This window comes from Bacillus infantis (assembly GCF_020171945.1).
Classification (GTDB): domain Bacteria; phylum Bacillota; class Bacilli; order Bacillales; family Cytobacillaceae; genus Bacillus_AB; species Bacillus_AB infantis_A.
Map to the genome: position 1 here is coordinate 567,220 of NZ_JAIVAP010000001.1, position 211,619 is coordinate 778,838.

General features: G+C 45.2%; 219 protein-coding genes, 1 other RNA gene, 7 pseudogenes and 3 riboswitches (1 of these 230 running past the window's edge). Of the genes and pseudogenes, 54 read left to right on the forward strand and 173 right to left on the reverse strand.

The genetic code is table 11. The annotated features are described in order from the left end of the window. Positions 1–239 carry the 3' portion of a BsuPI-related putative proteinase inhibitor gene (locus LCM00_RS03015; protein ID WP_224897716.1) on the forward strand. The gene continues 220 nt to the left of window position 1, outside the view, so only the last 239 of its 459 coding nucleotides appear in the window; the start codon falls outside the window, past its left edge; its stop codon occupies positions 237–239. A 116-nt stretch (positions 240–355) separates the two neighbouring features. On the opposite strand, the gene LCM00_RS03020 is transcribed toward LCM00_RS03015, so the two are convergent. Both LCM00_RS03020 and LCM00_RS03025 read right to left on the reverse strand, forming a co-directional pair. Further along, a complete protein-coding gene (locus LCM00_RS03020; RefSeq protein WP_224897718.1) occupies positions 356–679 on the reverse strand; it encodes a hypothetical protein in 324 nt (107 codons plus the stop codon). A 288-nt stretch (positions 680–967) separates the two neighbouring features. Next, positions 968–2,986, reverse strand: coding sequence for an LTA synthase family protein (locus tag LCM00_RS03025; RefSeq protein WP_224898156.1), 2,019 nt, complete (start codon positions 2,984–2,986; stop codon positions 968–970). Positions 2,987–3,394: 408 nt separating this feature from the next. Between LCM00_RS03025 and LCM00_RS03030 the strand changes: the two genes are divergently transcribed. After that, on the forward strand, positions 3,395–3,832 hold the full coding sequence (locus LCM00_RS03030; protein WP_224897720.1) for a hypothetical protein: 438 nt from the start codon (positions 3,395–3,397) through the stop codon (positions 3,830–3,832). Positions 3,833–3,935: 103 nt separating this feature from the next. Then, positions 3,936–4,394 carry a protein kinase gene (locus LCM00_RS03035; RefSeq protein WP_224897722.1) on the forward strand — a complete coding sequence of 153 codons (459 nt, stop codon included), beginning with the start codon at positions 3,936–3,938 and terminating at the stop codon, positions 4,392–4,394. Positions 4,395–4,484: 90 nt separating this feature from the next. On the opposite strand, the gene LCM00_RS03040 is transcribed toward LCM00_RS03035, so the two are convergent. The 9 genes from LCM00_RS03040 to LCM00_RS03080 form a co-directional block, all read right to left on the reverse strand. Beyond that, a complete protein-coding gene (locus LCM00_RS03040; protein ID WP_224897724.1) occupies positions 4,485–6,002 on the reverse strand; it encodes a CPBP family intramembrane glutamic endopeptidase in 1,518 nt (505 codons plus the stop codon). A 13-nt stretch (positions 6,003–6,015) separates the two neighbouring features. Further along, a complete protein-coding gene (locus LCM00_RS03045) occupies positions 6,016–6,441 on the reverse strand; it encodes a hypothetical protein (RefSeq protein WP_224897726.1) in 426 nt (141 codons plus the stop codon). Between the two features lie 2 nt (positions 6,442–6,443). Then, positions 6,444–6,647, reverse strand: coding sequence for a helix-turn-helix transcriptional regulator (locus tag LCM00_RS03050; RefSeq protein WP_101548104.1), 204 nt, complete (start codon positions 6,645–6,647; stop codon positions 6,444–6,446). Positions 6,648–7,439: 792 nt separating this feature from the next. Then, positions 7,440–8,651 (reverse strand): TolB-like translocation protein, encoded by a 1,212-nt coding sequence (locus LCM00_RS03055; protein ID WP_224897728.1) that lies wholly within the window; start codon positions 8,649–8,651, stop codon positions 7,440–7,442. Positions 8,652–8,704: 53 nt separating this feature from the next. Then, positions 8,705–9,151: an SRPBCC family protein gene (locus tag LCM00_RS03060; RefSeq protein WP_224897730.1), complete on the reverse strand. Its 447-nt coding sequence runs from the start codon at positions 9,149–9,151 to the stop codon at positions 8,705–8,707. 19 nt (positions 9,152–9,170) lie between these two features. Next, positions 9,171–9,461 (reverse strand): hypothetical protein, encoded by a 291-nt coding sequence (locus LCM00_RS03065; protein WP_224897732.1) that lies wholly within the window; start codon positions 9,459–9,461, stop codon positions 9,171–9,173. A gap of 608 nt (positions 9,462–10,069) precedes the next feature. Continuing rightward, on the reverse strand, positions 10,070–10,369 hold the full coding sequence (locus LCM00_RS03070; protein WP_224897734.1) for a DUF5316 domain-containing protein: 300 nt from the start codon (positions 10,367–10,369) through the stop codon (positions 10,070–10,072). A 119-nt stretch (positions 10,370–10,488) separates the two neighbouring features. Continuing rightward, complete coding sequence (locus LCM00_RS03075; protein WP_263623215.1) at positions 10,489–11,667, reverse strand: GTP-binding protein; 1,179 nt, start codon at positions 11,665–11,667, stop codon at positions 10,489–10,491. Between the two features lie 86 nt (positions 11,668–11,753). After that, the gene (locus LCM00_RS03080) at positions 11,754–12,881 is read right to left on the reverse strand and encodes an FAD/NAD(P)-binding protein (RefSeq protein WP_224897737.1); all 1,128 of its coding nucleotides are present in this window, start codon (positions 12,879–12,881) and stop codon (positions 11,754–11,756) included. A 517-nt stretch (positions 12,882–13,398) separates the two neighbouring features. Between LCM00_RS03080 and LCM00_RS03085 the strand changes: the two genes are divergently transcribed. Both LCM00_RS03085 and LCM00_RS03090 read left to right on the forward strand, forming a co-directional pair. Then, a complete protein-coding gene (locus tag LCM00_RS03085; protein ID WP_224897739.1) occupies positions 13,399–14,394 on the forward strand; it encodes a permease in 996 nt (331 codons plus the stop codon). 14 nt (positions 14,395–14,408) lie between these two features. Beyond that, positions 14,409–15,401: a TIGR03943 family putative permease subunit gene (locus LCM00_RS03090; RefSeq protein ID WP_224897741.1), complete on the forward strand. Its 993-nt coding sequence runs from the start codon at positions 14,409–14,411 to the stop codon at positions 15,399–15,401. 30 nt (positions 15,402–15,431) lie between these two features. Here the strand turns inward: LCM00_RS03090 and LCM00_RS03095 are convergent, their stop codons facing one another. Continuing rightward, positions 15,432–15,953, reverse strand: a complete 522-nt coding sequence (locus LCM00_RS03095; RefSeq protein ID WP_224897743.1) for a DinB family protein — start codon at positions 15,951–15,953, stop codon at positions 15,432–15,434. Between the two features lie 298 nt (positions 15,954–16,251). Between LCM00_RS03095 and LCM00_RS03100 the strand changes: the two genes are divergently transcribed. Then, on the forward strand, positions 16,252–16,425 hold the full coding sequence (locus LCM00_RS03100) for a DUF4083 domain-containing protein (protein WP_224897745.1): 174 nt from the start codon (positions 16,252–16,254) through the stop codon (positions 16,423–16,425). A 26-nt stretch (positions 16,426–16,451) separates the two neighbouring features. On the opposite strand, the gene LCM00_RS03105 is transcribed toward LCM00_RS03100, so the two are convergent. Beyond that, positions 16,452–17,021: a DUF6434 domain-containing protein gene (locus LCM00_RS03105; protein WP_224898160.1), complete on the reverse strand. Its 570-nt coding sequence runs from the start codon at positions 17,019–17,021 to the stop codon at positions 16,452–16,454. 152 nt (positions 17,022–17,173) lie between these two features. On the opposite strand from LCM00_RS03105, the gene LCM00_RS03110 reads away from it, so the two are divergent. Continuing rightward, the gene (locus tag LCM00_RS03110) at positions 17,174–17,677 is read left to right on the forward strand and encodes a DUF2243 domain-containing protein (RefSeq protein ID WP_404802133.1); all 504 of its coding nucleotides are present in this window, start codon (positions 17,174–17,176) and stop codon (positions 17,675–17,677) included. Beyond that, entirely contained in the window at positions 17,664–18,464 is an 801-nt protein-coding gene (locus LCM00_RS03115; protein ID WP_318247588.1) for a cytochrome c oxidase assembly protein, read from the forward strand. The genes LCM00_RS03110 and LCM00_RS03115 overlap by 14 nt, the downstream gene beginning before the upstream one ends. Positions 18,465–18,521: 57 nt before the next feature. Here LCM00_RS03115 and LCM00_RS03120 read toward each other — a convergent pair whose 3' ends face one another. From LCM00_RS03120 to LCM00_RS03135, 4 genes are all read right to left on the reverse strand, one after another. Next, positions 18,522–19,370: an STAS domain-containing protein gene (locus LCM00_RS03120; protein ID WP_224897747.1), complete on the reverse strand. Its 849-nt coding sequence runs from the start codon at positions 19,368–19,370 to the stop codon at positions 18,522–18,524. Between the two features lie 237 nt (positions 19,371–19,607). Further along, entirely contained in the window at positions 19,608–20,441 is an 834-nt protein-coding gene (locus LCM00_RS03125; RefSeq protein WP_224897749.1) for an STAS domain-containing protein, read from the reverse strand. A 103-nt stretch (positions 20,442–20,544) separates the two neighbouring features. Then, on the reverse strand, positions 20,545–21,456 hold the full coding sequence (locus LCM00_RS03130) for an aminoglycoside phosphotransferase family protein (RefSeq protein WP_224897751.1): 912 nt from the start codon (positions 21,454–21,456) through the stop codon (positions 20,545–20,547). After that, the gene (locus LCM00_RS03135; protein ID WP_224897753.1) at positions 21,456–22,352 is read right to left on the reverse strand and encodes an alpha/beta fold hydrolase; all 897 of its coding nucleotides are present in this window, start codon (positions 22,350–22,352) and stop codon (positions 21,456–21,458) included. The genes LCM00_RS03130 and LCM00_RS03135 overlap by 1 nt, the downstream gene beginning before the upstream one ends. Before the next feature lie 364 nt (positions 22,353–22,716). Between LCM00_RS03135 and LCM00_RS03140 the strand changes: the two genes are divergently transcribed. From LCM00_RS03140 to LCM00_RS03155, 4 genes are all read left to right on the forward strand, one after another. Continuing rightward, complete coding sequence (locus LCM00_RS03140; RefSeq protein ID WP_224897755.1) at positions 22,717–23,967, forward strand: MFS transporter; 1,251 nt, start codon at positions 22,717–22,719, stop codon at positions 23,965–23,967. Between the two features lie 140 nt (positions 23,968–24,107). Then, the gene (locus tag LCM00_RS03145; protein ID WP_101548137.1) at positions 24,108–24,620 is read left to right on the forward strand and encodes a DUF3231 family protein; all 513 of its coding nucleotides are present in this window, start codon (positions 24,108–24,110) and stop codon (positions 24,618–24,620) included. 888 nt (positions 24,621–25,508) lie between these two features. Further along, a complete protein-coding gene (locus LCM00_RS03150) occupies positions 25,509–26,087 on the forward strand; it encodes a class I SAM-dependent methyltransferase (protein ID WP_224897757.1) in 579 nt (192 codons plus the stop codon). After that, complete coding sequence (locus LCM00_RS03155; protein ID WP_224897759.1) at positions 26,069–26,257, forward strand: hypothetical protein; 189 nt, start codon at positions 26,069–26,071, stop codon at positions 26,255–26,257. Before LCM00_RS03150 ends, LCM00_RS03155 begins: the two co-directional genes overlap by 19 nt. A gap of 429 nt (positions 26,258–26,686) precedes the next feature. On the opposite strand, the gene LCM00_RS03160 is transcribed toward LCM00_RS03155, so the two are convergent. After that, positions 26,687–27,130 (reverse strand): CBS domain-containing protein, encoded by a 444-nt coding sequence (locus LCM00_RS03160; RefSeq protein ID WP_224897761.1) that lies wholly within the window; start codon positions 27,128–27,130, stop codon positions 26,687–26,689. Between the two features lie 257 nt (positions 27,131–27,387). After that, positions 27,388–27,527, reverse strand: a riboswitch (cyclic di-AMP (ydaO/yuaA leader). Positions 27,528–27,886: 359 nt separating this feature from the next. On the opposite strand from LCM00_RS03160, the gene LCM00_RS03165 reads away from it, so the two are divergent. Then, positions 27,887–28,072, forward strand: coding sequence for a hypothetical protein (locus LCM00_RS03165; protein ID WP_035402415.1), 186 nt, complete (start codon positions 27,887–27,889; stop codon positions 28,070–28,072). A 91-nt stretch (positions 28,073–28,163) separates the two neighbouring features. Next, positions 28,164–28,277: pseudogene (locus tag LCM00_RS03170) on the forward strand (5-methyltetrahydropteroyltriglutamate--homocysteine S-methyltransferase); the annotation flags it as partial. Between the two features lie 52 nt (positions 28,278–28,329). On the opposite strand, the gene LCM00_RS03175 reads toward LCM00_RS03170, so the two are convergent. Beyond that, the gene (locus LCM00_RS03175) at positions 28,330–29,106 is read right to left on the reverse strand and encodes a LysM peptidoglycan-binding domain-containing protein (RefSeq protein WP_224897763.1); all 777 of its coding nucleotides are present in this window, start codon (positions 29,104–29,106) and stop codon (positions 28,330–28,332) included. A 425-nt stretch (positions 29,107–29,531) separates the two neighbouring features. Between LCM00_RS03175 and LCM00_RS03180 the strand changes: the two genes are divergently transcribed. Further along, entirely contained in the window at positions 29,532–29,723 is a 192-nt protein-coding gene (locus LCM00_RS03180; RefSeq protein ID WP_101548147.1) for a hypothetical protein, read from the forward strand. 33 nt (positions 29,724–29,756) lie between these two features. On the opposite strand, the gene LCM00_RS03185 is transcribed toward LCM00_RS03180, so the two are convergent. Together LCM00_RS03185 and LCM00_RS03190 are read right to left on the reverse strand one after the other, a co-directional pair. Further along, on the reverse strand, positions 29,757–30,239 hold the full coding sequence (locus LCM00_RS03185) for a hypothetical protein (RefSeq protein ID WP_224897765.1): 483 nt from the start codon (positions 30,237–30,239) through the stop codon (positions 29,757–29,759). Positions 30,240–30,267: 28 nt separating this feature from the next. Then, on the reverse strand, positions 30,268–30,726 hold the full coding sequence (locus LCM00_RS03190) for a hypothetical protein (protein ID WP_224897767.1): 459 nt from the start codon (positions 30,724–30,726) through the stop codon (positions 30,268–30,270). Between the two features lie 203 nt (positions 30,727–30,929). On the opposite strand from LCM00_RS03190, the gene spoIIP reads away from it, so the two are divergent. Then, positions 30,930–32,063 carry a stage II sporulation protein P gene (gene spoIIP, locus LCM00_RS03195; protein ID WP_224897769.1) on the forward strand — a complete coding sequence of 378 codons (1,134 nt, stop codon included), beginning with the start codon at positions 30,930–30,932 and terminating at the stop codon, positions 32,061–32,063. A gap of 49 nt (positions 32,064–32,112) precedes the next feature. Here the strand turns inward: spoIIP and LCM00_RS03200 are convergent, their stop codons facing one another. From LCM00_RS03200 to LCM00_RS03220, 5 genes are all read right to left on the reverse strand, one after another. Next, positions 32,113–32,973 (reverse strand): DMT family transporter, encoded by an 861-nt coding sequence (locus LCM00_RS03200; RefSeq protein ID WP_224898165.1) that lies wholly within the window; start codon positions 32,971–32,973, stop codon positions 32,113–32,115. 135 nt (positions 32,974–33,108) lie between these two features. Then, positions 33,109–34,989, reverse strand: coding sequence for an FtsX-like permease family protein (locus LCM00_RS03205; RefSeq protein ID WP_224897771.1), 1,881 nt, complete (start codon positions 34,987–34,989; stop codon positions 33,109–33,111). Next, the gene (locus LCM00_RS03210) at positions 34,964–35,728 is read right to left on the reverse strand and encodes an ABC transporter ATP-binding protein (protein WP_318247591.1); all 765 of its coding nucleotides are present in this window, start codon (positions 35,726–35,728) and stop codon (positions 34,964–34,966) included. Before LCM00_RS03210 ends, LCM00_RS03205 begins: the two co-directional genes overlap by 26 nt. Positions 35,729–35,792: 64 nt before the next feature. After that, entirely contained in the window at positions 35,793–36,821 is a 1,029-nt protein-coding gene (locus tag LCM00_RS03215; protein WP_224897775.1) for a sensor histidine kinase, read from the reverse strand. A gap of 1 nt (position 36,822) precedes the next feature. After that, positions 36,823–37,524 (reverse strand): response regulator transcription factor, encoded by a 702-nt coding sequence (locus tag LCM00_RS03220; RefSeq protein ID WP_224897777.1) that lies wholly within the window; start codon positions 37,522–37,524, stop codon positions 36,823–36,825. A 241-nt stretch (positions 37,525–37,765) separates the two neighbouring features. On the opposite strand from LCM00_RS03220, the gene LCM00_RS03225 reads away from it, so the two are divergent. Further along, positions 37,766–38,242 (forward strand): small multi-drug export protein, encoded by a 477-nt coding sequence (locus LCM00_RS03225; protein ID WP_224897779.1) that lies wholly within the window; start codon positions 37,766–37,768, stop codon positions 38,240–38,242. Positions 38,243–38,248: 6 nt separating this feature from the next. On the opposite strand, the gene LCM00_RS03230 is transcribed toward LCM00_RS03225, so the two are convergent. The 3 genes from LCM00_RS03230 to msrA all read right to left on the reverse strand — a co-directional run bounded on the left by LCM00_RS03230 (position 38,249) and on the right by msrA (position 40,699). After that, positions 38,249–39,361 (reverse strand): DUF1835 domain-containing protein, encoded by a 1,113-nt coding sequence (locus tag LCM00_RS03230; protein WP_224897781.1) that lies wholly within the window; start codon positions 39,359–39,361, stop codon positions 38,249–38,251. Next, the gene (locus LCM00_RS03235) at positions 39,362–39,904 is read right to left on the reverse strand and encodes a GNAT family N-acetyltransferase (protein WP_224897783.1); all 543 of its coding nucleotides are present in this window, start codon (positions 39,902–39,904) and stop codon (positions 39,362–39,364) included. A gap of 264 nt (positions 39,905–40,168) precedes the next feature. After that, a complete protein-coding gene (msrA, locus tag LCM00_RS03240; RefSeq protein WP_224897784.1) occupies positions 40,169–40,699 on the reverse strand; it encodes a peptide-methionine (S)-S-oxide reductase MsrA in 531 nt (176 codons plus the stop codon). A 199-nt stretch (positions 40,700–40,898) separates the two neighbouring features. On the opposite strand from msrA, the gene LCM00_RS03245 reads away from it, so the two are divergent. Continuing rightward, positions 40,899–41,156 (forward strand): hypothetical protein, encoded by a 258-nt coding sequence (locus LCM00_RS03245; RefSeq protein ID WP_101548166.1) that lies wholly within the window; start codon positions 40,899–40,901, stop codon positions 41,154–41,156. A 50-nt stretch (positions 41,157–41,206) separates the two neighbouring features. Here the strand turns inward: LCM00_RS03245 and LCM00_RS03250 are convergent, their stop codons facing one another. The 11 genes from LCM00_RS03250 to LCM00_RS03300 all read right to left on the reverse strand — a co-directional run bounded on the left by LCM00_RS03250 (position 41,207) and on the right by LCM00_RS03300 (position 55,508). After that, a complete protein-coding gene (locus LCM00_RS03250; RefSeq protein WP_224897787.1) occupies positions 41,207–42,499 on the reverse strand; it encodes a histidine--tRNA ligase in 1,293 nt (430 codons plus the stop codon). 331 nt (positions 42,500–42,830) lie between these two features. Next, positions 42,831–43,769, reverse strand: a complete 939-nt coding sequence (locus LCM00_RS03255) for a catalase family peroxidase (RefSeq protein WP_224897789.1) — start codon at positions 43,767–43,769, stop codon at positions 42,831–42,833. Positions 43,770–43,847: 78 nt separating this feature from the next. Further along, positions 43,848–44,564, reverse strand: coding sequence for a hypothetical protein (locus LCM00_RS03260; protein WP_224897791.1), 717 nt, complete (start codon positions 44,562–44,564; stop codon positions 43,848–43,850). Positions 44,565–44,950: 386 nt separating this feature from the next. Continuing rightward, positions 44,951–45,802 carry an AraC family transcriptional regulator gene (locus tag LCM00_RS03265; RefSeq protein ID WP_224898166.1) on the reverse strand — a complete coding sequence of 284 codons (852 nt, stop codon included), beginning with the start codon at positions 45,800–45,802 and terminating at the stop codon, positions 44,951–44,953. 195 nt (positions 45,803–45,997) lie between these two features. Further along, complete coding sequence (locus LCM00_RS03270) at positions 45,998–46,513, reverse strand: RNA polymerase sigma factor (RefSeq protein WP_224897793.1); 516 nt, start codon at positions 46,511–46,513, stop codon at positions 45,998–46,000. Between the two features lie 11 nt (positions 46,514–46,524). Further along, positions 46,525–48,762 carry a HAMP domain-containing sensor histidine kinase gene (locus tag LCM00_RS03275; RefSeq protein ID WP_224897795.1) on the reverse strand — a complete coding sequence of 746 codons (2,238 nt, stop codon included), beginning with the start codon at positions 48,760–48,762 and terminating at the stop codon, positions 46,525–46,527. Further along, the gene (locus LCM00_RS03280; RefSeq protein ID WP_224897797.1) at positions 48,740–49,432 is read right to left on the reverse strand and encodes a response regulator transcription factor; all 693 of its coding nucleotides are present in this window, start codon (positions 49,430–49,432) and stop codon (positions 48,740–48,742) included. Before LCM00_RS03280 ends, LCM00_RS03275 begins: the two co-directional genes overlap by 23 nt. A gap of 1,127 nt (positions 49,433–50,559) precedes the next feature. Then, complete coding sequence (locus tag LCM00_RS03285; protein ID WP_224897799.1) at positions 50,560–52,263, reverse strand: M56 family metallopeptidase; 1,704 nt, start codon at positions 52,261–52,263, stop codon at positions 50,560–50,562. Between the two features lie 12 nt (positions 52,264–52,275). Continuing rightward, the gene (locus tag LCM00_RS03290) at positions 52,276–53,337 is read right to left on the reverse strand and encodes a LolA family protein (protein WP_224897801.1); all 1,062 of its coding nucleotides are present in this window, start codon (positions 53,335–53,337) and stop codon (positions 52,276–52,278) included. Then, positions 53,327–54,802, reverse strand: a complete 1,476-nt coding sequence (locus LCM00_RS03295) for a HAMP domain-containing sensor histidine kinase (RefSeq protein ID WP_224897804.1) — start codon at positions 54,800–54,802, stop codon at positions 53,327–53,329. Before LCM00_RS03295 ends, LCM00_RS03290 begins: the two co-directional genes overlap by 11 nt. Continuing rightward, entirely contained in the window at positions 54,792–55,508 is a 717-nt protein-coding gene (locus LCM00_RS03300; RefSeq protein WP_224897806.1) for a response regulator transcription factor, read from the reverse strand. Before LCM00_RS03300 ends, LCM00_RS03295 begins: the two co-directional genes overlap by 11 nt. 239 nt (positions 55,509–55,747) lie before the next feature. Here LCM00_RS03300 and LCM00_RS03305 point away from each other — a divergent pair, with 239 nt between their 5' ends. Further along, on the forward strand, positions 55,748–56,074 hold the full coding sequence (locus LCM00_RS03305; RefSeq protein WP_224897808.1) for a hypothetical protein: 327 nt from the start codon (positions 55,748–55,750) through the stop codon (positions 56,072–56,074). Between the two features lie 322 nt (positions 56,075–56,396). Then, complete coding sequence (locus LCM00_RS03310; RefSeq protein ID WP_224897810.1) at positions 56,397–56,732, forward strand: hypothetical protein; 336 nt, start codon at positions 56,397–56,399, stop codon at positions 56,730–56,732. A gap of 35 nt (positions 56,733–56,767) precedes the next feature. Here the strand turns inward: LCM00_RS03310 and LCM00_RS24845 are convergent, their stop codons facing one another. The 5 genes and pseudogenes from LCM00_RS24845 to LCM00_RS03330 form a co-directional block, all read right to left on the reverse strand. Beyond that, positions 56,768–57,718 carry a methyl-accepting chemotaxis protein gene (locus LCM00_RS24845; protein ID WP_404802137.1) on the reverse strand — a complete coding sequence of 317 codons (951 nt, stop codon included), beginning with the start codon at positions 57,716–57,718 and terminating at the stop codon, positions 56,768–56,770. Next, a pseudogene (locus tag LCM00_RS24850) lies at positions 57,710–58,498 on the reverse strand (HAMP domain-containing protein); the annotation flags it as partial. The pseudogene LCM00_RS24850 and the gene LCM00_RS24845, both read right to left, overlap by 9 nt. Before the next feature lie 95 nt (positions 58,499–58,593). Continuing rightward, positions 58,594–59,607, reverse strand: coding sequence for an SDR family oxidoreductase (locus LCM00_RS03320; protein ID WP_224897814.1), 1,014 nt, complete (start codon positions 59,605–59,607; stop codon positions 58,594–58,596). A 14-nt stretch (positions 59,608–59,621) separates the two neighbouring features. Then, positions 59,622–60,506 (reverse strand): GNAT family N-acetyltransferase, encoded by an 885-nt coding sequence (locus tag LCM00_RS03325; RefSeq protein ID WP_224897816.1) that lies wholly within the window; start codon positions 60,504–60,506, stop codon positions 59,622–59,624. Next, entirely contained in the window at positions 60,499–61,341 is an 843-nt protein-coding gene (locus tag LCM00_RS03330; protein ID WP_224897818.1) for an alpha/beta fold hydrolase, read from the reverse strand. Before LCM00_RS03330 ends, LCM00_RS03325 begins: the two co-directional genes overlap by 8 nt. A gap of 140 nt (positions 61,342–61,481) precedes the next feature. Here LCM00_RS03330 and LCM00_RS03335 point away from each other — a divergent pair, with 140 nt between their 5' ends. Then, positions 61,482–61,820: a YlbF family regulator gene (locus LCM00_RS03335; RefSeq protein ID WP_224897820.1), complete on the forward strand. Its 339-nt coding sequence runs from the start codon at positions 61,482–61,484 to the stop codon at positions 61,818–61,820. A gap of 642 nt (positions 61,821–62,462) precedes the next feature. On the opposite strand, the gene LCM00_RS03340 is transcribed toward LCM00_RS03335, so the two are convergent. The 5 genes from LCM00_RS03340 to LCM00_RS03360 all read right to left on the reverse strand — a co-directional run bounded on the left by LCM00_RS03340 (position 62,463) and on the right by LCM00_RS03360 (position 67,244). Then, complete coding sequence (locus LCM00_RS03340; protein ID WP_224897822.1) at positions 62,463–63,881, reverse strand: hypothetical protein; 1,419 nt, start codon at positions 63,879–63,881, stop codon at positions 62,463–62,465. A 402-nt stretch (positions 63,882–64,283) separates the two neighbouring features. Continuing rightward, positions 64,284–65,888 carry a DUF4179 domain-containing protein gene (locus LCM00_RS03345; protein WP_224897824.1) on the reverse strand — a complete coding sequence of 535 codons (1,605 nt, stop codon included), beginning with the start codon at positions 65,886–65,888 and terminating at the stop codon, positions 64,284–64,286. Next, a complete protein-coding gene (locus tag LCM00_RS03350) occupies positions 65,866–66,432 on the reverse strand; it encodes an RNA polymerase sigma factor (protein WP_224897827.1) in 567 nt (188 codons plus the stop codon). Before LCM00_RS03350 ends, LCM00_RS03345 begins: the two co-directional genes overlap by 23 nt. Before the next feature lie 132 nt (positions 66,433–66,564). After that, positions 66,565–67,035: a hypothetical protein gene (locus tag LCM00_RS03355; RefSeq protein WP_224897829.1), complete on the reverse strand. Its 471-nt coding sequence runs from the start codon at positions 67,033–67,035 to the stop codon at positions 66,565–66,567. Continuing rightward, positions 67,032–67,244, reverse strand: coding sequence for a helix-turn-helix transcriptional regulator (locus LCM00_RS03360; protein ID WP_224897831.1), 213 nt, complete (start codon positions 67,242–67,244; stop codon positions 67,032–67,034). Before LCM00_RS03360 ends, LCM00_RS03355 begins: the two co-directional genes overlap by 4 nt. Positions 67,245–67,393: 149 nt before the next feature. Between LCM00_RS03360 and LCM00_RS03365 the strand changes: the two genes are divergently transcribed. Continuing rightward, entirely contained in the window at positions 67,394–67,984 is a 591-nt protein-coding gene (locus LCM00_RS03365; RefSeq protein WP_224897833.1) for a YhcN/YlaJ family sporulation lipoprotein, read from the forward strand. A 58-nt stretch (positions 67,985–68,042) separates the two neighbouring features. On the opposite strand, the pseudogene LCM00_RS03370 reads toward LCM00_RS03365, so the two are convergent. The 11 genes and pseudogenes from LCM00_RS03370 to LCM00_RS03420 all read right to left on the reverse strand — a co-directional run bounded on the left by LCM00_RS03370 (position 68,043) and on the right by LCM00_RS03420 (position 78,715). Continuing rightward, positions 68,043–68,760, reverse strand: a pseudogene (locus LCM00_RS03370) (Type 1 glutamine amidotransferase-like domain-containing protein). Positions 68,761–68,777: 17 nt separating this feature from the next. Further along, positions 68,778–69,398: a YdcF family protein gene (locus LCM00_RS03375; RefSeq protein WP_224897835.1), complete on the reverse strand. Its 621-nt coding sequence runs from the start codon at positions 69,396–69,398 to the stop codon at positions 68,778–68,780. 120 nt (positions 69,399–69,518) lie between these two features. After that, positions 69,519–69,857: a hypothetical protein gene (locus tag LCM00_RS03380; protein WP_224897837.1), complete on the reverse strand. Its 339-nt coding sequence runs from the start codon at positions 69,855–69,857 to the stop codon at positions 69,519–69,521. A 258-nt stretch (positions 69,858–70,115) separates the two neighbouring features. Then, positions 70,116–71,477, reverse strand: a complete 1,362-nt coding sequence (locus LCM00_RS03385; RefSeq protein WP_224897839.1) for an MATE family efflux transporter — start codon at positions 71,475–71,477, stop codon at positions 70,116–70,118. A 519-nt stretch (positions 71,478–71,996) separates the two neighbouring features. Continuing rightward, the gene (locus tag LCM00_RS03390; protein WP_224897841.1) at positions 71,997–72,260 is read right to left on the reverse strand and encodes a hypothetical protein; all 264 of its coding nucleotides are present in this window, start codon (positions 72,258–72,260) and stop codon (positions 71,997–71,999) included. Between the two features lie 75 nt (positions 72,261–72,335). Further along, entirely contained in the window at positions 72,336–73,106 is a 771-nt protein-coding gene (locus LCM00_RS03395; protein WP_224897843.1) for a 3-oxoacyl-ACP reductase, read from the reverse strand. Between the two features lie 14 nt (positions 73,107–73,120). Continuing rightward, entirely contained in the window at positions 73,121–74,614 is a 1,494-nt protein-coding gene (locus LCM00_RS03400) for an acyl-CoA reductase (RefSeq protein WP_224897846.1), read from the reverse strand. Further along, positions 74,577–75,680, reverse strand: coding sequence for a LuxE/PaaK family acyltransferase (locus tag LCM00_RS03405; RefSeq protein ID WP_224897848.1), 1,104 nt, complete (start codon positions 75,678–75,680; stop codon positions 74,577–74,579). Before LCM00_RS03405 ends, LCM00_RS03400 begins: the two co-directional genes overlap by 38 nt. After that, the gene (locus LCM00_RS03410) at positions 75,643–76,998 is read right to left on the reverse strand and encodes a solute carrier family 23 protein (RefSeq protein ID WP_224897850.1); all 1,356 of its coding nucleotides are present in this window, start codon (positions 76,996–76,998) and stop codon (positions 75,643–75,645) included. Before LCM00_RS03410 ends, LCM00_RS03405 begins: the two co-directional genes overlap by 38 nt. Before the next feature lie 12 nt (positions 76,999–77,010). Further along, positions 77,011–77,517 carry an energy coupling factor transporter S component ThiW gene (gene thiW, locus LCM00_RS03415; protein WP_224897852.1) on the reverse strand — a complete coding sequence of 169 codons (507 nt, stop codon included), beginning with the start codon at positions 77,515–77,517 and terminating at the stop codon, positions 77,011–77,013. A gap of 77 nt (positions 77,518–77,594) precedes the next feature. Continuing rightward, positions 77,595–77,703: riboswitch (TPP riboswitch) on the reverse strand. Between the two features lie 239 nt (positions 77,704–77,942). Then, positions 77,943–78,053, reverse strand: a riboswitch (TPP riboswitch). A 56-nt stretch (positions 78,054–78,109) separates the two neighbouring features. Beyond that, positions 78,110–78,715 (reverse strand): DedA family protein, encoded by a 606-nt coding sequence (locus LCM00_RS03420; protein WP_224897854.1) that lies wholly within the window; start codon positions 78,713–78,715, stop codon positions 78,110–78,112. Positions 78,716–78,938: 223 nt separating this feature from the next. Here LCM00_RS03420 and LCM00_RS03425 point away from each other — a divergent pair, with 223 nt between their 5' ends. Continuing rightward, positions 78,939–79,193: a hypothetical protein gene (locus LCM00_RS03425; protein ID WP_224897856.1), complete on the forward strand. Its 255-nt coding sequence runs from the start codon at positions 78,939–78,941 to the stop codon at positions 79,191–79,193. Positions 79,194–79,369: 176 nt separating this feature from the next. Here the strand turns inward: LCM00_RS03425 and LCM00_RS03430 are convergent, their stop codons facing one another. The 6 genes from LCM00_RS03430 to LCM00_RS03455 all read right to left on the reverse strand — a co-directional run bounded on the left by LCM00_RS03430 (position 79,370) and on the right by LCM00_RS03455 (position 84,753). After that, entirely contained in the window at positions 79,370–79,837 is a 468-nt protein-coding gene (locus LCM00_RS03430; RefSeq protein ID WP_224897858.1) for a GNAT family N-acetyltransferase, read from the reverse strand. Between the two features lie 154 nt (positions 79,838–79,991). Next, complete coding sequence (locus tag LCM00_RS03435) at positions 79,992–80,585, reverse strand: hypothetical protein (RefSeq protein ID WP_224897859.1); 594 nt, start codon at positions 80,583–80,585, stop codon at positions 79,992–79,994. 31 nt (positions 80,586–80,616) lie between these two features. Next, complete coding sequence (locus LCM00_RS03440) at positions 80,617–81,675, reverse strand: hypothetical protein (protein ID WP_224897861.1); 1,059 nt, start codon at positions 81,673–81,675, stop codon at positions 80,617–80,619. Beyond that, positions 81,672–83,159, reverse strand: a complete 1,488-nt coding sequence (locus tag LCM00_RS03445; RefSeq protein WP_224897863.1) for a HAMP domain-containing sensor histidine kinase — start codon at positions 83,157–83,159, stop codon at positions 81,672–81,674. Before LCM00_RS03445 ends, LCM00_RS03440 begins: the two co-directional genes overlap by 4 nt. Continuing rightward, positions 83,149–83,856, reverse strand: coding sequence for a response regulator transcription factor (locus LCM00_RS03450; RefSeq protein ID WP_224897865.1), 708 nt, complete (start codon positions 83,854–83,856; stop codon positions 83,149–83,151). Before LCM00_RS03450 ends, LCM00_RS03445 begins: the two co-directional genes overlap by 11 nt. A gap of 147 nt (positions 83,857–84,003) precedes the next feature. Next, positions 84,004–84,753 carry a hypothetical protein gene (locus tag LCM00_RS03455; protein ID WP_224897867.1) on the reverse strand — a complete coding sequence of 250 codons (750 nt, stop codon included), beginning with the start codon at positions 84,751–84,753 and terminating at the stop codon, positions 84,004–84,006. 295 nt (positions 84,754–85,048) lie between these two features. Between LCM00_RS03455 and LCM00_RS03460 the strand changes: the two genes are divergently transcribed. Continuing rightward, positions 85,049–85,306 carry a YueH family protein gene (locus tag LCM00_RS03460; RefSeq protein WP_224897869.1) on the forward strand — a complete coding sequence of 86 codons (258 nt, stop codon included), beginning with the start codon at positions 85,049–85,051 and terminating at the stop codon, positions 85,304–85,306. Positions 85,307–85,523: 217 nt separating this feature from the next. Here the strand turns inward: LCM00_RS03460 and LCM00_RS03465 are convergent, their stop codons facing one another. The 18 genes and pseudogenes from LCM00_RS03465 to LCM00_RS03550 form a co-directional block, all read right to left on the reverse strand. Continuing rightward, on the reverse strand, positions 85,524–86,942 hold the full coding sequence (locus LCM00_RS03465) for a DHA2 family efflux MFS transporter permease subunit (protein WP_224898167.1): 1,419 nt from the start codon (positions 86,940–86,942) through the stop codon (positions 85,524–85,526). A gap of 78 nt (positions 86,943–87,020) precedes the next feature. Next, complete coding sequence (locus tag LCM00_RS03470; RefSeq protein ID WP_224897871.1) at positions 87,021–87,599, reverse strand: TetR/AcrR family transcriptional regulator; 579 nt, start codon at positions 87,597–87,599, stop codon at positions 87,021–87,023. A gap of 112 nt (positions 87,600–87,711) precedes the next feature. Continuing rightward, entirely contained in the window at positions 87,712–87,966 is a 255-nt protein-coding gene (locus tag LCM00_RS03475; RefSeq protein ID WP_224897873.1) for a hypothetical protein, read from the reverse strand. A 77-nt stretch (positions 87,967–88,043) separates the two neighbouring features. Continuing rightward, the gene (locus LCM00_RS03480; protein WP_224897875.1) at positions 88,044–88,526 is read right to left on the reverse strand and encodes a hypothetical protein; all 483 of its coding nucleotides are present in this window, start codon (positions 88,524–88,526) and stop codon (positions 88,044–88,046) included. Positions 88,527–88,590: 64 nt separating this feature from the next. Further along, a complete protein-coding gene (gene ggt / locus LCM00_RS03485; protein ID WP_224897878.1) occupies positions 88,591–90,366 on the reverse strand; it encodes a gamma-glutamyltransferase in 1,776 nt (591 codons plus the stop codon). A 321-nt stretch (positions 90,367–90,687) separates the two neighbouring features. Then, positions 90,688–91,029 (reverse strand): hypothetical protein, encoded by a 342-nt coding sequence (locus LCM00_RS03490; protein ID WP_224897880.1) that lies wholly within the window; start codon positions 91,027–91,029, stop codon positions 90,688–90,690. A gap of 45 nt (positions 91,030–91,074) precedes the next feature. After that, the gene (gene rpsN, locus LCM00_RS03495) at positions 91,075–91,344 is read right to left on the reverse strand and encodes a 30S ribosomal protein S14 (protein WP_224897882.1); all 270 of its coding nucleotides are present in this window, start codon (positions 91,342–91,344) and stop codon (positions 91,075–91,077) included. Positions 91,345–91,542: 198 nt separating this feature from the next. Then, positions 91,543–93,051 (reverse strand): tripartite tricarboxylate transporter permease, encoded by a 1,509-nt coding sequence (locus tag LCM00_RS03500; protein ID WP_224897884.1) that lies wholly within the window; start codon positions 93,049–93,051, stop codon positions 91,543–91,545. A gap of 12 nt (positions 93,052–93,063) precedes the next feature. After that, positions 93,064–93,522, reverse strand: coding sequence for a tripartite tricarboxylate transporter TctB family protein (locus tag LCM00_RS03505; RefSeq protein ID WP_224897886.1), 459 nt, complete (start codon positions 93,520–93,522; stop codon positions 93,064–93,066). A 15-nt stretch (positions 93,523–93,537) separates the two neighbouring features. Next, positions 93,538–94,542, reverse strand: coding sequence for a tripartite tricarboxylate transporter substrate binding protein (locus LCM00_RS03510; protein WP_224897888.1), 1,005 nt, complete (start codon positions 94,540–94,542; stop codon positions 93,538–93,540). 199 nt (positions 94,543–94,741) lie between these two features. Beyond that, positions 94,742–95,419 (reverse strand): response regulator, encoded by a 678-nt coding sequence (locus LCM00_RS03515; protein ID WP_224897890.1) that lies wholly within the window; start codon positions 95,417–95,419, stop codon positions 94,742–94,744. Beyond that, entirely contained in the window at positions 95,416–97,014 is a 1,599-nt protein-coding gene (locus LCM00_RS03520) for an ATP-binding protein (protein ID WP_224897892.1), read from the reverse strand. The genes LCM00_RS03515 and LCM00_RS03520 overlap by 4 nt, the downstream gene beginning before the upstream one ends. 86 nt (positions 97,015–97,100) lie before the next feature. After that, on the reverse strand, positions 97,101–97,532 hold the full coding sequence (locus LCM00_RS03525) for a DUF4362 domain-containing protein (protein ID WP_224897894.1): 432 nt from the start codon (positions 97,530–97,532) through the stop codon (positions 97,101–97,103). 103 nt (positions 97,533–97,635) lie between these two features. Next, positions 97,636–97,839 (reverse strand): ChaB family protein, encoded by a 204-nt coding sequence (locus tag LCM00_RS03530; protein WP_009793247.1) that lies wholly within the window; start codon positions 97,837–97,839, stop codon positions 97,636–97,638. Between the two features lie 75 nt (positions 97,840–97,914). Beyond that, a complete protein-coding gene (locus LCM00_RS03535) occupies positions 97,915–98,607 on the reverse strand; it encodes an LrgB family protein (RefSeq protein ID WP_224897896.1) in 693 nt (230 codons plus the stop codon). Further along, positions 98,585–98,974, reverse strand: a complete 390-nt coding sequence (locus tag LCM00_RS03540) for a CidA/LrgA family protein (RefSeq protein WP_224897899.1) — start codon at positions 98,972–98,974, stop codon at positions 98,585–98,587. Before LCM00_RS03540 ends, LCM00_RS03535 begins: the two co-directional genes overlap by 23 nt. Before the next feature lie 74 nt (positions 98,975–99,048). Next, positions 99,049–100,235, reverse strand: a pseudogene (locus LCM00_RS03545) (MFS transporter). Between the two features lie 108 nt (positions 100,236–100,343). Further along, positions 100,344–101,810 carry an aldehyde dehydrogenase family protein gene (locus tag LCM00_RS03550; RefSeq protein ID WP_224897901.1) on the reverse strand — a complete coding sequence of 489 codons (1,467 nt, stop codon included), beginning with the start codon at positions 101,808–101,810 and terminating at the stop codon, positions 100,344–100,346. 239 nt (positions 101,811–102,049) lie between these two features. On the opposite strand from LCM00_RS03550, the gene LCM00_RS03555 reads away from it, so the two are divergent. From LCM00_RS03555 to LCM00_RS03565, 3 genes are all read left to right on the forward strand, one after another. Then, positions 102,050–103,750 carry a transglutaminase domain-containing protein gene (locus tag LCM00_RS03555; protein ID WP_224897903.1) on the forward strand — a complete coding sequence of 567 codons (1,701 nt, stop codon included), beginning with the start codon at positions 102,050–102,052 and terminating at the stop codon, positions 103,748–103,750. A 149-nt stretch (positions 103,751–103,899) separates the two neighbouring features. Further along, positions 103,900–104,115 carry a hypothetical protein gene (locus tag LCM00_RS03560; protein WP_148949282.1) on the forward strand — a complete coding sequence of 72 codons (216 nt, stop codon included), beginning with the start codon at positions 103,900–103,902 and terminating at the stop codon, positions 104,113–104,115. Between the two features lie 190 nt (positions 104,116–104,305). After that, complete coding sequence (locus LCM00_RS03565; protein ID WP_224897905.1) at positions 104,306–104,695, forward strand: hypothetical protein; 390 nt, start codon at positions 104,306–104,308, stop codon at positions 104,693–104,695. Between the two features lie 68 nt (positions 104,696–104,763). Here the strand turns inward: LCM00_RS03565 and LCM00_RS03570 are convergent, their stop codons facing one another. The 5 genes from LCM00_RS03570 to LCM00_RS03590 form a co-directional block, all read right to left on the reverse strand. Then, positions 104,764–105,672: an ROK family protein gene (locus LCM00_RS03570; RefSeq protein WP_224897907.1), complete on the reverse strand. Its 909-nt coding sequence runs from the start codon at positions 105,670–105,672 to the stop codon at positions 104,764–104,766. A gap of 509 nt (positions 105,673–106,181) precedes the next feature. Beyond that, positions 106,182–106,844: a BlaI/MecI/CopY family transcriptional regulator gene (locus LCM00_RS03575; RefSeq protein WP_224897909.1), complete on the reverse strand. Its 663-nt coding sequence runs from the start codon at positions 106,842–106,844 to the stop codon at positions 106,182–106,184. A gap of 472 nt (positions 106,845–107,316) precedes the next feature. Beyond that, positions 107,317–108,285 (reverse strand): sugar phosphate isomerase/epimerase family protein, encoded by a 969-nt coding sequence (locus LCM00_RS03580; protein ID WP_224897911.1) that lies wholly within the window; start codon positions 108,283–108,285, stop codon positions 107,317–107,319. Beyond that, the gene (locus tag LCM00_RS03585) at positions 108,282–109,325 is read right to left on the reverse strand and encodes a Gfo/Idh/MocA family protein (RefSeq protein WP_224897913.1); all 1,044 of its coding nucleotides are present in this window, start codon (positions 109,323–109,325) and stop codon (positions 108,282–108,284) included. The genes LCM00_RS03580 and LCM00_RS03585 overlap by 4 nt, the downstream gene beginning before the upstream one ends. Positions 109,326–109,330: 5 nt before the next feature. Further along, positions 109,331–110,098 (reverse strand): sugar phosphate isomerase/epimerase family protein, encoded by a 768-nt coding sequence (locus tag LCM00_RS03590; protein ID WP_224897915.1) that lies wholly within the window; start codon positions 110,096–110,098, stop codon positions 109,331–109,333. Positions 110,099–110,233: 135 nt separating this feature from the next. On the opposite strand from LCM00_RS03590, the gene LCM00_RS03595 reads away from it, so the two are divergent. Next, entirely contained in the window at positions 110,234–111,049 is an 816-nt protein-coding gene (locus LCM00_RS03595; protein ID WP_224897916.1) for a helix-turn-helix domain-containing protein, read from the forward strand. 272 nt (positions 111,050–111,321) lie between these two features. On the opposite strand, the gene LCM00_RS03600 is transcribed toward LCM00_RS03595, so the two are convergent. Beyond that, positions 111,322–112,137, reverse strand: coding sequence for a metallophosphoesterase (locus LCM00_RS03600; RefSeq protein WP_224897918.1), 816 nt, complete (start codon positions 112,135–112,137; stop codon positions 111,322–111,324). Between the two features lie 147 nt (positions 112,138–112,284). Here LCM00_RS03600 and LCM00_RS03605 point away from each other — a divergent pair, with 147 nt between their 5' ends. The 3 genes from LCM00_RS03605 (at position 112,285) to LCM00_RS03615 (ending at position 113,992) form a co-directional block, all read left to right on the forward strand. Then, complete coding sequence (locus LCM00_RS03605; RefSeq protein WP_224897920.1) at positions 112,285–112,659, forward strand: hypothetical protein; 375 nt, start codon at positions 112,285–112,287, stop codon at positions 112,657–112,659. 118 nt (positions 112,660–112,777) lie between these two features. Continuing rightward, positions 112,778–112,957: a hypothetical protein gene (locus LCM00_RS03610; RefSeq protein ID WP_224897922.1), complete on the forward strand. Its 180-nt coding sequence runs from the start codon at positions 112,778–112,780 to the stop codon at positions 112,955–112,957. 150 nt (positions 112,958–113,107) lie between these two features. Further along, on the forward strand, positions 113,108–113,992 hold the full coding sequence (locus tag LCM00_RS03615; protein WP_224897924.1) for a PIG-L deacetylase family protein: 885 nt from the start codon (positions 113,108–113,110) through the stop codon (positions 113,990–113,992). Positions 113,993–114,635: 643 nt separating this feature from the next. Here the strand turns inward: LCM00_RS03615 and LCM00_RS03620 are convergent. Next, entirely contained in the window at positions 114,636–114,806 is a 171-nt protein-coding gene (locus LCM00_RS03620) for a hypothetical protein (RefSeq protein WP_224897925.1), read from the reverse strand. A 105-nt stretch (positions 114,807–114,911) separates the two neighbouring features. On the opposite strand from LCM00_RS03620, the pseudogene LCM00_RS03625 reads away from it, so the two are divergent. Both LCM00_RS03625 and LCM00_RS03630 read left to right on the forward strand, forming a co-directional pair. Beyond that, positions 114,912–115,073 (forward strand): annotated as a pseudogene (locus tag LCM00_RS03625) (YozQ family protein); the annotation flags it as partial. A 157-nt stretch (positions 115,074–115,230) separates the two neighbouring features. After that, complete coding sequence (locus LCM00_RS03630) at positions 115,231–115,722, forward strand: GNAT family N-acetyltransferase (RefSeq protein WP_224897927.1); 492 nt, start codon at positions 115,231–115,233, stop codon at positions 115,720–115,722. A gap of 408 nt (positions 115,723–116,130) precedes the next feature. Here LCM00_RS03630 and LCM00_RS03635 read toward each other — a convergent pair whose 3' ends face one another. Together LCM00_RS03635 and LCM00_RS03640 are read right to left on the reverse strand one after the other, a co-directional pair. Beyond that, a complete protein-coding gene (locus tag LCM00_RS03635; RefSeq protein ID WP_224897929.1) occupies positions 116,131–117,045 on the reverse strand; it encodes a hypothetical protein in 915 nt (304 codons plus the stop codon). Further along, positions 117,029–117,562, reverse strand: coding sequence for an RNA polymerase sigma factor (locus tag LCM00_RS03640; RefSeq protein WP_224897931.1), 534 nt, complete (start codon positions 117,560–117,562; stop codon positions 117,029–117,031). Before LCM00_RS03640 ends, LCM00_RS03635 begins: the two co-directional genes overlap by 17 nt. Before the next feature lie 188 nt (positions 117,563–117,750). Here LCM00_RS03640 and LCM00_RS03645 point away from each other — a divergent pair, with 188 nt between their 5' ends. Continuing rightward, positions 117,751–118,125 carry a nucleotide excision repair endonuclease gene (locus LCM00_RS03645; RefSeq protein WP_224897933.1) on the forward strand — a complete coding sequence of 125 codons (375 nt, stop codon included), beginning with the start codon at positions 117,751–117,753 and terminating at the stop codon, positions 118,123–118,125. Positions 118,126–118,169: 44 nt separating this feature from the next. On the opposite strand, the gene LCM00_RS03650 is transcribed toward LCM00_RS03645, so the two are convergent. The 7 genes from LCM00_RS03650 to LCM00_RS03680 all read right to left on the reverse strand — a co-directional run bounded on the left by LCM00_RS03650 (position 118,170) and on the right by LCM00_RS03680 (position 125,290). After that, positions 118,170–118,787 (reverse strand): hypothetical protein, encoded by a 618-nt coding sequence (locus tag LCM00_RS03650; protein WP_224897935.1) that lies wholly within the window; start codon positions 118,785–118,787, stop codon positions 118,170–118,172. Positions 118,788–119,063: 276 nt separating this feature from the next. Then, the gene (locus LCM00_RS03655) at positions 119,064–121,244 is read right to left on the reverse strand and encodes a malate synthase G (protein WP_224897937.1); all 2,181 of its coding nucleotides are present in this window, start codon (positions 121,242–121,244) and stop codon (positions 119,064–119,066) included. Positions 121,245–121,393: 149 nt separating this feature from the next. Further along, positions 121,394–121,813 (reverse strand): hypothetical protein, encoded by a 420-nt coding sequence (locus tag LCM00_RS03660; RefSeq protein WP_224897939.1) that lies wholly within the window; start codon positions 121,811–121,813, stop codon positions 121,394–121,396. Positions 121,814–121,853: 40 nt separating this feature from the next. Further along, the gene (locus LCM00_RS03665) at positions 121,854–122,663 is read right to left on the reverse strand and encodes a protein phosphatase 2C domain-containing protein (RefSeq protein ID WP_224897942.1); all 810 of its coding nucleotides are present in this window, start codon (positions 122,661–122,663) and stop codon (positions 121,854–121,856) included. After that, positions 122,656–123,108: an HIT family protein gene (locus tag LCM00_RS03670; protein WP_224897944.1), complete on the reverse strand. Its 453-nt coding sequence runs from the start codon at positions 123,106–123,108 to the stop codon at positions 122,656–122,658. The genes LCM00_RS03665 and LCM00_RS03670 overlap by 8 nt, the downstream gene beginning before the upstream one ends. Positions 123,109–123,435: 327 nt before the next feature. Beyond that, positions 123,436–124,389, reverse strand: a complete 954-nt coding sequence (locus LCM00_RS03675; protein WP_224897946.1) for an ABC transporter permease — start codon at positions 124,387–124,389, stop codon at positions 123,436–123,438. Beyond that, positions 124,382–125,290 (reverse strand): ABC transporter ATP-binding protein, encoded by a 909-nt coding sequence (locus tag LCM00_RS03680; protein WP_224897948.1) that lies wholly within the window; start codon positions 125,288–125,290, stop codon positions 124,382–124,384. The genes LCM00_RS03675 and LCM00_RS03680 overlap by 8 nt, the downstream gene beginning before the upstream one ends. A 428-nt stretch (positions 125,291–125,718) precedes the next feature. On the opposite strand from LCM00_RS03680, the gene LCM00_RS03685 reads away from it, so the two are divergent. Then, the gene (locus LCM00_RS03685) at positions 125,719–126,879 is read left to right on the forward strand and encodes a HAMP domain-containing sensor histidine kinase (protein ID WP_318247589.1); all 1,161 of its coding nucleotides are present in this window, start codon (positions 125,719–125,721) and stop codon (positions 126,877–126,879) included. 39 nt (positions 126,880–126,918) lie between these two features. On the opposite strand, the gene LCM00_RS03690 is transcribed toward LCM00_RS03685, so the two are convergent. Next, the gene (locus LCM00_RS03690) at positions 126,919–127,104 is read right to left on the reverse strand and encodes a hypothetical protein (RefSeq protein WP_224897951.1); all 186 of its coding nucleotides are present in this window, start codon (positions 127,102–127,104) and stop codon (positions 126,919–126,921) included. A gap of 421 nt (positions 127,105–127,525) precedes the next feature. Further along, positions 127,526–128,635 (reverse strand): AI-2E family transporter, encoded by a 1,110-nt coding sequence (locus LCM00_RS03695; protein ID WP_224897953.1) that lies wholly within the window; start codon positions 128,633–128,635, stop codon positions 127,526–127,528. Positions 128,636–128,842: 207 nt separating this feature from the next. On the opposite strand from LCM00_RS03695, the gene LCM00_RS03700 reads away from it, so the two are divergent. After that, positions 128,843–129,421 (forward strand): helix-turn-helix domain-containing protein, encoded by a 579-nt coding sequence (locus LCM00_RS03700; protein ID WP_224897955.1) that lies wholly within the window; start codon positions 128,843–128,845, stop codon positions 129,419–129,421. 49 nt (positions 129,422–129,470) lie between these two features. On the opposite strand, the gene LCM00_RS03705 is transcribed toward LCM00_RS03700, so the two are convergent. Continuing rightward, complete coding sequence (locus LCM00_RS03705) at positions 129,471–130,292, reverse strand: STAS domain-containing protein (RefSeq protein ID WP_224897957.1); 822 nt, start codon at positions 130,290–130,292, stop codon at positions 129,471–129,473. A gap of 233 nt (positions 130,293–130,525) precedes the next feature. Here LCM00_RS03705 and LCM00_RS03710 point away from each other — a divergent pair, with 233 nt between their 5' ends. Then, positions 130,526–130,981 carry a general stress protein gene (locus tag LCM00_RS03710; protein WP_224897959.1) on the forward strand — a complete coding sequence of 152 codons (456 nt, stop codon included), beginning with the start codon at positions 130,526–130,528 and terminating at the stop codon, positions 130,979–130,981. A gap of 134 nt (positions 130,982–131,115) precedes the next feature. On the opposite strand, the gene sigH is transcribed toward LCM00_RS03710, so the two are convergent. The 6 genes from sigH to LCM00_RS03740 all read right to left on the reverse strand — a co-directional run bounded on the left by sigH (position 131,116) and on the right by LCM00_RS03740 (position 136,388). Then, positions 131,116–131,766: an RNA polymerase sporulation sigma factor SigH gene (gene sigH, locus LCM00_RS03715; RefSeq protein ID WP_224897961.1), complete on the reverse strand. Its 651-nt coding sequence runs from the start codon at positions 131,764–131,766 to the stop codon at positions 131,116–131,118. A 250-nt stretch (positions 131,767–132,016) separates the two neighbouring features. Then, complete coding sequence (locus tag LCM00_RS03720; RefSeq protein ID WP_224897963.1) at positions 132,017–132,880, reverse strand: PhzF family phenazine biosynthesis protein; 864 nt, start codon at positions 132,878–132,880, stop codon at positions 132,017–132,019. Positions 132,881–132,944: 64 nt separating this feature from the next. Further along, on the reverse strand, positions 132,945–134,534 hold the full coding sequence (locus LCM00_RS03725; protein WP_224897965.1) for a M2 family metallopeptidase: 1,590 nt from the start codon (positions 134,532–134,534) through the stop codon (positions 132,945–132,947). A gap of 96 nt (positions 134,535–134,630) precedes the next feature. Next, the gene (gene modB, locus LCM00_RS03730) at positions 134,631–135,287 is read right to left on the reverse strand and encodes a molybdate ABC transporter permease subunit (protein ID WP_224897967.1); all 657 of its coding nucleotides are present in this window, start codon (positions 135,285–135,287) and stop codon (positions 134,631–134,633) included. Between the two features lie 191 nt (positions 135,288–135,478). Beyond that, complete coding sequence (locus LCM00_RS03735; RefSeq protein WP_224897970.1) at positions 135,479–135,997, reverse strand: nitroreductase family protein; 519 nt, start codon at positions 135,995–135,997, stop codon at positions 135,479–135,481. 163 nt (positions 135,998–136,160) lie between these two features. Beyond that, the gene (locus LCM00_RS03740) at positions 136,161–136,388 is read right to left on the reverse strand and encodes a hypothetical protein (protein ID WP_224897972.1); all 228 of its coding nucleotides are present in this window, start codon (positions 136,386–136,388) and stop codon (positions 136,161–136,163) included. A gap of 88 nt (positions 136,389–136,476) precedes the next feature. Between LCM00_RS03740 and LCM00_RS03745 the strand changes: the two genes are divergently transcribed. Both LCM00_RS03745 and LCM00_RS03750 read left to right on the forward strand, forming a co-directional pair. Further along, a complete protein-coding gene (locus LCM00_RS03745) occupies positions 136,477–136,728 on the forward strand; it encodes a hypothetical protein (protein WP_148973165.1) in 252 nt (83 codons plus the stop codon). 12 nt (positions 136,729–136,740) lie between these two features. Next, complete coding sequence (locus LCM00_RS03750; RefSeq protein WP_224897974.1) at positions 136,741–136,974, forward strand: hypothetical protein; 234 nt, start codon at positions 136,741–136,743, stop codon at positions 136,972–136,974. Positions 136,975–137,001: 27 nt separating this feature from the next. Here LCM00_RS03750 and LCM00_RS03755 read toward each other — a convergent pair whose 3' ends face one another. Together LCM00_RS03755 and LCM00_RS03760 are read right to left on the reverse strand one after the other, a co-directional pair. After that, positions 137,002–138,069 (reverse strand): ATP synthase beta subunit C-terminal domain-containing protein, encoded by a 1,068-nt coding sequence (locus LCM00_RS03755; RefSeq protein WP_224897976.1) that lies wholly within the window; start codon positions 138,067–138,069, stop codon positions 137,002–137,004. Positions 138,070–138,179: 110 nt separating this feature from the next. Continuing rightward, entirely contained in the window at positions 138,180–138,680 is a 501-nt protein-coding gene (locus LCM00_RS03760) for a GNAT family N-acetyltransferase (RefSeq protein ID WP_224897978.1), read from the reverse strand. Between the two features lie 193 nt (positions 138,681–138,873). Between LCM00_RS03760 and LCM00_RS03765 the strand changes: the two genes are divergently transcribed. Both LCM00_RS03765 and LCM00_RS03770 read left to right on the forward strand, forming a co-directional pair. Next, positions 138,874–139,353, forward strand: coding sequence for an Hsp20/alpha crystallin family protein (locus tag LCM00_RS03765; protein ID WP_009793195.1), 480 nt, complete (start codon positions 138,874–138,876; stop codon positions 139,351–139,353). Positions 139,354–139,382: 29 nt separating this feature from the next. Continuing rightward, on the forward strand, positions 139,383–140,054 hold the full coding sequence (locus LCM00_RS03770) for a hypothetical protein (RefSeq protein WP_224897980.1): 672 nt from the start codon (positions 139,383–139,385) through the stop codon (positions 140,052–140,054). Between the two features lie 63 nt (positions 140,055–140,117). Here the strand turns inward: LCM00_RS03770 and LCM00_RS03775 are convergent, their stop codons facing one another. The 8 genes from LCM00_RS03775 to LCM00_RS03810 form a co-directional block, all read right to left on the reverse strand. Further along, the gene (locus tag LCM00_RS03775) at positions 140,118–140,609 is read right to left on the reverse strand and encodes a GNAT family N-acetyltransferase (RefSeq protein WP_224897982.1); all 492 of its coding nucleotides are present in this window, start codon (positions 140,607–140,609) and stop codon (positions 140,118–140,120) included. Next, entirely contained in the window at positions 140,581–141,150 is a 570-nt protein-coding gene (locus LCM00_RS03780) for a DUF402 domain-containing protein (protein WP_224897984.1), read from the reverse strand. Before LCM00_RS03780 ends, LCM00_RS03775 begins: the two co-directional genes overlap by 29 nt. Positions 141,151–141,285: 135 nt before the next feature. After that, complete coding sequence (locus LCM00_RS03785) at positions 141,286–142,518, reverse strand: MFS transporter (protein WP_224897986.1); 1,233 nt, start codon at positions 142,516–142,518, stop codon at positions 141,286–141,288. After that, complete coding sequence (locus tag LCM00_RS03790; RefSeq protein WP_224897988.1) at positions 142,515–143,564, reverse strand: ArsR/SmtB family transcription factor; 1,050 nt, start codon at positions 143,562–143,564, stop codon at positions 142,515–142,517. Before LCM00_RS03790 ends, LCM00_RS03785 begins: the two co-directional genes overlap by 4 nt. A 179-nt stretch (positions 143,565–143,743) precedes the next feature. Continuing rightward, positions 143,744–145,204 carry an esterase/lipase family protein gene (locus tag LCM00_RS03795; RefSeq protein WP_224897990.1) on the reverse strand — a complete coding sequence of 487 codons (1,461 nt, stop codon included), beginning with the start codon at positions 145,202–145,204 and terminating at the stop codon, positions 143,744–143,746. An 84-nt stretch (positions 145,205–145,288) separates the two neighbouring features. Then, positions 145,289–145,648 (reverse strand): VOC family protein, encoded by a 360-nt coding sequence (locus LCM00_RS03800; RefSeq protein WP_224897992.1) that lies wholly within the window; start codon positions 145,646–145,648, stop codon positions 145,289–145,291. A 296-nt stretch (positions 145,649–145,944) separates the two neighbouring features. Beyond that, complete coding sequence (locus LCM00_RS03805) at positions 145,945–146,727, reverse strand: helix-turn-helix domain-containing protein (RefSeq protein ID WP_224897994.1); 783 nt, start codon at positions 146,725–146,727, stop codon at positions 145,945–145,947. Positions 146,728–146,900: 173 nt separating this feature from the next. After that, positions 146,901–148,136 carry a hemolysin family protein gene (locus LCM00_RS03810; RefSeq protein ID WP_224897996.1) on the reverse strand — a complete coding sequence of 412 codons (1,236 nt, stop codon included), beginning with the start codon at positions 148,134–148,136 and terminating at the stop codon, positions 146,901–146,903. Between the two features lie 161 nt (positions 148,137–148,297). Between LCM00_RS03810 and LCM00_RS03815 the strand changes: the two genes are divergently transcribed. Next, a complete protein-coding gene (locus LCM00_RS03815; RefSeq protein WP_224897998.1) occupies positions 148,298–148,615 on the forward strand; it encodes a hypothetical protein in 318 nt (105 codons plus the stop codon). A gap of 131 nt (positions 148,616–148,746) precedes the next feature. Here the strand turns inward: LCM00_RS03815 and LCM00_RS24855 are convergent, their stop codons facing one another. From LCM00_RS24855 to LCM00_RS03845, 7 genes and pseudogenes are all read right to left on the reverse strand, one after another. Then, positions 148,747–149,703 (reverse strand): methyl-accepting chemotaxis protein, encoded by a 957-nt coding sequence (locus LCM00_RS24855; protein WP_404802138.1) that lies wholly within the window; start codon positions 149,701–149,703, stop codon positions 148,747–148,749. Then, a pseudogene (locus LCM00_RS24860) lies at positions 149,689–150,444 on the reverse strand (HAMP domain-containing protein); the annotation flags it as partial. The gene LCM00_RS24855 and the pseudogene LCM00_RS24860, both read right to left, overlap by 15 nt. A gap of 357 nt (positions 150,445–150,801) precedes the next feature. Continuing rightward, positions 150,802–152,118, reverse strand: a complete 1,317-nt coding sequence (locus LCM00_RS03825; protein WP_224898001.1) for a coiled-coil domain-containing protein — start codon at positions 152,116–152,118, stop codon at positions 150,802–150,804. Between the two features lie 989 nt (positions 152,119–153,107). Next, the gene (locus LCM00_RS03830; protein ID WP_224898003.1) at positions 153,108–153,998 is read right to left on the reverse strand and encodes an SAM hydrolase/SAM-dependent halogenase family protein; all 891 of its coding nucleotides are present in this window, start codon (positions 153,996–153,998) and stop codon (positions 153,108–153,110) included. Positions 153,999–154,076: 78 nt separating this feature from the next. Next, the gene (locus LCM00_RS03835; RefSeq protein ID WP_224898005.1) at positions 154,077–154,604 is read right to left on the reverse strand and encodes a competence protein ComK; all 528 of its coding nucleotides are present in this window, start codon (positions 154,602–154,604) and stop codon (positions 154,077–154,079) included. Between the two features lie 288 nt (positions 154,605–154,892). Continuing rightward, positions 154,893–155,264, reverse strand: coding sequence for a DMT family transporter (locus tag LCM00_RS03840; protein ID WP_224898007.1), 372 nt, complete (start codon positions 155,262–155,264; stop codon positions 154,893–154,895). Between the two features lie 63 nt (positions 155,265–155,327). Continuing rightward, the gene (locus tag LCM00_RS03845) at positions 155,328–156,857 is read right to left on the reverse strand and encodes a carboxypeptidase M32 (RefSeq protein WP_224898009.1); all 1,530 of its coding nucleotides are present in this window, start codon (positions 156,855–156,857) and stop codon (positions 155,328–155,330) included. A gap of 324 nt (positions 156,858–157,181) precedes the next feature. Between LCM00_RS03845 and LCM00_RS03850 the strand changes: the two genes are divergently transcribed. Both LCM00_RS03850 and LCM00_RS03855 read left to right on the forward strand, forming a co-directional pair. Then, on the forward strand, positions 157,182–158,138 hold the full coding sequence (locus LCM00_RS03850) for a D-2-hydroxyacid dehydrogenase (RefSeq protein ID WP_224898011.1): 957 nt from the start codon (positions 157,182–157,184) through the stop codon (positions 158,136–158,138). Positions 158,139–158,237: 99 nt separating this feature from the next. Continuing rightward, positions 158,238–158,519 carry a hypothetical protein gene (locus LCM00_RS03855; protein ID WP_148973190.1) on the forward strand — a complete coding sequence of 94 codons (282 nt, stop codon included), beginning with the start codon at positions 158,238–158,240 and terminating at the stop codon, positions 158,517–158,519. Positions 158,520–158,710: 191 nt separating this feature from the next. On the opposite strand, the gene arfA is transcribed toward LCM00_RS03855, so the two are convergent. From arfA to LCM00_RS03870, 3 genes are all read right to left on the reverse strand, one after another. Next, positions 158,711–160,231, reverse strand: coding sequence for an arabinosylfuranosidase ArfA (gene arfA, locus LCM00_RS03860; RefSeq protein ID WP_224898013.1), 1,521 nt, complete (start codon positions 160,229–160,231; stop codon positions 158,711–158,713). 245 nt (positions 160,232–160,476) lie between these two features. Further along, a non-coding RNA gene (ssrS, locus tag LCM00_RS03865) (6S RNA) lies at positions 160,477–160,673 on the reverse strand. Positions 160,674–160,758: 85 nt separating this feature from the next. Continuing rightward, complete coding sequence (locus LCM00_RS03870) at positions 160,759–161,316, reverse strand: glycerol-3-phosphate acyltransferase (protein ID WP_224898015.1); 558 nt, start codon at positions 161,314–161,316, stop codon at positions 160,759–160,761. 88 nt (positions 161,317–161,404) lie between these two features. Between LCM00_RS03870 and LCM00_RS03875 the strand changes: the two genes are divergently transcribed. Continuing rightward, complete coding sequence (locus tag LCM00_RS03875; protein ID WP_224898016.1) at positions 161,405–161,680, forward strand: hypothetical protein; 276 nt, start codon at positions 161,405–161,407, stop codon at positions 161,678–161,680. Here the strand turns inward: LCM00_RS03875 and LCM00_RS03880 are convergent. From LCM00_RS03880 to LCM00_RS03995, 25 genes and pseudogenes are all read right to left on the reverse strand, one after another. Continuing rightward, on the reverse strand, positions 161,677–163,470 hold the full coding sequence (locus LCM00_RS03880) for a S9 family peptidase (protein WP_224898018.1): 1,794 nt from the start codon (positions 163,468–163,470) through the stop codon (positions 161,677–161,679). The two genes, LCM00_RS03875 and LCM00_RS03880, sit on opposite strands and share 4 nt — an antisense overlap. Next, complete coding sequence (locus LCM00_RS03885; protein ID WP_224898020.1) at positions 163,470–164,726, reverse strand: M20/M25/M40 family metallo-hydrolase; 1,257 nt, start codon at positions 164,724–164,726, stop codon at positions 163,470–163,472. Before LCM00_RS03885 ends, LCM00_RS03880 begins: the two co-directional genes overlap by 1 nt. Positions 164,727–164,904: 178 nt before the next feature. Beyond that, positions 164,905–165,027 (reverse strand): hypothetical protein, encoded by a 123-nt coding sequence (locus LCM00_RS24610; RefSeq protein ID WP_263623242.1) that lies wholly within the window; start codon positions 165,025–165,027, stop codon positions 164,905–164,907. 12 nt (positions 165,028–165,039) lie between these two features. Then, on the reverse strand, positions 165,040–167,454 hold the full coding sequence (locus LCM00_RS03890; RefSeq protein ID WP_224898022.1) for a heavy metal translocating P-type ATPase: 2,415 nt from the start codon (positions 167,452–167,454) through the stop codon (positions 165,040–165,042). 85 nt (positions 167,455–167,539) lie between these two features. Next, a complete protein-coding gene (gene copZ, locus LCM00_RS03895) occupies positions 167,540–167,746 on the reverse strand; it encodes a copper chaperone CopZ (protein ID WP_224898025.1) in 207 nt (68 codons plus the stop codon). Between the two features lie 14 nt (positions 167,747–167,760). Further along, on the reverse strand, positions 167,761–168,105 hold the full coding sequence (locus tag LCM00_RS03900; protein WP_009793166.1) for a metal-sensitive transcriptional regulator: 345 nt from the start codon (positions 168,103–168,105) through the stop codon (positions 167,761–167,763). Positions 168,106–168,210: 105 nt separating this feature from the next. Continuing rightward, positions 168,211–169,236, reverse strand: a complete 1,026-nt coding sequence (locus tag LCM00_RS03905; protein WP_224898027.1) for an ATP-grasp domain-containing protein — start codon at positions 169,234–169,236, stop codon at positions 168,211–168,213. Positions 169,237–169,372: 136 nt separating this feature from the next. Further along, a pseudogene (locus LCM00_RS03910) lies at positions 169,373–170,284 on the reverse strand (AEC family transporter). A gap of 178 nt (positions 170,285–170,462) precedes the next feature. Continuing rightward, the gene (locus LCM00_RS03915) at positions 170,463–170,759 is read right to left on the reverse strand and encodes an iron-sulfur cluster assembly accessory protein (protein ID WP_224898029.1); all 297 of its coding nucleotides are present in this window, start codon (positions 170,757–170,759) and stop codon (positions 170,463–170,465) included. A gap of 22 nt (positions 170,760–170,781) precedes the next feature. Beyond that, positions 170,782–171,903 (reverse strand): NADH-dependent flavin oxidoreductase, encoded by a 1,122-nt coding sequence (locus LCM00_RS03920; RefSeq protein ID WP_224898031.1) that lies wholly within the window; start codon positions 171,901–171,903, stop codon positions 170,782–170,784. Between the two features lie 27 nt (positions 171,904–171,930). Continuing rightward, the gene (locus LCM00_RS03925) at positions 171,931–172,221 is read right to left on the reverse strand and encodes a putative quinol monooxygenase (protein ID WP_224898033.1); all 291 of its coding nucleotides are present in this window, start codon (positions 172,219–172,221) and stop codon (positions 171,931–171,933) included. Positions 172,222–172,895: 674 nt separating this feature from the next. Next, positions 172,896–173,909 (reverse strand): MupG family TIM beta-alpha barrel fold protein, encoded by a 1,014-nt coding sequence (locus LCM00_RS03930; protein ID WP_224898035.1) that lies wholly within the window; start codon positions 173,907–173,909, stop codon positions 172,896–172,898. Then, positions 173,906–175,267 (reverse strand): PTS transporter subunit EIIC, encoded by a 1,362-nt coding sequence (locus LCM00_RS03935; protein WP_224898037.1) that lies wholly within the window; start codon positions 175,265–175,267, stop codon positions 173,906–173,908. The genes LCM00_RS03930 and LCM00_RS03935 overlap by 4 nt, the downstream gene beginning before the upstream one ends. A 221-nt stretch (positions 175,268–175,488) precedes the next feature. Further along, on the reverse strand, positions 175,489–176,397 hold the full coding sequence (murQ, locus tag LCM00_RS03940) for an N-acetylmuramic acid 6-phosphate etherase (protein WP_224898039.1): 909 nt from the start codon (positions 176,395–176,397) through the stop codon (positions 175,489–175,491). Positions 176,398–177,171: 774 nt separating this feature from the next. After that, the gene (locus LCM00_RS03945) at positions 177,172–178,125 is read right to left on the reverse strand and encodes a nuclease-related domain-containing protein (RefSeq protein ID WP_224898041.1); all 954 of its coding nucleotides are present in this window, start codon (positions 178,123–178,125) and stop codon (positions 177,172–177,174) included. A gap of 73 nt (positions 178,126–178,198) precedes the next feature. Further along, on the reverse strand, positions 178,199–178,954 hold the full coding sequence (locus LCM00_RS03950) for a sulfite exporter TauE/SafE family protein (RefSeq protein ID WP_224898043.1): 756 nt from the start codon (positions 178,952–178,954) through the stop codon (positions 178,199–178,201). Positions 178,955–179,051: 97 nt separating this feature from the next. Continuing rightward, positions 179,052–179,420 (reverse strand): DUF3899 domain-containing protein, encoded by a 369-nt coding sequence (locus tag LCM00_RS03955; protein WP_224898045.1) that lies wholly within the window; start codon positions 179,418–179,420, stop codon positions 179,052–179,054. A gap of 72 nt (positions 179,421–179,492) precedes the next feature. After that, positions 179,493–181,112, reverse strand: coding sequence for a peptide ABC transporter substrate-binding protein (locus LCM00_RS03960; protein WP_224898047.1), 1,620 nt, complete (start codon positions 181,110–181,112; stop codon positions 179,493–179,495). Between the two features lie 67 nt (positions 181,113–181,179). After that, positions 181,180–182,136, reverse strand: a complete 957-nt coding sequence (locus tag LCM00_RS03965) for an ABC transporter ATP-binding protein (RefSeq protein WP_224898049.1) — start codon at positions 182,134–182,136, stop codon at positions 181,180–181,182. Between the two features lies 1 nt (position 182,137). Then, positions 182,138–183,151: an ABC transporter ATP-binding protein gene (locus LCM00_RS03970; protein WP_224898051.1), complete on the reverse strand. Its 1,014-nt coding sequence runs from the start codon at positions 183,149–183,151 to the stop codon at positions 182,138–182,140. Between the two features lie 12 nt (positions 183,152–183,163). Next, positions 183,164–184,108, reverse strand: coding sequence for an ABC transporter permease (locus tag LCM00_RS03975; protein WP_276541851.1), 945 nt, complete (start codon positions 184,106–184,108; stop codon positions 183,164–183,166). Positions 184,109–184,110: 2 nt separating this feature from the next. Continuing rightward, positions 184,111–185,037: an ABC transporter permease gene (locus LCM00_RS03980; RefSeq protein ID WP_224898053.1), complete on the reverse strand. Its 927-nt coding sequence runs from the start codon at positions 185,035–185,037 to the stop codon at positions 184,111–184,113. A 50-nt stretch (positions 185,038–185,087) separates the two neighbouring features. After that, positions 185,088–185,936 carry a M55 family metallopeptidase gene (locus tag LCM00_RS03985; protein ID WP_224898055.1) on the reverse strand — a complete coding sequence of 283 codons (849 nt, stop codon included), beginning with the start codon at positions 185,934–185,936 and terminating at the stop codon, positions 185,088–185,090. An 85-nt stretch (positions 185,937–186,021) separates the two neighbouring features. Next, positions 186,022–187,083, reverse strand: coding sequence for a M42 family metallopeptidase (locus tag LCM00_RS03990; RefSeq protein WP_224898057.1), 1,062 nt, complete (start codon positions 187,081–187,083; stop codon positions 186,022–186,024). Positions 187,084–187,109: 26 nt separating this feature from the next. Then, complete coding sequence (locus LCM00_RS03995) at positions 187,110–187,556, reverse strand: Lrp/AsnC family transcriptional regulator (RefSeq protein WP_009795615.1); 447 nt, start codon at positions 187,554–187,556, stop codon at positions 187,110–187,112. Between the two features lie 183 nt (positions 187,557–187,739). Here LCM00_RS03995 and LCM00_RS04000 point away from each other — a divergent pair, with 183 nt between their 5' ends. Then, entirely contained in the window at positions 187,740–188,870 is a 1,131-nt protein-coding gene (locus tag LCM00_RS04000; RefSeq protein WP_224898058.1) for an amidohydrolase, read from the forward strand. 342 nt (positions 188,871–189,212) lie between these two features. Here LCM00_RS04000 and LCM00_RS04005 read toward each other — a convergent pair whose 3' ends face one another. Then, positions 189,213–190,472 (reverse strand): L-lactate MFS transporter, encoded by a 1,260-nt coding sequence (locus LCM00_RS04005; protein ID WP_224898060.1) that lies wholly within the window; start codon positions 190,470–190,472, stop codon positions 189,213–189,215. Between the two features lie 239 nt (positions 190,473–190,711). On the opposite strand from LCM00_RS04005, the gene fdhD reads away from it, so the two are divergent. The 3 genes from fdhD to LCM00_RS04020 are packed head-to-tail and all read left to right on the forward strand — an operon-like array spanning position 190,712 to position 193,007. After that, complete coding sequence (fdhD, locus tag LCM00_RS04010; RefSeq protein WP_224898062.1) at positions 190,712–191,497, forward strand: formate dehydrogenase accessory sulfurtransferase FdhD; 786 nt, start codon at positions 190,712–190,714, stop codon at positions 191,495–191,497. A 13-nt stretch (positions 191,498–191,510) separates the two neighbouring features. Then, entirely contained in the window at positions 191,511–192,524 is a 1,014-nt protein-coding gene (gene moaA, locus LCM00_RS04015; RefSeq protein WP_224898064.1) for a GTP 3',8-cyclase MoaA, read from the forward strand. A 33-nt stretch (positions 192,525–192,557) separates the two neighbouring features. Further along, the gene (locus tag LCM00_RS04020) at positions 192,558–193,007 is read left to right on the forward strand and encodes an OsmC family protein (protein ID WP_224898066.1); all 450 of its coding nucleotides are present in this window, start codon (positions 192,558–192,560) and stop codon (positions 193,005–193,007) included. Positions 193,008–193,108: 101 nt separating this feature from the next. On the opposite strand, the gene LCM00_RS04025 is transcribed toward LCM00_RS04020, so the two are convergent. The 3 genes from LCM00_RS04025 to LCM00_RS04035 all read right to left on the reverse strand — a co-directional run bounded on the left by LCM00_RS04025 (position 193,109) and on the right by LCM00_RS04035 (position 195,957). Continuing rightward, on the reverse strand, positions 193,109–193,873 hold the full coding sequence (locus LCM00_RS04025) for a Cof-type HAD-IIB family hydrolase (RefSeq protein ID WP_224898068.1): 765 nt from the start codon (positions 193,871–193,873) through the stop codon (positions 193,109–193,111). A 147-nt stretch (positions 193,874–194,020) separates the two neighbouring features. Next, positions 194,021–194,956, reverse strand: coding sequence for an MBL fold metallo-hydrolase (locus LCM00_RS04030; protein ID WP_224898070.1), 936 nt, complete (start codon positions 194,954–194,956; stop codon positions 194,021–194,023). A gap of 122 nt (positions 194,957–195,078) precedes the next feature. Further along, positions 195,079–195,957, reverse strand: a complete 879-nt coding sequence (locus tag LCM00_RS04035; protein ID WP_224898072.1) for a MurR/RpiR family transcriptional regulator — start codon at positions 195,955–195,957, stop codon at positions 195,079–195,081. Positions 195,958–196,121: 164 nt separating this feature from the next. Here LCM00_RS04035 and LCM00_RS04040 point away from each other — a divergent pair, with 164 nt between their 5' ends. Beyond that, positions 196,122–196,427, forward strand: coding sequence for an antibiotic biosynthesis monooxygenase family protein (locus LCM00_RS04040; protein ID WP_224898169.1), 306 nt, complete (start codon positions 196,122–196,124; stop codon positions 196,425–196,427). A gap of 12 nt (positions 196,428–196,439) precedes the next feature. On the opposite strand, the gene LCM00_RS04045 is transcribed toward LCM00_RS04040, so the two are convergent. From LCM00_RS04045 to LCM00_RS04055, 3 genes are all read right to left on the reverse strand, one after another. After that, positions 196,440–196,658, reverse strand: a complete 219-nt coding sequence (locus LCM00_RS04045) for a thermonuclease family protein (protein ID WP_318247590.1) — start codon at positions 196,656–196,658, stop codon at positions 196,440–196,442. A gap of 13 nt (positions 196,659–196,671) precedes the next feature. Continuing rightward, positions 196,672–196,887 carry a hypothetical protein gene (locus LCM00_RS04050; protein ID WP_224898074.1) on the reverse strand — a complete coding sequence of 72 codons (216 nt, stop codon included), beginning with the start codon at positions 196,885–196,887 and terminating at the stop codon, positions 196,672–196,674. A 154-nt stretch (positions 196,888–197,041) separates the two neighbouring features. Further along, a complete protein-coding gene (locus tag LCM00_RS04055; RefSeq protein WP_224898076.1) occupies positions 197,042–197,365 on the reverse strand; it encodes a MerR family transcriptional regulator in 324 nt (107 codons plus the stop codon). A gap of 189 nt (positions 197,366–197,554) precedes the next feature. Here LCM00_RS04055 and LCM00_RS04060 point away from each other — a divergent pair, with 189 nt between their 5' ends. Continuing rightward, complete coding sequence (locus LCM00_RS04060; protein WP_224898078.1) at positions 197,555–197,716, forward strand: Fur-regulated basic protein FbpA; 162 nt, start codon at positions 197,555–197,557, stop codon at positions 197,714–197,716. 16 nt (positions 197,717–197,732) lie between these two features. After that, on the forward strand, positions 197,733–197,867 hold the full coding sequence (locus LCM00_RS24615; RefSeq protein WP_263623273.1) for a hypothetical protein: 135 nt from the start codon (positions 197,733–197,735) through the stop codon (positions 197,865–197,867). 135 nt (positions 197,868–198,002) lie between these two features. On the opposite strand, the gene LCM00_RS04065 is transcribed toward LCM00_RS24615, so the two are convergent. The 3 genes from LCM00_RS04065 to LCM00_RS04075 are packed head-to-tail and all read right to left on the reverse strand — an operon-like array spanning position 198,003 to position 200,253. Then, positions 198,003–198,674, reverse strand: a complete 672-nt coding sequence (locus tag LCM00_RS04065) for a GNAT family N-acetyltransferase (RefSeq protein WP_224898080.1) — start codon at positions 198,672–198,674, stop codon at positions 198,003–198,005. A gap of 24 nt (positions 198,675–198,698) precedes the next feature. After that, entirely contained in the window at positions 198,699–199,373 is a 675-nt protein-coding gene (locus tag LCM00_RS04070; protein ID WP_224898082.1) for a GNAT family N-acetyltransferase, read from the reverse strand. A 4-nt stretch (positions 199,374–199,377) separates the two neighbouring features. Next, positions 199,378–200,253, reverse strand: a complete 876-nt coding sequence (locus tag LCM00_RS04075; RefSeq protein WP_224898084.1) for a carbon-nitrogen hydrolase family protein — start codon at positions 200,251–200,253, stop codon at positions 199,378–199,380. 273 nt (positions 200,254–200,526) lie between these two features. Here LCM00_RS04075 and LCM00_RS04080 point away from each other — a divergent pair, with 273 nt between their 5' ends. Continuing rightward, positions 200,527–202,908 carry a putative bifunctional diguanylate cyclase/phosphodiesterase gene (locus tag LCM00_RS04080; RefSeq protein WP_224898086.1) on the forward strand — a complete coding sequence of 794 codons (2,382 nt, stop codon included), beginning with the start codon at positions 200,527–200,529 and terminating at the stop codon, positions 202,906–202,908. A gap of 57 nt (positions 202,909–202,965) precedes the next feature. On the opposite strand, the gene LCM00_RS04085 is transcribed toward LCM00_RS04080, so the two are convergent. The 8 genes from LCM00_RS04085 to LCM00_RS04120 all read right to left on the reverse strand — a co-directional run bounded on the left by LCM00_RS04085 (position 202,966) and on the right by LCM00_RS04120 (position 210,670). After that, positions 202,966–204,681 (reverse strand): ABC transporter ATP-binding protein, encoded by a 1,716-nt coding sequence (locus LCM00_RS04085; RefSeq protein WP_224898088.1) that lies wholly within the window; start codon positions 204,679–204,681, stop codon positions 202,966–202,968. 83 nt (positions 204,682–204,764) lie between these two features. After that, positions 204,765–206,276 (reverse strand): gluzincin family metallopeptidase, encoded by a 1,512-nt coding sequence (locus LCM00_RS04090; protein ID WP_224898091.1) that lies wholly within the window; start codon positions 206,274–206,276, stop codon positions 204,765–204,767. Between the two features lie 165 nt (positions 206,277–206,441). Continuing rightward, positions 206,442–206,780: a nuclear transport factor 2 family protein gene (locus LCM00_RS04095; RefSeq protein ID WP_224898092.1), complete on the reverse strand. Its 339-nt coding sequence runs from the start codon at positions 206,778–206,780 to the stop codon at positions 206,442–206,444. 19 nt (positions 206,781–206,799) lie between these two features. Then, positions 206,800–207,264 carry an STAS domain-containing protein gene (locus LCM00_RS04100; RefSeq protein WP_224898095.1) on the reverse strand — a complete coding sequence of 155 codons (465 nt, stop codon included), beginning with the start codon at positions 207,262–207,264 and terminating at the stop codon, positions 206,800–206,802. Between the two features lie 41 nt (positions 207,265–207,305). After that, positions 207,306–207,974: an SOS response-associated peptidase gene (locus LCM00_RS04105; RefSeq protein WP_224898173.1), complete on the reverse strand. Its 669-nt coding sequence runs from the start codon at positions 207,972–207,974 to the stop codon at positions 207,306–207,308. Between the two features lie 314 nt (positions 207,975–208,288). Continuing rightward, entirely contained in the window at positions 208,289–209,125 is an 837-nt protein-coding gene (locus tag LCM00_RS04110) for a manganese catalase family protein (protein ID WP_224898097.1), read from the reverse strand. 108 nt (positions 209,126–209,233) lie between these two features. After that, the gene (gene cdaS / locus LCM00_RS04115) at positions 209,234–209,842 is read right to left on the reverse strand and encodes a sporulation-specific diadenylate cyclase CdaS (RefSeq protein ID WP_224898100.1); all 609 of its coding nucleotides are present in this window, start codon (positions 209,840–209,842) and stop codon (positions 209,234–209,236) included. 18 nt (positions 209,843–209,860) lie between these two features. Beyond that, positions 209,861–210,670 carry an MBL fold metallo-hydrolase gene (locus tag LCM00_RS04120; RefSeq protein WP_224898102.1) on the reverse strand — a complete coding sequence of 270 codons (810 nt, stop codon included), beginning with the start codon at positions 210,668–210,670 and terminating at the stop codon, positions 209,861–209,863. Between the two features lie 123 nt (positions 210,671–210,793). On the opposite strand from LCM00_RS04120, the gene LCM00_RS04125 reads away from it, so the two are divergent. After that, positions 210,794–211,402, forward strand: a complete 609-nt coding sequence (locus LCM00_RS04125) for a methyltransferase domain-containing protein (RefSeq protein WP_224898104.1) — start codon at positions 210,794–210,796, stop codon at positions 211,400–211,402. The last annotated feature ends 217 nt before the right edge of the window (positions 211,403–211,619 follow it).

Consider the following 211,619-nt stretch of genomic DNA (forward strand, 5'->3'; position numbering starts at 1 on the left):
CTTCCCAGCGTTTCGACTATTCTGTAAAAGATAAGAACGGAGCAGAAGTGTTTCTGTTCTCAAGTGCGGCATTCTTCCTCCAGGCTGAGGGAAAAGAAGTCTTGAAGCCTGCTGAAGAGCTGAATTACGATATCAACCTCAGCCAGCTGAAGCTTGCCCCGGGAACGTACACGCTTGAAGTCTGGATGACACAGCAGGACGGAGAAGACTATAAAGTCACCGAGGAAATTACTGTTTAATAGACAATGTCCCCTGCATACGCATCCTTGCAGGGGTGTATTTATATAATTCTTATCACAGGCTCATGAAAGGAAAACACGTGAACGTGATGCTCAAAACATGCAATAGAATAATGCTATAGCTCTCTTCCTTCTGATACTTTCTGATAAGCATATTCTTTCTTTTCAAAATCCAGCAGCGCTGACTCGGAATAAATCCTAAAGGCTTCTCCCTCAAACACTTCTTCACCATTCCAACTCGTAAAATAATCAAGAGCTACAGAATAAGTAACATAATTTCGAAGCTCAATCTCTGTACTGATGGCCCTGCTTTCAGGATGGGGATAGATCAGCAGGTCTGTGGCATTTTTTCTTATAAGAACGGAAATGCGCAGCTTAGCTCCTTCCGTTCTATGCTCTGAGATTTGTTCAAAAGAAATCTCGATATCCTTCATCTCCATTAACTCTTTATATCGCATAAACTTTCCTTTCCAAACATGATACCTTTATGCCCAGTAATTTATGTCTGCACCTGCTGCCGCTGTCAACAGAAACATTAGACTCTGCCTCCTGCTTTTTTTCAAATATAGCCTGCTGCTAATTGCCAGGAGAATCATGAATTCATATAGCAGACCTACAAATTGAGTCCATATCCTTATTGCGATCCTTCAGAGGTAAAAGTTCCTGCTATTCTGCCAGTTTTTATTGCTAAATGAAAAAGGCTGCCCTTTTAAGGACAGCCTTTCCTGCTACTCAGCCTTGCTTGAATTTTCTTCTTCTGTTTTGTCTTCAGCCATTTTTTCTGTGCTTGTTTCTTCTTCTATATTTTCTTCATCTGCTTCTTTTCCCGCAGTATCTTCATTCAGCTTGTATTGATATTTCGAGCGGTCCACCGGTTCAAACCCTTCCGGTGTGTAAAATCTGAGAAGGTCTCCATTTACAACTTTGTCTGAAAGCTTAAGCTTCTGCTCTACATTCAGCTTGTATTTTTCCGCCTCTTCAAGCCTGCTTTCGTCCAGCAGCTCGCCCGTCTTGGAATCATAGAACTTTCCGCCTGTCGAAGTAATCTCAGGGCTGGCAAAATCTCCATTTCGGAAAGGAACAATATCATCATGCTCATCTGACAAAAGGTCTGTTCCAAACTGGATATTGTCTTTATTCTCTATTCCAAGCAAGTGAAGTACGGTTGGCAGCAAATCGATCTGGCCGCCATATTCATGATTGACGCCGCCCTCCATGCCAGGCACACGGATGAACAGAGGCACCCTCTGCAATCCTTGGCTGACAAAGTCATCGACTTCATGTCCAAGCACCTCTTCCATTGCCTTATTATGGTTTTCGGATATTCCGTAATGGTCTCCGTACATAATAATAATGGAATTATCGTAAAGGCCTGCTTCCTTCAGATCCTCGAAAAACTGCTCCAGCGCCTCATCTGCATAACGGGCGGTCTGGAAGTAATTATCGACTGATTTATCCCCGGTTGTGTGAGGGGCAATCGTAGCTTCAGCCTGATCCATCTTATAAGGATAATGGTGTGTTACCGTAATGAACTTTGTATAGAAAGGCTGCTTCAGTGATAGTAAATTGTCCATCGACTGCTCAAAGAACGGTTTATCCATCAGGCCGTATTCTGCCTGAGGGGCAGTCATATCATAATAGCTTGAGTCAAAGAAATGATCAAAGCCAAAGGATTTGTAAATTTCATCCCTGTTCCAGAAGCTGCCGGAGTTGCCGTGGAAAGCAGCGGATGTATACCCATGCTGGCCCAGAATGGCAGGTGCAGCCTGATACGTGTTCGTCCCCTTTGTTGTAAAAGCGGATCCCTGAGGCAGACCGTAAAGGGAATTTTCAAGCATGAACTCCGCATCGGCCGTTTTCCCCTGTGCAGTCTGGTGGTAGAAATTATCGAAGTACATCGTATTCTGCTCACTTGTGAGTGAGTTCAGGAATGGTGTTACTTCTTCGCCATGCAGCTTATAGTCAATCAGGAAATTCTGTATAGACTCAAGGTGAAGATAAATGACATTCATCCCTTCCCCGGCTCCGAAATACTTTTCATTCGGTTTGGCATGGTTTGATTTAGTAAAGTTGATGACTTCTGTCACATCATTGCTGTCGGCAAAGGCCCTCTGTGCAGTTGATTTTGTACTTTGAACAGCATCATAGATCGTATAATTGTACATTCCGAGATATTTGACAATATAGTTGCGGTCAAATCCCCGCGTCAGCAGCTGCGGTCGGTCTGACTCAGCCAGTCCCAGATTGAAGCTGGAAATAGCCAGGGACAGGAACATCAATGCAGCTGCTTTCCTGCGCGGTACAGCAGCCATATCCATTTTTACAAAACGGCTTGCCAGCAATACAGCCAGAAGCAGAAGATCAGCAAAATAAAGGATATCATGCGGCTGCAGCAGGGATGTCACACTTCCGCTCACATCGCCGAAGTTTTGCGTCTGAGTCAATGTCGGCAAGGTCAGGAAGTCATTAAAAAACCTGTAAAAAAGCACATTTGCATACAGGAGGAATGACATGAGCAAGTCGATTCCGATTAATGCAAAGTATTTCTTCCGCCCTTTAAAGAAAAAAGCGATTCCGAGGAACAGCATCGCTGATCCAAGCGGATTCAGCACAAGCAGGAATTGCTGCAGGACGTTATCAATTCCAAGGCTGAATTCATGGGCCTGTACTGTGTAAGTCTTAATCCACAGCATCAGGACCGCCAATGCATAAAAGCCTGCAAATTTAGTTAGTATATTCGCATTCATATAGTTTGTTTTCTTCAAGTATAATACCCTCTTTCTATTGCAAAATCGAAATCTTGCACAGGGGAAGCCATTTCCCGTTTAACATCTTTGGCCCTTACATTGCGATTGAAGCACAACATAATGTGTAAGTGTACCATGTTTCTGTGCAAAAATGAACTGGAAACCGATCCAAACCCGGCTTGTTCACAAAAAGCTCACATATATTATACGTATAAACAGCCCAAAAAGTTTCAGCCATGCTTTGGACAGAAAATGAAATAGACTCAAATATATATACCCAGGAATAGAAAGATATTCCTAAAATCTTATTAAAAAATTGTAGATGTTCCACTTATCTCAGTGCCAAAGGTAATACCCTGCTAATCCATTTAATGGTAAGATATAGTCATATTTGCTGGAGGTGAAAGATTGAGGAAGAATTTGCTTTTGTTTTGTATCCCTGCTGCCTTTGTTCTTCTTTACTTCATAGTCAGCTTTTCATTTGGCGAGGAAAAATTTTATGTAGTTCTTGCCAAAGAGGATATATTAATCTCCGATATTGAATCGATCGAAATTATCAGCGGCTGGAAGGATGAGCGGAAATATTTGACTGGCAGACAAGATATCCAACGCTTAATGGAGAACTTTACCGGTTTGAAAATGAATAAAAATAATTTTGCTCAACTATCAGATGAAGATAGCTATTGGCTGACGATCTCCTCGAAAAGCGGCAAAAGGCTGGCTCTTACGGTATTTGAAAGTGATTATATAACTGTGTACAGCTTCCAGGACAAGAACTCCCGAAGCAATACTTACAAACTCTCCCATTCAGGCTTAAAACTGTCCTTAGAAGAAATCTTTAAATAACGATTATTAAATTGAGGTAAATTTTATTCCTATGCACATTGAGGAAAATTGGCGGAAATATTGCACCGAGGAAAATTTTATAGGAATCGGTTCTACAAGAAAGGTGTACCTGCATAAGGAATATGCCATCAAAGTGAATCTCCATCCACTCGGGTTCAAGCAATCTTTAAAAGAGATGGAAATTTATCAATTTATGAAAGCTGAAGGATTGGGCAGCCTGTTTGCTGAAGCTTTCTATGCTGATCAGTCTGTTTCTGTGCAAAGATATTATCAGCCCGTCCCCTTGATCAATAATCAGTCTTACGAGATTGATAAAGATTCAGACAGAGCCTTCCTCCCTTCCGATTATGAAAAAGCATTGCGGATTCTTGATGCTGAATTCGACTCTTTTGATATTAAAGACAGCAGCAATTATGGTTTTAATGGAGAGAAGCTGCTTGTATTCATTGATTATGGCATGACAAGGAAGCTATATGAAAATGAGTGGGTCCCTTTGGCTGAGAGCGGGGTACTGCCGCAAATTTATTTTGAACAATGCGTCTCATGCGGGACAGAAAAATAGCTCCGCATGTACGGAGAATTTGATGAAGACAAAAGGTGCCTGCAATGCGGGAAAGAATGAAGCAATGAGGCACCAGAGACTATTAACCTCTCAAATAAATTGCGGGGCAGCGACATGTATGACAATATCAGCAAAGATATGGGCGATCATTGCATATTCCAGCCCTGCATACACGAATAATGCTCCGAACACTACACCCCCTATTCCATTTATAAGGAGCATTCCAAAAATAAGGCCAAGAGTCATGTCGAAAGCTGAAGCAGCGACTCCAAAATGCAGAGCGCCAAATAAGAGTGCTGCGCTGAAGATGCTGACCCAAATGGCAGTCTTCCCTGGCTTCTTTTTCTTAATCTTCGCCGTTAACCAGAGAAGCAGCGTGACAAAGAACAAGCGGAACATCGTTTCTTCTGTGGTACCCGCTCCGAAAGAGCCCAGAAGACCCAGCTTCCAATCCGGTTCGTTTATGCTGGAGTTATCAATACCGAGCGGCTTCGATATAAAATAGCTTGTGATACAAATCACAATACCTGTCAAAACTCCATAAAAGACTGCCTTTCCTGCATCCTTTGCATGCTTCTTCCAATTTCCCGAACGTCTGATAAAAGATTCCAGCATGGGAATTTTAACAGCTGCCGTTCTTGCCATCAGCAGAGCCAGCAGGATTAGAATGCCAGCCTCTATTAAGGTCTGGCCAGCAAATATCAGCGTAAAAGCTCCTGCCGACACCCCCATTTCCTTATGGAACCCTTCCCTGGCAATAGCATAAGGAGCTAATGCCAATGCACCTGCCAGATTGATGCCAAGAAGCAGGAAATACATCCTCCAGTTAACAAGCGGCTCTCTTTTGGATTGAACCTGGATTTCCGCTTCTTCATCTGAGCATTCCTCCATTTTCAGCTTCAGCAGCTCAGCCAGTTCGTCTGATTGTTCGATATAAATGAAGGCTTTCTTCACTTCTTTCTTTAATCCAAAATAACCTATTGCCGTAACAGGCTGCTTAAAGATTATTTCATGCCTCAGCTCATCCCCCATTCCGAATATCCTGGTCAGCACTCTCGGGAAAGCGGTTGCATGAAAGACGCCGTTTTCGTAAATGATCCCTCCGCTTTTGTTATACTGAAGGGATGCTTTCTGTATTCTATCAATCTCGCTGATATGAAAGGACAATTCCCTTCTCGCCCCAATTTTCATATCAACCCTGTTATTTTTGACTGTAATGGGTGTATTGCGGAGCCAGTTATAATCGCCGATCATATAAATGATGCTATAAATATGGACCGCTGAAATAGTGTAAGCAAGGGCTGGCTCCTCATTTCTCAAGTAGATATGGAAAACAATCATTTCAAGAATCTGTTCGTGCAAAAGAGCGAGGAACAGCCAAAAATAATTGGAGCCTTTCAATAATGGAAAAACAGCTGCCTGATTTACAGGCTTCCTTTTTCCCCATTGGAAGACACTATAATACAGGATCTTTCCTTCTTTCAACACCATCGCTCCAAATGGATTGTGATCAATCTTTCCCTGTTTATATTTGATAAAAACAAAAATCAGAAGAGCCTCGAGCAATACAGCCAGAATAGAAAGTGAAATCAGCATCTGTTTATCCATGTAAGCTACCCCTTTATCGGTGTCTTCTCAGCTCCAGCCAAAAAATCAAGTATTGCACAATGCCCATCCCGGCAAGAAGCATGACTGGGAAGTAAGGAATATGGTTTAAAAATGCGGTCAGGGCAATCGCAATCGGTATAAAGGAAGCAAAAAAGATATATACCTTTCTGGTTGCCTTATAGGTGATCCACTGCTGCCCTTCGTCATCCTCTCTCAACTCCATTGGGATAATCTGCGGTTTCACCTTGCTGCCAGGGTTCAGCTTGTTGTAGACAGGTATGGAAGCAACAAGGATGAGAATCGGAATGCCGAGAAACAGCGGATCAATATTCATCCACCCAGGAACATCGTCAGTATAATAATTGCCAATCATTATGATCCCAAGGCCCAGGATCAGCAGGCAATTAAAAAGTGGAGATTGAAGAATAGCTTTTAGCATGGTCATTCTTCCCCTTCTAAATGAAATATCTGTTCGACCGGGACTCCAAACACAGAGGATATCTTCAATGCGAGTGTGATGGACGGAGCGTAATCGCCCTTTTCAATCAGCCCGATCGTCTGCCGTGAAACACCGATCTTATCTGCCAGATCCTGCTGTGTGAAACGGAACCTCGCCCTCATTTCACGAACGGAATTTTTTAACATGGTAAATTTCCCCTCCCTATGTCATCTTAAGAGTAAAGGATTATTGTCATAATGTAAACGATAGTTGTCATTTATCCATAATGTTGTAACAATTAGAATAATAAAATTTGGTTTTTTGGAAGGAAAAAGATAGGGAGGATTGCTGTAACAAGGGAGTAATTTGAAAGTTATTGGGGGGCTTTTCATAAACAAATTGGGGAATTCAGTCGGGGCGTGGCCGCTGCTTAAATTGCAATGCAAGTATTGATTTGCTTTTATTCGATGTGAGTGACTCCTTTTTTATTGTTTAGATGCACTGGGACCTGCTTTTAAATACCCTTATGTGTTAATTAACCTCTATTCTATGCATGAGGGACTGCTTTTTTATCATCTCATGTGTTGATAAGCCTCTATTCTAGGCATGAGGGCCTGCTTTTTTATCCCCTCATGTGTTGATAAGCCTCTATTCTATGCATGAGGGACTGCTTTTTTATCATCTCATGTATTGATCAGCCTCTATTCTATGCATGAGGGACTGCTTTTTTATCTCCTCATGTATTGATTAGCCTCTATTCTATGCATGAGGGACTGCTTTTTTACCTCCTCATGTATTGATTAGCCTCTATCCGATGCATGAGGGACTGCTTTTTTATCATCTCATGTATTGATTAGCCTCTATCCGATGCATGAGGGACTGCTTTTTTATCATCTCATGTATTGATTAGCCTCTATTCATATTGCTTTTTTTCAACCCTGGCTTAGATTGCATCCAATCAAATAATTTAAGCCCATCCTCAGCGAATGGGCTTTCCTCTACTTGCTGTTGTAAAATACCGGTGCGTCGTCCACTCTTTCAAGCCATACCTTTGCTTTGCCGCCTGCCCCCTCTTTGATCCAGATATCTCCCTGCGTTCCGCCGCTTTCTTTTCGCATCCATGTTAAATAGCTCCCTGTTACTTGAGGCTTGATATCCATGCTGCCTGGTTTAGGGAATGTAATTTGCTTCTGGATGCCTGATTTGATATTGATGCTGTATAGCTTTGAATACAGCTCCGGGACCGGCCCTTCCTTCCATTCTTTATTTTCCCTTGCCCGGGCTGAGATCACCTCGTCTACGGTCAGCCACGCGAGGTCAATATCTACATAGCCTTCTGGCGTATAATCCTTTTGGCCGGCTGAAATTGGAATATCTGCTACCGACGTCCTTTTATCCTGTACAAAAAACCTGCCTTCACCAGAAATATACGCGATTTTATTTTCCTTCGGGGACCATTTAAACCAATCCGGCTGGTTCAGCATCTTTCCGATAATCTGGAACCGGGTACCTCCCGCAGACAATACCATGAGCGTGTTGCTGTCGGCCGACCATGATGCGGTCGGGACTCCAAGAAAGCTTATCCACTTCCGGTCTGTGCTCCACTTGAAATGATTTGCATCAATCGCAAACAGTTTGTCCGGGTCCGTTTTTATTGTATAAAATGGCTTTATTTTTTGGGGGTTCAGTCCGGCATCTTTCTTTATTTTGAACAGCCTAACCGGCCCCCATCCAGTGGGCAGCAGCTCTGCTTGTGACGAGGCGATGAAGCCCTTGCCATCCGGCATCCATGTAAAATCACTTACACCTAAAGAGACATTTTCAAAGCCCATAGGTATACCGTTTTTAGTTTTTGTGATATTAAGAACTCCACTGGAAGTGTAAGCGATTGTATTGGCATCCGGGGACCATTCAAAGTGATAGGTCTCGATTGTTTTATAAGGCTGATAGCTCCGGTTCTTCTGTAAATCATACACAAACAGATAACGCTGATCACCTTCTGCAGCCAGATAAGCAATGAACCTTCCATCATATGACCATTTTGGATCCGATGCCTGTCCTGCTTCGGTCAAACGGTTTTCTTTTTTCCCCTCAGCAATCCACAAATTTCCGTCTCTTATAAAAGCTGCCTTTATTCCCCCTTCAGCCTGGCTGGAAATAGGCATGCTTGCAAAAATGGCCAGAAAGCATAAAAAAATCCTTAATCTCATGGAAATCCCTCCTGCCGTTAGGGTGTCCCGATTAAGGATGTCAATTCCAATATTCAGCCTAAATCCTGCTTGCAGACAAGAGCATGCTCTACATAAAGCTTAAGGAGGACGAGTGCCTCTCCCCAGCCGGCTGCACAATTTACGCAGGCCTGCAAGTCTTTGCGGGAAGAGGTATATCCCGTCTCGTGAACACTGACAAGCGTACCTTTATTAGCAGGCTCCAGTGTAAACGACACCGCAGTCGTACTATCTCCGGGAGTCCATTGAAAAGTGAATCTCCGGCCCGGCTCGGAATGAAGAATCTTCCCTCCATCCTCAAGCACAAGTTTTTCTGGACCAAAACTTTTCCATTTCAAGCGGATGTCACCTGTGCCATCCGAGTTCAGATTCAGTACAGTCTCATCGGTAAACCAGCTGTTCCAGCCTTCTGCAGTAGTCAAAACCCGATAAATTTCATGTCTATCTTTCCTGATCAATATTCTATGTTGGATCTCCGGCATCTCGTTTTCCCCCAATCTATTAAGGCATAGAGCCTGATATGAGCTCAATGACACATGCCAATACAGCCAGCAGTATGGTCATGATCGTACTGCTGAATAAAATGTTTTTACTTATCATAATATATTTTTCAGGCTCCCTGAGCTGGTGGTAAATGAGTGTTACCAAAAGGCCCAGAACGATAGCTGCCCCCCATTGCACTAACCCTGGCACAGTCGTCAGCCTTTCCCAGTCTGCCATCCATAAAAATAGTATATACAGCTGTGACCCCAGGATAAAAAAGCCTGCGATTGCTCCTAGTTTTCTTCTCATAATTAAACCTTTCCTCTCATTTCTGACTGCTCATGCTGCTGTCGAATGGGATTTGCACTATATTAAATATACTGCAGTCCCCATCTCTATTCGCTTGTAGATAAACCGTATGTATTGCATGCGTCTTGTCTGGATGCTATATTTCAAATTTTTTTGCGGTCTTTCCGCTTATAAGACTGTATTGCAGCTGGATGTACCGCCCGCCGCTCTTGATGTATGACCTGAATCCGCTGAACCCTTTTTTATAGGTCTCTATTTTCATTATATATACTCCCTTTAATCTTCCATCATTGACTGCATTCCAATGGCCACTATCACGCAAGCAGCCATCAGTCTTTTTTTCATAAAATCCTTGCTTTCTCACCGCTATAATAGATTAGACGAAAGAAGAAGCAGTAAGTTTCATGATTTGTGTTTCTGCTCCGGCACTTCATAGATATAAAAAAGGACCCGTGGATGGGTCCTTACTTCCAAACTGTATCAAGCTTATCGGCATAAAAGGCAATCACTTTCCTGTACAGCATGATGCTTTCATCTGAAGATGTTCCCGCAAGGCTTTCCAGCAGAATCCTCTAAGTTTGATCGCAAATTCAAGTTCTTCCATAGATTTATCCCCCTCCGGACACAAGATAATAAACTAATACTGCTGTCATATTCGGGAGGCCGAACAGCAGAACACCGCCTCCTATTTTTTGCCGCTTCTTTCTATCATTCTTGCTCTCTGTATGAAAATTTGCCCTGTTTTGTTCCCCGCTGACGAAAATACCAAACAATAACCCGCTAATTAAAATGGAGGCTATAGACATAGTCCCGCTCAGCATCAATAAAAGATTCCAGTCACCTGCCGCAAATGAACCAGCCGCCGCAAGGGCTGCCAGGACCATACCTGCCAACAATGCTTGTTTCATCATAATATCCCCTTTTCTTCATTATATTTATGAAGGAAAAGTGCGGTTACTTTCATGATTTCTATATGCAATGATAAAAGTCCTTACTTAGCCATATAACAATCGGCATTCTATTAATCTTAGAAGGCAGGCAAAGGGTCCTCAAAAGTCTTCCAGTCCTCTTCAGCCTCTTCTTTTCTAATTAGGCAAACATCGAGCGATTCCTCAATAGCCCGGCGGTCCATTTTTATGCCGATCATGACCAGCTCTGTCTGCCGGTCTCCTGTTGTTTCATCCCAGCTTTCCTTAAGCTCGGGATCTTCTGACAGAATTTGTTCCCGTTCGGCTTCAGGAAGCGAAGCGATCCATGCACCCGCCCCTTGCAGTATAAGCGACGGTCCAGCCTGAGAAAGAAGGCCGGCAGTATCTTCCCTGCCTGCAACCCAAATGAAGCCCTTTGATCTGACAATCTCAGCAGGCCATCGTTCAAGCCATTGCATAAACCTGCCAGGATGAAACGGCCTTCTTCTTTTATAGACGAAGGAAGAAATCCCATATTCCTCGGTTTCCGGTATATGCTCTTGATTGAGCTCTTTAATCCAGCCTGCATTTTGTCCGGCTTTTTCCAAGTCAAAAAGATTTGTATTCAGCACGCGGTCCAGCGGCACTTCACCCTGTATTGTTTCAATGATATCTGCTCCGGGATTGAGCTTGCGGAGGACTGCTATAAGTTTTTCAGCAGCCTTCCTTTCGGTCAAGTCGATTTTGTTCACCAAGATTACATTGGCAAATTCAATCTGATCGATCAGCAGGTCCACCACTTCGCGTTCATCTGACTCCCCTGCCGCCACCTGCCTGTCCAGAAGGCTTTCTCCAGATGAAAAGTCCTGCCAAAACCGGTAAGCATCTACAACTGTCACCATTGTATCCAGCCTGCAGATGGAGGACAGATTAATTCCTAGATCTTCGTCAGCAAAAGAAAAGGTTTGAGCAACCGGGACCGGCTCACTGATTCCTGTTGATTCAATCACTATATAATCAATGTCGCCTTTGGACGCAAGCTTCTCAACCTCTATCATTAAGTCTTCGCGCAGCGTGCAGCAGATGCAGCCATTCTGCATTTCAACCAGCTTTTCATCTGTCCTTGAAAAGCCGCCCTGCTTTACCATTGCGGCATCGATATTCACTTCACTCATATCATTGACAATCACAGCTACTTTCAAGCCATTACGATTTGCCAGGATGTGATTGAGCAAAGTTGTTTTTCCTGAACCAAGATAGCCGCTCAAGACAGTAACAGGTATTTTCTTTATACTCATTAAAATCTCTCCTTTTAAACGTATTCATTACGATTTAAAACTTATAATAAGCTGCTTGTAATTCTTTCTGCTGCCTGTCGTGCCCCTTAGATATTGCGGGCAATCGGCCCTATCTCCAGCTCGGCCAGTGCTCCTGTAACATAAAGTCCTCGAGACCATTGGAGTGAATGGCCAACGATAGGATAACCGCACTTTGCACAAGGCAGGCTATGCTTCTCAATAAAGGGGGTAAGCCATTCTTTTCCCGGAAGGCAGGCCCGAAAGCCGGTGGCCAGAACAATAGTCCCAGTCTGATGGATGAGCTCCCCTTTTTCATTGAACATAGAAATACCCCCTCCGCTCCATTCAGCCCGATCAACATGGCCATCAATAAGGTGAAGCAGATCCTCTTTAGCCAAATGCTTGATTTTTGCCAGAAGTTCAAATGGAAGGGACCCCTTATTCCTTGCTTTTATAATCTGCCGGCGCTTTTCATTCCAAGATTTAAGCTTGCAGAAGCCAAATTGTTTTCTTGGACCGAGCCAGCCTGGATCACTGTCAAAATCATGCACCCGGTAAGGATGGCGCTTCAGCAATGTTACTTGGCCAGGATACTGTGTGCTTAAGCTTATGGCCAAATGTGCCGCTGATATCCCGCCGCCAAGGATCGTTATGGGACCTTGAAGGTGTTCAAGAACCGGCATGCCTTTTTCGAAGATATGATAAATGGATGGACAGCCCTCTTCTTTAAGACTGAGGGCCCAATCAGGTATGAAGGGCTGTTCTCCAATCCCAATGCTAATGGCAAGATTTTTTGTCTCAATTGTTCGTCCATCCTGAAGGGCCAAACGCCATCCACCATTTGTCTCCATTGCTTCTTTTACCCTGCCCTGCATCCATGATTTCTTCATTACCGTATCCTGGATAACATGCTGGCAATGCTCATTGAATAATTTCAATGAAGGTCTCTTATATCTGCCGTAGAATGCCCCCCTTTGTTTGGTCTCACCTGCAAATTTCTGCAGGCTGAAAGGCCCTTCGTCGATATGATGCACAGAAGGCGATCTTAAGTAAGGCATTGAAATGGCAGCTGTGCAATGCTTCCAATTGGATAGCGGCTCATGATGCGGATCAATAATGGACAGTCCTTCTAAGGATACTTTTTTATTTCTCAGCAAGAATCCAGCAAGTGTAACACCTTGTATTCCCCCGCCGACAATGACCCATTCTTTCATCTTTTGAATCCTCCTTGAAAAAAGCGCTTGGCTGATGTGATTTATGTAAAATTCTGCCTCAGCTTTCTGTGTTTATTAGCAAGTTTCATCTTTTATTAGCAACTTTTCCAGTTTACTAGCAACTTTTTTCTTTTATTAGCAACTTTTCCAATTTATTAGCAACTATTCAGTTTTATTAGCAACTACAACGCAAACTATAGCCTGGGAATAAAACGTAATAATTACGATTTAATAATTAAACCACAACTTTTAAACTTATGCAATCCCCACTCCTGGTAAGGTTCTCTAACGTTCTTTGTGCCTGCGCTCCCCTAATTTTATCCCCTAAGAGATCTTCCTGGGACGATTGACGCATCTCTTCCCCTGAATAAACAGGTATTCCAGCCTCCTAAACTGCTACAAATTGGACAGGTATATTCCCATGGACAAACACATATAGTTAGCTTAGAATGTAAAGCGTAATTATTACGTTTACTTCAATTTTATTACCCCGGGTGCTGTTATTTAGGAGGTTTATATGGATCGAATAATAAAAAGCAATATGGGCGATTTGACAGGTCTGATTATCGCTGTTTCAGCAGGTTTGTTTATCTTTTTGATTGTCAGCTTCCAAGAATCAGTGGAGCTTCCCTCATCATTGCTCAATTTGAATACGATCTTTATCAGTATTTTGATAGAGGCGCTTCCATTTGTATTGATCGGCGTTCTTATAGCCGGGTTTATACAGATTTTTGTTACTGAGGACCATATTAAAAAATGGATACCGAAGAATAAGTATTTGGCAATTCTGATGAGCTGTACGGCGGGAGCCCTTTTTCCAGCATGTGAGTGCGGCATTGTTCCAATTATTCGAAGGCTCGTTGGCAAAGGTGTGCCGATTTATGCGGGAATTGGCTTTATGCTCACCGGACCCCTTATCAATCCGATAGTTATTGCTTCTACATATATGGCATTTGGCAATGATGCGAAGGTGGCCGGTCTAAGGATGGGGCTGGGTTTTGTCATTGCACTGGCATCCGCTTTTGCAGTCAGCCTTTTCTTTAAAGGCAATCAATTTAAAAAAGGTCTTCATACAGAGTCCCCGCAATCAATGAGCAAAGCTCCCTTTATGGACAGGCTTTGGTCGATGCTGACACATTCTATTGATGAGTTCTTTGATATGGCAAAATATTTAATACTGGGGGCTTTTCTGGCTTCTTTCGTCCAGGTATACTTGCCTGCAAGAACACTGCTCGAGGCAGGGAGCGGCCCTGTCGCTTCTCTGCTGGTGATGATGGGCCTTGCTTTCATTCTTTCTTTATGCTCGGAGGCCGATGCATTCATCGGAGCGTCATTCGGCAGCATCTTCCCTTCTGCCTCTGTTTTGGGCTTCCTGATTTTCGGTCCTATGATTGATTTAAAAAACACTCTGATGATGCTGAGCGTCTTCCGGAAAAGATTTGTCTTATCCGTACTGCTGATTGTAGCAGCAGCCGTTTTTGCAACTTTACTCATTGTACAAGGCTTATGGTAAGGGAGGGAGAATAAATGGTCATACACTATCAGCAGGGATTGAGGGCATTAATACTGCTTATCTTTTCAGCTTTAATTTTCAAACTGCATTATACAGGAGAGATCAGCAAATATATCAACCCTAAATATGAGAGCTTGAGCCAAATTGCATCTGTTATTTTTCTCGTCCTGTTTTTTATTCAAATCACACGCATATGGGGACAAAAGGAAAAAAAGCATCATCATCACCATGATGGTGAAATGGAATGCTGCCAACATGATGATGGAGACCATGACTGCGGGCACCATCATGATCACGGAACCTCCCCGTTTACAGCCAAAAAGCTGCTATCCTACAGCATCATCATCTTTCCCTTGATTACGGGCTTCCTCCTGCCGCCCAAGGTGCTGGACGCATCAATTGCGGATAAAAAAGGGGGAATGGCCATTTTATCGCATGGAAAGCAGAAGGCTGACCAGAATAAAGCGGCAACAGAGGAGAATCAGACTGACCAGAAAGAAGCAGCAAAGGACCAGCTTGAGGCTAAACAGGGTGACACTATAGACGAAAACGAACCGGATCCAAACCTGGAGAATCAGCCTGTCATGACAAATGATGAATACACCGCGTACAAAAAAAGACTGGCTAAAAGCAATAGCATCCTTTTGAACGATGATGTGTATGCCGCCTATTATGAGAGCATGCATGAAGATCTGGACAGCTTTGTAGGAAAAGAGATCGAGCTGAAGGGATTTGTCTATAAAGAAGAAGGCTTTAACGAGGACCAGCTTGTCATCTCACGGTTCCTTGTTTCCCATTGTGTGGCAGACGCAAGCATTGTCGGCTTTTTATCACAATTCCAAGAAGCCTCCGGGCTGGAAGCTGACAGCTGGATAAAAGCAAAAGGAACAATTGAAATGGCTGAATATAATGGTACAATGCTGCCGCTCCTTAAAGTGACTGAATGGGAATCGATCAGCGAGCCCGATCAGCCATATATTTATCCAATAACAATCAAGGTCTTATAAAGAGGGGCGGGTACTTAGATCCGCCCTTTTTCATACTTGTCTGTCCGCGAGTCTTTTTAACAGCTTAATCTGTCCTCTATGGCTGATTTCATCCTCTATAACATGAAACCACATCCAATAGTGATTATATGCCAGCCCATTTTCCCAGTGAAGATCCTTAAGGAGCCAGTCTTCATCAGCCTCCTTCAGTTTATCCAATGTATTTCTCCGGACTGCATCAAGTTCGGCCACATAAAAATCCAGATCATTGCCTCTGTACTTTTCCCTGGCAAGGCTCCCAAGTTCCAGCGCAGTTCCCCATTTTGATCTTTCTTCCTCATTTAAGTCCCTTAGCTCGAAGGTTATGATGGTATGCACAAATTCAATTGCAGCCACATGCATCAGCAGGGCACCAATTGAATTAGAAGCATCGTCGAGCAAAAAATCGAGCCGGGATCGATCCAGCCCCTGTATTTCACTAAGTGTTACAGATCTTGAATGTTCTAGCATACTCACCACATCAGCAACTCTTCTGCCGTATCCAGCGGCAGGCATTATTCGGTAACTAATCAAGAAAACTCCCCCTTCAACATCTGATATCTTCATCCTATCAAATTAGCCGAGAAATTATAGACTGAATATTGAAGAATATACATGGTATACTTAAGTTGACCATTGCTCCTGTAGAACATCAAACATAATAGATTCTTATTCCTCAAGTATATTTAGCCTCTTTTCGCCGCAATAATCGCCGCTGTTTTTGTGTAAGTAAAATATATTCTTAAATTCCAATATGTAATGTAAATCGAATTCCCTTCCATATTCATACAATTATAATGTTATACTGAAAAAAAGAAAGGTTGTGATACATATGTTTAACAGTGGAGATCTTATATTTCAGATTCTTATGTTTTCCATTATGGCTGGAATGGTTTTTGCTGTCTATTTTCTCGTGCGCTGGCTGGTTATTGGAAAACCTGAATCCAGAATGGAGCAGAAGCTGGACAGAATCATCGAGCTGCTTGAGGAGGACAAAAAAAGCTAGCCTCCCGTCCTGGCGTATGAAGAAATCTATTCTTCGTATTTATATTCATTGCTCCCAGGCTTGCTTTTTATATGCATCCACGCGGCAATAGCGTCATCTCTGCTTTTCCCCTGATTATTCGGATCTGCAAAATAATCACGGATAAACCGGTTATATTCGAATTGCCGGCCAATTTCGCGTTGATAGGAAGGATCTTTTTTCCGTTTTTCTTCCTCATGCCACGCTGATACAGCATCGCTATAGGTCTTTCCGGGATTGTACTTAAAATAATCTTGTATATAAGTAGATAAGTGAAAATGTGAGCCTATGACACTCTTAAAAAATGCACGGACATCCTGGGAACAAGTATGATTCTCAGAAATAACCGTATCAAGGCTTAATAGGGCTTTGGCTGCAGGAGCCTTGGCCCTTCTTTTTCTCCCTGGAACTTTCTTCTCCCCTGTCGTCAGATAGATTTTAATCCTTTCCGACAGCTCCGCCTTTCCGCCTGACGTACTCATCCCTTCTTCCCTGCAGAAAGCCTGAAGCTCTGTTTTCAGCCAATAATATTCACTGAATTCTAAAAAGCTTATTTTGCTGGTAAGTTCCGGCCTCATATATTCCTCCATCAACTTTATTATCAATTAAGTTATAGAACAGATGTTCTTTCCATACAAGGATTTAAGGAGAATATTTCCTCTGCTTAAATATGCGCTATTATGGGTAGATTGGTGAGAAAAGGACTTTTTAAAGGATAGGAGGTTGGCTGATGGCAAGAATGGACAGGAGCCTTTCCCAAAATCAGGCCAAGTTTGCCGGCAGGAATCTGGGTTCTGGTGTTTTGTTTGGGGTCGGCCTGGCAGCTTTTTTGGATGAAGCAGTTTTTCACCAGCTTTTGCACTGGCACCATTTTTATGACCTCTCCACCACAGCCTCAGGACTGGTTTCTGACGGATTTTTTCATGCATTCAGCTGGTTTGCTACGGTTTCAGCTTTATTTATGCTTGCAGACCTTCGCCGGAGGGCAGCCTGGTGGCGGAAGAGATGGATGAGCGGCGTCATGCTGGGTTCAGGTGGCTTTAATTTTTATGACGGTACCATCCAGCATAAGGTGATGAGAATCCATCAAATTCGTTATGAGGTTGAAATATTGCCTTATGATCTGGTTTGGAATGCTATTGCGCTCTTTTTCATTCTTTTGGGAACTATTCTTTTCCTGAAGACGAACAAACAGCTGCGAAAGGCAGGTGCTGCACCAGATGCACGGCAATAGCCATCAGCACCACGAAGCAGTGGATGGTGCTGGATTAATCGCTGCCCAAGGTGCCCTAATTGTGTTTTTTGTATGTCTGCTTCTCATGTACCTTGCAGCCCAATTTTTCGGGAAACGTGATTGGCCTTTATACAGGACGGTTCTCTGGGTTGCCGGCATCCTTTGCTGTATAGCGGCGGCAGGTCCAATAGCTTCCTGGTCCCATAATCATTTTTCGGTGCACATGATGGGCCATCTGCTCCTCGGTATGCTCGGTCCCCTGCTGATGGTCCTTTCCGCGCCTGTCACATTGTTTTTGAGGATGCTGCCTGCTGCTTATGCAAGAAAGGGGGCCATGTTGCTAAAGTCCCGTTTTTTTTGGTTTATTTCTCATCCTGCAACAGCAGCAACCTTAAATATAGGAGGGCTTTGGCTGCTATATACAACCGACTTGTTTACAAGGATGCATGAACGGCCTCTGCTTTACCTGCTGGTCCATTTGCATGTCTTTCTGGCAGGATATCTATTTACGGCTTCATTCATCTCAATTGAGCCTTCTCCGCATAAAAAGAGCTTTGTGCCGAGGGCAGCCATCCTGATCACAGCCCTGGCAGGTCATGGGATATTGTCAAAATATCTATACGCCCATCCGCCGGCAGGCGTATCAATGGATCAGGCCCGGATCGGCGCTGTCCTCATGTATTATGGCGGAGATATGATAGATCTGTTCATCATCATTTTTTTCTGCCTTGAATGGTATCATTTGAGGCGTCCGAGGGAAGCAGGGGTCGGCACTGCACCTTTTTAGCATCGGGACGCCGTATAATAAGAAGAGCACTGCCAGCTGGGCAGTGCTCCTTTTATTCTATAGGACATTCTGTTTATTCAAATGCGTCAGCGCCTTTTTCAGGCTGCCAAGGAAGACAAGACCGTCCACCTCAAGTCCCAAATTAACCATAGTCTGTGCTATTTCAGGACGGATGCCGGTAAAGATCACCTTGATGCCAAGAAGCTTGAGTGCATCAGTTACTTTAAAGAGCTCATTCGCCACCATTGTGTCCACGATCATTACACCTGATATATCAAGAATTAAGTGTGAAATCCCCAGTTCCCTGGACTTTTCAAGTGTTTCTTCCATCAAAAGCTGCGCCCTGTCAGTATCAATATCTCCAATCAGCGGCAATATTGCCACAGAGTCCGTTATTGGTACAACCGGTACAGAAAGCTCGAGGAACGCTTTTTTTGAATTATTCAGTGTTTCAGAATATGATTTTACATAAGCAAGGCTGAAGGCATGGACCGCCGTATCCAGCAATGGATCAATGGTTTCAATTATATCAAAGACAGTGTCTGCTGAGATTTCATTTTTAAGAACCTCTTTTTTGATTGCTTTCCATATGTATTTCCTGTATAAAGCCGTGTCCATTAGCGCTTCATCCAGAGACACCCCTTGAACACATAGATTCTTTCCCGTTTCGGCTCCCCAGTTTTCAAAGACTACTGATACTTCCTCTCCTTCCGAAGCCTTGATGAGACTGTCTCCAAACATACTGATAAAAGCAGCTCTTAAATTCAATATATCTGTTTCATATTTGCTTATTTCTTTTCTTTCTATATCTGTCAGATAAGCAAATCGCTCTGTTTGAACCTGTTTGGCAATCTGCATTTTTTCCTGGTTGATTCTTTCCCCTATATGTGCAAGTTCTCTTGTCATAAGCTCCCCCAACATGAATATACAAATAATTGTTTTTATATGTATTCTGGTACCAACTAATTATATTGGCAGTGTTCCAAATCCCATAGCTTTTAGATGCAATTTAGACTCATTGCCAATATTCATTTAGCCATTTTTCAAAAGATCTAAACGCCTTTTTAAAAAAATATAGGCACGCTGAGACTTATAATTGGGTAAAAAGGAAGCTGCATATTGACAGCTCCCTATATCAAAGAATTATTTTAGAGAATTGATCGCCCTTTCCAGGGTGGAAGTAACACTAATCCTATCAAATGATATTCCCAGCTGCACTGCCGTCTGGGCAATTTCAGGACGGATGCCTGATAAAGTGCTCTTCACGCCAATCAGTGTAAGCGTCTCTATCAGCTGGAATATCTGGTGTGCAACCATAGTATCAATCATGACCACTCCCGACAGGTCAATGAACAGGTGATTAACCTTTTTCTCGTTGCATTCGAGCAGCGTATGCTCAAGGATGAACTTGGCCCTTGCCGTATCAATATCGCCAACAAGCGGCAGCAATGCTGCATTATTATTAAGAGAAATGACCGGTGAGCTGAGTTCATTGATCATTTCCTGGCTGGCCTTCAGTCTGGCTTCAGAAAATTTATGGTTTTCCTGCGTGAACCAGGTCATCACTTTGCTGAAGGCCTTAATGATCAGTCTGTTCCAAGTATTGATCTGGTCCTGCGTATACTTTCCATCGTTTTTCTTCGCATATTCTTCCATTAAATCAAGATACTGTTCCTGCGTATTGAAAAACTCTCTTAAGATAAAATGGACAGGCGTGCTCAAGTGCTCCTCATCCTGGGCAATGGATAGAATCCACTGTTCGAATTCACGGAAGAATGCATCTTCCTCTATTTTAAAAATCTTGCAGAAATGTTCATGAAAATCATGGTTCTGCTGCTTTATCGTCCTGATTACATCGGGATTGGTCGAGCTGTAAACTCCTTTTGGATCGCTTTTATCCAATGAAGTATACCAGTCTTCTGTTAGCTGCCATGTTTTATCTACTAAAAATTCATATAAATCTTTATTTCTATGCATAGCTTCCCCTGAAACCTCTCTATTTAAGATATTTTTCTTTACTATTGTAGCATTTCTGCTTACAAGGGTCATCTTTTAAACTGCATCGGAAAGCTGTTTCCTTTCAGGCATTCCGGCTTTCTTTTAACAGCGCATCAAATACCAAAATACTGTTAAAAAAAGAAGGCTCACAGCTGCCATTTTCTTCCCAGCTCCATGCATTTGAGAGGATCGAATGGGCATATCCCCAGCTGATCAGCTTATCCCTCTTCAGGCCGACTTTCTCTGCGAAGAGGTCAATCCTTCTTGAGATAACAGATTCTTCACCTGTTTCAGGCAGCCGATTGAGAAGATATTGAATGACATCATATTCCCTTTCTCCAATCAGCCCTTTTGGATCAATGATAACCCAGCCATTTTTCCCGCCATCCAGGATATTAAAATGATGCAGATCTCCGTGAAGAAGGAAATAGGCAGTAGTATTTCTTCTATTCTCAGCAAATATGGCGTCTGCTTCATTCAGCATGGAAGCTGTTATCGGTCCCAGCCCTTCCGGATTCTCACGTAAGATCCGCTGAAGGCTTTGATGCCGCTCCTTCATCCCAGGCAGATCAGTTGATTCCGGCGCAGGAACCCAAAGGTTCTTCATCAGATTTGCGGCAATTCCTGCGGCTTCATCATCATCTTCCACTCCAGCAAGTGTTGAGCCGGGGGCCACCTTTTCAAGGAGGAGAATACCTTTTTCCACATCAGCTTCAAATACTTTTACGACTCCCGGTCCCCTAAGCTGCTCCAGTGCATATGCCTCATTTTTTATTTCCTCGCCCGGTACGGATAGTTTAAGAACAGCCTCTGTTCCATCTGCCATGAGAACGGGCGCGGCAAAATTATAAGAAAGCTTATAATGCTTCCCGATTTTAAGCTTCCATTGTTTCTCACACTCTTCTATTAATTGATCAAAGTTCGAAAGCCATTCTACGCCTTTCTCTTTATGTACATTAATGATGGTCTTTTTGAATGCTTCAGGCAAATCCATTAAACGGACAGCCTGCCTGTTTTTAAGCTTTTATAAAAAGATTTGACAGCTTCTGCCGCCTGGAAGGGAAACTGCAGCCAAACATAAGCATGGAGTGAATTCGGGATATAAATTTTGTAATATTCCCGGAGAAGGGAAGAAAAATGTTTGATGCTTTTCTCCGCCAGCCTGTCTTCAGACTCCTCCTGGCTTGGCAGGAAAAGAACAGGACAGCTCATTTTTCGGTAATAGTCTTCCAGCCTGATATCCCAGCATGATGAAATAAAGCCGGCAAGGACATTTTTTTTAAAGCGATTCGCAAACTGTCCTTTTCCTCTTTGTTCCATAGTGCTTCTACTGAACGCTTCTGCATGCCTGTTCCAGATTTCCGCTTCCTTGAATTCTTTTTCCATTGACGAAAGATACTCTTCAGCTGAAGAGAAAACAAGTTCTTCTTCATTAATTATGCTTGCCAGGAGCTCTGTCCTTTCAATGTCTGCCTCTTCTTTTGTTCCATCAATCAAGCTGTACTCACCCCAGCGGTCATATAATCCGCCTTCACAAACAAGCGATTTGACCATTTCAGGATGGGAGGCTGCTATGCTGAGCCCCACTTCAGCCCCCATGGAGCTTCCGATGATATGGCAGCATTCAATGCCCAATCCATTCAAAAGGAGAATAATATCTTCAGCCATTTCGTCAATATGGTAGCCGCTTTCAGGTTTTTCTGATTTACCATGTCCTCTGATATCCGGCGCAATCACACTATATTCTGCAGAGAAATGCGGTATGACCCCATGCCAGGCCTGCCATGTCCCTCCGCTGAAATGCAGGAACAGAATGGCTGGTTTTTCAGAAAGGCTATGAACCACATTCATACTTATACCATTTGGCAATAGAATTTTTTCTTCCTTCATGACAGTCCCCTTTCCCGTTCTATTCTAAAATTGGGTTAAACTCAAATCCACACCTTGATGACTATTTTAAACTTTCTGTCTTCATTTTGAAATCAATATCCCCCGCTGAATATGTCGATTTTTTATTCAATGCCTCCCCTTGCCTTCCCCCGTTGTTTCCGGTAATATATGTATATTAATTTACCGGAAGGGTGACAAAAGGGCGATGAACAGCTAATTCTTTTTAGGAAATGTTCGTAATTCATTTATACGATTCTTTTCTGGACAGGATTAGTGCACCCCTTTTGTGACAGCAAGCAGCATACTCCTGCCCAGCTGTACACCCAAGGAGCCTCCTGCCCAGAAAAAGCCAGGAGGCTTATTTATGACAGAAAATATGCTTGCTGAAAAAGCAGGCTTTGGAGCGCTCTTTCAAAATCGCGTTATCAAAACCATCCTGCTGTCTGTTTTTTTCCTGCAAATCGGGATCTGGGTCCGTAATTACTCGATCCTTCTTTATGTAATTGAAAAAACAAATGAAAACCCGGTAGCGGTGTCTCTTATATCAGTCGCTGAATTTACGCCCATTTTCCTGTTTTCTTTTATCGGCGGAACATTTGCAGACCGGTGGAGGCCGAAAAGGACCATGGTATGGTGCGACTTATTAAGTGCCTTATCCATTTTTGCAGTGCTGCTCACCCTGCTATTCGGGAGCTGGAAAGTGATATTCTTTGCGACTCTTATCTCCTCGATCTTGTCCCAATTTTCCCAGCCTGCCGGCATGAAGCTTTTCAAACTCCATGTTCCGGCAGAATTGGTTCAGATGGGAATGTCTATTTACCAGACTGTATTTGCGCTTTTCATGATCCTGGGGCCTGTAATCGGAACCTTTGTCTATCAGCGCTTCGGCATCATGACAGCCATTGCGGTCATGGGTGCTGCTTTCATCCTTTCTGCCCTCATTCTGCTTATGCTGCCAGCTGACAGGGAATTGGATGAAACAACCGATAGAAAACCGCTGCTCATGGAGATGAAGGACGGTTTTCGCTATGTCTGGAGCAGCAAGCCACTGACTTTGCTCGGAGGCTGCTTTGCAGCTGCCGGACTTGCTATCGGCCTTACCCAGCCGCTCGGCGTCTTCCTAATAACTGACAGGCTTGGGCTTCCAAAAGAGGAGCTGCAATGGCTGATGACTGCATTTGGGGCCGGTATGATACTGGGGGGAGGCGGAACAGTAGCTCTTTCCAGGAAGGCACAGCCCCAGCTGCTTCTTGCGATTGGAATGGCGGCCAGCGCAATCGGCTTCATAGGAATGGGCCTGTCGACCGCTTTCTGGCTCACACTTGCTGCACAATTTTTCTCCGGTCTGTTTATGCCGTGCATCCATATCGGCATTAATACGATGATTCTGCAAAATACAGAAGAACACTTTATCGGCAGGGTCAATGGCATACTGAATCCCCTCTTTATGGGAGCAACCGTCATTACCATGTCGATGTCCGGCTGGCTGCTCAGCAAGCTTTCCATCGTACTGATTTATGAAGCTTCAGCTGTACTCCTGGCGATTGGAATTCTCATTCTCCTGCCAATCATGGGCAGAAACTCTGTTAAATCTGGAGTGAGCGAAGAAATATAACTTTAAGCTTGAGGCGATCTAGCCTCAAGTTTTTTTGTGCTTTTGAAAAAGATGAAATGATTTACAGGCATATGGGCAATACTACGCTTGTGCAAAAGAAAGGCGGCACTCTGATGAGAGATAATTTAAGGAGGTTTATGATGGGAATTTTGAGCGGCAACCCTAAGGATGAACCGCTGCATTATGGCGAAGTATTTAGTATCTGGTCCTCCCAGCTTGCAGGAAATGCGATGATTGCAGGCTATCAGACCATGATGAACCATGCAGGTGATGATGATCTTAAGAAGCTGCTTGCAGAAGCGATTGAACTAGGCATGGAAAATCGCAGGCAGGTGGAAGAACTGCTAAAAGAAAATGGCGTCGGTCTTCCGCCGGCACTGCCTGAACGGCCGGATGCGTGCCTGGATGACATCCCCGTTGGCGCAAGGGTTTCCGATATGGAAATAGCGGGAACACTCTCAGCTGACATTGCCGCAGGGCTTGTTGCCTGCAGCCAGGTTATAGGTATGTCGATCCGTGAAGATGTAGCCATGATGTATGGGCAGTTCCACACACAAAAAGCTCAGCTTGGCGCCAAGGTTCTGCGCCTGAATAAAGAAAAAGGATGGCTGATCCCTCCTCCCCTGCACCTGTCTAAAGGGAAGGACTGCTAGAAGCATGGAAAGGGAGAACAAAGACGTTCTCCCTGGTATTTATTCGATATTCCCCATTGATTCAGCCCTGAGCCTCAAAGGAAACACTGCCGGGGCTGTTTCTGTTTTGTGTCTTTTCTCGAAAAGAAAGTGCTTCGGCTAGTAATTCGAAAAGAGAAGACATTCTCCAACAGGAGTCGAAAATTATTTATAGCTATGTGACAAGAAGCTAATAAAGTACTTTCACACTAGTCTGAAAATATTGCTGATTCCATCATCCGGAACTCAAAACGTTCTTTTCGGTTAGGCGATCAGGTTAAGGACCCTGTCTGTATATAGACGGAAGAATTCCGCTTAATTAGTAATTTTTATAAAAAATAGTCCGAATAGAGGGAGAAATTCTGCTTATTGAATCAAAAAATGTGAAATTATGATAATTTGCTTTGCCTAACCGGAAAATCTCCCCTTATTTACCTCAAAACAAACTACATTCTGTATTTAACGGGAAAACCTCCGCTTATTTATCTTTTGTAGAGTTCACCAATCTAAGGAAAAGAGGAATCAGTGCACGGCCCCAAGTAATGTAAAATATACCGTTTCATAAAGCAAGCCCTATCAGCTGCACTACTCCTTCTCTTTGAACCCAGGCGCAATGTAGCATTATTATTTTAATGGTGCACCATATATCTCAGCCCTTCCTATCATGCTGCCCCCCCGCTTTCATATTCCCCAAGTAATCCACACTGCAAGTATCAGATGGAATACATAATAATTGATAAGAAATCAATGACACACCTGTAAATCCTTTTTGTAGGATAAAGGAAAACCCTTGATAGATATAGAATATTCAGTAGACTTACAGAAAGATGATACCAGGAGCTTTTTTAAACTAATAAAAGGATGATTGTAATGAAAACAGAAATTTTACAGAAAAACAAAGCAAGCTGGAACCTTTCAGCAGAGCGCTTTTTCGGCCGGAATCCGCTGCCTGAGTACGGTCCCCTGGCCCCTGTGGAAGATGACTTGCAATTGCTGGGCGACCCTTCCGGGAAAAGGGTGCTGGATATCGGCTGCGGCAGCGGGCATTCCCTCCTCTATATGGACGGACGGAGTGCGGCTGAGCTATGGGGCATCGATTTGTCTCCAAAGCAGATACATACGGCACAGAATGTGCTCGCCGCGGCTGAAGCGCCTGTAAGGCTGTTTGAATCTCCTATGGAGAATGATCCCGGGCTCCCTATTAATTACTTTGATATTGTCTATTCCATCTATGCTCTCGGCTGGACCACGAGCCTTGAGGAAACACTGGCTAATATCCACAGATATTTAAAGCCAGGGGGCACTTTCGTTTTCAGCTGGGAACATCCATTTTTCAGCAGAATCAGGAGCCAGGATTCCTCCATTATTATCGATAAGCCTTATCATGAGGAAGGGTTTATAACCATGAGGGATGGAATACGCCTGCTTTCATGCAGCAGTACAAAGTAGGCTCCTATATCAATGCCCTGGTCAGCCAGGGCTTTAGAGTCGAGAGAGTTATAGAAGAAGCACGCTTATCGGAGGAAGACAGGAAAAGGCACAGCAACCGCTGGTATTCTTATGAAAAAGCACAATATCTTCCTACAACAATCATTATCAAGAGCACAAAAGCTATTTAGTGTATAGGAAGCAGGTACGCCAAGATTCTTGCTGTTTCATAGGCAGCTATCCTTCGCAGATTGTATGAATTTTTGTAAATATATGGGATTATGATTGGTTAATGCGGAAACCGGCATGATTATTGGAGGTTCAGTATGATTATTGCCTATGCAGGCAAGATTATTGGCGAATCCGGCATGATTACGAATGAATCCGGATGATTATCCGGAATTTTGGGATGCTCTCTTTAAAAGCCGGGTGAACCGCCTTCAAGATGGAATGCTCCCCCTTCATTTTAATGACACTTCCTCAAAGAATGCTTAAATTAATGCCATTTTCCAAAAGAACAAAGCAATCCCGACTCAAAACCTCCCCAAATCCTTGCGGCGCCAAAAAGTCCATACCAAATTGTATGGACTTTTTGGCTGTATTAAAGTGGCTGCTCAGCTTTATGTTGTCTTGCTCTGCTCCCCAGGAACTGACAAGTTTCGTTCTTTATAGCTGCCTGCCAGATAATCGATAATTTCTCTTCTGCGGATCAACCCTATGAAGACGCCGCTGTCGTCAGTAACAGGGACAAAATTCTGATTTAGTGATGAATTAATGATTTCTTCCATCTCACTGCTCACGAGCACCGGCTCATATGACCTGTGAAGCGGCACCTCCTTCAGCATGACTTCCTGGATCTCATTAAAGTCTACCCTGCCCATGCTTTTGAGCTTCCATAACAAATCCCCTTCTGACAGAGAACCTACATATTTTCCTTCCTTATTCAATATCGGGAAGGTTGTATAACGGTGATACTCCATTTTTTCCATGGCTTGTCTCATTGTCCAATGATCGTAGACAAAAACCAGTTCATTTTTAGGCAATAAAAAAAACGCGATATTCATTACAGCTGATTCTCCTTCTTATATAACACTGAAAACCTGAAGCATTATTCCTGCTTAATTGTTCACTCCGGTTTCGTCTGCACAAAACTGTCTCTGGCAAATGGTAATGCATAAACAGTCCCATTCCCTTTCTTCCCTTCAAACAGCAGCCCTAAAACGTACGCAGAATATATACAGCACAAAAAGACCTATCCTGGCTGCGGGCAGCTTCAGCAGATTTGAAAGCTGGGGGTGCTGCTGATTAGGCGGTCTCCTGTGACCTCACTCGCTTTAGCCGACGAAGTTAGCTGACGGGCAGGATGGCGAAAGATCGTTATCATCCCTCCTGCATTCTGCAGAATTAGCCCCTGGTAATTGGTTCCTCCGTTCACAGTATGAGATTGAGCCGAATTCATTTTTTAGGTGTTGAAATAATTTTACTTCCAACTTTCCTCATAAGCAAATTTCTGCATAGTCCTTTTTATATCTGGCCTTCAGCAATAGGCAAAAAAATGAGTGAATCTTCTATTCTACAAAGACATCATCATGTTTTCAACCAGTTTATTTCTTTTTTAAATTCTTTTTTATTTTCCGTTGACAGCCATTAAGTTCGTGAGTAAGATAAGGCAGAACAGGATTCATTATTGGAAATCATGACTTGAAATTTGGGTTTCGCTTCCTCTGATTTTGTAAAAAACAAGAGTATCAGAGAGTAGAAGAAACGATGATGGAATGCATGCATAATACCTTTTAAACACCACAGCAACGGGAGGATTTATGGGAAACACTTGCCGATATGTCATTAATGCAGTTGGAAAAGGCGGAGAAACCTACTACACACAATGCAAAGATAAAAAAGAAATGGAAGAATGGATTTCTGAGCATCAGGATCGGATAGTGATGGAGGAAATCAAGGTGAAGGACAAAAATAAGCATCCGCTGCTGAAGCTGTTTTCAAAATAAAGCACAACACCCTATAAACATGTACAGATAGAGAGCTTGCACTAGCTCTCTATTTTCTTCCTTGCACCTCCCTTTTCTTTCATGCAGAGTATTAGATCCTCAATGCGGCTTTGCTTCCACTGAGGAAGGCAATTTCCTGACAGAACAGCTGCAATGGGAAAAACTCAGGCATGTTGTCTGCATCGCAGAAGAGGTTTGGAAATAATCGTTGTGAATGGCAAGGGAGAGGACCGCAGGATCCCCTCCCTCCTTCATTTTCAGTTTGCTTTCATGCTTCCGAGAATCGAGATCATCGTCTCATAAACCTCTTCTGATTCCTCCTGGTTCACATAATGAATTGTGATCCGAAGCAGCTTACCTTCTACTTTTCTGACAATAATGTTTGCTTGATCAGTTCTGTTATGTGCGTGCAGAACCATCATGCTGTCTCTATAAAATGGAAGCAGGACAGATTTCATCTCTTCAGGCTTGCCGATCGTCCTGAGATAATCCAGAGAGTTTCTTTTTACTTCATCCATTACTGAATTGCCGTCAAGAACTTCCACCCTGGCAAAATACCGGGCATTCTTCCCATATTCCAAAAGGAAGCGGCGCGGCTCTTCTGCATGGAATGTATAACCTTTCTTTACGGAAACGGACACTTTCACCTTATCAGCATCATATGAAGCAGCAATCCCTTTATTGACTGACAGCTTTTGTCCGATTACAATCAGGTCACTCTTCAGCCCGTTTATTTTTTTGAGTTCAGTGACGCTGAGAGCGTATTTTTGGCCGATCCCCCACAGTGTGTCTCCTTTTTTTACCGTAATCGTTCCCGGGACCTCCAGTTTGCTGCCTGCATAGATCCTATCGCTCTTTAATTTATTGATATGCTTTAGCTGGCCGACTGTACTGCCGTATTGCTTTGCAATACTATAGAGAGTATCCCCTTTTTTGATTGTATGATATTCTTCAGCAGATGCTTGCCCCTGGCTGAAAGTTAGGATGCTCAATGCGACAAGCGCTGAAGCTGCCAGTTTTTTTGCTTTTTTCAACTGTAATTCCCCCTATGTCAATCTTGTTGTATTTACATCTTTACAACATATTAGACGGGAGGAGAAAAGAACTGTTTCACTGGGGCAAGCCCATTTTTCTTAAAGAATTATTATAGTTTCCCTTCCAGGATACAGCTTCTTTTCTGAAATATTCCAGTACAGAATGTGCCGCTCACTTATATGAAGCAGGTTCCTGGCAAACCGCAAAATGATATCTATCGGCTATTACAATCCATTGGTTTCTTTTCACTGGGATGGCAAATATTTCGGTCAGGAATGATTTCTTTTCAATAGGAAGTTTTTTATTGAAGAAAAGATTAGAGATAAATTTGCCGGGGTAAAAGTGTTTTAAGGTTCTCAACTATTAAGTGCTTTTCGCCAGACTTCCTTTCTATAAAGGAGGATTGGCGGGAGGTGATTAATATTTGAGGAAGGCTTACAGCATAAAAGATCTGATAGCTTATCTGGATATGAAAGAATATCCGCTGTCTGAGGAGGCCATTCTGGATCTCATTCAAAAACGGAAGCTCCCCCATCAAAGACCTTTTGGCAGCATGATCGTTTTTGATCTGGATCATATAGACTGGTGGGTTGAACATCAGCGCAGCAATGATTAGCTGTCAGCAGGCCCCGCTCTCTAAGAGCGGGGCTCAGTCTTGTCCATTGTTTTCGGGCCCCGGCCTCCGCAGCTTTTCATAAAGCACTTGGAAACCATATAAAAGGACTGCCCTGAGCTGCTGCAGGAGGATGAATTCCTGCCTGGTCATTTTCTTGAGTGAAGCGATTCTTGTCCACTCTAAAAACCGGACGCCGGGGAATGCATATAAGATATGCAGGACAAAATTGACGATTATAAATAAACCAAACTTCCCGTACATAAGCTTCAATACGAGAAAGGACATAACGAAATAGGGTCCGATAACAAACGGGACATCTCCCCGTATTTTAGGATGGATACTGGAATGGAATACCCACCACTTGAGTTTTGCAGCTGGTATATTCATTATGGCTGCAACAGTACAGATGAATATGGATGCCGGAAGAAATCTTTTAAAGGACCTTTTCCCAATCATTGGAATGGCAGCCCAGGAAAGAAGCATCATAACAGCCAAAAGCAGTCTTTGCGGTTTCATATAAGCACCTCTTTTATGGCACAAACAATCATGCACCTTCCAGTTTACATATCCATCGATAATATTGAATCAATAAGAAGAACAAAATCGGATCAGCAATGGCTGCATGCCACAGCTTCCACCACCCGTAATGAAAATATCCCCACGGTTCAGGGAGCAAAGTAAAATATTCGTAAAGAAGGATGGCAATCACCCAGAAAACGACATAAAATATCCTCGTATGTCTATCAGAGCCAAAGGGATAGCGGCTGAGAAAGAGGATATTCACAGGAGGAAGCAGCAGCGTGTGTGCCAGCAGTCCCCCAAAATCCGGATCCATGCTGAAATACCAGTATCCATGCAGTTTGAATTCTATGATGACATCAAAGGTCTGCTGAAACGCGATCGTAAATGTCCATATATGCAGCTTCTGATTGCCAGACAGGGCTTTGCCGAACTTTACAGCTGCAATATTAAAAATAATTATTGAAATAATAAGTCCGGCCATCTCTTTTCCCTACTTTTCAATCAGCAGGCTTCTGCCTCTTTTTCTTATAAAATCTCCCTTTAAGCTGCAGGTTATTCATGTGCCTTTCTGATAGCCATCCATATTCTGCAGTTCCCTTTCCCAGCAGGAACTTTACAAATCATTGTCCTCTCAATTCGCATACTCTTGTATAAATGAGCATATGGTGAATTGAGGTGAATTTCATGATAAAAGTTGTAACAGTAAACATAAAACATTACAAAGATCTCATCTATCTACTAATCGCTGCCGCCGTTTTCCTCTTTTCTATCATTATCTACACTCAATTCAGCTCAAAGTCACTGGAACGCGTAATGAGAAATATTGAAATCAATGAACTCCTGACTTATTTTATCAGCTCGGCCAATCATTCCTTCGCTCCTGACAGCGACCCTTTCACATTCGAAAATGTTACAGATGCTTTATTTTCCCTTGCCACAAATGTTAAGCCTACGGATGCCCGTACCTTCCTCGGAACTGAGCTCCCCGGCCTAGTTTATTTTGATACAGAAATTGTGGTTGCCGGTGAAGGAACCGATCTTTCCACACTTCCATTCGAATCAGCACCTCCCGCAGAAGTGCTCATGAATGAGCGTGAAGTTGCAGAAGAAAAGCTGCAGCAGCCTGTTGCGGACAAGCCGGCACAACCGGCCAAAAAGCCCGATAAAACGGATGTGCTGATATATCATTCACATAATATGGAGGCTTTCCTCCCGCTGCTTAAAAATACAAAAGACGCCAATAAAGCCGTAACTTCAGATGAACGGGCCAATGTGGTCGGCCTGGGCAGCAGGCTTTCAGAATCACTGCTGCAAAAAGGGATTGGGGCATCCCAGGACAAAACCAATATTAATAAGGAATTGCTCAAGAGAGAGTGGACGTACTCTTCTTCCTATAAAGTATCCAATGAAGTCGTCCACGCTTCTGCAGAAGCAAATCCGAATTTAAAATATTTCATAGACATCCACCGGGATTCTGCCAGAAAGGATAAAACGACTGCGACGATAAACGGCAAAACATATGCACGCCTATATTTCATCGTCGGCAAGGAAAATAAAAACTACCAGGCCAATCTGGAATACACAAAAAAACTGAATGCGAAGGTTGAGGAAAAATATCCGGGCCTCAGCCGCGGGGTATTCTTGAAGACAAAGCTTGAAGGAAACGGGGTATATAACCAGGATATCTCAAACAGAGCCATTCTGATTGAGCTTGGCGGAGTCGACAATAATCTGGAGGAGCTCCACAGGACAGTTGATGCTTTGTCTGAAGCTTTTGCAGATATCTATTGGGAAGAAAACGGCGGCAGCAAAGAGTAATCCGCCGAGAATAGCGAAGAGCCGCCCTTCTGAGGTGCGGCTCTCTTTATTAGGCTCTGCTCTTTTTGAATGTCCAGTTGACAAGAAAAATTCCGAGAAAAATAAGTGCTCCCCCTGCTATTACATACCAATGGACAGCTTCCCCCAGAAGCAGCCATCCAGACAGAACGCCAAAAAATGGGGCAAGGAAAAGGAATGCGCTCGTTTTCCCTGGATCTCCTTTGCTCAATAAATAAAACCAGACAGCGAATTGGACAATAGACGCCATTACAGCGAGCCATAAGACAATAAAGATCGAAAGCTGCGTGATGTGCAGCTCAATCTTTTCCGCCGTCAAGCTCATAAGCAGCAGGACAATTCCTCCGAATAGAAGCTGATAAGCAGTCAAAACCCAGGTGTTGAATTGCCCTCCCCACCTTTTAATAAGCAATGTAGCGATTGCCCATGAAAAAGCTGCCCCGAGACCAAGGAGAGTGCCTGATTCCAGCTGGAATTGAAAGCCTAGTGTCAGTATTACACCAAGAAATCCAGCAATGACGCCAATCCATTGGATCTTTGTATATTTTAGGCCGAAGAGGAGCGTGCCAAGAACTACTACAATCAACGGATTACTGAAGGTAAGAATGGACGATTCGCCCGCGGTGATGGTCCTTAAACTGAGAAAAATGCAGCCCATCACTCCTGCTGTCTGAAACAGGCCGATTAAGAACACTTTCAGCCAGTCTGTCATTGTGCCTGGACGCGGCAACCGGTGAACAATGGCTGCCATCAGCACCCCGGCAATGGTAAAGCGCAGCCCTGTCAGCATTAGGGGAGAGATATAATCGAGCCCGATCTTCCCGATTGCGAAGGACGAACCCATTAGGGAAGTAGTCAAAAGGACCAGCAATATATAGGTATAGCGGTTCATATCAGCATCTCCCCTTGTTTTCATAAACTCTAAGTTCACCTATTCATTCTACAGGCAGACAGGCACCTACAGTCAACTAATCGGTTTCACAGCAGGCGAAGCAAAGCAGGACCTGATTCCAGATCCTGCTTCCTTTTACCTGAGCGCCCTCTTAATATTTTTCAAATACGCCGAACGTATGAATGCATAGTAGACTAGCTGAATCAGTAAAAAGCTTCCCAGCACAAGCGCAGATTCCTTGAAGAGCGAGGTGCCGAACATATTCTGCAAGCTGGTAAGGGCGACAGCACCATGGACAGCGGCAACGCATACCGGTACAAAAAACAGGAGTCCAATCTGCACTGAAACCACCTTTGACAGTTCAGCATCCGTCAGCCCAATTTTTGCAATGCGGGAAAATTTCTTCTTATCCTCATCAAGATCGCTAAAGAGCCTGAAGTAAAGGAAGCTCCCGGCCGCTACAAAAAACACAGCGCCGATAAATAGGCCGACAAATAGGATGGCGCCATACCATTGGACGATCTTATCCAATTCATGAGCAAGCGGGAAAAAGCTGTATTCCTTTCCCAGTCTGCTGATCGGAAGCTCTTCCGCCAGTTCTTCCCCAATATCCGAGGTACTTTTCCAATCTTTCACATCAAACATATAAAAATGCTGTTCGTTGGCAGAATCCTGCAGAGCAGCAAACTTATTGTCTGAAACAACATAAAAGCTCTCATAAGCAGGAAATGCATACGATTGTGTATTTCCTGCTGCGGAAATAGATTCTCCGCTTTCTACAAGGGTGAGGTTTGTTTGTTTTCCTTTTTCAGCAGGTGTTTTCATAGGCACTATTTTTATTGCTTCGTCTCCCACAGGGACTGCTGCATCGCCGCCTGCCGCTCTGGCTATCGGATTATATTCAGAGCTTTTGACAAACATCGCCCGCCTGTCGCCGACTGTCTGGTAAAGCCCGACAGCCCTAAATTCACGGTAGGAGATCCCCTCTTCCTGCAGCTTTGTCCGGATTAGACCGACTTGAGCTGCTTCCTCCTTATTTCCTGCATAGCTGCTGTAATCAAAAGCAAACGGATTCTCCTCTTGAACCGCCTTGGTCATGACTGTCCTGAAACCGACCAGCGAGCCAATGGCCGAGAATGCCACAGTTGATACGATGGAAACAATGAAGAAGGTTCTGGCATTATCCTTCATCCGGTAGGCAAGGTCAGAGAAAAGAAGCAGATTCGTTCTTCTGAAGAGGAAAGAATGATTCTTCTTCAATCGGCCGATGATATATACGCTTAGCTGTGTAAAGAGAAAATAGGTGCCGATTATGACAACGGTGCTGACCGGCACTAATGCAACGCTCACATAGACACCCTCTACCTTAAGCGCTGTCAAATATCCCGCCCCGAGAAGGACTGCAGACAGCAGGGCAAGCAGGCGTGAGGCTCTGGGCTCAGGCTTTGGAGCGGCACTTCCTTTAATGAACGCTGCCAGCTGATTTCCTCTGAATATGGAAACCGTGAAAATCGAGATAAAGACAAACAGCAGGACGAATGCACCTGCAGTCAGGCCCAGTGCTTCAAAGGGCATATAAAACGGCAAAGCCTCTTTTAGTCCAAGAACATTTTCTGCCGCAAGCAGGATGGCCTTCGCAAGGACAAGGCCAGTCCCGATTCCTATTAAAATCGAGATCAGGCCGATCATGATATTTTCCAGAAAGATCATTTTTCTGAGCTGCATGCTTGTCATTCCATGCATAACGAGCAATCCCAGCTCCTTTTTTCTTGATTTCAGGAAAGCGCTCATGCTGAATAAGACAAAAAAGAAGGAAAACACATAAATGACGCCTTCCGCGAAATGCAGCCCAACCGAGACATGGCTGCCAATGCCTTCTGTTTTCAAGCCGGGATGAAAAGCAAAGACAGCATACACGAAAAACACCATTACAGAAAAGGCGCTGCTCAGCAGATAAGCAGCATACAGCCGCTTGTTGCGGTGCACATTTTTAAACGCGAATTGACGAAAGGTCATGTGCATTCCCTCCCAGGATTGAAAGCATATCGATGATTTTTTGGAAAAATGCCTGCCGGCTGTCTCCCTGCCTGATTTCATTGTATAGTCTGCCGTCCTTGATAAAGACGACCCGGTCACAATAACTGGCAGCCAGTGGGTCATGCGTGACAAGCAGCATGGTCGTTCCGTCAGCTTTATTTATGTCCGACATTGTCTCCATTACATCGCGTGAAGCCTTTGAGTCCAGATTCCCGGTCGGTTCATCCGCAAGCAGCAGCTTCGGTGTATGAATGATTGCCCTTGCAATCGCGGCCCTTTGAGCCTGACCGCCCGAAATTTCATACGTCCTTTTATTCATGATCGGACTAATGCCAAGCTTGCCGGCCACCTTTTCTGCTTTCTCTTCCATTACTTTCAGGCGGACCCCATCCAAAGTTAAGGGGAGCAAAATGTTTTCTTTTACAGTCAGTGTCTCCAGCAGGTTAAAATCCTGAAACACAAAACCAAGCTCCCTCCTGCGGAATTTTGCTAAATCATTTTTCTTCAGCATATTCGGATTTTTTCCTTCTATCAGTATTTCGCCCGAAGTAGGGGAATCAATCGTGGATATCATATTCAGCAGCGTAGTCTTCCCGCTGCCTGACGGGCCCATAATACCGGTGAACTCCCCTTTGCTGATTTCAAGGCTGAGTTCTGATAACGCCCGGTAAGATACCTTGCCTGCATAAACTTTGCTCAGCCGTTTTATCTGAAGCATATTATTCATATAGCTTCTCCTCTCTTTCTTCTGTTGCTTTTATGTTAAAGGAGAACAGAATGCTTCAGCTATCGAAGTTCCTTTCAGTTGCCTTACAATTTTGTAAGATGCTGTTCGGCTCATTGAATTTTAAGCGAACAGCAGTCCCTTTTCCTACCTCGGATTCCAGCTCCAATTGGAAATGAAGCTTACGGCTGATCTCTGAAACAAGATACAGCCCCATTCCCGTTGATTCCGGAAAGCGGCGCCCATTTTCTCCCGTAAAAAATGGCTGGCATACGCGCTCTATATCACCCGCAGGTATTCCCGGACCGCGATCCCTCACTTCCAAAATGACAGTTTCACCTTCCTTTCGGCATGAAATGGTCACCTTCTGATGTGTACCCTTTGAATATTTAATGCTATTGATTAGAATTTGGGAGACGGCAAAATCAAGCCATTTCCTGTCAGAGTGTACAATAAGCTCCGATTCTGCATATATGTCCGGGTAGACTTCATTCCGGATGAATAAGCGCTTGTTTTCCTGCACTAGTCTTGCAGCAAGCTCCTTCAGTCCCACTGGCTCTGCTTGAAAGTCCTGTTCGAAAGCCTTAAGCCTTGCACTGTACAGCACTGTGTCCAGCCCCTTTTGGATTCTGTCTATTTCTTCCCTGATGCTTTCGCGGCTTATCTCGTCTTCATCCTGCAGGAGCAGCTCGATAACGGAAAGAGGCGTTTTCATTTGATGGACCCACTGGTTCATGAAGATGAGATGTTCATTTTTATCTTTCTCCCATTGCGCAAGCTTGTTCTCATAATGCTGGTATTGAATCAGCAATAGCTGGTCAAGGGCTTCGGCCATCGGATAAAAGCCTGTTGCTGAAATGGATTCATCGAGTGTCGCAAGAGGATCAGTAAGCCGGGCATAATATTTCCTCATACCCATATAACGGAAGAACAGATAACCTGACAGCAGGAAAAGGCCAAAAAATACAGTATACAGACTCACCTTAAAATCATGGAATCCGGCCAGCCGGTAAATGATAAGCACGGAGAAAAGCATGACTGCATGAAGAAATATGATGCCAAGATGATCCTTGAAAAAGAGCTTCACCTCACTCGCCCCTTTTCCAGGTATTATGGAGCTGATAGCCCGCTCCCCTTACTGTCTCGACAGCTTCTGTGATGGAAAGCTCCCGGAGCTTTTTCCTGACCCTGTTCATATTGACATTCAGCGTATTTTCATCCACATAGGCCTGATCATCCCACAGCTTTTCCAGCAGAGCTTCCCTGCTGGCAATGCGGGGATATCTCTTCAAAAGGATTTCAAGCACGGCGCATTCATTCTTTGTGACCTGAGCCTGCTTATCTCCATACATAAGCAAGAGCCTTTCCGGATAGAGCATAAGCCCCTCCGCTTCCACGATTCGCTCTTCCAGCTTGGGAGCATACTCTCCATAAGCTCTCCTCAAATGGCTCCTGATTTTGGCCAGGACCACCTCGTAATGAAATGGCTTCGTTATGTAATCATCCCCTCCATGCTCTAATGCCATGATCTGGTCCATCTCACCAGCACGGGCTGAGATGAAAATGATCGGGCAGGTGGTCAGCTGCCTGAGCTGGCGGGTCCAATAAAATCCGTCAAAACTCGGTAGATTGATATCCATCAGCACCATAGCGGGCTGCTCTCTTTCAAAGTTTTTGACTACCTGGCCGAACTCTGTGCATACGACCGCTTCATAGCCGTACTTGATGAGGTGCGCCTGCAGCAGCTCTGCTATTTTTATATCATCTTCAACAAGCAGTATTTTCTGCATATCTTCTCTCCTGTAAAAAAGTATGTTCCTATTTTATCAGATTGAGGTCATTGGAGTAACACAACAGGAACAATTTTCCATCAGGAATGCCATAAACATGCTCATAACTCCCAGTTTTAACCCGGGAGCAAGCTGATCTGATTTTTAACCGATTTTTAAACATCAGCTTACCCTATATTAACCTGCCGGTATTATAATGGAAATAAATGGTTTTAATTTTATATGGAAGGAGAAAAAATGAATGCTTGAATGGGCTCAATCTGCCAGCGTGTTCTGGCAATATGTTATTATTTTCATACTTGCAGCTGCACCCTGGATGGATGTGTCCATCGTTGTGCCGCTTGGAGTTGTTTGGGGTCTCCCGCCGTTTTGGACAGGTGTGGCGGCATTTGCCGGCAGCCTGCTTCTGCTTCTTTTGCTAGCCTTCTTTTTTGAGCAGTTCTTTAAGTGGAGGAACACAAGAAGAGCGAAAAAAGGAGCGGCCGGCCCTACGAAAAGAGATAAGCGCTCCCGGCAGATTTGGGAGAAATACGGAATCCCGGGGCTAGCCCTTCTTGCTCCGATCCTAGTCGGGACGGATATTGCAGCCATTGCGGCTTTTTCCTTCGGAGCCTCCCGTTCCCGGGTGCTTGCATGGATGACAGTCAGCCTTGCTGTATGGACTGTCATATTTGCAGTCGCTTCTGCCTATGGCATCAGCTTGCTGAAATTCACATAAGATGTGTTACCTTTGACGCAGCTTAACCCGGTAATGGCGCATCGATTTTGGGATACCCCTCAATTCGAGGGTACCTGTGTAAGTCAGCTCCCTTATCCGGTACTCCAGGTAAAATAAATCTGTGTCCGGCAAGTCTATTTCTGCTATGGCTCCAATTAGGTGACCCGCTTTGACAAAGCCATCATCACTGTCAGCTTCTATTTCTTTTATCGTTTCCACGATTAATCTGTCTAAATGGTCCTCTCGAACGGAGACAATGCTTCCATTTTCCCAAATGCGCAAAACAGATTGAGTGCGGGTAAGTTTTTCCCACTCACTCAGCATCTTCATACGCTCTTTTTCGCTCAGAGGGGTGTTTTCTTTGCCCCTCTTAAAAATAAGCGACAAATTGCCGGTCTCCATTTGGCTTGTATAACGGGCAGGTCCATTATTCTTCAAGCCCATTTCAGAAAAGAGGCCCGTGGAATTGATGACGATTATGTCATTATTCATGTCCTTTAGCAGAGTCATCATATAGCGGAGATTTGCCTGCTCGTCCGCATTTTCGCCTGCCCATATGTAAATGGGCAGCTTCTCAGGAATATGAGCTATTTCCAGAAGCATGTTGTCATTTTTCTGGTCAAGTTCGAAATCGTCCAACGGATAATTGATATGGTCAAACATCCAGTCAGCACGCTGTTTTTTTCCCTCTTCAGTATCCAGTTTCCATAGAGGCCCAATGCTAAGATGCTCGATCTGGCCGATCACTTTCCCGGGATGGGGCAGCATAACCCTGATGCTGCCGGCAGCGGATTCTGATGGTGCAATATGGACAGCGGAATATGAGTATCTTCTCCTGCTCTCTGTTTCATGTTTATGCTGCTGAATCGCCCTGTTGATTATTTTGAGCATTTTATAGTGGTTTTCAAGACTCATGAAATAACCGCGGCCTTCCAGAGGCTGATGATTTTCATGATTGAAATCGGAGAAATTCTCTCCGGATGGCATCTCATAAGTCTGTTTCTCCAGTTCACCTAAACCATTGAAATCCAGCAATTCAGTTCCATTTATTTTGTAGACGAAAACAATATTCGGCTCAGCGCAGAAATAAACAAATGGGTATCTGATTCTTGAAGGCATTCAGTCAACCCCCATTACTGAGGCATTATGGTTTAGCATCCATTCTTCACCAAGAATCGCATAATAGAATTCATCCCACCATCCGTCACCATGCGGAATGCATTTCTTGAAAAACCCTTCTCTTCTCATCCCGATTTTTTCCATAACCTTAAAGGATGCGATATTTTCCGGCTGGCAGGTAGCAATGATCCTGTGAAGATTCATTTGCTCGAACCCATGCTTCAAAACAGCATATGCTGCTTCAGATGCTATGCCCCTGTTATGAAAATGAGGGTTCATCACCCAGCCGATCTCATATGTATGTGTTCCAAAATAGGGGTGAAAAACGATATGGCCGGCAAGCTGGCTGTTTTCTTTCATAATGACTGGATAATTTCTCGCTTCAGTTATGTTTTCCTTCACAAACTTCATGGCAGCTTCTTCATCGAAAACACCTTCCGGAATATACTCCATGACTTTTGCATCAGAGGTATACGTATAAAGTTCACGCCAGTCTTCCTCATGAAAATCCCTGATGATCAGCCGTTCTGTTTCTATATACATTGATTATGCTCCTTTGTATTCAGATCAACTGACAATATTCGGCATTTAATAGAGGAATTCCTGCTGAGCGGGTTTGTTTTTTTCAGTTGAAGATGCAAACTACTTTTATCGTTTTTTAACAGTAAAAGCACTTTGTTATCATGAACCGCAGGCACAGAAAAAGATGAGAAAGTGATGAGCTTGCTATTGGAGTTATGGCAGCAAGGAAGTTTCATAGATATAATAAAAAGCCCCGCATCCTAGTTTGCGGGGCCTGGAAGAGCTTTATTTTTCCCAGTGCTCTTTGATAAATTCATCTCGCCCTGATTTTTCTCTGTCTTCCTTATAATGGGCGGAATTTTTCTTATAATAATCCTGGTGATAATCTTCAGCCGGATAGAAGGTTTCAGCTGGCAGCACCTTTGTTACAATCGGCTTGCTGAACTTTCCGCTTTCAGCAAGCTTATTGCGGGCAGCAATCGCTTTGTCTCTCTGAGTTTCATTATGATAGAATACAGCAGTCCGGTATTGGTCCCCGCGGTCATGGAACTGGCCGCCTTCATCTGTAGGATCTATCTGCTGCCAGAACAGTTCAAGCAGGTTTTCATATGGAAACACTTCAGGATCAAATTCAATCTGGACGACCTCATAATGACCGCTGTCCCCTTTTTTCACGTCTTCATATGTGGGATTGACAACATGTCCGCCGGTATAGCCGGAAATGATGCTATATATTCCGTCAAATTGATCAAAAGGCTTGACCATGCACCAAAAGCAGCCCCCAGCAAAAGTTGCCAATTCTTTTCTCTCTGTCATTCGCAAATCACCTTTTCTATTAAATATGAGAAGCTTTTCTACCAGTTTACCACCTCCAAGGGCTTTTGGATATTCTCATGTTTAGTATAAAAAACTTTTACTGGGCAAATGTCCATTTTTTAAATTCCCCATCATAATTGGGGGCAACCGCCCTCCTGCTGCATAGCATACAGAGAAAAAGAGACTGGAGGCTATGCAAATGAATCCTTATATGGCAATTCCTGAGTATGCATATCAGCAGCATGATGAGAGGTTCCTTCCGCTTCTGGCAATTGGCGCAGCTACCGGCGGGTTCGGCTTTGGCCGCCCTGGATGGGGCTATGGCGGATACGGATTTGGCTACGGACGTCCTGGATGGGGCTATGGCCGTCCTGGATGGGGCTATGGCAGGCCTGGCTGGGGTTATGGACGTCCTGGATGGGGCTATGGCTTCGGACGACCAGGCTTTTGGTATTAATAAATAATTGGAGGAACATGCAAAGCAAATGCTTTGCATGTTTTCTCTTTTCAGCCAGTCTTCGAAAAATCAAATTTCACGATTTTTTCTTCCCCTGTCTTCATATCCCTAATTTTGTACTGATTATTTGATACTTCTTCTGCTCCAAGCAGAATTACTTCCCGGATATTATCTTTGTTTGCCTTCTCAAGAGCTTTGCTGACTTTGCGGCCGCCAAGCTCCATCTCTACTCTCCACCCTTTTCCGCGCAGATACTGTGCAAGAGCAAGGGATTCTTTTGGCGTATTAATGGGAATAAGATAATAATCCGCTGTACTTTCCTGTTCCTTCCTGGACAGGCTTTGGCTGACTGCGGTGAAAATGACATCTAACCCAAACGAAATTCCAACGGTCGCTACCTTCTTCCCGCTCCCTATGAAGCCGCCGATTGCGTTATCATATCTGCCGCCGCTCCCTATGCTTGAGGCAAGCGTTCTGTCAGTGAGGAATATTTCATATATCGTGCCGGTGTATATGTCCAGGCCTCTTGCTAAAAAAGGATTAAAAACCGCTTTCCGGCCGCAATCCAAATAGGTTAGATAACCTTCCAGCTCCTTCAACTCCTGCAATCCTTCTTTTAAGAGGACGTTTTTATCCTCCAGTTCCTTATAGCAGGCAAGTTCTCCAATATTCGTGTCAGAAATGAAGCTGGCAGTCCTTTGAATCGCTTCGTCTCCTATTCCCTTAGCAGCCAGTTCTTCAGAAACCTTCTTCCAGCCTGCTTTTTCCAGCTTATCCAGCACCAGGATTGCCTCATTGCTCTTCTCTTCCGGCACTCCAAATTCCTGAAGCATGCCTGATAACAGCTTGCGGTTATTATATTGGATTGTCACATCCAAGCCAATTCTCGAGAATGCATCAAGTGCCATCACCATCAGCTCGGCTTCAGCAAGCTGGGAATCTGCCCCTGCTATATCAACATCACACTGTGTGAACTCGCGGAGACGATCGGTTTTTATCGGACCATCGCGGAAAACCCTGCCGATTTCATAGCGCTTAAAAGGAAGCCGTAATCCAGGATTCATAGCAGCAGCTTTTGCAAATGGGATGGTCAAATCATACCTCAAAGCCAAATCTCTCCCGCCTCGGTCAGAAAGTGTATACATCTCCTCAAGTATCTCTGCTCCCCCGCCATACTTGGAAGCAAGAAGTTCAGTATAGTTCAGAATCGGGGTCTCCAGCGGTTTGCATCCGTATTGAATGAATACATCCTCCAGCTTTCTTTGAATCCTCCGTCTTACAATCTCTTCTTCAGGCAAATAATCTTTAGTTCCTTTTACATTTTGATAATCCATCTTTTTCATCAGCTATTCCTCCAGAATAAGATTTAGAGATGATCCTCACCCTTTTAAAAAAATACAAAAAAACCGCACTCTTTTAAGTGGATACTTAAAATAATGCGGTTCATGATTAATAGCCTTCCTATTTGCGATTTTTAAAAATCGATAGCAAGGCTAGTTTTTATGATGATGGTTTTGTGAAAATGGACAACAGCTTCTATCCGGCTGCATAAGGATCACCTCTAATTTCCATATAATGTAGCATAGAATAACAGTGATATCAACTGGATTTGACGGCGGATACAAAAAACGGCGAATGGAATATGTAAGAATAGCTGCCTTTACAGCAGCCAGCTTAAAGCCCTTCCTCCTTCTCGCTTTCACGCCTGTTCCTCGATTCATGGTAGGCTTCATGCCGGAAATGGAGGATAGGATCATCGCTGCATTCAATGCCTTCAGGCAGAATGGTCGGATCAAAAAACATTTCATTTGGTTCTTCGTTCTTTTGTGTGATTGTCAGTTCTCCTATTGCAAGCTTTTGCCTGCCGCCCGGCCATAGCACTGTCGGGTCGTCTGTCGGATCGTCTTTTTCCCCAAGCTGCACTGATAATGTAAAACGGACTGAGCCCTTCGCCAGCCTCTCATCCAGCTCTGTTTCTAGATATGTTTCAGCAAGATGGCCGGCCGCCTCTTTTTTCGTGTACATGCTGACGCCTTCTTCCGGCTCCCAGATGAATTTAACTGCCTGCCGCCCTCCCTCCCTGGTGGTAAGGTAAAAGGCGTGGATAGAATAATAAGGAGCTGCTGCATAGCTTGCAGGCAGCCTCACCTCCTGGATCAGCTCAATGAACGCCTTGCTTTCAGGAAAGTCCTTAGCAATGCCTGCCAATGATTTTAGATCAGGTTTCCCCTTGCGTATTGAGGCAAACAGCTCAATAATTTGGGTGAAAGATTCGGGCGTCCTTGCAAAAAATAGCGGAACGGTTGTGCACACAAGATTTGTAACGTCTCCATCAGGCAGCTGGAATTGAACTGCCATTCCTTTAGGAGGAGTCATCGCATCACTGTGTCCGGGATTGGTCGAGCTGTTGGAAAAACGGACAATAGCCGGCACCTCGCCTCCCTGAAGATGTGGGGCAGACGTCAAATAGGCGGCTTTTCCGTTTGCTTTAAAGGTTCCTTTATAGGAGCATCCCCGTGCATGAGCCCTTTTGCGGCCAGGGAACTTTCCGGCTGCCCCTTCAATACTGTCTATGGCACGTCCGGCAAGATCGGTCTTTTTAATGCTACTCATCAGTTGGCCCCCTTTTCTATTCTTGATTACTCTATTCTTCCCTTGACCCGGCTTTTAGAAACAAACGGGTGTGTGTTTTTAAATGACCATAAGGAGGACTGAATAGCCAGCAAGGCCGATGCAGAATGCCGCAAAGCTGCTTTCCCGCTCTTCCGGCAGCTCTTCCTTCAGCACATTCAGCACCACGCCTCCAGCCAGGAAAGCGACAAGAATTGAAATGATCAGCTCATGAACTTCCATAACCGCTCCTATCACCCAGCCGAGCAAAATTGCTGAAGTCAGGAGTATGCGGCCGTATTTGTCATAAACTTCACGGTGATCCCGCCTGAGACCTCTGTCATTGGTGATGAAATGGATGCTTAGAGCTATAAAATAAAAGAACATTCCCCACGGGCTTTCATATTCCTCGCGTATGAGGAGATAACCGATGATGCTGTTATAAATAAAAAAAGATCCGATATGAATCCAGAACACGCCTGCAGAAGTCTGGTTTCCCGTCTTGTCTTTCTTCTTCTTTTTCGAAACCTTCACAATCCGTTCAAGGCCATAAAATATCGCCAGTCCAATCATGGCAATCAGGTAAATATGATTCTCAATATATTTTCCTGCATCCGTCCCGATCGAATCCTCCAAGCTCTCCTGATAGCCATTCAATTCCGGAAGCAGATGCAGGAACACATAAGCAACAGCGATGCCGCCGGCTATGGAAAGGATCCGGCTCCTTGGGGTTTCCTTGATAAAATTCATATATTTCGAGGAAAAATGGATGAGCGCAAAACCGATTGCAAAAATCATGCTGAGCCAAAAGAGCATATGATCATTCCTTTTTTAACATGGTGTCTGCTTAGTGCTTGCTGGACTGCCGGGACGGCAGGTGTGATTGAAAGGACGGCTGGTTTTTAACTGCGAATTGGCAGATTATCTTTTGAATTGGCAGAATATCTGCTGAAATGGCAGATTATCCTTCGAATTGATTGAATTATTTGTTGAATTGATCGAATTAACCGCCAGATTAATCAAATAGCCAGCTGGACTTATAAAAGTCCCAATAATAATACTAGATTTATCACAAACCACAAGTTTCCCTAAGCCTAATATTCCATAACCTGACTCTAGACAGTCTAAACACTCTTCTATACGAAAAAAAGAGCAGCTCTCTGCCGCTCTTTCACTTTATCTGCTTATTTTACCGGTATCCAGATCTCAGAATAGCAGTCCGGGCTGTAGGGATCATCATCATTGTAGACCTCAAGCTCAGGTGTCCCCGCATGTTCGTACGGGTTGGAAGGGAACCACTCTGAGAAGATTTGCTTCCAGGTATTCTGCATAGCATCAGGCATTTTCCCATGAACCTCGAAAACAGCCCATTTGGAGGCAGGAAGCATCAGCTCTTCTAATCCTTCAGGCTTCTCACCTTTACATTCAGCCGCAATCCAATAGTCCATCTTTGACTCTCCGGTCTCACCCCTTTTATCTACACAAATTCCAAGAACATGTTCATTGAGCGTGAAAAGGATTTTATTGATGCCGTCTTCATGCACCTGCTTCCACATTTGTGGAATGCCTTTGAAATTCTCTCCGTTCTCCATGGAAAATTCCTTTCTGATCCCTGCCGCTGTAAAGCTTTCTTTTTCGATGATTTTGTACTTCATTGGTTCCGCTCCCTTCAAGGTTACCTGTATGACCAGGCGATTATAGGCATTCAGCTGTCCGGCCTTTTTCCGTGCATCTGTTGGTGTCAGCCCATGCTGGCGGCGGAAGGCTTTTGCGAACGCCTCAGGAGTGTCATAGCCATATTTCAGGGCGATATTGATGACCTTTTCATCTGATGCTATAAGCTCCTGCGCTGCAAGCGTCAGCCTCCTCTTCCGTAAATATTCTCCAATCGACATATCCGTCAGCACCGAGAATGTCCGCTGAAAATGGAAGGAAGAAGCATTGGCCCGCAAGGCAATTTCCTCCACCGAAATCTCTTCCAGGAGATGGTCCTCCATATAATCAATTGCTTTCTGCAGCCCCTCAGCCCATCCCATATCGCTCACTCCCTGCTTTTATAGTAGCAGCTGTCCATGCTGGTCTCCTGTCAATTTATGCTCTTTGATGACAGTAATTTCTTTTCTGTAACCTATTCTATGTAAAGTACAGAACTCCCTTTTAATAGCGTGAAGATTTCTCTATCAATATAAAGACAAAAGGAGCTCATGTTTAGCTCCTTTTGTCTTTATGTTCTACATATTTGCTAATCCGGTAAAAAGAGGCCTCAATCTTTTCCTTGCCCTGTACAATCTTGTTTTCACAGTGCATGGCTTCAGGTTAAGCATCTCTGCAATCTCTTTTTCCTTCAGTCCCTTGCTTGCTTTAAGGTGCAGGATATCTCTATAGCCATCCTCTAAATTGTTAATCGCCCGATTGATTTGCGCCTCCATCAGCTGTGCCTCTACCATGCTCTCCACCGCTTCGCTCTTAACATTTCCAAGCGCATCGATTGCCTCTATTTCCATAGGCTGGCAGCTTTTCTTCCGTTCTCTGCGTACAAAGTCGATTGCTGTTCTGGCTGCAGTAACATTCAGCCATGCTCCCAGCTTCTCCTTGTCTATAATGGTGTGTGCCTTATTAAGTGCCTTAATGAATGTTTCCTGGACAGCATCTTCGGCCAAATAAGAGTCTCTTGTAATAGAATAGCTGATATGGAAGAGCCGTTTTTTATGAGTTTCATATGAATTTGCTATTTCTGCTCCAGTCATTTTTCCACTCCTTACTCTTCCACCGGCAATATAAGATTTACTTTGAAGAGATCGCCATCTGTCCCGATTTCAAGCTCCCCTTCATGTAAATCAATGATCGATTTTGCGATGGCCAGCCCCAGGCCGGATCCATCAGTATGGCGGGATTCATCACCCCGTTTGAATCTTTCGGACAGCTCTTCAGCATTATCATTAAGCTCATATTTTGAAACATTCTTGAAAGTGATTTCCGCATTTCGTCCTGTCTTCCGGATAGAGATATACACACGGCTGTTTTCCAGGGAATACTTCAGGATGTTGCCGATCAGATTATCAAATACCCGCCAGATTTTTTGCCCATCAACCATAGCAACCAGCGGCTTTTCAGGTTTTGTTATACGGAAATTCAGGCTTGATCCCTGGATCGCTTCATCATATTCTCCGAGGGACTGCTGCAGAAGCTGGACAAGATCTGCTTTCGTTTTGGCAAGTTCTATATTTCCGCTTGCCATCTTGCTTACTTCGAACAAATCCTCAATCAGCACCTTTAACCTTTGCGACTTGCGGTCTATGATTTCCAGATATGCCTCCCTTTCATCCGGCTCAATGCCCTCCTGCTTTAAAAGCTCCGTATAAGTGATAATCGATGTCAAAGGAGTCCGAAGATCATGGCTCACATTCGTGATCAGCTCCGTTTTCAGACGCTCGCTCTTGGCTTCCTGGCTCTGGGAAGTTCTTACCGCTTCCTTCAATAGATTGACGTTAGCAGCCAGGTCGGACAAAACAGATCTTCCGGAAACCTCGAGATCCGGACCCAGATTTCCCGAAGACAATTCCTCAGTATATTGGACGATGCGGTTAAAATAGCCGGTCTTTTTTACCAGGCTTATTGCAATCCGCGTGCCCAGACCAAAGAGAATGATAAGATATACAATAATAAATATAGGATCTATAAAAATAATGATGGAGAGGGCTCCCATGCCAAACACGAGGATGAACATGATGAGCATTTTGGTGCCAGTGCTCCATTGCAAAAAGGCATCCTCCAAAGCCCTTTTTGATCTGTTATAGACTTTTTTCAGAAGGCTCCCGCCCTCATGCAGAACGCTTTTCTTCCAAGCCTTACGGATCTGTTCTCCATCCTTCATCACAGCCATAATGTAATTCCACTGCAAGAGCGCCAGCCCCCATAACAATGCAGCCGAAAAGATGAATAGAAGCAATTCCATCCTGTCATATGGTACTTCCAGCATGTTGAGCACCGTATCGCTGATCCCAAAAAGGCAGATCACAGCCCCAATGACTGACAAGAGCAGAAGCATAAATCTCGAATCAATTGGAAGTTTATTGTAATAAGGCTCCCATCTCCCCATTTCTGCTTTTAATACGGCTGATCTGCGTGAGATCACCGCCCATAAAACAAATGCAGCAAGTCCTGCAGCAGCATGTGCAGCTAATATCACTTGCTTCTGCTTATAAACTTTGCTTGCATTATAATAGGAAACGGAAGATGCCAGATCGGACGCAACAGCAATTGTGCCCTCAAAGCTGCCCTTGGACTCAAGGAGCGTATCCAGCGTATCGTTTTGGTAAGGAAGGCTATAGAAGAACGATTCGCTGGAAATATAGGATCTGGATGTAAATTGAACTTCCTTTCCACTGAAGAATTCTCCAGCTGTTTCACCCGGTTTTAATTCAAGATTCGTGTAGATTTTCCCATTGCTGGTATTTTTAAAATAATAGATGAAATCTTTCTTATATTGATTGTATTCATCCCGAAAATTTTCCCGCAGTTTAAAAAGCTCTTTAATCTCTGCCTCTTTTTCCTTAACAACCTTCGGCCTTACATGCTCGTCACTCTGAAAGTTCTTCGTAATATCCGCTATTTTTTCATCCCGTTCTTTAATAAAGGCCTGCTCTGCTTCTTTATTATCTGTATCAATAGCTCCCTGGATGACCCCTTCATATTGTGACTTTATATTGCCGACCTGTTCAGGCAGGGACCCATACCGTGTCCGGTGCTCCTCAATATCAGCATCTGTTACAGCAATCGAATCCTTTGCCTCTTCCAGGGTAAGATCATAAAGCTCAAACATCCCCAAGTATCCGTTGAATTGATCGACTGCATAGCGGAACTGATCTGTATGGAAATAATCCTTATAAGAATAATTGCTTGCCAACAGGAAGGCTGAAAAAATGCCGCTTGTCGTAATTGTAAATAACAGCGCCCAGACGCCAATCATCAGCCTACCTTTCCATCTTGTATCCAACTCCCCAAACCACCTTTAAATATCTTGGATTTTTTGCATCAATTTCAATTTTTTCACGAATTTTCCTAATATGTACGGCAACCGTATTTTCTGCATTATAGCCAGGCTCCTTCCAGACCAGTTCATAGATCTCCTGGATAGAGAATACCCGGCCGGCATTGAGCATCAGCAGCTCTACTATTCTATATTCTATCGGTGTGAGCTTGACATGCTCGCCATTGACCTTTACTTCCTTTGTCTCCTTTTCAAGCGTCAGCCCGTTCAGATCCACGACTTTTCTGATGCCTTCAAAAGTCCCGAATGACACATATCTTCTCAGCTGTGACTTGACTCTTGCGACCAGTTCCATAGGATTGAAAGGCTTGGTCACATAATCATCAGCCCCGACCTGAAGCCCCAGGATTTTATCGGTATCTTCGCTTTTCGCGCTCAGGATGATGATCGGAATATTCTTGTTTTCCCTGATTTTATAGGTGGCAGAAATACCATCCAAGTTCGGCATCATTACATCCAGGACAATCAGGTGGACCTGGTGTTCACTGAGCATCTCGAGCGCTTCAATGCCATCGCCAGCCTTAAGGACTGTGATTCCTTCATTTTTTAAATAAATCTCGATCGCGTCGCGGATCTCCTTTTCATCATCTACAACAAGTACATTATAATTTTCCATTCCCCTATTCCTACCTTCTTAGCAGCTGCTTATGTATCTATCATAAAGAGCAAATCTTAATATTCCTTTTATAAATATCTTAAGATTTTCTTAATATTGGATGTTGTCTCCACTATTGTATACTAGAAATCTTGCGGTGAAAGCAGCGAATAGAAAAAAGCCGCCGGGTGGCAGCATAAGTGAAAGATAACATATATAAGGTGAAAGCAAGTTCCTCCAGCGACTAATTGATCATGATTTCCCTTTATGGTGAAAAGGGGCCCCTTTCGCTGGGCTGCTGTATATCTTTGCAATAGGATTCAGGCTGGCCTTTCAAGCAATAAAAAAGGCTTAACATGTTTTTGGGAAGTGATTCTGCTCCGACCACTATTTTTCTTTTTACAGCAAATAGTGGTTCCAGCTCCTCCGGCTGGGACCACTATTTTTCTTTTTACACGAAATAGTGGTTCCTGCTCCTCCGGCTGGGACCACTATTTTTCTTTTTACAGCAAATAGTGGTTCCAGCTCCTCCGGCTGGGACCACTATTTTTCTTTTTACACGAAATAGTGGTTCCTGCTCCTCCCGCTAGGACCACTATTTTTCTTTTTACAGCAAATATTGGTTCCAGCTCCTCCCGCTGGGACCACTATTTTTCTATTTACAGCAAATAGTGGTTCCAGCTCCTCCGGCTGGGACCACTATTTTTCTTTTTACAGCAAATAGTGGTTCCAGCTCCTCCGGCTGGGACCACTATTTTTCTTTTTACAGCAAATAGTGGTTCCAGCCCCTCCGCTGTAATCACCTTCCCTCTTTCTTACAAAATCATCCTAACATTTCTTCCTTCCGCAAGCGGCCCCAGCACTTCCAAAATGACTAAGGACAATGGTTCTCCTTAATACTTCAAACTCCCAGAATCCTTCGTTTCCCGGTAGGACGTTATCAGACTGGCCTGCTTCGGACAGCTGCCATCTATAGCAGCATTCGTTAAGGAAAAATACGGCTCTGAAATCACCACGATTTTCAATCAGTATGCAGCTTCCAGAGGATTGGCCATTACACATTCCAGATATATCGTCCGGGCAGCTGTTTAAAGTAAGGAAAAAAATGACCTGTGCTCTCCCTAAAGGAAGCACAGGTCATTCATACCTTATCTTGTAAAAGACTCTCTCATCCTGTCAGCGGCCCATCTCTTGATCATCCCTTTAGGGGAAGTGCTGTTTCTCAAGATTTGCACCCGCCAATACATCGGCGGATGGGGCATGAACTGGAACTCAATGAGGCGCCAGATGAGCTTGTCGCGATCAAGTGAGGAGATGACTCTCCTTTTTTCATCTTTAGCCGCACGGTATTCGGCTGACTGATTAACTTCCTGGTCCTGCCTTTCTGCCAGGTCTGCAAGCACGTCAGCCATCTGACTATAGCCACCCTCAAGAAGCTGTGCTCCCAGCTGGTCTGCTCTTACTTCCATCCATTGAGAAATAAAAGATTGATAGATAGGCAGAAACATCATTAGAAGCCAGACGCCAATAAAAACAGGAATTGGATAATCAGCAATATCAGGAATCCTATCTATAAGAAGCCATACAGCTAATCCCAGCAGCAAAAAGTAGGCGATCCTCCAAATTTGTGACCATAGGACATCCCTCTTTTTGACGTGTATAGCTTCATGGGCAAGAATGCTCTCTATGCTTGAAGGAGGCAAAGCCAGGGTAGCTGTTGTCACTGTTACCATCCCGCGCCCGATGTTCATGCCAGCGGCCAGGCCATTATATTGCGGAGAGTCAGTTTCATAAACCTTTACTCCCGCTATTCCTGCCTTAGTAAAAATTTTCTCAGCCATCTGCCTGATTTCCGCATCTTCAATTTCCTTTGCATCCATAGCTATTTTCAAAACTCTGTCAGACAGATACAAATTGATGAGCCAATACAAGAAAGCAAAGGTTGCAATGACCCAGGAGTTCACCTCTAAGAAGTAGAGTATTAGAATGATTGATGTGTATGCTGATATTCCTTTTACTGTGACTGCATAATAGAGCTTTCCCGCCAGCCGCTTCAGGTTTTTCCAGTGATAAAGAGGCAGAACAGCTGGAGCTTCTGTTCCAGTTTGACATTCCGGACAGCATCTGATGATTTCTTTCAGTCTGGCTGTATCGGCTATATTGAGGTAGATCGTTTCATTTGCTGCCCCTATACGCTGAACTTGCCCCAGGCTCGTTGTAAAATCGCTATTTGAAGTAAAAAGAGTCAGCAGGGGGTGAAGCCTCAGAATATCTGCGGCTTCTTCTTCCCTGCATTCCTTCAAAGCATAAAGAGGCAGCTCCCGGCAGTCGAGCTTGGAAACAATGTATATCATATTTTTTTCTTCAGAAAAATAGATTCTTAATGTAATAAAGACAATTACACGTTTTCCCAGTTCTGCCCAGGCAGCTATGAGTCCGAAAAGGAGAAACACCTTAAGCGGACTGTCCTCAGGGCCGTATATAAGAAATAATATGGCTCCCAGAAAGACGGCCAGGCTGATCAGGATATCAGTCCAGATTCTTGCGGCATTCCGAATGACAGGCCATTCTTCCGCCTCTATCCTGCCCAGCTCTTCTTTCAGCTCCCGGTACTTTCTATAGCCGATTCCGGCCAGAAAAACGGAGAAATAGGCACTGGAAAGAAGGGAAATCAGCAAAAGGCTGTCCAGGAATCCATTTTTATAGATCAGCCAGCCGATTGAAGCAGCAGCCAGCAGGATTTCAGCGGCAGCTGCCCATTTTCGGTGTTTAATGCCAATCAGCAGGCCGATCCCGGCAATCGCAAATCCCAAAAATATCGGGACCAGCATTTCAGTTATACTTGGCAGCATGATTCTCCTCCTTTAGCTGACAGGCTCCATGCCTTCGAGTTCCTGAATGACTTCCTCTTTGCTCATATCAGGATGTTCAATCATCAGCACATAGCGGAGTCCCCCCTCATCCCAGCTGATCATGCGGAGTTCTTTTTCATAAAAACCAGCCATATTCCTTACACTGACTTCTTCGCCGTCAAGCTCCATGCCCTCTCCTTCAGGAACCGGGAATGTTGAGATGCTGAAGCTTGGAATAGCATCTTTGGAATAATAGGCAGTCACCTCGGTCCGTGCCAACTCTCCCCCAAGCTCTGTCCATTCAATTCTGTCCAAGCTTTCTTCCAGGATCAGGATAGGCATGCCAAGCTTTTCTGCAGCCTGCTCAGCCGTGCCTTCAGTGGCTTCCATACTGGAATCAATCGATACGATTTCAACATCTTCGGGCAGATCTGCCTTAAATTCAGCAGCGGCAAAATCCGGGGAAAAATCAACACTTTCATAGATTACTTCTGATCGGTTATCCCCTGAATTGGAAACCGACTTAATCGGAAACCATGTCTTTTTGTCAACCCAGAATTCCATATCGCCAAGCAGGTTTTCCTTTGACTTGGCATTTATTTTTAAATGATAGACATCCCTTCCGATCATCTTTTCTTCCCCGGCCACTTCATATGAATGCGTACCGCTGAGATTTTCAAGCATTCCGGTAATCTGCTCTTTTTGCGTCATTGCGGCTGGAAGCTCAAGCCCGCTGATGTCCATTGCTTGTGCCGTCTTGCTTCCTTCCTCATAGCTGATGAGCTGTTTGCCGTCATTGATGGCAATGATCCGTTTTCCATCTTCTCCGCTGTTCTCCATGATGATTTTCCTTTTTCCGTCTTTATCTGCATATTCTTCAAAAGAAGCATTCTCGGTGAGTTCCCCATCACTATAAATCTTGTAAGATCCTGTCCCAAAATATGCTGCCGGTTCTTTTCCGGATTCCAATACATTGGAAACGATCTCATCTGAAGAAACATTGATGCTTCCGCTGCAGCCTGCAAGAAGCATGACCGCTGCACCTGCTGCTGTTATCATCTTTTTAAATGTCATTATTGGTTTCCATCCTTTCTCTAATCCAGCAGGCAAATAAGGTTCCATAGCCTTTACTGGACCATACACTAATTCTTCCTTTATGCTGCTCTATCAGCATCTTGCTGATGCTTAGCCCGATACCTGAGCTTCCTCCATGCGTCCTTGAGTCTTCACCCTGGACAAACGGGAGAAAAATTTCCTTCTGCAGCTGTTCCGGGATATAGCTTCCTTCATTTTGTACCAGGAGTATGGCTCCATCTTTTCTCCACTCTTCCAGTTCATCCCTAAATGGAGGGTAAACAGCATCAGGCAGTGATTCATTTTCAGAGACAGCTGCGGAGAGGATAGTGCTGCCTTCCCCAGTATGCCGGATGGCGTTTGCCATTAGATTGTCAGCTACCCTTATCATCTGGCCTGCATTCAGGCTGTATATTCCGGTGACCGGCGTTTCCACTTTCAGTCTGATTCCTTTTTTCAAGCAAGGCTCTTCATATCCTGACAAAAGATATTCAAAAAACTCTTCACCTTCAACATCTGTAAGCTCAATTTTTTTCTGGCCGGTCTGCAAGGATGCATAAAGAGCTAGATCATCGATCAGCTGCTTCATGTAGCCGAGCTTCTCCATTAGAATTTCATTATATTCTCTATTTTCCTGGGCGGTTAAGGGACGGCTGCCAGTCAATGCTTCTGCATAGGCCTGTATGACAGTGAGCGGTGTTTTCATATCATGGGATAATGCTGCTAAAATAAATTCCTTCTCCTTCTGCTGCTGAATGATTTCCTCCCTGGACTTTTCCAGCTGGGCCTTCATTTGATAGAAGCCTTCGTATAGTGCACCAATTTCATCTCCTGCAGCCTTTTCCCTTTCGATTGGCATTCCGCCGGCAAAGCGCTCCATCTGGTTTTCAAGCCGCTCCAGCGGACGATTCAGCTTTCTGTTTATCAGAAGCGCTGCTGCTGCATACACTGCCAGCAGGAATGCTGCCAATGATATCCCGTAAAGAATGGTGCGGTTTTCAACACCTTCCATCCAGGTCTGCCTGGCGAAGGTCACCTCATAAATCCCTATTAAATTGCCATCCTCGAATACTGGTTTTTTAACAACATAAGATCTCATGTTTTTGTTCATTTCATTAAGCCCTTTATACAAATCTTCCGGCCTCCTCTGCTGGAGCCTGTTCACCGACATGTCCTCCAGAGAGGAAAAAAGGGAAATTCCATCTGGGCGGTAGAGAGCGATTTTGAGCTTTTCGGTGGAAAGCTGTCTGAGCTTCTCATACTTGCTGGCCGGCTGAATTTCATAAAGATTTTTGTCTTCCAGGCTGGGACTGAGCTCTTGCATTTTTTGCTGCACTTCCATGTATTCCATAACATCTCTTTGTTCATCCCACTCAGAAATACTGAGATATAAAAGGAAGAGAAACAGCAGCGGAAGCAGCATCACCGCCAGATAACTGATTCTGAGCCAGTTTTTAATTTTCATCCTTTTCCTCTCCAATGAAACGGTAGCCAGTACCCCACACCGTCTGTATGAAAACAGCTGACCTGGAAGTATCCTTCAGCTTGCTGCGCAGACTTTTGATATGCACGGTTACCGTATTGCTTGCGGAAATATCCTCCTGTTTCCAGACCATTTCAAGCAGAGCTTCTTTTGAAAAAGTTTCAAACGGATTTTTAGCCAGGAGCTGCAGCAGCTCGTATTCTTTTGCAGTCAGATTCAGCAACTGACCGTCCAAGTGAACTGCTTTTTGAGAAAAGTCGATTGAAAGGCCTTTTTGATAAACATTCACCTCGCTGGTATCTTCTACTCCCTGATATCTTCTGTACCTGCGTAAATGGGAAGAAATCCTTGCACTCAGTTCTTCAAGGCTGAATGGCTTTGTGATATAATCATCCGCTCCCAGATTAAAACCCTTCACTTTGCTTTCATCTTCTGACCTTGCACTGATGATCAGCATTGGAATTTCATGCGTCTTCCGAATGGTCCGCAGCAGGGTGAAACCGTCCAGCTCAGGAAGCATGAGATCGACGAGCACAAGATCAAAGACCTCTGCAGCAAATTCCTCCAGCCCCTCTTTTCCGGTAGATGCCCATGCCACACTAAAACCATCCTTCCGTAAGTGATCACAAATGATTTTGGCGATCTGCCCATCGTCCTCCACGAGCAGCAGTCTTTCTTGCTTTGCCATATGCCCCTCCCCTTCCAGTCCATTATAAAAAATGATAAATGTATCTCTGAAAACTTTATAAACTCTTCATAATTTTAAAAACAAATAAAACTGCCAGGCCTGTTCCCGGCAGTTTGAAATTTTAAACCATCATTTACCTTTTATTCTATTTATTATATTGATATATCACAACACAATCAATCCGGTTTAAAAAGGGATACGCCCCTTTTTGCAGAAGTGGTATATAAAGGAGTGGTTCGGTGAAATCAGGAGAATTATATATTATTAAAGATATTCGAGGAAATTATAGCCTAGTCAGATTGGCCAAGGGTATTTATATGGGGAGCAAGAAGGTGGAGAATCTAATAACAGAAGATTATTTTGTAGACTTTCAATATCTTTCTCCTGCAGAACAAAAAAAACAGGTCCTCTCTCTTGAGGCAGACCTATTTTTTAATAATGGGATCCCTGTGTCTCCAGAAGCAGCCTGCGGGGAATGCGGAGAGCAGATACCAGCTGAGGAATATAAAGTTTGTAACCGCTGCGGCAGACTCTATTGCCAGTCACACGGCTGCAGCTGTCAGTAGAATAAAAGATGGGCAGCTAAGTGCCCATCTTTTTTTCATGGGATTATGGAAAATTCTAATTGGAAATTTGTCTGCAAGAAAATCTTTAATAATACATTTTCACTCATTAAACTAATCCAATTTATACATTCCACCTGCATATTTCCCCAGATACCGTAGCATTTCAGCTACAACCGCCAAATAGCGCCAAGTGCTCCTATAATTAGACACAAATGCTTATCGATTATGTTGGAACTTACTGTTAGTATTAAAGCAAGAAGTGTTAGGGATCCTTCAGACTTTTCTTAGTCCCATCCCATCTCGCAGGATAGGAGGAATTAGGATGACCACAAAAACAGAAATTCGGAACATGCTTCTGAATCTTATGTATTACAGGGATTGTGACATAACCCATATCTTTACGGAACGGAATTTGCGTATGGAGGTCAGTTTTTTAAAAGAAAGCTTTTGTTATTCCTTGCTGGTTTCCGTGCCTGTAGAATCTGTATTCAATCAGCGGACCTTGAGGTTTCAATCGATTGATTATGCCGCAAGTGCCATTGAACAGATTCTTTTGAATAATGACAATCCCAGCCCCTTTGTTTTTGACCCTCCACCTGAAGACCTGCCCATCATTCCTGCCGCCGAACCTATTTCCATCACGATTAAAGGATGTTAAAAAAAGCACCGCTAATGCGATGCTCAATTGCTTTGCTATTTCAATCTGAACCGGCTGACTGACTCATTCAGCTCTTCTGCCATTTTTGCAAGCGATGCTGCAGAATCAGACATTTCATCCATGGAAGCCAGCTGCTCTTCTGTTGACGCAGAAACCTCCTGGGTGCTTGAAGCTGACTCTTCGGCTGCAGCAGCAATGTCATCGATCGCCTGCACAATATGTTCGGCTCCTGCTGCAAGCTGCTGCACAGCGGCTGAAACCTCTTCGATCTGTGCTGTAACCCCTGATACAGAATCCCCTATCTCTTTAAAGGCTCCCCCTGCTTCACCAACTGCCGTGATTCCTCTTTCGACTTCCTTGCCTGCATCGGCCATCGACGAAATGGCTTTGCCTGTATCCTGCTGAATGGCTGAAATGATTCCGGAAATCTGCCGTGCAGAATCTGCCGACTGCTCAGCCAGCTTCCTGACTTCATCTGCAACCACTGCGAAGCCTTTTCCAGCCTCACCAGCACGTGCAGCTTCAATTGCTGCATTCAAGGCAAGCAAGTTGGTCTGATCTGCTATACCAGTAATGGCTTCAATTATATGTGTAATATCATGTGACCGCTGGCCAAGCTTTTTAATGACACCTTCCAGCCCTGCAAAGGTTTCATGAATAGAACTCATTTGTTCGATAGCAGAACCGATCGCCTTGCCGCCCTCTTCTGACAGGCTGGCTGCACCAGCGGCAGTTTCGGAAACAGCAGCGGCATTATCTGCAATTTGCCTTACACCGGCAGACATGCGCCCTACAGTAATAGAAGCCTGCTCTACCGATTGCACCTGCTTATCAGAACCTGACGCGACATTATTCATGGCAGCAGCAATCTGTCTGCCAGCAGCCCCTGACTGCTCTGCACCAGCTGTCAGCTGTTCGGCGGAAGCAGCCACCTGTTCGGCATTTTCAGCAGTACTTTTGATGACTTCCCTCAAATTCTGTGACATTAGATTAAAAGAATCTGCCAAAAGGCCAATTTCATCTTTGTTCCGCACGTTCAGCTTCCGGACTGCCAGATTTCCGCCTGCAATTTTCTTTGCTTCAGCTGCTAGAAGCTTGACAGGCCTTGAAATGATCCTTGCTGTCAGATAAGCGGCAAGGATTCCTATAATCATAGCTGCAAGCCCGATCAAAGAAACTGCAAGCATAATTTGCCCGGATTTCTTTGATACCGCTGACTGCCCATCTGCCATTAGACCTTCCTGATACTGGGAGAGTTCTTTAATTTTTTTATTAAAGTTTTCTACAATTTGCTGTTTGGAAACAAGTGTTTCCAATTGCTCCATTTCTCCCTGCTGCTTTAATTGAAACACTGATTGCGAGAAAAGATAATATTGCAGCTCAAGTTTATTCAGATCCTTTAATAATTCCTTCGATTTTTCCCGTTTGATAGTGGATTGAAGGTCTTTGCTTGATTTTTGATAGGCAGAGTGCCCTTCCTCAAACTGCTTTAAATACTTCTCTTCGCCAAGCGCCAGGTAGCTGCCCTGATTGCTCTGCTGCTCTGCAATATTAATGTTAAGCTCTTTGATTTTCATAAGCTTTGCAGCCCGATCGTCTATCAGTTCCGAATATTGGCTGTCGATTGAATTAATTTGCGTAATGCTGATCACCGACATTACTGCCAGCAGAATCAGAACTCCTGAAAACCCCGCAAACAGCTTTCTCCCGATTGTCATTCTCATTAAGCTCCCTCTCTCTCTGTTGTTAGCTTGTTCATATGACATATCGGCAGATATTGCAGGTTTTTCAGTCAATATGTTGAATTCGAATTATTCAGTCATTGAAGTAGTTGAAATCTTTTTACATTCTCATGAAATGCCTATTCTTTATGGATTTTTCTCTCCCTCATTATCTTGTCTTCCTTATCGTAATCAACATCTTTTGCAGCAGGATCTTCAGGCGTATTTTCCAGCTCCCATTCAATGGTTTTCTGGATCCCTTTTTCTAATGTTATGAATTCTTTATAGCCCAGTTCCTCTCTAATCCTTTCGGATGATAGATCAATGCTCTGCCCGGCATTCATGCCCAAAGGAAGTTTCCCTTCCTCAACCCCCTCTATTGAACCTTGCCACACCATTGCTTCTGCAATTTTGCCGACCCACTCCTTCTCTGAAAAATTATTTTCTGCGACATTATAAATCTTTCCTGCAGCCATGGGATTTTCAATAGCGGCTACAATTGCATGGGCGACATTTTCAACATACCCTCTGCAGGCCTTCCACCTGCTGTGAACTTCATCCAATAATATATACGGCCTTTTGTCTGCCATCCTCTTAATATATTGATAAAGTCTGTGCTGTCTGTCGCCAGGCCCATACACCATTGGAAGCCTCAGGACTGTGCCTTTCAATTTTTCGCTTTCCATATACACTTTTTCTACGGGGATTTTGTCATAATGATAATAAAAGTGTTCCTCGCTTACATTTTCTCTGTAGGGATAAAGCTTTTCCCTCAATGGAGAATCCTCTCTGGAAGGTGTGGGAACTGGTTCCCCGGGCTCTGTTCCAAGCAGCCGGCCAAAGCTGAGGTATACATCTGCACTGCTGATTGCCACAAGCCGGTCTGCGGTTCCTTCGAATATATCCCTCACAGTCTCAGCATGCTTTTCAGTAAAGGGAATCATATCAAGGACAACATCCGGACGAAAGCCCCTAAGCTCATCTTTGTAATCATTAATTTCACTGATATCACCTTGGATGCGGATAATATCCTCCGGCAGGGATGCTTCTGTCTGCCCTCTGTTAAAAACAGCAACTTTGTGGCCTTTTTGATAAAGCTCTTCTATCACATACGGACCCATGAATTTTGTACCGCCAATGATTAAAACCTTCATTTGCATTACCCCTTTTATGATAACTCTTTCATCATATAAACCTGGTTTACGGCAGGCGTAAATCCTATAGCAGACAATAATTCATAGATTTCTTTATTGCCGCTTACAGGAAAGTTAGGTATAACTCTTCGAATATCATCGCTGAAATCCCCAAATATTCTGGACAGCAGATATGCGCCTATTTCCCGCCGATCATTCCTGCCCTGTTCCGCTTCCAGCTGGAAGAGGGTGGTTGCCATATGACTTCCTTCAGCAGAGAAGCCCTTGCGGAAGAAAGCATACCCAATGGCATTTCCACCTTCTAATGCAATCAATGCTTCGCCGCCTGCTGCATTCTGCCAGCAAGTCTGCCATGGATCTGTTCCCTTGTAAAAGTCCAGGGCGGAAACCTCTTGAGGATATACTGACATTACTTCGTAAAATTTCTGATCAGCCAGTGATAAAGGATTTTTCTCCAATCGTCCTTTCAGCTCTAAATATTCAAGGTCATCCACTTTTTGATACCCCAATTTTTCATAAAGGCTAATGGCTTTCGCATTCTCACTGATTGCTTCAAGCGTGGCCATTTGGACACCTTTTTCTTTATATATTTTTATAGATTCTTCTATCAGCCTCCGTCCGACCCCTTTGCTGCGCCAGGAAGAAGCAACACCTGTGCCGCCATTCCAGGCAATCTTTCTTCCCCTGAATTCCCGGATGCCGCTCTTAACAATGCCGATTGGCTCTCCTTCTGCAAAAGCGATAATCGACAAATCCGGCGACAGGCCTTCAGCTGCCATCCTTGCAACAAACTTTTCCGGTGTTGTAGCTGCATTGAAGAAATATCCTTCAAACCCTTTGTTCCAGGCTGTTACCGCTTCATTTATCGAGCAATCTGACAAGCGTCTGATTTCAATCATTTCTTTTCTCCTTTGAAAAATAATCTATTATTTTTTCCATTAGTATTGCCGGCTGTTCAATAGCAGTCCAGTGGCCGCACTTAGGTATCACTTCAATTGCTGCATGTGGAATAAGGGGAAGCAGCAGCTCCTCCAGCATATCGGGAGTCAGGATATCCCCTTCACCCTGTGCTGCCATAACAGGAATATCAGCCAGTGCGGCCGGACTGATACGGGATTCGTAGTTTTGCAGAATATCTTCCCCGATCTGTGAATTTACAATGCTATTGCTTATCGTCGCAGTTTTCTTGGCCAGATTATCACTATCATATAAATAATACGGATCAATGACCTTAAAGATATCAGCGGCAGCTGCCTTGCCTTCTTTGTAGTCTTCTGTTATTTGATGGAACCGCTCCAGCTCTTCTTCAGAGAGCCTTTCCATCAGCAAACGGCCAAAATTCTCATATCCTTCTGTTTTTGCTCCGACTGCCGCGGTTAGAAATAACCTGCTTACGTTTGCCGGATATTTTGAGGCATACAGCAGTGCAAGCATGGAACCCCACGACTCCCCGACCAGATTCAGCCTGCCGATTTCAAGATGCTGCCTAAGCGCTTCCAAAGTTTCAACTTCTTCATCCATGGTGTAAACCGCTTCTACACTAAAAGAAGACTCACCGCAGCCGCGCTGATCATAAAATACCAGCTGGAACTGTGATGCCAAAGGTTCAAGATGAGGAAGAAAGAAACGGTGCTCACTTCCCGGGCCCCCATGCAAAAATACGATTGGTTCACCTTCCCCCATTTGCTTAACAAAAACAGACTCATTTCTTAACGTAACAAGAGCAGATTCCATAAGTCCTCCCCCTAAATAAACCAGATAGTCTATTTTATATTATCATTATATTCTGAATTTAATCCAGTTATTTTTGGATACTCGAACTTTTTTTTCATTTGCACATACGCTGTATTATCTAGGCTAATGGAGGGGATACAATGAGAGCTTTATTAGAGCAGGGGCCTGCATTGGAAACCATTATACGCGGAAGCAGGGAGTACCAGCTGCTGAGGAAGCTGGCAGCAGAAATTAATGCGGATCCGGCAGCAAGGCAGCTGATCGAGGATTTCCGCAGCATCCACCACTTACTGCAGGAAAAGCAAATCCGCGGGGAAAATCTGGGCGCCACTGATATTCAAAAATTGCAGATGCTGGAATCCAGCCTGATGCAAAATCAAAAAACCGCTTCTTACCTGCAGGCAGAAGAACAAATCTTCCAGGCCATCCAGGAACTGAATATGATTTTGGCCAGGCCGATGGAAGAAATCTATGGCTGAGTGAAGATCGTCAGGCAATATGCTTTATAGATTATCCTTGTTGTCATATTAAAAAAGGAAAGCAAATTTGCTTTCCTTTTTTATGAGGTACAAGCTGTGCCAATTTATGGTCAGCCCTCTTCGTTATAATATGGCGGCTCCTCTCTTACCCATCCTTTGCCAGTTAAAGATTGGCGGCCAACTCCATACGAAAAATACCATGAACCGGACTTTCAACTTTTTCACATCATTCTTAATATGTAATAATGAATTTTTCTCTTCCTATTTTTTCCGCTGACGTTTCTTTTACTACCTGATAACCTTTATCTTGCCTTTCCATTTTCCTTCGCTCTTGGTAAAGTGATCAGTCATCGACCCTTCTCCCTTTGAAGCAAAGCTACCCGTTCCTGCAAAGCTTCAAGCAGAAACGAAACAAGATTACCGTATAAAAAGATAATAGTTCCGGCATAGAGCATAAAAAACAGAAGCCAGCTTAGAAAGGCAGTCCCTAGTCCAGGGGCAGATTCAGTATCATAGACAGTAAAAAAACACACAGTATGGAGACGGCTGCTGAGACAGCAAATGAAGCTGTTAATTTCTTTGAACCATATTTCTGAGCCTCAATTATTGCGTCCTCCTTTTACCGCTCCTAAAATACCTTCATTATGAAATGATACTCATTCGTGTATCTAAGTTCTCTTTAGAGTATAGGAATTTAAGCAATTTATCATAAGCATCTGTCTGAAAAATAAGCTCACTTTCATTAAAAACAAAAACTGTATAATCGGTCAGCTCTTTTCCATTCTCCAATTTAAGAGAGTTTTCAGCTGATGTCTTCAAAACAGTTTTAATTCCCTCTTTTTTCAAAAATTCCATTTTCTCTTTTGATTTATTTCCGATAGCAAGTATGGACAGTTTACCACTTTCATTCGACAGCCAGTTACTGCCATTAAAGATTTTATCCTGTTCCTCGAGAACCCTCACTTCTTCCAGAATTGGAAACCATAATTGACCGTCTTCTGGATATCTCGCTTTAAATGCAAGTTTCTGGCCTGTATGATACTTTGCTCCCTTATTAATCCAGAATGGAACCTCATCTATTTTAATAAAGCCCTGTTCACGGTTGACTTCGGTTACAATTCCTTCCTTGCTGGTTGCTTCAGGAAGTACATTTTCATCAATATATTTTTCCATCGACCCGAGTTCTTTGCTGCGGAAAACTTCTCCTTCCTCGTCCAATAGTATATAGGAAGGTACTTCTTTAATATTTAATTCTGATAGCTCTTCTTCTGCTCTTTGTAAATCTGTATACCCCCCTATTGTTATAAATGAAGGGGGATACTGCTGTAATAACTTCGCTCTTATCTCCAAATCTTTTTCCAGGGTGACCTCTTCTTCTGTTATCACGATTGAATACTGGCCTTTGAACCTTGGAAAGTAAGGTTCTTTCTGGGGCTGTTTCTCAATTTTTATAGGAAGATAATACTCAGCTGTTTTTCCATCCTTCCAATATGCCTGTAAGACTGCTGTTTGAATTCCCTCGCCTTCACTGAATAAGCCGTTTTCTCCCAATATACTCGGCAATAAGTCAGGAAATTTTTTTCCGTTAGGCATCAGAGTGCTTTTTCCTATAAAAACAGGGATGTCAGCTTCGTCGGGAAATTCAACCTTCATTTCCTCATTTTCGTATACATGCTGATATTTCAGAGATTTGGTAATATCCTTCATCTCTCTCTCCACGAGTCCATCATTCCACCGATAAGACCCCAAGATGGCCTGCACCTCGGTGCCCCCGACTGTAATCACTGGCATGGGCGGCTTTTCTTCCTTAAAAACCTTTTCTTTGTCAAAATATAGCATCACCATTATGATCAATAATGCGCCGGATCCCCATAAAATGGGACGCTGCCATTTTGTGTTTCTCTTTGTACTTTTTCCTTCCATGAATATCCCTCCCACAGTTGTACAGCCAAACCAAGTTACTTTATATACGAACAGGCTTCCAGAAAGTTGCGATTTTTTTCCATTATTATACCGAAAAAAGAAAAGCACTTTTCTCATTGGCTGCTGCTGCCTTGCCATCCTTATAAGTCGTGATAAAAAACTCTTTCAGGAGGCGGGTTCTTCCCCGCCAGCAAAAAAGAGCGGGCCTTCCCGCCCCTGAATGAGGCATCAGTAGTAGATTGAAAGATAGGCGGAGAAATTCCCCCTAATTTCGAAAAAACTCAAAAAATGGCTCATATAGACGGAGAATTTCCGGCTATTGACTCAAAAAACAGGAAAATGGGCTACTTCGCTTCGCTTAACCGGAAATTCTCCGCTTATTAACACCCACCTGTCCCATTTTCAGCAGCCTAACAGGAAAATCTCCGCTTATTTTAAGGCTTCCTGGTCATTCTAATTTAGATTCAATACCATAAAATGTCTATACTAAAAGAGCCAAAAGAAAACAGGCATCTTTCTGCCTGTTTTCCTTGTAAGGATTTATTTAGAGAGCGGAACGCTCCATTCTGTATCCGCCTTATAATATCGGGTTACAGATATGAGATGCAATGTCAGTTCTTCCGGCTCTTTCTCCAGATCATACGCTTTGAGATCGAGAGAAGTTTTGAAGCGCCCATTATTGTCTTTTTCGTTTAATATGGAACCACTATGATACAGGGGATAGACATTTCCTTTATCATCCGTCATCACCCATGACTCAAGATCAGCGGAAGGTACTTCCTTGCCACCCTCCATCTCGATTTCAAAATAGGTTTCCTTTTGAATTGGCAGCAGCGATTTTCGCAGCGAGTAGTCATTTTTCTTCTTTGCTTCTTTGATCGTTAAGTGATTGCCTTCGTATTCAAAGCTGACTGGTTTCTTCCTGAGATCGTCCGGTTTAATTTTAATTGAAAAATCGGCTGGCAGGGTTTTGATTACGCCATCGAGTACCAGGGCATAGCTGCTTCTATTTTTCTGCGGGATAAATGATTCATTCCATCGTACAGCCCCAAGTTCGTCAAGATCTTTGCCGGAACCTGATATGGAGCCCTCATCGCTGGGATGGCCCTGCCCCTCAGCAAAGGTATTATGCTTATAAACAGCTTCATTTTTATCATTCACAATATGATATTGAATCGCCGTTCCGAATCCGGAGAACATCCCTACATTTTCCTTGCCAAACTTCTCTTCAAGGTCTTTAATTCTGGCTTCCACTCCAGCTTTTTCCTCTTTCGTGAAAGCTGTCTCATAGATCAGCTCGTTTGAAGAAGGTGCAAATTGCACTTCCTTGAGGTTAATGGAGACTCCATTGGAAGTGGTGCTGTGCCCATCAAGCGCCAGCCTGCTGGTATACTTTTGTTTTTCCTTCAAATCAACAGGAACTTCAACATTCCAGTTCCCCTGTTTTCCGTTCAGCTCCTTAAGATCAATTTTAACGAGGACGTTTTCCAAGTCGTTCCGATCCCTCAATGAGAACTCTATCAATCCATACTCGGAGTCTTCTGTCCAGCGCATCGCGTGGCCTTCAATTTCTTTGCCGTTCTGGTCATATGCTGCGATCCTGTTTTCTGTGTCATCCATACTGATACTGGTATCAAGCGGTTTGCCGTTTGAATCCAATACTTTAAAAGAAAGCGCAATTCTTGATGTATCCGCGACTACATCCTCTATCTTGAACGTTGTGTTCTGATCTGTTGCAGCAATATCCACCCGGGTCGCCAGTCCTTCTTGAGATGCCAGTCTCAGACCGTCATCTACCTCACTGGAGGAAAATAACCCTCCCACCCAGTCTGCAAAACCGGGGACCGTGCTGATTCCTGCAGCCAGGAGCAGCCCGGCTGCCGCTGCGGCAATCCGTTTCCCTGGGACAAACTTTCTTTTTGGTCTGTATGATTCAAGCTGCCCAATGATGACATCTGCAAAATCGTCGGGAAGCTTTGGCATCTGCAGGGTTTCTTTCATGAATTCAGCTTCATGTTCAAATAAACCAGCAACTTCAGCACAAGACTGACAGCCTGCGATATGGCTTTTCAGTTCAGACTGTTCCTTTTCGGTTAAAAGATGATCGGTATATTGAGAGATTTTATCCGCCGTTGGACAATTCATTATAATAGCCTCCCTGTTTTTTGACTGTTTCCCTCATTTTCTTTTTGGCCCTGTGAAGCTTGTTCCGGACCATGGATAAGGGCATGCCTGTCGTTTCAGCAATTTCCTCATACGGCAATTCATTGGCATATCGAAGGAGTATAATAATCCTTTCATCCTCCGGCAGTGTGCTGATCAGCTTTTCAACCTGCCTGTTTTGCTCTTTTTTCAGAAGAATTACTTCCGGGTGCTTTGTGTTGATGGCAGAGGCCTCGTTTATTTCCGCCTGCTTGATTTGGGACCTTTTCTTCCTGAATTCATCCATGCAGTGATTCACCGCCACCCTGTAAAGCCAGCTGGAAAATGCCCCTTTCTGGTCATACTTGCCTAGCTGGTTGTAAATTTTGATAAATGCCTCCTGGACCAGATCCTGGGCATCCTGCGGGTTTTTTGTCATCCTCAGTATCGTTGCGTACAAAGGGTTTTTGTATTTATTGATGATATGCCCGTAAGCCTGCTTGTTTCCGGCCAGCACCTGCTTTATCCATATTGCTTCCTCTTCCATATGTACCTCCCGTTCCTTCTCCTGTCCTTTTGTCCGATTCTTCTATAATAACGGATACAGAGGTAAAAAAATCTCAAGTTTTTTCAAAAAAAAAATAGCAGCTGCAGGATATCTGCAGCCGCCTTACTATTTTCACAAACTTTTTCGTATGGACAGATAATAAGAAAGCATCTGAATGGCCGGGATCAGCAGAATGACCAGAATCGGGTAGAACGGGACTTTATCCTCGAGCAAAGGATAGAAAAGCATAAGGGCCGCTGTGAGGGGCACCGCAAAATACAGGGAGATATATGAGCTTCTGCAGGCTCTGGCAGTCATCATTTTTTCCCGTTCATCCTGTTCCTCGAACTCAGGCGGCAGGAGAAGCAGAGCACTGATACTTGACCGCTTTTTTTTGTTCTTGCTGTAAAGAACCCCGCTGATCACTCCCCCTATCAGCAAAAAAACTGCAACCGGCGTGAAATTGATTGTCAGTGACCAGGGCGGCTCAGGATTCCGCAGCACTTCCGCAAACTGGGTCTGGGCATCGTACATCGCAATCATGGCCCAGGCAAACAGGGCATATAAAACAAAGCTTAATAAAACTGTCCGATTCGTTTTCAACTTTCTTCCTCCTTTATTAGCCAGAATACTTCTTCCATCTTCAGCTGGAATGCCTCACATATCTTCAGGGCAAGCAGCAGTGATGGGATATAGTCCCCTTTTTCAAGTGCCGCGATAGTCTGCCTAGTCACACCGGCAGACTGGGCCAGCATTTCCTGTGTCCAGCTGTTTCTCGCACGGAGTTCTTTGACACGATTGCCGATTTCCATAGTGCACCTCATCCAACTTAACATCTTTGAGTCAATTGTATAAAACACTTAACATTATGTAAAGCCTATTTAACATTATTTTATGGCGATGTATAACTTTTTTGTTTTTGGAAAAATTACTCACGAATATAAATTTAGGAGGTATTTGAATGAAAAAATTAAAATGGCTTTTAATAGGCGCGGCTGCGTCTGTGCTGATTACCGGCTGTGCCTCAACCAACCAGGGCAGCCAGGATGGAAATGACGGCCAATCCGGCACATTATCCATGAGGAATGTCACCGACAGCGATGTAACTGACAATGACAATAACTTATTGGACGACGAACAGAATAACAACAAACAGTATAACAATGGACTGAATGACAACGGGCAGAACGGCAGTGAAGAGAATGGCAGCGATCAGAATGATCTCCGCAATTCAGAAGATGCCCAGCAGAAAGTTGAAGCCATGAAAGAAGTTGATAATGCAGTAGTCATTACTGCCGGAAGCAAGGCATATGCAGCTGTAAAGCTCGCAAATGGGGGAAAAGGCGATGTCAATGATGAAATGAAAAAGAAGGTTTCCGATCAGGTTCAGGCAGCAGATCAGAATATCAATGAAGTGTTTGTTTCAAGCAATCCTGATTTTATGGAACGTATGCGCGGGTATAGGGATGATATTCAGAATGGAAACCCTGTAAGAGGATTGTTTGATCAATTTTCCGAAACGGTGCAAAGAATCTTCCCTGAATCACGATAACAGTAAATAGCCCGTTTCCGAAAAGGAAGCGGGCTATTAGAATTAATATTTGTTTAGTTTAACTTAAACTGTTTACTGATTCCGCCAGATAAATGCGATCAAGTCTTGTTTCTTCAGCTTTATGATCCTTCACTTCTATGTAATATGCACTGGCGTTCTTTCGGGAGCTGACCGTTTTATAAAGCTCTTCATTCACAAAATGGAGTGCAGCCCCATCATCTGCTGCATAGCCAGGCATTATGAGCGCTTCCCTGATATGCTGCCTGTAAGCAGGCTTTCTCTTATTCTCCCCATCATAATGCGGGCAATGGCTGCCTTTTAGGATGCCCAGACCTTTTATAGGATATAGCGGCCCGTTAAGCGGATCTGTCAGGCCCTCTTCAAACCAGCAGATGCTCCCTGCGCTTATGCCTGCCAAAATGATCCCTTTTTGATAGCATTGGATCAGCAGCTCATCAAGCCCCCATTCTTTCCAAAGAATCATCATATTGCGGGTATTCCCGCCTCCAACGTAGATGATGTCCTGGTTCAGCAACAATTCCTCTTCGCTATTGAAGTTTGGCTCAAACAGCGGAAAGATGGGAGGGATTGCACTCAAGGGTCTCAAAAGCTTTGTAAAAAGCGTCTATGTAGCTTTGCTGATCCCCGCTTGCTGTGGGCAGAAAGCATATTTTGGGTTTGTTATTTTGCGCTTGCTCTAAGATATATTGATCAAGAAGGAGGTTTTCAGGTTCCATGGAAAATCCTCCACCTCCCATTGCGATAATCTGTCTCATTTTTTCATTTCCTCTCTTTATGAATCTGAAATCTCAACTTCAGCGTCTGTAATGATGCCTTGTTTGACATAGTGAATCAGCTTTTCCGCTTCCCTCTTTGCCCTCAGCCTGCCTGCCTCTGAAAGCTGCCAATTCCCTTCCCTTGTATGCATATCATCCACAGGGCAAAGCGAGTATTGTATCCAGCCCGGCATATAAGTTTTCATGGTCAGATGTGCCCTTCTTATATGGTAGGAAGCTGTAACAACCAATATCCGTTCTATTTTGTGGAGATTGAATTCCCGGTCAAGGACCAGCAGTGAGGCAAGCACATTTTCCTTTGTGTGGAGAGATTGATCTTCTATTAAAATATCTCCTGCCGGGATTCCAAGTGCCAGAGCTTTCTCTTTTAAAAGCTCTGCCTCGCATAGCTTAGACGGTGCCCAAACAACACCGCCTGAAAAAAGAAGCTTGCCTGCCCTGCCGCTCCTGTAAAGCTCAAGCGCCTTTGGAAGCCTGTATTCAGCAGCCTTGCTGCTCCCCAGGACGAATATGCAATCTCCCGATCCTTTGTCATCCGCGATATTTTTATAAAGAAGATCCCCGATCTGCCTGTCTGACAATTGATTGAAATCGAGTTTTGATATTAGTGTTTTCATGGATTGCACCTCTTTAACTCGCTAATATTCTATTCTTCATCCTCACTGAAATTCCTGTCGAGCAAAATTTTTATGTAATAAAGGCGGGCCGCTTTTCCGCTGTCCCGCCTCATGCCTTTTTTAATAAAAGTATGGGTAAGGTGCATAAGGATACGGGTAAGGATAGCCATATCCATATCCATACGGGCCGGCGAGCGCGCTTCCTAAGAGCAGGCCTCCTGCAAGGCCTCCAAGGAATGGAAAACCGAAGCCAAAGCCAAATGGACGGCCGAACCCAAAGCCAAATGGACGGCCGAACCCAAAGCCAAATGGACGGCCGAACCCAAAGCCAAACGGACGGCCAAACCCAAACGGACGGCCGAAGCCAAATCTTCCAAACCGCGGGCGGCCAAATCCAAAGCGGCTTAAATCTTCATAAGAAGCTGCGTCAGGGCTATACATGTACTGCTGTTGATTCATCATACCTTCTCCTCTCATATTCTATCTTTAATTTCCATTTAAGGGGCAGCATATATAGATGTGAAAGCCCCCTCCTCGTATAGGTTTCAGTCTAGAATATGTTAAAGAAGGCAATGTTGAATAGACATATACCCAAAACCAGCGAGAAATTTCTTTTACCCTCTCATTTTAAATAAGAACCTGCTGCAACGGCAGGTTCTTAAAGTAATTATTTTAACAGCTTTGCCATTATATATTCATCATGATAGTTACCATCAATTATACCCCTTCTGATGGAGCAAATTTTTTCTTCTGGATATAAATCAGCCTGGCTGACAGACAGATGCCTGCTGCCAATAGACCGGCGGTAAGCCCGATCCAATATCCCGGGGCACCAAGACTGGTATAATGTGCCAGCCCATATCCAAGAGGCAGGCAGATCAGCCAGTAGGCAATAAGCGTAATGATGAACGCAAGATTAACATCCTTATAGCCCCTTAAAGCAGCCTGGGCAGTTGCCTGGATGGCATCTGAAATCTGGAAGAACAAAGCATAAATAAGGAAATGTGCCGTCAGGGAAATCACTGCCGCATCATTGGAGTAAAAGCCTGCAACCTGGTAACGGAACAGGACAACGAGAAGGCCAGTGACAAGGGCAATGGCAATGGACAAGTAGATTCCGATCCAGCTGTATGCCTTCGCATCCCTATTCCTCTTAGCCCCCACCTCATAGCCGACCAGCACAGTCTGAGCCATCGAAATGCTGATTGGAATCATATAAAGGAAGGAAACGATATTAAGTGCCGACTGATAGGAAGCAAGCGTCTCCACGCTGAAACGGCTTAACAAAATTGTCACAACCGCAAACATGCTCGTTTCAAAAAAGATCGACAAACCCATCGGGACACCGATTTTTAAAATTTCCTTGCATTGGGACCATGAGAAGTCTCCCATATTAGAAAACACCTTAAACACCGCAAATGGCTGCTGTGTTCTGATGATGAAGATCGTCAGGGAAAGGATTACCCAATAGGTGGCAGCAGTAGCATAGCCTCCCCCTGCCCCGCCAAGCTCCGGAAAGCCCCAATAACCAAAGATCAGGACAAAATTCAGGAAGAAGTTAACAGGAAGTGCACACAGCAGAATCACCATGACAACCCGCGTTTTACCTAGAGCATAAATAAAAGACCGAAGGACATTGAACAGAAATAGCGGGATAATCCCAAAGCTCAATCCAATCAGATATCCTCTTGCAGTCTGTTCAACACCTCTCTCTAAATCCATTCTATCCAAGATTGGGCCTATCAGGAAAAAACCGGCCGCAATGACAGCCAGTGCAATCATGACGGCAAGATACATGCCATTCTTGACAACTGACGCAACTTCTCCCTGCTTTTTCTCCCCAAACCGCTGAGCCGCGATCGGCGAAACAGCCAGGAGAATTCCGCTCAGCCCTGTAAAAACAGGATTCCAAATCGATGACCCGATAGCCACCCCTGCAAGATCGGAAGCACTGTATTTGCCTGACATAATGGTATTAAAGAAAACCATTGAAAACATCCCAAGCTGGGTAATCAGGATGGGGATCAATAAAATTAAGATTTGCCTGATTTTTTCTTTTACTGTAAAAGTCTGATTCATGATGGTACTCCTTGGGAATGAAAGTCACAAGGATAATTATAAGCCAAACAAAGCATCAGCGGGCGGAAAAAATGTAATTGTTAGAAAATCTCCTGAAAAGATGGGCAGGCTGCTGCTGTATTAGCTTTTAACCCGTGTCTAAATAGCTCTTGCCAATCAATTTTAGAAGCCTGTTGGCTGAAGTGGAAGGCAAGCAGGCTCCTGCGGGAAGCAGCGGCAGGGCTGAGAACCGCATGAGCGAAGAGAAGAGGAGGCTCAGCGCCGCCCCGAGGAAAGCGAAGTGCCTGGAACGGAAATCAGCTGCCCCATTTATAAACAAAAAAGCCTGCTGCAGCAGGCTTTTCTAATGACTGTTCCTATTCTCAAAATAAATCCATGAATAATAGATGGCCCACAAGATCAATATCGGCAAAATAGCATAGCTGCCGAAAGGAGGGTACAAGAGCATCCTATTCCTGCAAGCAGTGCCCATGGGGCTAATAGTAAATATCTCTTCCAATGCATCTGGCTTCCCTCCTGCTAATTCCCTGTTCCAGCCGGCTTAAGATATTTTGTGAAGTAGGCTCCGGCCAGCAGCAGAATCAAGGTCATCATCCAGTTAAAAATCCCGAGCCAGCCCATCCAGTACGAAATAAGATTGACTATGGCAATCAGGAAGAAACAGATGGAGGTCAAGGCGCTTTTGTAGCCGGTAACACCTGCTTCTTTTCTTTTTTTAATTAAAATGGATATAGAAACAGGCAGACTAATAAAGAATATAATAGTCAGCAGGATCGGAATCATAGATATCCTCCTCTTTCTAACAAAATGCTGTTTTTCTGTGCTATAACTATTATACGGATCAGCCCGGAAAAGGTTTCATCCGCCCATGACCAGGCCGCCATCAACATACAGACATTGCCCTGTAACAAAGCTTGAGAGCGGTGATGCGAAATATAGGACAGCATCTGCTATATCCTCCGGGGCTGCGAGGCGCTGCATCGGAGTGAGTTCGATGATGCTGTTCCTTACATCCTCCTTTGTTCCAGTGCTCGAATCCGTCGGATAGGTCAGCCCTGGAGCAACTGCATTCACTGTAATTCCAAAACAGCCAAGCTCCTTTGCAAGATTCCTGGTAAACCCAAGCAAGCCTGACTTAGCGGTTGTATAATCATGATAGGGAATCACAGGAAAACTCACTAGGTTGCTCACAATATTTACAATACTGCCGCTCATCTGCTCCTTCATGCAGGGAATGGCTGCCCTGCATACATTGTAGGCGCCGCGGACGCTCCCTTCCCACTGGCGATTGTATTCGTCCCACTCAAGCTCCCAGGCTGCCATTCGTTCTTTAGGATTAAAAGAATAATGGCTTAAGGCATTATTAATGACTGCATCGATGCCTCCATAATTCTCTATAATTTCAATCATCATACGGTTGACCTGCTGCGGATCAGTCACATCTGCCTGCATGGCAGCAGCCTGGCCGCCCGACTCCCTTATTTCCTTAGCGGCCGACTCGGCGGCCTCCCGGCTGGAAAGATAATTAAGAATGACTAGAGCTCCCTCAGAACCCATCTTCCTGGCAATCGCCATGCCGATTCCCCTGCTCGCACCGGTAACAAGGACCACTTTGTTTTTAACAAGCACGATTTTCCCTCCTCCTATTCAACATCAGGATCATAGCGTTCCATATCTTCTTCCGCATTTCTTTCAATATCTATGACTCTTGCAAGAGTCAGCAGATTGAAGCTGCCGTCATGATGCCAGCCCGGCTTGGCCCTGTTCATCTCGCCGACCGGGCAGATTCTGCTGATTCCGGCATCACCGAGTTTGGCGCTAATATCCATCAGCCTATCAGGCAGGACCGCCAGCCCGCATGACTGCATATACTTTTTATAGGGCTTAAGCCATCCAATGCATCCTTCTAGTTCCGTGACAGAAAAAATATGGACAAACCGATTCAGAGGAGATGCTTCAAAGCCGCTTTCCTTATGGAAAACCACTGTCCAGTCTGTATTCATCCCGCTTTTAAAAACAGCGGTGCTGCTGCCTTTCAGTTTTTCCAGTTCATATCTCCCCCTTGTTCTTTGGATGGAAAGATGCTCTTCTTCTGACAGAGCCGACCTGCGCCTCTTCTTTTCATACCTGGCGAGCTCAGCGGAAAGCAGCTGGGCGAAACGCCTTGGATCAACTGTACCTCCTTCTTCTATGTAAACGGATTGCGGAGACAGGCAGCCCTGCTGATCATAGATGCAGATATCCTCTGCAAGCCTGCGGGCTGTCCTGCTATAAAGATCTGGAGTCAGTGCTTCTTTTCCAATCATGCTGATGCTGATTTTATGGCCGTAAGCAAGAAGGCGCTGACCGTCCGGAAGCCTCTGTTTTATGCTATTTACTGTCTTGTCTGATCCATATACAATAACGGCTTCGGCTGATTCAAGAGCGGGCGCTTCCAGCTCGGAGTTTCCCCCAGGCCAAGGAAGAATCGCCGTGGATTCTGCAAGATTTTCATCTATTTCTGCCAGGGACTTCAGAAATAACACCGGCAGGAAAGGCTCAGAAAAAGAAGTTTTTCCAAGATGGGCAGATTTCATAAGGAACCCCATAATCAGGCTCCATAGCTGGACACCCGGAACATTGCCGGAAAACACATGAAAAATCAGGTCCGGGCCGTAAGCTTTGCTCAGCCCTCCTGACTTTCTTGGCCTGAATTCGTCCAGCATCTCCGGAGAATCAAATTCTTCTTCCAGGAAGCGCAATAGCTCTTTTTTCCGGAAGGTTCTCATATACCTTTTCAGCTCCAGCCGGATCATTTCACTGTCATAGCCCGTAACGGCAGGAAGGAGCTTTTCCGCCAGCTTTCTCAGATGATAATCAGGATCCAGCCATAGCTGGACCGCTGCATCAATTTTGCTGACAATGCTTGCAACCGGCAAATCTTTGAGGTATTGACTGCGCTTTTCCAGAACAGCATCAATTACTTTTACCATTTCCTCACCGCTGAATTCGGGATATCTGAGGGAGAGCGTATCTCCTTCCAGCTTATAAATCTTTTCTTTTACAATAGTTGGCTTGATTGATGCCGGCAAATGAAAAATATCGACTGTTTCCGCCACTTTACCGGCCACCCTTGGAAAGAAGCTGGTCTGCTGCAATGGAACAGCCTCTTGCTTCGGAACCCTTTACTCTGCCGAGCAGCTTGAAACCATACCCCGTTTTTAATCCTAGATCTTCCGTCAGGACAGCCATGCATGAATTCCAGTTGGCCAGGTCATAGTGTGCAAGCACTCCCGCCTCTCCTTCTTTTACCGGTTCCAAAGTGCCTGGGTGGAGTATTCTCGTCTTCAGCCAGCCTGGCCCGCTCTTATCGGTGATTGCCGGTTTCCCCAAATGCCTGGAAAGAATCGTCTGGTCATAAATCTGCGAGCTGAGCTCCGTCATGCCGTACATATTGATTTGCATATCCCTTTCTATTCCAAAGAAACGTTCATACAGATCTGTCATTTCTTCCGGGATTATTTCCCTTGCCTGGCCTTTGAACCCGCCAGTATCAAATATTCTGCTTCCCTCAGCCAGAAGGAGAGACTGATCCATTTCTTTCAGATAATCCAAGAAGTGAACAAAAGCAAATGTCGCCCCCATAATCAGGACAGGCTCTCCCCTTTCTGCCATCCGGCCGAGCGATTCTGCTGCTCCTTGAAAGTCGAGGGACTCTCCATTGTGGAAAAAGCGGCTGTACTCATTGCCATAATAAAAGACAGCATTGGTAAGGTAGCGGGAGAGAGAAGAGTTTTTGTTATACTCGTCTGATGGAGACAGGACAAAAATGGCTATCTTTTCGCGGTCAGGCAGTACAAACTTTTTGAAAGGGCCCTTCATAGAGAGGTCCCACAAGGATAAATCAGGGTGAAAATTTTTCCCCTTAGCATCAGGATTGGTCGTCCCGCTGGTCATAAAGACTGCTTCCGCCTCTCCAGGGGGTTCGCAGGTTAATGTCAATTCTTTAAAACCCTGAACCGGCATAGGGGGAATCTCTTCCCATGTGTGCACAGCAATGGGAGTCTTCCTCTGCTCCTGGCAGAATTTTTTATAGAATACGTTATTCTCATACTGATAGCGGAAAATCTTAAGCGCCAGCCTGCCAAAGGCATCAGCAGAATCATTCCCCCCTTCGATAAAATCTTTAATTTCCGCTATCAAACTGATCGATTCTTCTTTCATTATTTGCCGCTCCTTTTTTAAATAGATTAGGGAGGCTTACTAAAGCCAGCTGCAGAATGATGCTCGTGAATGCTCCTATCAAGATGCTGTTTGTCAGGAATGTCCCTGCTATCCCTGCTGCATTCACAGCATATGCCGGCAGTGAGATGGCCAGCAGCATGGAAAGCCCGACAATCATATAATTGATTTGAGTGGCTTCCGCCTTCGCCAGGATCGAAATCCCTGTGAACACAAGTGTAGCGGCAGCAGGAAGAAAGATTCCGCCGACAACAGGGGCAGGCGTCAGAGCAAGGAGTGCGCCTGCTTTAGGCACGAGCCCGAGCACCAGGAAAATGACAGCTGCAGCCATGACCGGGTATCTTGAGCCCACTCCGGTCAAGCGGAGCAGGCCGACATTTTGGGCATAGGCAGTAGTCGGAAATCCGCCGATCAAGGCTGATACAAAAGAGCCGGCCGACTCTCCGGCAAAACCGCCGCGGATCCTTTTGGCCGTCAGCTCGGTTTTCAGCATATCAGAGGATGCCTGATAAACCCCCATTGCCTCTATAACGGCCACTAGATATGCAATGAAAAAGGTCAGGAAGGCTCCCCATTCAAAGGTAAGTCCATAGGGCAAAAAATGGGGAAGCCCGAACCAGGCACTTTCCTTTATCATAGAAAAATCAGCTTTTCCCAGCGAAAAAGCAAGAGCATCACCTGCAATCAAAGCGATCAAAAACGAAAAAGACTTCCAGAGGCCTTTTCCAAACAAAGAAAGGCCAAGGACAATCAAAGCTGTTGTTATCGATAGCAGCAGGGTTGATGGACTGGCAAACCCCTCATCACCTGGTGAGCCGCCTAAAAATTCATGCAGAGTGAAGCCGGCAAGTGATATCCCGACCAGGAATATGACGGTCCCGGAAATGACTGGAGTAAACAGGGCCCTCAAGCGCCCCAGCACCCCCGTAATTGATAGAAGGAACACAATTGCTGCGCTGGCCAGGATTCCCCCGGTTGCTGCTGCAAGCCCATTCGCTTTCCCTGCTGAAATCATAATGCTGTCAAATGCAGCTGACGGTCCCTGGATGATCGGGAGCCTGACCAGCTTTGTCGCCTGTATGAAGGTGACGATTCCGGCTGCAATAAAGATGCTGTTCACCATATTGGCCGATAATGCAAAGGGCAGTCCGATCATAGCTGCCACAAAAATCGGATCCAGCCAGACATTCGATACAAAAACATGCTGGAGCCCATATAAAACGGTTTTTTTCGGCGGAAGCTTTTCTTCCAATCCTATTAAAATCTCATCTTGGCCGGATTCTGTTTTTCTCTCGTCCATTTTCCACCCTCCTCAACCTTTATTTTGAAATCCTTCAAAAATTGGCGCCCTTTTTTTCGCCAGGATAGCTAAAATGAGGATCCCCAGCAGAGCTCCGGCAATAGAACTGAAGATAAATAGCGGGATAAAGCCGAAGAGTGCAGCTTTCTGCCCCAATATCCATACAGCAATCGGATATGACAGCAGCGCCCCAATGATCCCGGTGCCGATCACTTCACCAGTGAAGGCCATCGACAGTTTTTTTGTCCTGCTGTATAGAAGAGCAGCAAGCAGGGCTCCGGCCATGCTTCCGGGAAAAGCAAATACCGAGCCGGTTCCCATCAAATTTCTGAGCATCGAAATGCAGAACGCCTGTGCCACAGCGTAATAAGGGCCAAGCAATACGGCTGACAGCACATTCAGCATATGCTGGACAGGAAATGCCTTTGCAAAGCCAAGCGGAATATACAGCATGCTGCCCGCCAATGTCCCGACTGCTGACATCATTGCAGCCATCGTTAATTTCTGTGTTTTTCCCATAAAAAAATCCCTCCATGCATGTTTTGCACTGAGGGAAAAGAAGCTTAGGAATCACAGGCAGGCTTTTTTACAGCCAGCATAAGAAACCCGCACTTCCCTCCGCCGGCATGACCCGGATCAGGTATAAGGGTTAGGACCAACGGGCCCACTCTCAGCCGGACTCCTCCGGCTCCCCCAGTGCTTTATGTATTAAGTTATCTTGGATACCAGGCTGTTTTGGATTTTGGCGGACAGGCTCAGAATTTTCAAATGAACTCTTGGCCATTTTTCTGTAAGTACAGGAATCTTTTTTCTGTTTATCGAGAAGGAATTGCTGCAAGTTCAAATTTTCTAATCAGTTAATCCTTATGAAGACGAATCGGCCACCAATAAAAAAGCCCGGTCCACTAGTGAAAGGACCAGGCTTTGCATACATAAAAAAAGTAATGTTGCTCATTCTACTTTCCTACGCTGGCATGATCCAGTTCAGGTCCAAAGGGTTAAAAAACAACGGTTTTCCTCTCAGCCCGCCTGTGCGGACACCCCTAGCAGTCATACAATATCCAATTAAGAATCATCATAACTTTGTTCCTGTCAAAAGTAAAGGCATTGTTTATTTTCTCCTCCGCCTGAACAAAAAGACAGCTGCGCCAATTACGGCCAAGGCAATCAGTATATATACCACATTAGAATACATCCCCAGATATTCCACTGCTGTTTCCCATGAATCGCCAAAGGCTGCCCCAATATTCACAAGGATTGTATTCCAGATCAGTGTACCGATGACTGTAAATAGCATAAACAGCGGAAAATTCATTTTCGCCATCCCGGCAGGAATGGAAATAAGGCTTCTTACCAGAGGGATCATCCGGCATATCAGGATTGTCCAATAGCCGTAGCGGTCAAACCACCCAAAAGCTTTATCAAGATCTGCCTTTTTCAGGCGGAGGATGCCTCCCCACCTGTCTATAATTCTTTCAAGCCGATTTCGGCTCAGAAAAAGGCCCGCCCCGTAAAGCAAACCAGCTCCCGCTGTCGAGCCAAGAGTAGCCGCAGTAATTGTCCCGAAAATTGTAATACTTGTTTGCGCAGTCATAAAACCGCCAAATGTCAGAATAATTTCTGACGGGATAGGGGGAAAAATATTCTCCAGCGCAATCAGCAGGAAAATTCCTGCATAGCCAAATTGTTCAATCACATCTTTAATCCAGTTCTCCATAATACCTCCCAAGATGAAACGAAGTATATCAGTTAATAACCGTTATCTTCTATTTCCTCCCCTTCAGGAAAAGGGAATTTCAATCGGTCAAGCCCATTCAGCTGAAATTAGAATAACTCATCCTGCAAAATAATCAAATTATATCCTTCACAGGATCACTATTTGGAACATATGTTCTAAAACCGCATATATTTTATGGATATTTTCAATGAGGAGGATGTCAATGAAAGCTACCCCTGATGTTTTTGCCAGTATGGCACGTTATCTGACTGAGGATGAAGAGGCAGCTGAAGAGCTATGGATAAAAGTACTTCTTGCTGCTAAAAGAAACGGGATGGGTAATGACCGGGAAATTATATTGCCTGCTGCAGTGGAATCATTAAGGATACTGATGAGGAAAATGAAATCATCCGAACCTGCAAAAAATCCTGCCGCTTATTTTTACGCTGTCATTGACCGAAAGCTTAAGCTGCTTTAATACGCTTAGGCTGATTACTTTCTAAAAACCAAAAGATCCGCCAATAAATAAAGGCGGATCCGCAGCTTCAAGAAATATTAAAATTGGGGTGGAGGGGTGACAGGCACCTATACCAGTCAGCCAACTGGTATAGGTGCCTGTCACCGCTCTTCACCGCTCATCACCGCTCTTCACTGCTATCTAAGCTTCAAACAATAAACAGGCTCTGGATGATGCCCTTCCTCTACCTCGCCGGTGGGAACAAAGCCGGCTTTTTCATACATTTTTATCGCTCTGTCATTATCATGGATCACTGTTATATAAATCTCACTGCAATCTAATGACTCTGCCATCTCATCAATGACGGCCTTCAGGACGGGACCGCTGTATCCTTGCCCTTGATATTGATGGCCGATCATCATACTGATCAATTCATGCCACTCTGTTTCCTTCCTGAAGCCGTATGAAGCAAACCCGATCAGCGTGCTGCCATCGTAAATAGCTCTAGGCGTATACCCAAACACCTGGCAGGCGCCAAGGAAAAAGGCGTTCGACCCTACCCATCTTTCATAAATCTGGATCCTTGTTTCCTGCACTTCATCTGATTTGAGATTGATAACATCATAGAAATTTTGTTCTGTTACTTCCGTAAGTCTGATATCCATCATTACCCCCTGTTTTTTTATATATTTGACGAGATCATTATACAATATTTCCTGGATTTAATATCAGAATTTTCTATTTTCCTATACTTCATATAGCAATAAACAAGGACAGCGCCTGCGCTGTCCTTTTGTTCCATATATAACTTCTTGAAATCTAAATCTTTTCCGCCTTGATGGCGCCCTGTGCCTGCTTTGCTGTCTGCTGTAGAGCAGGAATCTGCGGACTCTGACCTTTATTGTGAAATATCATAATCATCACCGGTACAATAATGATGAAAGATAACAGCAGCATGACAAGCACAAGCGAAGATCCGGTCAATTCCTTGGTCATATCATGAAGATAAAGCTGGAAGAATTCCTTGATTTCTTTGTTCCCGAACACATTGGCGGAAGTCAGGAATTCCTCTTTTTCCAAGTCATAATAATAAATATCCCTTTTCTTAAAAATGAACAACCCATCTCTTTTCAGCTCATATTCAACAAAGCCTGCGGCAATGCTTGACTCATATTCTTCTGTTTTTTCTTCATTTTCCGGTGTGGAAGGATTGTCAGCCTTAACAACCTTGACTACATTTCCTTTAAAAGATATGAAATCCTTCACTATGGCAGATTGCTCGTTATAATAATGGACGGTTTTCTGCAGATGTCCATCCAAAACGCTGGCTAATGCCTGTTCTCCTTCCATGCCCTCTTTAGCTGCACAGCTGGTACCTGCTCCTAAAAAGCCTGGCAGCAAAGCTATCAGCATAATAAATACCAAATGCAATTTCTTCATAAGATCATCCCTTTTTTACAATAATAGTTTCCAGCAGCTCCTTTAGCCTCCATGAAGGAATATAGGGATCATAGATGATCAGTTCAAATTGAAACCTTCCATCGTTCCATTCAGCAAGAATACCGGTTTCGGGGATCGGATAAATGGAGACAGGGTGTCCAAGCACATAATGGTTTGAATCTCCTTCATCGGCTGCATTTAAGCCGGGAGCCGATTTTTCACCTGTAAGCCTCATATATTCCCTGCCGTCTTTTGTGTAAGACAAACGATATCCTTCTTTTGAGGATTGAAGCTTATCGGCTGAAAATAAATTGATTTGATTTTTCTCCTCAAAAAGCAGGATCCCATTCGGAAGGCTTTGTAAGGAAACCTCCTTCGCCTGCCAATTTAAATCATAATCTGTTGCAGCATTGATCTTCTCAGGCAGCTGAAATTCATCCATCGGTACAGAATGGATTTCCTTTTCTTCTTTAATCAATGTTTTCTTCCTCAATTCCGCTGAAGCGGTGCTTGTCTTAAGAATCCTCCATTTTTTCTTGCTGATCCAAAGCTGTTCCTCATGGCCGCTTTCATGATCCTTTGGGAGTGCTGACAGCCAATAGGCTGCTTTTCCTTTTACATCTGTGTCTCCTTTAAGCATAATACTGTGAGTCTCCCTGAGATTTTCAAGAGCAGCAACACTCGCTTCTTTATCAGGCATTTTTCGGCTGAAATATGAGCCTGGCAGCGGCAGCACCTTTGCTGTTGTACTGCCTTCTTTATACATTGTCATATATCTGCTGTTTACGGCAGTATAGTATACGCTTCCATCAGGGACAGACGTAATATAGAGAGATTTTTGATGAACAGGATCATTCCAGGAGCGGACGACTGTTGTTTCTGCTTGTCGGTCTGATTCAGAAATGCTTACTTCTTTTTCCTGGTAGATTCCTGAACCAGTGGTCTGTTCAGTGCTCTCCAAAAGCTTTTCCACTATGTCCGCTCCCTTGGCGGCAGGACTCACTGTACATCCTGCCATCAGGAAAATAACCGGACACATTGCCAATATTGAATAGAATCTCATCCGGCTGCCTTCCTTTCCCTGCTTGCAGACTCAGGCAAAAAACCAATGAAGCAAGTGCCAAATCCTTCTTCTGACACCACGTCAATTTTTCCTCCCTGCTTCTCCAGGATCATCTTTGCTATAGGAAGGCCGAGACCGCTGCCCCGTTCCCCCTGCCGGGTATGTTTTTTCCTTGAAGGGTCTCCTTGATAAAAAGGCTGGAAAACACGCTCATAATCCTGCTCCGGTATCCAGCTTCCTTCATTCTGGATGACCAGCCATACACCCTTGTCCTGGTTTCCGGATTGCCGGATTTTCAATATAGCTTTCGGATATAGAAATTCCGGCAGCCTGCTACCCAGGGAGAATGCTGAAGCATGAACGCTTCCACCGGCTTCTGTATGCTGAATCGCATTCATGACAAGATTATCGAAAAATCTAAGCATCTGTTTAGGATTAACGTTATAGCGCCCGGACACATTCACATAATCTGTCAATGTGAGTTTGTGAGATCCGGCAAGCTCTTCATATTCTGATAAAGCCATTTCAAAAAATTCCTGTCCTTCCACTTCCACAGCATCCTGCAAATAATTGACAGATTGAAGTGACATCATCGTGGTGAGATCATCAATCAGCTGCCTGATATACTGTGATTTTCTCAGGATCAGCTCTAGCTTATCCTTTGCGGAGCCCGCTTTACTCACCATGGCGCTTTCGGCTGACACCATGATGCTGGTCAAAGGTGTCTTCAAATCATGGGAAATGGAAGCAGCCATAAAATCCTTTTGCTGCTGAATCAGTCTGATCTCTTCTTCTTTTTCTTTCAGTTTCTTTGCCATGTTTTGAAAGTTCAGGAACAGCTCCCCGATTTCATCCTTCCTTCCGGGAAGCTCTGCAGGCTTTTCCCCCCTGGCAAAAGAATTCATCCTCTCCATTAGCATATTCATCGGCATGAACAGTTTTCTTTTCAGCAGGACAAGCATGCCAGCGTAAATGCAGGCAAACAGTATGAAGTAAATGAAAAATCCCCATGCAGTCCGTTCTTCTACACCTTCAATCCAGCTCAGCCGCAAAAAAGAAACCTCAAAGAAACCGATTGTTTCGCCATTTGAAAATACAGGTTTTTTGAGAATAAAAGCATCATAGCCTGTTTCCATTTCATAAAGGCCTTTATATACGTTGTCCAGCTCTTCTTTGAAATGAAGCTGCCGCTTTGGGTCGGTCGAAAAGACGATTTTTCCTTTGTCATCGAAAAGGGTAAAGATTGTTTTTTCCTGGGCATATTCTCTGAGCCGTTCATATTCACTTCCGCCTGTCCCGTCATAAAGATTCGGATTGGAAAGCAGCCTCTCATACAGCTCCAGTTTTTTCTGAGCTTCCAGATAATCAAGCATTTCCTGTTTCTCATCGTATGATTGAATGAATGAAAACAGCAGAAGCAGCACGATGAGCGGCAGGATCATAACAGCGAGAAAAGCAGCCATCAGCCAGAGTTTAAGCTTCATAATATTTTCCTCCAATAAACCGATAGCCTGTGCCCCAGATGGTCTGAATGAACCTTGGATTCTTGGTCGAGTCTCCCAGCTTTGTCCGCAGGCTTTTAATATGAACGGTGATGGTGTTGTTTCCGTCCACATCTTTTTCCTGCCAGATATGCTCATATAGCTCACTTTTAGTGAAAGCCCGGTGTGAGTTGACGGAAAGCACTTCTAAAAGCGCAAACTCTTTTCCTGTCAGCTGCACTTCCCTCCCGTCAAGGGTCACCAGCTGCTTTTCAGGAAAAATACTCAGGCCTCCTGCAAAATTGAAATGCTGGCTCGACACAGCTGCTGTTTCAGAAATAGAACGCCTCAGCTGCACTTCGATCCTTGCCTCCAGCTCCCGCAGGCTGAAGGGCTTCGTCAAATAATCATCTGCTCCGAGCTTCAGGCCCCGGACCTTATCATCCTCCCCGAATTTAGCACTTAAAATGAGCAGAGGGACATTCCTGTTTTTCCAGCGGATATTCCTGCACAAATCGAATCCATCCATTTCCGGAAGCATCAGATCGACAATCACAAGATCATATTGCCCGCACTGAAAATCCTCCCAGCCTTCCCTCCCATTGGAAGACCAGGCCAGATGATAGCCCTTATCAGCCAAATATTCTTTAACCAGAGAAGCAATCGAATGATCATCTTCCACTAGCAATATATTTTTCATTTTTTATCCCTCTCTTTTTTCCATTCTAGTATGTAATAGGAATAATGCCGGAAATTTAAGAAAATCTTTATAATTGCAGCAAACTATCCGGCAGCATAAATAGCGGGGCGCGTAGTTGCGCCCCGCTGCGCATAAATTTCTGGTCCATCAATCAGCCATATCAAGCCCCTTGTAAAGTCTCAGGGATTCTTCCAGAAAGGCTCTGTTAAACCCTGTCTTCTGATGGATCCGTTCCGCCCATGCCTCAAGCCCGGCAAGCGGAGGGTCATATACCAGCCCGTTCTCTGTGCTGAGGAAACTTTCCCAATCATAAAACTCCCAATGGGCCGTTTCACCTGTATGGGGAACGCGGCATTCCAAAAGCGGTTTAGGATGAATCTTTCGGCTTGAATGCCCGGCAGCAATCCAGAATTCATCCCTGTCGACCGGCTCCAGATGATATGTTTGGAATGACTTCTTTCCGCTCGGCCTATGATAGGTGATACCTGCTGCATTGCCGCTGCTTTTAATTTCAATGCTTGCCGCCGGGAAATACCCTTTTAGCGGTGCTTTAGTGTCTCTATCAATCTGTATCGGCTGCAGCCACTGGTCGCCAAGGTCGCATAAAAAACGGCTTCCTTTATCATCCTCGGCTACCACGGCTGCATGGGCCTTTTCTGTATGCAAGCCGCTTCCAACCGGATAGGCCCTGATTCCTTCTCTATCAAATTCGTCAAGCAGCCAAAGGGCAAGGTCAAAGCAGTTTCCAGTGATCCCAAACTGCTCCCGATGCTCTTTCATCTGGGAAACTTCCCTTTGCCCGATCCCTTTATGGTGCAGCCACAGTTTAGTAAGCGTCTCCATCGGGAAGCTGTCAAATCTTTTCCATACAGACAAAATGCTTTCAGGTGCTTTCATCATGCCACTCTCCTCTAATTGTCCGTTTGCTTAATTCGACAATCACAGAAGAATTTCCTTTAAAAACCAAAATAAAAAACCGGTATTATTGGCAAGTTTCCTAGAAATCTGCTGTCTGATGATTGACATGTGTTTCAATTTTATAATATTAAATTAGGGCAATTTATCGTTGTGCAGACATATTTTACAATACAATCGGTTTGCCATGGAGTATTAGACGACTTTATATTATCTCATAAATTCGATTCTGCTTCCAAATGATGTTACAATAGATGAAACGGCTCTTAAGGGAAGGATGACCAATTTGATAACCTCTTACGAGAAAATAACCATTTCCGGAAATAAGTATGCCGAGGTCTTCCTGAATATAACGGAGGACAAGCGATTCATTATTTCCATACCTTCCATCAGCTGGTCAGCCGAAATCAGTCAGCTGGATGATCTGAAAGAACAATTCGCTCATCTCCAGTCATCGCTGAATTTCCATATGTTTGAAGGGAACACGGAAGAGCTTGCTGCCGCAATTATCAAAGAAGCAGAAAAACATATCTGATTCTCTTTTATAAACCGCCTGGCAGAGTGACTCTGTTAGGTGTGTATACACCATGAAAATTCCCCGGATTTTTCACCTTTCTCTTTCTTGAAAAAACCCTGCTCAAAGTACGGAAAAGGAACTATCCGTGCTTTTTTCATTTTCTTTTCTCAGTCTATGCAATTGCAGTTCTGTACATATGTAAAAGAAAAAGCCCGGAAGTATCCGGGCTTTCCTTTTAATTGGAGCTTTCCTGATGCTCTACCTTAACGCGTTTAATAAAGAATGAAGCAATCAGTCCCAAAATGGCCACGCAAATGGCAAATATAAATGCATCCTGGATGCCTGCTGTCAATGACAGCGGCAGTAATGCGGGATCCTGAGGATTTGCTGCTTCTTCCATAAAGCTCTTTTGCCCAGCTGTCATGATGGAAATCGCAACAGCCGTTCCGATTGCACCCGCTACCTGCTGAAGGGTGTTCATGATAGCCGTGCCATCAGGATACAGCTCAGGCGGCAGTTCGTTGAGGCCATTTGTCTGAGCCGGCATGAATACCATCGCAATCCCCACCATCATGAAGATATGCAGCATAACAATATAGCCGGCTGACGTATCATTTGTTATTCCGGAGAATGCAAACATAACGATCGTGACGATCACAAGACCGCCTCGGACCAGCCATGTGGGACCGTATTTATCGAACAAGCGTCCCATTACAGGCGACAGAATCCCATTGACTACTCCTCCTGGCAGCAAGACAAGCCCGGCCGCAAATGTAGTCAGCAGAAGTGAATTCTGCAAATAGAGAGGAAGCATGATCATCGAAGATAATATGACCATCATCCCGATCAGCACCATCAGCAGGCCTAAATTGAACATAGGGTATGAAAATGTGCGCAGATTGATCATAGGCTGTTTCATCTTTGTCTGGCGGATACAGAAAAGAATCAAACCGACTACTCCAAGCACAAGGGCAATGATAACTTTCGGGCTCCCCCATCCTCCTTCTCCTTCACCGGCACTGCTGAATCCGAATACGATTCCGCCGAAACCGATCGTTGATAAAAGGATGGACAGCAGATCGATTTTTGGCTTAGTAGGGGTGGAAACATTCTGCATATAAAATAGTCCAAAAATGAGAGCTAAAACAAAGAACGGCAATGAAATCCAGAAAATCCAATGCCATGTCAGATTCTGCAGAATCAATCCTGATATCGTCGGTCCGATTGCAGGAGCGAACATAATGACCAGACCGATGATTCCCATCGCCCCTCCGCGCTTATGCGGCGGTATGATGACAAGGATCGTATTGAACATGAGCGGCAGCAGAAGCGCTGTTCCGATTGCCTGGATGACGCGAGCCAGCATCAGGATGCTGAACACAGGGGCGACTGCTGCAATGAATGTCCCGATGATAGAGAAAACGAGCGATACTGCAAATAGCTGCCTCGTCGTAAACCATTGCAGCAGCAGTCCTGAAATCGGCACCAATATCCCAAGGGTCAATAAATACCCTGTTGTCAGCCATTGGACAGTAGCTGCATCCGTTTCAAAAATCACAATAAGATCCCTGATTGCCATATTCAGGGCGGTTTCACTGAACAGGCCGATAAATCCTGCTATCAGGAAAGAAATAATAATAGGAACCGCTCTGATTCCCTTTAATGCATTCGGCGCGGCTGCGCCTTGGTTAGTACTTTGCACAATGATTCTCCTCTCAACTTCTGCGCTGCTTTACTGGCTTCTGAATACATATGTAAAATGTTCAGCTATATTCCGCAGCGGCTTGCCATTTCCATAGGTGCCTGATAGCATGACAGCCCCTTCAATCATAGAGCTCACAAGCAGTGCCAGCTCCTTCGACCTCTCCTCAGAAAAGCCGGAAAGCAGCAGTTTTTCTTTGTATAGCGATTGCCATTCTCTGTAAGTTTCCTGGCAGGCCTGCCGGATTGGCTCACTTGTCAGGGCCGTTTCCGAAGCAATCAGACCGATGTGCAGGCCGCTGTTCTCATGGCTCAGGGGCACATCAAAGTAAGAAGCAATTTTTTCGGCATGATAGCGGAAGGCTTCTGCCGCATCCTCGAAAGATGCCAGCTCTTCCTTTATCATTATTTTTATCTCATTTCCAGCATGCTTAACAGCTTCTACTGCTATCTCTTCTTTGCCGCCGGGAAAATGATAATAAATGGACCCTTTCGGAGCCCCGCTCACCTCTATAATTTGATTCAATCCGGTGCCATTATACCCCTGGCACTTGAATAGATTCGATGCCGCACACAAAATCGACTCTCGTGTCTTTCGCTTGCCCTCCAAAATCATTCTCCTTTCGGAAAAATTATAACAACCGGTCTAGATAAATTTATGGGAATCCACCGGGAAAGTCAACAAAACAAAACTGAAAAAATTACATTTTTTTATGTGCTTGTTATATATGAGTTGGCCTGTTAAGTTTTTTCCTATCCTTCAACCCTGCAGACAGCAGATAGAACGATACCAGCAGCAGAACATAAGCTGCAAGAGGGAAGAGGATGATCCACTGGGAGTGGTAAAGAAAAGAACGCGACTGTCCGATAAGGCCTGACCACTCATTGGTTATTGATAAGTAAATGGTAGGAAAATACTGCTTTTCCGTTCCGCCCAGGAATAAATTAAAGGCACTTTGTTCGGCTTTCTCCTCCATCAGAGTGTCTCATATCCTTCTCTTGAAGCACTCTGACCGGCATTCTCTACCATCAGAGTGTCTCAGATGTCAACACACTATATCTCCCGAAGTTCCTCTGCCCGCTGCCGCATCTCTTCGTAAGTCTCCCCGTTCCGCAAATCCGCAGGCTCCAGGCCCAGGCTTTCAACCGCATAGTAAAGGTGCTCCAGCCAGTCATGGTCCCCGCATCTGATTGCTTCTTCACACTCTCGCTCAATATAAGGAGTACTGATTTCTTTTCCTAGTTCCCTGAAAATTTCTACCGCATCCAGGGCACCGGGCCAGTTCCTGTCCTGAAGGAGACCTGCCAGCCGCGGCAGTGCTTTTTCATTCCTTGGATAGCCTATTTTCCTTATGACTGCTACCCCATTTTCCCAGCAGGCTTTGCCGTACTTAGGAATAATCATCCCGACTTTCTCTGCAGGGAGCTGAAATAAAACATCAGCTGCTTCTTTTTGGGTCTCTTTAGAAAGATGCCAGTTCAGATTATAGACATGATAGATGATTTCCTCATCCTCCATTTCGATATATTCGCTCATAAAAATCACCTCAACAACTATTTTATCAGAAAAAGGCTGCGGGATTTCCGCAGCCCTTTCATATCTAATGCTTCTTCTTGCCTTTTCCTTTCAGGTCAACGCCAATGGCTGCCCCGCTTCTGCTGGAGTCGGCAACTCCCTTGAATATCCCTTCCTTGTGATAAATCAGAATGCTTTGAACATTGCCTATCGTGTCTGGTTTTTCTCCGAATCGATGGCCCATTTCCTTCAGCCTCTGAAGGGCAGAAGCTGGCACCCCTTCTTCATACCTGTAGGAAGATGGGTTATTCGTATAGATCCTCGGTTCCTCCACTGCTGCTTTCAGTTCCAAATCGTACTCTATTGCATTAATGATTGTTTGCAGGACAGAGGTTATGATGGTCGGTCCTCCCGGTGATCCGACTGTCAGTACCGGCTTGTCATTTTGAAAGACAATTGTTGGAGTCATGCTGCTGAGCGGGCGTTTATTAGGCTGAACCTCATTTGCCCCTCCTGGCACAGCATCAAAATCAGTCAGTTCATTATTCAGCATCACGCCAAAGCCCGGCACCATGATGCCCGTACCAAAAACCTGCTCAATCGTTGTTGTATAGGAAACCACATTCCCCCATTGGTCAGCTACTGTAAAATGGGTGGTTTCACCATACTGTCTGTCTGCAGGCTGCGCTGCTGCACTGTAATCGGGCTTTCCGCTTTCATATTTCCATGGGTCGCCTGCTTCAGGCTTTGTATTCATTTCATCAAGCGATATCAGCTGCTGCCGTTCTTTAATATAGTTATTATCAAGAAGTCCTTTAACTGGGACTTCTACAAATTCCGGGTCTCCCGCATAAGCTGCCCGGTCTGCATAGGCAAGATGCATGGCTTCTGACTTGAGGTGATATTTTTCCCAGGAGCGGACTGGATATTGGGAAAGGTCGAAGCCGTCCAGTATTTTTAGCATTTGCAGGAGAAAGACACCGCCTGAGCTTGGCGGAGGCATGCTGGCAATCTGATAGCCTTGATATTCCCCCCACACAGGCTTGTCTATTGTTGCTTCATACTTTTCTAAATCGTCCTTTACCATTGATCCGCCGAATTCCTGCACTGCTTTGGCAAGGGCATCACCAATCGGCCCTTCATAAAGCGCCTCGCTTCCGTCCTTTCTAATTAGCTTGAACGCTTTGGCAAGATCTTTCTGGACCAGGATGTCACCTTCTTCCAGCGGGTTGCCTCCTGGGAGAAACACTTCAGCAGCTGCTGACCGGGACAGCTTTTCTTTATTATCCTCTATTGCCGCTGCCAATACCGGATCAATTGGAAAACCTTTATCAGCCAGTTTAATAGAAGGCTGGATTAATTTCTTCATAGGGATGGTTCCCCACATATCCAGTGCTTTTTCAAGGCCTTTCAAGGTTCCCGGTACACCGACTGCCGTTCCGCCCGTAGATCGTTCTGCAAAGGGAATCGGCTTTCCATTTCCATCGAGGAACATATCCGGCTTTGCTCCGGCCGGGGCACGCTCACGGCTGTTGATGATGGTTGTTTCTTTCGTTTTTCCATCATACACCATCATAAATCCGCCGCCCCCGATGCCTGACATCATCGGCTCTGTCACGTTAAGAGCAAACTGGATCGCCACAGCAGCATCAATCGCATTACCGCCTTTCTTCAACACATCAGCCCCTATTTCCGAAGCAAGCGGATGGGCTGTGGAGACCATTCCATCCTCTCCCACGGCAACTTCACCATATTTTTCATAGGGGTCCTGCTTATGCTTTGCATCTGCATCAGCAAGAGGAGCGAATACCAATAACAAACTGGACAAATACACAAATAAGACACTGGCGGCTTTTTTCATTTTATCCCTCCTAATGTTGGTTCATGTCTAACTTAAAAGAAGGGATGCTGGATTGGCAAATATATAGCAGAAAATTCATAATTTTAAATATTTATTCCTAGAATGATTCTTTGCCGGTTGGGTCTAATGGCATTGAAAACTCAGCAGTTGCTAATATATCCCAAAAGTTGCTAATAAAATTTAAAAGTTGCTAATATATGGATGAAGTTGCTAATATAATCCATTTCTTGCTAATAAAATAAAAAACTTGCTAATAAACCACACGCACATCCCGTCACGTTCCCCATATACGCAAAAAAAGAGCCCCCTCAGGCTCTTTCTTCAAGAAATAAACAAAAACAGCTGCCTCTTCCCATTGGCATCCAGCCTATCAGTAAAATCCACCCACTTCATTCTGGTTCTCCGTTCTTCAACCAGCTTATTAATCTCCCGCTCAATCATTTGCATCCTTTGATAGGTTTCGGTCACACCCAGGCTGAACTTTTCTGCTGCCTGCTTATGCGGAGAGTGCTTGACCAGCAGGCTCATGAACTGCTCGGAGCTTTCGGACTGCTGTGCCAGCCGGTCCTCTATGTCAGTGACATATCTGTAGAGATCCCGGTCTTCAGGGGGCAGCCCTGAGACAATCTCCCTGATCATAATATCGACGAGTCTTTCATTCATGCTTAACACCCCGCCATGTAAAATTTGTCCCTTTAGTTTATCATATTACCAGCTTGATTTTTTGACTCCGGGAATTTGCCCTTTATGAGAATATTCACGGAAAGCGATCCGGGACATTTTAAATTTGCGCAGGTATCCGCGCGGACGGCCTGTCACCTCACAGCGATTCTTCAATCGGGTTGGGGATGAATCGCGCGGCAGCCTTCTCAGTGCCTCATAATCGCCCTTCTCCCTCAGTTCCCTGCGGATCTCAGCATATTTAGCGACCATCTCCTGGCGCTTTTTCTCTTTTGCTACTTTTGATTTTTTAGCCATTATAAAAAAACCTCCATGCATCAATTCGTAATCATTACGATTTAAATAGGATAAAATAAAGACAGAACAGTCAGATCAAAAACTAAATCGTAACCATTACTATTTATTACAAAAATTATAGTACCATAAATCAGCCTTTCGTGTAAACCAGCCTGCCCGGAAACACAAAAAAAGCTGCAAAAATGCAGCTCCCTCTTACTATGCAGCATGTGATTCTTTACCAGAACCTGACTTCTTTTTTCTCCGGAACAGCGGCACTACCATAACCAGTACAGCTATGATCATCAATGTAAGGCCGATCGGGCGATCCAGCAGGATGGCCAGGCTTCCGTCAGAGATAGTCAATGTCTGCCTCAGTGCCTGCTCCATCATCCCGCCCAATATAAAGGCAAGGATAAAAGGTGCCGCCGGGAAAGAAAAGATCCTCATAAGAAACCCAATTACTCCGAAAATCAGAAGCAGGTATAAATCAAACGTGTTAAAGCTCAAGGCATATACGCCTACCATACTGAAAGTTATAACGAGCGAAATCAGCATCGGCCTTGGAATCGTGAGCACCTTAGCTATATACGGGACAAGGGGCAGATTCAAAATCAACAGAAACACATTGCCGATATACATGCTGGCGATGATGCCCCAGAATACATCGGGATGATCCTGCACCAGCAGCGGTCCCGGCTGGATGCCCAGCACCAGGAAAGCCCCCAGAAGGACAGCTGTTGTACCGGACCCCGGAATCCCCAGGCTCAGGAGCGGAACGAAGGCCCCACCGGTTGCTGCATTATTGGCTGTTTCCGGAGCAGCCAGCCCTCTGATGGAGCCCTTCCCGAATTCTTCAGGCTTTTTCGCCAGCTTTTTTTCACTGATATAGCCGATGAAGGAGGCGATGGTCGCCCCTGCTCCAGGAAGGACGCCAAGAATGAACCCCAGCACCGACTGGCGGGCCATCGGTCCCTTCATCTCCCGGAAATCTTCCCTGGTGATTTTCAGGCTGCCGATGTTCTCATTTTCGGATGATGAAGTATTCTTTCTATTAAATATCAATGTACAAACCTCTGCCAGGGCAAAAAGCCCAAGAGCGATGATAAGGAAATCGATGCCTTCCAGCAGATAGGCGTTGTCAAAGGTAAAGCGGGCAGTGCCCGTCTGTCCGTCGATTCCAATGGTCACGACAATGACTCCAAGAGTGGCTGAGATAAATGCCTTTAAGGTGGACCCTTCCGACAAGCTGGAAATGGCCGTCAATCCTAATAGCATTAAAGCAAAGTATTCGACGGGGCCAAATGAAACGGCAACCGAGGATAGCAGCGGGGAAAACAGCATTAATAAAACAACACTGACTGTTCCTCCAAAGAAAGATGCAATGGCAGCAATGGCCAGTGCCTTGCCCGCCTTCCCCTGCTGGGCCATCGGGTAGCCATCGAATGCGGTAGCAACCGTCCCCGATACTCCGGGTGCATTCAGCAGGATGGATGAAGACGATCCGCCGAAGATCGCTCCATAATAGACTCCGGCCATCATCATTAACGCAATGGCAGGGTCCATATTGTATGTGACCGGGATCATGATGGCAATCGCACTGATGGGGCCGAGGCCCGGCATCATGCCGATGAATGTACCGATAAATACACCGAGGAATACAAATAAGATCCCCTGCAGGCTCAGTGCAACCTGAAATCCTGATAATAATCCTTCAAACGAACCCATAATATCCCTCCTTTAAAATGGCAGAATGCCTGCCGGCAGTGAGATTTGCAGCAGATAATTGAACATCATGTAAATGGACAGCGAGAAGACGACCGAGACAATTGCATTCGTCCATGTTTTCTTATAGCCCAGATACCAGGTTGTGATAAAAATGAAAAGAGCCGTCATGATCACAAACCCGATCATTTCAAAAAAGAAGATATAGACCAAAATAAATGCGCAGACTGTAAGCAATGTCTTGGCTTCGCCATCCGGTATCTTCCGTTTTTTCTTTTCTTCTTCCGTCTCCGCCTTCTTAGAAAAAAACAGCAGTACCGACAGCAGGAGCAGCAGGAACCCGAGCGCTTTTGGCACAAAGTCTGCATCTATTGCCGCATAAGGATATTCTGGAAGCCTGAAGCTTAAAATAAGGTAAAACAGTGCAAAACCTATTAATACAAGGCCAATTTTCCGATTGATTGGCTTCAGCATGTATGATTCCCCCTTTTATCTGATCAGCTTCAGCTCATCAAGCAGTTTATACATTTCATCGTTTTCCTTCTTTAGAAACTCCTTGTATTCGCCGCTGTCCATATAGAGCTCATTCCAGCCATATTTCTCGCGGATCTTTTTCCACTCCGGCGAATCATTCAGCTCTTTTAGCCTTTCTTCATAATACTGAACTTGCTTTTCATCCATATTAGGAGGCCCAAAGAAGCCCCTCCAGTTCACAAAGGTTTCATTGATGCCCTGCTCTATGGCTGTCGGGAAATCCTCGAGTGTATCACCCTTCAGTCTTTCCGGAGAGCTTACTCCAAGCACTTTAATTTTTCCGGCTCTTACCTGCTCGATTGTTTCTGAAGTACCGGCAGAATAAACGTCAACACTTCCGTTGAGGAGCTGTGTCAAGGCTCCTCCATCCTGGTCTGAAACATATTTGATTTTTGTCACATCCACACCAGCGGCTTTAGCAATTTTGATAAATTGAATATGGTCCATGCTTCCTGGAGATGAAACGCCAACAACCGAGATTTTGGAAGGATCTTTTTTCATATCATCAAACAAATCATTCAGATTATCCCATTTTGCATCGGCCCTGACAGCAAATGCTGCATAGTCGGCAATCAGGTTGGACAGCGGGGTAAAGTCATCTACTCCGTATTTTGACTGCCCATTAAGAGGTACAAGAATAATAGGCGGGGACGAAACAAAGATATTATGGGGGTTGCCTTCCTTTTTCATCATATACGCCCAGCCGACGGCCCCGCCTCCGCCCGGTTTATTGATGACAGGCATCCTTTGATCAATAAGCCCGTCCTTTTCAAGCGTTTGGGCAACCATGCGGGCTGTGGTATCCCAGCCTCCGCCGGCTCCAGCAGTTGCCACAACTTCAATCGGCCTGCTTGGCATCCATTTGCCATCCTTATAAATGCCTGCAGCTTCCTTGCTTGAGCAGGCTGACATCATCACCATGCAGAGCAGCAGTGCTGCTGCCAGAATCATTTTTTTCATCGATCATATGCTCCTTTCCATGGCTGAAAACGTTTTCTTTTTGTTATTGTAAAAAAATCAGAAAAATTTGTATCTATTAAACAAGTATTGAGCTTTAAGAACTTTGCGGCCTTTTTGTTCATTTTGTTCACGGATTTGCACACAAAAAAGCTGCACCCTCATCAGCTAACATGGGGGTGCAGCTCTTGTGAACTATAGACTATAATCGATAATATTTTCTCTCGGGCCTTCCGACGATCCCATATTCCAGCTCAGCTTTCGCTTCCTCTGAAGCAACCAGGTATTCCAGGTATCTGCGGGCAGTCGTCCTTGAAGCGCCCATTTCCTTTCCAAGTTCCTCTGCATTAACGCCTTGCTTCATATCATCCAGGATTTCTATCACTTTTTTTAAAGTGAGTGAATCGATTCCTTTAGGCATCTTTTCAGAAGTCATGATTAGAGCTGAACTGCTGCTTAAATAATGGTCGATTGCTTCCTGCGTCAGTTCACTTTCCCGGCATTCCAGGAGCTCTCTCTTTTTGTTTACTTTGCGGATAGCCTCTGAGAATCGTTCAAAAGTGACCGGCTTGATCATATAATCGATCACTCCGTATCTCAAGGACTCCTCTACCATCTGTTTTTCATTGGATGCCGTAATCATGATCACTTCAATATTGGGGAAGTCCTCTCTTATTCTGGGAAGAAGGCTGCTTCCAAGCTCGTCCGGCATATAGATATCCATAATCAGGAGATCTGCTTCCTTTTCTACTAGCAGTTCCAGTGCTTCTGCAGCATTCAATGCTTTTCCAATACACTCGATGCCGTTTATTTTTTTTATAAATTGCTCATGGATGGCAGCCACCCGGTAATCATCTTCTGCGATAATTGATTTGATCATTCTCCCTCATCCTCTATCGATTTTGGCAGAAAGACGGTAAAAATCGTCCCTGCTTCTCCAGTCTTCATTTCAATCGATCCTCCCAGCTCCCCGACCGCCTGGCTGACGAGAGCAAGCCCATATCCCCTGCCGTCCTTTTCTTTTGTCGAAAAGCCTTTGTCAAAAATCCGCTGCTCATCCTCAGGCAAGATTCCTCCGCCATTATCTTCCACTTCAAAGATAATGTCATTGCCGATATCTGTAGCAAAGAAAGAAATACGCCTGTCCGCCATCACTTCTGTCGCTTCTAGGGCATTATCTATCAGATTGCCGATAATCGTAATCAAATGGGTAACCGTCATTCTTTCCGGCAGCGGTTCAACCGCCGAGCTGTCATCAATCGTAAAGCTTACCTTCTTTTCAGAGGCTTTCGCCAATTTTCCCAGCAGGACTGCCTGCAGGCTGCTGTCCCTGATCTGCTCGAACAAAATGTGATTTTGCTGATCATGGGCACCTGATTCTTCCTGGATCATGCGGACAGCTTCGTCATACTGCCCCAGCTGCATCATGCCGGACAGCACATATAATTTATTTGTAAATTCATGTGTCTGGGCGCGAAGATCTTCGGAGTAGCGCCTCACCTCTGATAAAGTATTGAGCATTTCATTGATTTCTGTTTTGTCCCTGAAGCTTGCGACTGCACCTATAACCTCACCATTTTCGAAAATAGGCGTCCTGTTCACCACGACTGGTTTTTCCTCAAGCAGAACTTCCACATCTTTTTCCGGCACACCTGTTTCCAAAACCTTATTCATGCCCGTTCCCTTGATAACATCAGTGATTCGCTTATTCACTCCGTCTTCCTTAAGAGCGAGAATCCGGCGGGCAGAGGGATTCATCATCGTGATGACACCATCACGATCCACAGCGATAATCCCTTCTTTTACAGAATCCAGGATAGCGCTTCTTTCATGGTATAAGGAAGCAATTTCATGCGGCTCCAGGCCCATCATATCTTTCCTGATATCTCTCGCAAGCAAAGTCCCGCCGGCTACACCAAGGAGAATTGCACCACAAGAAATGAGCGCGATTTTCTTCAGCCTGCTGAGAGCCTCTTCCTCGAGATCATCCAAAAGGAAACCTACTGACACGACGCCTGCAATATCCCCATTTTCATCCACTATTGGCGCCTTCCCTCTTATCGAAGGTCCAAGCGAACCTGTAGCTTTAGATACATAAGCTTCTCCCTGCTCGAGGGCCCGCTCATTATCTTCTCCGACCATCCGCCCGCCAATTTTGCCGGTATCAGGATGTGAATAGCGAATGCTGTCCGCATTCCCTATCACGATAAATTCAGCACCAATATCTTCCCTGATTTTCTCTGCAAGCGGCTGGATCTTTTCTGAAGGATCTTCCTCCCCAAATGCATCTTTCACACCAGGCATATGAGAAACCGCCAGCGCCACATAAAGGGCCTGCTTGCCCATGCTTTCTTCTGTCTGTTCATATTCCACATAAGCGTATAACCCGGATAAAAGGGCTATGACGCCTGCTATCAGCATCACAATCAATACGATGATCTTCGTGCGCATCGTAACCGCTTTCTTATTTCTCATAGGCTGGCACCCCGAACTGGTTGATTCTATTATAATAGTAGATTTTTAATAGAGTGTCATATGTATTGCTGAAAGCTGAACGCCCATTATTCCAAGATTGTCAAAATACTGTAATCATCTTTGTTCCAACCGCAGTCTGTAAGGGCATAATTTTTCCGTTTTTCCCCTTTCTCTATATCAATAGACTTGCATTCTCTTTCTTTAACCATTCTCGGTCCAAAACCATCTCTTCTCGTATCAAGAATAGAATGGATGACTTTCCCATCATATTCAAGATCATGCAGGATAGGGGCACCTTCTTCTGTATAACTTACAACCCTGATGGTATCTTCACTGCCTTTTTGTATATTTGTTATAAACGATAAAAACCTCTCAAGATTCTCAATGTCTCCGTGCATGGAAAAAATATCATCCTTAGAAGGCTTATAATCGGGCAGCTTAGCTGCAGATTCTTCTTGGGTACGGCAGGCCATGAGGAGGAGAGAAAGCAGTATGTACAGGGGGAATAGTTTTTTCACAAAGCACCCCTCCAAATATACGTTTATCTCAGATTATATCATTTGAAAGCTGCTCTATTAAATGAAAAAAAGCTTGACCCTTTCTAAGGATCAAGCTTCTCTCCTATTCTTCCTTCTCCACCCAGTTATCATCATCGTCTTTCTCATACTTTTTCTTCACCGCACTCCACGCAACCTTGAAGGCTGTTTCTTCTTCGTCGTATTCTTCACTTGCTGAGTTGAAGGCTTCCTTGAAGATTTCCTGGGCGTGATGTGGCAGATTGTCTTTGACGGAATCCGGCAATTCGCTTAGTTTATCGTATGGCATGATGATTCCTCCTCTTCTCTTGTTCTGTTAGGTATTTTTCCTGAATGGCATTTTCTTAAACACCAGAAGAAGAAATCATAACAGGAACTGTAGAAGCGGATAAAACCAGGGAATGACTAAAGAAGTGAGAATGGCAGAGAATCCCATGGCGGCGCTGGAGACTGCTCCCTGCACAGGATCTTCAATCGCAGCCTGGCTTGTGCCGATCCCGTGGGCCACTGTTCCGATGCCAAGCCCTCTAGCGAAAGGATCGCTGATTCTTAGAAAAGATAGAATAACAGAGCCCATGACAGCACCGAAGATTCCGGCCGAGATGACGAAGACAGCAGCAAGCGGCGGGTCACCGCCGATTATTTTGGCTGCTTCAATTGCAACGGGAGTCGTAATCGCTTTTACGGCAGAGGTAGCCTGGATTTTTTCCGGCAGACCAAGCACTTTTGCCAGCAGTACGGCCGATGTGATGGTCGACAAGGTTCCAGCCGTCAGTCCGATGACAGCAGGCTTCAATCTTTCCCTGATCACCATCCGGTTATGATACAGAGGAACGGCAAGGGCTACAGTGGCAGGACCAAGCATGAAGGTCATGATATTTTTTGCCGGCATGTATTCTTCATACGTAATCCCTCCAGCCAGCAGCAGAATGATCAAGACAGCCGTAGCTGTAAAAACAGGCGTGGCGAATGGGGAGAGCAGCCGGGCGGAAAGCGCCTTTGCCCCGATATAGACGATGATCGTCAAAAGGATGCTAATGAGTGTGATCCCGCTCACCCTTTTCTGCCCCTTTTCCTGAAAAATAAGCTGCCAATCCGGAAGTTACGATCAGCCCGATGACTGTGCTGTCAATAATCATAATGAGCAGCTGCCAGCCGCTCGTCTGTATCAGTCCGCCGTAACTCATCAGGCCTACTGCTATCGGAATAAAAAAGAAAGCCAGATGCCGGTTTAGGAATGAAGCTCCCTTTTCGATCTGGCTCACCTTGACGGCACCGGTAAGCAGCAGGATGAATAAAATCATCATCCCAAGTACGCTTGCAGGAAGGGGCAGGTGAAGAATTTCAACGATAAAATCTGAAGCAGCGTAAATAAGCCACAGCAGAAAAAGCTGCCATAAAAAGATAAGTGCATTTTTCAACATTCAAATCCTTCTTCCACTAGATAATCTACTATTTATAATAGAGGAAAAAGGGCAAAATTGCTTAGTATTTCATCCTATACATTCAGCCGGCTGGCTGCTTTCCTTCCATGGAGGATAAAGTAAAGGACTGCAGCAATCAGGACAATCACTGTTCCTATCATGTAAATCATGCTGTAGCCTGATTGGGCCGCTGCAGTTCCGAGGATAAAAGAGCCAATGGCAAAACCGCCGTCAAAAAAGACAAAAAAAGTCGCGGTCGCCGTCCCCTTTCTGCCTGCGGGGGCCGTTTCCACTGCAATGGTCTGAAAACACGATACCAGCGTGCCAAAACCGATGCCGACAAAAATACTCCTGAAAGCAGGAGCTGAAAGCTTGATGATGCCTGGCTCAGCATCCAGACACCGATCCCAAAGAAGAGGATGCAAGGGTAGATCACTTTGTTTTCCCCAAACTGATCAAACCATCTTCCAGTGAACGGCCGGGAAATCAATAACGCCGCGGCATATACGACAAAGAAGTAGCTCGCTGCCCGTACGAGGTCCAGCTCTCTCGCATACACCGAGATAAATGAAATGACGCTGGAATAGACAAAAGATAATGTAAAAGCAACAAATCCAATGGGCACTGTCTTACGTTCAAAAAAGTCCGACAGCTTCATGTTTTTCACTGCTGCCTGCTGGGTCTGCCCGTTTTGCTGTTCTTTCAGCTCCATCATCAATCCGCAGATAAGAGCAAGCAAGGAGCAGGCAATGCAAACGGCGAACAGTACGATGTAACTGGCTGCTCCTATTATGGTCAGCCCGGCGAATGGTCCGATGACCATGGCAAGGTTCATGAAAGTGGCATAATAGCCCATTCCTTCCCCGCGGCGCTCAGCCGGAATAATGGCTGCAGCAATAGCTCCTGTTGCGGTGGTTGCCATTCCGAAGCCCGCCCCGTGGACGACCCGGATAATCAGCAGCACAAGCGGTGATTCAACAAAAAGGTAAAGGATGGATCCAGCCAGGAAAATAGAGGCTCCGATGATTAAAATTTTCTTCGGGCCAAAGGTATCAAGCCACTTTCCAGAAAACGGCCTGAAAACTATCGCAGACAGAACGAATACCGTAATAACGAGACCGATATCCTGCCCTCCACCCTGCAGTTCTTCGGCTACATATACCGGCAGTGTAACGGTAAGCATATAAAAAATCACAAATACAAAAAAACTGGCAAAGGAAATAAGGATAAAATCCTTTGTCCAAAGCTGAGGTTTTTCCAACTGTTTCACATCTTTCTCCAGATATATGGATATATTTAACGCGGGAAAAGCTCCCCAAGTGATCTGAGGAGCTTTTCCTTATATTATAGGATATTTTCCTGTCATTTATTAGAATGGGAACTCACGATAAGTTTTTTGAACAGATACCCACTTGGTTGTCGTAAATTCTTCAATAAGCCAAGGATTGCCGAAACGGCCGACACCTGAAGCTTTATTGCCGCCGAAAGGAATATCAGGCTGCGCATTAACAGTCTGGTCGTTGATATGAGTCACACCGCTGTCAATCTGCAGGGCATATTGCTGCGCTTTTTCAAGATCCTGCGTAAAGATGGATGATGACAGTCCGTACTCTGTTTCTGAGGCAATCCTGATCGCTTCTTCATCACTTTCAACCGGAATGATAGTTGCGATTGGAGAAAAGACTTCAGTCTGAGCCAGGGCAGAATCATTTTTCACATCCTTGAAGACGTAAGGAGTCAGGATGTTGCCCACCCTTTGTCCTTCAAGAGCAAGCTTCTCGCCATTTGCAATGGCTGCTTCAATAACAGCCTGTGCCTTCTGAAGCTGCCTGTCATTAATCAGCGGGCCAACGACTGTTGCAGGGTCCTTTGGATTGCCATAAGGCAGAGCTTTTGCTCTTTCAGTGAATTTGCTTGTAAATTCTTCAGCAATATCTTTATGGACAATGATCCTGTTTGTGATCATGCAAATTTGGCCCTGATGGACGAATTTACCGAAGATGGCTGCATCAACCGCACGATCGACATCTGCATCTGAAAGGACGATAAATGGATTGTTTCCGCCAAGCTCCAATGCCACTTTTTTCAGATTCCTTCCGGCAATTTCCCCGACATGCCTTCCGACAGCAGTTGAGCCTGTGAATGAAATGAAGCGTGGAATTGGATGTTCAAGCAGATAGTCGCCTGTCCCATCTGTTTTTGGATCTGTCAGCAGAAGGTTCAGGACGCCTGCCGGCAGGCCGGCTTCTTCAAATGCTTTTGTCAGGATGACGCCGCCTGTGATGCCTGTTGCGACATCCGGCTTATGCACAACTGCATTGCCTAGCGCAATGGCAGGAGCAATGGTCCTTACTGACAGGTTAAGCGGGAAGTTGAATGGCGAAATGCTTGTGATAACTCCCACCGGTACACGGTACACATGGTTTTCCTTCCCTTTGATGGTTGCCGGAACCTGGTTCACGACATTCACTTCATCTGCAAACTTAATCGCTTCCTCCAATTCCTCAAATGTGATCTGCAGAGCGATGTTTGCAGCAAGGATCGTACCGCCTGTTTCTGATGTGTAGATGTCTATGATTTCTTCTTTATGCTCCTCAAGGTAGGCAATCACTTTCCTAATAACTTCTTTTCGTTCTTCAGGAGTTGTCTTTGCCCATTTCTTTTGGGATTTTTCAGCAGTAAGCATTGCCTGATCAATATCGGCTTCTGTTACCGTTTTGACGGTATACAGCTTGGAATCGTCATACGGGTTCAATACATCAATTGTATTGGCGCCGCTTCCCTCCAGCCATTTTCCGTTAATATATTGTTTGGTATAATCCTTATAATTGACCATAAATCTCTCCCTCTCCCTGAAACTATTGCGGGAAGCTCTTATGCAATTAGGCTGATTAAGCATCCTTTATGCACTCTCTTCCCCGGCAACAACTGTATATTAGCATGAGTAAAGTTGCTATAACAACTTTAATGCTTAGCTGACTAACCTTTTTTCAAACAGGAGTTTTTACCCAGGAACTTATTAGAGGGTTTTCCGTAGATAAATTATAATGAAACAATATGGCTGAGGAGGAACTTATGAACGATCGAAAACAAAGAAATTTACTATTATCCAGTATATTAAGCAGCTTCCTGGTCATTTCTGCCTGCAGCAATACTGAAGCTGATAAAAAAGAAACGCAGGCCGCCCAGCAGGAGGAAGATCAATACGAAAAACTTGTAAAAGAACAGAATAAGGAGTCTGAGTTAGAGCCGATTGAATTGACTTCCTACAGCGAAGAAGTTGGACTGCAACTGAAGGAACCGGTCTACAAGGAATTTACCGTCAATGAAAAAGCAGTTGTCCAGGGAACGATTGAAAAGTCAGCCAGCCTGAAATCTGACTTTGTCTGGATCAAAGTCCGTGCAGCTGAAGAAGGTCCGGCAGGCAGTGAGCACGAATATTACACAGCGATTGAGGACGGAAAATTTAAACAGGAACTTCACTTCTTCAACGGTGAGGGAGAGTATCAGGTAAAAGTGCAGATTCCGAGCATGGATCAGGAAAACTACTATTATGATACAGCTTCATTCACCGTCCATAATGTGAACCCTGAAATCGTCCGCGATGTCACATATACCCCTTTCGGACAGGAGGACGAAATCAGTCTCGATCTTAATTCCAGCTATGTGGAAGAAAATGAAATCTTCCGGCTTGAAGGAGATGCCGGCAAACTCGATGACAATGATACAGTGATGATCAAGCTGAACAAAGACTTTGATACATGGACACACGTCCTGCCGGTCGAGCAGGGCAAGTTCGCTTACGATGTCCCCCTGCTATATGGAAAAGGCGTCCACAACCTGGAAGTGCTTGTTCCTGACAAAGAACGGGAAAACTATTACCAGACAGCCACAACGCTTTTGATCGACAATCAGTCAGACAGGACCATGAAGCCGATCGAGTATTATGAAACTTACAGGGAACGCGGTGTCACGCTGGAGTCCCCGCAGTTCGGGGGCGAAGAATCAAATGGTGAATATACAGTCAAGGGCAGAATAGATCCTGATGCAGATTTCGGCCGTGAAACAACTCATATCTATGTTTCTACCAAAAAAGGTGAAGATGAAGCACTTGATGTCATCCCGGTAGAAGACTTTGAATTTGACGGCTCCTTTCACCTCCGCTTTGGGCCAGGCTCATATGAGGTTACGCTGAGTGTCCCGGAAATCAAGGAAGAAAACAGTGACAGCTTCCGCTATTACGGCTTTGCTTCTTTTGAAGTGGAAGCAGACAGCGAGGATAGACGCGACCTTCTGCCATCAAGAGGTGTCGAGTCAGAAGCACCAGAAATTAAGAGTCTCGCAGGAAAATTGACATCAGGGAAAAGCTCTGAGAAAGAAAAAATTAAGGCAATCTATGAATATGTCGCCAAAAATGTTTCCTATGATGTAAGCAAATATGAAAATAGTACATTCAGCTGGGACGACAGCGCCCTGAAAACGCTGGAAACGAAAACCGGCGTCTGCCAGGATTATGCCTACCTCGCCACGGCCCTATTGCGTGCCAGCGGGATTGAAGCCAGGATCATTGAAGGTACCGCCCGAGGAGGCTTCTGGCCTTCCAACCATGCCTGGGTCGAAGCAAAAGCAAACGGCAGCTGGATCGTCATGGACCCTACCTGGGGAGCCGGCTATATTCAAAACGACCAATTCGTTGCTAAATACACCGATAAATATTTTGAGCCAAATCAGGCTGAATTTGAAAAAACGCATACAAGAAAAGGTGTCACCTACTAAAATATTTGGAGAGACAGAACCTTGGCGTTCTGTCTCTTCTTTTAAAAAAGCTATATTTTTCATTTAGGGCGAAAGACCATAATATGGTAGTATGAGACTAAGGAAAATTGAATATTCGAAACGCAATTCGAATAAAGGAGGATTTGAAAATGACAGGTTTAGTCACTGTGGTTATGATCTTTTCCATTCCGCTTGTCGCCATCGTCACGAGCCACTTTCAATCACTTGCCAAAACTAAAGTGAAAATCATTGAAAAAGAGCTGGAGCTGGAAAAACTGAAGCATGAGAATTATTTGATAGAGACACAGAAGATGAGGATTGAATTGGAGAAGATGAAGCTGGAGGGGCCGTTGGAGGTAAAGTGAAAAAGGGTTCGGTAGAGCTTCAAGAAACCAGCCGGATTTGCTAGCTTTCCCACCAACCATCCACAAATATAGTATGTCCCCTACGGTTAAGGGGATTTTTTTCTGTCTTCCTCACCTGAATATTATGTAACCCCCCAAAAGCGAAAGAATATGATGCAATAACAGCCAAATGAAATCGGGGGATTATGCAATGAAAGAAGAATTTGATCAAATGGGAAAAAAGGATAAGACAGAAGCGATTCTTGAGCTGGAAAAGCAAATTGCTGCTGCTGTCTGGCTGCAAGCCATTGGCCAGGCCGCAGAAGCCGTCCTGTTTTCAAAATTATTGACCTTAAAGAATGAAAGCGGACCAGAGAATGACGGCAAAAGAAAAATTGAAGCTGGCCTTTGGATACAAACCATTGGGCAGACGATGGAGGCAATAGGTGTTTCATCCGAGCTCTCAACACCCGGCGCCCTGCTTTCAACAGCTCCAAGAATGATCATCACTGGAGATTTGCTGCAATCCGCAGGTGCTGCTATAGAAGCCAGCGGAGGGATAGAAGTATTGGCGGTAAGAGAAGGTGAGTTTTTGCCATAGTAAATATCAAAATGCGGACTTGGCGGACTTGGAGCCCTGCATGTGATACGTAGCCCTTCAATAAAATCTTATTGCTTTTTAGCTTGATTTAACGCCATATAGCCAGCGCCGATCACCCCTGCTTCTGCCCCGAACTCACAGATGGCAAGCTTCATTTTGCCTCTTAGATTTGCATAAAGTTTTTCATTAATTTTATTGTTAACCTCATCCATCAGCCAGGGATTACGGCAGATGACAGCTCCGCCAAGCACAAATGCCCCTGGATCCATGAGCAGAATGATGGAGGCGGCAGCATTCGAAAAATGCTCAATCCAATCATTGATCACTTTAACGGCCATCTTTTCCTTATCTTTAAATTTTTCAAACAGGTATTCTGCGTCCGAACTTTCACCATATATTAGCTTACTCCTGGCATCAAGTGCCCTGCCGCTGCAAAGGGATTCCAGTGTCTGTTCCTTGATCCCCTCTTCTTCGCTTGCTTGGCCGATGATCATTCTGCCCGCTTCGCCTGCATATCCATTGTCCCCCCTGATCATTTGGCCGTTATAATAAACGCCCATCCCAATGCCAGTGCTCACTGTCATGTAGAGAGAATAGCTTTTTCCTTTAGCCGCTCCCTTTTCTGCTTCCAGCAGCCCCGCTGCATTAACATCATTGTCAAAGAAAACCTCAAGCCCAGGAAAGCAGGATTGTATGTACTCCATTCTTATTCCATCGATAACAGGGATGTTGTCTGCGTCTTTTATTACTTTTGTCTGATCATTCCATGGGACAGGCAGGGCAATTCCGATTTTGTTAGCATTTTTCTGAGGATCGACCCTTTGAGCCATCCGGAAGATTTCACTAAACATTTTATCTGCCGTTTCAAAACTCCTGGTTACTGCCGTTTCCATACGGATAACCGACAAATCTTTTCCGATAAGTCCCACACGAATATTGGTAGCGCCAATATCTACACCAATTACAAGTTCATCCATTTCAAAATAGCTCCTTACCCAGCAACTCTTTTTTACAATTTTTGCGTAATCATAGTTAAGACCTGCGTTCATGCTGACAGGCAGGAATGAAACTCTAGTTGAATAAATCTCCTTTTATGTTCACCAATCTTGTATTTTTCTTAAAATGCACCTGCACCTGTTAATCTGATACTAATTTTCTCATTCAGAGTAACCAGGAGCAAATATAATATAGATTGCACCAATACTGCAACTTTAGTGGATTCAGAAAGATTGACTCCAAATTTTTAGAATAGGATTACAAATGGGTCCTCAATTCTCTTACCTATCAAATAGAAAAAATAAGCGGAGATTTTCCCGCTAAATACAGAATAGAGCTCATTTCGAGGTAAATAAGGGGAGATTTTCCATTTATACAAAATAAAAAACCGTATTCTCGCGTTTTTCGAGTCAATAAGAGGAATTTCTCCGTTAATTTAAGCTGTTTTTTATAAAAATTTCTAAATAAGCGGAATTCTTCCGTCTATTAATCAGACTGGGTTCTTGACTTGATCCCCTACCCGATAAGAGCGAATCCTCTGAGTGCCAGATGCGGGGATCAGCATCTTTTTTTCGACCAGTTGGGAAAGTACCTTTTTTACTGTCTTGGCACTTAGCTTTAGATACTTCTCGACTTCTTTTGGGGATATGTCTTCTCCTTTTCGAATCACTAGACGAAGTACTTCCTTTTCAAGAAAGGACAAAGAAGTTTGGTCCAGCTCATCACCCAGCCACCTGCCTATTACTTGCTGAACAACCTGTTGGCATCTGCGGGGATTCTCTTTTACTTGATCAAAAGAAAAGCGGATGACGGTCCATCTATCAATCACCAGCTGGTTTTGACGTTCCAGATTGTCGGAAAATTGCCACCTGCTGGTGTTCTTTAGATGAGGGCCATACCCGTCGACCTCTAGGCAAACCTGGATGCCGGGACGTATATACGCAAAATCCAAATACCTTTTGCCATCCTTATAATCATCAATTTCATATTCTGGATGAAGATAATTAAACTGGTAAAATACTGGCCACCACACTTGCTTCAAAAACAGCATTTCAGCATGTTTGTGACCTTCTTCCAGGCGCCGCAGCCGCTCACCGGTTCTTGCCTGTAAGTGATCATGTAAAAATGCCTGATATTCTTCTTCAAATCCCATATATCCCTCTCCTATCTATAAGAAAATGAACAGCATAGGTTTAATAGCTTCCAATGAAACAAATCCAGTCTTGATTCATTTGTTTTAATAGGATGATTTTTGAATGACTTTGTAGAATAATGAGTGGTAAATGTGAGTGAAAAAAGAGGATAAATATGATGTTAATAGAGGATTGTAAACGGGCAAACAGAATTGTGGAGCAGCAATGATAAAAGAATCTTTCGATAATAACCCCTGTATAAACTAATTTTAGTGTATTAGATTTCTAACAATTGTCAATCAACTTATGCCATTCGACAATAAGTCTTATCTAACATCTCCTAACCTTAAGAGAGTATTTGTGTTAAAACCTCACCTACTTATAACAGGTTCCAACTCATCTCGAGAAGGCACAAAACAAAAAAAGCGGGGCATCCATCCGCTTTCCTGGATGCCCCGCTCAAAAAAGATGTTTACTTGCTGCTGAAAATATTTACGCCCACCACATATCCCCAGGCGTTTCCCTAATCAAAACTTCATTCAGGTTCTTCACTGCCCGTGCAAACCCTTCATCAATCGACATCAGCGGATCTTCATGCTCGATGCTGACGACATAGTCATATCCATACAGCCTCAGGGCACTCATCATGTCGCTCCATTCCTGGATGCTGTGGCCGCAGCCGACGCTGCGGAACGTCCAGGCTCGTGTCTGGACTTCTCCATATGGCTGCATGTCTGTCAGTCCATACATATTGACATTATCCTGGTCAATATAGGTGTCCTTGGCATGGAAATGATGGATGGCACCGGCTTTCCCGAGAATTTTTATCGCTGCGACCGGATCGATGCCCTGCCACCAAAGATGGCTTGGATCAAGATTCGCCCCGATGGCCGGGCTTGTTTCCTCGCGAAGCTTCAGCATGGTGTAAGGGGTATGGACAAGGAAACCGCCATGCAGTTCCAGTCCAATTTTCACATTATGCTCTTCTGCTAAAGTGCCGATTTCCTTCCAATATGGTATAAGCTTGTTTTCCCATTGCCATTTGAGAACATCGCCATATTCTGCCGGCCATGGTACAACTGGCCAGTTTGGCTGTTTTGCTTCTTCACTGTCGCCCGCTGTGCCGGAAAAGGCATTGACGACCGGTACACCAAGGAGTGAAGCAAGCTTAATTGTTTTTCTGAGTACGTCATCAGATTCTTCAGCAAAAGCTTTGTCAGGGGAAATTGGATTTCCGTGGCAGCTGAATGCGCTGATCGTCAGGCCTCTGGATGTTACTGCTTCCAGATAAGCTTTTCTTTTAGCCTCATCTTCAAGCAATTCATCCAATGGGCAGTGTGCATTTCCAGGATAGCAGCCTGTGCCGATTTCAACGGCATCAAGACCTGCTTCTTTTACGTGATCGAGCATTTCTTCGAAAGATTTTTGTGAAAATAATACTGCGAAAACACCAAGTTTCATTCTGCCAGGACCCCTTTCTTAAGAGGAACAATTTGCTTTGTTTTCTGTGATTCGATTGCTGCAAGAATGATTTCAAGGCTCTTTAAGCCTTCTTCTCCGCTGATCAGCGGCTCCTTGTCTTCTACTACACTTTCAACAAAATGATTGATAACATGGGAAGTTGTCTGTCCGCCTTCCTCGTTTGTCTGGATTTTGTCCAGCTTATGCTGAACCGAACTGCCGTCGCGGTAAACTTCAATCAGCGAATATTCCGGATCTGCTTCAAGATGGATGGTCCCTTTTTCCCCGTAGATGACAGTGGAGTTGTCGCTTCCGCCCATATAAGACCAGCTTGCTGCCAATGTGCCGACTGCACCTGACTCTGACCGGAGGACACAGACCGCGTTATCGTCCACTTCTGTATTTTCCTTCGCGTTAGTCGCAATCAGAGCACCGACTTCTGTGAACTCACCGAGCAGATAGCGCAATAAATCGGCTTTATGTACGCCAAGATCGCCCATGGCACCGATAAAGGCTTCCCTTTTATTAAAGAACCAGCTGTCAGCGCCATCCGCACTCCATCCTTCAGGGCCGGCATGCCCGAATGTCGTTCTGAAGCTGAAGATCCTGCCAAGCTTGCCGCTCTCAATGATCTCCTTTGCTTTCTGATGAGCAGCTGTGAAGCGCTGGTTGTGGGCAATCATAAGTTTCTTTCCGTTCGCCTTGGCAGCTTCATTCATTGCTTCTGCTTCTTCCCTTGATGCAGCCATAGGCTTTTCACACAGAACATGGCGGCCTCCATTCAGGGCTGCAATAGTAACTTCAGCGTGCAGGAAATTCGGCAGGCAAACACTGACCAGGTCGATTCCTTCCATTTCAATGGCTTCTTTATAATTGGTAAATGCCCTGGCACCGTATTTCGCAGCTGTCTCTTCTGCTCTTTCCAGGTTGCTGTCACATACAGCAGCGATTTCAACAAATGGGTTCGCGGCATATTCGGGAAGGTGGCGATATTGGGCAATGCTTCCGCAGCCGATTACAGCAGCTTTTAATTTAGTCATTAGTATCAAACTCCTTTAGTGGAAAATTGTTCTTTTAAGTAATTGATGCTTATTTCAATACTTTCGAATGGCGTCAGGCGGCTTGCATCCTGCTCTACTACCCACCACTTTACTCCTGCTTCATCTCCAAGACTGAGAATTTCCTGCAGATCGATGCTCCCTTTTCCAAGCTCTGCAAAGAACTGTTCTTCATCTCTGGTCATATCCTTCAGATGTACAAGGGGTGACCTGCCTTGATACCTTTTAATCCAGGCAGCCGGATCTTCCTTTGCTTTTGCCAGCCAGTAGACATCCAGTTCTGTCTGGAGCAGTCCGGGGTCGCTGTCATCAAAAATGGCCTCAAGCGCCATCCTCCCGTCACTCAATCTTTCAAGCTCGAAATCATGATTATGGTAGCATAATGTGATTCCTGCATCCTTCAGCTTCCGGCCTGCTTCATTCAGCAGGGGAATGAGTGATTGATAGCTTTCCTCTGTCCGCTCATCCGGCATAAGGTAAGGGCAAACCGCATATTGAATTCCAACCGTTTTAAGATTGGAAATCACATTGTCCAGGTTGTCCTTAAGGTCCGCCAGAGGGACATGGGCAGATACCGGTGCAAGATTAAGATCGTCAGTCAATTCCTTCACTTTTTCTGCACTCAGCCCTCCAAAACCAGCAAATTCCACCCCATCAAAACCGAGTTCTGCCACTTTCTTCAGGGTACCTGCAAAATCTTTCTCCGTTTCTTCACGAAGTGTATAGAGCTGTACTGCAATTGGTATTCCCGACATCTTGATCCCCTCGCTTCCTCAAATTTTTAAAATAAACTATTTGATTCCATCATAAGTGACCATCAAATATTTGAACATTCATGATATGATTAAAACATGCACTATTTTGCTATTTTGAGTGACGGGGGTCTTTTTTTGAAAACGGATACATTGTTTTGCGGTTATTCATACCATACACAGCCTTTTTATTCTCATCATAAGTCCGGCTACCCTTCCTACCTGATCCGCCTGCAGACAGAAGGAGCATGCGAAGCGATCGTCAGAGGCAATCGCAGGAAATTGGAAAAAGGAGACCTGCTGCTCATCAAGCCTGGGGACCATTATGAACTGATGGTCGACAGCCTGCTCCCTGATAAGGCTATTTTGAGCGGAGACTATCACCTCATCTGTGAGGGGGAATGGATCGAAGAGTGGTGGAAAAGATCTAATAAACCGGATATAGCACGGATTGACGCTGATGAGAGGCTGCTTTCCCTGTGGAGGCATCTGATCATCGAATTAAGGCGGCCCTCTAAGGAAGAGTATAATGAACTATCCGACTATCTTCTCCGCTCACTCTGCATCTCGCTTGAAAGAGCGCTGAAAGAAACGTCTCTTTCAAGCCACAGACCATATGCAGTCACAAGGATGCTCAGGTTCATCGAGGAGCATGCCCTTTCCTCTTTTAAAGTAGAAGAAGCCGCTGACCATGCCGGGCTGAGCGTCTCACGTGCTGTGCATCTTTTCAAGGAAAGCACAGGAAAGACGATCATGGAATATGCCATGGAAATCAGGCTGGCTGCTGCAGAGGAAAGGATGAAATATACCACCATGACACTGGAGCAGATTGCAGAAGACTGCGGCTTCGGCACCTACCCTTATTTTCACCGCGTGTTCAGCAAAATGCACGGGAGAGCACCAGGGGTGTATCGGCGGATGGAATATGGAGGGATGGGGAGAGTGAAGAGCTGAGGGTATTTGGTGGGAGGTTTTGAGGCACTCTTTTATCATTCTACCTGTTTTAGAGTGTCTCTTGTTACTGTTATGAAGCACTCTGTATTTGATCTATTGGTGTTAGAGTGTCTCTTGTTACTTATATGAAGCACTCTGCACAGTCATTGTTGGCCGCAGAGTGCCCCATGCCACTAATATAGAGTACTATGCAAGGTTACAGACCGTTTTAGAAAGCCTCAACATTCCCTCAACACATCAAAAAGGCGCATGCTCCTCATGCGCCCTCCTAATTATGCAATTTCATGAACAGTGATTTCCGGCCTGCTGCCGATTCGGATATTAATCCCTGTCTGTCCCAGCCCCTCGCTGATATAGAAAGGCATGCCATTATGATAGTGCAGGCCTTTTACCATATTCATGCGCACCAGTTTTCCCATTTTAGCCAGATGATACGGTTTCGGCCAGTGAATCTGGCCGCCGTGGAAGTGGCCGGATAAAAGATAATCATATTTATAGTCCTTCATCTCAAGGACCACGTTCGGATCATGTGTAAGCACCAGATTGTATCCCTCCTTCACACTAAGGTAAGATAGGGCCACATTATGATGCTTGGTACTGTAATTATCAATTCCAATAATGTTTAACTTTTCTCCATTTATATCAATGACAGTATGCTCATTCCGAAGCGTCCTGCACCCGTATTGCTCGAGTATCTCTTTCAGAGCCTCAAAATTCTTTCCCTTCAGTACATAATCATGATTGCCAAAAACGGCGTACATGCCATAACGAGGTTCGAGTTTATTAAGCATTTGTAGGTAGGGGGCCAGCTTCGGTAAACTCCTTTTTCGGTCCATGAAATCCCCCGTCAGGGCAATCAGATCGAAATCCTTTCCGGCTATCAGCTCATATAGTTCTTTTGGTCTGATTGAAATATTCTCCAGATGCAGATCAGATAAATGAAGAATCTTTATTTTATTGCCGGCAAGCACAATATCCGGCCGTTCAACCGATATTGTCCTGACAGCTACTTTGCTCGTATTTTTATTTGCTTTAAACAGTAAATAACCAAGGTAGACAGAAATGATCAAGAAAAAATATAATGACATTCGCACATCTCCTCCTAGTTAACCAGTATAAAGGGCTCGTCCCCTAAGTCCTAGTGGAAGTTGGAGGAAGTATTGAAAAAACGATGACCCTTTTTCCAGAAAAGATAGTACAATAGTATTTTCTGGTTCATCGGAAGGAGTGTTTTTATGAGATTGCTTGGCATTATTATTGGAGTTATTGTTGCTGATAACCTGTTCCACCTGATCGACGCTTTTGCTTATGGCCTTAAGGCCGAAACCAGCCTGGAACGGATCGGGGCTGTATTCTTTGGCGTCTGTGTACTGGGCGTATTGATGCTCATTTTCCACCGGCTGTTTTCTGCTGCCTTTTTCAATGGATTCACAGCGGCAGCAGGTTTATTCCTGAGCTTCGACATCGCCGTATTTCACTGGATCTTCCAGCTTCACCGGATCACTAACGGGCCTGAAGCCAACTGGCTTGAGCCGCTGTTTGTAATTGGCGGATCTATTTTGGTTTGGCATGGGATTAAGAAAGAGAGAATGGCAGTCAAACGTGCTTAAATCGGCAATTGCTTGTTACTGGACTTTTTTATTCATATGGTCTTCATTTAAACCTACCGAAAAACCTGCAAGTTTGCTAAGATAAAAAGATAAAAAATCAACTTGCAGGTGAATAAACATGTCTGAAACAAGCGAATTAAAAGGATTTGATACAAGTATTGTGTATGACTACAAGGATTATCCTGATGTTAAAAGCGGGAGATGCGATAATTGCGATAATACCTTGTTTAAAAGCTCGGTGAAGGACTTTATTTTTCTACGTGAATGCCGGAAATGCGGAATGAAGAAAAGTATATAAAGCTGTGGGAGGAGGCGCAAATCTTGCGTCTCTTTTTATATACCGATTAAGGAATGGAACTCTATTTATCTACTTATTATTTTTTACATCTCTTTAACCGTTGTCTCATATACTGGACTAGCACAATGTTTAAGGAGTGATCGGTCTGGTATGAAGAGCAAAACACTTAAAAGGCTGGCAATATTGTTGGTAATCCTCTTCGTCTTTGTTTTACTGGGATCTGTTTCTGCTATCATTTATGCCAACTATTATGTCAATGAAGGCGAAGTACCTGTATCACAGGCGCTTTTCCCGGAGGATGAGCCGAAAAGAGTGCTTGCACTGTTTGCTCATCCGGACGATGAAATTATGGTCAGCGGAACTTTTTCAAAGCTGGGGAAACAGAAGGATACATTCACTGCAATCGCTGTATTCACCAGGGGCGAAGCAGGCCCTGATGGTGGGATTGTCCCGAGGGATAAGCTTGGTGCTGAACGCACAAAGGAAATGAAGAAATCTGCTGAAATCATTGGCGCAGACCTTCTGGAGATGTATGATTTTCCGGATGGAGGCTTAGATGAAGTGAATACTGAGGAAATCAAACAGGTTATCAGAGATTTAATTGCTGAAATTAAGCCGACGGTATTGATATCTTATGATGATGAAATAGGCTTATACGGGCATCCAGACCATGTGGTCACCGGCAGGCTGGTGCGGGAAGTGGCAAGGGAAGAGCTTTCTAAGGGGAATTCTCCTGTTAAAAGGCATTATATGGTTACACTGCCCAAGCCGATGATTGAAGTGGCGCTTAAGCTCTCCCCAACCTTCAAGGAGAAGTATCCGAAAGATACCAGCAAAGGTCTTCCGGCGCCGGACATCGCTTTCCCAATGGCAACTGAAGCTGCTGCACGAAAAAAAGTCCTCCTTGCCCATCGGACCCAAAAAGAAGTGATTTCAAGTGTCCAGCCGTACTATGATAAAATACCGGCATCTATCTACTATCGCATCTTTGACCGGGAGTACTTTTACCTGGCTGAGTCAGACGATCGGGAATGAAATAAATGCCTAAGCAGCGGCAAGAAAGGGCATTAAACGCGAGTACCTAACTTGTCCTGCAGCCATTCAAAAATACAGTTCTAGACAGCCCCGCTGGAACCACTTTTTTAGAAAAAATTTAAAATAGCGGTTCTAGCAAAACCCGCTGAAACCACTATTTCATTCAAAATCAAAAATAGCGGTTCTACCAAGCTCCGCTGGAACCACTATTTCATTCAAAATCAAAAATAGAGGTTCTACCAAGCTCCGCTGGAACCACTATTTCAGACAAAATCATAAATAGTGGTTCTACCAAGCTCCGCTGGAACCACTATTTCATCAAAAAACATAAATAGCGGTTCTACCAAGCTCCGCTGGAACCACTATTTCATCAAAAATCAGAAATAGTGGTTCTACCAAGCTCCGCTGGAACCACTATTTCATCAAAAAACATAAATAGCGGTTCTACCAAGCCCCGCTGGAACCACTATTTCATCAAAAATCAGAAATAGTGGTTCTACCAAGCGCAGCTGAAACCACTATTTCATCCAAAATCAAAAATAGCGGTTCTACCAAGCTCCGCTGGAACCACTATTTAGCCCAAGCTACAAAATAATAGGCGCAGGCCGCTCTCCCCAATAAAAAATCCCTTTATGTTAAAGTATTATTTCTTCTTGTCACTCTTCTTTTGACTTTGCGGTACACCGCGGTACACCGCTGTATCCAGCGCTCCTGTTTCAAAGTCGTATTCCCTGGATATTCCGGCGAATCTTCCAAGATCGTTCGTCCGGTCTTCGCCCTTTTGATTTTTAGCTATGAGGCTCTCCTTCTCCACTGTAATTTCCCCGTTAATGATTCCATTTATGTACTTTCCCTCTAATCAAATAATCTGTTCAGAATTGACTTATACTATGGATGAAAGGAGGCGGGACGATTGAAAAACAATAAGCAAAACCAACCGGATACAACGCAAATTGCCGCCAAATACTTCGATCCATCCGATTATAAAGGTAACTCCCAGCTGGAGCAGGGTCTCGCTGAAACCCATGAACAAGTCGGGGATGATTATAATGAGGGAACCGTGGATCAGCTGAAGGAATAGGCATAATGAGCTGCTTGCCTCCGCAAGCAGCTCTATTTTGTGATGCAGGCATAGTAAAACTGATAAATCCACAGACCTTCCATCGCCAGGAAATAAGACAATTAACTTCCCCTCCATCTTCTGCTCTTTTAAAATAAGTACCAGGAGGGATAATGAAATGATAATTCGCGAAGCAGCAATTGGAGATTTGCCGGAAATTCTCTATATTTATAATGAAGCAATCCGCACACTGACAGCAACATTTGACCTTGAAGAACAAAGTCTGGAAGAGCGGATTGCCTGGTTTAATAAGTACGGCGGCAAATATCCCCTGACAGTTGCAGTGGCAGATGGCCACATTGCCGGCTATTGCTCGATTGGACCATTCCGCGACAAGCAGGCATATGAAAAAACAGCAGAGCTTTCTGTCTACATATCTTCCCGCTTTAGGGGAAAAGGGATCGGTACGGGTCTGGTGGAGGATATGCTCTCCCGCGCAGCCAGCTTAGGCTACCATACCATCATCAGCGGGCTCACTGCCGGCAATGCGGCAAGCGTTAAGCTACATGAAAGGCTGGGCTTCCGCTATATCGGCATTTTCAAGGAAGTCGGCTTTAAATTCGGGGAATGGCAGGATGTCCTTTTTTATCAGTATTTCTTCAAAAAATGACAAAGGCCGGCAAAATGCCGGCTTTATAAAAAACAAAAAACCGCCTAACTCATGGTTTAGACGATTTCATTTTATCTTACGCAGTTAATTGCATGCTGCAACAGCTCGATATCCTTAACAATTTCTGTCTTTAAATTTTTGTCTTTACATCTGTTATACTCTTTTTTCATCCGTTGGATTTCCTCTAAAAAAATGTAGTATTCTATGCTGTTCATAATCGCCCTCTTACAATTTTGAATTATTTACTACTCTTTACCCTTTTTACAAAAATGAAAACTACAAAATTTGTCAATTTTTAGGTGACAGGCACCTATACCAGTTATAGACCACATGCTAAAAGCCCCAAAGACCGTCAGGCCGGGGCTTCCAGTATTTATAAAAATTGCAGGGGACTGAAACGAAAAGCATTTATTCCTGTCTGTTATAGTGAATAGTATATGTGAGTATATCGCCTTCCAGGCGGATGGCTACTTCCACAAGTCCGGAACGGGATATATAATCAGCGGAACTGCCCGCAGACTCCTGTTTCTCCCATCCTTCAGGACTGCTCTCCAAAGCTTTTAAATAATCCGAAAAGCTGCGGCTCGAAGCCTCTTCCCACCGGTACTCCTCATACCCGGAACTGACAGCGACCGGCGTCAGGCCCACCGGATATAATAGTTCTCCATATCCGTGCCTGACATAAAGGGGCTCCGGATGAATATATGGTTCTACGTCCTTGAATCGCAAGCTGGCAATAGCCTGGAATATTTCTGCATATTCAAATTTGGGATAATCAAAGGTGAAATAAACCAGGTCTTTACCCTCAGGCTGGATGAAAAAATGATAGCGGAGAGCCGTATCCATCATTTTGACATGCTCGATATACATCATGGTTTTATAAGGGAAATGCTCGAGTTTCTGCCTCACGTACATTGAGCGTGAAGATATGAGGCTGTTCATGTCTTGCTCTGTTATGTTTTCACCATAGCCTGCCTTGATTTCCGTTCCGTCCCCTCTCCTGAAAAACTCAACTTTCCCGGAAGCTGTTTTCACTTCAATCCCCGGCAGCTCCATTTTAAAAGGGTGTCCTTTCAAGCTAATAAAAGGAGCATCTTCAGACAGTTCTGAATCCTCCCGGGAAAGTATAAGCAGACCGCTGCAAAAAATGATAAGCAGGCATGCCGCTGCAATTGAACCTGCCCTGAAAAACCTGGGCCCAGCCTGACTCCCCTTCCTTACAGAGTGCATGATACTCCTTTTCAACTGCTCGCTTTCACCTTCGCCAGGCAAAAGCTCACGCAGACCATTCCATTTGTGATCATCATCATATTGATCTTTCAATTCCATCGCCTCCTTTCAGCCGATTTTCCTTTCTCAGCACTTGTATGGCTCGCGAGACTGTTTTGCGGACCTTCACTTCCGACCATCCCAGGATTTCAGCGATCTCCTTAGAGGTGCATTCCTCTACCTTGCTTAAAATAATGACAATCCTGTAGTTGGGCTTCAGCTCTTGAATCTGTTCCAACAGTTCCTTTACTTCCTCCCTCAGCTCCACAACCCTTTGTACATCCAAACCGGATGGGATATGGCTTTCCGCCAATCTTCCGAGGAAAATCCTTCTCCTTTTCCGTCTGCGGATTTCATCAAGCACCTGATGCCGGGCGATGGCGAACAGCCATGTCTTTACAGACGACTTCTCCTCAAATCTATCCATAGCCGACCAGGCTTTCAGAAAAGTATCATGGACAATATCATCGCATCCCTCTTTTGATCCGAGCATGATCCAAACAAACCGGAACAGCTCTTTTCCGAATTGCTCATACCATTCAAGAATCAGCCTTTCCTTGTGATTTCCCACACACTCACCTGCTTTTACATATTCTATATACTTAGTCGCCTTTAAGAGAAAACTGTGACACTTTAAGAAGAGAAAAATTGAAAAACCTTTTTTATCCTTGATATAAGGGTAAAATAATCAGGATATAGTGGATATCAGGCTTCCGGTATGATACCATTTACAAGTTAAAGAAAAGGAAGTGACTGAAGATGATAAAAATTGAAATCCCAAATCCGGATTTGACTCTCACTAAAAACAAGCATGCCGACGAACAAACATCCTCCGTACTGAGCAATCTCTACGGCTTTACGGATTACCACCGCATCCCCCGGGATAAAGGCGGCCTGATCCTGTTCCTGGATTCAAATGAGGACCTGATGTTTGTAGGAAAAGCGCGCAAGCTGAGGCAGCGTGTAAAGAAGCATTTTGAAGACACTGTTTCACCAATTAAAGATGTCCGCCATGATGTGTACAAAATTGCCCTAATTTATGTAGAAGACCCAATGGAGAGGGAAATTTATGAGACATATATCATCAATACTCTCCAGGCCAAATATAATACAGAAAAAGTTTTTTATAAATAATATGCCAACGAAAAAACGAAGCATCGCTGCTTCGTTTTTTTGTCCTATTTAACCCAGCTTTTCAAGTCATCTGTTGATAATATATTCTGCCAGGCCTCTTTTTCTCCTTCAGCCATACCGCCAGTTCTAATGGCATAATGCAGGAACCAGATTTCTCCGCCCTCGCTTTGAATCCTGGCTGTTTCATATTGATCCGGATGGGCAGGATCTCCGGTCAGCTGAAATTCATAATAAAGATTATGAGCATCCTCTTTTAGAACCTCAAAGTGGAGGTCACCGGATACAGACTGCTCAAGAGAATTTTTAACTTGGGCTGCATATGCCTGCACAGGCACCTCTTTCGGATTGCTATAGCGGTGGACTGTAATCAGCTCAGACCAGTTATCGACTGTTTCTCCTGCAAGGACAAATTCCTGAAAAAGCCCGTTCTGAGAATCGGAAAACCCAAGCTGCCATTCCTTTCCGTTGGCAATAAAGCTTTCCTTCTCTGACGCCTCTTCAGCATCAGTTTTCTCCCCTGCAGCATCCACTGCCTCTATTGCATTTTTTGAAGGAGCTGCATCCTTTTTATCAGAAGCTGACTCACTTTCCCCTGCTCCGGAACAGGCAGCGCTTATCATGATCAGGCCTGCCAAAAATAATGACAATTTCAATTGCTTCAACAAAATCCCCTCAGTTTCTGTAAGAATAGCTAAATTTTACCTGAGGTAATCTGAAAACGTCAATATTATTTAGACATGCCCAGACCAGGCCACAGATGAACTTCAGCAACAGGGACATAGCCATATTGTTCTATGGAAGCCGGGATTCTATTAAAAGAGCTTTTAATTATACCCATCATATTGGCGAGTTCGGCAGCACCCTGGCCTCCCTTTTTTCGCTGAGGAACCCGTTGATATAGAGTGAGCGGCGTACTGACTTAACTAATTATTTTCTCCTTAGTGGCGGACTGCCTGTTTCGATTTCGCCTCCAGTCTCCTTTTATGCAAAATAGGTTCTGTATAGCCATTAGGCTGACTTTTCCCTTCAAAAATCAGTTCGCAGGCCGCCTGGAATGCAACAGAAGTGCTGAAATCATCAGACATTCTTTTATAGCCCGGCTCATTCTCATTTTGTGCATCTACTACCCGTGCCATTTTTTGGAGCGCATCCATCACCTGTTCCTTTGAGGCCACTTCATGATGGATCCAATTGGCCAGATGCTGGCTTGATATCCTCAAGGTAGCACGGTCCTCCATCAGCCCGACATCATGAATATCCGGAACTTTCGAACAGCCGATGCCCTGTTCCACCCAGCGGACCACATAGCCCAGAATCCCCTGGGCATTATTTTCAATTTCCTCCTGGATTTCTTCAGGAGACCATGATCCTTGGGCCTCCACAGGAATTGACAGCATTTCATCCCTATACTGTGCCTGGCGCTGCAACCCCTTTTGCTGGATATCCTTCACATTGATCTGATGGTAATGCAATGCATGAAGGACGGCCGCCGATGGCGACGGCACCCAGGCAGTATTAGCCCCTGTCATGAGCTGAGCACCCTTCTGCTCAAGCATCTCCTTCATTTTATCCGGCATGGCCCACATGCCTTTGCCTATCTGTGCCCTGCCTGAAAAGCCGGCAGACAATCCTGCTGAAACATTGGACTCTTCGTAGGCCTGCAGCCAACTGGATTTTTTCATTTCTCCTTTACGCACCATCGGGCCTGCTTCCATGCTTGAATGGATTTCGTCCCCTGTCCGGTCAAGGAAGCCTGTATTGATGAACACGATGCGGTCTTTGACTGCTTTTATACATCCTTTTAAATTCAGTGAGGTTCTGCGCTCTTCATCCATCAGTCCGATCTTCAGGGTATTCCTCTCAAGCCCGAGCAAATCCTCTGTTCTATCAAAAAGCTTCCCTGCAAATGCGGCTTCCTCCGGCCCATGCATCTTTGGCTTTACAATGTAAATCGACCCTTTCCTGGAGTTGGAGGGCTCCTCTTTCTGCAAGAGAGAATGCTTCCCAGCCAGGCCCGTAAAGACAGCATCAAGGATTCCTTCGTGCACTTCATTTCCTTCCTTATCCAGAACTGCCGGATTGGTCATCAGATGGCCGACATTGCGGATAAACAGAAGCGATCTGCCTGGCAGGGAAAATTGATTGCCTTCAGGATCATGATAGTGCCTGACACCGTTCAGTTTCCTTGTTATGATTTTTCCTCCCTTTGAGAAATCGGCGCTGAGCTCCCCTTTCATCAAACCAAGCCAATTCCGGTAGACGAGCACCTTATCCTCTGCATCAACAGCTGCAACTGAGTCCTCGCAATCCATAATCACTGTAACAGCGGCCTCCATAAGAATATCTTTTATGCCCGCCGGATCACTTTTTCCAATATCAGAAGCACGGTCAATCTGGATTTCAAAATGAAGTCCATGATGCTTCAGCAATACTGCTTCGGGAAGGTCTTTATCTCCCCTGTAACCGGCAAAAGCTTCAGGATTTTTAAGTTTTGAAGATGACCCATCCTTCAAAGTGATTACCAGACTGCCTTCCTTGACTGAGTACCGGACAGCTTCCTTATGGGAGGCAACGTCGAGTGCGGCAGCCTGATCAAGAAACCCCTTTGCGAATTCTATTACTTTATAGCCGCGCACAGGGTTATAACTGCCTGATCTCTCTGCTCCGTCTTTACCACTGATCGCGTCTGTTCCATATAAAGCGTCATACAGGCTTCCCCATCGGGCATTGGCCGCATTAATGCTGTATCTGCTGTTATTGACCGGCACAACCAGCTGCGGACCTGCCTGCAGAGCGATCTCGTCATCCACATTTTTCGTGCTGATCTGAAATTCTTCAGGCTCCGGCTGCAAATAACCGATATCCAGGAGGAATTGCTTATAAGCCTCAAAGCTGAAGCCATCGCGATGTTCAGAATGAAACTGGTCAAGCTCCCTTTGCAGCTCCTCCCTTTTGGCCAGAAGTTTTTTATTTTCCGGAGTTAGCTCTTCAATCAGCTTTTCCAAACCATTCCAGAAGGCCTTTTCTTCCAGGCCGGACCCGGGAAGGGCCTCCTTTTGTAAAAATTGAAGCAGAGCTTCATCCACCAGCAAGTGTCCGATTTTTCGATAATTTGCCATCCTTATCCTCCTTTTGTTCTGTTTATGCAATGCTGCTTCCTTAATCTGTTATAGTACAGAATAGCACAACAAAAGAAGTCTTTACAATCACTTTTCTTAAAATTCAAACATTACAAGCGGAAATAAGACCGGTCCTTATCCAGAACCGGTCATTCCTCTTCCTCTTCCTCTTCCTCTTCAACATCTTCCTGTGCGGCCTCTTCTTTTACCCTATCAATTTTTTCAAAGGCATTGGAAAGCAGAATGGCGGCGCTGATGATTTCGTCCAGTATTTCGAGAAATTCGCTAAAGTCCACTTCGTTCTGCGAACACTCTCTGATCGCCATCATAATATCAGTATAGAACCGCTTGTACTCCTTCTCATACCGGCTGTTATCCATTTCTCTGATTGTTGTGCCGTCTATGCTGATGGCATGAAATATCAGGCTCGATAAAGTTTCAACAGCCGCCTCCAGCCGCTGTTCTTCCTTTTCTGATTCTCCGGGAAGATGATAAAAATATACATCGCATAAGGTTATATAGTAGCTTTCGATATTGGTATCCTGCTGTATATGCTTTAACTTGGCCATTGGCAGCCCTCCGCCTGTATGTTGCCCATCCTGCGGAAAATTATCCCTTGCTTGTAAGGTTTCCCGGCATCAAGGGCCTGTGGAAGGAACAGGCTTCCCAGGAGATGATCGTTGTACTGTCACGGACATTATGCGCCTTTATGTCTTCCAGCATTTCTTTTACACCCTGTCCATCTGAAGGCCCATTCAGCACCGCCATGATTTTTTCCGGGTCTTCATATGGCATTCCCGGGCATTCAAGGAGGCCATCGGTCGTAAGGAAGATGGTATTTACGCCTGCTCTGAGTTCCCTCCTCCCTGTTGTATAACAAGGAACAGGCAGATCAAATGCATTGACCCTACCTGTCCATTCAAAAAATTGCCGCTGGTTCAGCTGATGCTGACCCATGGCCGCCAGTTCGGGATGAAAGAGGAAAAGCACACAATCACCGATAGACAGCCACCAAAGATACTGCCCTTTCCGGAAAGCAAACAGGCAGGCAGTTTCACCTTTTACCTTGCTGCATTCCAACCGGAACTCTTCAGAAGCCAGGAGGGATAATATAAATTTTTCCACACCAGGTATTGCTGTATGTGCTGGAAGCAGCAGTATATCTAGTATGTCTTTCTTTTTCGATTGAATTTGCTGAAGGACAAGGTATACACTTTCTGCTGATTCATGTGCATCCAGGATGATGGCAAACTCCCATTCCCGATTTTCATCAGCCCAGACGAGGCAGCCATCTTCATTTTTATACTGGCCGGCAGCTGTATTTCCGCCAAACCGCCCTACCGTTATATGGGCATCCTGTCTGACATCTGGATCATCCAAATAAGGAGCATCCAGCCCAGTCCAGCAAATTTCAATCATGTTTCTGCTCCTCCAGGTAAGTTTTGATTCTGCGGCAGATTTTGCTGACCGCCTCTTCGTCTCCCATCGGTGCCAGCTCCCAATCATAAACACTCATTGGCCCCCAATGTTCTTCCGGGGTTCCCGGGTAGCGCGGCACCAGGTGCATATGGAGATGAGGGACGCTATTTCCTGATACAAGAGAATAAATATGCTTTGCCCCCTCGCTCTCCTTCAAGGCCCGGCTGATCCTCGCCATAGATTTCCCAAAAGCCGAAGCTTCCTCCATCGTCAAATCCGCCAGCATCGGTGCATGCCTTTTCAAGTCAATCATCAAATGTCCAAGATAAACGGGCTTTCCGCCTCCGTCAATATGTCCGACATAAACAAACTGATCCTCATAGATTACGCTTCCTGAAGTTTTGATTTTTCCCTGATGCTTCTCGCAAATAAAACAATCTCCCATCTTTTCCCCTCCTTCGGTAATTGGTATAATATAACTTTTGTTGACGGTTGTCTATATATTCTGATATTAGAGGTTTTTTCCCCGAAGGAGAGGCATCTGCCATTAAAAATGGCCACAGCTGCTTTTCTTTAGGAGCTCAGAGGGCTCCAGTGACTTTCACTAACACCCTCTATTTCTTCTCTATCTCTCTTTTGGGAGCTTAGAGAGCTGTAGTTCCCTTGACTAACACCCTCTGTTTCTCTTTTTTCAGCCTTGATGGCCCCCAGTTCAGTTAGTCAATAAAGCTGCTAACTAAATAAGCCGGACAAAAAATGTCCGGCTCCCCTTTTATGCTGATACATCCCTTTTATTGAAAAGCCAGAAGGCAAGGGCATGGAAAATGAGAAAATACACAAGCAGTACGATGACCGAAAAGGTGAGTGTCATCCCTTCAACTGGCGGGACGCCATCAAAATAAACGGTAAGGTTTGTGTTGGCAAACAGGATATACTTTGCCCAATCGAAGAGCCCTGCCAAAATAACGGTTGCCGTGCTTCCTGTAAACAGGAGAAACAGGGAGAGGCCGATGGCAAGCGAGCTGTTTCTGAAAACGGCTGAAATCATGAAAGCCATTGTAGCTACAAGCAGTACATCAACACTTGCGAGCAGATAGGAAACTGCCAGATGTCCGGCAATGCCTTTTTCAACAACCTCCCCATTTGAGTAGGCAAGGTGAGGGATCGATTCTCCCGGAAGCCCGAACAGGATCAAACCGAGCAATGTGGACAGTCCATAAATCAAAGCCAGGAGTAACAGCCCGAATAGGAAAACGGTTATGTATTTGGACAACAGAATTTTCGAACGGCTGATCGGCCGTATCAGAAGAAGCTTGATCGTTCCCCATGAAAATTCAGAAGCGACAATGCCTGCTGCTACAATAATGGTGAAAAGTCCCGCAAAGGAAATTAATGCCTGGGCATCATTGACGAAAGACCATACCGAATACTCCGTTTGAGGCGGGATATCATTCTCAATCTGATATTCCTTTATGGCAATTTCCCTTTTATAAAACATATCCAGATTGGAATTAAAGTTCTCTTCCATCTGGACTTTATCATTTTTAATACTCTCTTCCATCGTTTGCTTCCAGTCACCCTGCGGCTCCTGGCTGCCATTTTTACTTTGGTCATATTTCTCAAAGCCGGCATAGACCATAGTAAAAAAGATTACAAGGCCGATCATGACAAGTGTCCCTGTTCTCTTAAAGATTTTTATCCATTCGTTTTTAATTAAATTACCCATGCTTAGCACCTCCTGCCGTGACTTCAAGGAATCTTTCTTCCAGTGTTTGCGAAGCAGCTTTTACTCCATACACTGCAACTCCCTGTTCTACAAGGCTTTGGATGATCACGGGCACTTCGTCTCTTGTACAGCCCGCAGTAAATCCATCAGCTGTTCGGACGATAGCATATTTGTCTTCTAAAAGAGGGAATATCTGACTGGGATCGCCTGTTTCAAAAGCGTAAACTGTCCCGGTCTGAACAAAATCATTCACCTGCTGTACTTCTACAAGCTGACCATCCTGGATGATGGCAATCCGGTCACACATCATTTCCATTTCTGAAAGCAGGTGGCTCGATACGATAACACTCATGCCTTTTTCCCTGGTGAGCATTTTCAGGTGGTCCCTGATTTCCCTTATCCCGGCAGGATCAAGGCCGTTCGTCGGCTCATCCAGGATCAGGAGTTTCGGATCATGAAGCAGGCACTGTGCCAGTCCGAGCCGCTGCCTCATTCCGAGGGAATAAGTGCGCACCTTATCATGGATCCGGTCCTGCAGACCGACCAGCTCAACTACTTCGTCAATCTTCTTTTTCGAAATATTCTTCTGCATCCGTGCATATTGCATCAGGTTCTGGTAGCCTGTCAGAAACTTGTACATTTCCGGATTCTCTACAATTGCACCAATGTTCTTCACGGCACCGGCAAAGTCCTTGCGGATGCTTTTCCCGCAGACCATCACGTCACCTTCCGTTATCCCGATCAGACCGACGATCATCCGGATTGTGGTCGTTTTACCGGCTCCATTGGGTCCGAGAAAGCCGAATACCTCTCCTTCGTTTACTGAGAAACTGAGTCCTTTGATGATTTCTTTTCCTTTAATCACTTTTTTTACATTGTCCAGCTTCAAAATGGGTTTCAATACTGCGCCTCCTATCATTCTCGTTCTAACCATAATACGGAAGAGGCTGGAAAAAGGTTCATTTTTTTAGGAGTTTTTAAAATTCCCTCCCTTTTTCAGCATTCTGATCCTTTGATAGACTAACCAGACTGCCCTGCAAGATGCAGTCTATCAATCTCCCAGCCCGCCATGGAATAAAAGCTTTTCGTGTAAAAAAAAGCGCCAATACCCGTTCAATTTTCTGAAAACTGTTAATATATTCGTCAAATTATGCTAATTGTATTGTTTCTTTTGACAAAAAATTATAATATTTTTAATATACATACAAAAATGCGGTGAAATAAATGGAAATAACCAGGCACTTGTTTTTCAATTTGGCGTTGATTATCATTCTTCTTTTTTTCTCATTGGTTTGGTCAGAGAGAAGGCAAAAGATCTCTTTTTCCCGCGTGTCGTCATTTATATGGCTATCACTGATGCTTTGGCTGAGCCTGCAGTTTTCCTTTAAATCCTCTTCAGATTTCCAGTTTGACCTGAGGCTCATCCCGGTTTTGATTGGCGGCTTGTATGCTGGCCTTGGCCCTTGGCTCAGCGTCATTGCCATTGTCTTCCGTTCATTCTTTGGAATTGGCACCGGTTTCTGGCTCAATGTTCTTTTATATGTGCCGCTCGCATTTTTACTCTGGCGCATTTATCCAAAATTTAAAATACAGCCTCCGCAAAAAAGGATTGCCTTTTCGGTCCTCTTGACTGTTATTTTAAGCGTAGTGACAGTCATCGCTATGGAGATATGGTCTTCCCCTGAAAGCAGGCTTGATGCCTGGGCTGCTCATCTGGCGGTTCCGACTGTCGGGGTTGCAATGATATCCTATATAATCGAATACGTCAGAAAGGATCTTGAACTCAAGAAGAAACTGATCAAAACGGAAAAGCTGGAGGCAGTTGAACAGATGGGTGCTGCGATTTCACATGAAATCCGCAACCCTTTGACAGCTGCTGCCGGCTTTGTACAGCTTTTGATTGAGCACCCGCAGCCCCTTGAAAAAAGAAGAGAGTATCTGAATATCGTTAAAGGTGAGCTTGAATCCGCAGAAAGGGTCATAAAAGATTATTTGACCTTTACAAAGCCCTCCCTTGACTATATTGAGGAAATCAATGTAAAAAAAGAAATCACTCAGGTTATCAACATTCTGACACCTCTCGCGAATCAGAATTCTGTCAGGATCACAGCCAATTTTGCCCTCCTTGGTTCCATAGAAGGAGACCGGCAGAAATTTCACCAGTCGCTTCTCAATGTCCTGAAAAATGCCATTGAAGCGATGCCTAAAGGCGGCGACCTCCTTGTCGAGACCAATTATACGAAAAGCCATATTTCGATATCCGTGAAAGATACTGGCGTCGGTATGACTCCTGAACAGCTGCAAAAGCTCGGCGAGCCTTATTATTCTACCAAAGGCTCAAAGGGAACTGGCCTGGGGATGATGGTTGTGTTCAGCATCGTCAAAGCTATGAAGGGCACAATCAAAGTTGAAAGCAAAGTCGGGGCAGGCACCACCTTTTACTTTTCTTTCCCTGTTTTCAGCCCTTCTGCAAAAAATGAAAGATTTTAGAGGAGAAGCTGATTCTTCTCCTCTTATTGTCTGCCCTTCTTAGAATTCCTCCCCATACACTTCAAAATGAAGCCACCGGACAAACTCTTCAAGGCGCTCCCTTCCTGCCGCAAAGACACCTCTCCATTTCAGCCTGAAATACAAGGTTTTACAAAACAGCATTATATTGGTCCTTAAATGATAAATTGCATTTCCCTCCATATTGCTTTTTCTGACTCCTTCCATTTAATGGGACAGCTCTTTCAGTTTATTGGCAAGATTTCTTCATCATCCATATTAATTTGGATTGTTGTAAGGTATTTTCTCTGAAATCCATACTTCTTCCCCCTTATTTTTACATAACAGTAGATTCGGCTCCCGTCCTTCCGCTTCCTGCTGATAAGCATGAAAAAGCAGCGCCGGCATTCAGCGCTGCTTTTTTCATTTTCTTTGTGAGTACATCATATTCTTTACTTCTACTATCTTAAATTTCCTCTCAAGATTTGTAAGCTGTGGAATCAGGTCAGTAATGCAATCGGCAAAAAATTCTGTACTGATGAATTGGTCCTCTCGGTTTTTATATACAATTTTATAACGGTTCATGCAGCTTCCTCCTGTTGTATGGGTTGTACCATTCTTTTCCCGTTTCTCTGCATGATTGAAACCATTAATCTTCAACCTGGATAATCTGTTCACGGTCGGCTCTTTTTAAAACATACAGCCTGTAGGCATGGCTGATGATAACCTTTATGATCGCATAAGCGGGAACCGCTACGATCATGCCGATCAGTCCGGCAAGATTGCCTGCCACCAGAAGGATCAGGATGATGGTGAGCGGATGGACATCCAGCTTTCTCCCCATAATGAGCGGAGACGATACATTTCCGTCGATCTGCTGGACCACTATCACAACGAGAACGACCTTCAGCGCCATAAAAGGCGACATGGTAAACCCGACGATGACAGCCGGTACAAGAGCAAGGAATGGACCTAAAAAGGGAATGACATTTGTTAACATGGCCACCATGGCCAGGATGAGAGAATAATTGATTCCAATGATCAGATAGCCGATATACATCATTACACCGACGATGAAGCTGACGATTGCCTGCCCCTGTATATAGGAGCTGAGGGCTTCATCCATATCCTTAAGGATTTTCCTTGTCTCGGCAGCCTGGAAATACGGTAAATATCTGACCATTCCTTTTGAAGCCCCTTCGCTGTCTTTCAGCAGATAGAACACAATGAAAGGCACTGTTACAATCACGGTGACAACGCTCGTGACGATACTGAACACGCCCGTCAGACGGGAGCTCAAGTCAGAGAAGTTCGATTTAAAATACGAGCTCACCTGTTCTGTTATATAGTCGAGGGTAATATAATCATTTTCCTGGAACCGGGAGAACCAGGCGCTGTTCTGAAGCTCATCTGCTTTATTTCTAAGCCCCTCTATATACTGCGGGTAATTGTCCATCAGATCTTTAAACTGCCGCTGCAGCTCGGGTCCAGCAAAATACACCAGTGCTGCTGCCCCGCCTATGACGATCAGATAGATCAAGAGGATGGACACAACTTTCGGAACTTTTTTCCTATTGAGAAAATATACGATCGGACGCAGCAGATAATAAAGGACCCCTGAGATAAGGAAAGGCATAAAAAGGGTTTCAAAGAAAATTTCAATCGGTGTAAAAATAAAATCAATTTTAGTTGCGAGGAAGATAATAACCATCACAATAATAATTCCGTATCCGATTTTAAACCATTTAGAGCTTGGCAAAGTATCACATCACTTTCATTATGTATAAAGGACATATACCCTCCCATCCTTTTCATCATTCATCCGTTCTCTAACTTCTGCTCTATTCATCTAAAAAAAGCCCGATTCTTTTTAGTAATTTATTCATGTACCCTTTTCTTCATTAAATATACCTCCTGTGTCTCAAAAGCCACGCCCATTTCCAGTGATACATGATAACCTAGAGCCATGCATAAACAACATAAACGAGATTGGCTAATAAAAATTAGAAAAGCTAGAAAGCTCACCCAGGAGACTGTGGCAACAAAAGCGTTCATCGACAGGGCGTATTATGCACAAATTGAAAGCGGGGTGAGGAATCCCAGTGAGGAAATCAGGCAAAAGATAGCCCAGATCCTGAATTTCCACTCTTCTGCCTTTAATGCGGATGACGAAAGTCCTTTCCGTTATGCGCTGGAGGCTGCACCCATGATCATCGCCCACTGTGACATGGAGCTGAAATATACATGGATTTTCAATTACCATCCCCTATTCCCGCCTGAATCTCTCATAGGAAAACGGGACGATGAGCTCGGCCTTGGAAAAGGGGGAGAAATGTATGGACAGATGAAAAGAACCGTCATAGAGAAACAGATTTCGATCCGGAAAACAGTCTCCTTTTCACTTCCAGACCAGCATCTTTATACATATATGATTTTTGCCCACCCACTCTTTGATCGCACAAAACAAATTATTGGTGCGGCCACCATACTAACCGAACTGTCTAAAATCCCCCTGGCTGAAAACCCTGATGGGCAATCCGGATAAATGCTGTACACAAAAAAGGTGAACCAGCACGGTTCACCCTTTTCTCTAATTATTGTTCCTCAAGACTTTCTATGGCCTGTTTAACATTTGCAAAGGTTGGTACGGAGGTCAGATCGATTCCTTCTGCAACAGCCTGCTGTGCAAGATCCGGCCGCACCCCTGAAGCAATTGTATTAACTCCTACAAGACGGAGCACACTGCGGATATCAAATACATACTTTGCAATTTGCGCGTCTATATTTACAATGCCGGAAAAGTCCATAATCAGGCATTCTATTTGAAGATTTTTAATTTCCGGGACTACTTTTTCCATAATCAGCTTGGCCCGGTCATAATCGATTGAGCCGATCAGCGGGAGAACGGCAATCCCATCTTGTATCGGAACAACAGGTGCAGTCAATTCATTTACCTCATCCTGTGCTTTTTCCAGAAGGAATTCTGAAAATCGTTCAAAAGCAAATACCGTTTCATTGATGCTGATATCCAGAATTAAATTGACCTTTTTTATCAGGAGTATTACATCATCCATGCCTAACTCGAAATCTTTCCCCATCATGGCCACCTTGTCAATAAACACTTGCCTGGAATCCGGATAGCGCATCACAATGTCCGATATGCGGCCGCCGTTCTTTGCCTGCCGCTCTCCATTTTCCTTGCTCCAATCCAGCAAGCCGTCAGGCATCTTCTCAGTTTCGGACACAATGGACTCCCCAATAAACTTCATAAAAGATTCATAAGTCTTTTTGGCATTTTGAATTTCTTCCTTCGGCACCTCAAAGTCAAATTCATGAATGATGCTATCCACCAATTCATCTGCCAGTGATTGTGCATAAGTTTTGAAATATGAAGAAATTTTGTCAAATGGCTTCATGTGTCGATTCCTCCTAGTTACGATGTCTCTATTATATCGCATTATAAAGGATGGGACATCTTCCAGAGACAATTAGTTAAAGCAGCATCCAATGAAATGGGTCCCAATGAGCTTGTACAGCACTGTATTTCTAAAAAATTCATATATTGAGGTAAAAGCTTTCCAACGTTTCTTACCATGAAAACAAGGGAATGATAGAAATAATTCTATTAATCTACAGGAGGAGAATATTCATGAATAATCAAATGATTGGCGGCTATGATACGATTGAAGAGCTGACGGAAGCACTTGCTGCCGCAAAGGACAATGGCTATAACAGCAAAAAACTGGTAATCGTGTCAAAGGACGGCTCCAATATTGAAGCACTTGCTGAGACATACGGGGCTATTGCCAAAATCATCGGCTCCCAGGAACTCGGAAACCAGCGCTTTCTGGATTCCGCTAAAGCATTGTTTTTAGGTGCAGACCCGGGAACCAGCTCAGGCATCCACTCAAATGATGAATACGCGAGCTATGGTACAGCTGATAAGGATGCAGAAGAGTTTGCGCAAAGGGTATTTGACGGGCAATATGTCCTTTTTGTAGATAATACTGTCGAAGAAGATGAACTGCTTCGTCCATCCCATGAAGGGAACCAGCTCGGTGATACTCCGGGAAATGAACCTTCTGCCAGAAGGGAAGAATACTGATGGGAGATTCCGGCTGTTTGCCGGGATTTCTTTTTTTATAAAATCTGCACTTTTCCCTAAAACAGAGTAAATCGTTATCCCTTACCCGGCTCCAAAGAAAAAAGCCCCCTTTTCCAGAGGGAGCTCCCCGTTCCTTAAATCACCAGCTCACGTCTTTCAAGATAGCGGTCTAGCTTTCGTTTGACGCGCTGGAGGGCGTTGTCAATGGATTTGACGTGAGTATCCAGTTCCTCGGAGATTTCAATATAAGAGTGGCCGGCAACGTATAGATCAAGGACCTTCCGCTCCAGGTCGCTCAGCTTCTCAGCTATTTTCTCTTCAATGTCTGCTGTGTTCTCCTGGGTTACAATCAGAATGGCCGGATCGGTGACCATGGTGCCCGGGAGGATATCCATGAGTGTGTGCTTGGATTCATCTTCATATATCGGCTTGTCCAGTGAGATATAGGAATTAAGAGGCATTTGCTTCTGCCGTGTCGCCGTTTTCACAGCGGTGATGATCTGTCTTGTTATGCACAGCTCAGCAAACACTTTGAATGAGGCAAGCTTGTCCTCCTTGAAATCACGGATTGCTTTGTAGAGCCCGATCATCCCTTCCTGAAAAAGATCATCTTTATCTCCGCCGATCAGAAAGAATTTGCTCGCTTTCGCCCTGACAAAGTGCCTGTATTTTTTCATAAGATACTCAGATGCCATACCATCCCCATTTTGAAAAAGGACAACCAGGGTTTCGTCTTCATAGTTTGAATAGTCTTCTATCAGTTTTACTGCGATGCTTGCACTCACTCATATCCCTCCATCTATCATTCTGAGTCTGAAGTTTGACTGACAATACCATTATTGTTTTTTCTAAAAAGTCCGTCTATTAACTTATTTCTATCTTAAACCATTTTCCGCCTAAAAGATATGAACAAATAGCGAGCTTTCTTTACAAACTCTGACACTCAGTGGAGCACAGGCAGAAGAATGGGCGTCTATTGCTGAAGATTTAAGCTGGCCGCATGGGATACTGTCGAAATTTTTTATGTATACAGACCTAAATGTGTATCAGCATCTTTTCTTTCAGTTTCGCCGCACCGCCAATTTCCAGTCTTTCAATTTTCCCGGAATCTGCAGCTGTTAGATTTGCCTTTATAATAGAAGGCAGTCCCATCGATTCGCCCTGGTGAAAAAAATGCGGGCCTGCCGCTATTCTTTGGTGATGATAAAGATAAGCACACAGAGCGCCGCTGGCCGTACCTGTCGCGCTTTCCTCCGGAATGCCGGCGGCAGGCGCAAGATTGCGGCAGAAGGCCGCAGGTCCGCTTTTTTCATTGAGTGCATACAGATGATACCCTATTGCGTGATATTTTCTGCTGATCTCAGCCACCCGCGCGAAATCCGGCTGGATAGATTCCAGGACATCACGGGAACGGATCGGGACCATGATGTCCGGCAGTCCGGCAGAAACAATCTGGACCGGCAGACTTTCATGAAGATCACCCACGCTGATTCCCAAAGAAGCTGCAGCCTCTTCTGCAGGAAGAGTTTCACCCATTTCCGGAAGGGGCTGTTCAAGGAAGATTTCTCCTGTCTCACTCGTCCTCGCTTTAAGAAGGCCCGCACGGCATTCAAATGTGTGCTTTCCGGGCGATATCCTGCCTTCCCTGACAAGCAGGTGGAATGAGGCGACGGTAGCATGTCCGCAAAGGTCGACTTCATTCTCCGGCGTAAAATATCTCAACGATACATCACCAGCTAATGAACGGCTGATAAATGCCGTTTCCGGGAATCCCGCCATTGAGGCAACTTTCTGCATATCCACGGTGCTCAAGCCATCTGCGTCAAGAACTACTCCTGCCGGGTTTCCTCCCATATTGTCCCTGCAGAATGCATGTACTATATAGACGTTCACTCTCATATAAAAGTTTCCTTCCTTTCCATCATAAAGGCCGCTTCCTGTGAAGGAAGCGGCCTTTTTCCTTTTATGCCTGCTGCAGATCCCCTACGAATTGGTCTATGAAATGCTGCGGGTTGAGTTTTTCACCGGTTGCTTTTTTTATTTTTTCATTCCAGTGGAGGGCCGCTCCCGGCTTGAAAAATTCTTCAAGCAGATAGCTTCCGGCTTCTTTTGAAAGAATTTCACACTTCAGATTTTTCTTTATATGCTGTTCCAGCTGTGAAGTTGTAAGTTCCCCCAAAAGATAATTTTGATAGTATACAGGCACTAGGGTAAAGTGGATCTTAGCTGCCCAGTGCGGGGTATCCTGATTTTCCGGCGGGTTCAGGAATTGGACTTCTTTGACGATTTTCCACCACAAGCGGTTCAGATCCTGGTCAGGATTTTCATAGAGTTCTTTTTCAAACAGCGAAAAAGTGATGAACCAGCGGGCCGAAATGAGCATCTGCCTTCTGAGCGCCAATTTAAGCTCCCCAGCCAGTTCTTCCAATTCCTTCTCATTAATGCCGAGGAATTTTCCCAGCCACTCCGGATTACGGCCCATCCGTCCGTAAAGCATCGCAATCGCTTCAGTCGTCAATGTATGCGCCGGGGCTCTGAGAAGAAAAGGGAGATCACGGTCAATATACTTGAAATATACGGCATGCCCGAACTCATGCAGCATGGTGGTTGACCAGTAGTCGCTGCTGCTGTTGTTGCACAGGACCCTTACGTCCCCTTCCCTGTCGATGTCTGTACAGAATGCATGCTGATTTTTCTTTTCCCGCGGATATAGATCGCTGTTTTCCAGCATATCTCCAATATCCATTCCCATGGAAGCAAATGTATCAGCTGTCAGCTTCTCCAGATTCTTCCCTTCATAGTAAGAATCCAGGTTCAGTGCTTTAGAAGGAGGCGCTTCCTGAAAAAATGGATCCGCATAATGCCAAGGCCTGATTTCTTCTATTGATATGGAAAGGCGTTCTGCAATTTCCTCATCCATTTCCCGCTTCAGCTGGCGGAATGGCTCATCCGAGATCTTCTTCAGCTCATCGAAGATTGCAAAAATAACGTCCCTGTTCAGCTCCTGCAGCTCAAAACTCATTTCATGATAATTCCTGTAGCCAAGCTTCACAGCAGTTTTGTTCCTTAACTTCACAAGGTCAAGGAGCTTTTTTTCTACTCTGCTGCCAATTGTCTTGCTTGCATGCCATGCCTGCTCGCGCAGCTCATTGTCCTTGCTGTCGGTAAGGATTTTCCTGATATCATTTTCCGAGACTTCCTTTCCATCCAAAACGGCTCTGTATGTATTGAATACGCCTATCAGCTCCGAGCTTCTTTCAGAGAGCTCCTTAAGTACGCCCGCGTCCAGCTGATTTTTTACCATACTGTTCTTCAGCAGCTGCAGCTGCCTTTGTTCGAGCGGATCCAGTTCCCCGCTTCCGAGCAATTCCGCGGCCTTTTGGAATCTTTCAGGATCTGATAGATAGAGGCTTACCTCTGTCTGTGCCTCAGCTGTCTTCCTGTTCCATTCATCTTCTCCGGTTACAGAAGCTTTCCACGAAGCTTCAGCACGCTTTTTCTGGAGCTTTTGCAAGGCTTCATTTTGCTTTTGTAAAAACTGTTCTGCTGTCATGCTTTTTCCCCCTCTGATTTTTGGGCTTATTATATATTCTTGGCATGACAGCAAAAAACCTGTTTCTCTCCAAAAAAAGTTTCGTAAACCGAATCTTTACTTGCTGAAAGTATTGACCGCTGCAAGCATGATAAAGGAAATCCCGATCATGACTGCCGTCCAAAGCCAGGCAATCTCCATATTCCCTGAGTCAATGGCAAAATAAATGGCCGTCGGGATGGTTTGCGTTTTGCCGGGTATATTGCCGGCAAACATGAGTGTAGCCCCAAACTCCCCTAGCGCTCTGGCAAAGCTGAGTATGCCCCCGGCAGCCAGCGCTTTGGCTGACAGCGGCAGTGCTATGAAAAGGAACACCTTCAACTCTGAAGCTCCATCAACTCTTGAAGCATCCTCTATTTCCTTCTCGATCGTTTCAAAGCCCGTCTTTGCCGACTGATACATCAAGGGAAAAGCGACAACACTGGACGCAATTACGGCAGCCAGCCATGTAAATATGACCGGCTGCCCCATAAAGATTTCTATTGCTCTCCCAATGAACGACTGCTTTCCAAACACGATGATAAGCAGGAATCCGACCACGGATGGCGGAAGTACGAGTGGAAGGAGGAGGATGGTTTCAATAAGCGGCTTTCCTTTAAATTTTTTTAATGCGAGCACTCTTGCCAAAAGAATGCCTGCAGCAAAAACAATGGCCAATGAGATGGCTGCCACAGAAATTGACAGCCGGACGGGCGACCAGAAGTCCTCCGTCATCCTTCCCTTCTCCGCCTATATTCAACTAGTATCATTTTTTCAAAGCCCCCTGTATTTTCTGCTAGATTCATTATAGCCGAAAAATGGCGGCAATAAAGGGATTATGCTTTCTGACAAGGAGTTCGGCAGGTATTTTATTTGCGGAGACAACATAAAAAGGACAGGCAATTGCACTGTCCTTCTATCCATCATTATGGAAGCTTTTTAATTTTGTCTTCGATGCTGATGCGCTCTTTGATTGCCGGGATTTCTTCAGGGTAGCCAAAAGCGATAATGCCGACTACTTCATTCCCCTCCTCAACTCCGAGCACTTCCCTCGCAGCCTTTGAAGCACCAAGAGAACACCAGAAGGTCCCTACACCCTCATCCCATGCCTGCAGCATGAAATTCTGGATAAAGCATGCCACGGCAGCTGTATTTTCAACTGTCTCCAGTTCTGTTCTCCCATGCTTGACCGTGACGGCCATCACTTCCGGCGCTCCGCCAAAATCAGTTTTATGCTTCAGCTTTCCGCGTGTCTCCGGGCCGGCAAAAATTATATCCCAAGGCTCAGTCATTTTATGGTTGGGAGCAAGGCTGGCCGCTTGAAGCCACTTCATGAACAGCGCCTCATCCACTGGATCTGCTTTAAATTTTTTAATCGTTCTTCTAGTGGTAACCAATTGTTCAATATTCATTACAGCAAGCACCTCATCAATAATGATAATCATTTTCGTCCAACATCATTATAGCAAATAATTCCTTAGTTTTGAACCATAAAGCAAAAGCCCCGTACTTTTAGCAGCAGGGCTTTTGCTTTCGGAGGTATATACATTAAAGGTATGCGGCGATTGGGAAGGTTATTCTAAAATTCACATGAACTTTGCGGCATAGCTAGATGTTGTTTTTCACACTCGTGTTATCTTCCTGCTCCCCATCCCATACTACACCTGCCGGCATGGCCGTAAAAACCCTGTCAGCGGACTGCTGGCCAAATCCCTGGTTTTTCTTTCCGTTCACCGCTTTATTAACCATGATATTCTGGCCAAAAATTATGCCAGTTCCATGATCAGCACTTCTAATTGATGTCTTGCCTATGTTTATACGCGTAGGATAGAACACGCTTTTCCCCCTTTTCCTTTCACTGCCCCTTTATCATAAATTATGCAGAGCTGAATATACTTAGAAGCAAACAAAGGGGGAGATATAATTGCCGGCTCCTGCACCATTTATCAATATCAACATCTGCGCGATCAAAATCAATTCTTTTGAAAATGCTTCCGCAGTCAACATCGGCCAAAATCTGCTTGCCGAGTGGCATAATTCGGATAAAAAGAATCAGGGCTACGGACAGAACTTCGGGGATGCAAGCGGATTTATCGGCACAAAGGGAATGGTTGATGACCGTGATCAGCTTGACTCCAATTCTACCTTTGATTCTGCGAGAATTCCAAATTTGTAGGGAGTGATGTTCATGATATTTGCCCCCATGGTGGTAAATCTTCTCGCCTTAAAGGTCAATGTGCTGGACCATGCTTCTATTGTGAATATGGGGCCGAACCAATTTATCGACCAGTTTATCTCGTATAAGAGAAATCAGGGATATGGCGAACAAAACGGCGATGTCTCACCTGTGAATATCCCAATTTCCTGGATTGCCGATCCTGACCTGAATGATTCCAACTCAGTGAAAAACAGTGTGATATAGAAATAGCCCGCCGGAGCGGGCTTTTTCTTATGATTTCTTCTCCTGATGGCTGGCAAGGCTTCCAATATAGGCCAGTTCTTCTGCGGAATATGCATCTGCAGCGCCGTCTAAAATTTTTCGGACGTCGGTAAGGTTTTCCTGAAGCGGTACTGATTGCCCTTTCTGGCCTGTAAATTCTTCCGCTGTATAAAATGGCTGGGTCAGATAGGCTTCCAGCAATGCCCCGCGCTGATACCCCAGTGTTTCGGAATGCGGAAGCCTCTCCATTCCCCCCGCTTGGACAAGCGCCTTTAATTCCCTGTAGCGGCGAAGGAGCTTTTGTGCCTTCTGCTGGATGGTCAGATGAGCCTGATCCAGATATGCTCCCTCAAGGACAGAAGAGGCAGAGTAAATAGGATTTACCGCAGGATATAAATGCCTGGCAGCAAGGTCGGCATCAAACTGCCATAATGTTTCCAGCGGTCCGTAAGGAAATTCATCATCTACTGCCTCCCCTTTTAAATCGAGGAGGAAGGTTGTTACAGAGTTAATCCCGTTCGCCTCCAGCCTGCCCTGCAAATCATGGATGGTTCCATTCACCACATGTGCTCTGTCAGCTGCAAACAGAACTCCTTGATTCTTTGAATGTTCTGAGAGAAGCCGGTATGCATCCTCAATGGTTGCAGCAGTATAATCTGTATTGATCAGAATATCCTGAAGTTCCGGATAATCCCCTTCCGGCATGAGCAGGATTGTCTTATAGCCTTCTTTCTTGAGCCGGAAAAACAGCTCTGTCAGGAGCACTAACTGCCCCATTCCCGGCCTGGCTACTAAACCGGCCGTCCCTCCTTTCGCCAATGGTGCAAACAGGTCGAGCGCCTTGATTTTCGTTTCAATCATCTCTGCCTTCTCCCCTCTAATGATTAAATCATCCAGACTGCATTCTGCCAGTTCAGCAAGCAGGGCGATCGTCCTTACCTCAGCTCTGCCTACCGGAATCTTTCCGGTGCAAAGATTGGAAACTGTAGCAGGACGAAGTCCCACCGATTTTGCAGCTGCCGTCAAATTTGGAACCTTCTTGCGAAGCAGAGATACATTCAAGCGTAAATTTTCCAAATTTTCCACCTCCTGTTTATAGAGTAATACAAATTACTTCTCAAAGCAACTATAAATTACTTTTTAAAGTAATATTTATTACCAAATAAAAAAAGAAGGCTCTCGCCTCCTCAACTAAGATAAAGAATCATATGGTTTTCGTCATAATAGTTATCACCAATTTTTAATGCCCTTTTTTCAACCCCGAATACAGTAAATCCAAATGACGTATAAAGCCTTTTGGCAGGCTCATTCCCGCTTTCAACCGAAAGGGTGACCTGTTCTATTCCCGGGTCCGAACGAGCTTCATCAATAGCTGCTTCAATCAGATTCCTGCCTGCTCTCTTGCCTCTGTAATCAGGTTTTACATACATCGCAGCAATCATTGCCCGATGCTTAAGCTTTCGTTTTGCATCCTTTATCAGAGTTACCGTTCCAACCAAAGCTCCATTCTCAAATGCGCCAAACTCTGCAGAGAGAACTGAAGCAAAACGATTGGCGTAAAAATCGGCCGAATTTCCTTGTTCCTCTTCATAACTGGATGCAAAGGCTTCAGGTTTATTTTGCAGCGCTTCAAGCCGCAATTTTTTATATTCCTCTGCATCTTCTTTTATCAGCTTCCTGATGTCCATATGAACTCCCCCTCTTTCAGCTGATTTTATTCTTGCATATGAAGAAGAATCCAAGCAGCTTTTTACACATCAAATTGAATTTCTTTTTATTTGAAACTGCCAAACTTCCCATCATTTATGCATGAATACCATATATGAAAATATGATTAATAATAAACAATAATCCCTGGAAACCTATAAAGCAGGTGATATGATGGATCTCGAAAAAATGAAGCAATGGATGGAGCTTGCCCAGAAGGTGCAGGGCGGGGATTTTTGGAACCAGGTTTTTGAACAGGGGCCAGGCGGGCAATTCGGGGAATCTGCGGCTTTCAACAGTTTTGCCGGCGAGCCTGGTGAAGCCGGCTACCGGAAGTCAGCCGAATTTCCGCTTGTGGACATATATGAGACAGAAACACAAATCATCCTGCTGGCCGGTCTGCCGGGCATCCAAAGGGAGGATGTCCAGCTGTTCCTCCAGGGTGACAGGCTGATCATCAGGGGAACTATCTACGTACCTTACAGCGGTATAAAGAATATTCAAAAAGAAAGGTTCCACGGGAACTTTGAAAGAGCTGTAAAGCTTCCTGCCATTCCTAATGACAATAAACTTTCAGCAAAATTCATTAACGGCCTCCTGGAGATCAGCTACGGAAAGATCTCACAGCCGGAGGAACAGATTCCAATTGAGTGAAATCCCAGGACTAAATGGTGTGGTGAGATATGGCGTTTAAACATTTACTTGGCAAGGATGGCGCGGACCGGCTGGCCAGACTGGAATCGAGGATTGAATCACTTGAAGAAGAGTCTAAAAAAATCAGGACATGCGATGTCCATGTCAGGCGTTTTCTTACCATCGAGAAAGAATTGGGAAGCCTCGTCGCCCTGAAAAAGAAATTCACAGCCCGGACACCTGCCGCTGATAAAAGACAAAACCCCGGTCCTGCTCTGGAGGATAAGCACGTTGAAAAAATGATTGATAAAGCACTCGGCCGCTACCTCCAACAGATAGAAAACCTGGAGCAGCGTCTCCAGCATACTGAGAATGCCCTTTTCCGCCTGGAGAAAGAGAATTCAGACCTGAAGCGGGAAATCTCTGCTTTTCACGCTGGCACAAAAGAAAATCCCCATATGGACACACCTTCTTCCCAGACTGACCCCATGGGCTCTCCGCCTGTCATTTTTCAGGAATTCCATATTGACAGGTTCATAGTCGATAAATATGAATTGACCAATAATATCAATCAGCTGGGAGTAAAGGAACTCAGCGGCCAGATGAATATAGGTGCAACATATGGAGGAGGCATCACACCGCAGGATTTTACCGGCAGCGAAGATGAGAACGATGATTCCTCAGACGAAAAAGAAGGCGGTGAAGAACAGCCTCCAGAGTGAGTGTTTTGTTCCCCGCCTTTTTTAGTTGGTCTCACAAGTTTCTATGCCAACGATCAGCCTCTATCAGAATGGCTCTATGACCTTATATGAGAAAAAAATAAATTCACTGTCATAGTCCATTTGAGTGAACCCATTTCTTAGAAGCACCTTTTGAGAGGCTGTGTTCTCTTTTGTCGTTTTAGCCTGAATTTCACGAAGCTGCTTGGCTGCTGCTTCCAGGAGAAGGAGTTTCAATGCGGAAGAAGCGACCTGCCTGCCTGCGAATACTTCTCCAATCCGGTATCCTACTTGAGCTGTCCCGGCAGTTAAGTCAATATCTGTCAGGTTAATCCTGCCTGCCAACTCACTATTTTCATTGCGAATTATATAAAAATATGACAAATGATTCTCTTGCTCTGCAATAAGCTGCTTCATTGTCCCTTTAAAAGTATCAAAAAAATAATAGCCTTCCGGTCTGGGAGGAACCGTTTTTTCAAAATAGGCCCGGTTCTCATTTTCAAAAATAAATATGTCATCCATGTCTTCCTCACACATCATAGCTAAGCTTATCTCCATTATTTTTCCTTCCTTTCACAAATTCAGCATGCTTTTTTGCCAGATATAATAGCGGAAACTTGCCGGCCTGGATCAAGTCTATCAGTTCACCAGCCTGCCTTTTTGCAAGGTTATACATCTCTTCGGTTATGATACTGGATTCCAGGGCATCTTCCAGCTCGTCTTCATCCAGCAAATATACATCCCCTGCTGGCAATATTACGATATCCAGGAACAGATCATCCATCCAGGGGATACCTTCTTCGATTCCGATCTCATGGCAAATATCGATATACCATTGGATGACTCCTCCTTTGTCATCCATCATGGTCGTGACAGTATAATACTGATCTTTTGGAAAATGCTGAAGCCAGCTGAAGCCGTCGGAAGCAATGCAAACTTCTTCTTTTTCGTATCTGACCGTCAGCTTTTCAGTTACTTTAACCATTTCAAGGAGAGTAAGGTGGCCCGTAAATTCCTGTGAATCCAGCCAGCATTGCGAATAAGACCTTTCGCTTACCCGCTTCCATCCGCCCCTCCTGCCGTCTCTCCGTTTAAGCATAAATCTCCTCCTTCAAAATGAATCTTAAAGTCTCTACATCAAATAGATATATTCACCATTTTATTTCTTTTAACCGGCAATCCATCCCTCTTTTTTTGGCTTAAAGCAATACCTTATACGGCAAATTACCGGCCTCTATGCAGGTTTATCCGGTTCTGTCCCTTGTTCCTGATATTCTGACTGCCCCTTCAGGAACGCAAAGTAAGGATGAAGGAGCCCGGCTGCAGATGCAGCGCAGATCAATGTCCCCATAAGGAAGAATATGGGCCGAACACCCCACAGGCTTCCAAGCGTGCTTCCGGAAAGCACTCCGAAAGGCATCGCCCCCCTGATGATGAACAGCCTGGCCGAGAAAACTTTTCCTCTTAATTGGTCCGGTACTGTCTGCTGATAGATGACAGTACTTTGTATATTGAAAAATGCCATGAAAATCCCGGCAGCAGCTTCAATCACAACAGCAGCTGCAAAACTGGCGTTCAGCGCCAGCAGGATATAAGTCAATCCTCCTGCCATCAGCGCGCCCATCATAGCAGTGCGGCGATTGCTTATTCGCACCTTCCCGATAAGAAGCGTGCCGGCAAGATAGCCCACCGGAAATCCCGCCATAAAGATCCCGTAGCTGCTGTAGCTCTCTGAAAGTTCATCAGTTATGTATGGAAGATTCAGGACCATCGCAGCTCCTACCCCCAACTGGACGAAAGCAAGGAAAATCCCAAGCCACAGCAGCAGAGGATTTCTAATATAATAGAAGATACCCTCCTTGAATTCTGCAAGCCATGTTTTTCTAATGGTCCTTTCTTCTTCTGGTTCTGCAATAAATAAAAGAAAGCTGCCGCTTATCAGCAGGAAAATTGTTACAAGCAGCAGACTCACCTCTGTTCCTGCTCTCCCAATAACAAATCCTCCCGTCATCGGTATAATCATGGACAAAAGCCGGACTGTACCGTCGAGTACAGCGTTTGCAGACTGCAGACGGTCTCCTTTTATCAGCGAAGGAAGCAGGGCCTGGCTTGCCGGGATATAAAATGGAGAGACAAGCCCGACAGCAATCTGGGCAGCATAAATATGCCAAACTTCAAGCTGGCCGGTACTTATCATCACAAAAGGAAGAAGGAAAAAAAGACTCCTAGTCCATTGGGAGACAACCATGATCCACTTGCGGCTCCATTTGTCGATAAATGGCCCTGAAAGTAGCTGCAGGATGAGGGAGGGCAGATAATACAGCAGCCACATGCTGCCAAGCGCCAGCTTTGATCCTGTCAGTTCATATACCATGATTGAATTGCAGAAGGTGCCGAGTGCTCCCCCCGCTTCTGAAGCAGCTGCACCAGCCCATAAATAGCGGAACGGCTTCAGTTTCCAGATCATTCACTTCCACCCTTCAAATACCTTTCGAGGTCTCTTCCCAAAGATAGGACCGCTTCTTTTTTCAGCCTGTATTTATGATTGTGCACTTCTGCAAGCTTGGCTGCCCTTAGGATCTTAAGATGATGGTGTACAGTCGATTTCCCGATATTGAGCTCCTCAGTAATATCCTGCAGCGGGAGGTCCTCCTTGAAAAGGAGCTTGACAATGCGCAGCCTGAATTCATCTCCCAATGCCTTTTGCTTTTGAACAAGGAAATAATCCGGACTGTCCGGCACATCAGCCGGCAGGCTGCTGTTTGAAACTGGATAATAAAATACCTTTGTGCCTTCCAGATCCGCTTCAATAGTCCAGGGACGGTACACATATTGCGGAATGAGCCTGACAGTATAGACACCAGGCTCAGGAAGGTAGGTAATCCCCCCTGTTGCAATTTCAGTGATGTCTTCAGGGGTAGTTCTGGCTGAGAGCATTTTTTTGTCATGAACATCTTTTTCCAATATAGCTGAAAGGTCGTCTTTGTCAGGTTCTATAGCTTCCATATACCAGCCTTCCATACTGGAAATAAGATGTTTCTTTAATTTTCCTGGCGACTCCTTAAAGATATAGGAGATATAGGCCGGGAAAAATTTATGCCCTTCCACATAACGTATTAATTCTTCAAGGGATTCAGCATGCCCTGCGGCTGCACGCTTCCTCGCTTCTTCTTTCTCCTGCCCCACGTAAGGAAGGCAGATCTGCTTCAGCTCTTTTCCATCCATTTCCTCTACAGCTGCAACAAAATCATGCAGAGTGCGGGCTTCAAGATGATGCAGCAGCTGAAGCAGCGACTTCCATGTATTATTCTTTTCAATATGATCCAGCTGATCCTTAAGACGGGCAGAAGCCCCTGACCTGATTCCTGAAAGCTTTGCTGAATGCTCAAGCGTGTCAATCAGTGCCCCGTTGGTCACAGCAGCTATACCAAGGGCGCACTCCCATAAAAGAGAATAACTGAAATCCACCTTGTAGCTCTCCCTCTTTCTTCCGGATAAATTAATATGTTCCATAGAGCTCCTCCTTATTTTCCTGATATGATGTATGATCTTCATTTTAAATTATCTGAATATTAAGTTCAATGTTTTTAGAATCTTCTATTTCAAAAATTTTGAACCCATAAAAAACAAGGCACCAGCTTATGCCGATACCTGGGAATATTCATTATATAAAAAATGCCATTAGCAGTATTTTACTTATATACATTGCCGGATCCATCTACATAGATGGACTGTACAATGCTCCTTTCAAACGCTTTACCCCGGCCGGTTTTTCCAGTAACTTGGATGGTGAGATTGTAAATGCCATGTTCTTTAAAATCTGAAGCATCAGGAAGCCCCGCTTTCATCCCATGACTGGAGGAGGACTTGGCCCCCTTTCCTTTAAAATGAACCCACTCTGTCTGATACTTCACGCCCGGCTGCAGGCTTTTCCAGCTCTTCAGATTTTTGCCTATCCCTGGAATAGCTTTATCCCTTTCTAGACTGACTGTATACAGAAAGCCGATGCGGCCCTCTTTACTGCTTACAGTCCAGCTCCCTGGCACAGGATTCTTTACAGTGAATTCAGTGACATATGCCCCAGAGAAAAATCCTGAAGCGTCTTTATAAATTCTGTCGGGTATATAGCTGTTCCCCTGTTCATCCTGCAAAACCATGTCCTGAACACTTTTGCTGCTTAACACAGACACTGAGGCAGCCTTTACTTCATCTTCGATAAGAAAGGAATCTTTAAACACCTCATCTGCCATTCCACCGTGAATGATCAAGCTGGCAGCGTGGGGAAAATCTGTATCGGTTAATAAGGGTGAATGATCTGATTGGAAAGAAGGCGCAGATAAAAAGGGGTTAAGCACTGGAAATATGACAGATCCTTGCCTTATGCTTGAATGGTTCCAGGAACGCTCAGCTATAACAGGGGCTCCTAAGAGCCTCGAACTGCTTAGGGGCACAACTCCATCATTTCTGCCATACTGGCTCAAGTACAAACCGCCCCAATATGCTGCCGATCCAAAGCTGCCCCATCCGGTCCCACCGACTGTGTAGAAAGGAATCCGCCGGGCATTGGGATGAGAGTCTGTCAAACTGCGGTAATAGCTCATATAACCTGTCTGGAGTGAGGCTGTAGCTTCATTTCGGCTGCCGAGAAGTTCGGCAAGCCAGCCTGCAGCACTGCTGTTGGCAAGATCTGCGAGCTGTGTGCCGCTGTGGGGAGCAGATAAGGTGATCACTTTGGAGACAAAAGGATGTGCTTCATTATGGACAAGAGCTGTCTGAATATCCACACCGCCCTTGCTATAAGCGACAACTGCCAGTTTTTTCTGCCCGAAATGGTGGTAGATTTCCTCGAGCATACCGGCCAGCATCGTTCCGTTTTCCCACATATCCTTATCCGGATAAAGGTCGGCATAAGCGGTCTGATAGCCGTATGCCCTCGCTATTTCCGGCATATCATTATCCTCTCGCCAGATATTTGCAGAATTGCTGTAGCCATGGATAAACACAAGCGGCGGAAGAGAAGGATTCACCTTATTTGGATTTTCTCCCGGATACCATCGCCCCGGATTCCCGCCGCTTCCTCCGCCCCCTCCGGCAGACGATGCGAGTGGAGCAGCAAAGAAAAAGATCAGCACCATTACTGGCAGCGCTTTCATAGATATCCCCTCCTTTTTCAAATTTTTCAGCTTCAGTGTACGTTTTTGAAGCATACAAAAAAAGAGGAGAAAGTTGGATTCTCCTCACTCAAACTGCAAATATTCTAATATATTGCCGAACGGATCCCTGAAACTTATATATCTGCCCGGCGGACAATCTGCCGGTTCTTCAATCACTAAATCTGCACCTTTTGATTTCAGGCGCAAGACTTCATTTTCCAAGTTTTCCGTCTGAAGCACCAGAACCGGCCCTGTTGCTTCCTTTCTCTCGATATAATCAGCACCTGCAGTTTCTTCCAGAATAATCGGCAGTTCCCCGTGCGCAAGCGACACTATTTTCGAGCCATATTGTTTGTTTACTTCAAAATCAAGCACTTCTGTGTAAAACCGGAGCGCTTTGGTTAAATCTGGTACATAAATCCCTATTGCACATAATTGAGCCATTATAGCTTCCCCCTTTATTATTGGCAGCAAAGTTACCCTTGCCGGATTCAATATTCTGTTTCAGGCTGGAAAGGATTTGATCCCAGGCGGCCGTATGCCATTGTTTTGCCTGATTCCACTCCCCGCTCTCTCCCCAGCCGTCATGTATGAGCGAGATCCTCACACCTTCCGGATATCCTCCAAATTAACGGTTACATTAGTAAGATCATCCTTATTCAGATAATATCTGTTTTAATATGCACAGCGCTCTCCCCCTTTTTCATGATTATACAGCCTTACTTTTCCATAAAATTCTTCTAGTTTGCTTTGTTGGTTATTTTTTCAAACAATAAGAGAGGAAGATTGATTAATATAGGCGGATCATGGGGAAGCGGCCCTCTCAGCTGAAGGGCGGCTTTGCTTACCGTATTTTTTGTGATTTCTACCGTCCCTTCTATTTTCCCCCTAAGGAATGTATCAGGCTGAAAATACCTGAGGGGATTCATGCTCCACTCCAGACCTGCTGCCAGCAGATAATAAGTTCCTTCCGGGACGTCTGTAAAAATGCACTGAGGGCTGTTATGGCTGAAAGCAGTCCCTTTGACAGGCCTCTGATCAGGAATCGGCTTAGGGAACAGTCCGGCAAAGATAATTCCCCTGAAGCCTTGGGGAACCTGGATATGGCAGCTTACTTTTGACCCGCTTCCCAGCCTTTCCGGTTCCCTTCCCTCCGGGAGAAAAGTTTTCGTCTCGTCCATCATCTTCTGCAGCATTTCCATACTGGCTTCGTATCGTTTGGGGCTGATTCCCACATAATTTTTAAAGCGTGTTTGAAACGTACCTGGGCTTAGATATCCTGAAGCCATCATAGCCTTAGTCAGTGAAGATTTCCTGGCCAGCTCTTCCCTCCCCATCTCGATCCTTAAAGCACTAAGAAAATGCCTCGGAGAGATTCCTGTCGCCCTTTTAAAGATCCTGGTAAAATGGAAAAGGCTGTAGCCTGTTAAATCAGCAAGCTCTTTAGTGGTTATCTCTTCCTCAAGATGCTGCTTCATATAAGCAATCGCCTTATCTGCAGCTTTTATCTGTTCCGGGTTCATAGTTTCACCTTTCTCTTTTTTGCTCTAGTTACTATTGGCTCTCCGTCCCGCAAAACCCTTTTTAATAAAGAAAAAAGTACAGAATTTTCATTCTCTCAGTATGTGTGCGCGCTCCAGCCTCAGATTTCAAAAAAAAGATTCTGCCATTTTCCCGGCAGAATCCCATTTTTTATCTATTCAACTGTACCAGCCTGTTTTGCTATCTCGATCTGCTTGACTTTATTGTCTTCTATTTCCTTTACTGTAAAGCGCAGATGGTGGTAGTCATAAGTTTCTCCTTCTTCAGGAAAATAGCCTAATTCCTTCAGCAGGAAACCGGACAAAACATCCTCATCTTCCGGAATCTTTGTCTTAAAAGCTTCATTAAGCCGATGGAGGGAAAGCTTTCCGCTGCAGACGATATGAGAGTCGGTAAGTTCTTCTATCAGTACTTCTTCATCATCTGTTTCATCATTGATTTCCTGTCCGATCATTGCCTCAATGATATCTTCATGCGTAATGATTCCGCGTGTACCCCCGTATTCATCGAGGACGATGGCAATATGCTTACGCTCCTTCATCATAAGCTTAAAGACCCTTTCTATTGAATGGAATTCGTAGATGAATAAAGGGTCATTATCTGTATATTCATCCAGTGCTTTTGAAAGATCGAGGGACCAGGACAGGAGCTGCTTGCTGTGAAATACCCCGACAATATTGTCCATATTTTCTTTGTATACGGGATAGCGTGTGTAATGGCTGTGCAATACAATATCTCTCGCCTCTTCGTAAGTAGAATCAGCAGGAATGCCGATGATCTCAGTACGCGGCGTTTTCAGGGCGTCACGCACATCAAGTTCAAAGAAATCAATGACTCCTTTGATCCTGGTTGTTTCTTCATTATTAAATGTCCCTTCCGTTGTAGCAATATCCACCATTGTAATCAGCTCTTCCTTCGAAAAGCTGACTTCCGCTTCGCTGTCCTTCGAAAGCAGACGGATGACCCCCCTTGTGAATCTTGACAGCAAAAATGTCAATGGCTTCAGGATCATCATCAGGAAACGAATTACCGGGAACACGATAAATGCAATTTTGTCTGCAAAAGTTGCAGCGATGGACTTAGGGAGCACTTCTGCAAAAATAATCAGGACGACTGTCAATATACCGGTCGCAATCCCTACATTAATTCCATAATTGATCGCCACGATGGTGACCAATGTAGGAAGCATGATATTGGCGATATTATTGCCTATCAGGATGGCGGTGATCAGTTCATCCGGCTTTGCTACAGTATCAAGAAGCTTTTGAGCTTTACGATCATCATTTTCAGCTCTTGTCTTCAGCTTCATTTTATTGACAGCAGTCAGCGCCGTTTCACTCCCCGACAAGAAAAAGGACATAAACAAAAAGAAAATTATAGCGATAAACACAGTTTTCCTCCAAGAGTTTTTTCTTCCATCATACCCAATATAAGAAGAATATACAAAGCATAAACCCTGTTTAAGATACTTACCCCATTCCGCCGTATAAAAATTCCTTTTCTGTGCATGCTATGAATGCTGTCATCCTTTATGCATAAGGAGTGTTTGAAATGTCTGTCTTTGTCTACCAAACCTTTGAACTTAAGCAGGACAAGTTTGAAGAAGCTATTGAAAATATTAAAGCGATCCAGCAGCACAGAAATGAAATGTACGACCACAAAGTCGATATCCTGACTCCTGTCACAGGGCCGGATCATACATATGCATTCCTCTGCACCTATGAAGGCCTGGCAGAAATGGAGCTTCAGAATAAAAGGCTTTTTGACGATGAAGACTATGTTAAGCTGATAGGCGACTTTTTCATTCAAAACATTGTACAGGGAAGCATTAGAACACAGATATTCCGTTCATTGGCAAATAAAGCATAAAGGAGCTTTGCTCATACTAAGGTGCAGGACACAGATCATAATCCTGCACCCGAGCAAATTTGACATATGCTGCCTCGCCATTGCTGCGGAGTACATATAAGAAATGGCCCGGTGATCCCGCGGGCCATTTCTTATAGTTTAAATCGGCTGACAAGCTGATTGAGCTGTTTTGCCAGCTCTGCGAGACCGTTGGCATTTTGTTCAACATCGGTCATCACTGAGTTGGATTGGATAATTGTTGCAGCTGTCTCTTCTACTCCTGCGGCTGCTTCTTCGGACACCGATGCTATCGTTTCAACCGACTGGCTGATGGCAGATGTATTCGTATTCGCCTCCTCAAGGGTGCTGCTCATTTTGGAAATCGTCTCCCCTAAAGAAAGTATAGATTTTTTCAGGCAGCTGAAAGTCTCTTCAGTATCCTTCAGGCTCCCGGTGCCCCGCTGAACCTGTAAGTAGCTGTTCTTCAAAGATTCGGCAATCTGCTTTGATTCTCTCTGAATGCTGGCTATGATATCTGTGATATGAACCAGTGAAGAGGTTACCTGCTGGGCAAGGGCCTTTACTTCCTTGGCAACGACGGCAAACCCTTTTCCGCTGTCTCCCGCTCTCGCCGCCTCAATCGCAGCGTTCAGAGCCAGCAGATTCGTCTGGTCTGCGATACCCTGAATCACTTCAACAAGGGAAGCAATCTCCCCTGACTGCTTTTCAAGCTCACCAACTTTAGAAACAGAGCCCTCGACGGTGTTATGAATCTGCGCCATATCCTTTCCCGCCTGCTCCATTCTCTCCATGCCAATGGAAGCCTCCTTTAATACATTCCCCGCCGTATCCGACATAGATATTCCAAAATTATGTGCAGCCTTGATGCTCTGTGAAAATCTGGCCATTGTTTCAGAAAGATCTGATGCTGCCAGCGCTTGCTGATCAGTGCCGGAAGCAAGTTCCTCCATTGTTGCTGATATTTGCCTGCCCCCTGCAGCAACCTCGTTAGCAGACTTTGTCAGGATACTGCTTTGAGTCTGGACCGAACCCGCAGCTTCCTGAATGGAGCCTACCATCTGGAGGAGATTTTCTTTCATATCATCCATGGCACTCGCCAGGATTCCGATTTCATCTTTTCCCTTCCAAACGAGCGGTTGTCCAGAAAGATTCCCTGATGATACCCGCCTGGCGCTATCAACCACTTCCCTGAGATTTTTCTTCACTGTCCTGTTAATGAGAATAATGAATGCAAAGCCTGAAGCAGAAGAGACAAGGATGGAGGCAATCAAAATGAAGATGCTGGCCTGAAGCCTTTCCTCAGTACTGGCGATTGACTGGTCCTTGCCCGCCTCCACACTTTCTCTTAATTCATTTAATCGTGCGATGACGGTATCTCTCTTGGTGCGGATATCATTCAGAACCGTCAAAACCCGGGCATTGCTTTCGACATTCGGTATAAGCTGTTCTTTAAACTGTTCATTAAGCCTCTCATCACTTTCGATGAACTTGGCATAAAGCTCCTGCTCCTCCTTCGTTTTCATGCTTCCTTTTAGTGCATCATGCAGCTGGAGGAATTCGCCCGATTGCTTATCATAGTTTTCAACGATTCTTTGCGAGCGCACCTGCACATAATCCAGCACCATAATTGTCTTTGAGCGGTAAATGGAACCCATCTCCGTAAGCTGGACAGCGCGCGTGCTGCTCTCATCAATGGAAGCTACATCCCTTTTAATCAAAGAAAACTGATTGAAAACGACTGCTGCTGATAAAATGAACAAACAAATAGTTGCAGAGAAGACAGCTATGTATTTCTTTCCCAGATTCCAATTTCTTAATATAGTAATCATTTCATTCCCCCAGAATCATGCTTTTTTACTATTATCGGCAGAAAATATACAAGATTCAATATAATATACAGAAAATATTCATTTTTCTAATATATTTCCAGGTATATTGTACTACCCTGCATTGGACAGGGGGATTAGAGGTGGTTTACCAAAGGTTAAGGGGGTAAACAAGCGCAGTGCTACTTGTAAATCTATTCTCATTATAAGACAGGCCTGAAAATTACTTCTTCCCTTTAGGCGATTGGCCTATTGGGTCTAAGAGCAGAAGCTTGCCAACAGCCTAAGTTTCATAAATACTTTCTTATCCTAATAAAAGGAGAGGGCATATTTGCCCTCTCCTTAATGAAGAATTTTCTATTAACGGACCCTTACTACACGCCCGTTGAATTTCTGTGCCCAATAGCCGCTTGACATATTGGCAATCGCTACGCCAGTCGAACTTTGTGAACCGATGAATTTACCGCCGCCGATATAGATTCCGACATGTCCATCCGTTTTATAAGTATTGAAGAATACTAGGTCCCCTGGCTGCATTTCGCTTGTGGAAACGCGGGTGCCTGAGTTTTTAAGAGAATCAGTGCTTGATCCGACACTGATGCCAGCCTGTGCAAAAGCCCAGTGTACAAATCCGGAGCAGTCGAAACGGCCGTTGGCCACGTCAGATGCAGTTCTTCCTCCACCAAATACATAGACGGAGTTTCCGATATATTTATAACCTGCAGTGATGGCAGTATTAATATTTCCGTTTGCCTTCGGAGCTGGTGAGAATGACTGAGTACTGCTGCTCCCGCCATTATTGCTGCTTACGCTGTTGCTGCTGCTTCCGCTGTTGCTGCCTCCGCTGTTTGAAGATTCTGTTGCATTAGAGCTGTAGCTCCTTTGAACTGCTTTGGCAGCTTCGGCAGCCTGGCGCTTTCTTTCCTGCTCAATCGCATTGTCAATTGAAGTCAGTTCAGATGCAAGTGAGGCATCTTTTTGAAGCAAGTCCGCTTTCAGGGCAGAAGCCTGCTTTTCCTTTTGCTGGACCTCAGCCTTGAGTGTATCAATCTGTGCCTTCTGTTCAAGTATCTGAGCCTGCATGCCTTCAAGCTCTGTCTTCATTTCATTAAGGCCTGACAGTTTTTTCTCAACAGAAGCCTGCTTTTCTTCGAGCTCCTTCTTATCCGCTTCATGCTCTTCCATCAAACCTCTGTCAGCCTCGACGATCTTAGCTACCGCTCCTACGCGGTCAATGAAATCACTGAAGCTAGTGGAGCCCATCAGCACTTCAATATATCCGACTGAAGCACCGCTCTCCTGGAAAGACTTGGCCCTTTCCTTCAGCACTTCGTTCCTCTTCTCAATGCGTTCCTGAATGACAGCGACTTCTTTCTTCAGTTCTTCAATCTCTGCATTTGTAGCAGCAATTTCTTCTTTTGTGGCCGATATCTTGCTGTTATTATCCTTGATAGCCTGATTGACGCGTGCAATCTGGGCATTTAATTTTTCCAGTTCATTCTGGGCTTTTGCAATCTCCTGAGCTGCCTTGGATATATTAGCCTGGATTCCAGAACGCTGTTCCTGGATTTGAGCTTTTTTGCTGTGTAATGTATCCGCATTTACTGCCGGTATGGAAAATGCACTTCCCAGGCCAAGCATAATTGTCGTATTTAGCACTACTAATTTCTTTTTCATCGCTCTCTTCCCCCTGCTTCCCTTTGCCAAGCTATAAGATTCTCTCTCTATCTAAATTGCAAAAGCCAACGGCAAACTATTATGTATTTGAATTTTCAATTTCAGTTATTCTGTGACAAATTTCTATTAAATAAACCAATTTAAACCTTTTTTTCACAATTAGAAGTATAACATCCAAATCTTTCAAACAGGTAATAATTATATTACAGTTATATTTCAATCGTGACATTAAACCACTTTTATACTAGTTTTCACGGTCCAAATCCCTTTATTTTACAGAAAAACAGCGAAAATCTATCTAAACGAGCAATTTAGACATTTTTTTCTCCATACATTCATCCAGGTAAATTAGCATATAGTAAGCAGGAAGTTTTATTTTGTATAATATTGGTTATAAAAACTTATTATACCATTTTGCGACATCCACTCTAAGGCTGGTGAAAATATGGCGAATAAAAAAAGAAGAAAAAAACGCAGGCTGGCGGCCGGAAAACAAAAAGACTCGATTTTCATGGAAATTCTATCTGAAGGCTTCAGCCAATTATTAAACCCGTTTTTATGGTTAGGAAGGCTGATTTCACGTTTGTGGGATTGAACGAAGATATAAAGCGGATGAAATGTTTTCCGGGTCAAAATATATAAATTCAATATCGGTAATTTGACGTGCAGTATGTAATCAGTCAGGAGAATCAGGCACATGTTAACCCTCTCTCTAGTACCTCATATGTCCCATTTGAAGCACTCTGATCAATAAATTCTCTCTCTTGAGTACCTCATGTACTCCGCTTCAAGCACTCTGACCTGGGGTTTCCGGCTGTCTCTTCTCCTCCGAAGCATTCTCCAATTGATAAAACTTTCAAATCAAATTTCCCTAAAAAAAAAGACCTTTCCAGGTCTTTCTCATTGGTTATATCATTAACTTTTATCTTCCATCTTCTTGCAGCAAAAGGACCTAATGAGCAAGCCAGCCTGCACTCCCCAAACCCCTCTCATGTTGCAGCAGCCTCATGTTCAAAATTTTTCTGCAGCAACTCTCCAGGATCCGCCTTTTCAACAGCTATGGTCCAATCTTGCCCTGCCCCTATCGAAAATATTTCAGCAAAAGAACCTTGGTTAACAGCCAGCCCAAGATTGCCAAGTGAGTTTATATAGGCAACAGGTTCTCCCCCGGGGACATCAGCAAAAGATTTCCCAAAAGTGACCTGCCCTCTAAAAGCAAGTGATTGGCCGGCCCTTATTTCCACTGTCAGTTTGTCTTCATATGCCACACTCATCTCTTTTAACAGAGACCTGCCAATATTCGTCCACAAATTACCGAAGCGGACATCCATGATTTCAATGCCCCCTGCAGCTTTGCCTTTATTGAGCGAAGAGCATGCAGCATGCAGAACACAAATGCCTGCGGGGTCGGCAGCTTCCCCCAGTTCTTCAAAGCTGACTGCCCCGCTGGCCAGCCTTGCACCTGTATACGCATAAATATCCCTGCCGTGGAATGTATGAGATTCCAAAGATCCTGGAAGCCGGTTCATCGTCTCGTCAATGACCCTTGCTTCAGTAATCCCTGCATTCATGCTGACATGTGTCAATGTACCGTTATCCGGTGTAATGACCACCTGTCCGGACACTGTTTTGACAGCAAGGCTCCTCCTCTCAGAACCTACACCAGGATCGACGACAGAAACAAAGACTGTTCCCTCAGGCCAATACGGGAGAGTCTGATAAAGCCTGCAGGATGCCTCCCACACAGAGAAAGCAGGGATGTTATGCGTCAAATTGAAAATTGGAATGGCAGGGCTGACGGAAAAAGCAACACCGTGCATCGCACTGACTGCCCCGTCTGCCAACCCGAAATCTGATTGAAATACTAATGCCCTCCCCATCTCTTTCACCCTTTCAATATTTGTGTATAAAAAGAGTTATGCCGGGAAAGACTCAAAGATTCTTATTTTTTCTTTTGCTCACTCACTTATTTTAAAGCCTGCGGGAGGATTATAAAGATATGTCAGCGTTCTGCCTGTTGCCTTTTCGATCCGGTATTTATAGCTCTCAGCCCTGGCCATCCTGTTTTTGAAAAGCTTTTCCGAAATGTCCAGCGTCACTGTCCTCCCGTTAATAAGCATGACAGCACATTCATTGGCTCCATTTGCTGCCGCATCTTCAATCCCATGAAGGGAAAACCATATGCAGTCTTCATGAAAGGGAGCTTTGTGAGGAAACCAAAACATGTCCTGCAGGCCGCAGAGCCGTACCGGCGGCATGCTGACTTTGCCTAATACTTTCTTAGTCCCCTTCATAGCGCCCTTTAAATTGCTTCCCAGCTGCTGAAGAGAATCATTCATCACCTCATGCGGGGGCCCTTTAACCAAAACTGACCCATCTCCCATGCCCACAATTTCAGCATGCCACTCCCCAAAAGGATTTCTAAACGGCATGATACAGAGCGTCTCTCTCTTTATAAGGTATTTCTCTATATATAGCTGATCCAAACTGTCCCCTCCCCTGGTCTTACCCATATTTAAAGAAGCTTGTACAATTTTCTTAGCAAGAATAATTTTCTTCATTTATCTCAGCGGTGAATTCACATAAGAAACACCTCCAGATCGGAATAGGTTTATGGAATATATGTGTAAACAGTGTGTGTATGTGATAGGTTCGAAGAAGAAGAAATGAAAAATACGGAGTTTTTCAGAAGAAAATGGCTTCCAGTCCTGCTGCCAGAAGCCTGTGATACTTAGGTTCAGGATAATTATACAATTAATAGAATATTTTGTAAATTAGTTTTCTCTTACTGTTTTTGTATAAGCTTCTTCCCCGCCGGCATGATTTGATGGAGAACCAATATTTAGGAGAACAACGCCAAGAATAATTAGAATGATTCCTGCAGCGCTCAGCATACTGAGCTTTTCTTTCCAGATCAATATGCCTATTACGGCAGTTGCAGCAGTGCCGATTCCGGACCAGATAGCATATGCGATGCTCAATGGGATTGTTTTTAAGGAAAGAGATAAAGCAAAAAACGCCACTCCAAAACCCAGGAGCACCCCAAGGGCTGGCCATAATTTCGTAAACCCAACAGATGCCTTCAGCATAGAAGTTCCGAATAATTCTGCCGCAATGGCAATGAACAGAAATATATAGGCCTTCAATTACATCACCTTCTATGTTATATTTTTTCAAGAAAAAAGCTCTCCTCGCGGGAGAGCCTTTCATTAGCAATTATATAATTTTCCATATTTATCTTCAAGGTATTGAATAAGATACTCAGCATTGAGCTCTTCCCCCGTCACCTTTTGAATCAAAATATCCGGAGTAAAGGTTTTTCCATACTGATGAATATTTTCTTTCAGCCATTGCATGATGGTGCTGAAATCGCCTTCCGCTATCTTTTCCCCGAAATTCGGGATTTGTTTTTTAATTGCTGCCAGGATTTGCGCTGCATACAGATTGCCCAAAGAATACGAAGGGAAATAGCCAAATCCGCCGAATGACCAGTGTACATCCTGAAGCACCCCTGCTGTATCTGTCTCAGGTGTGATCCCCAGGTAATCCTCCATCTTTTTATTCCATGCTTCCGGAAGCTCCTTCGCCGAAAGCGTCCCTTCGAACAAGCTTTTTTCAATCTCATAGCGGAGCATGATATGAAGATTATAGGTCAGTTCATCGGCTTCCACCCTGATTAAAGAAGGATTGACTGCATTTATCGCCTGGTAAAACTGATCTTCCGTTACATTGGCCAGCTGTTCCGGGAAGGTTTTCTGGAATTCAGGATAAAAGCGGCTCCAGAACTGCCTGCTTCTGCCAACCATATTTTCAAGAAATCTTGATTGTGACTCATGGATGCCGAAAGATGCCCCTTCCCTGAGACAAGTGCCCTCAAGAGCAGGATCGATCTGCTGTTCATAAATTCCGTGACCGGCTTCATGGATAGTGCCGAACAGGGCTGTCAATACATTGTATTCAGCATATCTGGTCGTAATCCTGACATCTCTTGTATTGATTGGCTGTGCAAAAGGATGGACTGTTTCATCCAGCCGGCCTGCATCCAGATCAAAGCCGATTTCAGGAAGGATCCTTCTGTTGAAATCCTTCTGTTTCCCAACCGGAAAAGACTGTTTGACGATCTCAACAGGCAGATTTGCACCTGAATTCTGTATTTTTTTCAGCAGCTTCACACTGCTTTTGCGCAGGGATGAAAAAAGAGGATCAAGCTTTTTAACTGTCAGCCCTGGTTCGAAATCTTCCAGCAGTGCGTCATAAGGATGGTCATATTCGCCATAAAGCTTTATGAATTGTTTTTTGTAATCTATAATCTTTTCCAGGTAAGGAAGGTAATGCAGAAAATTATTCTTTTCCCGGGCTTCTTCCCAGGCATTGTTGGCATCTGCAGTCAGAATGCTATATTCTTTGTACATGTCAGCAGGGATGCTCTTGGATTTATCATAAAACGTTTTTCTTTCCCTGATTCTTGCCTGCTTTCTTTCATCCAGCCGGGCAGCTTTTTCTTTATCGTCCAGAATGGCGAGCACCTCTCCGAGTTCCCCGCTCACCTGAAGCTTGAAAATTTCAGTTTCAAGCGTCCCGATTGACTTGGAGAAAAATCCTCTCCCTTTTTTCGGGGCCATCACCTTCTGATCCCAGCCCAAAAGGCTGGAGATGCTTGTCAGATGCGTTATTTTCTCGTCTATTTCTTCAAATCTCTTTAAGGCAGCTTCATAGGAAAGTACAGCAGCAGTTTGCATTAAAATCCCCCCTGATATATGTTTTTATCAATATAGAATATTCGGTCTATTTTATTATAAAAAGAACGGCTCTCTTTTTCAATAAACTTTGCTGGTGTTCTGTATAGATTTTGGGAGAATGCTTCTGAAACAGAGTTACACACAGCAGATAAAAAAAATCTGCCACTGAAGCCTTCTTAAAGAAAATTTCCATTCCCTTTCTGAAGCCAGACAGATTTCGTCCTGGTTGGCTAATAAAAGCATTTCTTTTCTTATTATTTTTCAAAGGTGTTAGAATAGTATTATTCGAAATTTCTGTCATCTAAAAGAAAGAAGGTAGCTTATTTGTCCACAAAAACAATGATACTTACACAAAATCTTCGTGAAGACCTGTTAAAGAATGTAAAAGACATTATGCCAGGCTGGAATATCATTGCAGGGAAAGATCCCGAAACCTGGAAAAGCCATTTGATGGATGCTGAGATCATAGCTGGATGGAAAAAGGATGCTGTCCCAGCGGCGGAAAGCAAAAATCTCCGCTGGATTCAAGCCTGGAGTGCCGGCGTCAATAATCTCCCGCTGGAAGAGCTGGAAAAAAACAGTGTCTTTCTGACAAGCGCAAATGGAGTCCATGCTTATCCGATTTCTGAAAGTATATTTGGCCTGATCCTCGCACTCACCCGAAAAATACATACTTATGTAAAAAACCAGGGAGAGAAAAAGTGGCATCACAGTCATATGAACCAGGAAATCCACAAAAAGACCATCGGGATTATCGGAGCGGGTGCAATTGGCCGCGAAACTGCCAAAATTGCTAAAGCATTTGGCATGAAAGTAATCGGAGTGAGGCACTCCGGAAAAGAGGAGCAGTATTTTGACGAAATGCACACTGCCGAAAAGCTGGATGATATTCTGCCTCACTGTGATTATGTTGTCATCACACTCCCTTTAACAGATGAAACACACTCTATGTTTTCCGCTTCGCAGTTTAAAAGGATGAAGAGCACAGCATTTCTTATCAATATTGGCAGAGGGGAAATTCTGGTCGAACAGGACCTGATCAGTGCCCTTAAAGAGGGAGAGATTGCCGGAGCGGGTCTTGATGTTTTTGAAAAAGAACCTCTCCCAGAGAGCAGCCCTCTCTGGGAAATGGAGAATGTAATCATCACTCCCCATACCTCCGGATCAACGGAATACTACGACGAAAGGGTCGTAAATGATATTCTTGTGCCCAATCTGAAAGAGTATTTAAAAGGAAAGAAGCCTTCCCGCAATCTTGTTGATTACAGGAAAGGCTACTGATAAATTCCAAGGTCCTTCTGATCCGGGGTGATGAACGTATTCTATAAACCGGAAGATATGCATAGTTTGTATAGGGGAAAATATAAAGGGGGAATGAAAATGAGCGTGATCCATGATCAGTTCGATGCCATTTCTATCCGGAATGTCCATCGGCAGCTGAAAGAAATACAAATGATCGCTACCACAAACAGATGCATAGACTGGGAGCTTGCTTCAGCGCTGGACCAGGTCACAAGGGCGGCAGGAATGCTCTGCAATGTAATAGAAGAACATCTGGATGGGACCCGGAGTGATGTTGACGCCCTCTATTATATAGAGGAAAAACTGTCGGCCGCCCTTTCCATGGCAAAGAAAATCGATAACCGCAGAGAGCCTGTATAAGAACAGGGTGCTGTCAAAGCAGGCACCTAAAAAAGCCAAGGAGGAGAAACATATATTTCTCTCCCTTGGCTTTTTTGTGGTTCATTTACATAACAGCCCAGCTGTATATAATCGTTCATTTAATTTTTCGGACTGAAAAGAGAGCAAACAAATTCTGCTGCCTTGGAATATTTATTGGCTGGGTTCCGCTATTATGCTTCCAGCTTCTTAAGCCGGAACATGTTCCAGGACATTTTTGGCAATACAGCAGTCAGAGTGCCCTCTTCTATAAACGAGTCATTGCTCTTCTGTGGCTTTACCTGCTCTTGATCGATTGTATTTACCGCTTTTGGATTTTCATTTTTGAGTACGATCTGTTCGGCTAATATATACCCTTCAAAAGACCGGATATCCACATCGACCAGCAATTGAGTATCCAGGCTGCGATTTACTGCAAAGATGACGAGTTCTTCATTGTCTTCATTATAGACCACTGACTGGTCTAAGTACGGCACATCAGTAAAGTCTTTACTGTCATACTTTGGTGAATCAACAATTGAATGAAGTGCTGTACCGCGTCCGTAAACAGAAGTATAGTAGTATGGATAGAAAATGGATTGCTTCCAAATGCCGCCTCCTGTTTCTGTCATAATAGGTGCGATGACATTTACCAGTTGGGCCATACAAGCGATCTTCACCCGATCTGAATGCTTTAGCAATGTATTCAGCATGCTCCCTACAAGCAAAGCATCCTCGAAAGTATAAATGTCCTCCAATAATGGAGGCGACACAGACCATGGCTCAATGGCCTTGTCCTGATCATTGGAATGAAACCAAACATTCCATTCGTCAAAACTGAGGTTCATTGTTTTTTTACTGCGTTTCTTTGCCTTCATATAATCACATGCTGCAGTGACAGTTTTAATGAAATTATCCATATCTAATGTATTTGCCAAATAGTTTGCCGTGTCATTTTCTCTATTTCCGTAATATTGATGAAGAGATATATAATCAGCAGCTTCATATGTATGTTCGAGTGTTTCTGCTTCCCATTCAGGAAATGTCGGCATGCCTGAGCCGGAGCTTCCGCAGCTGACCAATTCAATCGAAGGATCGACCAATTTCATTGCCTTGGCAGTTTCAGCAGCAAGCCTTCCGTATTCATATGCCGTTTTCATGCCAATTTGCCAGGATCCATCCATTTCATTTCCTAAACACCAGACCTTTATATTATGAGGGTCATTATAGCCATGTTCTTTTCTTAAATTACTCCAATAAGTACCGCCGGGATGATTGCAGTATTCCACCAAATTTCGTGCAGCATCAATGCCCCTGGTACCTAAATTAACAGCCATCATGACTTCTGCATTGACCTTCTTGGCCCAGGCTGCAAATTCGTTTGTTCCAACTTCGTTCGTCTCAAGTGAATTCCAGGCTAAATCCAGGCGTTTTGGCCTCAATTCTTTTGGTCCGATACCATCTTCCCAGTTGTATGCTGAAACCATATTCCCCCCAGGATACCGGATGATCGGCACTCTCAGCTCTTTTACCAGTTCTATGACATCTTGACGGAAACCATCTTCATCAGCACTGGCATGCGAAAGTTCGTATATTCCCCCATATACCGCCCGCCCGAGCTGCTCTATAAAAGACCCATATATCCTCTGGTCGATATCTGATATTTTAAATGACTTGTCTATTAGCATTTTTGCTTTATGTGCTTGCAAAGCCATAATACTCACCTTTCTATCTATAAAATATTTATCCCAACTTTTATATGTACCCACAAATGGAATTAACTTATCTATATAGTTTAGTGGTTATACAAAGTATTGGCTGTTCAGCCCTTGAATACCTTTATTTCTTTTGAAATTTGGCATCCTTTTTAAAAAAGGCAGAAATGATCGGGTTTTCACTTTAGAAAATCCTTAAAAACCAAAAATACCAGCTCCTAAAAGGAACTGGTTTCTGATTGCTTATGTAAGCCACTTTTGCCGTAATAAATATAAGAAAGTTTTAAACCACCACTCCTCAAAGTGGGTGTTTGCAGAAACCTTCCTGCATGTCCTCCTTGTCACATGTGACAGAGGCTTGTCATTCCAGCTTCGATATAAAACTCCCTATTACAGCTTAAAGGTTAAAACTTTATTATGGTTACGGGCAAAGCAGCTTGTATTTATATATTACCTCATTTGCGTCCCCAGCTCAACTGTTTTGTCTGGAAACGGAGGAGCCTTCTGGCTGGAAAGTGCTTTTCATGCTAGGCAGCTTTTTTCGAGAAATAGTCGTTATGGGCTGCTATCACAATCAGGAGCATAATCGCAAATGCACCTGCTGCCGGAACGCCTCCTCCTAATATATAGATGGAAACAGGCATTGCCGCCATCGCGATAAGCCCAGGAACTGTAAATCGGCGGGTGATGCCCCATCCTGCAAGCAGCACCATAAAGGCAGTCAGCAGGCTTGCGGGGGCTATAAAAAGAGCCGATGCCAGATATACGACAACCCCCTTGCCGCCCCTGAATCCAAGAGGAGCCGGCCAAATATGGCCGCACAGCACAGCAAAGGCGCAGATCAGCAGTGCAGCCTGGCCCAGAAAAACATCAGCTGCGGCCAAAGCAAGCACTGTCTTTCCGGCATCGATCAAAACCGTATAAAAAAACCCTCTTTTCCCCAGTTCACGGCCAGCATTCCTTGCACCTGCGTTCCCGCTGCCCATCTGCCTGATATCTTTTCCCTGCCACTTTCTGGCCAGCAGATAAGCCCCGTTGATGCATCCCGCTAAATAGCAGAGAATGATAGCTGCTGCTGTATACATAAACCTTCCCCCCGAATAATTCTGCGGCTGCCGGCTAAAATATAGTGAAGCAGCCCAGTCCTGACTTGGAAGAAAGGTGATAGGCCCAATGTTTCCTGTTATACATACCAACTTTTGGGATGCCGTTTTTGCCGTGCCTGCGGTTCTTATTGTAACACAGCTGCTGAAGCTGTATTTCAATATCCCTGGAAAAATAGTGCCGACCGTTGCTTTATTATGCGGATTGGCCATTTCTGTCTTAATTAGCCATAAGCATGATTTTGTGGCCGGCCTTTTTATGGGATGGTTTTATGGGTATGCAGCGATAGGTTCATACAGCAGCCTGAAAGCTTCCATAAAAGCTTACCGGAACAGCAGCTCCTAATGTTTAATCCTTCCGGAATATTTCTTGAGGAAGTCCCAAGAAGCTGTATAGGCTTTAACATTATTCTCCCTTTTCACAAAGAAATGTCCTTCATCCTCAAAACGTATATACTCTACAGGATGTTTGCGGTTCTTCAGATCTTCCACAATCTGCTCTGTTTCCTCGATCGGCACCCTTGGATCGTTGGCGCCATGGAGAACGAGAAGCGGACATTGGATCTTTTTTGTTTTATGCAGCGGATCAATTTCATCGAAGAATGCCCCGTCTTTCTCTATGCTCCCATATTCTGCTTCCCTCATCTTCCGCCTCCATGGGCTGGTGTTCTGCAGGAAAGTCCGGAAGCTTGAAATTCCGACAATGTCAATAGCAGAAGACCAGATGTCAGGGTAGTGAGTGATGGCTGCCAGGACCATGAAGCCCCCATAGCTTCTTCCCATAATGCTGATCTGATCTTCGTCTGCACCTCCCTCTGTTTTCAGCCATTCGACAAGATGGACTAAATCACGGACAGAGTCCATCCGCTTCCTGACATCATCCAGATGGGTAAAGGTTTTACCATAGCCTGTGCTTCCCCTGACATTCGGCGTACATACAGCAAATCCTTTATCCAGGAAAAATTGCAGGAATGGATTAAAGGCAGCCCTTATCTGGCTTTCCGGGCCGCCATGGACAAACACAACCACCGGGAGCTTTCCATCGGCCTTTTTGGGCTTATAGTAGAACGCAGGAATCTCAAGCCCATCAAAGGAAGCGAAAGAAATCAGCTCAGGGGCGCACAGCTTTTCCTCTACCACAGGATCATGCGAAATGAATGTAGCCCTTTTAGCTTTATGAGACCTGAAATCAAGCTCCCAAATATCAGAAGGATGCTGGGGCCCATTCAGGATAAAGGCAAGCCTGCTGTTATCAGGAGAGAAGGTAAAGTCAGTAATGACACCTGCAGGGGATTCCCACTCTCTCACTTCATTCGATTCTGGATAGAATACTGCGCCTTTCGAAACTCCTCCTTCATTTATGGAAAAGGCCATCTTCTTTTTATCAGGGCTAAGCTTCAGCTCTTCCAAGTCCCAATCCTTCTCGACCAGCCATTGTGTTGCCAGGGTTTCAAGATCAAGCCTGGCAAGATTCATGAATTCCCGGTCCCTGTTGGAGAGCAGGTAAAGCACTTTCCCATCGGAGCTGAACGCCGGGCTGGCAAAAGCCGCTTCTCCGACATGCTTTGTGAGCCACTGCACCGTTCCCCCTGAAAGATCCAGCAGTCCAAGGTCATTATCAAGATTTGTGTTTACCTGCTCTATCAGCAGGGAGCTTCCTTCTGGATGCCATAGAAGCGGAGAAAAATTCCCATCTCCCTGGAACACCATTTTAACTTCAAAACTTTCCAGACTCTGAATATAAATATCAAAATAGGTGCTGTGACGGCGGTTGCTGGCCCAGGAAATCCACTTTCCATCCGGGGATACTCCGCCATACTTATGGATATGTTCAGGCGAGTCGGTCAGCCGTATGACCTCCCCTGTTTCTGTGAGAAGGAATAGCTGCTGCTTTTCATTCACACCCTCATCCATGCCAAAAATTCTTTTGCCTGTTCCCGGGATAAAAGAAACAAACATAATCCGTTCAGCGGTTTCCAGAACCTGAACAGGATTGCCGCCTTCAGAGTTTATTTCCCAGATCTGCGGAAGCCCGGAAGCATCTGAGATAAAATTCAGCTTCTTTCCACGAGGTCCGTAAACAGGATTTTTCACGTTTCTGATGTTCATAAAATCTTCAATCGTCAATTGTGCCATTATAAGCTCCCTTCTGAATCATTTTGACGGTGGAAGCCCAGGAGCGGACTTGAAATGCCTTTGACTCCCGCCAAACCAAGGATGCAGAGGAATATGGCCTGCGGACCATAATACGCATCCTGAGGATCAAAATACTCTTCAAGTGTATGTATGCCGCCGAAGCTTCCGCCGCCGCCAAGTGTAACAGCCGGAATGCCAAGGGCAATCGGCACATTGGAGTCAGTGCTGCTGGCTTTCTCAAACGAAGCTGTGAAGCCAAGCTGCCTTGAAGCTTCCGCAGCGGTTTGAACGATGGCAGATTCCATATCCTGGCTGCCAGCCGGGCGGTCCCCTACCTGCTTGATTTCAACTGTAATTCCGGAATCAGCTCCTGCAGCTTCCTTGATGATGGAGAGCGCTTCATCTTCTACCCTTGCAAGCTCCTCTGCGGAAACAGAACGAAGATCAATGATCAATCTTGCTTCCGCTGCAATCGTATTGACCGAGGTCCCTCCGGATACTATCCCTACATTAAAAGTTGTTTTCGGATCTTCCGGCACCTTAAGATCGGCTATGCCGGCAATGGCCTTTCCTGCAGCGTGAATGGCGCTCGGCGTCCCGAAATCCCCAAAGCTGTGGCCGCCTGGGCCCTTATAGATAATCTCATATCTTTTACTGCCCGCAGCCAGATAAGTAATGCGCTCGGGACTTCCCGGTTCTATGGAAATGAAACCGTCTATCCCATGATCTTGTCCAAACAGCGCCTTAACGCCATTTAAATCCCCAAGTCCTTCTTCTCCGACCGTTGCTCCAAACAGAATGTCCGCTTCTGTTTCGATGCCCGTTTCGTTAAATGCACGGATAAGAGTCAGCACGGCAGCCAGCCCCCTTCCGTCATCAGCGATTCCGGGAGCATAAATTTTTCCGTCTTTTTCTTTTGGGACTGTGTCAGTACCTGCTGGAAAAACAGTATCAAGATGGGCGCAAACCGCAATCCTCGGTCCATTCCCCGTTCCCTTTCTCAGGCCGAATATATTGCCTGCATCATCTTTCGAAACATCTTCAATACCCAGCTCTTCCAGCCTTCGTCTATAATACTCCCCCCGTTCCCCCTCATCGAAGGTAGGTGCAGGGATGCTCGTCAGCTCCTTTTGATCAGCTGATGTCCGGTCATTGTCATTTTTTAAAAAGGATAGTCCCTTTTGGACAGCTGAAATGCCCATTATTTTTTCCAATGCTTCCGCCACGCTATTTTTCAGTTCAAGATTTTCCGCCAATTTTCTTCCCCCTTTGCAAAGTCTATTATTATTATATTCCAAAAATTAAATTTATTGTTGCTGGAAGGCTTCAGAAGATTTCCTCCTTAATAAAAAGGAAAAAGCCCCAGATGCATGGAGCTTTTTCCTCTTGTTCTGATTATCTGCTTAAAAACAAATAGCATTTTGCCATTCCGTCCTAATCGCCTTGATGCCCGTGCTCTGGTTCCGCAGGGGGGTCAGCGATAAATGAATCGTAAATATAATAGCCGCAAACCACCAAAAGCAGATATACTGCGGCTGATATGGCCCACTTTTTCATCAGAAGCCCTCCTTATAATTTAACCCGCTGCAGCCTAAGCGCATTCAGGACAACCGAGACCGAACTGAAAGCCATTGCTGCCCCTGCCAGCCATGGTGCCAGCAGACCGAGTGCTGCAAAAGGGATGCCGAGCGTATTATATCCAAAAGCCCAGAAGAGGTTCTGCCGGATATTCGAGATTGTTTTCCTGCTCATATAAATGGCATCGGAAATGCTTCTTAAGTCACCGCGGATCAGGGTGATATCTGCTGCTTCCATCGCCACATCAGTGCCTGTTCCGATTGCCATTCCGATGTCAGCAACAGCCAGTGCCGGTGCATCATTGATTCCGTCCCCCACCATGGCGACAATTTTCCCTTGTTTCTGGAGCTTTTTCACTTCTTCTGCCTTTCCTTCTGGGAGGACTTCAGATATTACCGCATCAACTCCTGCTTCCCTTCCGATTGCCTCGGCTGTAGCCTTGTTGTCACCTGTCATCATGATTACTTCAAGATCCATCTCCTTAAGGCGTGCTATAGCCTCGGCAGATGTATCTTTGATCGTGTCTGCAACAGCGATGATGCCGGCAAACTGCCCGTCAATGGCTGCCAGCATGGCAGTTTTGCCCTGGCTTTCAAGCTTTTCAAGATCCCTGGCAGCGGAGCTGAAATCAACAGAATCCCCGCCGAGCAGCCTTCTGGTTCCTATCAGGAGCTTCTTTCCATCCACAACAGCTTTAATGCCATATCCGGGGATTGCCTCAAATTCTTCCGCTTCTTTCATATCTATATTGCGGGCTTTAATCCCTGCCGTTATTGCCTCGGCAAGAGGATGCTCTGACTGCTTTTCAGCGGCGCCTGCCAGTGCCAGGAACAAGGTTTCATCCATTTCAGTCAGCACGTCAGTCAATACCGGCTTGCCGTTGGTGATTGTGCCTGTTTTATCGAGGACAACTGTTGTGATGCGGTGTGTCCGCTCAAGATGCTCCCCGCCCTTAAAAAGGATTCCGTATTCCGCAGCCCGCCCGGAGCCAGCCATGATGGACGTCGGAGTTGCCAGGCCCAGTGCACATGGACATGCTATCACAAGGACAGCGATCAATTTTTCAAGAGCCTCAGCAAAATTGCCTGGATCTGCCCACAGGTACCAGATGAGGAATACAACGGCAGCGATCCCCACAACAATCGGTACAAATATCCCGGAAATCTTGTCAGCAAGGCGCTGGATTGGCGCCTTTGATCCTTGTGCATCCTCAACAACCTTGATGATCTGTGCAAGGGCTGTATCTTTCCCCACTTTTGCTGCTTGCACTTTTATGAAACCATTTTTGTTGATGGTTGCCCCAATGACTGAATCGCCGGGCTCCTTATCTGCAGGTACGCTTTCACCTGTTATCATGCTTTCATCCACGGCGGTTCTTCCCTCAAGGATCATTCCGTCAGCAGGAATTTTCTCTCCCGGCTTAACGGCAAGGATATCACCGGGCATGACACTTTCCAGAGGGATTTCTGTTTCCTCGCCATCCCTGATGACGCGAGCCGTTTTAGCCTGCAGATTCATCAGCTTTTTAATGGCCTCAGAAGACCGTCCTTTTGCTTTGGCTTCAAACAGTTTCCCCAGAATAATCAGCGTTATCAGGACTGCACTGGTCTCAAAATAAAGATTTACTGAGTGGCCCCCTGAACCTATCGATTTTATTGATAAATATAAGCTGTAGAAAAAGGCAGCAGAAGTGCCGAGGGCAACCAGTACATCCATATTGGCGCTGCCGTTTCTAAGAGCTTTGTAGGCGCCTGTATAAAACTGGCGGCCGATGATAAACTGGACCGGCGCAGCAAGGGCCAGCTGCACCCAGGGATTCATGAACATCTCCGGCACATACAGGAAGCTGGTAAAGCTGAAATGCCCGGCCATTGCCCATAATAATGGCAGAGAAAGAATAAGAGCAAAAATGAATTTTCCTTTCTGTCTCTCAATTTCCCTTTCACGGTGGTCCTGCTCCTCCCCTGTTCCTTCCTCTGACTTCAGGGCAGCACCGTAGCCAAGCTTTTCAACTCTTTTAATAAGGTCGGCTGGCGACACTGCAGCAGGATTATAGATAACATCAGCCCTTTCCAGCGCCAGGTTGACGTTTGCATCGCTGATTCCTTCCATTTTCTTAAGCCCTTTTTCAATACGTGAAGAGCAGGCTGCACAGGTCATCCCGGTAATGGCAAGCTCTGCTTTTTCGGTCACAACCTTGTAGCCCAGATTCTCAACCTTTTGAAAAATATCTTCCTGCTTTACTTTTTCAGGATCAAATTGAACAGCCGCTTTTTCTAGAGCCAGATTGACTGAAGCATTTTCCACGCCTTCAACCTTTTTTAGTCCTTTTTCTATTCTTACGGCACAGGCTGAACAGGTCATCCCGCTTATTTCAAACTGAGTTTCTTTTGCTTGCTCGCTCATCGCTTACATCTCCTTATACCTATATGGGGTATATTTTGATGAAAAAGAGAACGTGCCTCAGCACGGTCCCGCAGGCTATCTGCTGTTAGACAACATCATAGCCCTGATCATCGATTGTTTCTTTAATTTCGCCTAGATTTACTATGGATGAATCATATTCGACATTGACTTTGCCATTATCGAGATCAACCTTTACAGCAGATACGCCTTCAAGCTTCCCTACGCTGCCTTCTACAGCTTTTACGCAATGGCCGCAGCTCATCCCTTTTACTTCTAAAGTGATTGTTTCCATTCTGAATCTCTCCTTTATTTCTTCATTAGTCTTTGCACAGTTACCAGCAGCTCATCAACCACCTCAAGGTCGTTCTCCTGGATCCTCTCGACAACACAGCTCTTCAGGTGCCCCTCGAGCAGAATTTTGGCAACGCTGTTCAAAGCAGACTGAGTGGCTGAAATCTGGGTAATAACATCATCACAATACGTATCCTTTTCAATCAGGCCTTTGATTCCCCGGATCTGGCCTTCAATCCGGTTGAGCCTGGTGACAAGGTTTTTCTTTGTCACTTCGGAGTGATGGCTCTTACGCCCGCTCACATGATCGCAGCTTTCACCCTCAGGGACTAACGGCAATTCATTTAATTCCTTCTCCATTAAATTCCCTCCCCTTAACCGTATTGTAGTATACCCTGGTATGGTATGTAAAGTATTTCTTTTCAGATTAGAAAAAAATAAAAAAGGAGAATCTCTGCTCCTTTTTCAGCTTAGGATAACCTCTTTTTCAAGATAGCTTGCCCTTATCCCGAAATTCGGGGGAGCAGGATCAATCTTTTCATTTAAGAGGAGTTTAATGGCAAGATAAGGGAAATTAATGCCGGACAGGCAGCTGATATGAAGCCCCCCGCTCATTCTCGGGTTGATTTCCAGCAGCTTTGGCACACCTTGCCCATATTTAACCTGGACATTGAACACATATGGAACCGGGTATTCACGATGAAGGTTTTCGGCTATCCCGCTGAGAAGCAGGTTTTCCTCCAGCTCCCTCACCCGTCCTTGCCCTTTTTTCCTTGGAATGCTGGTGTACAGCTTGCCTCCGTCTGCCAGGCAGTCGATGCTGTACTCAGGGCCATCCAGATATTCGAGCACCATCAGGTCTGGAAAGCTTTCTTGCTGCGATAAAATTCCGCAGGCATTCGCAAAGGAAATACGGTGTCCAACCCCTTGTCCGAACAGCTCCGCTATTGAATCTTCACGATCCTTTACCACTCTGAATCCATAAGCCCCTTCTCCAATTACAGGCTTGAAGCAGACTTTATGGCCTGCAGCCTTAAGCTTATGATAGGCTTCCTTGAAGCCTGCCGCTGTATTGACGACTTCGTAGTCAGGGATGCTTACCAGCTGCTTGCCGGCTGCATTCTTTTCCTCAATTGACCGGTAGATGGCCGCCTTATTGTCCATGAAGGACATCAGCATCGGGTCCGGGCAGACAAGCACCTTGACGCCTATTGCTTCAAAACGGGCAAGATTCCGTGAAATCAGGACATTTTCCTTGCGGGGAATAAAAATGTCAATCTCATTCCGGGCACAGAAATCCAGGCAGAACATAATATATTCCTCACCGGATATATCAGGCTCAGTCCCTTTGAAATCGCATACCTGCAAATAGAGAGCATCCTTGTCCGGATGGGTCCCGTATATGGTAAAGCTTCTATTGTCAGGATTGTTCTTAATCATTGTGATATAATGGCTCACCGTCGTGAACCAGCGGTTAAACCAGATTTTCATGCCAGCCCTCATTCCCCTGTCAGTAAAATATGAACTACTGAGAACTCCTTTGCCTTAACAGGCTGAAAAAAAGGAATACTCTGATAGATCTATTATCTCACATTTTCGACAGAGGTAAACAGATTCTGGCAATCTTCTACTGCATAAAAGTCACACTGTACAGGATGATCGGCAGGGTGATGAGGCTCAGGCAAGTGCTGGCAAGCGTCGCGCTTGAAACAAGCTCCGGATCTGTACCATATTGAACGGCATACATGGTCGTATTGGCAGCAGAAGGCATGGCCGCCATGACAATCATGATCTGTTTCAGAAGAGTATCAGCAGGCAGGAAAAATGTAAAAGCCAGCGCGATCAAAGGAGATACAACCATTCTCAAGGTAAGGGAGACAGAGAGCGGGCCTATTTCCAGGTTTTTTACTGATATATTGGCGAGCGTGATGCCAAGGATGATCATGACCGTTGGTATAGCTGCATCTCCTACCATCCCTACTGCTTCCATCAGAGTTCCGCCGACAGGAATGTTCATAAACTGCAGCGCTGCTCCGAGTAAGGCCCCGTAAACAATCGGCACCCTTGCGACCTCTTTAAGGGCCGTTTTAAAGCTGGCATTTTCAATAGATCCTTTAGCTGCATAATATACCCCCAGGGTGCACATCAGCAGCTGCTGGATGACCATCAGCACAACCGCATATTGTATTCCTTCCTGTCCAAATGCAAACAGGACAAGCGGGGTTCCATAATTGCCGTTATTCATGAAGGCTGATGATAAAATGATGCCGCATGTGCGCTTTCTGCTGTATCCTGCAAAATAAGCTACAGCATACACGAGCGCAATGATTGCCAAGGCCAGTCCCAATGTGTAAATGGCCATGACTGCATAATCAAGATTGAACTCTGTTTCGTAGAAAGTCCTGAAGGCAAGAAAGGGTGTCATTAAGTATATGGCCACGATTGACAGGGACTTCGTTTCCAGCCTGAAGATTTTCTAGCCGGCATAGCCAAGGCCAAAAATAAGAAAAATCGGAATTAAGATTGCTATAAAGGACATATCATCAGCTTCCATTCAAGATATTTCGGATTTCGTAAAAACCAGTTTCTATTATACAAGATTCTGTACTTCTCTGCTCAAGAAAAGCATTAAAGTTATTAATTTAAAAAATCGAATGAAAACTGGGAAATCTAAAAAAAAAGCATGATGCTGCAGCCGCAGCAATCATGCCTTCTCTTTAATGATGATGCTTTTCTTTTAAAGGATTGTAGATGACAAATTCCTCTTTTGGAACAAAGAAGTACTGGATCCACACACCATCCAGGAAATCTTCCCGTGCATCGAGCAGGATGTCGATATCCTTGTCGGTTGATACAATTTCATCATGCTCTGCAGGTGTATCGAGCTTAATATCATAATGGGCGTGGTTTCCGTGATGCTCTGTTACGAAAATTCGGATATACTGGCCTTCTTCTGCTGTTTCCAGCATCTTTTTCAGCACTTTAGCCGCATTGCGGTTGATTTTGACTTTCATTTTTCCAAACTCCTTTTAAGTGTTATACGCCCGGGAACCAGCCAGGGGTATTAACAATGGCCTGCCAGAGCGGATCTGGAACAGTCAGCTCCTCCTGGGCATCCTTATCAATTTTGGTTTTGATTTCGCCTTCCCTGCCCTCTTCGACTTTTTGCACCCACTCAGGATCAATGATCAGCTCACGGCCCAGCGCAATAAGAGGGACGCCTGTTCCAAACGCTTTTTCTACTTCTTCCGGCGTATAAAGAGAACCAACGCCGATAACAGGGACAGAGCTGCCGACTCTTTCCTGGATGATCTCGATTCTGGACCTGGTGTCCTCGACTCCGCGGCGCGGCTCTGACCAGAAGTCCTGGAGTGAAACGTGGAGATAGTCGAGATCTTTTTTTGCCAGCTCATCAATCAGGACAAGAGTATCCGCCATCGTGATCCCTGGTGTTTCCGGTTCTTCAGGAGAAAATCTGTAGCCTACAGCAAACGGCTTTTTGGCATGTGCCGCAACCGTCTTCTTGACTTCATCAACAACAGCGAGCGGGAAAGTAAGCCTCTTTTCCAGGCTGCCTCCCCATTGATCATCCCTGCGGTTTGAATGAGGAGAAAAGAATTGCTGAATAAGGTAGCCATTCGCTCCATGGATTTCAACCCCGTCATAACCTGCTTCAATAGCACGTCTTGTGGCTTCGCCGAAATCTTTAATAATGCTTTCAACTTCCTCGCCGCTGAGCGCGCGCGGCTCCTTTTTTCCTTCACCGGAGCTTGCAACTGCACTGGCACTGACAATCTCTCCGTTCGGAACGAGCTCAGGAGGGCATTCCCTTCCGCCGTGGAAAATCTGCAGGATCGCTTTTGCACCTTCTGCTTGTATGTCTCCCGCCAGGCGCTTCAAGCTTGGGATGTACTCATCTTTATGGCCGGCAAACTCTCCTGGGAAGCCTTTTCCATTCTCGGTCACATATGTACAAGCCGTAATCACCATGCCGGGACCTTTTGACCGGCGGGCATAGTATGAAGCCTCAGCATCAGAAACAGTATCATCCTCATTAGAAGAGAAATTTGTCATTGGCGCCATTACCAGTCTGTTTTTAACTTCAATTCCACTTTTAAAAGTAAATGACTCAAAAAATTGTTTGTATTGTTCTTTCATGAACCTGATGTCCTCCCTTGGTGTGTTTTAAAGTTCTTCAGCTTCAAAGCGTTCTGCCTTGAGTGGTGCTGCCAATACTTCTTTCATTTCCTGCATATAGTTCTGGAAGTGGGCGGTTTCGCCGTGCAGCCTTACAGCTTCCTTGTCCTTCCATTTTTCCAGCATCACAAATGTATTTTCTTTACCGGCACTCTCAAATAAATCATAGCTGATATTTCCTTCCTCAGCCTGTGACCCTTTGATCACTTCTTTGGTTTTCTCCAGGAAAACATCACGCTTAGCCGGATCCACCGTAATATGCGCATGAATGATAATCATGGACAGCTCCTCCTTCTTTTTTACACAAATTTTAGTATTGGTTAAAAATCAATGAAATATCTTCCGAATCCTTAAACTGTAACAAAAAAAGTTACATTAAAGATTCAACAGAGGGTTAAAGATATCATATTCTACCGGGAGGTTTTTTTCAAAAGAAATGCTTGAGTGAAATGCGGAAGCGGCTTGCTTAGAGCCGACAAGCATAAGACGCCCAAGAATAAAAGGCGTTCTTTGCCTTTGATTCTTGGGTGGCTTATGACTCGAGGCTCTAGCCGCTGGAGCTGGACAATAGAAATGCGGAGGGCGCTTGCTCAATTAAGGAACGCAGACTAAAAACGCCACGTCCTGTGGCAACGTCTGCATGACCCGCGTCCTGCGGGCCTCAAGCTTAAGACAAACAGAGCGGAAGGTTGTTCTTTAACCTTCTGATCTGTTTGGCTTAAGACCTCGAGGGGCTAGCGCCCGGAGCTGGACAATACGAAATGCGGAAGCGGCTTGCTTAGAGCCGACAAGCATAAGACGCCCAAGAATAAAGGCGTTCTTGCCTTTAATTCTTGGGTGGCTTATGACTCGAGGCTCTAGCCGCTGGAGCTGGACAATAGAAATGCGGAGGGCGCTTGCTCAATTAAGGAAAACCATAAAAAAGCACACTCCGTGATGAGTGTGCTTCTGCTTTAAATATGAATAATACGGATTTTTTGACCCGGCTTGATGAATGAGAGAAGCGGCCGGTCTTCTTTTTTTATCCTGCCGGCTATATTTACTCTTTCATCTGCCGGAAGATCAGACAGTGTTATTTGCACTTCACCTTTGTAACGGCCGTAATGCTCATTATCCACAGTAATCGTTCCTGCACCGCGTTTCCCGCAGTTCAATGGGGGCACAGGGTCAGTTGTCCGGGTATTCATGAACCTGACAGCATCCCTTGCCTGATCAGGCCGAGTAGCATAAGTTCCCTCAGGTATTGCACAATTCTCAGCTCTCAGCGGCATGACAAAGTCCTCTTCGTAAGCCAGGAGATCCTCCAGCAGCCCTGCACCAATATCAGGATCGCCGATATAAATATCATCAATTCCCTCAGCCTTCAGCTCCACATAAGCAGCAAAGGGTTCAGCATGGCGATGCTTTTCAAGCGTCGGCAGGCCTTCGAATAGCGGTCCCCTTTTTTCACCCCGGGATGGAATATACGCAGCAAGCGGAATTCCCAGGCTTTTAAATAACGTATTCTGATCATGGAAAAAAGATTCAGCCAGCCCGGTTTCCCTTCTCGGGTAAAAATTATGCCATCCGATCAGCCTATCAGGTTTAAGCCCGAGACTGAGAAGGTTTTTAATATCATCCTCGAAAAGGATACTGGAGTTGACAGCTATTTTGAATTCCTTTGCAAGGGAGATAATCAGATTATGGTCGAAAAAGTCATCCAGCCTAAGACCGGCTACCCCAAGTTCTTTTAAAGCAAAAAGGTCTGCAACTCCCAGATGGCCGGGTGTATGCATGGAAACATCCGCATAAACATCAATGCCGCTTTCCTTTGCAGCAGAAAGCAGCCTCTTGGCCGCTGCGGCCAGCTCCCCTTTTTCTTCAGGGATATGAAGCGAGGTGAAGCCCCGCTTCACCCCCTTGCTTCCTGCATTCCTGATCCGCTCTTCAGCAGAAGGATCGTTCAGATAGAAGGAAATGCCGATCAATCAAACTCACCAGCCATTTCATCTTTGAAGCCGAACAGATAGGTGAAGGCAAATCCTGCTGCATAGGCAATTACAAGTCCTACAAGGTACAAAAGGATTTCACCTGCGTTAACAATGAAGGCAAGCGGCAGGCCGGATACTCCGATTGCAACAGTGGCAATATCGAAATGCGCCTGGAATGCGCCGCCTACACCTGCGCCAAGGCAGGCTGTAATGAATGGCCTTCCAAGTGGAAGTGTTACACCAAAGATCAGCGGTTCGCCGATACCAAGCATTCCGGAAGGCAGAGCCCCGCCGATTGCCCTTTTGAGGCGCTTCTTCTTGGTTTTGAAATAGATGGCAAATGCTGCGCCAACCTGGCCGGCGCCTCCCATCGCAAGGATTGGCAATAATGGATCATCGCCGATTGAATTGATCAGTTCCAGGTGGACAGGTGTAAGACCCTGATGAAGCCCGGTTACGACAAGCGGCAGGAAGGTTGCGCCAAGAACAAATCCGGCAACGACTCCGCCGATATCAAGAACAGAAAGCAGGCCTTTTGTAATTCCTTCTGAGATGAATCCGCCAACAGGCATGAATACCACATAGGTAACAATCCCTGTTATCAGAAGCGAAACTGTTGGCGTAATGATGATATCCAATGATTGTGGTACAAATTTTCTGACCCGCTTCTCGACCAGTGCAATAAAGATGGCAGCAAGCAGAACGCCGATCAAGCCTCCGCGGCCAGGAACAAGTGCTTCACCGAAAAGCGTTATGCCTGCGACTGAAGGATTGATGATCAATATCCCTGCAAGTCCGCCAAGTGCCGGAGATCCGCCAAACTCTTTCGCCGCATTGATACCGACCAGGATGCCGAGATAAGCGAACAGTCCTCCGCCTATTACAGTCAGAATCATGGCGAGCTGTGATTCACCGTCAAGCCAGCCTGCCTGAATGACAGCTTTCGAAATACCTGTGATCAGACCGGAAGCAACAAGTGCCGGAATGAGCGGGATGAAGATGCTCGCAATCTTACGAAGGAACAGTTTAAAAGGAGTCGCGTTTTTCTTATTGATTTCTGACTTTTTGCTTGCCGCCCGGTCGTTCAGATTGAGCTCACCCGACGCTTCAAGCAGTTTGCCAAACTCTTCTGTAACCTTATTGACCTTGCCTGGCCCCAGAATAATCTGCAGTGTTTCTTCCTCAACCAGCCCGAGGACTCCATCTGTTTTTTTCAGTCCTGCTTTGTCTACCAATGACTCATCAAGCGGCGTTACTCTAAGACGGGTCATGCAATGCGTATAAGATCCGATATTGGAAGCCCCGCCCAGCTTTTCGAGTATTTTCTCAGCAAGAATTGTATTTTCGCCAGCCATTTGAATTTCCCCCATTTCTAACATTGATGTCAGTACAAAATTTTCAAACTATTGGAATCGTTTTCACCCAAGGCATAAAAAATAGCTTAAGAGAATAATAGGATAAAGTATCAGTCCAAGCCTATATTATGAAAAACCCCTGTCAGCTGTTTTTTGATGACCACCCCCAAAAAAGGATATGCAGAGGGCAGGCCCGAACTTGGCGCCTTCCCCTGATAGGTTTAATTGCCGGCCTTCTCCACTGCGATACGCACATATCCGCCGGCTTGATCGAGCAGATACTCTGCTTCATCTTTGCTTTTTCCAGTTTTAATCATAACAATCGCAGTTTTAGCCTGAAGCCCGCTGTCTTCAAGTGCCTTTTTGGCCAGTTCATAATCAGCGCCGGTTATCTTGCTGATGATGCCGATTGCACGCTCCTTAAGCTTGTGATTGCTGACATGAACATCCACCATTAAGTTTTCATAAACCTTGCCGAACAGGATCATGCTGGCAGTTGAAATCATGTTCAGAATCATTTTATGGGCAGTTGCCGCCTTCAGCCTTGTTGAGCCTGTCAGCGCCTCAGGGCCGACAATCACTTCAATGCTGTGGTCAGCTTCTTTGCTGATGATGGCGCCGGTGTTGCAGGAAAGTGCTACCGTCCTGGCTCCGATGCTCCTCGCATACTTAAGCGCTCCTGCCACATAAGGGGTGCGCCCGCTCGCCGCAATGCCGACTACAGTATCATCTTGCGTCAGGCCAATCTCCTTCAGATCCCGTTCGCCCCATTCCGGCTTATCTTCTGCCCCTTCAACAGCCTTGACAAAAGCATCCCTGCCCCCGGCCATGATTCCCTGCACAGATTCCGGATCCGTACTGAAAGTAGGCGGGCATTCGACCGCATCCAAAACGCCGAGCCTGCCGCTTGTACCAGCCCCTATATAGATGAGCCTGCCTCCCTTTTTCAGCGATTCGAATACAAACCCGACTGCTATCTCTACATCCGGGAGAACCTGCTCAACCGCTAATGCCACCTTCTTGTCTTCCTCATTCATCATCGTAATGATTTCCAAAGGTGAAGCTGTATCAATCTTCATAGTCCGCTCATTGCGGGTTTCCGTTGTTAACGAGGTTAAGTTCTCTTTCATTCCTAAGGCCCTCCTGTCACTGATGAACTAGTTCTAATTTCATTATAGAGGGTATAAAATATTAGTTCAACAACATATTTAATTTTATGAAATTTAATTTTAGTCGCGATCTGGCTGGAGCTAGTTTTTACTATTATATATATGAGGCTGGTGGGGTTGTATTCTTTTTTTAGATGGACGGAGGTGTTGGGTGAAAGATTGTTTTAGTTGTGGGGGCTGGGTGTATACTTTGTTTTCGCTCAAACTTTGGATACATGACTCCGTCGTTTTGCACTAAGTTATGTATCACACATTCTTCCTTGGATACATGACTGCTCCCTTTTTATCCCACTCATGTATCCCGCACTCCTCCCGGGATACATAACTGCTCCTTTTTCGACCCACTCATGTATCCCGCACTCTTCCTCGGATACATGACTGCTCCTTTTTCGACCCACTCATGTATCCCGCACTCCCCCCGGGATACATGACTGCTCCTTTTTCGACCCACTCATGTATCCCGCACTCCTCCCGGGATACATGACTGCTCCTTTTTCATCTCACTCATGTATCACGCACTCTTCCTCGGATACATGACTGCTCCTTTTTCGACCCACTCATGTATCCCGCACTCTTCCTCGGATACATGACTGCTCCTTTTTCGACCCACTCATGTATCCCGAACTCCCCCTGGGATATATGACTCCGCCTATTTATCCTCACTCATATATCCCGCACTCCCACAGATACAAACCAGGCCAAATTCCAGCCTGATCTGCTAGACATTCAAAGGAATTACAATTTAAAAACTGTTGGCTGCCCGCCGGGACTCTTAGTATTGCCGCGATTCGTATATCTCGCAGACTTCCCTCTCCCTTTGAAATCATAATGTTTCTTGAGCACGCGCTGAATGGTCCTCCTATCCTTAATAATCCTGCACCAATCGAGCAGCAGGGGAGTAGTTATAGCCGTCCCGGCAAACAGCAGCTTAATTTCCTCAACCGCCCCAATTACTGCATCCTCAAGAGTTTGCCTCTCCCCGCAGATTGCGCAAAGCAAAAATGAATGCTGAATTTGTTGATAGAATCCCCTGCAATGTGGACATATTAAGCCTTTTTGCAGTTTTTCATAGGGGTAATAATAGTTTCTCGGAAAAGGGTCTTCCTTCATATGAAGGGATACAAGCTTTTTGGCTAAATTTGAATGTGATTGTTTTATAGGGGAGTTTTGGTTCAGCAATTTTTCCCGAAAACGCGGCATTTGACCGGGTAGGATGATGGGGAGATTCTTTGGGGCCTGGAAGAGGCAGAATTCTGGATTTACAAAGATCAAATTTGCTTCGATTCTAACCTCAAATCCATGTTCCTTCAAAAGCTGTCTCATAAGGTTTTCTGTGCGCTTCAGCTGAAGGATCGGATTCTTTATTTCATTGCCGGAAAAAGTGTACCAGGCATCACCCTGAATATAAAAGTCGCCCTGGTAGTTTTTAATTTCAAACAGGTAAAGGGTTGTGCCTGAAAAAATTAAAGAGTCAACTTGAAAAATCGTACCTTGATGGGAAAGCAAGAGATCATTTAAAATATGCCTATCGTTATCAATGGTATTAACCCACTGGTCAAACTCCTCTTCTCCCTTCCAGCCCTTCAGCAATATATCAAGCTGTTTTACGTCCGGGGCAGCAAGCTGGACCCTGGCGCCAAGAGATTTCAAAATCCTCAATTCAGTTGATTCCACACGCTCTTTTCTCAAATATGTCCTCCTCCTTCCCCTACCATTTTATTACAGACACACTTTAAAAAAAGCAATAAAAAACACCAGGCCGCTACTGCGGAAAGAGCAGCAGCAGCCCGGCGGCGGCCGGTGTTAATATCATTGAGGCCTTCAGTACATTTTTGGGAGCATAGCCTGTGAATTTTGCACCGATATAAGCGCCTGTCATGGTGCCGAGAAGCACTTGCAGAAGCAGCAGATAGTCGAGATAGCCTTCAGTCTGATACCCGAGGCCTCCTCCTGCCGCAATAGGCAGTATAACAAGCATAGTTGTGCCTATCGACTGTCTGATTGTGAGGCCGAGCATGATCAGTAAACCAAGCTGGATGAATGGTGTGGATCCAATCCCGAATGTTCCCGATAATACGCCGGTTATAAGACCAAGGATGATAGCTTTTCCCGCCAGCTGAAAGGACAGCTTGTCTCTCCGGGCTTCCTGGTCAGTGAGATTCCTTGATATGTACAATCTGACCATTAGCAGGATAGAGGACAGGAACAGCATGCCTGCGGTCAGCCAGTGGAGCGATTCTGTCGGGATCCCGGCAGCAAGCTGCGATCCCCCGTAAGCACCAAATGCACCGGCTATCCCGGTCACGAGCCCCGCCTTAACAGCCATATTTCCTTCCCTGTAATGGCTGTATGCCCCGGACAGGCTTGTAAAAATCATGGCTGTCAAAGAGGTCCCTAAGGCGATATGGATCGGCACATCGAACACCAGCGTCAGGATAGCAATGATAAAGCCGGCCCCGCCTGCCCCGATAAATCCCAGCAGCATGCCCATCAGCAGCATCGTTAAAGTTATGGCCATAATACTCTTCCTTCCTTTTTCCATCCTTTATTATACATATATCCCTCTGAAAAAATAAGAAAAGAAGGCCCCCGCAGGAGCCTCCTTATACTCTTTCCTAATAAAAGCACAGTCCAACAAGCGATACGGCCATCGAGCTGAGTCCGGCAATCAGGAAGGAAGACAGCAGTACTGATGTGGCGCCGGCTTTGAATTCCTGCCATTTATAGTCGCTGCTTACCATGCTGTCAGTCCGTTCCATGGCATTGGAACGGGGAAACATGCTAGTCCCGATTGTGCGGAATCCCCTGAAGAACAGTGATAGAAATCCAGTTTTAAAGATGGTAATGATGACGGCTGCAGAAAGCCCCGCTATACCCGCGATGAATGATAGATTGATCCAGTCCAGCAGGGGCAGGATTCCCAATACCCGTATACTTATCCAAATGCAGGTGATCAGCAGAAAACCTGTTATCTTCCATTTCATAAGATGTCCCCCCAGACTGTTTTTCTAACATTATAGCAGGAACGGCGGAAGCTGGCAGCCTCCGCCTTCCTATTATTCTGAAACTTTCTTTGTCCACTTGAGAGCCGGATAACGGTTGAACGGATATACGACTCCTTCGAATTTAGGTGATGTCAGGTACGTATTTGTGTAATGATATACCGGCATGAAAGGCATTTCTTCCATCAGGATTTTTTCAGCATCATGCAGAAGCTGATAGCGCTTGGCTTCATCCTGCTCTACTTTTGCCTGGGCAATCAGTGAATCGTATTCTTCGTTGACCCATTGTGTACGGTTGTTAGGGCTGTCTCCCAGATAATAATCAAGGATTACGACAGGATCGAGAAGGACACCGATCCAGCCCATGCGTGCCATTTGGAAATTATGCTGCTTTGTTGTATCAAGATATGTCTTCCATTCCTGGTTGGCCAGCTTGATGTCAACGCCCAGATTCTTTTTGACCATTTCCTGTACAGCTTCACCGATTTTCTTATGGTTTTCGGCTGTATTATATAGAAGGGTTACTTCGGGAAGGGTTGTCCAGCCTTCTTCTTTCATTCCTTCTTCCAGAAGCTTTTTCGCTTCATCTGCATTTTCCTCAAAATAAGCTCCGCCGGCTTCACGGAAGTCTCCGTCAGGTGTTTCAACCCCTGGCGGCACGAAAGCAAAGGCCGGAGTCTCGCCCGCTTTTGTAATATTCTCTGAGATAGCTTCACGGTTGATGGCCATAGCAAAGGCACGGCGGACTTTGGCATTGGTGAATGGCTCTTTTTCAACATTGAACATATACATATATGTTCCGAAATAAGGGACTTCTTGATATTCCTTGTTTTCTTTTTCCTGGGCAAGGGCATCTGTTGGAAGTGTCTGGATCAGATCAAGTTCACCTGTTTTATACATCTGATAGTAGGTGGTTGCATCATTGACCATTTTCCAAGTGATTTTCTCAAGGCTTACTGCCTCGCTATCCCAATAGTTTTCATTCTTTTCTGCAACTGCTTCACTGTCATGCTTCCAGGAAGTGAACTTGAACGGCCCGTTGCTCACATAGCCTTCTGCATCGGCAGCCCAATTTTTATTCTCTTCGGCAAGCTCCTGTTTGACAGGATAGAATGTCCACATTGTCAGCAATTCGTTAAAATATCCAAGCGGTGCATTCAGCTCAACAACAAGCGTTTGGTCGTCCTTGGCTGTGACGCCGACTTCTTCTGCGCTCCCGTTTCCTTTGTTATATTCCTCGGCACCTTTAAGATAGTAAAGGTAGAATGCAAATGAACTTCCTGTGTCTGGATTCAGGACGCGCTTCCAGGCGTATTCGAAATCACCGGCCGTCACAGGAGTCCCGTCTGACCATTTTGCATCATCACGGAGTGTGAAAGTATAGGTTTTCCCATCGTCAGATACCTGTACATCCTTCGCTGTGCCTAATACCGGCTTTCCGTCCTTATCTTTTGTATATAGGCCTTCAAAAATATGGTCCATGATCCAGCCTGATGTTGTATCTGTTGCAAGCGCAGGATCCAAATCCGGCGGCTCGCTCATCGCATTAAGTACGATTTCCTGTTTAACATCTTCCCCGCTTCCGCTGCCGGAAGCTCCTTCATCGCCGCTGCAGCCAGCTAAAGCTGAAGAGACAAAAAGAGCTGCGGCAATTCCTGATAACCATTTCTTCATATTCCCATTCCCCTCTCATCCATTATATTTATCTTATCCTCTCTCATTTCCTGCAGAGAAGTGAAGATCAATCGTTGTACAAGTGGCAGGCTGTCCAGTGGCCAGGCCTTGCTTCCTTCCATTCCGGCACTTTTTTGGCACAGATATCCATTGCATGCGGACAGCGTGTCCGGAAACGGCAGCCGCTTGGCGGGTTCACCGGGCTCGGAGGATCTCCCTGAAGTGTGATGCGCTCCCGCTTGGCTGCGGTCGGATTAGCCACCGGGATTGCCGAAAGAAGCGCCTGTGTGTAAGGATGGAGCGGCTCTGCAAAAAGCTCTCTGCTTTCGGCCAGCTCCATCATCCTGCCAAGGTACATGACACCAATCCGGTCGCTGATATGCTTGACCATCCCCAGGTCATGGGCGATGAATAAATAGGTGAGCCCCTGCTCTTCCTTCAGATCCTCCAAAAGATTGATGACTTGAGCCTGGATGCTGACATCGAGCGCAGAAATCGGCTCATCGGCAACAATGAATTTAGGATCGACAGCGAGCGCCCGGGCTATGCCGATGCGCTGGCGCTGTCCGCCGCTGAATTCATGCGGATAGCGTTTGGCATGCTCGGGGCGCAGGCCCACCCTTTCAAGAAGGTCATAAATCCTTTCCTGGCGCTCTTTTCCTCTGGCCAGTTTGTGGGCATCCATGCCTTCCGCGATTATATCGCCGACCCTCATCCTTGGATTAAGGGATGCGTGGGGATCCTGGAAAATGATTTGCATTTCCCTGTTGACCGCCTGCATCTCCTTTTTATCAAGTGACTCTACGTCCCTTCCGTTATAGATGATTTTTCCCTCTGTCGGTTTCTGGAGGCCCACAATGGTTTTGCCTAGCGTAGATTTCCCGCTCCCGCTTTCGCCGACAAGGCCGAAGGTTTCGCCCTTTTTTATAGTGATCGAGATGTCATCAACCGACTTGACGGTCTGATCCTTTTTAATTTTGAAATATTTTTTCATAGCTTCTATTTCTAAAAGTGTTTCAGCCATCCTATTCCCTCCCTGCTGCAACGAAGTCTTCGGCCTTAGGGGCCCTTGGGTCATTCAGCCAGCATTTGGCCTGATGACCATTTTCTTCTCCAAAAGCTGGAGGCATTTCCTGCAGGCAGATTTCCATTGCATATTTGCATCTCGGTGCAAAAGGACATCCCTTTGGAGGCGAAAATAAATCCGGAGGGGAGCCTTCAATCGGCACGAGCCTTTTCTTTTCAGGAGAGTCTGTGTCCGGAATCGATTCAAGAAGTCCCCAGGTGTATGGATGCTTCGGATTGTCGAAAATTTCAGCGACAGTCCCGCTCTCGATCATCATCCCGGCATACATGACGATTACGCGCTGGGCCGTTTCAGCGACCACTCCCAAATCATGCGTGATTAATATAATAGAAGTATTTGTTTTTTTCTGCAGATCCTTCATCAAATCCAGCACCTGCGCCTGAATCGTTACATCAAGTGCTGTGGTCGGCTCATCGGCAATCAGAAGCTCCGGATTGCAGGCAAGTGCAATGGCTATCATGGCACGCTGCCTCATCCCCCCGCTGAATTCATGCGGATACTGGCTGTACCGCTCTTCAGGGTTTGGGATGCCGACGAGCTTGATCATCTCGACCGCCTTTTCCTTAGCTTCTGTTTTTCCCAGCTTTTGATGGATGAGAAGACCCTCTTCTATCTGCTTGCCTATTTTCATGGTCGGGTTAAGGGATGTCATCGGGTCCTGGAAGACCATGCTAATTTTAGATCCTTTGATTTTTTGCATTTCCCTTTTGGAGATTTTCAGCAGATCCTTATCCTGGAAAAGGACTTCTCCATTCTTTACTTTTCCGGGAGGAGTGGGGATCAGCCCCATGATCGTCTGGACAGTCACGCTCTTTCCGCTTCCGCTTTCTCCGACGATTGCCAGTACCTCGCCTTTATCAATATGAAAGGAAACGTCCCGGACTGCCTTTACCTCTCCTCCGTATGTCTTAAAATTCACTTCGAGGTTTTTTACTTCCAGTAAATGGCCCATCTGTCTTGCCTCCTATTTCCGTACTCTTGGATCCAGCGCGTCCTGCAGGCCGTCACCGAATGCATTGAATGCAAACATCGTCAGGGATATCATCAGCCCCGGGAAAAACAGCCTCCACCATTGTCCGCTCAGGATGACGCCCAATGCATCGTTGGCCATCGTCCCCCAGCTTGCAAATGGAGCTTGTACACCCAATCCAAGGAAGCTGAGAAAAGATTCGGCAAAGATGGCCTGCGGGATTGTAAATGTCAGATTGACGATAATGATGCCCATCGTGTTCGGCAGCAGATGGCGCAAAATGATTTTTCCATGGGAGGTTCCCAATTTCTCGGCTGCCATGACATATTCCTGTGACTTCAGCTGAAGGATCTGCCCCCTGATGATCCTGGCCATCCCTACCCAGCCTGTGACGGAAAGGGCTATGATAATGGTGGTGACACCCGGTTCCATGATGACCATCAGCAAAATGACCACGAGCAGATAAGGGATGCCGTAAAGAATCTCAACAAGGCGCATGAGGAGGCTGTCCACCCGGTCCCCAAGTTTCCCTCTCCCGGCCATATAGCCGGAGATGCCGCCTACAGCGACCCCAAGGATCAGGTCGATGATCGCTGCGGCAAATCCGATGGTCAAGGACACCCTTGCTCCGTACCAGGTACGCGTCCACATATCCCTTCCCAGGTCATCGGTACCGAACCAATGCTCTGAAGATGGGGCAAGATTCCCTTTAGTCAGGTCCTGGTCAGAAGGGCTGTACGGGACAAAGGAAGGCCCGAAAGCCGCAAGGAGTATGATCACCAACAGGAGACTGAAGCCCAGCAATGCCAACTTATTTCTTACAATATTCAGTGCCGTTTCCTTCCAGACACTCAAGGACGGCCTCTGGATTTCATCCATGCTCTTTTTATCGGGCGATACAGGCCTGAACAGGAGCTCTTCTGATTGTTTCGGCTGCATGTTTATTCCCCTCCGCTCGATAGTTTTATTCGTGGGTCGATCAGCCTGTAGGAAATATCAATTAAAAACAGGGTGATGACAAGAATGGCGCTGAAGAAAATCGTTGTGCCCAAAATAACGGGATAATCCCTGTTGAAGATGCTGTCAACGAAATAGCGGCCGATTCCAGGTATGGCAAAGATTTTTTCAATAACAAAGGTACCGGTGATCAATGCAACAAATAATGGGCCGATAAAGGATACGACCGGCATGATGGCATTCCGGATACCATGCTTAAGTACAAGCTGGAACGTTGAAAGACCCTTTGCATTGGCCGTCTTAATATAATTCTGGTTCATGACCTCCAGCATGCTTGAACGCATGAACCTGGCGATGACTGCAAGCGGGGTCGCAGCCAGGGCGAGTGAAGGAAGGATTGTATGCTGCCATGTTCCCCATGAAGCAACAGGCAGCAGCCTCCAATCCACCGCAAAATATTTAATCAGGAGCGGTGCCAGGATGAAGCTTGGGACAGAAATGCCGATAATGGCAACCATCATGCTTGCATAATCGATGAAACGATTATGGTTCAGTGCAGCTATAATCCCGAGTGCAAGGCCGAATATTAAAGCTATCGTGATAGACTGGATCCCAAGCAGTGCAGAAGCCGGTGCGCCTTCAGCAATGATCGAGTTGACGCTCCTTGTTTCCGACTGGATGGACGGCCCAAGGTCACCTACCGCAAGATTTTTCATGAACAGCGCATATTGTACAGGCAGCGGTTCATCCAAATTGTATTTGGCCCTGATATTCTGGAGCACTTCCTCAGGCAGCACATCGCCGTCTGAAGCAAATGGATCCCCAGGTATGAATTTCATTATGACGAATGTCAGTGTAGCGATTACCCAAATGGTTAAGAGCATGATGAGGAATCGTTTGACTATGTACATTTGCTCACCTCCGCAGCTTTGAAGAGCAATAGAACTGCTCCTCTTTCTTTTTAAGCGTTCACCTGGCCAAGAACTCCGTTTGTTGCTGTCATGGCAATGATGACGCAGCCCCACATATGCTTGTAGCCTGTTACCATATCATCGCATGTAAATTTGATTCTCTTTGGTCCGATCAGTTCGACTGTCGGAAGGGTCGTTGTCATCTTAGCCTGCTGCGGCCCCTTCATTTCAATTTCAAATGTTACCGGCCCGTCCGTTTTGACAGCCTGCTGGTCCTTCGCCTTTTTTACGGCAGCCTCAGCCTTGGCCCTGATTTCTTCCCTTGCTTTTTCAGGGTGGATCAGTTCTGCAGCGAACCTGTCAACCGCCCTTTTCGTCACAGCACCCTCAACATGCGGGAGAGTTTCCTGGACTTCTTTTACATAAGCATCATCGCCTGAAACAAAGATTGCCGGGACGCCGAATGCTCCTGCCACCATTGTGTTCATTTCTGTTTCACCGACGATCTTTCCGTTGATTTTCATTTCGTTCACACAAATGCCTGCAAGTGTATGAGAAATGACAGTCAGATCAGAACCGCCTTCCCTTCCATGGTGGCCGACGAACATAATCCCGCTGAACGATTCATCCAGACCTTCCAGCTGGCACATTACCCGGTTGTTCCCTGAAACGAGGCGGGCACGCGGATCCATTTCTTCAATGATGATATTAGACATATTGCCATGGCCGTCTGCAACGACCACTTCCTCTGCCCCTCCATTGAAAGCTCCTTCGATAGCTGCATTCACATCTGCTGTCATCAGCTTCCTGAACCTCTGATATTCCGAATTTGTTTTTAACTGCTGGTTTGTCGCTACACCTGAAATGCCTTCCATGTCTGCCGAAATAAAGATTTTCATTAAATATCCTCCTAAATGAATATCCATTCATTATTTTAATTTTTCAGTCTTTTCAGTCTGTGTTTTAGGTAAGTCAGCCTTCCCCTTAAAAAGGGAAGGTCTGATCTTCACTCAGATTCTTGATAAATGCTGTGACAAGGTCTTTGGTTGCAATCAGATCGCCGATATCGGCAACCTCAACAGGTGAATGTGCATAGCGGGATGGAATGGAAAGGACGCCGGTCGGAATCCCTTTATTGGCATAATTGACTGCTCCTCCATCTGTTCCGATGCCCGGAAATACTTCAAGCTGGTACGGAATCTTGTTTTCTTCAGCCAGCCTTACCAGCAGGTCTTTCACCGTCTTATGTACAATCAGGCTGAAATCCATGACTTTAATGCCAGTTCCCCTTCCAAGTCCGAGGCTCCCATCCATTGTTTCCTCCGGCGTATCGCTGACTGCAGTTGTATCGACGGCAATAGCTGCGTCAGCCTGCAGATGCTCGGAAGCTGTCTTTGCCCCCCTTAGCCCGACTTCCTCCTGGACAGCAAAAAGGAAAATAAGCTCTCCGGCAAAGGAACCATCCTTGATCTCTTCCAGAGATTCCAGCAATACTGCGCAGCCTGCCCTGTCATCCAGTGCCTTGGAGCGGACACGCTGCTTCTTTTCGGGCCCGAATACCTGGAATTCCGTTCCCCAGGTCACCGGCGTGCCGATGCCGACTCCCATTTCGGCCGCTTCTTCAATCGATGAAGCACCGATATCAATATACATTTGCGTATGCTTCCGTACCTTTCCCGGGTCGTCAAATTTCGCATAATGTGCAGAAATCGTGCCGATCACACCGCTGACTTCCCCTTTGCTTCCCATCACCCGGACAGGCTGGGCCAGCATGATGCGGTCATCATTTCCCCCAAGCTTCTCGAAACGGAGAAGGCCGTTTTGTTCAATTTTTTTGACGATGAAGCCGACTTCATCAATATGGGCTGTCAGCAGAATTGCCGGGCCCGGCTTAGCCCCTTTTTTCCTGGCAATCACATTGCCGATCGGATCAATGGTGACAGAATCTGTTTTATCCTCGAGGTATTCTTTTAAAAAATAGGACACTGAATGCTCGTACCCGCATGGACCGGATAAGGACGTTAACTTTTTTAATATCTCCAGCATAATATCTCTCCTAATCTATTTGGCTTTTAAATGAATTCAAAGGTATTTTTAAACACTTCAAGCTGGACAATGCTGTTTACTTCTGTGATATCCTCCAGGCCGTTCAGCCTTAGCAGCAGATCAGTGATCTCATCCTGGCTCGGCACCGCAATTTGGACAAGAAGCGAATATTGTCCGGAGGTCAGGGTAACATACCTGATTTCCCGGAAGGTTTTCAGTTCATCAATTACTTTATGTATGCTCTGCGGCCTGACTTTCAGCTGTATGATTGCGCCTGCCTTTAAGCCAAGGGCGATTGGGTTTACAACTCCGACCACTTCAAGGATATGATTGTCTATCAGATTCTTGTAGCGCAGCCTGACTGTTTTTTCAGTCACATTCATCTTGCCGGCAATCTCCGTAAACGACATTCTTCCGTCTTTGGAGAGCAGCTTGATAATACCCCTGTCCAGTTCATCAATTTCGTATTTCATAAATTACCTCCTTTCGGTATGAGTTTTAAATATAAGTAACAAAAACGGGAATGCTGATTCAAAACAGGTACTGTTTACAATATTTAAAAAATATTTTATTATCGAAAAAAGGAATTAAGAGTAATTATAGAAAAAGAATTTTCAGAAATCAACATTTTTTATTAAAAAAGGAGCGAAAAAATCATGTTAGCGATTACAAACGCGAAAATTTTCGATGGTACAGGGAAAAAATATGAGAATGCCAATCTTCTTATTCAGGATGGGAAAATTCGAAGAATAGGAGAAAATCTTGAAATCGGTGAAGAATATACAGTCATCGACGCAGCAGGCAAAATTGTCACGCCTGGTTTGATTGACGTACATACTCATCTGGGTGTGCATGAAGAGGGTGTAGGAAAAGAAGGACAGGATTTTAATGAAACAAGTGCAGCTGCCACTGCCCAGGTGAGGGCCATCGACGGAATCAATCCGATGGAGAAAGGTTTTGAGGATGCAAGGCGCTTTGGGATAACGACTGTCCAGGTAATGCCTGGAAGCGCCAATGTCATCGGCGGAGAGATGATTGTCCTGAAAACAGCCGGGCAGATCATTGATGATATGGTCATCAGGAACCCTTCCGGCCTGAAAGCGGCAACTGGAGAAAATCCGAAAAGATTCCATGGCGGGAAAGGCATCATGCCGACTACCCGGATGGGGGTGGCCGCGATTCTCCGCGAAAAATTCATTGAAGCACAAAGCTACATTGAAAACCGCAAAGCCGGAAAAGCAGACCGCAAGCTCGAACTTGAGAACATTGCTAAGGTGCTGAAAAAAGAAATCCCACTTCGCGTCCACGCGCACCGGGCCGATGACATTATTACGATCTTAAGGCTTAAAAGGGAGTTCGGCTTTGACCTGACCATCGAGCATTGTACAGAAGGCCATCTGATTGCCCCATTCATTGCCAGGCATGAAGTCCGGGTTTCTGTCGGTCCGACTATGTCTTCCCGATCCAAAGTTGAGCTTGCAGACAAAGGCTGGCATACACTTCCTGCCCTTGCAAAAGAGGGGATAGCTTTTTCCCTTACTACTGACCACCCTGTCGTCGGAATCGAGCACCTGATGACCAGTGCGATTCTGGCTGTCAAAAACGGCCTGAGTGAAGAGCAGGCACTAGAAGCGATTACGATAAATGCGGCAAGGCATCTCGGAGTCGAAGACCGTGTCGGATCGCTCGAACCTGGCAAGGACGCCGACTTTGTCATCTGGAGCGGGGATCCATTTGATTTGCGCTCCTCCGTGGAGGAAACTTATATCAATGGGGAAAGAGTCTGAACCAGGCGGTTAGTCTTCTTTGCCGGCAGTTTTGCTGTAAGATGATCAGCCGGCTGACTGTTCAGAAAGGATATCTTCCGATTCAGAAATCTCTCCGGGGAATTGGCGCGGCGTTATTAAAGGCCAACTCCCCTGCTATTTTAAGCCGATGAATAGAAAACATCGGCTTTTTTAGCTGGTCTAAAACGTCTAACTCCAAACGAATCTGCCTCCAAGGGGATTCATCTGCCTCGTGGAAGAGCCTGCTGTTTCTATTGCCGGCAGACGCCCAAATAGCCGCCATACACAGCAATCAGCTGTTATGGCGGCTATCCTGGCTTCTGTAAAATGCCTTTTTAAACACTAGACGGCTACTGACTTTTTATTTGCTTTCTTTTCTCTGAGCCTTTTAATATCAAGGCGGATCAATAATGAAACGGCAAGCGCAACGGCGAAGAGTCCTGTGAAAACATAGAGGCTCTGAGAATAGCTCCCTGTCGTTTCCCTTACCCATGAAGCAAACATCGGTCCGGCCAGGCCGGCAGCAGCCCATGCTGTTAAAATATATCCGTGGATGGCGCCAAGCTGTTTTGTCCCAAACAGATCCCCGATGTAAGCCGGTATGGAGGCAAAGCCTCCGCCATAGCATGTGTAGATGATGGCAAGGATGATCTGAAACAGCAGCGGATTATCGACCATGGTGACAAGCGGAAAAGCAATGATCTGGATCAGAAAAAAGAGCGTATAGGTATTGGGCCTGCCGATATAGTCAGAGACCGATGCCCACCCGATCCTTCCGAATCCATTAAACGCGCCAAGCACACCGACAAGAGCAGCTGCCGCGGCGGCAGTAAGGCCGATGCTTTCCTGCGCGAGAGGAGATGCTGCAGAGATAATGGCTATGCCGCAGGTGACATTGATGAAAAGCATGATCCAAAGAAAGTAGAATCTTTTCGTTTTCACTGCCTCATTGGCTGTGAGCTGCGATAAATCTTCCCTTCCCTTTCCTTTTCCATCCCCTTTTCCTTCAAAGCCTTTCGGCACCCAGCCTTCCTTGGGAGGTGCCAGATAGAGAGAGGCAGCGATCATAATGATAAAGTAAGAGATTCCAAGGATATAGAAGGTACTCGCAATCCCCACAGAATTGATGAGGCTCTGCATGATCGGGCTGCTGATAAGGGCAGCAAATCCGAATCCCATGATGGCAAGCCCTGTCGCAAGTCCCCTGCGGTCAGGGAACCACTTTACAAGAGTTGAAACAGGAGCGATATAGCCGACACCAAGCCCTATGCCTCCAAGCACTCCATAAAAGATGTATAATAGCATTAATGATTCCATCTGGATGGCAAGCCCTGATCCTGTTATTCCTGCTCCAAAAAAAACGGCAGCCAATATTCCCGCTTTGCGCGGCCCGTATTTTTCAACAAAATGGCCCAGGAATGCAGCTGAAAGGCCCAGGAATAAAATAGCCAGGCTGAACGTAAAGCTGACCTCTGTCAAGTCCCAGCCAAATTCGCTGACAATCGGCTTTGTGAACACACTCCAGGCATATACCGACCCAATCGATATATGGATTCCCACTGCCGAGGCCGCAATCAGCCACCTGTTTTTGGTTTTTTCCATCACTCCATCTCCCTCCTTAAATTAGAAAACCCTTTCATGAATAAGCATTGCTATATTCCCTTAAAAGCTTCCCGCCAAACAGAATAGTCAAAATATTTAGATGGATTTTTTAGAATGGGCAAGGCAGTGCCCTTTGTTTTGCACTGGATAAACAGTATTGAATTGCCACGGTTTAAATTCTTGCTTTCTTTCTTATATATGCTAATATTTGTGGTAATTCAAGAGAACGGGTGAAAATGATGAATATAAGCAAAGAAAGAAAAATTGTTCAATTCCAGGATGGAAAGCTTACAGAGGGTGCAGACCTGATAGCAGAGGAATTCCCTCTCACCATCTTTATCAATGGAGAAGAATTCGCCACTATGGTTTGTTCCCCGGACGGACTGGAAGAGCTGGCGGTCGGATTCCTTGCTTCCGAAGGAGTCATTCGCAGCAGCTCAGAGCTGACCAGCCTCCAGGTAGACAGCAGCAAGGGCTTCGCTTATGCCGAGGTTAGCAGGTACACTCCAGCCTTAAAGCCGGCCCATTCCAAAAGATTCATCGGCTCCTGCTGCGGAAAAAGCCGCCAGTTTTATCTCCTTAGTGATGTGAAGACGGCCAAAACCTCCACTTCAACCGCATCTTTGACAGCCCAGGAATGTCTGTCAGCGATGAAGCAGCTGCAGGAGGCGAGCGTTGACTTCCGGCAGACCGGCGGTGTCCACAATGCTGCTTTATTCCACGGTGACAGGATGATAATCAGCCGTACAGATATTGGCAGGCATAATGCTTTAGATAAAATCCTGGGATACTGTATAATAAATAAGATACCTGTACGGGATAAAGCGATTGCGTTCAGCGGAAGGATTTCTTCGGAAGTGCTTCTCAAGGCCGCCAAAATCGGGGTCGGCATCTTATTGTCCAAGTCCGCCCCAACCGGCCTTGCGATTGATCTTGCGGAAGATTTGAACATAACTGCCGCAGGGTTTATCAGGGGAAATTCCTTTAACGTATACTCCTGCCCGGAACGGATTACAGAAATTTAAAGGAGGCCATCCCATGCTCAAAGATAAACTGGACAGAAATCTGCGGGATCTGCGCATCTCCGTTACCGATAAATGCAATTTGCGCTGCACATACTGCATGCCGGCGGAAATTTTCGGCCCCGGTTATGCCTTCATGCCGAAGGACCAGCTCCTTTCGTTTGAGGAAATAGAGAAGCTTGCGTCCGTTTTTGCGAAGGCATTTGGAATCCAAAAATTCAGGCTCACCGGGGGTGAGCCTTTAATGCGAAAAGATCTTCCCCGGCTCGTTGAGAAATTGTCCAGCATTCCCGGGGTTGATGATATAGCCATGACAACTAATGGAATACTGCTTCCCCGCTATGCAAAAGAACTGAAATCCGCAGGGCTTCGCAGGGTTTCCATAAGCCTCGATTCTCTGGATGATGACCTGTTCGGAAAAATTAACGGCCGCGGCATCAAGGTTAATCAAGTGCTGAAAGGCATTGATGCAGCAGCTGATGCCGGCCTAAAAGTAAAAATCAACATGGTTGTCCAGAAAGGCGTCAATGATAAGCATGTCATCCCAATGGCCAAATTTTTTAAAGAAAAAGGACATGCCCTTAGATTCATTGAATTTATGGATGTCGGCAACACAAATCAATGGAATATGGACACAGTTTATACAAAGAAGGACATCCTCAGCGATATAGCCGAAGTCCTTCCCTTCCAGCCTGCCCCGCCAAATTATCCGGGGGAAGTTGCAAAAAGATTTGTATATGAAGGCTCAGAAGCTGAATTTGGAATCATCTCTTCTGTCACTGACGCTTTTTGCTCATCATGCAACAGAGCCCGTCTTTCTGCTGAAGGCAAACTGTATACATGCCTGTTTTCTTCTGCAGGGCATAACCTCAAAGAGCCGCTCCGGGCGGGTAAAACCGACGATGAGCTCCAGCGCATCATCACTGGTATTTGGAATGCCAGGGATGACCGGTATTCTGAAACAAGGGATGAGCTGAAAACCAGCCAAACTCCAAGGAAGAAAGTTGAAATGTCCCATATTGGAGGCTGAATCCGGTCTCTTATACGTACAGGAGGATGCATAATGGCAGAACACCGCTTTGAACTAAAAGCCCACTGGCCCGGATTGCGCAATGATGCCGGGACGCTCGAGACAAAAGGGCTGTCGACCAGCATTTCCATCCCCCCGGAAATGGACGGGCCCGGCATAGGGACAAACCCCGATGAAATGCTCCTCGGCGCGGCCGCAACGTGCTATATTATTACACTGGCTGCGATGATGGAGAGAAGCAGGCTTGAAAAAGAGGACTTAACGATACAATCTACAGGGATTGTCGATGTCACTAATGGGGTCATAACTTATAAGGAAATCATTCACCGTCCCCATATTATTTTGAAACCAGACGCGTCAGATCGTGACCTTCAGCTTGCCGAACGGCTTGCCCAAAAAGCTGAGGGATCCTGTATGATTTCAAGGGCTGTAAAAGGAAATGTGGAAATTTCACTTCATACAGATATAAAAAGAGCTGACTGAAGATAAAAAAATGCCCGGGAAACTGAACTGCACCACTCTTGTGGCAGCTCAGGTATCCCGGGCATTTTTGAACATGAATAGTGCCTTATTTTTTACTTCAACTAGCTTAGCTGCTTTTTGAGGGCGAACTTTCTGATAGCTGCCGCCACTCCATCCTCAGTGTTGGCTGCGGTCACTGCGTCGGCTGCTTCCTTTACTGTCTCCTGGGCATTGCCCATCGCTACACCCCAGCCGCAATCCCTGATCATTGAAATATCATTCAGGCTGTCCCCGACAGCCATCACCTGATCCATGGTTAAGCCAAGAAGTTCGCAGACCCTCTTGATGCCATTAGCCTTATTGACTCCAAGTGCATTGACTTCAATATTGGTCAGAGCGCTGTTCGTTATTTCCAGCTCTCCCCGTTCTGACAATGTCTGCAGAACCGTTTCCCTTGCCGCATCATCCTCAATGTTAAAACCGAACTTCAGCCATTCGTTTGACAGCATATCCTCCGGCATTTCATCACGGTACACCTTCTCGCTGTTAACCGCCCAGAAGCCGGCTTTATGCTCTTTTGACAAATCCCACATCCAGCTGATCAGCTCCGGAGATACCGGATTCCTTTCCACAAGGCTCCCGTCCGGTCCCCATATTTCCCCTCCGTTGATTGTCACCAGATAGGAGTCAAGCTCCAGGGAATCTGCGTGATCCCTGCAGGTAAGCCTTGTCCTGCCAGTACTTAACACCACTTTAATGCCTGCTTCAATGGCTTCCTTTACAGCTTTGCGGTTTGCATCCGATACGTCGCCTTTTTCATTCAATAATGTTCCGTCCATATCCAATGCAATCAGTTTAATCTCTGGACTTTCTTCTCTGTTTTGCAACGCGGCTCAGTCCTCTCTCGAATTATGTCTATATTATTATAATAAAAAAATGGCATGTCTATCCAATGATAGACTTCCCTGCTCTTTTTTATCCTATATATATTCTTCACCGGGAAGAAGCTCTGTCAGCCAATCTTAGCATAAACTTTACAAATGCTCTCCGGGCCAGAATGTTCCGCCAAGCTTCAGGACCTTTAGCTGTTCCTTGGGCAAGGTGAGCCTGTCCCATTCTTTTTCAAGCCTCTCCAATGCTTCAGGTCCTGTATCATCTGCAAGACGGTACGCACCATAATGCATGGGAATGAACATCTTTCCTTTCAGCTCAAGAAAGGCTTTTACTGCATCCTCAGGATTGATATGAGAAACAGACATGAACCATTCCGGCTCATATGCGCCGATCGGCATCAGGACAATATCAAGCTTGTGCTTTTCCGCAATGTCCTTGAATCCCCTGAAATAGCCGGTATCCCCTGCAAAATATACAGACTGTTCTCCTTCAGGATGTTCTATGATCCAGCCTCCCCAGTGGGAAGTATTGGTGTCATTCAGGCCACGCCTTGTCCAATGCTGGGCGGGGACAAAGGTAAGCTTGAGAGCACCCGCTTCAAAGCTGTCCCACCAGTCTGCCTCTTGGATATTCTTATAGCCGCGCTTAGTAAAAGCCTTCTTCAAGCCTGCCGGTACATAGAAAGCCGGATTCCCTGCAAGCTTTCTGATAGTAGGGAAATCAAGGTGATCATAGTGGCCATGAGATATCAGGACCACATCAATGGGAGGCAGAGAAGCGATAGGAAGGCCAGGCTCAGTCAGCCTCCTTTGCACCCCCATCCTCAAAGCCCATACAGGGTCAGTGATCATATTCAATCCACCCATCTGTAAAAGAAAGGTTGAATGTCCTATCCAAGTCACTGACATGGACTCCCGGTTTTTCTTAAGCTTTTCCGTTTCCTTCTTTTCAGCTTGAGCTATCTGCACATTTAAATCTTTCTTATTCCTCCGCCTCTCCCGCGACCAGCGCAGCATATCCCTGAACCCATGTTCATTTTTTACACCATCATAATTTTCATATCTGGAGCCTTTCATCCCATTACCTTCCTTAACCGCCTAATATGGCTTTGATTCTTATATTTTACTAGGGCAGCTGGGAAGCGGCAAAAGATTGCACTTTTCTGTAAAAAAAAGACCGGGCATTTCACCCGGTCCAACTACTTCAAAGGCTTCGACTTAACATTCTCCCGTAGAAAATCGATGGCACTCCTGGTTTCATCCAGGTAGGCAACGCTTTCATCATACTGCCGGGAAGCGGCACACATGAAAAGGATATCGATAACATGGAGCTGTGCGATCCTCGAGGAAGTTGCACCGCTCCTGAATGTTGGCTCTTTTGTGGAAGATGTGAACAGCCTGATGCCAGCTTGATCTGAAACGAGGGAGCTTCCGTACTTTGTAAGGGAAATTGTTACAGCGCCCCGCTTGTTGGCAAGCTCAAGTATTTTGGCGACCTCAAACGTTTTGCCTGAGAAAGAAATCCCAAACACCACATCATCCGGCTTAACATTCGCAACCAGTGTGGCAGTCATATGGATATCAGCAAAGGCTGTAGCATGCTTATTGATGCGGAGAAATTTCTGCTGGGCGTCCTGCGCGATGATGCTGGAGGCACCTACCCCGAAGAAATGTACAGTCTCAGCCTTCTGGATAGCTTCGACAGCCTTAGAAAGCTCCTCTGTGCTCAACAGGTCGGCAGTTTCCCTGATTGTCTGAATGCTGTTGCTCGACATTTTCTCAATGATTGAATGCTGTGATTCATTCGGCTCAATATCCCGGAAGCCGGGGTGGTCGGTTTTCTGCAGATCTCCGGCAATCCTTAGCTTCAATTCCTGGTAGCCTTTCAGCCCAAGCGATTTGCAGAGCCTGATTACGGCAGCACTGCTTGTGGAGCTCCGCTTGCCCAGCTCACTGGCTGTCAATGCGATCGCTTCCTTTGGATATTCAAGGATGAAGGATGCAATTTTTTTCTCTGAAGGAGGCAGCTTTCCCAGCATTTCGGAAAGCATTACAAGCCCGCCATTGATAAAAGACATGGAATACCTCACTTGCGTTAAATTTATTATTTATATTATAACGCCTTTTCCCTGTTCTATCATTTTTGAGCAATGCAGAAGATGTAAAATGTGCTTTGCTGCTTCATTGCCTGCAAAAACCCGCCATGTTATGATAGACAAAAAGAAATGTTGGAGTGCTTAAAATGTATATTGTCCATTCTACCTTTACCGTTCCGGCCGAAAAGGCCTCAGAGGTAATAGAAATCTACCATAACCGATCCCGGAAAGTCGATCAGTCCGAAGGGTTCAAAAAATTTCTTCTGCTCCAGAACAGCAAACGTCCGGGAGATATCACCGTCCATATGGAATGGGATACGAAGGAAAGCTATTTAAATTGGGTCAAAAGCGCCCAATTTAAGGAAATCCATGACCTTGAAAAGAAATACCCCGACCAGGAGCTTGCCGCAGTCATTCCAAAGGTAACCCAATTCGAGGTTGTTGGAGACTAGCATCTCATACTATCAGACTTTTAAATTGCCGGGACCCCTCTCCAGTTTTTGGAGCGGGGTCCCTTTCTGCACGGCATTAATTTCAAAATCATCGGAAGGCACTTCCAGCCAGACAATCCGCAGATCGCGGCCATAGCGGTCAGTCTCTGATACATCTTTTTGCAGCCATACTTTTTTGCCCTTTAGGCTCTGAAAAGTATACCTGCTGGCTTCTTTTCCGTACGCCTCCACCTTTGTGGTCGACTCAGGAGTGTACCCTGATCCTCCGGCCGTCAGCTAATACCACGGTATCCCCATCAACCGCTATCTTAACAATTGCTTCTTCGAATCCAAGCTTGGCAGCTGTCTTTTCCCCGTTTGCCCGATTGTTTTCTTCTGCAGTATGCGAACGCTGCCCGCTGTCCTGTTCAGCCTGCTGCTGTACATCGGACTTTTGGTTACCGGATTCCGGTGCACCCATAGTTTAAGTACAGCCGCTTAGCATCAGCAGCTGGAACGCTGCATAAATAATATTTAAGAGCTTCATTGAATTTCACTGCCTTTTCATGTTGTAATCCCTTATGCCTGTATAACTTTCAAAGTCAGTCAAATCTGTAAATTGCAGTGTACAACTGTTATTTCCTGCGTATCCCAAAGCGGGCATTAATCTGCCCTTTTAGCATCTGCTCGCGAAGTTTCTCATCTTTGGCAATATTTTTTTTCAGATAATCGCTCCTGATTTCATCTGTTCTGACCCCTTCTTCTCTTTTGTTGGCAATATCAATAAGCTGTTCAACATCTGAAAAGGAATACTTCCTGCTCCCCTTTTCAGTTCTTTCGGGAAAAATGAGGCTTTTTTCTTCATAATATCTGATCTGCCTCTCACTCAGTCCTGTCAGCTCACTGACCACGCCAATTGAAATGACTTTTCTGTTCTTGTACGAAGGTTCGTCTTTCATACACTCACCCCGATGCCTTTATCTTTCTTCCATTATATAAGCAGAAACAGATTTTTACAGAGTTATGTAAGAAAATCTAACATTAATTAACCCTTTTATGAAAAAATCAGGAAGATTTTCTTACAAAGCACATGAAAATTCTCCTGCTTTTTTCTACACTATAAAAAACTAAAGAAAGGATGAGGACCGGTGCCATTTCTTCGCGAGGCAGTTGAGAAAAAGAAGAAGTATTTCATTCAGTTGCTCGTAAAAGGCGGTTTGCTCGATTCTTATGTAAAATCACTGACACTGACAGAACTTGAGGGAGAGTATAAAAAATTGCAGAGAGAAAGGGATTCCAATAAAAACTGACTCGGAGGGGAAATTGGTGGAAAGAGAAGCAGCAGAACTTGTGAAGAAGATCATTGAGCTTGACTTGCTCCGTGATGAAATTTGGGAAGTGCTCGCAGAACTTGCGGGAGACCGAGCCCACGAATTGCTCAGAATGGCCCAGAATAGCTGAGAAGGCATGGAACATGAATAAGCGCTGCTCTTAAGAAAGGGTTATACACCTAAGCAGAAACATGTACCGAAGTGGTATAGGAGTGGTATAGGTGCCTGTCACCCTATAAAAAAAGCCCGCGGCAGCGGGCTTTTTTTACAATGGAAGCAGTTCGATGGTTTCTTTTTTCTTCAGCCCGTCAACCATTGCGAGCCATTCGGCAGGCTTGTTGGAAAGGACGCTGTAGTAGGTTTCAAGGAAATCTGCCGCAAGGGAAGCAGGTATTTCCTGCGCTTCTTCATTTGCGGGTATGAAGCACAGATCAAGACCTTTGACTGCTTCACCGTCATTCTTCCAGGATGGGTGGACATATTCAAAATTCAGGCGTCTGTAGCCTAGATGTGAAAGCACTTCCCGGCGGACAAACGGATTCATCGCCTTCACCCCGCCAAACTCATGGCTGCCGGCCTGATAAGGGTCATAAATCTCTGCAAACATTCCATAAAGCTCTTTGCCGTTTTCCCTGGCAAGCCTTTCAAGGTCTTTCTGCCTGTTAACTGCAAGGAAGCGCCCGATGCTCAAGCCCGGCTTGCCGATGATGGTAAAATCGGTCATGGCGATATTCCAGTCAGGATAATAGCGGTATTCTGTTGCGCCTGCCGCTTCGCCGTCCTCTAGGGCAATAAACACCCTGATGCCGGGATCCTCAAGCGGTTCTTTCCACAATTCATATTCCAGCACCTCTTCCGGAGGGAAAACGTCCTTCATTAAATCATGCATCTTTACAAATAATGGATCCTCAATGCTTGTAATGCGGATATACTCCATCTGGCACACTCCAAAAATAGTTTATTAATTTTCCTGTTTAAAAGGATTTCTCCATTCCATCAGGCAGGCATAATCCAGGGATTCCTCATCCTCCAGGTATCCGGCCGCTACAGCAAGCGGGACCCTGCCGCATCCCAGCAGAAATGAAAGGACCGGGTCCTTCAGTTCTCCAGCTGTAACCTTCCGGACATATTCTTCAGGGCTCATGATCGCTGCATGCTTATGATAGCCCGGCATGCGCCCTCCCCCAAGCAGCCGCTCCAGCCCAAGGCCGATGACCGTATGATACATAGACTGCATCAGAATCTTTCCCAGGCCCAGTTTGCGGTATTTTGGCCGGATGCTGATATCCACAATATATAAAGTATTTCCATTCGGGTCATGATTGCGGATATACCCTCCGTCTGTCACTTCTTCCCAAGTGTGGGAAGGTGAAGAAGGGTCGAACTGGACGAGCAGCCCTGTCATTGAGCCGGCAAGCTCCCCATCAACCTCTATGCATAGCGCACCTTCCGGAAAAAGCGAAATATGGTTTTCCAGCTGCTCCCTGTTCCACCAGAGTTCTTCTGGAAAAGGCGGCGGAAAGCATTCCGCCTGGATGCTGATCAGCTCTGGAAAATCTTTTCTTAGATAATTCCTGACTGCCGCCTGCAGCACCATTTCACCATCCCGAACATAGAAACGGCTGTCGTATCCCATCTTCTCAGCCTTCTATCCCGGTATTTTCCCAGTCTGTATACAGGTCATTGCGCCTGTCGCGCCAGGTCGTCACTGAACCTCTTTCCCTCACTTCATACAGCAGGCTAAGATCAAGGTCAGCAGTTACGAGCATATCATTATTAAGCTCTCCTTCGGCCATGATGCCCTTTGGCGGAAACGGAATATCATTTGGCGTCAGGACTGCGGCCTGCCCGAAGTTGGCACGCATGAAGTCAACTGTTGGAAGAGATCCGACAGTGCCGGTCACAACCACATATACCTGGTTTTCAATCGCCCTTGCATGGCTGGTATAGCGAACGCGGTGGAAGCCGTGGCGGTCATCTGTGCAGGAAGGACAGAAAATCACATCCGCACCTTTCGCTTTTGCCATCCTGACGATCTCGGGAAACTCAATATCGTAGCAGGTAAGGACTGCAATGCGTCCCTTATCTGTGTCAAATACACTTAGGCCGTCTCCCTGGGACATATTCCATTCATGCACCTCTGTCGGCGTGATATGGAGCTTTGCCTGCTCCCCTATCCTGCCGTCCGGATAGAACAGGTGGGCCACATTGTACAATTTTCCATTTCGGCTGACAACATGGGTGCCTCCGATGATATGCATCCCTGTTTCAATTGCAAAACGGGAAAACAGCTCCCTGTACTGGTCTGTAAACCCTGGGAGTTCATTTATGGTCAGTCTTGTTCCCTGCTCACTCCCGATTGACAGAAGCTGCGTTGTGAAAAACTCTGGAAACAGGACGAACTCTGATCCATATTCCTGTGCTGTTTTTATATAATGTTCACACTGGTCAGCAAAGTCCTGGAATGAACGAATAGTATGCAGGTGGTATTGCACTGCAGAAACTCTTAATTTCATAAAAAAAACCCCCTAAAAATTGATGGGCCAGCCTATCATGCACTATCTTTTTGATTATGGAATATTTTTTGCTTTTTAACAAGTACTCACTTTCAAGTAAGATGGTTACTTCCCTGTAACTATCCTCTTCAGCATACGATGGCAACTGGACTGCTGCAAAAAACAAACTGGTTTGATTTTGTTAAAACTTCTGAGTCTATCATCCCGGAAGGATTTTTCCTGATATAATAAAATATACCTAATTTTAGTTACATTAGCTGGAGGAGGAGCATCTTGGTCTCGCTTGAAAACTTACAATATTTTTATGCTCTGCTCGGAATTATTTTTTCCATCATTAATTGTTCTCTTTTACTTCGTTCAGTCAGGAGGTCATCTGATCCAAAGGGAAAGACATCAGATCATCTTCTGAGAGATGCTTCTATCATTGGCATTACCTTTTTCCTGACGAATCTGTTTGTTGTCCTTGCTTTGAATGCCCAAGTCAATGCAATTGATTTTGTCATTTATTTTCTATATTTCCTTTTCAGCTGCATCGGAGGCAGCTTCCTGGCCATTAAGATGGGCATTAAGAAGCAGCTGGGGACGGGTCTGTATCTGCTCACCGGCTTTATGATTACCGTCATCATACTGCTCGCTGACTATTCGGCCGTTTTTATTTTATTTAACCATAATTTAAATTTGAATCTGCCGCTCGTTTTAATGACCGGCCTGATCACTCTTGGGATATCCTTTTCATCCCTCCGCTTCCTCCTGCAGCTGAGCAAGGAGCCTGAAAACAGCAATAGCAGGCGGTGGGAGGTGATCGGAAGTCTGGCCGCAGGTCTGGCCCTGTCAGGAATCCCATACCTGACTGCCATTTCGGCTGTTGGCATCCAGAGCGCCTATTTTAATGAGCTGTTCCTGTTCCCATATGCAGTAGAGATCCTGGCAATGACTACCCTTGCCATCGTACCGGACCTGTTCGGGGAATACCGCAATACCGTCAACCAAACGAGGCTTGAGACAAGCGAGCAGCATTTCAGCTCGCTGTTTGATTCCAATCCCGATTCAGTATTCTCCATCAATCTGGACGGCCGCTTTATATCAGTTAATAAAATGGCGGAAAAGCTGACCGGCTATACAGAAGCGGAGCTGCTCCAGATGACTTTCATTCCATTGATTGAGGAGAAGGATATTCCCAAGACACTGGATTATTTTTTGAAAGCTAAGGAGGGAATACCTTCTGAGTTTGAGGTCACTATGCAGCGGAAAGATGGAATTTCCGCCATTGCAAGGATCATTGCAGTTCCTATCATTGTGCAAAAAGAAGTCATGGGGGTATATGGAATTGCTAAGGATATTACGGAATTTATACAAAACCAGGAAAAAATCCGGCATCTTGTCAATCATGATGAATTGACAGGCCACTATAATTCCAGGAAGTTCATTTATGAAGCAGATAAGATCATTGCAGAAGGCAGTCCTGTCTCTATACTCAGCATTGAAATCGGCCGGATCAAGAGTATCAGGGAGGTTTTTGGGATAAAAGAGGGCGACGGGCTTCTAAGAGAGGCCTCTTCAAGGCTGAAGTATGCCTTTGGCGGGAGCGCCCTGTTCGGCAGGCTGAATGGCGATGAATTCGCTCTCCTGATCAGGAATGATCTGGACCTCGACAAAGCAGCACGGCAAATTGGAAAAGCCTTAGCCGAACCCTTCACTGTGGATGATCATGAAATCTTCCTTGAGTGCTCGATTGGCGCTGCCATTTTTCCGGATCATGGCAAAGAAGCATCCGAATTGCTGCGGAATGCCGAAAATGCCAAAAGGACTGTAAGCAAAAATGATCATGCTTTTTTTGCGATCTATGAAAGAAAACAGAACCAGCACAGCCTAGAAAAGATCATCATCGAGAACGAGCTGAAAAAAGCTATCGAAAATGATGAGCTGTTGCTTTACTACCAGCCGAAATATAATATATCAAAAGAATGCCTTACCGGATTTGAAGCGCTGGTACGCTGGAAGCATCCGGAAAAGGGCATTCTCCCTCCAGGTGTTTTCATACCGGTTGCCGAGCAGTCAGGACTGATTGCGGCGCTTGAACTCTGGGTGCTGAAAGAAGCCTGCTTTCAGCTGAAGCGATGGAACAGCACAGAACTCGGGGGGCTCCCCGTTTCTATCAATCTCTCACAAAAATCTTTTTCGAACCCTGGATTGGTTAAAAGCATCACCCGCTGTACTGAGCAGGCAGGCATTGACCCTTCCCTCCTTGAAATCGAGATCACTGAGAGCCTTACCATGTTCAACGAGAAGGAAACGATTGAAAAGCTCCATTTCCTTAAAGAATATGGAATGAAGATCAGCCTTGATGATTTTGGGACCGGCTACAGCTCTTTAAGCTATATTGATAAACTCCCCATAGATACGATTAAAATCGACAAGTCTTTCATAGACAGGCTTGGCGATAATGGAAACGGGCATGCTATGGTGTCCGCAATCATTTCCATGTCATCCTTTTTAAAGCTCCATATCATTGCTGAGGGTGTAGAAACGAAAGAGCAGGCCGATACGCTGGCGTGGATGGATTGCCATGAAATCCAGGGCTATTATTTCAGCCCGCCAAAGCCTGCTGCAGAAATCGAAAGAGAGTATGGCAGACAAAAGGCACAGATATTATAGACAACGAAAAAGAAGCAGCCGCTATGCACCGGCTGCTTCTTTTTTATGGTGATATGACTACTGCTGATACTGGACCTGATGAAGGCCTGCGAAAATGCCGCCTTTCGCAAGCAGTTCATCATGCCCTCCCTGCTCAGCGATCCCGTCTTCTGTCACAACAACGATCCGGTCTGCAGTGCGGATGGTTGCCAGACGGTGTGCAATCACGAGCGTCGTCCGATTTTGTGCAAGCTCTGAAAGGGCCTTTTGAATGATCATTTCCGTTTCGGTATCAAGGGCCGATGTGGCTTCGTCCAAAATCAGGATTGGCGGATTCTTCAGGAACATCCTTGCAATCGCAATCCTTTGCTTTTGCCCGCCGGACAATTTGAGTCCCCTTTCGCCGATCTGGGTTTCATACCCGTCAGGCAGGGAATGGATAAATCCTTCCAGGTGGGCACGCTTGGCGGCTGCACGGATCTGTTCCTCGGTTGCATCCAGCATGCCATAAGCGATATTTTCTTTTAAAGTCCCGGTGAAGAGGAATACATCCTGCTGTACGATCCCGATCTGCTTCCGCAATGATGATTGGGTCATATCCCGGATATCCATCCCGTCGATGGTGATCCTTCCCCCATTCACATCATAAAATCTCGGAATCAACGAGCAAATGGTTGTTTTTCCCGCTCCTGAAGGCCCTACAAAAGCCACTGTCTCCCCTGCTCTAATGGTTAAATCAATGTCTTTGAGCACCTGTTTGCTGTCATCATAGCTGAATGATACATTGTCCAATGCGATATTCCCCTTAAGGGAAGCCACTTCAATAGCGTCAGGAGCATCCTTTATTTCCGGTTCTGTATCCAGGAGTTCCATGAATCGTTTGAATCCTGCCATTCCTTTTGGATAAAGCTCCATCAGTGCACTGATTTTATCAATCGGCTTGAATAGGACATTCACATACAGAACGAATCCGACAAGCTCGCCGTAGGACAGCTGATTTTGATAGCTTAGCCATGCCCCGAGAACAAGGACGATCAGCACCATCATCCTTGTCATCATATAAATGCCTGATGAGCTGTAGGACATGATTTTATATGCCGCAAGCTTTGCTTTCCGGAACTTCCGGTTATTGACCGAGAAGCGGGAGATCTCAAAGTCTTCATTGGTGAATGACTGGACAACGCGTACTCCAGACACACTGTCCTCTACCCTGGCATTGACATCTGCTATATCGCTGTACATCTGCTTCCATGCTTTGTTCATCCTGATATTGCAGAAGGTGATCAGCCATACGAGGAAAGGAACAATCAGGATGGTTACCAGAGCAAGCTTCACATTGATGGTCAGCATGATCCAGAAGGCCCCGACAAAGGTCATGACCGCAATGAACAGATCCTCCGGCCCGTGATGGGCAAGCTCGCCGATATCAAATAAGTCATTGGTTATCCGGCTCATAATATGCCCTGTTTTGGTATTGTCAAAAAAGCGGAAAGACTGCCTTTGGACATGTGTGAACAGCTGATGGCGCATATCTGTTTCAATGTTGATGCCCAGCTTATGGCCCCAGTAGTTGACGATATACTGCAGAAAAGTGCTCGCTATATATAAAGCCAGCAGACCTGCGCTGACTGATACAATCATCGACCAGTTGCCGCTTGGCAGGAGCTTATCGATAAACCATTGTACAGCAAGGGGGAAGGCGAGCTCCAGTAGGGCGACTATGACAGCCGAACTGAAATCGAGCGTAAATAGTTTTTTATGAGGTACATAATATGAAAAAAAGCGCTTTAGCATCTTTCTCTTTCTCCTTTTCGTGGTGCATCTTCACATACAGCTGCGGAGCAGGCTCTGCCCGCGCCGCAGCATTGCGGAATCTGTTATGACCGCATGAATTTCAAAGAAAACTCTTCCCCGCTTATCTTCCTGAACAGCTCCCCGAATTTCAGGCTGCCGGACGGCCTGATAACCTCATCCAGAAGAAAGCTTCCAAAAGCTTCAGGTTTCTCGAGCAGGCCTGCTCCATGCTTCTTCTCGAAAACCTGCTTGAGCATTTCGCATGTCACATCACCCATAAAGTAATTGTGAAGATAAATCGGATGGGTTGTATAATGGATCGTGAAAGCCCACGGAGGCTCCTCCCCGAACGGTTCCTCCTGCAGCACTTCTTTGTGATTTCTCCAATAAAGCTGGTAAACATCTTCCAGCGAAGAAGCTTCATTAAGGTAAAAGCTGTGGTCAAAAAAGATCCGGCTGATGGCGCGCAGCGAGTTTGTCCTCCGGTACTCCTTCAGCTTGGAAAATTGCTCTGACGCACCTTCAGAGCCGCTGAAAAAGCTCCCGGAAAACTGCGGGCTGTAAAGAAATCCCTGAAACAAGTTCGCGATCCCTTCACTGATGATCCCGCTCACGCCTGTATTCAGAATCAATTCCTCCGGATCCAGCAGGAAGGAATGGACAGCATGGCCTGTTTCATGGAGGAGCACACCATACTCATGGAATTTATTTTTCACATTGGCCAGTATCCGAGAATCCTTAGCCGTTTCAATCGGGAAGTTATAGCCCCATTCCGATTTGTTTTTTCTCGGAAAAATGTCATACGTAATATTATAGCCGCTAATATCAAAGCCGAATAGAGAAAATAGCTTATTGATATTTCCAAAATAATTGGACATATCCACTTCTTGGTTCAGCAGAGGGGCAATCTTTGCATCGATATACTGCTCATCCCAAGGCATGATTCTATCTTCATGAAGGAACTGCTCTGCAAATCCGCCTCTCGCCTTGTCCATGGCAGGCAGGGCCTGATGGAGCTCAGGGAGCCAATTACTGAAGAGATTATTGTCTAATTCATTCATTTCCAGCTGATGCGCTATGTAATTGGCTGATCCATATTCTTTGGCATATGATTTCCTGAGATTGATGAGATCGAGGAAGCCTGCATCAACCATAGGCTGATTGATCTGATTTTTGGCAAAGAACGCTTCCCTTCTCCTGTTCCTGTCATCGTCCCGGCTCATTATCTGGCCGAGCTCAACAGAGGAAACCTCCTTGCCCTGAAATGTATATCGATACTGGTTCAAGAGCTTGGACAGGTCATTGACTTTCCCCTGGATCTCCTCGTCCAGCTCATTCAGCTCCTGTGACAAATGGTAAGGTTTGAATAAATTGAAAACCAGCTGAAGTTTTCTTTTGTTCAGAGGGTCCTCCTCTTTTCCCAATGCTTCCCTCACCAATTCATAGCTTTTCTCATTCTTCAGCAGGCTGGTTATTTTCTGGTACTGGCCTTTTAGGCCGAAATCATAACCGGCGGTATATTGTGTCCATAGGAGGCGCCCGTACTGCGTCTGTGCTTCATGCACGTCCCTGTATATCCCTTCAATCTTATCCATATGCTGTCCCAAGCTGATTCCCCCAATTATTTTATTTCTATAATCGAAATACATTGACTCTATTATATTAAAAGAATATTCTGCCAGCAAGAAGGATTTTGCTGCCTGGGACTTTTATTATGCCTTTTCATAGTAAAAAGCGGCGTCGTTCAACGCCGCTTCTCATCATATAACAAACCATACCCTTTTAATCCTGCCGGCTTCCGCCTCATACATGGCAACTGCTTCTGTTTCTTCTCCGCTCGCCCTGCCCTTCACCTTTTCATGGTCGATGCAGATGCTGCCTTTTATCATTCTCGACAAAAGGACGGCCTTCTGGCGGGGATTGCCATCAAACAATCTTTTATATACTTTGCGCATTTCATCTTTTCCCGCATAAAGCAGTTCCTGGGAAGGAAAGCTGCGGATTTCAACATCTTCACTGTACACTTCAAGGAATTCCTCAAGATTCTGGCGATTATAGGCATCAAGCTGCCTTTCTGCTAATTGCTCCACTATAGCCATCCTTATTCCCCTATTCTTTTCAGTTTTCAGAAGCTGAGAAGGAAAGTCCCTTTTTCTTCATCAGATATTTCAGGGCTGCCTGGAAATCAGAAAAAGTTTCTGCCTGAAGATTGATGCCAGTCAGGACAATCTCGCGGATCAGAACCGGAGAAAGTCCGACAAAATAAGGTTCAACTCCCATGAGGCGCACCGACTTTGTCAGCTGATCTATTTCAATGCCCAGCTCTGACAGGCCCATCTGCTCGATCCGGTCGATTGTAATATCTGTGAAATCGATAATAGCAGTTTCCACTTCATTCTTTTGTATATACTGCATGATCTTCTCCCGGATTTTCTCAAACCTTTCAGCAACCAGCAATCCTGTTATCGGGACAAGGATAGTACTGGGAATGATGGACGGAATGACCGGTGCCGACATCAGCGAGATCACTTCTTCATATTCCTTTATCTTTTCTTCAAGCATTCTTATGTATTCTTTCGTCATTGTTACTCTTCACCAATCCTCTGTTTATTTATAGTGCGCTTTTATTGGCTGTTTAAAGGCGATATCAGCTCAGCCAGCTCATTCTTGGGTGAATTCACAAGCGTTGATACCGGGTAGGCCTCCATTTCCTCCGAAGGATAAGGCGCAAGCAGTTCTTTAAGCTTCCCAAGGTCAGTTTCGCTTTGATTCAGCCATGTATCATAATCACTGCTTTTCAGGATAACAGGCATCCGGTCATGAACTTTTTCTGTCACGCTGTTAGGTCCGGTTGTAATGATCGTGCAGGAGAAAATGGGTGCATCAGGCCCTTCCCATCTTTCCCACAGCCCGGCAAAGGCAAATGGCTTGCCCTCCTTCAGAATGAAACGGTAAGGCTGCTTTCCTTCCGCCGTTTTCTTCCATTCATAAAATCCATCAGCCAGGATCAGGCAGCGCCTTTGTCTGAATGCATTCCTGAAGCTCGGTTTGCCTTCGATCCCTTCTGACCGGGCATTGATCATTTTATAGCCGATTTTCGGATCTTTTGCCCAGAAGGGAATAAGCCCCCACCTCAATTCAGCAGCTTTCCTCCCGCCTTTTCCGGAAGCTACTGCCAGTACATTTTGACTTGGGGCAATATTGTATCTTGGTGCTGTTTCTTCCCCGAAGGAAAAATTAAATTGTGACTGAAGCTCATGTATCCCTTCTGTTAATGTAAATCTGCCGCACAAAAAGACCATCCCGCTTTCTGTCTGGATTCCCCCTGCCCAGATAACCCTCTCAAGGACAAGCAAAAGCAGCGGAGGAAGAGCCCCCGCTGAAAAGGAAGGTGTTAATGGGTACTAGTGGTTAGTGGTTAGTGTATCATATGCTCGTATACTTTGTCCGTATAGACAGGTTGTCTGGTTTATAAGCACATTTTTGAACGGTCTAAATAAGGAATGGCTTCCTTATTACTATTTAACCAAATAAAATGATCTTTAGCATCATATTTTGGCTTATGTAAACCCCCTTAAGGAATATTATTTTCCTTAAGGCGGTTTAACTAAGCTTTATGCATCTTGGGTATCGTATTATGGATATAGTATGGAGCCGGTACAAGGAATGGCTTCGGACCGTATGGAACAGGCTCAGCCACATACCTGAAGTTGGATCGTCCATCCATGCTCGGGCCTTTTGCCCATCTTCCTTTTTTGCTTGCCTCACCGCGGGAGAGATTATAAAAATCATAGGCAACTGCCTGCTTTTCAAGCTCGCGCGGAAATGTTGTCGGCACCACGATATCGCCTTCACGCTGCTCTAATTCCGAGATAGCCGCAATCCATTGATTCTGGTGGGCAGTATCCCTTGCTATCAGGAAAGAGAGCATGTCTTTAACACCAGGATCATCTGCGATTTCATATAGGCGGACCACCTGCAGCCTGCCCTGTGACTCCGCATTTAGATTCGCCCTGAAATCTGCCAGAAGATTTCCGCTGGAAATAATGTATTTTGCATTCCAAGGATAGCCGACACTGTCTGCTGCCATGGCACCCAAGCCGCTGACAATCGCATGCTGAGGGTTCATTCCGCCCATTATGGCTGCGAGAGCCGGATTGCTAGCATAAGCTGCTTCCTGCTCCTTAACTGGTGCGTTATCCAGCAAACGGGCAATCATGGTTGCGAGCATTTCTACATGGGCTATTTCCTCTGTACCGATATCCAGGCAGAGATCCCTGTACTTGGCATCCGCCCTGCTGTTGAAGCCCTGGAACAAATATTGCATCATGACTGAAATTTCCCCAAACTGCCCTCCCAAGACTTCCTGAAGCTTCTTCGCATACACAGGATCCGGACATGAAGGTTTTGCTTCGTACTGCAGTTCTTTTATATGATAGAACATACCTATTCCTCCTTTTATTTCCACCCATATATATTTATGGCATCAATAAGCAATATTGCACGTACAATATAAATTACGTGGTGAAAAAAGAAAAACCCCATTCCGGGGTCAATTCTTTACACTATATAATTTTCCTTTCACCGAGAAGGAAATCCGGCCGGTTTCCTCAGAAACAACAATGACCAGTGCATCTGTCTGTGCCGACAGCCCCATGGCAGCACGGTGCCTCGTTCCGATCTTCTTGCCTTGAAGCTCCGTATCCGCCACCGGAAGGATATTGCCTGCTGAAATGATCTTATCCTTTTCAATCAGCATCCCGCCGTCATGAAGAGGGTTGCCTGGATAGAAAATCGTTTCAATCAAGGTAGGGCTTACATTAGCCGTAACCGGGATGCCATTATGAAGGAATGCAGACAGCGATTCTTCCCGCTGTACGACGATGAGGGCACCGTGCCTTTTCTCTGATAGCCTTTGGGCAGCAAGCGAAATGCCTGCATACTCTTTGCTGAACGGAGAGAGGAAGGTCTGGAGATAATAGGTTGAAGCCAGGTTCTGCGCATCAGATACGAGCTTTTGCAGTTTTTCAAACTCTGTCAATATACAGCAGTCAAGCTCTTTCATCGTAGTCTCTACCGTTTCCAGCTGTCCTTCTATATCGCGGAAATAGCGGGCCAGGTCACTCCTATAATGCTTTTCGCTATATTTCACGCTATCCATCCTTTTAACAGTTATTTGTTAATGAACATATTTCCCCTGCTTGGGCACCACAAACGTCTCATGCCCTTTAATCAGCTTTTCCAGGCCTTCCGTGAGCTCTTGGCCGTAAAATGGCTGCCCATGTCCCGTTAAAGCCGCTTTTGGATTAAGGGCAGCCAGCTTGCGGATCGATTGCCCCGCAGTGTCCCAATCAGGCGTAAAATAGGCCGGCGGCCCATGTATCTCCTTAGACTGGCTCATCACAGCCATCAGTGATTCCTGTTTGACTGTGATAAAGGCATCGCCTGCAAGCAGAACACCGTCATCATCCCTGAAAAAAGATACATGCCCAGGGGTATGGCCCGGGGTATGGATCCACCTCCATCCCGGAAGACCGGGCAGGGTAGCATCCTCAGGGAGTTCCTTTGCGTTCTCTCCTATATTGATAGGCCTCCGGGGATACAAAGGCGATATCAGGGCCATCAATCCTCTCCCTACAGCAGGGTCTGCCGGCGGATAGGTTTCTTTCCCTGTCAGATAAGGAAGCTCAGCTCTGTGTGCATAAACAGGAACATCCCATTTAGAAAGTATCGCCTTCAGCCCGCCTATATGGTCAAAATGTGCATGTGTCATCATGACGGCAAGAGGCCTGGATTCCCTCCCGAACATCTTCTCAGCAAACCTGATGATAAATCCGCCGGATAAAGGTATGCCTGCATCGATAAGAATCCAGTCTTTCCCTTTGGGCCCCACCCCGGTTATAAAAGCAATATTCGCAATCGCCGTTCTATATACGTAGACATTTTCTGCAATGCTGTGCCTCTCGACATATGTTTTTTGCTGTTCCATTTCGTCCCTCCTGATAATGAGTTATTCTTACTATCCCCGTTTTTTTATTTTTCTTCGATAGAAAGGTTTAACAAGCAGCCGGATGTGGTTTATATATAAATATTCTTTCTAGAGGTGAACCCCATGTTCAATATACTCGCAAGACAATTTGAAAATCCCAAGGGTATGCTTGGCAAGCTGGCAGGCAAAATTATGTACAGTGAAAACCGGACCATTAACAGCTGGACGGTCAAGAAGCTTGACATTAAAAATAAGGACCGGATCCTGGAAGTCGGATACGGCCCTGGTTATTGCATAAAATATATTATGAACCGATGCCGCTGTGTCTATATGGATGGAGCTGACCTTTCAAAAGACATGGCAGCAGCCGCGGAAAAAAGGAATAAGGAATGGATAGATGAAGGCAGGGTAAGGCTGTTTACAGGCGATATACACAGCATTGCATCAAACCTGGACACATATCATAAGATCATTTCAATAAACAATTATCCCCTCTGGACGAAACCAAGAGAAACCCTGGGCATGCTTTATGAAAAGACGGAAGCCGGAGGAGAAATTGCCATAACTGTGCAGCCGCGTGAGAAATATGCTGACAGCCTTATTACAAAGAATCTGGCAAAAATCATTGAAGCAGATCTTGCCTCTGCAGGATATGAAGAAATACAGTCATCTTTTAAGGATGTGCAGCCGGTACTGACTGTATGTGTGACTGCAAAAAAAGGCAGGCAATAAAAAACGGCTGAGGACAATAACCTTGGGTGCGCTTAAAACACTTCGAGGGATAATGGTTTGAAAAATAGCATATTGAAAAAAAGGAGCTCCTTCAGTGAGAGGCCACTGAAAAAGTCTCTAAATTAAAGAAAAGGCAGAAACGTTGAATTTTGAAAAGCGTTTCTGCCTTTTTTTTGTTTATAATTGAATCATTACTATAAGTGGGTGGTTTCTAATG

What these genes read in the sequence shown, in the direction of transcription:
- LCM00_RS03020 (WP_224897718.1), bottom strand. Translation starts at nt 679, where the DNA reads ATGGAGATGAAGGATATCGAGATTTCTTTTGAACAAATCTCAGAGCAT.
- LCM00_RS03025 (WP_224898156.1), bottom strand. Translation starts at nt 2,986, where the DNA reads ATGAATGCGAATATACTAACTAAATTTGCAGGCTTTTATGCATTGGCG.
- LCM00_RS03040 (WP_224897724.1), bottom strand. Translation starts at nt 6,002, where the DNA reads ATGGATAAACAGATGCTGATTTCACTTTCTATTCTGGCTGTATTGCTC.
- LCM00_RS03045 (WP_224897726.1), bottom strand. Translation starts at nt 6,441, where the DNA reads ATGCTAAAAGCTATTCTTCAATCTCCACTTTTTAATTGCCTGCTGATC.
- LCM00_RS03050 (WP_101548104.1), bottom strand. Translation starts at nt 6,647, where the DNA reads ATGTTAAAAAATTCCGTTCGTGAAATGAGGGCGAGGTTCCGTTTCACA.
- LCM00_RS03055 (WP_224897728.1), bottom strand. Translation starts at nt 8,651, where the DNA reads ATGAGATTAAGGATTTTTTTATGCTTTCTGGCCATTTTTGCAAGCATG.
- LCM00_RS03060 (WP_224897730.1), bottom strand. Translation starts at nt 9,151, where the DNA reads ATGCCGGAGATCCAACATAGAATATTGATCAGGAAAGATAGACATGAA.
- LCM00_RS03065 (WP_224897732.1), bottom strand. Translation starts at nt 9,461, where the DNA reads ATGAGAAGAAAACTAGGAGCAATCGCAGGCTTTTTTATCCTGGGGTCA.
- LCM00_RS03070 (WP_224897734.1), bottom strand. Translation starts at nt 10,369, where the DNA reads ATGAAACAAGCATTGTTGGCAGGTATGGTCCTGGCAGCCCTTGCGGCG.
- LCM00_RS03075 (WP_263623215.1), bottom strand. Translation starts at nt 11,667, where the DNA reads ATGAGTATAAAGAAAATACCTGTTACTGTCTTGAGCGGCTATCTTGGT.
- LCM00_RS03080 (WP_224897737.1), bottom strand. Translation starts at nt 12,881, where the DNA reads ATGAAAGAATGGGTCATTGTCGGCGGGGGAATACAAGGTGTTACACTT.
- LCM00_RS03085 (WP_224897739.1), top strand. Translation starts at nt 13,399, where the DNA reads ATGGATCGAATAATAAAAAGCAATATGGGCGATTTGACAGGTCTGATT.
- LCM00_RS03090 (WP_224897741.1), top strand. Translation starts at nt 14,409, where the DNA reads ATGGTCATACACTATCAGCAGGGATTGAGGGCATTAATACTGCTTATC.
- LCM00_RS03100 (WP_224897745.1), top strand. Translation starts at nt 16,252, where the DNA reads ATGTTTAACAGTGGAGATCTTATATTTCAGATTCTTATGTTTTCCATT.
- LCM00_RS03105 (WP_224898160.1), bottom strand. Translation starts at nt 17,021, where the DNA reads ATGAGGCCGGAACTTACCAGCAAAATAAGCTTTTTAGAATTCAGTGAA.
- LCM00_RS03110 (WP_404802133.1), top strand. Translation starts at nt 17,174, where the DNA reads ATGGCAAGAATGGACAGGAGCCTTTCCCAAAATCAGGCCAAGTTTGCC.
- LCM00_RS03115 (WP_318247588.1), top strand. Translation starts at nt 17,664, where the DNA reads ATGCACGGCAATAGCCATCAGCACCACGAAGCAGTGGATGGTGCTGGA.
- LCM00_RS03120 (WP_224897747.1), bottom strand. Translation starts at nt 19,370, where the DNA reads ATGACAAGAGAACTTGCACATATAGGGGAAAGAATCAACCAGGAAAAA.
- LCM00_RS03125 (WP_224897749.1), bottom strand. Translation starts at nt 20,441, where the DNA reads ATGCATAGAAATAAAGATTTATATGAATTTTTAGTAGATAAAACATGG.
- LCM00_RS03130 (WP_224897751.1), bottom strand. Translation starts at nt 21,456, where the DNA reads ATGGATTTGCCTGAAGCATTCAAAAAGACCATCATTAATGTACATAAA.
- LCM00_RS03135 (WP_224897753.1), bottom strand. Translation starts at nt 22,352, where the DNA reads ATGAAGGAAGAAAAAATTCTATTGCCAAATGGTATAAGTATGAATGTG.
- LCM00_RS03140 (WP_224897755.1), top strand. Translation starts at nt 22,717, where the DNA reads ATGACAGAAAATATGCTTGCTGAAAAAGCAGGCTTTGGAGCGCTCTTT.
- LCM00_RS03145 (WP_101548137.1), top strand. Translation starts at nt 24,108, where the DNA reads ATGGGAATTTTGAGCGGCAACCCTAAGGATGAACCGCTGCATTATGGC.
- LCM00_RS03150 (WP_224897757.1), top strand. Translation starts at nt 25,509, where the DNA reads ATGAAAACAGAAATTTTACAGAAAAACAAAGCAAGCTGGAACCTTTCA.
- LCM00_RS03155 (WP_224897759.1), top strand. Translation starts at nt 26,069, where the DNA reads ATGCAGCAGTACAAAGTAGGCTCCTATATCAATGCCCTGGTCAGCCAG.
- LCM00_RS03160 (WP_224897761.1), bottom strand. Translation starts at nt 27,130, where the DNA reads ATGAATATCGCGTTTTTTTTATTGCCTAAAAATGAACTGGTTTTTGTC.
- LCM00_RS03165 (WP_035402415.1), top strand. Translation starts at nt 27,887, where the DNA reads ATGGGAAACACTTGCCGATATGTCATTAATGCAGTTGGAAAAGGCGGA.
- LCM00_RS03185 (WP_224897765.1), bottom strand. Translation starts at nt 30,239, where the DNA reads ATGAAACCGCAAAGACTGCTTTTGGCTGTTATGATGCTTCTTTCCTGG.
- LCM00_RS03190 (WP_224897767.1), bottom strand. Translation starts at nt 30,726, where the DNA reads ATGGCCGGACTTATTATTTCAATAATTATTTTTAATATTGCAGCTGTA.
- spoIIP (WP_224897769.1), top strand. Translation starts at nt 30,930, where the DNA reads ATGATAAAAGTTGTAACAGTAAACATAAAACATTACAAAGATCTCATC.
- LCM00_RS03200 (WP_224898165.1), bottom strand. Translation starts at nt 32,973, where the DNA reads ATGAACCGCTATACCTATATATTGCTGGTCCTTTTGACTACTTCCCTA.
- LCM00_RS03205 (WP_224897771.1), bottom strand. Translation starts at nt 34,989, where the DNA reads ATGACCTTTCGTCAATTCGCGTTTAAAAATGTGCACCGCAACAAGCGG.
- LCM00_RS03210 (WP_318247591.1), bottom strand. Translation starts at nt 35,728, where the DNA reads ATGCTTCAGATAAAACGGCTGAGCAAAGTTTATGCAGGCAAGGTATCT.
- LCM00_RS03220 (WP_224897777.1), bottom strand. Translation starts at nt 37,524, where the DNA reads ATGCAGAAAATACTGCTTGTTGAAGATGATATAAAAATAGCAGAGCTG.
- LCM00_RS03225 (WP_224897779.1), top strand. Translation starts at nt 37,766, where the DNA reads ATGCTTGAATGGGCTCAATCTGCCAGCGTGTTCTGGCAATATGTTATT.
- LCM00_RS03230 (WP_224897781.1), bottom strand. Translation starts at nt 39,361, where the DNA reads ATGCCTTCAAGAATCAGATACCCATTTGTTTATTTCTGCGCTGAGCCG.
- LCM00_RS03235 (WP_224897783.1), bottom strand. Translation starts at nt 39,904, where the DNA reads ATGTATATAGAAACAGAACGGCTGATCATCAGGGATTTTCATGAGGAA.
- msrA (WP_224897784.1), bottom strand. Translation starts at nt 40,699, where the DNA reads ATGACAGAGAGAAAAGAATTGGCAACTTTTGCTGGGGGCTGCTTTTGG.
- LCM00_RS03245 (WP_101548166.1), top strand. Translation starts at nt 40,899, where the DNA reads ATGAATCCTTATATGGCAATTCCTGAGTATGCATATCAGCAGCATGAT.
- LCM00_RS03250 (WP_224897787.1), bottom strand. Translation starts at nt 42,499, where the DNA reads ATGAAAAAGATGGATTATCAAAATGTAAAAGGAACTAAAGATTATTTG.
- LCM00_RS03255 (WP_224897789.1), bottom strand. Translation starts at nt 43,769, where the DNA reads ATGAGTAGCATTAAAAAGACCGATCTTGCCGGACGTGCCATAGACAGT.
- LCM00_RS03260 (WP_224897791.1), bottom strand. Translation starts at nt 44,564, where the DNA reads ATGATTTTTGCAATCGGTTTTGCGCTCATCCATTTTTCCTCGAAATAT.
- LCM00_RS03265 (WP_224898166.1), bottom strand. Translation starts at nt 45,802, where the DNA reads ATGGGATGGGCTGAGGGGCTGCAGAAAGCAATTGATTATATGGAGGAC.
- LCM00_RS03270 (WP_224897793.1), bottom strand. Translation starts at nt 46,513, where the DNA reads ATGACTGGAGCAGAAATAGCAAATTCATATGAAACTCATAAAAAACGG.
- LCM00_RS03280 (WP_224897797.1), bottom strand. Translation starts at nt 49,432, where the DNA reads ATGGAAAATTATAATGTACTTGTTGTAGATGATGAAAAGGAGATCCGC.
- LCM00_RS03285 (WP_224897799.1), bottom strand. Translation starts at nt 52,263, where the DNA reads ATGCTGCCAAGTATAACTGAAATGCTGGTCCCGATATTTTTGGGATTT.
- LCM00_RS03290 (WP_224897801.1), bottom strand. Translation starts at nt 53,337, where the DNA reads ATGACATTTAAAAAGATGATAACAGCAGCAGGTGCAGCGGTCATGCTT.
- LCM00_RS03295 (WP_224897804.1), bottom strand. Translation starts at nt 54,802, where the DNA reads ATGAAAATTAAAAACTGGCTCAGAATCAGTTATCTGGCGGTGATGCTG.
- LCM00_RS03300 (WP_224897806.1), bottom strand. Translation starts at nt 55,508, where the DNA reads ATGGCAAAGCAAGAAAGACTGCTGCTCGTGGAGGACGATGGGCAGATC.
- LCM00_RS03310 (WP_224897810.1), top strand. Translation starts at nt 56,397, where the DNA reads ATGACCACAAAAACAGAAATTCGGAACATGCTTCTGAATCTTATGTAT.
- LCM00_RS24845 (WP_404802137.1), bottom strand. Translation starts at nt 57,718, where the DNA reads ATGTCACAGAATTTGAGGGAAGTCATCAAAAGTACTGCTGAAAATGCC.
- LCM00_RS03320 (WP_224897814.1), bottom strand. Translation starts at nt 59,607, where the DNA reads ATGAAGGTTTTAATCATTGGCGGTACAAAATTCATGGGTCCGTATGTG.
- LCM00_RS03325 (WP_224897816.1), bottom strand. Translation starts at nt 60,506, where the DNA reads ATGATTGAAATCAGACGCTTGTCAGATTGCTCGATAAATGAAGCGGTA.
- LCM00_RS03330 (WP_224897818.1), bottom strand. Translation starts at nt 61,341, where the DNA reads ATGGAATCTGCTCTTGTTACGTTAAGAAATGAGTCTGTTTTTGTTAAG.
- LCM00_RS03335 (WP_224897820.1), top strand. Translation starts at nt 61,482, where the DNA reads ATGAGAGCTTTATTAGAGCAGGGGCCTGCATTGGAAACCATTATACGC.
- LCM00_RS03340 (WP_224897822.1), bottom strand. Translation starts at nt 63,881, where the DNA reads ATGGCAAGGCAGCAGCAGCCAATGAGAAAAGTGCTTTTCTTTTTTCGG.
- LCM00_RS03345 (WP_224897824.1), bottom strand. Translation starts at nt 65,888, where the DNA reads ATGAATTGTCCAACGGCGGATAAAATCTCTCAATATACCGATCATCTT.
- LCM00_RS03350 (WP_224897827.1), bottom strand. Translation starts at nt 66,432, where the DNA reads ATGGAAGAGGAAGCAATATGGATAAAGCAGGTGCTGGCCGGAAACAAG.
- LCM00_RS03360 (WP_224897831.1), bottom strand. Translation starts at nt 67,244, where the DNA reads ATGGAAATCGGCAATCGTGTCAAAGAACTCCGTGCGAGAAACAGCTGG.
- LCM00_RS03365 (WP_224897833.1), top strand. Translation starts at nt 67,394, where the DNA reads ATGAAAAAATTAAAATGGCTTTTAATAGGCGCGGCTGCGTCTGTGCTG.
- LCM00_RS03375 (WP_224897835.1), bottom strand. Translation starts at nt 69,398, where the DNA reads ATGAAAACACTAATATCAAAACTCGATTTCAATCAATTGTCAGACAGG.
- LCM00_RS03380 (WP_224897837.1), bottom strand. Translation starts at nt 69,857, where the DNA reads ATGAATCAACAGCAGTACATGTATAGCCCTGACGCAGCTTCTTATGAA.
- LCM00_RS03385 (WP_224897839.1), bottom strand. Translation starts at nt 71,477, where the DNA reads ATGAATCAGACTTTTACAGTAAAAGAAAAAATCAGGCAAATCTTAATT.
- LCM00_RS03390 (WP_224897841.1), bottom strand. Translation starts at nt 72,260, where the DNA reads ATGATTCCGATCCTGCTGACTATTATATTCTTTATTAGTCTGCCTGTT.
- LCM00_RS03405 (WP_224897848.1), bottom strand. Translation starts at nt 75,680, where the DNA reads ATGAAAGAAGAATCGATCAGTTTGATAGCGGAAATTAAAGATTTTATC.
- LCM00_RS03410 (WP_224897850.1), bottom strand. Translation starts at nt 76,998, where the DNA reads ATGGACGAGAGAAAAACAGAATCCGGCCAAGATGAGATTTTAATAGGA.
- thiW (WP_224897852.1), bottom strand. Translation starts at nt 77,517, where the DNA reads ATGGGAAAAACACAGAAATTAACGATGGCTGCAATGATGTCAGCAGTC.
- LCM00_RS03420 (WP_224897854.1), bottom strand. Translation starts at nt 78,715, where the DNA reads ATGGAGAACTGGATTAAAGATGTGATTGAACAATTTGGCTATGCAGGA.
- LCM00_RS03425 (WP_224897856.1), top strand. Translation starts at nt 78,939, where the DNA reads ATGAAAGCTACCCCTGATGTTTTTGCCAGTATGGCACGTTATCTGACT.
- LCM00_RS03430 (WP_224897858.1), bottom strand. Translation starts at nt 79,837, where the DNA reads ATGGATATCAGACTTACGGAAGTAACAGAACAAAATTTCTATGATGTT.
- LCM00_RS03435 (WP_224897859.1), bottom strand. Translation starts at nt 80,585, where the DNA reads ATGCTGATAGCTTTGCTGCCAGGCTTTTTAGGAGCAGGTACCAGCTGT.
- LCM00_RS03440 (WP_224897861.1), bottom strand. Translation starts at nt 81,675, where the DNA reads ATGAGATTCTATTCAATATTGGCAATGTGTCCGGTTATTTTCCTGATG.
- LCM00_RS03445 (WP_224897863.1), bottom strand. Translation starts at nt 83,159, where the DNA reads ATGAAGCTTAAACTCTGGCTGATGGCTGCTTTTCTCGCTGTTATGATC.
- LCM00_RS03450 (WP_224897865.1), bottom strand. Translation starts at nt 83,856, where the DNA reads ATGAAAAATATATTGCTAGTGGAAGATGATCATTCGATTGCTTCTCTG.
- LCM00_RS03455 (WP_224897867.1), bottom strand. Translation starts at nt 84,753, where the DNA reads ATGAAAGCACCTGAAAGCATTTTGTCTGTATGGAAAAGATTTGACAGC.
- LCM00_RS03460 (WP_224897869.1), top strand. Translation starts at nt 85,049, where the DNA reads ATGACCAATTTGATAACCTCTTACGAGAAAATAACCATTTCCGGAAAT.
- LCM00_RS03475 (WP_224897873.1), bottom strand. Translation starts at nt 87,966, where the DNA reads ATGGAGGAGAAAGCCGAACAAAGTGCCTTTAATTTATTCCTGGGCGGA.
- LCM00_RS03480 (WP_224897875.1), bottom strand. Translation starts at nt 88,526, where the DNA reads ATGAGCGAATATATCGAAATGGAGGATGAGGAAATCATCTATCATGTC.
- ggt (WP_224897878.1), bottom strand. Translation starts at nt 90,366, where the DNA reads ATGAAAAAAGCCGCCAGTGTCTTATTTGTGTATTTGTCCAGTTTGTTA.
- LCM00_RS03490 (WP_224897880.1), bottom strand. Translation starts at nt 91,029, where the DNA reads ATGAATGAAAGACTCGTCGATATTATGATCAGGGAGATTGTCTCAGGG.
- rpsN (WP_224897882.1), bottom strand. Translation starts at nt 91,344, where the DNA reads ATGGCTAAAAAATCAAAAGTAGCAAAAGAGAAAAAGCGCCAGGAGATG.
- LCM00_RS03500 (WP_224897884.1), bottom strand. Translation starts at nt 93,051, where the DNA reads ATGGGTTCGTTTGAAGGATTATTATCAGGATTTCAGGTTGCACTGAGC.
- LCM00_RS03505 (WP_224897886.1), bottom strand. Translation starts at nt 93,522, where the DNA reads ATGCTGAAGCCAATCAATCGGAAAATTGGCCTTGTATTAATAGGTTTT.
- LCM00_RS03510 (WP_224897888.1), bottom strand. Translation starts at nt 94,542, where the DNA reads ATGAAAAAAATGATTCTGGCAGCAGCACTGCTGCTCTGCATGGTGATG.
- LCM00_RS03515 (WP_224897890.1), bottom strand. Translation starts at nt 95,419, where the DNA reads ATGATCAAATCAATTATCGCAGAAGATGATTACCGGGTGGCTGCCATC.
- LCM00_RS03520 (WP_224897892.1), bottom strand. Translation starts at nt 97,014, where the DNA reads ATGAGAAATAAGAAAGCGGTTACGATGCGCACGAAGATCATCGTATTG.
- LCM00_RS03530 (WP_009793247.1), bottom strand. Translation starts at nt 97,839, where the DNA reads ATGCCATACGATAAACTAAGCGAATTGCCGGATTCCGTCAAAGACAAT.
- LCM00_RS03540 (WP_224897899.1), bottom strand. Translation starts at nt 98,974, where the DNA reads ATGTTGAAAAATGCACTTATCTTTTTATGGCAGCTTTTTCTGCTGTGG.
- LCM00_RS03550 (WP_224897901.1), bottom strand. Translation starts at nt 101,810, where the DNA reads ATGGTCAATTATAAGGATTATACCAAACAATATATTAACGGAAAATGG.
- LCM00_RS03555 (WP_224897903.1), top strand. Translation starts at nt 102,050, where the DNA reads ATGAACGATCGAAAACAAAGAAATTTACTATTATCCAGTATATTAAGC.
- LCM00_RS03560 (WP_148949282.1), top strand. Translation starts at nt 103,900, where the DNA reads ATGACAGGTTTAGTCACTGTGGTTATGATCTTTTCCATTCCGCTTGTC.
- LCM00_RS03565 (WP_224897905.1), top strand. Translation starts at nt 104,306, where the DNA reads ATGAAAGAAGAATTTGATCAAATGGGAAAAAAGGATAAGACAGAAGCG.
- LCM00_RS03570 (WP_224897907.1), bottom strand. Translation starts at nt 105,672, where the DNA reads ATGGATGAACTTGTAATTGGTGTAGATATTGGCGCTACCAATATTCGT.
- LCM00_RS03575 (WP_224897909.1), bottom strand. Translation starts at nt 106,844, where the DNA reads ATGGGATTTGAAGAAGAATATCAGGCATTTTTACATGATCACTTACAG.
- LCM00_RS03580 (WP_224897911.1), bottom strand. Translation starts at nt 108,285, where the DNA reads ATGAAACTTGGTGTTTTCGCAGTATTATTTTCACAAAAATCTTTCGAA.
- LCM00_RS03585 (WP_224897913.1), bottom strand. Translation starts at nt 109,325, where the DNA reads ATGACTAAATTAAAAGCTGCTGTAATCGGCTGCGGAAGCATTGCCCAA.
- LCM00_RS03590 (WP_224897915.1), bottom strand. Translation starts at nt 110,098, where the DNA reads ATGTCGGGAATACCAATTGCAGTACAGCTCTATACACTTCGTGAAGAA.
- LCM00_RS03600 (WP_224897918.1), bottom strand. Translation starts at nt 112,137, where the DNA reads ATGTCATTATATTTTTTCTTGATCATTTCTGTCTACCTTGGTTATTTA.
- LCM00_RS03605 (WP_224897920.1), top strand. Translation starts at nt 112,285, where the DNA reads ATGAGATTGCTTGGCATTATTATTGGAGTTATTGTTGCTGATAACCTG.
- LCM00_RS03610 (WP_224897922.1), top strand. Translation starts at nt 112,778, where the DNA reads ATGTCTGAAACAAGCGAATTAAAAGGATTTGATACAAGTATTGTGTAT.
- LCM00_RS03615 (WP_224897924.1), top strand. Translation starts at nt 113,108, where the DNA reads ATGAAGAGCAAAACACTTAAAAGGCTGGCAATATTGTTGGTAATCCTC.
- LCM00_RS03630 (WP_224897927.1), top strand. Translation starts at nt 115,231, where the DNA reads ATGATAATTCGCGAAGCAGCAATTGGAGATTTGCCGGAAATTCTCTAT.
- LCM00_RS03645 (WP_224897933.1), top strand. Translation starts at nt 117,751, where the DNA reads ATGATAAAAATTGAAATCCCAAATCCGGATTTGACTCTCACTAAAAAC.
- LCM00_RS03655 (WP_224897937.1), bottom strand. Translation starts at nt 121,244, where the DNA reads ATGGCAAATTATCGAAAAATCGGACACTTGCTGGTGGATGAAGCTCTG.
- LCM00_RS03660 (WP_224897939.1), bottom strand. Translation starts at nt 121,813, where the DNA reads ATGGCCAAGTTAAAGCATATACAGCAGGATACCAATATCGAAAGCTAC.
- LCM00_RS03665 (WP_224897942.1), bottom strand. Translation starts at nt 122,663, where the DNA reads ATGATTGAAATTTGCTGGACTGGGCTGGATGCTCCTTATTTGGATGAT.
- LCM00_RS03670 (WP_224897944.1), bottom strand. Translation starts at nt 123,108, where the DNA reads ATGGGAGATTGTTTTATTTGCGAGAAGCATCAGGGAAAAATCAAAACT.
- LCM00_RS03675 (WP_224897946.1), bottom strand. Translation starts at nt 124,389, where the DNA reads ATGGGTAATTTAATTAAAAACGAATGGATAAAAATCTTTAAGAGAACA.
- LCM00_RS03690 (WP_224897951.1), bottom strand. Translation starts at nt 127,104, where the DNA reads ATGGAAGGAGTCAGAAAAAGCAATATGGAGGGAAATGCAATTTATCAT.
- LCM00_RS03700 (WP_224897955.1), top strand. Translation starts at nt 128,843, where the DNA reads ATGCATAAACAACATAAACGAGATTGGCTAATAAAAATTAGAAAAGCT.
- LCM00_RS03705 (WP_224897957.1), bottom strand. Translation starts at nt 130,292, where the DNA reads ATGAAGCCATTTGACAAAATTTCTTCATATTTCAAAACTTATGCACAA.
- LCM00_RS03710 (WP_224897959.1), top strand. Translation starts at nt 130,526, where the DNA reads ATGAATAATCAAATGATTGGCGGCTATGATACGATTGAAGAGCTGACG.
- LCM00_RS03720 (WP_224897963.1), bottom strand. Translation starts at nt 132,880, where the DNA reads ATGAGAGTGAACGTCTATATAGTACATGCATTCTGCAGGGACAATATG.
- LCM00_RS03725 (WP_224897965.1), bottom strand. Translation starts at nt 134,534, where the DNA reads ATGACAGCAGAACAGTTTTTACAAAAGCAAAATGAAGCCTTGCAAAAG.
- modB (WP_224897967.1), bottom strand. Translation starts at nt 135,287, where the DNA reads ATGACGGAGGACTTCTGGTCGCCCGTCCGGCTGTCAATTTCTGTGGCA.
- LCM00_RS03735 (WP_224897970.1), bottom strand. Translation starts at nt 135,997, where the DNA reads ATGATTATCATTATTGATGAGGTGCTTGCTGTAATGAATATTGAACAA.
- LCM00_RS03750 (WP_224897974.1), top strand. Translation starts at nt 136,741, where the DNA reads ATGATATTTGCCCCCATGGTGGTAAATCTTCTCGCCTTAAAGGTCAAT.
- LCM00_RS03760 (WP_224897978.1), bottom strand. Translation starts at nt 138,680, where the DNA reads ATGGACATCAGGAAGCTGATAAAAGAAGATGCAGAGGAATATAAAAAA.
- LCM00_RS03765 (WP_009793195.1), top strand. Translation starts at nt 138,874, where the DNA reads ATGGATCTCGAAAAAATGAAGCAATGGATGGAGCTTGCCCAGAAGGTG.
- LCM00_RS03770 (WP_224897980.1), top strand. Translation starts at nt 139,383, where the DNA reads ATGGCGTTTAAACATTTACTTGGCAAGGATGGCGCGGACCGGCTGGCC.
- LCM00_RS03775 (WP_224897982.1), bottom strand. Translation starts at nt 140,609, where the DNA reads ATGGAGATAAGCTTAGCTATGATGTGTGAGGAAGACATGGATGACATA.
- LCM00_RS03780 (WP_224897984.1), bottom strand. Translation starts at nt 141,150, where the DNA reads ATGCTTAAACGGAGAGACGGCAGGAGGGGCGGATGGAAGCGGGTAAGC.
- LCM00_RS03785 (WP_224897986.1), bottom strand. Translation starts at nt 142,518, where the DNA reads ATGATCTGGAAACTGAAGCCGTTCCGCTATTTATGGGCTGGTGCAGCT.
- LCM00_RS03790 (WP_224897988.1), bottom strand. Translation starts at nt 143,564, where the DNA reads ATGGAACATATTAATTTATCCGGAAGAAAGAGGGAGAGCTACAAGGTG.
- LCM00_RS03795 (WP_224897990.1), bottom strand. Translation starts at nt 145,204, where the DNA reads ATGAAAGCGCTGCCAGTAATGGTGCTGATCTTTTTCTTTGCTGCTCCA.
- LCM00_RS03800 (WP_224897992.1), bottom strand. Translation starts at nt 145,648, where the DNA reads ATGGCTCAATTATGTGCAATAGGGATTTATGTACCAGATTTAACCAAA.
- LCM00_RS03805 (WP_224897994.1), bottom strand. Translation starts at nt 146,727, where the DNA reads ATGAACCCGGAACAGATAAAAGCTGCAGATAAGGCGATTGCTTATATG.
- LCM00_RS03815 (WP_224897998.1), top strand. Translation starts at nt 148,298, where the DNA reads ATGTCTGTCTTTGTCTACCAAACCTTTGAACTTAAGCAGGACAAGTTT.
- LCM00_RS24855 (WP_404802138.1), bottom strand. Translation starts at nt 149,703, where the DNA reads ATGGATGATATGAAAGAAAATCTCCTCCAGATGGTAGGCTCCATTCAG.
- LCM00_RS03825 (WP_224898001.1), bottom strand. Translation starts at nt 152,118, where the DNA reads ATGAAAAAGAAATTAGTAGTGCTAAATACGACAATTATGCTTGGCCTG.
- LCM00_RS03830 (WP_224898003.1), bottom strand. Translation starts at nt 153,998, where the DNA reads ATGGGGAGGGCATTAGTATTTCAATCAGATTTCGGGTTGGCAGACGGG.
- LCM00_RS03845 (WP_224898009.1), bottom strand. Translation starts at nt 156,857, where the DNA reads ATGCAAACTGCTGCTGTACTTTCCTATGAAGCTGCCTTAAAGAGATTT.
- LCM00_RS03855 (WP_148973190.1), top strand. Translation starts at nt 158,238, where the DNA reads ATGAGCGTGATCCATGATCAGTTCGATGCCATTTCTATCCGGAATGTC.
- arfA (WP_224898013.1), bottom strand. Translation starts at nt 160,231, where the DNA reads ATGGCTTTGCAAGCACATAAAGCAAAAATGCTAATAGACAAGTCATTT.
- LCM00_RS03870 (WP_224898015.1), bottom strand. Translation starts at nt 161,316, where the DNA reads ATGTATACAGCAGCAGCTATCATTCTCTGCTATTTAGCGGGATGCATC.
- LCM00_RS03875 (WP_224898016.1), top strand. Translation starts at nt 161,405, where the DNA reads ATGTTTCCTGTTATACATACCAACTTTTGGGATGCCGTTTTTGCCGTG.
- LCM00_RS03880 (WP_224898018.1), bottom strand. Translation starts at nt 163,470, where the DNA reads ATGGCACAATTGACGATTGAAGATTTTATGAACATCAGAAACGTGAAA.
- LCM00_RS24610 (WP_263623242.1), bottom strand. Translation starts at nt 165,027, where the DNA reads ATGAAAAAGTGGGCCATATCAGCCGCAGTATATCTGCTTTTGGTGGTT.
- LCM00_RS03890 (WP_224898022.1), bottom strand. Translation starts at nt 167,454, where the DNA reads ATGAGCGAGCAAGCAAAAGAAACTCAGTTTGAAATAAGCGGGATGACC.
- copZ (WP_224898025.1), bottom strand. Translation starts at nt 167,746, where the DNA reads ATGGAAACAATCACTTTAGAAGTAAAAGGGATGAGCTGCGGCCATTGC.
- LCM00_RS03900 (WP_009793166.1), bottom strand. Translation starts at nt 168,105, where the DNA reads ATGGAGAAGGAATTAAATGAATTGCCGTTAGTCCCTGAGGGTGAAAGC.
- LCM00_RS03905 (WP_224898027.1), bottom strand. Translation starts at nt 169,236, where the DNA reads ATGAAAATCTGGTTTAACCGCTGGTTCACGACGGTGAGCCATTATATC.
- LCM00_RS03915 (WP_224898029.1), bottom strand. Translation starts at nt 170,759, where the DNA reads ATGAAAGTCAAAATCAACCGCAATGCGGCTAAAGTGCTGAAAAAGATG.
- LCM00_RS03920 (WP_224898031.1), bottom strand. Translation starts at nt 171,903, where the DNA reads ATGAAAGAACAATACAAACAATTTTTTGAGTCATTTACTTTTAAAAGT.
- LCM00_RS03925 (WP_224898033.1), bottom strand. Translation starts at nt 172,221, where the DNA reads ATGATTATCATTCATGCGCATATTACGGTGGATCCGGCTAAGCGTGAT.
- LCM00_RS03935 (WP_224898037.1), bottom strand. Translation starts at nt 175,267, where the DNA reads ATGGCTGGCGAAAATACAATTCTTGCTGAGAAAATACTCGAAAAGCTG.
- murQ (WP_224898039.1), bottom strand. Translation starts at nt 176,397, where the DNA reads ATGAAAGAGAACTTAACCTCGTTAACAACGGAAACCCGCAATGAGCGG.
- LCM00_RS03950 (WP_224898043.1), bottom strand. Translation starts at nt 178,954, where the DNA reads ATGGCCATAACTTTAACGATGCTGCTGATGGGCATGCTGCTGGGATTT.
- LCM00_RS03955 (WP_224898045.1), bottom strand. Translation starts at nt 179,420, where the DNA reads ATGAAATGGAAGATAACAGGTTTTCTGCTGATCACCTGCATTTGGATA.
- LCM00_RS03960 (WP_224898047.1), bottom strand. Translation starts at nt 181,112, where the DNA reads ATGAAGAAATGGTTATCAGGAATTGCCGCAGCTCTTTTTGTCTCTTCA.
- LCM00_RS03965 (WP_224898049.1), bottom strand. Translation starts at nt 182,136, where the DNA reads ATGGCTGAAACACTTTTAGAAATAGAAGCTATGAAAAAATATTTCAAA.
- LCM00_RS03970 (WP_224898051.1), bottom strand. Translation starts at nt 183,151, where the DNA reads ATGGGCCATTTACTGGAAGTAAAAAACCTCGAAGTGAATTTTAAGACA.
- LCM00_RS03975 (WP_276541851.1), bottom strand. Translation starts at nt 184,108, where the DNA reads ATGCAGCCGAAACAATCAGAAGAGCTCCTGTTCAGGCCTGTATCGCCC.
- LCM00_RS03980 (WP_224898053.1), bottom strand. Translation starts at nt 185,037, where the DNA reads ATGTACATAGTCAAACGATTCCTCATCATGCTCTTAACCATTTGGGTA.
- LCM00_RS03985 (WP_224898055.1), bottom strand. Translation starts at nt 185,936, where the DNA reads ATGAAAATCTTTATTTCGGCAGACATGGAAGGCATTTCAGGTGTAGCG.
- LCM00_RS03990 (WP_224898057.1), bottom strand. Translation starts at nt 187,083, where the DNA reads ATGCTGGAGATATTAAAAAAGTTAACGTCCTTATCCGGTCCATGCGGG.
- LCM00_RS03995 (WP_009795615.1), bottom strand. Translation starts at nt 187,556, where the DNA reads ATGAAATACGAAATTGATGAACTGGACAGGGGTATTATCAAGCTGCTC.
- LCM00_RS04000 (WP_224898058.1), top strand. Translation starts at nt 187,740, where the DNA reads ATGTTAGCGATTACAAACGCGAAAATTTTCGATGGTACAGGGAAAAAA.
- LCM00_RS04005 (WP_224898060.1), bottom strand. Translation starts at nt 190,472, where the DNA reads ATGGAAAAAACCAAAAACAGGTGGCTGATTGCGGCCTCGGCAGTGGGA.
- fdhD (WP_224898062.1), top strand. Translation starts at nt 190,712, where the DNA reads ATGAATATAAGCAAAGAAAGAAAAATTGTTCAATTCCAGGATGGAAAG.
- moaA (WP_224898064.1), top strand. Translation starts at nt 191,511, where the DNA reads ATGCTCAAAGATAAACTGGACAGAAATCTGCGGGATCTGCGCATCTCC.
- LCM00_RS04020 (WP_224898066.1), top strand. Translation starts at nt 192,558, where the DNA reads ATGGCAGAACACCGCTTTGAACTAAAAGCCCACTGGCCCGGATTGCGC.
- LCM00_RS04030 (WP_224898070.1), bottom strand. Translation starts at nt 194,956, where the DNA reads ATGAAAGGCTCCAGATATGAAAATTATGATGGTGTAAAAAATGAACAT.
- LCM00_RS04035 (WP_224898072.1), bottom strand. Translation starts at nt 195,957, where the DNA reads ATGTCTTTTATCAATGGCGGGCTTGTAATGCTTTCCGAAATGCTGGGA.
- LCM00_RS04040 (WP_224898169.1), top strand. Translation starts at nt 196,122, where the DNA reads ATGTATATTGTCCATTCTACCTTTACCGTTCCGGCCGAAAAGGCCTCA.
- LCM00_RS04050 (WP_224898074.1), bottom strand. Translation starts at nt 196,887, where the DNA reads ATGGGTGCACCGGAATCCGGTAACCAAAAGTCCGATGTACAGCAGCAG.
- LCM00_RS04055 (WP_224898076.1), bottom strand. Translation starts at nt 197,365, where the DNA reads ATGAAAGACGAACCTTCGTACAAGAACAGAAAAGTCATTTCAATTGGC.
- LCM00_RS04065 (WP_224898080.1), bottom strand. Translation starts at nt 198,674, where the DNA reads ATGGAGTATATCCGCATTACAAGCATTGAGGATCCATTATTTGTAAAG.
- LCM00_RS04070 (WP_224898082.1), bottom strand. Translation starts at nt 199,373, where the DNA reads ATGGGATACGACAGCCGTTTCTATGTTCGGGATGGTGAAATGGTGCTG.
- LCM00_RS04075 (WP_224898084.1), bottom strand. Translation starts at nt 200,253, where the DNA reads ATGAAATTAAGAGTTTCTGCAGTGCAATACCACCTGCATACTATTCGT.
- LCM00_RS04085 (WP_224898088.1), bottom strand. Translation starts at nt 204,681, where the DNA reads ATGCTAAAGCGCTTTTTTTCATATTATGTACCTCATAAAAAACTATTT.
- LCM00_RS04090 (WP_224898091.1), bottom strand. Translation starts at nt 206,276, where the DNA reads ATGGATAAGATTGAAGGGATATACAGGGACGTGCATGAAGCACAGACG.
- LCM00_RS04095 (WP_224898092.1), bottom strand. Translation starts at nt 206,780, where the DNA reads ATGGCTATAGTGGAGCAATTAGCAGAAAGGCAGCTTGATGCCTATAAT.
- LCM00_RS04100 (WP_224898095.1), bottom strand. Translation starts at nt 207,264, where the DNA reads ATGACGAAAGAATACATAAGAATGCTTGAAGAAAAGATAAAGGAATAT.
- LCM00_RS04110 (WP_224898097.1), bottom strand. Translation starts at nt 209,125, where the DNA reads ATGTTCTATCATATAAAAGAACTGCAGTACGAAGCAAAACCTTCATGT.
- cdaS (WP_224898100.1), bottom strand. Translation starts at nt 209,842, where the DNA reads ATGGATAGCGTGAAATATAGCGAAAAGCATTATAGGAGTGACCTGGCC.
- LCM00_RS04120 (WP_224898102.1), bottom strand. Translation starts at nt 210,670, where the DNA reads ATGGAACAGCAAAAAACATATGTCGAGAGGCACAGCATTGCAGAAAAT.
- LCM00_RS04125 (WP_224898104.1), top strand. Translation starts at nt 210,794, where the DNA reads ATGTTCAATATACTCGCAAGACAATTTGAAAATCCCAAGGGTATGCTT.